Source organism: Microbacterium sp. NPDC087592 (genome assembly GCF_044743585.1).
Lineage (GTDB): Bacteria > Actinomycetota > Actinomycetes > Actinomycetales > Microbacteriaceae > Microbacterium.
On sequence record NZ_JBIUWT010000001.1, the window covers coordinates 276,795 to 503,431 of the forward strand.

Below are 226,637 nucleotides of genomic sequence, written 5' to 3' on the forward strand. Positions count from 1 at the left end.
TGAACTTCGCCGCCGTCTTCCAGGTGCCGGTCGTCTTCTTCGTGCAGAACAACGGGTTCGCGATCTCGGTCCCGCTCTCGCGGCAGACCGCGGCGCCGTCCCTCGCCCACAAGGCGATCGGGTACGGGATGCCGGGACAGCGTGTCGACGGGAACGACGTCGCCGCCGTGCTCGCCGTGCTCGGCGAGGCGGTGGACCGCGCCCGCGCCGGCGGCGGCCCCTCGCTCGTCGAGGCGCACACCTATCGGATGCAGGCGCACACCAACGCCGATGACGACACCCGGTACCGGGAGCGCGACGAGGTGCAGGCCTGGATCGCCCGCGACCCGCTGCTTCGCCTGCGGACCCATCTGACGGGCACCGGAGCCCTCGACGCCGACGCCGAGGAGCGGTTCGCCTCCGGCGCCGAGGAGATCGCCGCGGCGATGCGCACGGCGCTGAACACCGACGCCGAGCTCGACCCCGAAGACCTGTTCCGCTTCGTCACAGCGACCCGCTCGCCGCAGCTCGACGAGCAATGGCACCTGCTGCGCGACGAGATCGAGCGCTCGCGCCTCGCCGATGCGAGTGCAGGGATCACCCCGAACGGAGGCCACCGATGACGATCGCACACGACGACACCCGCACCGAGGTCGAGTCCCCCACGGCGACCACCATGACCATGGCCGCCGCGTTGAACAGAGCACTCGCCGACGCGATCGAGTCCGACCCGGATGTGGTCGTCTTCGGCGAAGACGTCGGGGCGCTCGGGGGCGTCTTCCGCATCACCGACGGCCTCACCGCGCGGTTCGGCGAGGAGCGCTGCTTCGACACGCCCCTGGCCGAGTCCGGCATCGTCGGCACCGCGGTCGGCATGGCCATGAACGGGATGCGGCCCGTGGTGGAGCTGCAGTTCGATGCGTTCGCACTGCCCGCGTTCGAGCAGATCGTCAGCCATGTCGCGAAGCTCGGCAACCGCACGCGCGGAGGGATGCGGATGCCGCTGGTGATCCGCATCCCGTTCGGTGGCGGCATCGGCGGCGTGGAGCATCACTGCGACTCTTCCGAGGCCTACTACGCGCACACCCCCGGCCTCACGGTCGTCAGTCCGTCGACGCCGCAGGATGCCTACTCGCTGCTGCGCGCGGCGATCGCCTCGCCGGATCCGGTGATCTTCCTCGAGCCGAAGAAGCTGTACTGGTCGAAGGGCGAAGTCGACACCTCGATCACCACGGAACTCGGCACCGCCCGTATCGCCCACGAGGGCACGGATGTGACGCTCCTGGCCTACGGCGCCTCCGTGCCGCTCGCACTCGAGGTCGCCGATGTCGCCGCCGCCGAGGGGCGCAGCGTGCAGGTGGTCGACGTGCGCTCGCTCTCCCCCTTCGACGACGCGACCGTGACCGCCGCGGTGAAGTCCACCGGCCGTGCCGTGGTCATCGCCGAGGCCCCCGGATATGTGAGCGTCGCCTCGGAGATCCAGGCCCGCGTGTTCGAGCGCTGCTTCGAGTACCTCGCGGCCCCGGTCCGACGGGTCACGGGGCTCGACACCCCCTACGCACCTCCGAAGCTCGAGCACTGGTACCTGCCCGATGTCGACCGCGTGCTCGATGCGATCGACACCCTGCACTGGGAGGACGACGTATGAGCGCCCCACTGAAGCCGTCCACGCACATCTTCCGCCTGCCGGACCTCGGCGAGGGCCTGACTGAGGCGGGACTCGTGACGTGGCTCGTCGCGGTGGGCGACACCATCACGACCGACCAGCCGATCGCCGAGGTCGAGACCGCGAAGAGCGTGGTGGAGCTGCCATCGCCGTTCGCCGGCGTCGTCACGGCTCTCCACGGCACCGCCGGGGACACCATCGACGTCGGTGCACCGGTGCTCGAGGTCGCCGACCCGGAATCGGCATCGGCGGCGGAGGGAACGACTCCGGATGCTGCCGGGTCTGCAGCGTCGAGCACCCCCGAGCATGAGGCGTACCGCGAGGAGGAACGCGCCGGATCCGGGAACGTGCTGATCGGCTACGGCACCACAGCGCACACGACGAAGGGGCGGCGACGGCCGGCCGCCGCGTCGGTCCGAGTCGACCGCCCGACCGCACCCCCACCCGCACCCGCATCGGCATCCGCATCGAAGGCCGCCGCCGTCGACCCTGACGCGACCCCTGCCCTCGCTGCATCCGTCCGCCGCCCGGTGGCCGTGCGCTCCCCCCTCGTCCGTCGCCTCGCCCGCGATCTCGGCCTCGACGTGCACACGATCGCCGCGACCGGCCCCGACGGGGCGATCACCCGCGCCGACGTGCTGCAGGCCGCGGTCGAGAACGCCGTCGACGGCGCCGCCGCGCATCACCGCGCCGCGAACGGGACGGGTGAGTCCGTCGACGGGCTCGACGTCGTCTCCCGCGAGCGCATGTCGCCGCTGCGGCGCGCGGTCAGCGCGAAGCTCACGCGCAGTCGCACCGAGATCCCCGAGGCCACCGTCTGGGTCGACGTCGATGCCACGTCCCTATGGGACCTCCGCGCGCAGATGGCCCCGGAGGGCGGCAAGGCCCCCTCGGTCACGGCACTGCTCGCGCGCTTCGTCCTGCTCGCCCTCGAGGACTACCCGGTGCTGGCCTCGCGACTCGACGAGAGCGGCGAGGAGCTGATCTCGTTCGACGGCGTGAACCTCGGGATCGCGGCGGACACCGAACGCGGACTCCTGGTCCCGGTCGTCCCCCGTGCGCACGCCCTCACCGTGGAGCAGCTCGATGCGGCACTGCGCGAGCTCACCGCCACGGCCAGAGCAGGCACGATGCCGCCGGAACGCCTGCGCGGCTCGACCTTCACCCTCAACAACTACGGCGGGTTGGGCGTCGACGGCTCGGCGGCGATCATCAACCACCCGGACGTCGCCATCCTCGGCATCGGCCGGATCATCGAGCGGCCGTGGGTCGTCGACGGGGCGATCGTCGCGCGTCGTATCGTGCAGCTGTCGCTCGCGTTCGACCATCGCGTGTGCGACGGCGGGTACGCGGCGGGATTCCTGCGGCGCGTCACCGAGCTCATCGAGCATCCGCTGCGCGCGTTCGTGCGGGTCTGAGACCGCCCGAAGCCCCTCGGGCCGACGCGGCGCGTGTGCCATAATTACCATACGATCGGTCAGTAATTCCTGGCCGCGCGAGAGGGCGACGAGCCCCCGCCGAGACGACGAAGTCAGGAGATCCGCATGACCGAGGCATTCCTCGTCGGAGGGGCGCGCACCCCGGTCGGGCGCTACGGCGGCGTGCTCGCCACCGTCCGCCCCGACGACCTCGCCTCGATCGTGGTGGCCGAAGCGGTGCGCCGGGCCGGCATCGATGCGACGCAGATCGACATCGACGAGGTGATCCTGGGGGCGGCGAACCAGGCCGGCGAGGACAACCGCAACGTCGCCCGGATGGCGGTGCTGCTCGCCGGGCTCCCCGACAGCGTTCCGGGCATCACGGTGAACCGGCTCTGCGCTTCGGGCATGTCGGCCGTGACCATGGCCGCACAGGCGATCCGCGCCGGAGATGCCGACCTCATCGTCGCCGGCGGCGTCGAGTCCATGACCCGTGCGCCCTGGGTACAGGCCAAGCCGGAGAAGGCCTGGTCCAAACCGGGCGCGGCCTTCGACACCTCGATCGGCTGGCGCTTCCCGAACCCTCGCCTCGTCGCCCGCGACAAGGCGACCTTCTCGATGCCCGAGACCGCGGAGGAGGTCGCCCGGATCGACGGGATCACGCGTGACGAGGCTGACGCCTTCGCCCTGCGTTCGCAGCAGCGCGCCGCCGCCGCGATCGCGACCGGACGCTTCGCCCCCGAGATCGTCGGCGTGCCGACCGCGGCCGGAGAGGTGCTGGTCGACGAGGGCCCACGACCCGAGACCACGCTCGAGGCGCTCGCCCGACTGCGCCCCGTGGTCGCCGGCGGCCAGGTCGTGACGGCCGGGAACTCCAGCGCCCTCAACGACGGCGCCTCGGCGATCCTCGTGGCGAGCGCCGAAGCGGTCGAGCGCCATGGCCTCGTGCCCCGCGCCCGGATCGTCGTCGGCACCAGTGCCGGTCTCGCACCGGAGGTCATGGGCCTCGGCCCGGTGCCCGCGACGCAGAAGGCGCTCCGCCGCGCCGGACTCACCATCGACGACATCGGCTCCGTCGAGCTCAACGAGGCCTTCGCCACACAGTCGATCGCCTCCATCCGTCGGCTCGGCCTCGACGACGAGCGCGTCAACGCCGACGGCGGGGCCATCGCCCTCGGCCATCCGCTCGGCTCGTCCGGCTCCCGGCTGCTGATCACACTGCTCGGGCGCATGGAGCGCGAGGGCTCCCGGTACGGACTCGCGACCATGTGCGTGGGCGTCGGTCAGGGTGCGGCCGTGATCCTGGAGAAGGTGTGATGCCGGCCCCGACGAATCCCGAAGAGCCGTTGCTCGTCGAGCGGCACCCCGACCGTGTGGTCGCCACTCTCCACCGTCCGCACAAGCGCAACGCGATCGACCAGGCCACGATCGATGCCCTGCACCTCCTCTGCGACGAGCTCGAGGAGACCCCGCGCACCCTGATCCTCGTCGGCGCCGACGGCGTCTTCGCGGCGGGCGCCGACATCGCCGAGCTGCGCGAACGCCGGGCCGCCGACGCGCTGCGCGGCATCAACGCGCACGCCTTCGTGCGGGTCGCCGAGCTGCCGATGCCGGTCATCGCGGCGATCGACGGCTATGCCCTCGGCGGCGGCGCCGAACTCGCCTACGCCGCAGACATCCGCATCGCCACGCCCTCGCTCGCGATCGGCAACCCGGAGACGGGCCTCGGCATCCTCGCCGCGGCCGGCGCGAGCTGGCGGCTGAAGGAGATCGTCGGCGATGCCAGGGCGATCGAGCTGCTGCTGACCGGACGCACGGTGAAGGCCGAGGAGGCGCTGCGGATCGGTCTCGTCTCGGCGATCCACGACCCCGAGGAGCTGCTGGCCGCTGCCGAGGCGATCGCCGGCCGGATCGCCCGCAACGACCCGGCCGCCACCATCGCGACGAAACGGGTGTTCCGCGCGCCCCGCGACCGCCACCCCGCCGCCGACCTGGAAGCCCAGGCCGAGCTCTTCGAGAGCCCGGAGAAGTTCCGACGCATGACCGACTTCCTGGAACGGAGAGACCGATGACCGAGGCCACGCCCCACGCTCCCGCGCACGTCGGGGTGCTCGGCGGCGGGCGCATGGGCGCCGGCATCGCCCACGCGTTCCTGCTGGCGGGTTCGCGCGTGACGGTCGTCGAACGCGATGTGGCCGCTGCCGAGGCCGCCGCCCACCGCGTGCTCGATTCCATCGACGCCTCGATCACCCGCGGCACCGCGGTCGAACCGGGAGACGCCTACCGTGCGTGCTTCGACACCGGCACGGATCTCGCGCTGTTCGCGCCGTGCGACCTCGTCGTGGAAGCCGTGCCCGAGGATCTGGCCCTCAAGGTCGACGCCCTCACCCGCGTCGAAGCCCAGCTCGGGCCCGACGCCGTCCTCGCCTCGAACACCTCGTCGATCTCGATCGACGAGCTCGCCGCGGTGCTCGACCGGCCGTCGCGCTTCCTCGGCATGCACTTCTTCAACCCGGTGCCCGCGTCCACCCTCGTCGAGATCGTGCGCGGCGCGGCCACCGCTCCCCCACTCATCGATGATGCGAGGGCCTGGGTGCAAGCCCTCGGCAAGACGCCGATCATCGTGGCCGATGCCCCCGGGTTCGCGTCGTCGAGACTCGGCGTCGCGATCGGCCTGGAGGCGATCCGCATGCTCGAAGAGGGCGTCGCCTCCGCCGAAGACATCGACGCCGCGATGACCTTGGGCTACAAGCATCCGGTCGGGCCGCTCCGCCTCACCGACATCGTCGGGCTCGACGTGCGGCTCGGCATCTCCGAATACCTCGCCGCGAACCTCGGCGAACGCTTCGAACCGCCGGCTCTGCTGCGCCGCCTCGTCGCCGAGGGCCACCTCGGACGCAAGAGCGGACGCGGCTTCTACGAATGGGACGCCTCATGAAGGGAACTGACATGACCGAGATCCTCCCCAGCTACCTGCAGGGATCCTGGTGGTCGCCGGCTGCCGACGCCGAGGCGACCGAGGTGCGCGACGCCTCGACGGGCGAGATCGTCGCCCGCGTGTCGACCGAGGGCATCGACCTCTCGGCGGCTCTCGCCTACGCCCGCACCGCGGGGCAGGCTTCGCTCGGTGAGCTGACCTTCCACCAGCGCGCCGTTCGGCTCAAGCAGCTCGCGCTCGCGCTCACGGAGCGCAAGGCCGAGCTGTACGAGATCTCGAGCCGCACGGGCGCGACCGCGCAGGACTCGTGGGTCGACATCGACGGCGGCATCGGGGTGCTGTTCGCCTACTCCAGCAAGGGCCGGCGGGAGCTGCCGAATGCGAAGGTCTACGTCGACGGCGCGGTGGAGAACCTGTCCAGGGACGGTTCGTTCCTCGGGCGCCACATCTACACCCGGCTCCCCGGCGTCGCCGTGCAGATCAATGCCTTCAACTTCCCGGTCTGGGGCTCGCTGGAGAAGTTCGCGCCCGCTTTCCTCGCCGGTGTGCCGACCGTCGTGAAGCCCGCGACGCCGACCGGGTACCTCGCCGAGGCGATGGTGCGGATCATGGTCGAGTCCGGCCTGCTGCCCGAGGGCTCACTGCAGCTCGTCTCGGGCAGTGTCCCCGGTCTCTTCGACGAACTGCGACTGGGCGATCTGGTGGCCTTCACCGGATCGGCGTCGACCGCGGAAGGACTGCGTGCCCACGATGCGGTGCAGACCGGTGGCGTGCGCTTCACGAGCGAGACCGACTCCATCAACGCATCGATCCTGGGGACGGATGCCGTCTCTGGCACGCCCGAGTTCGACGCGTATGTGAAGCAGCTCGTGGCGGAGATGACCAGCAAGGCCGGGCAGAAGTGCACGGCGATCCGACGCGCGATCGTGCCGGTCGGTGCCGTCGACGACGTGATCGGCGCGGTGCGAGCACGACTGTCCGAACGCATCGTGCTCGGCAACCCTCGGGCGGAGGGCGTCACGATGGGGCCGCTGGCCTCGACCGCGCAGCGTGACGAGGTGCTGCGCCAGGTGGCACGGCTGCAGGACGGCGGCGGCGAGCTGGTCATCGGCTCGACCGACGCTCCGGACGTGCGGCACGGCGACGGAACGGAGGGGCCCGCTCCGGATGGCGCCTTCCTCGCGCCGATGCTGCTGCGTTTCTCCGACCCGGAGAGCGCGGCGGTCAACGAGATCGAGGCGTTCGGCCCGGTCTCGAGCATCGTCGGCTATCGCACCCTCGACGAGGCGAGCGCCCTGGTCGCGCGCGGCGGCGGCTCGCTGGTCACCAGTGTCGCCACGCACGACCCCGAGGTCGCCGTCGCGCTCGCCACCGGCATGGCCGCCTACAACGGACGAGTGCTGTTCCTCGATCGCGACGACGCCCGCAGCTCGACGGGTCACGGCTCGCCGCTGCCGAACCTCGTGCACGGCGGCCCCGGTCGCGCCGGCGGCGGTGAGGAGCTCGGCGGCATCCGCGCGGTGCTGCACCACATGCAGCGCACCGCGGTGCAGGGCTCCCCTGCGATGCTGACCGCCCTCACCGGGGTCTGGCATCAGGGCACGGTGGCGCGTCCATACCAGGCGAGCGGGGGCGTGCATCCCTTCCGCAAGTCGCTGGCCGAGCTGCGGATCGGCGATCAGGTCGCGAGCGGCTCGCGCACGGTGACGCTCGAGGACATCGAGACGTTCGCGGCGTTCACCGGCGACACCTTCTATGCCCACATGGACGAGGCATCCGCCGCCGCCAACCCGTTCTTCCCCGGTCGCGTCGCCCACGGCTACCTGCTCGTGTCGTGGGCTGCGGGCCTCTTCGTCGACCCGGCGCCCGGTCCCGTCCTCGCGAACTCGGGCTTGGAGAACCTGCGCTTCCTGACCCCGGTCTCCCCCGGCGACGAGATCCGCGTCGAGCTCACCGCCAAGCAGATCACTCCCCGCGAGACCGACGAGTACGGCGAGGTGCGCTGGGACGCGGTGCTGAAGAACCAGAGCGACGAGATCGTCGCCACGTACGACGTGCTCACCCTCGTCGCGAAGGAGCAGGCCACAGCCGCCTGATCCCCGGCGGGCGCGCCGGTCAGGAGACCGGGGCGCTCGCGGGATCGTCGGATCGTCGGCGCAGACCGTCGAGGGCAATGGCGACGACGTCGTCGGCGAGCCGATCCGCGCCCTCGCGGCCGCCCGGTCGGTACCACTCCACGATCGAGTTGATCATTCCGAACGCCAGGCGGGCCACGACGCTGGCGTCGATGTCGGCGCGCAGCGTACCTTCGGCCTGTGCTTCCGAGACGAGCGCGGTGATCCGGCGGTCGAACGCGCGACGTCGAGTGAGCGCACGGCGCTCGACATCGGTGTTGCCGCGCACTCGCAGCAGGAGCGTCACGGCGGGGAGCTGGTCCACCAGCACGTGGACGGCACCCCGGAGGACGTGCTCGAGGCGGGCGACCGCGCGGGAATCGTCACGATCGACGGTGGCCGGGAGCGGGTCGTCCACCACGGCCTCGAGCCCCCCGAGCGCGGCGTCGAGGGCGAGGTCGAGCATCTCGTCCTTCGATCCGAAGTGATGGTAGATCGCCGACTTCGACAGGCCGAGCCGCTCGGCCAGCATGCCGATCGAGGTCGCGTCGTACCCGTGCTCGTTGAATGCGGCGACGGCGACCGCGAGGATGCCCTGCTGGTCGTACCCGGGGCGGCCTCGTCGCGTGCTCTGCATCTCGGACATCCCCACAGTCTCGCATCGGATCGCGCTGTCGGCCGGGAGCGGCAGCACGGGTCAGTAGGTCTGGTCGGTGGTGCGCGAGCGACCACGGAACTCCGCGACCGGGTCGCCGAGTTCGTCGACGACCGTCACGTCGTAGATGCCGGAGCGGCCGCTGCGGGTGCGCCGCACGGCCGTCGCGGTCAGCGTCTGTCCGGCGACGGTGGATTTCAGGAAGGAGATGTCGGCGCCCGCGGCCACCGTGACCCGATCGTCCTCGTTGCAGGCGATCGCGAAGGCCGTGTCGGCCAGGGCGAAGACGAAGCCGCCATGGGTGATGTGGAACCCGTTGGTCATGTCGTCGCGCACGCGCATCGAGACCACGGCGTGTCCGGGATCATCACGTTCGACGACGAGGCCCAGCGAGGCGGAGGCGCGATCGCGCTCCATCATGGCCCGGTTCGGGCGCACGGCTTCCGCGGCCTGGGGCGTCGCATCCGTCATCGTCGACCTCCTCGTCGCGCGGACGCCGCAGCGACAGCATCCGCGCGGCCCATACTAACTGACCGCTCGGTCGGTAAAGAAGGGCTGTACGGGGCTGGCAACCTGCGCGCGGCTCAGCCGAAGACCGGCGCCTTCCCGAGCGTGGCATCGTCGACTGTGATGCCGGTGATCACCGCGGCGGCGTCTGCCGTCGAGTCACGATCGAGGCGGAATCGCATGACGACCCCCTCGCGGCTGGACCACTCGTAGAAGTACTCGCCCGACGAGACGATGCGCAGTGCCGTCCCCTCGGGGAAGGCCGCTGCCGCGGCGCTGACCGGATCTCCGATTCGCACACCGCCGGCGGACGGAAGCGACGCGCCATCGTGGGTCCGGTCACCAGCGACGTTCGCGATGCCGACGGAGACCCCGGCGACGACGGTCGACTCGTCCTGCGTCCAGAGCACCAGCGAGGCCGATTCATCGGGCGAGATCAATCGCGTCGTCCCACCCGCCCGCTCGGGTTCCGCGACGCGGGCTCCGGGTACCGCGGCGATGGCCTCATCGAGCTCGACGCCCAGGCGCACCGGGCCGACCCCCGCCGTCGTGATCTCCCACTCGCTCCACGGCGCCGCGGGGTCGGCTGCAGGGACGTCCGCCGGAACCAGCGGGTTCGCCGTCAGCTCGTCGATCAGCTTCGCCCTCGCCTCACTCGCCCGATCGCGCAGCAGCGCTGCGGCGGCATCCGTATCGAACGCGGGTTCGCCCGTGAAGGCCTGCCACATCTCGACGATCACGTTTCCGACCGAGGAGTAGCTCTTGTAGAGGCTGTAGCCACCGCCCTCGGGATAGGCGAGCACCAGGGAGCCGGCGATGGCACGCACCCCACCCTCGCCCTCGGCCGTCGACGAGGCGAAGGAAGAAGGCGCCCCGCCGTACTCGAAGGCTCCGCATTCTTCCGCGGCCTGGGCATACTGGTCCATGCGCGCCGTGGCAGCCGCTTCATCGGCGAACTGCAGCACGTGGAGCCAGCCGTCTCGCCCTTCGGATACCGTGCTCGTCCATGTGATGGAGCGTGCGCCGATCGAGCCCAGCGACGCCTCGGCGTAGATCGCGCTGCAGATCGCGGGCTCCGGCTCGTTACCGCCCCCGTCGGACACCTGGATCAGGGAGGGCACCGCCGGGCTGACATCACCCACATCGGGAAGCAGGCCGGAGATCTCCTCGGCGCTCAGCAGGAACCAGTCCAGCTCGTCGCCAACGAAGGCGATGGGTCCGGCATACGGATCGGGAGCCGGGGATTCCGGCGCGGCCGTGGGCTCGGGTGTGGGCGTGGACTGCGGAGTCGGAACGCACCCGGAAAGAGCCACCAATGCCCCGAACGCGACCACACCGATCAGGCCCCGCCCGAACCTCCTCGACTGCGACATGTCCCACTCCGATCCACACTCGGCGCCGGCATCGGCGCACCCCCGTGCAGCCGAGCCTAGAGCCTCCCCCCGGGCATCTGAGGCGCTCGCTCCATGCCGAGATCAGAATGAGATTCTGCACATGCCGGAGCACGCATATGCGACGCGATCACCGAGCGTCGGCACGCTGCAGAGCGGCGGCGCCCACGGCCCTGGCCTCGTCCGCGGTGGCGGCCTCGAGCACGGCCTCGGCGGCGCGACGGCACTCCTCCTCAGTCACATCGCGGAGCGCCTCCGCGACTCGTCCGAGCGACCTCGGGGTCATCGAGAGCGAGGTGGCCCCGAGCCCCACGAGCACCGGAGCGAGGGTCGGATCGCCGCCCGCCTCTCCGCAGACACCCACCGGCTTCCCCGCCGCACGCCCCGCCGCTCCGACCATGCCGATCAGGCGCAGCACCGCGGGCTGCCACGGATCGTTCAGATCACCCAGGTCGCTGAGCAGCCGATCGGCGGCGAGCGTGTACTGCGCGAGGTCGTTGGTTCCGAGGCTCACGAAGTCGACCACCTCGAACAGCTCGGCGGCGAGAAGTGCCGCCGACGGTGTCTCGATCATGATGCCGACGCGGCTGATCCCCGCCGCACGCGCGCGCTCGGCGAACTCCCTGGCCTCGTCGACGGTGGCCACCATCGGGGCCATCACCTCGACTTCGGCCGACTCCGCGGTGGCGGCGAGCGCGAGTGCACGCAACTGGTCCGCGAGCAGCTCCGGCCGGCGGCGCGCGATCCGGAGCCCCCGCACGCCGAGCGCCGGATTGTCCTCGTCGTCGGAGTTCGCGAACGGGAGGAGCTTGTCGCTTCCCGCGTCCAGCGTGCGCACGACGACCTTGCGGTCAGGGAATGCGGCCAGGACACCGCGGTAGGCGGCGGTCTGCTCCTCGACCGTCGGCGCTTCGGTCCGGTCGAGGAAGCAGAACTCGGTGCGGAACAGACCGATGCCCTCTGCTCGTGCTGCCGCAGCGTTCACCGCGTCCGGGGCGCCGCCCACGTTGGCCAGCAGCGCCACACGGTGGCCGTCGGCGAGACGCCCGGATCCGTCGAACTCCACGACGGTCGCGGCGGCCTGTGCTTCGGCGACGCGGGATGCCGGCGGATCGACCTCGACCGTGCCGCGCCCGCCGTCGACGAGGAGCGTCGAGCCGACCGGGATGCCGACCGCGCCGGTGACGCCGACGACGGCGGGAAGACCGAGCGATCGCGCGATGATCGCGGTGTGCGAAGTCGGTCCGCCCTGTTCGGTGACGAGCGCGACGCAGTGCCCTCCGGCGAGGGCCGCGGTGTCGGCGGGCGCGAGGTCCGTCGCGACGAGCACGAACGGCTCATCGCGCTCGGGCACCCCGGGCATGTCGACCTGCAGGATCTCGGCGATGATCCGGTCCCGCACGTCGCGGATGTCGGCGACACGCTCCGCCATCCGGCCTCCCAGCGCGGCGACACCCTTCTCGTGCGCCGCTGCAGTCTCCCAGATCGCGCGCGCCGCACTGCGGCCCTTCGACCGGACGAGCGCCGTCGCCTCCGAGACCAGCTCGGGGTCGGAGGCCAGCAGGCGCGACGCATCGAGGATCGCCCTGGTCTCCCCCGTCGCCTGAGACGTCCGTGCGCGCAGCTGATCCGCCACGGCCACGGCGGCCCACTCGATCGCCGAGACCTCGGCGTCGCGGTCGGCCGAAGCGACGACCTCGCCCGCCTCCGGTTCGCCGACCGCCGGCGCGAGGTGCACGAGCGGTGCGGCCACGCGACCGGGACTGACGCCGCGGCCCCGCAACACCGCGCCGGACGCGATGACGGGCGCCGGCGCGTCGGAGAGCGGGGCGGTGGATCCCGAGGGCGCCGCAGCCGCCGTCGTCGGCGCCGTCGGTGCTGCTTCGTCCGTCCCCTCGCCGAAGCCGTCGTCGAACAGCGCGGACAGCTTCTCCAGCACCGCGTCGGCTTCCGGGCCGCGCGCGACCAGCTCCATTTCGTCGCCCTGCCGAGCCCCGAGTATCAGCAGTCGAGAGAGGCTCGCGGCCGGCGCGTCGGGACCGTCGGGTAGACGACGCAGCCGCACATCGGCCCCCGCCGAGGCTTCGGCGATCAGCGCGGCGGGGCGCGCATGGATGCCCAGCGGATTGCGCACCCGCACCCGTCGGACGATCTCCTCACCGGTCGGCCCCCCATCCTCTGCGACACCGGATGTGGGCTCGGCGTCGGACGACGGCGCCGCGTCGTCAGGCACCCCGAGTTGCCCGGTCTTCGCGCCGAGTGCGGCGGTCGCTTCCGCCGCGACCGCGTCCAGCCCGCCCCCCGCCGCGGCGGAGACGACCGCGGCGAGCAGCCCCTCCACGAACGGAGCCGGCACGAGGCGCACGGGCACGTCACTCGCACGCAGCTCGAGTGCGAGTTCCGCACTCAGCACGGCCGATCCGAGATCCATGAGGACCAGGACGCCGTCGCAGTCCGCCGCGAGCTCATCGATCGCGGCGGCCACCGCCACCGCATCCGTCCCGAGGATCGGCGTGCCGTCGCCGTCCACTCCCGCGCCGGCGGCGACCTGCACGCGCACCCCGCCGCCCTGCACCATCTGCAGGGCAAGCTCCAGGGCCGCCTCCCCGAGCCGTGCACTGTGGGAGACGGCGACGATGCCGATCATCCGGCGCTGCCCTCCACGGCCGCGGCGAGCGTGTCGAACAGGATCGCCGTCGATGCGGCTCCCGGATCGAGGTGCCCGGCGCTGCGTTCGCCGAGATAACTGGCCCTGCCCTTTCGGGCGACAAGCGGGAGCGTGGCGTCGCGGCCGGCCGCGGCCGCCTCCGCTGCGGTCCTCGCGGCAACGGCGACAGACGCACCTCCGGCGAGCGCGGTGTCGAGTGCATCGACGGCCGGAGCCATCGCGTCGAACATCGTCTTGTCGCCCGCCTCGGCCTTCCCTCGCGCCACGATGCCGTCGAGTCCTGCGCGCAGGGCGGCGGCGAGCGCCGGCCCGTCGAGCTCCGACACGGCACCGGCCGCCATCCCCATCCGCAGGAAGAACGTGCCGTAGAGCGGTCCGCTCGCCCCGCCCACGGAGCTCACCAGCGTCATGCCCACGGTCTTCAACAGCTCATCGACCGTGGCCGGAGTGCTCGCCCCGAGCTTCTCGCTCACCGCGCTCATCCCACGGGCCATGTTCGCGCCGTGGTCGGCGTCGCCGATCGCCGAGTCGAGTTCGGTGAGCCAGTCGCGCTTCTCCGTGACAGCCGCGCCGAAACGGGAGACCCAGTCGGCGAGCACAGCGGTGTCGACAGCCGCCATCACGCACCCCACCGCAGGCCGGGGGTGTTCACCGGGGCGTCCCACAGGCGCAGCAGCTCGTCATCCGCCTTGAGCACCGTGACCGAGCAGCCCGCCATGTCGAGCGAGGTGATGTAGTTGCCGACCAGGTTCCGCGCGATCTGCACCCCGGACTTCTCGAGGATCGCCGCGACCTCGGCGTACATCAGGTACAGCTCGATCAGCGGTGTCGCGCCCATGCCGTTGAGCATCACGATCGCGGGGCCCGCGGCATCGATGTCGGCGAGGATCGGCTCCACCAGCTGCCGGGCGATGTCGGATGCCGGAGCGAGCGGTTCGCGATGACGACCGGGCTCACCGTGGATGCCGATGCCGATCTCCATCTGGTCGTCGGGGAGGTCGAAGGTGGGCTTGCCCGCGGCGGGAACCGTGCAGCTGGTGAGCGCCATGCCCATCGAGCGACCCTGGCCGTTGACCTTCTTGGCGAGTTCCACGACAGCGGCGAGGTCGCGGCCCTCTTCCGCGGCGGCACCGACGATCTTCTCGAGCAGCACAGTCAGACCCACGCCGCGGCGACCTGCCGTGTACAGGGAATCCTGCACGGCGACGTCATCGTCCACCGTGATGCTGCCCACCTCGATCCCCTCCATGGAGGCGAGCTCGGCGGCCATCTCGAAGTTCAGCACGTCGCCGGTGTAGTTCTTCACGATGTGGAGCACGCCGGCCCCGCGGTCGACGGCCTTGGTGGCGACCTGGACACGGTCCGGCGTCGGGGAGGTGAAGACCTCGCCGGCCACGGCGGCATCCAACATCCCGGTGCCGACGAAGCCGCCGTGCAGGGGCTCGTGGCCCGAACCGCCGCCGGACACGATCGCGACCTTGCCCTGCGCCTTGGGCGTCGCCCGCGTGATGACGTGGTTCTCCAGGTCGACGGAGAGCTCGGGGTGAGCGAGCGCGACCCCCTTCAGGGATTCGACGAGAACGTCCTCGGGGGCGTTGATGAGCTTCTTCATCGTTCGATCTCCTTTGATCCTCGGGATTTCTTTCGCGCAATCCGAAAGCAATTCGTTAATGTCGAATATGCTCGGAGCCTGCCCGGGTTGTCAAGATCATCTTGAAGACCGGCGGCACACGCACCGGCTCGACGACGCACCGGAAGGAGGCTCCCCCCGTGATCCAGGCGATCGACCGCGCGGCGAAGATCCTCGAACTGCTCCAGGGAGCACGCCACCTCGGCATCACCGACCTCGCCGCAGCCCTCAGCCTGCCGCCTTCGACCGTGCACGGGATCGTGAAGTCGCTGCGCTCGCACGGCCTCGTCGCGAAGGAGCGCGGTGGCCAGCGCTACATGCTCGGGCCGACGCTGCTGCGCCTGAGCAACGTGTACCTCGACACCCTCGACGTGCGTGCGCGGGCCATGCGCTGGACGCAGGAGCTCGCTCGTCGCACCGACCTCTCCGTGCGGCTCGGCGCCCCCCACTTCACCGACGTGCTCGTCATCCACCACAACCTTCGTCCCGACGACAGCCAGCAGATGCTCGAGACCGGCGTCGCCATCCCCGCGCACGCCTCCGCGATGGGCAAGGTGCTGCTCGCCTACGACCAGGGATTCCAGCAGAGCGTCTTCGAGCAGCCGCTACGCAGCCTCACGGGCGACACGATCACCGACGTCGCCCGCCTGACCCTGGAGCTGCCGGCGATCGCGGAGCGCGGCACCGCGGGCGAGTTCGATGAGGCAGTGCTGGGCGAGTCCTCGCTCGCCGCCCCCGTCGCCGACGCCTCGAACGACATCGTCGCGGCGGTCGCGGTGGTGCTGCCGACATCGCAGACGCCGGCCTCCGACGCCATCATGAACGCGTTGCGCGAGACCGCGAGGAACATCTCGCGGGAACTCGGAGCGACCTCGTGGCCGCCCCGCGTCGCGCCCGCCGACGACTGACGCAGCTCGCAGATTGACTCAGCCGCGCAAGGCCAGGGCGAAACGCAGCACCTGGGTCGCACCGGCCTGCCGCAGCACCCGGGCAGCGACCGTCATCGTCCACCGACTGTCGACCAGGTCGTCCACGAGCAGCACCGGCCCCGCCGGAACGTCGAGGTGCTCGGCACTGAACCGATCCCAGAGGCCGCCGAGGCGGAACACGCTGTTCCCGCCCGGCTGGCCGGTCGGGCCGCCGCCGACCGGTTCGAGCGCCCCCAGATAGGGCAGTCGTCCGACGTCGGCGAGGCCGCGCGCGAGCGAGTCGACGAGCAGCGGATGCGACCGCGACGGCAGGGCGACGACCGCCACCGGGCGCTCCTCCCAGCCCCATCCGGCGAGCACACGGATGCAGGCCTGCAGCAGCTGCGGCGCCACCGGGCCATCTGTCGCGCCCGCGGCGAAAAGCTCGCGCAGCGCCCCTCCCCACCCGAGATCCGTGAGTCGGGCCAGCGCCCTCCCCTCGCCCGCCTGCTCGTCGGCGGGGATGCGGCCCTTGACCGGCACCTCCAACCGATCGGCACCGGTGGGCCAAGCACGACGAGGTTCGATCGGGACACCGACCCGGTCGAGCGACTCCGCGGCCTGGGTGGTCGCCGACTCCCCGATCTCGCGGGGGAACCATCCGCCCGCGCAGTTGTCGCACCGTCCGCAGGGAGCGGCCGTGTCATCATCGAGCGAGCGCTGCAGGAACTCCATGCGGCATCCGTCGGTCTGCTCGTACTCGATCATGTGCTGCTGCTCGGCGAGGCGCTCGGCGGCGATGCGCTCGTAGCGCTCCGCGTCGTACGCCCAGGGCTCGCCCGTCGCGACCCAGCCGCCCTGCACGCGTCGCACCGCACCGTCGACGTCGAGCACCTTGAGCAGCAGCTCGAGCGGCGTCCGCCGGATGTCGACCATCGCCTCGAGTGCCGGCGTCGAGATCGGCGCATCGCCGAGCGCGCCGATCACCCGCTCCGCCCGCTCCCGGTCGGGCATCGACGCGGTGGCGAAGTAGTGCCAGATGTCGCGGTCCTCGACGCCGGGGAGCAGCAGCACGTCGGCGCTCTCGCTCGCTCGACCGGCACGGCCGACCTGCTGGTAATAGGCCACAGGCGAGGATGGGGCACCGAGGTGCAGGACGAAGCCCAGATCGGGCTTGTCGAACCCCATGCCCAGCGCGCTGGTCGCGACCAGCGCCTTGACCTCGTTGCGCTTGAGCATCCCCTCGGACTCCGCGCGCTCGTCGGTGTCGGTCTGCCCGGTGTATGCGCGGACGTCGTGCCCGTGATCACGCAGCAGCCGGGCCGTGTCGACCGCCGCGGCGACGGTCAGCGTGTAGATGATGCCCGACCCCGGCAGATCATCGAGGTGGCTCAGCAGCCAGGCCAGGCGGCTCGCCGAGTCGCGCAGCCGCAGCACGCCGAGACGCAGCGAGGTCCGTGCGAGCGGCCCGCGGATCGTGAGCACGGGCGCCGCGTCACCCTCTACCGTCTCGCCCGCCTGGAGGCTGCCGAGCTGCTCCGCGACATCGGCCACGACCCGACTGTTCGCGGTCGCGGTGGTCGCGAGCACCGGCACGTCCGCCGGCATCTGCGCGATCAGATCACGCAGCCGCCGGTAGTCGGGGCGGAAGTCGTGGCCCCAGTCGCTGATGCAGTGCGCCTCGTCGACCACGAGCATCCCGATGCGACGCACGAGCGCCGGCAGCTGCTGCTCGCGGAAGGCCGGGTTGTTGAGCCGCTCGGGTGAGACCAGCAGCACGTCGACCTCGTCGCGATCGAGTTGAGCGAGCACGTCGGACCACTCGTGCGCGTTGGTCGAGTTGATCGCGACCGCGCGCACTCCCGCACGCTCGGCGGCGGCGATCTGGTCGCGCATGAGCGCCAGCAACGGCGAGACGAGCACGGTCGGTCCCGCGCCTTGCCGTCGCAGCAGCAGCGTCGCGACGAAGTACACCGCGGACTTGCCCCATCCCGTGCGCTGCACCACGAGCGCACGCCGGCGCCCTTCGACCAGCGCCTCGATCGCCTCGTACTGGCCGTCGTGGAAGTCGGCATCCGGGCGCCCGACGAGCTCGCGCAGAGCGGCGAGCGCGGCGCCCCGGGTGTCGGCAGGAGCGAGGGAGGTCATCCCCCCACTCTGCCTCACCCCGCCGACACGACCGGCCCCTCATCCCCAGCCCGCTCGCATCCCGGGCGATCCTCCGTCGTCTAGCGTGAAGGGATGATCACTCGCGAGCTCGCCGTCACCCTTCGAGAGGCCGGACTCGTCTGGCACCCGGCGGAGGGCGACCGCTTTCAGCTCGATCTCCCCGACGAGGTCGAACTCGAGGCGGAGGCCGAGATCTTCACGGTCAGCGAGATGACGATCGAGGCCAGACAGACCCCGAGCGGCACCGACCTCGCCTTCAACGGCACGACCGAGTGGGCGCTCGACGCGGTGACGCTCGCCGACGCGGTGTGGCTGCCGCGGGAGGATCAGCTGCGCGAGCTGCTGCGCGGCACGTTCCGCTCGCTGTCGCGCGTCGAGGACACCTTCCGTGTCGAGATCGAGATCGCGGACGCCACTTCGGTCTTCGATCATCCGGATCCGTCCGAAGCATATGGGCGCGCTCTGCTGGAGTTGATCTCCCGCTCGCACTGAGCCGCCCTCGGGGCCGTCTTGAAACCGGCCATCCGCTGTGTCAGAATTACCTAACGATCGGTCAGTAAAGATGACCTGATGCCGAGGAGTCGATGATGACCAGTCCCGCAGACCTGTCCCTCGTGGGCGAGATCTCCGATGAGGAACGTCTCTTCGACGAGCTCATCGCGAACGAGCAGCGCATCGAGCCGCGCGACTGGATGCCCGATGCGTACCGCAAGACCCTGGTGCGCCAGATCTCCCAGCACGCGCACTCCGAGATCATCGGCATGCAGCCGGAGGGCAACTGGATCACGCGCGCCCCGAGCCTCAAGCGCAAGGCGATCCTGATGGCCAAGGTGCAGGACGAAGCGGGTCACGGGCTCTACCTCTACTCCGCCGCGCAGACCCTCGGTACCACCCGCGACGAGATGATGGACCAGCTCATCAGCGGCAAGGCCAAGTACTCCTCGATATTCAACTACCCCACGCCCACCTGGGCCGACATGGGCGCGATCGGATGGCTCGTCGACGGCGCCGCGATCTGCAATCAGGTGCCGCTGTGCCGGGCGTCGTACGGCCCCTACGGACGCGCGATGGTGCGGGTGTGCAAGGAGGAGTCGTTCCACCAGCGCCAGGGCTTCGAGATCCTGCTCTCGCTCATGCGCGGCACCGACGAGCAGCGCGAGATGGCGCAGGATGCGGTGAACCGCTGGTACTGGCCGAGCCTCGCCATGTTCGGGCCGCCCGATGACCAGTCCCCGAACTCCGCCCAGTCGATGAAGTGGAAGATCAAGCGCTTCACGAACGACGAGCTGCGTCAGCGCTTCGTGGGGATGCTCGTGCCGCAGGCCGAGATCCTCGGCGTCACGCTGCCCGACCCCGAGCTGCGCTTCGACGATGAGACCGGGCAGTACGTGATCGGCGAGATCGACTGGGACGAGTTCTTCGAAGTGCTCCGCGGCAACGGTCCGTGCAACGCCGAGCGGCTCGAGCGCCGTCGCACGGCTCACGAAGACGGCGTCTGGGTGCGCGAGGCCGCGGCCGAGTACGCCCGCAAGCAGTCCCTGAAGAAGAAGGCGGTGGCGTGATGGCGACTCCCGGTGCCGACGAACGCGAACCCTGGCCGCTGTGGGAGGTCTTCGTCCGCGCGAACCGCGGGCTGAGCCACGTGCACGTCGGCTCGCTGCATGCGCCGGACGCCGAGATGGCGATCCGCAACGCCCGCGACCTCTACACCCGCCGCGGTGAGGGCGTGTCGATCTGGGTCGCACCGGCCGAGGCGATCACGACGAGCGATCCGGATGCCAAGGGCGCCTACTTCGAGAGTCCCGCCGGCAAGAACTACCGCCATGCCGTGTACTACACGGCCTCCGAGGGGGTGCCGCACCTGTGAGCACCGCACACCCGAACACCGCGCACGAGGACATCGACGTCCACGGCGACGTCCACGGCGACGTCTCGGTCGAGGAGCTCCGCCTCTCGCAGGAGCTCTCGGGCACCGGCGCGGTCGCCGCCTCCGCCGACATCGCGGAGTACGCGCTGCGCCTCGGTGACGACGCGCTCATCCTCTCCCAGCAATTGGGCGCCTGGATCTCGCGAGCCCCCGAGCTCGAAGAAGACGTCGCCCTCGGGAACATCGCCCTCGACCTGCTCGGGCACGCGCGCTCCTTCCTGCACTACGCGGGGTCGTACGACGGGCGCAGCGAAGACGACCTGGCCTTCTTCCGCGACGAGCCCGAGTTCCGCTGCGCCTGGATCGTGCAGCAGCCCAACGGCGACTTCGCCCAGACGATCGCCCGGCAGTTCGTGGTGGCCACCTACATGTTCGAGCTGTACTCGGCCCTCCGGGCGAGCAGCGACGAGACGTTCGCGGCGATCGCGGAGAAGTCCCTCAAAGAGGTCGACTACCACCGGGACCACGCGGTGCAGTGGACGCTGCGCCTCGCCGGAGGCACCGAGGAGTCCCGCACCCGGATCGTCCGCGCGATCGGAGACGTCTGGCCATATGTCGATGAGCTGTTCCGCGACGACGACCTGATCGAGCGTCTCGGTGATGCCGCGGTGCGCCCGTCGAGCCTCCGCGCCGGATTCGACGGCGTGGTCGATACGGTCTTCGCCGAGGCGGAGTTGTCGGTGCCCGCGGTCGCGGCATCCTCCGCCGGCGGGCGGCAGGGCACCCACGCGACACCCCTCGGCCACATCCTCGCCGAGATGCAGGTGCTCGCACGACGGCATCCGGGGGCGTCATGGTGACGCGGACCCCCACCCAGGATGCCTGGCGCATCGCCGCGGCGGTCCCCGACCCCGAGGTGCCCGTCCTCACGATCGAGGACCTCGGTGTGCTCCGCGCGGTCGAGGCCGACGGTGATCGCGTGCGGGTCGACATCACCCCGACCTACAGCGGCTGCCCGGCGATGGACACGATCCGCGACGACGTCATCCTCGCGCTCACCGCCGCCGGGTTCGGCGAGGTCGATGTGCGGCTCGTCCTCTCGCCCGCCTGGACGACGGACTGGATGTCGGATGCCGGCAAGGCCAAGCTCGCCGCCTACGGCATCGCCCCGCCGTCCGGCCGCGCCGCGGTGTCGACCGGTCCGATCCGGCTCGCGCTGAGCGTGCGCTGCCCGCGGTGCGGTTCCCTCGACACCCGCGAGGTCTCGCACTTCGGCTCCACCTCGTGCAAGGCGCTGTTCGAATGCCGCGCCTGCCTCGAACCCTTCGACCACTTCAAGGTGCACTGACATGTCGCTCTTCACGTCCGCGCCGGCATCCGTCCCCCGCGCGACGACCGCCCGCGAGACCGCTCCTCGAAAGCGCGCCCGCTTCCACACGCTCACGGTCGAGGACGTGCGCCCGCTCACCGACGACGCGGTCGAGGTCACGTTCACGGTGCCCGCCGCGCTCGCGGACGAGTACGACCACCTGCCCGGACAGTACGTCGCCCTGCGCACGACGCTCGACGGGGTCGAGGTGCGGCGCTCCTACTCCCTGTGCCGCGCGCCGGAGCACCGCGACGACGGGCAGGACACGCGCCTCAGCGTCGCAGTGAAGCGCGATGAGGGCGGGCTCTTCTCGACCTGGGCGCAGACCGGGCTCCAGCCCGGATTCGAGATCGACGTGATGAGCCCGCAGGGCACGTTCACCTCGGCGCTTCCCGACCTCGACGACCGGCACGTGGTCGGGATCGCCGCGGGCTCCGGCATCACGCCGCTGATGGCTCTCGCCCACACGGTGCTCACCCGGTCGGACACGTCGCGGTTCACCCTGCTGTACACGAACCGCGCCACGCTCGACGTGATGTTCCTGGAAGACCTCGCCGACCTCAAGGACCGGTATCCGACGCGACTCGTGCTGCACCATGTGCTCTCCCGCGAGCAGCGGGCGGCCCCGGTGCTCTCGGGCCGGATCGACGAGGAGAAGCTGCGGACGATCCTCGGCACGCTCATCCCTCCGGCCACCGTCGACGAGTGGTTCCTCTGCGGACCGCTCGCCCTGGTCGACCTCTGCCGCGAGGTGCTGGCCGATGTCGGCGTCGACCGCTCGCACATCCGCTTCGAGCTCTTCACGACCGGCGACGAGCCCGCGCGCGCGGCCCGACCGGTGCAGGTGCGCGCCGGCGAGAAGACCGTGCGGATCGAGGTCACCCTCGACGGTGTCTCATCGACGGTCGAGAGCCCGGTCGATGCGCACGAGTCGGTACTGAACGCCGCCCTGCGCGTGCGCCCCGATGCGCCCTTCGCCTGTGCGGGCGGGGTCTGCGGCACCTGCCGAGCACGCGTGCTCGAGGGCAGCGTCACCATGACCGAGAACTACGCCCTGGAGCCGGACGAGCTCGAACGCGGGTTCGTCCTCACCTGCCAGTCCCACCCGACCAGCGACCGTGTGGTCGTCGACTACGACGTCTGACCAGGAGCCCCCATGATCGACCTCACCGTCGCCGACGACGTCGCGACGATCGCGCTGGTTGCGCCGGCGAAGCTCAATGCTCTCGACGAGCGGGCTCTGGCCGAGTTGGATGCCGCCTACGAGGCCGCGGAGGTCGCGGGCGTGCGCGCGCTGGTACTCCGCGGTGAGGGGCGTGCGTTCTGCGCCGGCCGGGACATCTCGGGCGTCGACCCGCGGAACGACGATGTGCTCGGCTACCTCGGCGGGCTCGTCACCCCGCTGCTGCAGCGGATGGCGCGGTTCCCTGCGCCGACCTTCGCGGTCGCGCACGGCGCTTGCCTCGGGGTCGGGCTCGGACTGCTGATCGCGACCGATGTCGTCTACGTCGCCGAGTCCGCGAAGATCGGCTCCCCGTTCGCCGCGCTCGGTGCGACGCTCGACTCCGGCGGTCATGCGCTGTTCCTCGACCGCCTCGGGGCCCACAAGACGCTCGACCTCATCTACACCGGACGCCTGATGAGCGGGGCCGAGGCCGTGTCCTCGGGCCTCTTCTCGCGGGTCTTCCCCGACGACGAGGTCGTCCAGGCGACGACGGACGCCGCCGCGACGGCCGCCCGCGGCGCCACGGCGGCCTTCCTCGCGAGCAAGGAGCTGATCGCGCGCATCCGCGACGAGCGACTCGCGCTGTGGGATGCGATCGGCATCGAGAACGCGGCGCAGGCCGCCCTGTGCGACACCGATGACTATCGCGAAGGGTTCGCCGCCTTCCAGGAGAAGCGGAAGCCCGAGTTCCGCGGCCGCTGAGACGCGGCACCGACCCGATGTCGGAGGCCGGTGCGAGAATGCTCGGATGAAGCTCGCAGAGCTCGTCACCACGACCGACCGCGTCGGCGCCACATCGTCCCGGCTCGCCAAGATCGATGCCCTCGCCGAGCTCCTCGCGCGCGCCGATATCTCCGAGCTCTCGATCGTCGTGGGTCTCCTCCTCGCGGCACCGCGCCAGGGCAGGCTGGGCGTCGGCTGGCGCGGGCTCTCGGCCATCGAGATCGCCCACTCCGACGAATCCACCCTGACGGTCGGCGATGTCGACGACTCGCTCGATGCCCTCGCCTCGACGTCCGGTTCGGGCTCGGCGGCGGGCCGCACCGGCATCCTCATCGATCTCGGCTCGCGAGCGACCGCGGCCGAGTGGGACTTCCTCGTGCGTGCGATGCTCGGCGAGTTGCGCACCGGCGCGCTGTCGGGCGTCCTCCTCGACGCGATCGCCCGGGCGGCCGACCGTCCTGCGGCTCTCGTTCGGCGGGCGGCGATGCTGTCGGGCGACCTCGGCGAGACCGCGCGCATCGCCCTCGCGGGGGCTGAAGGCGACCTCGAGGCGGTCGGGCTCCAGGTCGGGCGACCGGTGCTGCCGATGCTGGCGTCGACGGCGGCGACCGCGTCGGAGGCGCTGCAGGTCACCGGTGCAGCGTCCGTCGAGTACAAGCTCGACGGGGCCCGGATCCAGGTGCATCGTCATGGCGACGAGGTCGGTGTCTATACGCGGAGCCTCGCCGACATCACCCACCGCGTGCCCGAGATCGTCGAGATCGTGCGGTCACTGCCGGTGCACGACATCATTCTCGACGGCGAGACGCTGTCGCTCGACGAAGACGGCGGGCCGCGACCGTTCCAGGAGACCATGTCGCGGTTCGGGGCCGAGGTCTCGCGGGAGCTCGTGCTGCGGCCCTGGTTCTTCGACATGCTGCATGTCGACGGACGCGACCTGCTCGACGAGCCGCTCTCGACACGGCTGGCCGAGCTGGAACGCGTGGCCGGCCAATGGCGGATGCCCGGCATCGTCACGGCCGATGCCGATGCCGCCGAGCAGCTGTCGCACGATGCCCTCGCCGCCGGGCACGAGGGGGTCGTGGTCAAGGCGATTGACGCCCCCTACGCCGCCGGGCGCCGCGGCAAGTCGTGGGTCAAGGTCAAGCCGGTGCTGACCTTCGACCTGGTGGTCCTGGGCGCGGAGTGGGGCTCAGGGCGTCGTCGCGGCTGGCTCTCGAACCTGCACCTCGGCGCGCGCGACCCCGACGGCGAGTTCGGCGACCCCGGTGGGTTCGTCATGGTGGGCAAGACCTTCAAGGGACTCACCGACGAGCTGCTGCGCTGGCAGACCACCGAGTTCCCCGAGCACGAGTCGCACCGCACGGCATCCACCGTTTTCGTGCGCCCCGACATCGTCGTCGAGATCGCGATCGACGGTGTGCAGCGCTCTCCGCGGTATCCGGGCGGCATCGCGCTGCGCTTCGCCCGGGTGAAGGGCTACCGTCCAGACAAGACCGCGGCCGAAGCTGACACGATCCAGACGCTGCGGTCGCTGCTGCGGGGTTGACCCGAGGGAGCCGCGGTTCAGGCCGAGGGCGCGAGGCCCAGATCTTCTTCGCGCACCGTGCCCTGGAACGACCACGGGAAGTTGATCCACAGGTCGGTGTCCTTCCAGGCGAAGTCGGGCTGGATGATCGTCGAAGGCTTGGTGTAGATCGTGACCGACCGCACGTCGGCACCCTTCTCCTGCAGCAGCTGCACGGCCAGCGCGAGCGTGCGCCCGGAGTCGGCCACATCGTCGACGAGCAGCACCCGGCGGCCGTCGAGATACGCCATGTCGAGCTCGGGCGGAAGCACCTCGGGCGCATCGAGCACCGTGCCGATCCCGGTGTAGAACTCGACGTTGATCGCTCCGCAGTTCTTGGCACCGAGCCCGTAGGCGATGGCACCGGCCGGGAGCAACCCGCCGCGGGCGATCGCCACCACCACCTCCGGTTCGAAGCCGGTGGCGAGGATGCTCCGCGCCAGCTCCCGTGTCGCCGCTCCGAAGCCGTCCCAGGTCAGTGTCTCGCGCTCGAGCGCCGCATCCGTCATCTCTGCATTCTCCCGCATCCCGCGGTGCTTCCTCGCCGGTAGACTGAGCGGGTCCGGCCCGGCCGGTGCCTGAAAAAGAGGCACGAAGCACTTCGCGAAGACGCGGAGGCGAGACACATACGGATCCCGCAGTTCCTCCGTCCCTGTCTCGAAAGGCTTTCGCATGCCCACCGTCTCCGCACACGTCGCCCTCACCCTCGCCCAGCACATCGACTCCGTCTTCGGCGTGATGGGCAACGGCAACGCCTACTTCCTCGACGCCATCGAGACGCAGACGGATGCCTCCTTCACCGCCGTCCGTCACGAGCAGGGGGCCGTGGTCGCCGCCGACGCCCACTTCCGCGCGTCCGGGCGCATCGCCGCCGGCACCTCGACGTACGGCGCCGGATTCACCAACACCCTGACCGCCCTCGCCGAGGCCGTGCAGGCGCACGTCCCGCTCGTGCTCGTGGTCGGCGACGAGCCCACGTCCGGCCCGCGCCCGTGGGACGTCGACCAGATCGCCCTCGCCTCGGCCGTCGGCGCCCGCACCTATACGGTCGGCCGAGCGGATGCCGCGGCCACGACGATCATCGCCATCGAGCACGCGCTGACCTATCGCGTCCCGGTCGTCCTCGCCATCCCCTACGACGTCGCGGCGCTCGAAGCCGGCGAGGTTCCGGCGGCCCCGTCGCCACGGGTGCCCGCTCCGCTCGCGCCGCGCGGGGAGTTCGCCGACGGGATGCTCGACGAGATCGCTGATGCTCTGCGCACCGCCCGGCGACCCTTCCTCCTGGGAGGTCGCGGCGCGTGGCTCTCCGGTGCCGGCGCCGCGCTGGGCGAGCTCGCCGCGGCGACCGGCGCATTGACGGCGTCCTCGGCTCTCGGCCGGGGCATCTTCCCCGAAACGCAGTACGACCTGGGCGTCACCGGCGGCTTCGGTGCGGACGGCGCGATGGACCTCGTGCGCACAGCCGATGTCGCCGTGGTGTTCGGCGCCTCCCTGAACCAGTTCACGATGCGGTTCGGCGAACTCTTCGCGCCGGGGACGCGGGTCTTCCAGGTCGACATCGCCCCCGCCGCCACCCATGCCCACGTCGGCGGCTTCGTACGCGCGGACGCCCGCCTGGCCGCCGAGGCTCTCGTGTCCCGGCTCGGTGGTTCCCTGTCGTCGAGCCCGTGGCGGGAGAGCGTCGACGTCGCCGCGGCCCGAGCGTACGACGCCGGTGACGACCTCGCCGCCGACGGACGCCTCGACCCGCGATCGGCCGCCCGTCGTATCGCGGAACTGCTCCCCGAGAATCGTGTCGTGGTGTCCGACGGCGGCCACTTCATCGGCTGGGCGAACATGTACTGGCCGGTCGCCGCGCCCGATCGCATGATGATGATCGGCACCGCGTTCCAGTCCATCGGGCAGGGCTGGCCGAGCGTCGTCGGGGCCGCTCTGGCTCGGCGCGAATCGACCGTTGTACTCACCTCCGGCGACGGCGGCGGACTGATGGCGATCGCCGACCTCGAATCTGCGGTCCGCGCGGCCGGCGGCCGGGGCATGGCCGTCGTCTGGAACGACGCGGCATACGGCGCCGAAGTGAACCTGTACGGGCTCAAGGGCCTCGCCGAGGGCCCGATGCGCATCCCCGAGGTGGACTTCGCCGCCTTCGGCGCGGCCGTCGGAGCCGAGGGCGTCGTCGTGCGCACGCTCGCCGACCTCGACCGCCTCGAGAGCTGGACCGCCGAGGATCCCTCCACCCGCCGCTTCCTGCTCCTCGACCTGCGCATCTCCGGGGACGTCATCGCGCCGTACCAGCAGGAGATCATCCGCGTGAACTCCTGACGCGACTGGCAGACTCGGATGATGCCGGGTCTTCATCACGTCGAACTGTGGGTCGCCGACCTCGATGCCGTGCGCACGGAATGGCGCTGGATCCTCGATCGTCTGGGCTTCACCCTCGACAGCGAGTGGGCCGACGGCGAATCCTGGGCTGCGGGCGGGACCTACCTCACCTTCACGACCTCTCCGAATCTGTCGGATGCCGGGCACGACCGCCGGCGCGCCGGGCTCAACCATCTGGCGTTCCACGGTGGCGACCCCGCTTCCGTGGATGCGCTCATGTCCGAGGCCCCGGCGCACGGCTGGCACCCGCTCTATTCCGAGCGTTACCCGCACGCCGGCGGCGAGCAGCACTACGCGGGCTGGCTCGAGAATGCCGCGGGCTTCAAGGTCGAGGTGGTCGCCGACACCACGTCGACGCCGGCGACCACCACCGCCTAGGCCTGGGCGCCGTAGTCAGGCAGCTCCTGCAGCGTCCAGCTGTTGCCGTCGGGGTCGTCGAAAGAAACGAAACGCCCCCAGTCCATGTCCTCGACGCCTCGTGCGTCGACGCCGAGGCCCTGCAGATGCGCCAGCGCCTCGTCGGCGTCGGGCACCACGACCTGGATCGTGTTCTGCTGCCCCGGCTCGAGATCGATGCCGAGGCCGGTGCCGAAGGCGATCGAGCAGGCCGAACCCGGTGGAGTCATCTGCACGAACCGCAGCCCCTCCACGGGCGTCTGGTCGTGGTCGGCGTGGAAGCCGATCTTCTCGTAGAAGGCCTTCGACCGGTCGACATCCGAGACCGGGACGAAGATGAGTTCGATCTTCCAATCCATCACGTGCTCCTCCTGTCGGGCGCCGTCGCCCATCGGCGTCCACGGTACGCGGGGCCGCCGACGTCGCACCAGAGCGGTCTGTGACCGATACTGGTCGGGTGAGGCGACGCCGAGAGCATGACCGGATGCCCCTGATTCTCGACGCCCTCTGCCTGGCACGTGACGACGCCCCCGTGCGTCGCCTGATCGATGCCTTGGGCACTGAACCCGTGGAGACGACGGAGCGCCGGATCGGTGAACCGGCCGTGCTCTCGCAGCATCTGCTGTTCGGGTCCGGCGGCGAGATCGTGCTGCACGATGACGCGGTCGTCGCCGTGATCCTGCACCTCGCGCCGACGCCGTCCGCTCCGCGCGGCCTCGACGCCGCGGAGTGGCTCCCGGGGGTCGACAACGATGCGACCTTCGCCGACTTCAAGGCGACGTTCGACGTCCCCTGGAGGTTCGCCGACGGGGACCGCTACTTCGTCCTCGAGGCAGCGTATCTGCGCCCGGAGTTCGTGAAGCACGGGGGCCGTCGAGCCGGCGACCTGCAGCGGGTGGCGTTCACCGTGGACGATCCGAAGGAGACGTGCCGCCCGGCCGACGAGGACTGCCCGGTGTGCCGCGAACTGATCGTGCGCACCGGCGACGGGTCCTTCGATCTGGACGGCACGGTCTACGCTCTCGTGGCGGGGGTCGAAGCAGGAGTCCTCAAGGAGTCCAGCGGAGCCGTGAGCCTCGCCGACCTTCGACTGCTGCACGCCTCCGCCCTCATGGAGCGGGTGGAGAGCCAGGTCACGTGCACCGCATGCGGCCGGGTCGCCTGCCTCACCCTGTATCGCGACGCCCCTCCGACATTCGGGTATCACCCGCTGGATGCCGCGATGCGACGGCCCCTCGAAGCCATCCCTCCCGTCGAGGAGTGGGGTGACGCCGATCGCATCGCCGAGGTGCGCGATGCGATGCGCTACGTCGATCATGAGCCGGGCCTGTGGTTCCTGGTCGAACAGCACGGCGACCTGTACCTCGACTCCCGGTACACGATCTCCTCGATGGCCGACGACTCGTGCCTGATCCGCCTGGATGAGGCCGAGCGCCAGGAGTACCACGAAGCCGGCCGCGACAGCCTCACCGAACTCGCCCGGCGCATCGACCGCAGTGGGCCGCATCGGGAGGCGTCTCCCTTCCACCGGAGGAACCTCTTGCGTCACCCGGACGGGGGAAAGGACTACTCCGCCGAGGTCAGGGCCGCGATCGCCGGGCACACCTGGCTCGCACGGCAGAAGCAGGCCGCGGCACAGCAGGCGCAGTCCGCATCCGCAAAAGACAGCTGAGCGTCAGATCCAGCCCTTGTCGAGCGCGATCCGCACCGCCTGCGCCCGGTTCCCCGCACCCGTCTTGCCGATCGCCGCGGAGAGATGGTTCCGAACGGTGCCGGCCGACAGGAACACCTCCGCCGCGATGGCCGCCGCCGAGCGCCCGTCGGCGGCCAGGCGCAGCACCTGACGCTCGCGGTCGCTCAGCGGGTTCGCGCCGTCGAACAGGCTGTCTGCGGCGAGCACCGGATCCAGCACGCGCAACCCGGAATGCACCCGACGAACCGCCTCCGCCAGCTGCTCGGCGGGAGTGTCCTTCACGATGAATCCGCTGGCTCCGGCATCCAGCGCCGACCGCAGGTAGCCGGGGCGCGCGAAGGTGGTCACGACCAGGATGCGCGTCTCCGGACTCGCCTCGCGGATGCGGCGTGTGGCCTCCACACCGTCCATGCCCGGCATCTGGATGTCCATCAGGCACACGTCCGGTCGCAGCTCCTCCGCGAGCCGTAGCGCCTCTGCACCATCGGAAGCCATGCCGATCACGGTGAGATCCGGCTCCAGATCGAGCAGCGCCCCCAACGCGCCACGCACCAGCGCCTGGTCGTCGGCGATCAGCAGCCGGATGCCGCCGGCCTCCCCCGCGGCCGTCACCAGGTCACCTCTACCCGGGTCCCTGAGCCCTCGGCTTCACGCGCCGCGGCGATCACGAAACCCGCACCCGCCTCCGCCGCGCGTTCGCGCATGCCGCGGATCCCGTTGCCCGAGTCGTCACTCGCGCCGTCCTTCATGCCGATCCCGTCGTCTTCGACCACCAGCCGCCCCGGCGCCAGCAGCACTCGGACCGTGCGGGCCTCGGAATGACGCAGCACGTTGGTCGTCGCCTCGCGCAGGATCCAGCTCGCAGTGATCGCCTGCACCGGAGACAGGGCCGCCGGCTCCCCGTCGACTCGCAGGTCGATCTCGGCCGCACGGAGCGAGTCCCGCGAGGAGGCGAGCTGTTCGACGAGCGTCGTGGCCCGTGCACCGGCAACCGACGAGCGCACCCCGGCGATCGCCTCCGCAGTCAGTCGCTCGATGTCGGCGAGCTCGGCCTTGGCGCGCTCCGGATCGGAGTCCATGAGCCGTCGCACGAGCTGCGCCTTCAGACCGACGACCGTCAGCGAGTGGCCGATCAGGTCGTGCACGTCACGGGCGACCGCTTCGCGGCCCTCACTCGTCGCCAGCTCGAGCCCGAGCTGTTCGGCCTCGGCGGAGCGGATGATGAGCCAGGTCGTCACCGTGTTGACCACGCCGAGCAGGCCGATGATCGCCAGCACCGACAGGTAGCTGAGGCCTCCGGGGAGGAGGAAGACGCACAGCGCCGCGACCGTCATGGCCGCGATCGTCGTGATCCAGTGCCAGACGCGCGTCAGGCCGTACGAGGCGAACGACATGACGAACGGCAGGAAGCTGAGCGCCGATCCGCCCTCCGCCGGCACGGAGACCAGCGCGCAGACGATGAGGATCGCGAAGGTGACCCACTGCCGCGTCGACGGTGGTCGCCCCAGTCCTCCACCGCCGCGCATGCCGTGTATGAAGCCGGTGACGTACAGCACGACGAACGTGACCAGCGCGATCCAGCCGACGACGATCCACGCGAGCGGCGCCTCCGAGCGCAACAGTGCGATCACCGGGTACACGAGGAAGACCAGCCAGATCACGGCCATCAGCCAGCCGAACCGGGCCCAGGGGTCCTTTCCCACCGGTCCGCGTGGGGGGCGAGCTCCCGGAGTTGCCCACGCGGCCGGAGGGGCTCCCAGGGCGGCGAACCGCCGGGCCTCCTCGGATGCTTCCGAGGAGGCCCGCTTCGAGTGCTGCGTCATCCGTCCAACCTACTGTCGTCGCCCGATCCGGCCGGCGTCTTACTGCCGCGCCCGGGAACGCTTCATGCCCATGGTGACCAGCAGCACGAACAGTGCGAGCCACACGGCGACGTTCAGGAACAGCATCCACAGCTCATCCGTCTGTCCGGTGGTGAGGGTGCCGTCGGTCAACGGCCAGCGGCTCAGAGCCACGAAGCCGTAGAGAGGGGTGAACCGGGCGATGTCGAGCATCACCCCGTCGAGGGGCATGAAGACGTTGCCGAAGAACGCGAAGAACGTCATCGAGATCGAGGCGAGCGCCGCGGCCGAGTCGGAGCTGAAGAACAGGCCGACACCGAGCCCGAAGAGGCCGTAGATCAGGCCGATCCCGAGGATGATGCCCGCGGTCGCCACCCAGCGCCAGCCGTCCTCGACCTCCGCGCCGGTCATCATGCCTGCGGCGAAGACCGCCACCAGTGCCAGCGCCGCGAAGGCGACGGAGGTGAGCAGTTTCGTCAGCGCATAGCCCGCGGTCGTCAGCGGCGTCATGGCGAGTTGGCGCCCCCAGCCCTGCTTCGCCTCGGTCGCGGCGAGCGAGGTCAGAGAGCTCATCGCGACCGCCGTGCCGTACGCGGCCATCGAGGTCATCACGTAGAACGAGACGTTGCCGTGCCCGGCCGAGAGCGAGCCGAAGCCCATCCCGGCTCCGAACAGCAGGTACATCGCGACCGGCATCGCCAGGGTGAACGCGAGCGTGTACGGGTTGCGCAGCTGGCGGACGCCTTCGATGCGCAGCATGGTGGGTGAGACGAGCATGTCAGTTCTCCGTCAGAGCCGTGAAGGCGGTTTCGAGGGTGGGTGCGGCGATCTCCAGGTCGTGAGCGCCGTGGTCGAGCAGGATGCGGGCGGCGGCGTCGGAGTCCGCGGCCCGCAGGCTGAGACGATCTCCGTCGAGCCGCACGTCGACCACGCCATCGGTCGCGCTCAGCGTCGCGACGAGCGCCGGTCCCCCCTCTCCGACCGTCGCGGAGACGCTCCGCTCCCCCAGGCTCGCTCGCAGCAGAGCGGTGGGCGCATCCGCGACGACCGCACCGCGGTGCATCACGACGGTCCGCCGGGCGAACTGCTCCGCCTCCTCCAGGTAGTGGGTGGCGAAGATGATCGTGCGTCCGGCATCCGCATCGGCCCGCATCACGTCCCAGAAGTGTCGCCGGGCGGTGACGTCCATCCCGGCCGTCGGCTCGTCGAGCACGAGGATGTCGGGGTCGGACACCATCGCGAGCGCGAACTTCACCCGCTGCTGCTCTCCCCCCGAGCACTTGGAGACGCGGCGGCGGGCGAGGTGCTCGAGGTCGGCGCGGGCCATGACCTCAGGCACCCGCGCGGCCGCTTCCGTTCCGTACAGCGAGGCGATGAGGCGCACGGTCTCGCCCACGGTCAGGTCGCCCAGAAGGCCGCCGGTCTGCAGCACCGCGCCGATCGCTCCGCTCGACGTCGCCTGCTCCGGCGTGACGCCGAGCACCCGGACGCTGCCGCTGCTGGGCTGCGTGAGCCCGAGGAGCATGTCGAGAGTCGTCGTCTTGCCCGCGCCGTTCGGTCCGAGCAGCGCGACGACCTCGCCGCGGCGGATCGACAGGTCGACCCCGCCGACGGCCTGCACGCGGCGGTCGCCCGAGCCGAAGTGGCGTGTGACGCCGTTCAGCTCGAGGACGACCGGATCATGGTTCGAGGCTTCGGATGCCGGACGCGCGGTGACCTGCGTCGCCGACCCGTCCACGGAGGAGTTGTTCATGTCTCCAGCCTCGCGGCAGGAGCATGACGACGCCGGAGGGAGGTGTCATCTCCTCGGCATGACACGTGTCATGCCGAGGAGATTCAGCGGGCCGGGAGCAGCGCCCCGTCGAGGAACCCGGCGAGCTCGTCCACCGCGTCCAGCGGCAGGATCGCCGCTACGTACTGGTCGGGTCGCACGACGACCACCACGCCGTCGCGCGAGAGCTCTCGCGCCGCGAAGATGTCGGTCTCGGTCCACTTGCTGGGACCCGCCGCATAGACCTTCTCCCAGTCGGTGAGGCCGAGCGGACCGGTCTTCGGCTGGAACAGGTCCGGCGCCGAGGTGACCTCCACCTCCTCGAAGGGCTGCTGGTACACGGCCTTCACGTCGAACACGGCGTCGACGTCGGCATCCGCCGGAGTGAAGCGCGCGAACAACGGGGCGGCATCGGCGGCCCAGGCGGCGAGCGCTTCCCCGGTGCGGTCGCCGAAGGCGTACACGCGCCAGCGGCCGTCCGCCTTCGCGTGGTGTCCGAGGTGGGTGACGTTGCCGTCGCCCACGCGCATGACCTCGGCCGACTTGAAGCGCTTGCCGAGGGGGTAGCCGACGGCGAGCGCCTGGTGGGCGTCGGTGCCGGTGATCATCGACGAGGTGTACTGCGTCATGAAGCCCGACGGGAACTCGGCGGTCGCGAGGTAGTAGGTCGCGAGGTCGCCGGGGTCGGAGATCTCCTCGGGCTTGCGCGCCATCAGGCTCGACCATTCGCGGTCGAAGTCGATGAGCTGCTGCGCCACCGGACGTCGTTCCGCGCCGTACGTCGCCAGGAGCGCCTCGGGGGCGCGCCCCGTGAGCACCGAGCCGAGCTTCCAGCCGAGGTTGAAGCCGTCCTGCATCGAGACGTTCATGCCCTGGCCCGCCTTGGCGCTGTGCGTGTGGCAGGCGTCGCCGGTGAGAAAGACGCGCGGCGTGCGTCCCGACTCGTCGATCACGTCGTCGAACCCGTCGGTGACGCGGTGGCCGACCTCGTAGACGCTGTGCCAGGCGACCTCACGCACATCGAGGGTGTAGGGGTGGAGGATCTCGTTGGCGCGGCGGATGATCTCCTCGATCGGCGTCTGCCGCACCCGGTGGTCGTCGTCCGCGGCGACTTCGCCCAGGTCGATGTACATGCGGGAGAGGTAGCCGCCCTCACGCGGGATGTGCAGGATGTTGCCGGCCTCGGAGTTGATGGCGCACTTGGTCCGCCAGTCCGGGAAGTCGGTGTTGACGAGCACGTCCATCACGCCCCATGCGTGCGCGGCCGAGGCACCGACGTGCGTGCGCCCGATCGCCTGGCGCACGCCGCTGCGGGCGCCGTCGCACCCGGCGACGAACTTGGTGCGGATCGTCCGCTCCTCCCCTGCGCGCTCCCCCGCGACGTAGCGGATGCGGACCTCGACCGGGTACTCGCCTTCCTCGTGCACGGTGAGCCCCACGAACTCGACTCCGTAGTCGGGGGCGATGCGGCCGGGGCCGTTCGCGGCCGCCTCGGCGAAGTAGTCCAGCACGCGCGCCTGGTTCACGATCAGGTGCGGGAACTCGCAGATGTCGTAGGCGTAGTCGGCGGTGCGCGAGGTGCGGACGATCTCGTCGCGCTTGTCGGGGTTCGGGCCCCAGAAGTTCATCCAGCCGATGTTGTAGGCCTCGGCGATGATCCGCTCGGCGAATCCGAACGCCTGGAAGGTCTCGACACTGCGCGGCTGGATGCCGTCGGCCTGACCCAACGGGAGGCGTCCGTCGCGCTTCTCGATGATGCGGGTGGAGATATCCGGGTACTGCGACATCTGGGCGGCGAGGAGCATCCCGGCGGGTCCGGAGCCGACGATGAGCACATCGATCTCATCGGGGAGGTCGGCCGGCCGGTCGAGTCCGACGCCGGCGGCGTCCTGCACGCGCGGGTCTGCGGAGACGTAGCCGTGGTGGTGGAACTGCATCGTCGTCGATTCCTTCCGGACTTCTTCGTCGGTCCTGCGCTTCGGGTCTTGCGCTCGGGGGGTATGTGTTCTATATTCGAACACACTGTTCTACTATTGAACACAGCCTAAACCGCCGCGCCGGTGACCGCAAGGGAGCGCACGCATGTCCGAGACCCCGAGCACCTCCCCCGCATCGCAGACGCTGAGCCGCGGCATCCGCATCCTCGAAGTCCTCTCCGACGCCCGCGGCCCCCTCACGATCGACGAGATCGCGACCCGTCTCGGCGTGCATCGCTCGATCGCCTACCGCCTGCTGCGCACGCTCGAGGACCACGGCCTCGTCACGCGGGACGCGGCCGGGGCGGTGAGCCTCGGCGCGCGGATGGCGGCACTCGCGGCCGGCGTCGCGCACGATCTGCAGGCCGAAGCACTCCCCGAACTCACCGCGATCGCCAACGAGCTCGGGATGACGTGCTTCCTCGCCGCGCTCGACGGGGCCGAGTGCATCACGCTGGCCAGCGTCGAACCGCGGCATGCCGTCGCGAGCGTCGCCCAGCGCCCCGGCGCCCGGCATCCGATCACCGTCGGCGCCCCGGGCAAAGCGATTCTCGCTCAGCTGCCAAGCACCGAATGGCCCGCCGAAGCGCCCGCGTCATTGCCCGCGGACGTGGAGGCGACGAAGCTCCGCGGTTACGCCACCAGCCATGACGAGGTCATCCCCACCGTGCAATCCGTCGCCGTGCCGCTGGTCCTGCGGAGTCAGCGCCTGGCCGCGATCGCCGTGGTGCATGTGGCGACAGATCTCGACGACGCCCAGATCGCCGCACGACTGCACCGCTCGGCCACCGTCATCCGTGAGGCCCTCGACGGCTGACGACCCGGTCGAGGCGAGGGCGGGGGCGGAACGACGAGAGCGTGCGCCCACTCGGGACGCACGCTCTCGATCGGATGCCGCGAGCAGCCGACTCAGGCCTTCGCGAGTCCGTAGATCGGGCTGACGGACTGCTCCTCTTCATGGTCCGGACCGAGCGGGATACCGGAGCGGTCGCGCAGCAGGAGCGTGGCGACCAGGCCGATCAGCGTCATCCCGGCGAGGTACCAGGTGACAGCGTCGGTCGAGCCCGTGGCACTCACGATGGCCGTGGCGATGGTCGGCGCGAAGGCCCCACCCGCGATGGCACCGATCGCGTAGGAGATCGAGACGCCCGAGAACCGGATGCTCGCGGGGAACAGCTCGGCGTAGAGCGCCGCCTGCGGGCCGTAGGTGAAGCCGAGACCGATCGTCAGGATCGCGAGACCGGCGAACAGGAGTCCGATCTCACCGGTGTTCACGAGGGGGAACAGCGTGAATACGCCGACCAGCTGCAGCACCCAGCCGATGACGTACGTCGTTCGGCGCCCGATGCGGTCGGACAGCCAGCCGGCCAGGAGCGTCGTGAGCAGCCACGTGACGGCGGAGCCCGCGACGGCCCAGAGCACCGGACCGCGCTCGAGGCCGATCGCCCCCTCGGGGTTCGTGGCGTAGCCCTGGATGTACCCGCCGGTGGTCATGTAGCCGACCGCATTGTTGCCGGCGAACACGAGCGCCGCGATGATCACGAGCAGCAGGTGCTTGCGGAACAGCTGCGCGATCGGCATCCGCGCCTTCTCCTTGCGCGCGGCGAGCTCGGTGAAGACCGGGCTCTCCTCGACCTTGCGGCGCACGTAGTAGCCGACGAGGATCAGCACCACGCTGAGGAGGAACGGCACACGCCAGCCCCAGATCGCGAACTGGTCGCCGGGGGCGATCACGGTCATCAGCGCCATCACACCGGAGGCGAGCAGCAGGCCGAGGGGAACGCCGATCTGCGGTGAAGCCCCGAAGATGCCGCGCTTCTTGCGCGGAGCGTGCTCGACCGCCATCAGCACAGCGCCACCCCACTCGCCACCGGCCGAGATGCCCTGGATGATGCGCAGGAGCACCAGCAGGATCGGCGCCATGATGCCGATCGTCTCGTATGTCGGGAGCAGGCCGATGAGGGCGGTCGCCGCACCCATCAGGATCAGCGTCCACATGAGCACGGTCTTGCGTCCGAGCTTGTCGCCGTAGTGTCCGGCGAGGAACGCGCCGAGCGGCCGGAAGAGGAAGCTCACGCCGACGGTGGCGAAGGCGATGAGCGCGCTGTCCGCGCCGAGCGGCTCGAAGAACAGCTGGCCGAACACGAGTCCGACTGCCGTCGCGTAGATGAAGAAGTCGTACCACTCGACGGTGGTGCCGACGACCGTGGCGAAGACGACGCGGCGCCGATCGGCCGCTGTCGCGATGGTTCCGGTGGGCGTGAACCCACCCTGTGACTGCCCGCTCATGGGGGTGTCTCCTTTGGTTGTGACCGCATTGTCACGGCGTGCAGCGGATGCGGATCCGGAGTGCTTGCCGAGGGGTGAACCGATGATATATGATTTCGAATACGACGCACAAGGCGTCCTGCACAACCACGCAGACGAGCGCGAGGAGGCGCCCCGTGACGGATACCATCGACCGCCCCGGCAAGATCATCGCGATTCATTTGAGCTATGCCTCCCGCGCCGATCAGCGCGGCAGGCGTCCCGCCGCCCCCTCCTATTTCTTCAAGCCGGCCAGTTCCGTCGGTGTCTCCGGCGGCTCGGTCGAACGCCCCGTCGGCACCGAGTTGCTCGCCTTCGAGGGTGAGGTCGCCCTCGTCATCGGCACCGCCGCCCGGCGCGTCTCCCTCGACGACGCCTGGTCCCACGTGGGGTGGGTCACCGCGTCGAACGATCTCGGACTGTACGACCTCCGCGCGAACGACAAGGGCTCGAACGTCCGCTCCAAGGGCGGCGACGGCTACACCCCTCTCGGCCCCGAGCTGATCGATGCCCGCACCGTCGACCCCGCGGCCCTCCGCGTGCGCGCCTGGGTCAACGGCGAACTCCGCCAGGACGACACCACGGCCGGGCTCATCTTCCCGCTCGCGCAACTCGTCGCCGACCTCTCCCAGCACTTCACGCTCGAACCGGGCGATGTGATCCTCACGGGCACCCCTGCCGGCTCCTCGGTCATCGTCCCCGGCGACGTCGTCGAGGTCGAGGTGGATGCTCCGGATGCTCCCGGCGCACCGACCTCCGGCCGTCTGGTCACCACCGTGACCCAGGGCGACGTCCCGTTCGACGGCGACCTCGGCTCACTTCCCGCCGTCGACGACCTGCAGCGCACCGAGGCCTGGGGCTCGGCCGAGGCCGCCGGACTCGTGCCCCCCACCGGTGAGGGGTCGCAAAATGCCGCGCCCACCCCTGCCGACGCGGCGATTCCTGACCCTTCACGCCTCTCCCCCGAGCTGCGCGCCCTGCTCCTCGAAGCTCCGACGGCGGGGCTCTCCGCCCAGCTCCGCAAGCGCGGACACCACTCCTGCTTCATCGACGGAGTGTCGGTGAACATCCCGGGCAGCAAGATCGTCGGCACCGCGAAGACCCTGCGATTCGTACCGTTCCGCGAAGACCTCTTCGCCGCACACGGCGGCGGCTACAACGCGCAGAAACGCGCATTCGACGCCGTGGAAGACGGCGAGATCATCGTGATCGAGGCCCGCGGCGACGCCACCACGGGCACGCTGGGCGACATCCTCGCCCTGCGCGCGAAGGCCCGCGGCGCGGCCGGCGTCGTGACCGACGGCGGAGTCCGTGACTTCGACGCGGTCGCCGAGATCGGACTCCCCGTGTTCTCGCAGGGCGCGCACCCCTCGGTCCTCGGCCGCAAGCACGTGCCGTGGGACGTGGACGTCACCATCTCCTGCGGCGGCGCGACCGTGCAGCCCGGCGACATCATCGTCGGTGACGGTGACGGCGTGATCGTCATCCCGCCGTCCCTGGCGGCCGAGGTCGCGGCCGACGCCGTGGCGCAGGAGGTCGAAGACGCCTGGATCGCCGAGCAGGTCGCCGCCGGTCACCCGGTCGACGGCCTGTTCCCGCTCAACGCCGAGTGGCGCGCCCGCTACGAGGAGGCCACGGCCCACCGGAGCTCCCGATGACGATGACGACGGCCAGCAAGTCCGAGGTCGCGTACGAGTGGATCCGCTCGCGCATCACGGGACACATGTTCAGCCCCGGCTACCGGCTGGTGCTGGGCTCGATCGCCGAAGACCTCAAGATGAGCGTCGTCCCTGTGCGCGAGGCGATCCGCCGCCTCGAAGCCGAAGGTCTCGTCACCTTCGAGCGCAACGTGGGCGCGCGGGTGACACTCGTCGACGAGAGCGAATACGCCCACACGATGCAGACGCTCGGCCTGGTCGAGGGGTGCGCCACCGCGCTCTCCGCTCCCCTGCTCGACGAGGCCGCCCTCGACGAGGCCGCCCGCATCAACGAGCGCATGGCGCAGATGCTCGACCACCTCGACGCCCACGCCTTCACCGAGCTCAACCGCCAGTTCCACTCGGTGCTGTTCGAGCCGTGCCCCAACCCTCATCTGCTCGACCTGGTGCACCGCGGCTGGTCTCGGCTCTCCGGCATCCGCGACACGACCTTCGCGTCGGTCCCCGGACGCGCCCAGCACTCGGTCGAAGAGCACACCCAGATCCTCGAGCTCATCCGCGCGGGCGCCGACCCGCTCGAGATCGAACTCGCCGCCCGCAACCACCGCTGGCGCACGATGGACGCGTTCCTCGACGCCCTGCACACCCGTTCCGCCCAGACGACCGGAGAACACTCATGACCGATTCGCGCATCCCCGCCGACCTCCCCGACCACATCCAGCACTACATCGACGGCGCGTTCGTCGATTCCGTCGACGGCGACACCTTCGACGTGCTCGACCCGGTCACCAACCAGACCTACACGACGGCCGCCGCCGGCAAGAAGGCCGATATCGAGCTCGCCGTCGCCGCCGCCAAGCGCGCCTTCGATGAAGGACCCTGGCCGCGGATGCTCCCCCGCGAGCGCTCGCGCGTGCTGCACCGCATCGCCGACCTCGTCGAGTCCCGCGACGCGCGCCTCGCTGAGCTCGAGTCGTACGACTCCGGTCTTCCGATCACGCAGGCGCTCGGTCAGGCCCGCCGCGCCGCGGAGAACTTCCGCTTCTTCGCCGACCTGATCGTCGCGCAGTCCGACGACGCCTTCAAGGTGCCCGGGCGCCAGATGAACTACGTCAACCGCAAGCCGATCGGCGTCGCCGGCCTCATCACGCCGTGGAACACCCCCTTCATGCTCGAGTCCTGGAAGCTCGGCCCCGCACTGGCGACCGGCAACACGGTCGTGCTCAAGCCCGCCGAATTCACGCCGCTCTCGGCCTCGCTCTGGGCCGGCATCTTCGAAGAGGCAGGTCTCCCCCAGGGTGTCTTCAACCTCGTGAACGGCCTCGGCGAAGACGCGGGCGACGCTCTCGTGAAGCACCCCGACGTGCCGCTCATCTCCTTCACGGGCGAGAGTTCGACCGGCCAGCTGATCTTCGGCAACGCCGCGCCCTTCCTCAAGGGCCTGTCGATGGAGCTCGGCGGCAAGTCCCCCGCCGTCGTCTTCGCCGATGCCGATCTCGAAGCCGCGGTCGATGCCACGATCTTCGGCGTCTTCTCCCTCAACGGCGAGCGCTGCACGGCCGGATCGCGCATCCTCGTCGAGCGTTCGATCTACGAGGAGTTCGTCGAGCGCTACGCGGCGCAGGCGAAGCGCGTCAAGGTCGGCTACCCGCACGATCCGGCCACCGAGGTCGGCGCGCTCGTGCACCCCGAGCACTACGAGAAGGTGATGAGCTACGTCGAGATCGGCAAGACGGAAGGACGTCTGGTCGCCGGCGGCGGTCGCCCCGAGGGCTTCGACGAGGGCAACTTCGTCGCACCGACCGTGTTCGCCGACGTCTCCTCCGACGCCCGGATCTTCCAGGAGGAGATCTTCGGCCCGGTCGTCGCGATCACGCCGTTCGACTCCGACGAGGAGGCGCTGTCCCTCGCGAACAACACCAAGTACGGGCTCGCCGCCTACATCTGGACCAACGACCTCAAGCGCGCACACAACTTCGCGCAGTCGGTCGAGGCCGGCATGGTGTGGCTGAACAGCAACAACGTGCGCGACCTGCGCACTCCGTTCGGAGGCGTGAAGGCCTCGGGCCTCGGTCATGAGGGCGGCTACCGCTCGATCGACTTCTACACCGACCAGCAGAGCGTGCACATCACGCTCGGCGGAGCCCACAACCCGACCTTCGGCAAGAACTGAAACCCGTCTGCCCGATCACGCAAGGACGCTGACATGACACACCGCGAAGACATGACCCTGACCTCCTCCGGCTTCTACGTCTCCCAGGAGGCGCCGATCCACTCGGAGAACCCCGTGGCGACACCGAAGAGCACGCCGCCGGACATCCTCCGCTGCGCGTACATGGAGCTCGTGGTCACCGACCTCGCGGCCTCCCGTCAGTTCTACGTCGACGTGCTGGGTCTCTACGTGACAGCAGAAGACGACGAGGCGCTCTACCTGCGCTCGACCGAGGAGTTCATCCATCACAACCTCGTGCTGCGCAAGGGACCGATCGCCGCTGTCGCCGCCTTCTCCTACCGGGTCCGCACGCCCGAAGACCTCGACCGCGCCGTCGAGTTCTACACGGAGCTCGGCTGCGACGTACGCCGCAACCCGGATGGCTTCGTGAAGGGCATCGGCGACTCCGTGCGCGTGGTCGACCCGCTCGGCTTCCCGTACGAGTTCTTCTACGCCACCGAGCACGTCGAGCGGATGTCGTGGCGCTATGACCTCCATATCCCGGGCGAACTGGTGCGTCTCGACCACTTCAACCAGGTCACCCCCGACGTGCCGCGCGCGGTCGGCTTCATGCAGGACCTCGGATTCCGGGTCACGGAAGACATCCAGGACGAGGAGGGCACCGTCTACGCCGCTTGGATGCGCCGCAAGCCCACCGTGCACGACACCGCCATGACCGGCGGCGACGGGCCCCGCATGCACCACGTGTGCTTCGCGACGCACGAGAAGCACAACATCCTCGCGATCTGCGACAAGCTCGGCGCGCTCCGCCGCTCCGATGCGATCGAGCGCGGCCCCGGCCGCCACGGCGTCTCGAACGCGTTCTACCTGTACCTGCGCGACCCCGACGGACACCGCGTCGAGGTGTACACGCAGGACTACTACACGGGCGACCCCGACAACCCGGTCGTCACCTGGGACGTGCACGACAACCAGCGCCGCGACTGGTGGGGGAACCCCGTCGTCCCGTCCTGGTACACGGATGCCTCGCTCGTGCTCGACCTCGACGGCAACCCGCAGCCGGTCGTCGCCCGCACCGACTCCAGCGAGATGGCGGTGACCATCGGCGCCGACGGCTTCTCGTACACCCGCGTCGAGGACGACAAGGACATGCCCGAGTACAAGCAGGGCGAGTACAAGCTCGGCCACCAGCTCTAGGAGGCACCGATGCTGTCAGACGAGACCATCTCGGCGATCGCGGCGGAGCTCGCCGAAGCCGATCGCACGCACAGCGTGATCCCGCGCATCACCGCACGGTACCCGGAGGCGACGGTCGAGGACTCGTATGCGATCCAGGGGGTCTGGCGCGACCAGAACCTCGCGGCGGGTCGTCGGCTCGTCGGACGCAAGATCGGGCTGACGTCCAAGGCGATGCAGCAGGCGACGGGCATCACCGAGCCGGACTACGGCGTGATGTTCGACGACACGGTCTACGAGTCCGGCGCCGAGATCCCGGTGGACCACTTCTCGAACGTGCGCATCGAGGTCGAGCTGGCCTTCGTGCTGAAGAGCCCACTGGAAGGCCCCGACTGCACTCTCGAAGACGCCCTCGCGGCGATCGACTATGCCGTGCCGGCCCTCGAGGTGCTCAACTCGCACATCGAGCTGGAGGGTCGGACGATCGTCGACACGATCAGCGACAACGCGGCGTACGGGGCGATGGTGCTCGGCACGGTCCACAAGCGCCCCGATGAGATCGACCTGCGCTGGGTACCGGGCGTCCTGTCCCGCAACGGCGAGATCGAGGAGACCGGCGTCGCCGCCGGAGTGCTCGGCCATCCGGCCACCGGCGTGGCCTGGCTCGCGAACAAGTTCCATCAGCACGGCGCGCGTCTCGAAGCAGGCGAGATCATCCTGGCAGGATCGTTCACGCGCCCGATGTGGGTGTCGCGTGGCGATGAAGTGCTGTGCGATTACGGACCGATGGGAACAATCGCATGCCGCTTCGTCTAGACCCCTCCTTCCGCGAACAGCTCGCGGACTCCGACCACCCGTTCGTGGGCATGTGGGTCTGCTCCGGCAGCCCGCTTCTCGCGGAGGTCGCTGCAGGGTCCGGGCTCGACTGGCTGCTGATCGACATGGAGCACTCGGCGAACACGCTCGACTCCGTGCTGCAGCAGCTGCAGGCCGTCGCCGCCTATCCGATCGCCCCGCTCGTGCGCGTGCCGTCGAACGACACGGTCGCGATCAAGCAGATCCTCGATCTCGGCGCACAGAATCTGATCGTCCCGATGGTCTCCTCGGCCGATGAGGCCCGCGCCGCCGTGGCCGCCACCCGCTACCCGCCGGAGGGCGTACGCGGAGTGGGAAGCGCCCTGGCCCGCAGCGCCCGGTGGAACCGCGTCGACCAGTATCTGCAGGAGTCCGCGCAGCACGTCTCACTGACCGTGCAGATCGAGACGGCCGCAGGGGTCGAGGCTGCCGCCGACATCGCCGCGGTCGACGGCGTGGATGCCGTGTTCGTCGGACCGTCCGACCTGTCCGCTTCGATGGGGCTCCTCGGTCAGCAGACGCATCCCGATGTGACGGCGTCCGTCGAGAAGGTGTTCGCCGCGGTCAAGGCCGCGGGTAAGGCCGTCGGCGTGAACGCGTTCGACCCCGCCGCCGCTGATGCCTACCTCGCCGCGGGCGCGGACTTCGTGGCCGTGGGTGCGGATGTCGCCCTGCTGGCCCGCGCATCCGAGGCGCTGGCGGCGCGATTCATCACCGCGGACGGGGCGGCGCGCGCCAGCTACTGAGCCGCTCACACGAACGGTGTGCGAGCTAGCGGATTCATAGCATTTCCGGCGAGACTGTCGGCATGACCTTCGCCGCGCTCCAGCCCCTCGCCGACCGTGCCGCCCTCTTCGTCGCACTCCGACAGGACGCCCTCTCCGCCGCCGCCGACGCGCTCGGCGAGCACCGCTGGGACGCGGACATGGCGGCCGGCACGCTCACCTTCACGGCGAACGACGACCCCTCGAAGCAGTTCGTCGCCCGCGCGCACCTGATCGCGACGATCGCGCCGGGCCCCCGTTCGCTGCTGTGGGCCTGGGCGCACCCCAACGGGGACCCGCAGGGCGTCGCCGCTCAGCTGCACGCATACGGCGCCGAGCACGGCATCGCGGAGTTGACGAACTCGGAGGTGCCGTTCCCCGAGGGCGCGGGCGACGACGACTGGATCGCGCAGGCGGCGCACACCATCGGCGGCGTCGCCGTCGAGCTGACCGGACGCTCCCCGTACTACTCCGCGCCCGTCGGCAACGGCACCCGCGCGGTGTTCCTGCTCGACGCACCGCTCGCACCGCTCACCGTCGCCGACGCGGTCGTCGCCCTCCCCCGTGTGCTCGCCGGAGCAGACCTGCCCGACGCCCGCACCGCGGTCTGGGACCTCGCCCGACTCGCCGGCTGGACCCTGACCTGGACCGACGAGGCCTTCTCGGGCGCGTCCGTGTCGGACACCACCGGCACGGCGACGTTCCGGTTCGACGAGCAGGCCCGCATCAGCGGCATCGAGAGCACGCTGCACCCACAGGGCTGACCCGCGCGCGAAAGCTGCTCCCCCTCCACGCCACCGCGATCTATGGGATTCTGGTCGCATGAAGAACGGAATCGTCCGGTTCGCCGCGCTCTACGTGTTCAACGTCGCGGTGCTGCTCCTGATCGGTCTGCTGCTGCCCGGCGTCTCCGTCGGGTTCAATGCCCTGTGGGCATCGGTCATCCTGACCCTTGCGGCACTCTTCGTGAAGCCGCTGATCGCCGGTGCCTTCCGCAAGTCCGCCGCGAAGTCGGCCGCGGAGCGCACCAAGACCGGCGAGAAGATCGTCCAGTACGTGCTCGTATACCTCGTCGAGCTCATCGTCTGGGTGCTCACGGTGTGGCTGAGCGGCGTGCGCGCCTCGGGTTTCTGGGCGTTCGTGCTGCCGCCGCTCGCCCTGCTGTTCGGCTGGATGATCTACGACCAGATCGACGACCGGATGCGGGCCAAGGCCGCGGAGATCTACGACTCCGTGCAGGCGCGGGTGACGGGCGGACGCTCGAAGTCCGCACCCGCGACGGCCTCCACGACGGCCGCACCCGAGTCCCCCGAGACGACCGCGGCCCGCGACGAGCTCAACGACGGACTCACGCCCGAGCAGCGACGGATGCTCGACGAACTCGGCTGACCGGCCTCACCTCGCAGTCAAACGACGATGTCGCAGGAATCTCACGGATTCCTGCGACATCGTGCGTATCTGCGGCGACCGTCGGCTACACGACCCGCTCGGCGGCCTCGACGACATTCGTCATGAGCAGGGCGACCGTCATCGGCCCCACACCGCCGGGGTTCGGCGAGATGTAACCTGCGACATCCGCGACGCCGGGGGCGACGTCACCGAAGACCAGGCTCTTGCCGGTCTCCGGGTGCGTCTCGCGCGTCACGCCGACGTCGAGCACGGCGGCACCGGGCTTGACGTCCTCGGCGCGGATCAGGTGCTTGACGCCGGCCGCAGCCACGATCACGTCCGCCTCACGCAGGTACCGCGGCATGTCGACGGTGCCGGTGTGCGTCAGCGTGACCGTCGCGTTGAGGTCGCGGCGGGTGAGCAGCAGCCCGATGGAACGGCCGATGGTCACACCGCGACCGACCACGACCACGTGCTTGCCCTTGAGGTCGTAGTCGTTGCGCAGCAGCAGCTCGATCACGCCGCGCGGCGTGCAGGGCAGCGGCGTGTGGATCGGACCGTTGACGTTCAGCACGAGGCGGCCGAGGTTGGTCGGGTGCAGTCCGTCGGCATCCTTCGCCGGATCGATCCGCTCCAGGATGGCGTCGGTGTCGAGGTGCTTCGGCAGCGGCAGCTGCACGATGTAGCCGTGGCACGCTGGGTCGGCGTTGAGCTCGTCGATCAGCGCCTCGACCTCGGCCTGGGTCGCATCCGCCGGCAGCTCGCGTTGGATCGAGTTCATCCCGATCGCCTCGGACTGCCGATGCTTCATGCCCACGTACAGCTGCGATGCCGGGTCTGCGCCCACGAGCACCGTCGCGATGCCCGGGGTGACGCCCCGCTCCTTCAGCGCCGCGACGCGTTCCGTGAGTTCGGCACGGATCGCTGCCGACGCTGCCTTCCCGTCGAGGATCTTCGCCGTCACTGCTGCAGGTCCGGGTAGAGGGGGAACGCGGCGGCCAGGGCGTCGACGCGGGCGCGCAGCGACTCCACATCCGCACCCGGGAGCAGCGCGAGGGCGATGATGTCGGCGACCTCGGTGAACTCGGCATCACCGAAGCCGCGGGTCGCGAGCGCCGGCGTGCCGACGCGCAGACCCGAGGTCACCATCGGCGGACGCGGGTCGTTCGGAACGGCGTTGCGGTTCACGGTGATGTGGATGTCGTGCAGCAGGTCTTCCGCCTGCTTGCCGTCGATCTCGGCGTCGCGCAGGTCGACCAGCACCAGGTGCACGTCGGTGCCGCCCGAGCGCACCGCGATGCCGGCATCCTTCACGTCCTGCTGCGAAAGGCGCTCGGCGATGAGCTTCGCACCGCGCAGCACGCGCTCCTGGCGCTCCTTGAACTCCGGGGTGCCGGCGAGCTTGAACGCGGTCGCCTTGGCAGCGATCACGTGCATGAGCGGGCCGCCCTGCTGACCCGGGAAGACCGCGGTGTTGATCTTCTTGGCGAGCTCGGCGTCGTTCGTGAGGATGAAGCCCGAGCGGGGGCCGCCGATGGTCTTGTGCACGGTCGAGGAGACGACGTGGGCGTGCGGAACCGGGTTCGGGTGCAGACCCGCGGCGACCAGACCGGCGAAGTGCGCCATGTCCACCCAGAGCAGCGCGCCGACCTCATCGGCGATCTCGCGGAAGGCCGCGAAGTCCATGGTGCGCGGGTAGGCCGACCAGCCGGCGATGATGACCTTGGGCTTGTGCTCGATCGCGAGGCGGCGGACCTCCGCCATGTCGATGGTCGAGGTCTCGGGGTCGACACCGTACGCGACGATGTCGTAGAGCCGGCCGGAGAAGTTGATCTTCATGCCGTGCGTGAGGTGGCCGCCCTGGTCGAGAGACAGACCGAGCAGGGTGTCGCCGGGGCGGGCGATCGCGTGCAGGACCGCGGCGTTCGCCGACGCGCCGGAGTGCGGCTGCACGTTCGCGAACTCGGCGCCGAAAAGGCTCTTCGCCCGCTCGATCGCGAGGGACTCCGCGACGTCGACCTCTTCGCAGCCACCGTAGTAGCGGCGGCCGGGGTAGCCCTCGGCGTACTTGTTCGTGAGCACGGAACCCTGCGACTGCAGGATCGAGACGGGAACGAAGTTCTCCGAGGCGATCATCTCGAGGAAGGTCTGCTGACGCTTCAGCTCACGGTCGAGGACCTGTGCGATCTCGGGGTCGACCTCGGCGAGCGGGGCGTTGAAGTAACGGTCGGTCATGGTGACATGCTCCTTTGACGACGGATTCGAAAGGGGTGTTCCTATCGGCCCAGGCGCGCGGTCGAATTCCGTGGTCAGTCGCTCCCCGGTGGTAGTCCACCCAGACGCCAGTCGCGACGGTTACGAGCATAGCGGATGCCCGAGGCGGCGGACGCGGAGACATCGACACCCGCCACAGAATCGATTCGATTCCCCGTTCCGTTGAGGGGCCGCGGCGGGTAGGTTTTGTTCATGGTCCTTCCTCATCCCCTTCCTCTCGTGCCCGTGCCCGTCTCCGCCGCCGCACGAGAAGGGCGGATGCCGGTCACCGCGACGACGCGCGTGCTCGGCTCCTCCCCCGCCGCCGCCCAACTGATCGACGCGGTGGAGCGCCGCACCGGCATCCGCCTCTCCGTCGCCGACGGGGCCCCCGCCGAGATCGAGCTGTTCGTCGACCCGAATTCGTCGGCGCCGGAGGGCTACACGCTCGAGATCGGTGAGCGGGCCGTCGTCGTCGGCGCCGACGAGGCCGGACTCTTCTACGGCGTGCAGACACTGCTGCAACTGCTCCGGCAGGACGACTCCGGCTGGGCGCTCCTCGGCGCCGACATCGCCGACTCCCCCCGCTTCGCCCGGCGCGGCGTGATGCTCGACGTGGCCCGGCACTTCTTCGGCGTCGACGACGTCAAGAAGTTCATCGACAGCACGAGCGCACTCAAGCTCAACCATCTGCACCTCCACCTCAGCGACGACCAGGGGTGGCGTGTGCACATCGACTCCTGGCCGCGGCTCACGGAGCTTTCGGCCGGCACGTCGGCGAACGGTGACCCTGGCGGCTTCTACACGAAGGACGACTACCGGGATATCGTCGCGTACGCCGCATCCCGGCACATGATCGTGATCCCCGAGATCGACCTCCCCGGTCACACGCACGCGATCGGCGTCGCCTACCCGGAGCTCGTCGAGGAGCCGGTCATGAACGACAACCTGATCGCGGATTCGGAACGCCTCGGCCAGGCGCTGCCGGTCGCCGGCGAGAGCTACCTGGGCTGGGGCGTCGGACACTCCAGCGTGCGCATCCACGAGGAGCGCACGTACGACTTCGTGCGCGACGTCGTCCGTGAGCTGGCCGAGATGACACCCGGTCCGTACATCCACATCGGCGGCGACGAGTCGCTCGGCACGCCCCAGGCGGACTTCGACCTGTTCGCCGAGCGCGCCACCGCGATCGTGGTCGACGCGGGCAAGACACCGGTCGCCTGGCATGAGATGGGATCGGCGGCGAACATCGCCGAGGGTACGGTCGGGCAGTACTGGGGCAAGACGACCCCGGAGGGCGCCCATGCGGAAGAGGCCGCGCACTTCGTCGAGCGCGGCGGCGCACTGATCATGTCCGCGGCCGACGTCACCTACCTCGACATGAAGTACACCGAGGACTTCCCCCTGGGACTCACCTGGGCCGCGATCATCGACGTCCGCTCCGCCTACGAGTGGGAGCCGACCGCGGTCCTCGACGTGCCGGATGCCGCGATCCTCGGCGTCGAAGCGCCGCTGTGGTCCGAGACCACGCGCACACTCGGCGACGTCGAGCAACTGGTCTTCCCCCGCGTGGCCGCCCAGGCGGAGGTGGCATGGTCGCCGCAGCACGCTCCCGAGCGGGTGTGGGAGTCCTTCCGCGAGCGGGTCGGAGCGCTCGCCCCGCTGTGGAAGGCTGAGGGGGTCGATTTCCATCCCGCAGACGAGATCCCCTGGAGCGAACGTTGAGCACCCACTCCTCCGCGACCGGTTCACTGGTCGTCCATTCGGCCAGGATCGTCGATCGCGGCGAGATCACCGAAGACGGCTGGGTCCGCATCGAGAACGGCGCCGTCACGGCTCGCGGCACCGGCGCCGACTGGTCGCCCGCCGATGAGGTCGTCGACGCCGCGGCGGATGCCGGACCCGGCGCCCTGCTCACCCCGGGTTTCATCGATATCCACGGACACGGTGGCGCCGGCGCATCGTTCGACGACGGGGTCGAGGCGATTCGCACCGGGCGCGATCTGCATCGCGCGCACGGCACCACCCGGGCGGTCGTGTCGCTCGTGACGGCGTCGATCGCCGCGCTCGCGCGCAACGTCGCCACGATCGCCGACCTGACCGAGACCGACGCGGACATCCTCGGTTCGCACCTCGAAGGACCCTTCCTCGACCCGGGCCACCACGGCGCGCACGAGCCCGCGCTTCTGCGCCACCCTGTTGCGGCCGACGTCGCGCGTCTGCTCGACGCGGGCCGCGGCACGGTCCGGCAGGTGACGATCGCACCGGAGCTTCCGGGCGGACTCGACGCGATCCGGCAGATCGTGGCCGCCGGATCCGCGGCAGCCGTGGGACACACCGATGCTGACGCGGCGATGGCGGTCGCCGCGTTCGAGGCCGGCGCGTCGATCCTCACCCATGCGTTCAATGCCATGCCCGGCATCCACCATCGTGCTCCCGGACCGGTGCTCGCCGCCGCCGCAGATCATCGTGTGGTGCTGGAGGCGATCGCCGACAACGTGCACCTCGACCCGCACGTCATCAAGCTCGTGTTCGATTCCGCCCCGGGCCGAGTGGCTCTCATCACCGACGCCATGGCCGCGGCCGGAAGCGCTGACGGCCACTACGACCTCGGAGCGGTGAGCGTCACGGTCGAGAACGGCGTCGCCCGAACCGATGACACCGGTTCGATCGCCGGATCGACCCTCACTCAGGATGTCGCGCTGCGACGCACGGTGGCCGCCGGCGTGGACGTCGCTGAAGCCGTGCGGGCCCTCACCGAGACGCCGGCGCGGGCGATCGGCCGCTCCACCGAACTCGGCGGGCTCCGGGTCGGGATGCTCGGAGATGCCATACTGCTGGATGCCGAGCTGCGCGTCGCACGAGTGTGGTCAGGACCACGGCTGCACGCCTAGAGGCAGCAGAGCATCGCGCGACGCGCAACCCTGCGCTCTCCGGTCGTTCAGGTTCGGGTGGGGGGCCGCCGGTCCCCAGATCGACGGCCCCGTTCCCCTCTCAGAGCCGGTGGCCGGGCTCTCCTCCCCCGAGGATCCCGACCGACCGCTGCCTGAATCCCGCCCCCCGGAGGAATTCGTACGGCTGTCTCTATGGGATGAGACGGCATCCCCACCGATTCATTACGCGACTTCTCGAAAATCTTCGGAAAGCCACCCCGGTCCGAGGACCGATCCACGCGGGAGGCCGCCGGTCCCCAGATCGGCGGTCTCTTCCTCGTGTGCAGAGATGGGGGGCCGGGCTCTCCTCCCCCGAGGATCCCGACCCGCCCGACCGGTGCATGTCCTTCACACCAGCACCTGAACTCCGCCCCCCGGTGGAGTTCGTACGGCTGTCTCTATGGGATGAGACGGCGACCCCTCGGGTTCATTACGCGACTTCGGGAAAAAGTTCGTGCCGCCGTGCTCCCGCGGGCCGCGGGCTCCCGGTCGGCCTGGCGAGATCCCGTATATCTGTTCAGAATCCGCAGGGAAGGGTGGCTTAGCTGGGAGATTCGCGAGAGAATGATGAAGTCGCGTGATGAGCGGCGCCCTCACGCATCTCACCCTGTAGAGACGTACCTGCGCCCGCGACAGATGGATGATTGTGCACGAAGAGAACACGACTCACGACGAACCGATCGGCGACGCCGACCTGATCCTGCGAGCCCGCTCGGGCGACACAGGCGCGTTCGGCGAACTCTGGCGTCGCCACTATCCGTCCGGCCTCGCGGTCGCTCGCTCGGTCACCTCCTCGGTCGACCCGGACGACCTGGTCCAAGAGGCATACACCCGCATCTACCAGGCGATCCTCAAGGGCGGCGGTCCCAACGGCTCCTTCCGCGCTTACCTCTTCACGAGCATCCGCAACACTGCCGCAGGATGGGGTCGCGCCCGCCGGGAGACCGCGATCGACGAGCTCGACGCCGTCGCCGACCCCGACACCACCGACCAGGCCGCGAACGAGGCGCTCGATCGGAGCCTCACCGCGCAGGCTTTCCGCAGCCTTCCCTCCCGTTGGCAGGAGGTGCTCTGGTACACCGAGATCGAACAGATGAAGCCGCAGGAAGTCGGACACCTGCTGGGCATGAAGTCCGGCGCGGTGTCGCAGCTGGCGTTCCGCGCTCGCGAAGGCCTCCGCGAGGCCTGGATCCAGGCTCATCTGCGCAGCGCCGACGAAGGCTCCGAATGCCAGTGGACGATCGAACATCTCGGCGCCTACTCGCGCGGCAACCTCAGCACTCGTGACCACAAGCGCCTCGAGCTGCACCTCGATGAGTGCGCCCGATGCATGATCGTCGCTGCCGAGGCCAAAGACGTCTCCAAGCGCCTCGCCCTCGTGCTGCTCCCGCTCGTGCTCGGCGTCACCGGCGCGGCCGGATACCTTGCGACGCTGCAGGGCGCCGGCACTCCCATCGTGGCTCTGGCTGCCATGCCGTCCGGCATCCCCGGAGCGGTGTTCGCCGGAGACCCGACGGGTCCGGCAGCGACGGGCATCGCCTCCTCGGGTGGCGGGACCGGGTCGGGTGGCGCCGCCGGCGGCGGTGCGACCGCAGGAGCGGGCTCGACCGGTGGCGCGTTGACGGGGATCGGCGCCCTCGTCGGCGCGGGCTCCGCTGCGCTGGTCGTCGCGGGAGTCGTCGCCGCGGCCACCATCATTCCTGGACTCGCCGGGGCGGACCCGGCCACATCGCAGCCCAGCGCCGGAGACTCCGACCCGTCGTCGATCACTTCGCAGGTCGGCCCCGACGCCTCGTTGAACCTCGACGAGCCGATCGTCATCGACGAGCCGGAGACCGTGCCGGAAGAGGCGCCGGTCATTCCTCCTGAGGAAGACTCCTCGCCGGCGCAGCCGCGGGAAGACGCCGGCCCGGTCGTCGCTCCGCCCGTTCCTCCCGCGACTCCCGTCGATCCCGTTGACCCGGTGGATCCCGTGGACCCGGTCGATCCCGTGGACCCGGTCGATCCCGTGGACCCGGTCGATCCCGTGGACCCGGTCGATCCCGTGGACCCGGTCGATCCTGTGGACCCGGTCGATCCTGCGGTCCCGACGGAGGCACCCACCTGGTCCGCTGCGACCATCTGGTTCAACGGTTTCACCATCCATTACAGCGTGCCGGTCACCGGCGCGCCGGGAACGACGGTCGAAGCGCTCCTCGACGGCAGCGGGGGCGGTGGCGACAGCATCGTCCTCGACGATGCGGGCACCGGGACGATCGATCTTCGTCCGAGCTTCTGGCAGGTCGTGGACGCCGACACGACCGTCGTCACGTTCCGCTACGTCCTGGCTGACAAGGTCGGCCCGTCCGCCGACACCACTCTGCTGGCACTCGAATCCGGCCCCGCCGTCGAGGCCGTCCTGCAGGAGGCGGAACAGGCTCTCGAGGGCGACGACACGACGACAGCCGTCACCGCCGTGGAGACGCAGACGGCTCCCGCCGAGCCCGCACCCGCCGAGCCCGCACCCGCACCCGTCGAGCCCGCACCGGCACCCGTGGCCCCCGCGCCGGCCGCACCGGCACCGGCCGCACCGGCACCGGTCGCACCTGCTCCCGAGGAGCCGGTCGACTCCGCACCCGCCGCTGACGCGCCCGCCACCGACACCGCCGCCGCCGCACCGGCTGAGGACGCTCCGGCCGCCGAATAGACTGGATGCATGTCCTCGGATCCCGCACCCGTCCCCGGCGTCGAGCGCCCGACCATCTCCGCTCTCGACGTCGTCCGCACCGTCGTCTTGGTCGCTGCGGTCGCCTCTCTCGCCCTGTGGGGCTTCGCCAGCTGGGACCTCCCCTGGAACGTCATCCTCGGTATCGGTGCGCCGGTGCTCGTGATCCTCGTCTGGGCGCTCTTCCTGTCTCCGCGCCCGGTACTGCGCGTGCATCCGTTCCTCCGCGCCGCCGTCGAGCTGCTGATCTACGTCGGCGTCACGATCGCCTGGTGGTCGATGGGCCAGGCGCTGATCGGCACCGCGTTCGCCCTGGTGGCCGTCGTCGCGGGCGTTCTCAGTGGTCGGCGCGCACTGTCGTGAGCCTCTCGTGGTGAGCGCGCGGCCGTGAGCGTCCTGACACGGCTGAAGGAGACGCTCGGCGCGCTCGTCGACACCGACGAGACTGTTCTCGAGCAGGCCAGAGCAGACCGCTCCGGTCATGCCGCCGCCGGACGCCCGATCGCCGTCATCCACGCCGAACGGGTCGAGCACGTCCAGCAGACCATGCGCATCGCGACGGCCACGCGCACCCCCGTCGTCATCCGCGGTGCCGGCACCGGACTCGCCGGTGCCGCCAACGCCGGCAGTGGCGAGATCGTGCTGTCCCTGCGGCGGATGACCGCGATCCGCGAGGTGCGACCAGACGATCTGCTCGCGGTCGTCGAACCCGGCATCCTGAACGCCGACCTCAACACCGGGCTCGCGCGGCACGGCCTGTGGTGGGCGCCCGACCCGGCCAGCCGCGACATCTCCACGGTGGGCGGCAACATCGCCACCGGTGCCGGCGGACTGCTCTGCGCCAAATACGGTGTCGTCCGCGATGCCGTGCTGGGCGTCGACCTCGTGCTCGCGGACGGACGGCTTCTGCACCTCGGCCACCGGAGCGTCAAAGGCGTCACCGGCCTCGACCTCACCGCACTGGTCGTCGGCTCCGAAGGCACGCTGGGTGTCGTGGTGGGAGCGACCCTCAAGCTGCGCAGGCTCGTGCCCGGAGAGACCTGCACGGTCGTCGCCACCTTCCCCGGCGTGCGCGCCGCAGCCTCCGCTTCTGCCGCTGTCACCGCCGCCGGGGTGCAACCGGCGATCATGGAGCTGATGGATGCCGCGAGCCTCACCGCCGTGCACGCGCTCCTCGGTCTCGTCGCCCCGACGCCGGGGGCGGCCCAGCTCACAATTCAGACCGACGGACCCGCCGCCCGTGCCGAGGCCGACGCCATCGCGGAGATCCTCCGTTCCCACGGCGGGGTCACTGTTGTCTCGCACGATCGCGCGGAGGGCGAACAGCTGCTCGCGATCCGCCGATCGATGCACGCGGCGATGGCGTCACTGGGCACGACGCTCATCGAGGACGTCTCCGTGCCGCGCAGCGCGATGCCCGCCATGTTCGACGAGATCGCGCGCATCGAACGCGAGCACGGGCTCACCATCCCGACGGTGGCGCACGCCGGCGACGGCAATCTGCACCCCAACTTCCTCTTCGAAGGTCCGGACGTTCCGCCCGAGGTGTGGGTCGCGGCGGACGAGCTGTTCCGCGCGGCGATCCGCCTCGGCGGGACCCTGACCGGAGAGCACGGCATCGGCGTGCTGAAGCGCCGCTGGCTCGCCGAAGAGCTCGGTGACGACCAGTGGCAGCTGCAACGGCAGATCGCCGCGGTGTTCGATCCCCTCGGCATCCTCAACCCGGGAAAGGTGTTCAGCCCCGATGCCTGACATCCATGTGAGCGCGGCCGTGATCGTCGATGCCGAAGGCCGGGTGCTGGTCGTCCGCAAGCAGGGCACCACGCGGTTCATGCAACCGGGAGGCAAGCCCGAGCCGGGCGAATCCGCGGTGCAGACCCTGATCCGCGAGCTCCACGAGGAGTTGGGACTCACGCTCGACGAGAGTGACCTTCACCCACTCGGGACCTTCATCTCCGCGGCCGCGAACGAACCGGGGCACCGTGTCGTCGCTGCGGCCTTCGCGACATCCGTCGACCCCGGAGCCGTCACGGTCCAGGCGGAGCTCGCCGAACTGCGATGGATCACGCCGGCAGACGTCGCGACGCTCCCCCTCGCGCCCCTGAGCGTCGAGCACCTGCTGCCGATCGCCTGGCCCGCGCTGGCGGGCTGAACGCGCCGGGCAGACGTCAGATGCCCTGCCAGGCCGGCTTGTTCGCGAACGTGTAGCGGTAGTAGTCGGCAAGAGCGAGACGCGATGCCGCAGCCTCATCGACGACGATCGTCGCATGCGGGTGCAGCTGGATGGCGGAGCCCGGAAGGAGCGCGGTGAGCGGTCCCTCGACGGCGCCGGCCACGGCCTCGGCCTTGCCTTCGCCGAAAGCGAGCAGCACCAGGTGCCGCGCCTTCAGGATGGTGCCGAGTCCCTGCGTGATGCAGTGCATCGGCACGTCGTCGATGGAGTCGAAGAAGCGCGCGTTGTCCTCGCGGGTCTGCTCCGTGAGCGTCTTCACCCGGGTGCGCGACGCGAAGGACGACCCCGGCTCGTTGAAGCCGATGTGTCCGTCGGTACCGATCCCGAGGATCTGCAGGTCGACCCCACCGGCCGCATCGATGGCGACCTCGTAGTCGTCGCCGGCGTGCTGGATCGTCGCGAGAGCGCCGTTGGGAACGTGGATGCGCTGCGGGTCGAGACCGAGTGGTTCGACGACCTCGCGCGTGATCACGGAGCGGTAGCTCTCCGGGTGCGACGGGTCGATGCCGACGTACTCATCGAGCGCGAAGCCGCGCACCTGCGAGACGTCGCGACCCGCGAGCTGCGTGCGCAGCGCCTGGTACACGGGAAGCGGAGTGGATCCGGTCGCCAGCCCCAGCACCGCATCCGCCCGGCGTTCGATCAGCTCGACGATCTCGGTGGCGACCAAGGCGCCTGCGGCCTCGGCATTCTCGACGATGACGACCTCAGCCATGCGGGACGATCTCCTTCTCGGTGATGGATGCGCCGACCAGTGCGGCGCCGAAAGCGGCAGCGGGAGACCCGGCCGGAAGCAGTTCGATTCTCTCATCCAGGCGGAGGGACCGCATGAACGGCGACGCGTCGGCGCCGGCATGCAGCGCCGCACGTACGCCGGCCTCCAGGCGGTCGCCGAGAGCCGTGAGCCCTCCTCCGATGACGACGGTCTCGACGTCGGCCGAGAGCACGAGCACACGAACGGCGGCGGCAGCGCCGTGGAACAGGTCCTCTCGGAGCGCGAGAGCGAGCGGATCGCCGGCGTCCGCGGCGTCGAAGATGTCTCTGATCGGCAGCGCGCCCGGGCGACCCCAGGCCTTGGCGAGCGCTCCGCCGCCGCAGAACGTCTCGACGCAGCCGTGCTGACCGCATCCGCACAGGCGTCCCTTCGGATCGACCGAGAGGTGCCCCACTTCCCCGGCTGTGCCACGGGCCCCGCGCCAGATGCGGCCGTCGATCACGATGCCGGCGGCGACGCCGGTGCCGAGGTTGAGATATGCCATCGACCCGGTGACCCCGCTCAGGGCCGCCGCACCGAGTGCGGCCGCCTTCACATCGTTCTCCACACGGAACGGCATGCCGAGCTCCTGTTCGGCACGGTCGGCGAGATCGAGGGATTCCACGCCGAGGTTGACCGCATGGTCGACGCGGCCGGCGTCGGCGTCGACCAGCCCGGGGATGCCGATTCCGACGGAGCCGATGTCCGACAGCGACAATCCGACTTCATCGGCGAGCCCGCTGACGGCCGTCACGATGCTCTCGACGACGGCATCGTCTCCCCAGCCGGTGACCCGGCGGAGTCGGCCGATGATCTCCCCGGAAGAGTCGACGGCCACGGCGTCGATCTTGGTACCGCCGACGTCCAGGCCCACTCGAATCCGCCGACCGGCGGGGTCGGCAGCACGCGCATCGCTCATCGGATGCTGCTCCCCGCGGTCTCCGCGGTGGCGAAGGGGAGCGTCACGACACGCCCAACTGGCCGGAGAGCACCATGACGGCGGCGCCGCGCAGGACGATGTCCTCCTGGTGGGTCCGGCGCACGACCACGTCCTCGAACACGCCCTCGAGCGTGCGGGCGTGCAGCGTCTCGATCGCGGCATCGATCAGGATGCCGTCGAGCAGATCTGCGGGACCGGAGAGCACGACCTCGGAGAGGTCGAGAGCAGCGACGATCGGAGCGACGGCGATCGCCATGCGCGTTCCGGCGTCGCGCAGGATCTCGTCGCGAGCGTCGGAGTCGGACTCCAGCGCCGCACGCAGGCGGCTGACGCTCAGCCAGGCCTCGAGACAGCCATCCTTGCCGCAGGCACATCGGGGACCGCCGTCGGTGCCGACGACGACGTGTCCGATCTCCCCCGCCGCGAAGCGGCTGCCCAGCAGCGGCTGGCTGCCGGTGATGAGCCCGGCGCCGACGCCCTTGCCGATCTTGATCAGCATGAAGTCGGCCTTCGCATCGCCGAACGTGTATTCGGCGAGCACCGCCGCGTTGGCGTCGTTCCTGGCGAGGACGGGCAGATCGAGGTCGATGCCGAGCTTCGCCTCGAGCGGGAAGTTCGTCCAGCCGAGGTTCGGCGAGCTGAGGACGAGTCCATCGGGCCGCACGACACCGGGAGTTCCGATGCCGACGCCGAGCAGCGGCTGCGTGGAAGCGGCGACCAGAGTCTTGGCGAGCTCGTGCAGGGCCGCGTACGCCGCTTCGCCGTCGGGCGAGTCCGGCCGCGGCACCTCACGCCGTTCGAGCACGTCGCCGTCGAGGCTCAGCACCGCGCCGGTGAAAGCGCTGGGACCCGAGAGATCGAGGCCGAGGATCTGGTGGCCGACGCGGTCGATGTCGATCAGGATGGGCGGCTTGCCCGGACCTACGGCCTCGCGGACGCCCATCTCGATGACGATGCCGTCGGCGATGAATTCGGCGACCAGGTCGGAGATCGTGACTCGGGTCAGCCCGGTCTCTCGCGAGAGATCCGCACGACTCATCGCACCGGCGTGATACAGCGTCTGCAGCACGAGTGCACGGTTGTGGCCGCGTGCATGCTCGGGAAGCACTTTCGCACGCGAGCGCAGGTGGCGCCCCGGGCCGAAGGCATGCGTGTTCGCGCCGAGGTACTCTACCGGCGGCGCGGGACGCTGTTCATCCGAAACGGACATGTTTGTTAGTAGACCTTACGAACAAAATTTGTGCAACCTCTCCCCGCGGTCGCGCGAGGAGGGTTACCGAAACGTTACATTACTTTCGAAGCTCGGCGGAGGCGTCCTCCGAACGCTCGAGAAGCCGCGTCACCAGACCGGCGACGATGCGCTCGCGCGCCTCGACCGTGAGGGGTTTGCCGGGCACTCCGGGACGACGCTGATCGGGTGCAGGTCCGTCCAGTGGACGATACCGCACCCCCGCCGCGCGGAGACGGCGCAGCTGCATCGGCAGACGTCGACCGAAGTCCGCAAACGGTGCCGGGTCACCACCCTCCCAAAGCCGCTCGGCGATCGCCGACAGACGAGGGAACATCGCGAAGTCGACCCGATCACGGGTGGGCAGATGCTCGCTCCAGACGTTGGCCTGACCGCCGACGGCTCCGTCCTCGACGCGCAGGGTGTACGCCCGCTCGATCGTCAGTGGCGGGCCGACCCTGATGGGCTCCTCCGCGGATTCGGACTGCGGGTAGTCGAGGTACGCCTCGAGGTCGGGGCAGGCCACGACCTCGATGCCCCGCGAGAGAGCCGCGCGCATCGCGACCGGGCCACGCCATGCGAGAATCCGGACGCCGTCGGGCACGTCGCCCTCGAGCACCTCGTCCCACGCCAGCGCCGTGCGACCTCTGGCGCGTACATGAGCGACGAAATGGGCCGTGAACCACGGCTGCACGTCGTGCGCGGTGGCGAGTCCGAGCTCCTGCATACGCGCGGCGGCCGCGGCGCTCTGCGCCCACTCGGTCACCGGGACCTCGTCACCGCCGATGCCGATCCACTCCGAGTCGAACACGTCGCACAGCGCGTCGATGGCCGCGCGCCCGAAGGCCAGCGAGGCCTCGGTGGGCGCGAGCGTGCGCGGGTTCACGCCGAACCGCTCCCACGGCGACTCGACCGGGTCGCCGACGTCGGTGTTCCCGAGCTCGGGATAGGCGGCGAGCGCGGCCTGCACGTGACCGGGGAGTTCGACCTCCGGGACGAGCGTGACGAAGCGTTCGGCGGCGTACCTCACGAGATCACGCAACTCGGCGGTCGTGTAGAAGCCCTCATGGACGCCGGGCTCGACGGTCGCGAGCGGACCGTGGCCGCGCTGCGTCGCTGCTCGACGGGCACCGATCTCGGTGAGGCGGGGGAAGCCCGGCACCTCGAACCGCCAGCCCTGGTCATCCGAGAGATGCAGGTGCAGGACGTTGAGATGGTGATCCGCGAGCTGGTCGATGAGACGACGGACCTCTTCCACGGTCCGGAAGTGACGTGCGACGTCGAGCATCGCGCCTCGCCACGCATAGGCGGGCGCTCCCTCCCAGACTCCGGCCGGAATCGGCGTCGTCGCTCCGTCCGGGTCACGGAGCTGCCGCAGCACCGTGGCACCCCGGTACACGCCGGCAGGACTCGCACCCCGGACCTCGATGCCCGAGGCGCTCACACTCACGCGGAACGCCTCCGGTGCGATGCGACCCGCCGCTGCGGCATCGGCGCCGAGCGTCTCATCGACCACGAGGCGGATGCCCGGCCGTCCGTCGTCGCGACCGACTCCACCCAGCCGGCCCGCAACGGTGGCGAGCTCCGCGGTGGCGAGCACGGGTGTCTCGTCCGACCAAGCGAAACCTGTTGCCAGCGGGTCGATGCGTGCGTCGATGCGCGGCACCGTGGCTCGATGGGCCACCGGCGGCATCCGCAGCGCCCGCCCCGGCGTGGCACCGGTGGGCTCGCCGTCGGAGACCACGGGCACTCCGCCGACCAGCACCTCGACGATGCCGAGCGGTGGGGTGAACGGCTCGTCGAAGGTCGCGCCGGCAGCGATGGTCTCGGGATCGAAGAGCACCAGGTCGGCGGTCGCGCCGGAGCGGATCACACCGCGCGGAGCATCGTCGCGGTCGAGGCCCAGCCGTCTGGCCGGTGTACCCGCCAGGTGCTGCACCGCCTCCTCCAGCGTGAGGATGCCGAGCTCGCGCACGTAGTGTCCGAGATAGCGCGGGAACGTGCCCCGGCCACGGGGGTGCGGCCGCGCACCGATCAGGATGCCGTCGCTTCCGCCGGTGTGCTGCGGGTGGCGCATGATCGCGCGGACGTTCTCCTCATCGCCGATGTGCATCAGGATGCCGGTGGCCCCGGCATCGGCGATGATCGTGTCGAGCACGACGTCGACGGCTCGACGCCCCGTGGTCTCGGCGATCTCGGCGACCGTCCGACCGACCAGGTCGACCAGGTCAGGATGGGCCGTGCCGGAGATCTGGATCTGCGTCCAGTCGGCCCTCTCGCCGTGGAAGCCGTCGCAGCCGACCTCTTCGAGCTCGACTCGGACCGTCTCCCGACCGGCCGCGTCCAGCTCGGCGACAGCACGCAACAGGTCGCCCGTGGCGGCGAGCCTGCTCGGCAGCAGGGCAGCGAGCGTAGTGGCTCCCGGCAGATAGGGATAGGTGTCCAGGGTCACGTCGACGCCATCCGCGATGGCCTCATCGATGAGAGCGAGGAGCTCCGCTGCCCGCCCCCGGTTCGGGGTGAAGTTCATCGTGGCGTGGGTGAGGTGGACGTGACACCCGGTGCGGCGGCCGATGTCGAGCGCCTCCCGGTAGGCGTCGAGCGCTCCCCCGCCGTAGCTGCGGGTGTGCGGCGCCCAGTAGCCACCACGCTCCGCGACCACGCGGCACAGTGCCTCGAGCTCCGCCGTGTCGGCGTACATCCCCGGCGTATAGGTGAGGCCGCTCGACATCCCGAACGCACCGGAATCCAACGCCGCGCCGAGCAGATCGGCCATCGCAGCGATCTCGGCGGCTGTGGCCGGACGGTTCTCGTGCCCGACGACCATCATCCTCAGGTTCCCCTGCGGCACGAGGACCGCCGCGTTCGCCACGGTCGCGGCGTCGATCGCGGCGAGCAGGTCGTCCACGGTCCGCCACGGCACCTCGGCCGGCATCCCGTTCCATCCGGCGATCTGGCCGGGGATGACAGCGGCCGCGCGGTCGTCCGACGGGGCGTAGCCGAGGCCGTCCTGACCGAGCACCTCGGTGGTGACGCCCTGCCGGATCTTCGCCTCGTGGGCAGCGCCGCTCAGCACGGCGAGGTCGCTGTGCGCGTGCATGTCGATGAATCCGGGCGCCAGCACCAGGCCGGCCGCGTCGACCTCGACCGCCCCCTCCGGAAGCTCGAGGCTCTCGGTGGCGTCCTTCGGCAGGACCGCGGCCACCCGCGCGCCCTCGACCGCGACATCGGCGACGTAACGGGCCGCCCCGGTCCCGTCGACGACGGTCGCTCCGCGGTAGACCCGCACCAGGCCCGCTGCGGCCTTCTCCGCGCTCAGAAGCATGTCGCGACCGCCCCGATCACGCGCGGATCCTCGGCGTCGGGGTCGTCGATCACGGCGACCACCCGCCACTTGTCGAACGCCGTACAAGGGTGCGAGAGCCCCAGACGCACCACGTCGCCGACCGCCGCCGAAGAGCCGTCCGCCAACCGCAGGAACGCATGCTGATCGTTGAGCGCCGTGATCTCACCGTCGACCGACTGCGGGACCGGCAGATCGAGATCGAACGGCACGTCCCGACGGCCCGCGTCCAACAGGGCGAGGCCCTGTTCCGGCTGCGAGACGACACGCGACCAGGCATGCATCGCCGAACGAAGTGGCGCGGTTCCGGTCAACGGACCGAACGGCGACATGCGGGAGTAGAAGCCGTCATCGTGGATCTGGAAGGCACCCGACCGCAGGACGACGTCGGCCTCCGCGCCCTGGGGCGCGAGTACCGCGGCAGCCCGATCGGGGAACGAGCTGCCGCCCGCGCTGAGCACAGGGCGGATGTCCGCGGGGTACACCAGGCGCGTGTGCAGTTCGACGATCGTCCGGAGATAGGCGTCGACGGCCGCGACGGAAGCGTCGCTGCGATCCGGCCCGAACGGACCTTCGTACCCGGCGACACCGGCGAGTCGCAGCCCGGGAGCCTCCGAGATCGCCTGCGCGATCCGCTCGCCTTCCTCCACGCTGCGGGCGCCGGTGCGGCCCTGCGCGCCGCCGAGCTCGACCAGCACGTCGAGCGGCCGCTCAGCACCGCGCATCCCATCCGCCAGGATCGCGACGCCGGCGAGAGAGTCCGCCCAGCACAGCACCCGCAGCCCGTCATCGGCGGCGAGCAGTGCGCTCAGGCGGCGCACCGCCGCGGCATCCGTCACAGCATTGGCGATCAGCACCGTCGCGACACCGGCGTCGACGGCGACCTCGGCCTGCCACGGCGTCGCGACCGAGATGCCCCACGCGCCCGCTTCGAGGAGCCGCTGCCAGAGGGCCGGCGCCATCGTGGTCTTGCCGTGCGGCGCGAGCAGCACACCCTGCTCCCGCGCCCACGCGAAGACGGTCCTCTCGTTGTGCACGAGCGCGTCCTCGTGCACCGTGAGCACCGGAGTGACCAGGTCGGACAGGCGCAGATCGGCGCCCGCGACCTCCGAGAGTCGGAGTCCCGCAGCATGCGCCGGGAAGCCCTTCGTCCAGGCGCCGAGAACGGGATCCGGAATTTGTAGAGGCATCTAACAAGGCTACTAGGCTGGACGGCATGACCGCGAAGATCCGAGTTTCCACCGATGCCGCCCCCGCTCCCGCGCACACCTTCTCGCAGGGGATCCGCAAGGGCCCGTTCGTCCAGGTGTCCGGCCAGGGCCCGGTCGACCCGCAGACGAACGAGTACCTCTTCCCCGGCGACGTGGCCGCGCAGACCACTCGCACCCTCGAGAACGTCAAGGCGATCGTCGAGGCATCGGGCGCGACGTTCGACGACATCGTCATGCTGCGCGTGTACCTCACCAAGCGCGAGGACTTCCCGATCATGAACGATGCCTACGGCGCCTTCGTGACCGCGAACACCCCCAGCGGAGTCCTCCCGTCGCGCACCACCGTCTTCACCGGTCTCCCCCGCGAGGAGATGCTCGTCGAGATCGACGGCATCGCCATCGTCGACTGACCTGGCGCGGGGAGGGACGATATCACGGACCGTTGCCTCCCCGTTACCTCCCATCCCGTACCATTGGACCTCAGGACACGTTTGAGATCCGGGGGGTGAAGTTCGTGACCGATCTGATTTCTGCGCCGGGCGCAGCAGCCGAGGCGCACGGCGACGACGCCACGCCCACCGCCGTACTCACGCCGCGGGACTCGGCCACCCACGCCGTCCCGCCCACCACCGGCGAACAGCCGTTGGCGTGGGCCCCCGTCGAACCGGCCCCCAAGAAGCGCCGCCTCGGCCTCTGGATCGGGCTCGGACTCGGCGTCGTCGCCCTGGGCGCGGGAGCAGCCTCGCTGGTACTCATCGCACCGGGAACCACCGTCGCCGGAATCCCGGTCGGGTGGATGACACCGGGCGCCGCGGCCGAAGCGATCAGCACGCATCTCGCCGAGACCGAGGTCACGCTCACCGGCGACGGAGATGACGCGGTCCTGACCGGCGCCGACCTCGGCGCGTCCCTCGATGCGACCGCTCTCGCCGATGCCGCCTTCGCCGCCCGACCGCTGTGGAACCTCGGCATGTGGATGGGCGATCCGGTTCCCGCCGACATCGCCCTCGATGCGGAGAAGGCCTCAGCGGCGCTGCGCAGCGCCGTGCCGTCGAGCTTCCAAGACCCGGTGGACGCCGGTGTCGCATTCGACCCCGCCGGCGGTAAGTACATCGTCACGGCCTCGGAGCCCGGCACCGGAATCGACGTCGACGATCTCACCGCCGCCTTCACCGATGCGGTGGCCGCGGGGAAGACGTCTCTCGAATACCCCGGCGGTCCTGCCGAGGCCCTGCCTGCCGTCTCCGACGACGACGCCACCGCCACCGCCACCGAGCTGAACACGATGCTCGGGGCGATCGGCTTCTACGTCGGCGACGAACGCACCGTGCCGGTCAAGCCCGCGGTCGCAGCCACCTGGCTGACCGTGGTCGACGAAGACGGCCAGCTGCGCATCGAAGCCGACGCCCAGGCCATCCAGGCCACCGTCGACACGCTTCCGGGTCTCGTCGACCGGGCGCCGGTCAACGCCACGAACATCGTCGACTCCGCCGGCACCGTGTTGCGGGCCGAGCAGGAGGGCGTCGTGGGCCGCGCCGTCGGCGATACGTCGGGCATCGCCGAGCAGTTCGCTCAGCAGCTCGCCGCCGGCGACGGGGTCTACAAGCTCACCGTGGGCGAGACCGCTTTCGAGACGGTCAACCTGTTCCGCCGCATCGAGATCAACCTGAGCTCGCAGCGCGCCTACCTGTTCCAGAACAACGAGGTCGTGCAGTCCTGGGCGGTGTCGACCGGGTTGCCCGGCACGCTGACCCCGGCCGGCAACTTCAAGGTGTTCGCGCACACAGCCATCCAGGACATGGGCTGCTACGAGGGCGCGCCCTACTGCACCGAAGACGTCCCCTGGATCACCTGGTTCGCGCCGAACATCGGCTTCCACGGCACCTACTGGCACAACAACTTCGGCCAGCGGATGAGCCACGGCTGCGTGAACCTCCCGATCGATCTCGCCAAGTACGTCTACGACTGGTCGCCGGTCGGCCTCGAGGTCTCGGTCTACTACTGAACCGCTCTCCCGCGGACATGAAGAAGGGGGTGGATGCCGAAGCATCCACCCCCTTCTCGTGTGTCAGCGCAGTGCGTCGACGATGCCGTTCAGTGTGGCGGACGGACGCATGACCGCGGCGACGAGATCCTCGTCGGGACGGTAGTAGCCGCCGATCTCCACCGGCTTGCCCTGCACCGCGTTGAGCTCGGAGACGATCTTCTCCTCGTTCTCGGCGAGCGTGGCGGCGATCGGCGCGAAGGATGCGGCGAGTTCGGCATCCTTCGTCTGCTTCGCCAGCTCCTGAGCCCAGTACAGGCCCAGGTAGAAGTGGCTGCCGCGGTTGTCGATGGTGCCCAGCGCGCGGCCCGGGGAGCGGTCCTCCTCGAGGAAGGTGCCGGTCGCGGCGTCCAGCGTCTCGGCCAGCACGCGGGCCTTCTCGTTGCCCGTGCGGTCGGCGAAGTGCTCGAGCGATGCGGCCAGCGCGAAGAACTCGCCGAGGGAGTCCCACCGCAGGTAGTTCTCCTCGACCAGCTGCTGCACGTGCTTCGGTGCGGACCCGCCCGCGCCGGTCTCGAAGAGACCGCCGCCCGCGAGCAGCGGCACGATCGAGAGCATCTTGGCGCTCGTGCCGACCTCGAGGATCGGGAACAGATCGGTGAGGTAGTCGCGCAGCACGTTGCCGGTGACCGAGATCGTGTCGAGCCCGTGACGCATGCGGGCGAGCGTGTAGCGCGTCGCCTCCTCGGGCGCGAGGATCGTGATCGTGAGGCCCTTGGTGTCGAGCGTCGCGAGCCCCTGGTGCACCTTCGCGATGATCTGCGCGTCGTGCGAGCGGTTCGCGTCGAGCCAGAACACGGCGGGGTCGCCGGTCGCGCGTGCACGCGTGACCGCGAGCTTGACCCAGTCCATCACGGGGATGTGCTTGGTCTGCGTCGCGCGCCAGATGTCACCCTTGCCGACCGTGTGCTCGATGAGCACGGTGCCCTCGCTGTCGAGGACCTGGACGATGCCGTCTGCGGCGATCTCGAACGTCTTGTCGTGGCTGCCGTACTCCTCGGCGGCCTGCGCCATCAGCCCCACGTTGGGAACCGTGCCGATCGTCGCCGGGTCGAGCGGACCGTTCGCGATCACGTCGTCGATCACGGCCTGGTAGACGCTCGCGTACGAGGAGTCGGGGATCACCGCGAGGGTGTCAGCCTCTTCCCCGTCCTTGCCCCAGAGCTTTCCACCGTTGCGGACGAGCGCGGGCATCGATGCGTCGACGATCACGTCGCTCGGCACGTGCAGGTTCGTCGTGCCCTTGTCCGAGTTCACGTACGACAGGCGCGGCCCTTCGGCGATCGCCTTGTCGAAGGCGGCGGCGATCTCGTCGCCACCCGCCACGTTCGCGAGCCCAGCGAGGATCGAGCCGAGCCCGTCGTTCGCGCTGAGTCCGGCCGCGGCGAGCTTGTCGCCGTACTGCGCGAACACGTCGGCGAAGAACGCCTTCACGACGTGACCGAAGATGATGGGGTCGCTGACCTTCATCATGGTCGCCTTGAGGTGCACCGAGTACAGCACGTCGTCGGCCGCGGCTGTCTTCAGCGTCTCGGCGAGGAAGGCATCCAGCTCCTTGGCGGAGAGGAAGGTCGCGTCGATGATCTCGCGCGGCAGGACCTTGAGGCCCTCCTTCAGCACGGTGACCGTTCCGTCTTCGGCCGTGTGCCGGAAGCTCAGCACGTCGTCGTGGGCAGCGACCCAGGAGCGCTCGTTGTGCTTGAAGTCGTCGTGCCCCAGGGTGGCGACGCGCGTCTTCGATCCCGCGGCGAACGGCTTGTTGCGGTGCGGGTGCTTCTTCGCGTAGTTCTTCACGGCGAGAGGCGCACGGCGGTCGCTGTTGCCCTCGCGCAGCACCGGGTTCACGGCGGAACCCTTGATGCGGTCGTAGCGCGCGCGCACGTCCTTCTCTTCGAGCGACGACGGCTCGTCCGGGAAGTCGGGGATGTCGTAGCCCTGCTTCTGCAGTTCCGCGATGGCGCCCTTGAGCTGGGGGATCGATGCCGAGATGTTCGGCAGCTTGATGATGTTCGCCTCGGGGAGCGTGGCCAGGCCGCCCAGTTCGGCGAGCGCGTCGCCCACCTGCTGCTCCGGCGTGAGCTTCTGCGGGAAGGCGGCCAGGATGCGGCCTGCCAGCGAGATGTCGCGGGTCTCGAAGTCGATGCCCGCCTGACCCGTGTAGGCCTGGATGATCGGCAGGAACGAGGCGGTGGCCAGTGCCGGCGCCTCGTCTGTGTGGGTGTAGATGATGGCTTCGTCGGTCACCGGGAGGTTCTCCGCTCTTGTGGTCTATTTGTCTCGATACCAAGATACCTGAGTGGCTTCGGGCCCGTTGCCCCGGCCTCTCACCGACGTCCGGCGAGTGGTGACGATCGGCCAGTTCTGGACGAAATGTTCGACCGAGACGTGTCGGTTCCGGCCCGAGGGGTTAGCCTGGGTCCATGTCCGAACTGCGCATGGTCGAACTCTCCGCTGCGACGATCGTCGCCGTGAACAACCTGTCGCTCAAGCCCGGACAGGAGCAGTTCCTCGCTCCCGTCTCGTACGGGATCGCAGCCACAGTCATCAACCCGCAGACCTCCTGGCAGCGGGTGATCCTCGACCGCAACGAGGTCGTCGGCTTCGTCAGCGCGAACTTCGATCCCGAAGCACCGGAGGAGCATTTCCGCTCCGTGCTGTGGCGCATCAACGTCGACGCCGACGATCAGGGTCGCGGCGTCGGCCGCTTCGCCGTCGAGGCGCTGGTCGAAGAGGCCAAGGCGCGCGACGTCGACCACGTCAACGTCATCTACGAGGCCGGCGAGGGCGGGCCCGAGACCTTCTTCCACCGCGTCGGCTTCACGCCTGTCGGCGAGACCGCCTACGGCGAGGTCATCGCCGAGATCCGCGTCACGTCCTAGGCCGGCGGCGGGGTCTCGAATCCCCTCCCCCATCGAGACCTCGTCGCCCTAGACCGCGGGATCGCTCCCACGGTTGCGGAAGCTTATTTGTTGCGCATGACCACAAAAGGCTTGCGCAGGGCGACGGGTCGTGTCTATCATCGCTGGAGAAGCGTGAGCGAAGCGCTTCGACGATTGCTTCCCGCACGATGACGATGGAGTCCCGATGACGACGATCCATGAGGTGGCACGCGCCGCCGGTGTGTCGATCAGCACGGTCTCCTACGCCCTCAGCGGCAAGCGCCCGGTCTCGGAGAAGACCCGGATGCGCATCGAGGATGCCGTGCAGGCCCTCGGCTACGAGCCCGATGCCGGCGCGCGCATGCTGGCCGGTCGGCGCACCCACATCTTCGCCCTGACCGAGCCGCTGCGCGCCGACACGCATGCCCCCACCCACATGGCCTTCGTGCTCGCGACCGCGGTCGCCGCACGGCGACAGGGCTTCGACATCCTTCTCCTCACCGACGAACAGGCGTCCGAGGGGATGAACCGCGTGGCGGCGAGCAACCTCGTCGACGCAATCCTCGTGCTCGACGTCGCTCCTGACGACGAGCGCGTCCCCATCGCCCGCTCGGTCGGCACGCCCACCATCTTCATCGGCCTGCCCGACGACCGCGAGGGTCTGACCTGCGTCGACCTCGACTTCGAAGCGGCCGGTCGGCTGGCGGTCGACCGTCTCGCCGACGTGGGTCACCGACGCATCGCCCTGCTCGGTCAGACCGAGGTCTCGTACCGCAAATCGAACTTCCCCCGCCGTCTGCTCCGGGGCGCGCAGGAACAGGCAGCCGCCCGCGACGTCACTCTCGACTGGTCAGCCTCCGGTTCGGCGGTGACGGATGCGTCCGCCGTGCGTGCGTGCACGGAGACCGCGCTCGCCCGCGGAGACCGCGCGTTCATCGTGCACGCCGTCGACGACGTACACCAGGTGCTGCTGTCCGTGCTCGCCGAACACGGACTGCGGGTCGGCGACGACGTCTCGGTGATCTCCGCCGCCGCGTCCTTCGACACCGCGGCACTGCCGGTCCCCGTCGACACGATCCCACTCGTGCCGCAGCGATCGTGCGAACTCGCGGTCGACCTGGCGGTTCGCCGTCTGGACGACCCTCTCGCCCCCGCCGAGATCCACCTCATCCCGCCCGAGTACCGCTCGGTCGGCTCCGTCTCCCCCGCACAGGACTGATCGTCCTCCTCACTCTCTCGCCGGCATGTTCGCGATCGAAACGCTTCGACGATGCCTTGTCCACAACTGAACAATCCGACCCAGTGAAGTGTCCGGCCCATGGGGCCATTGAGAAAGGAGTGCCGACGATGGCACGCAGCACCCGCAGGACGAAGGCGCTGGCCCTGGTGGCCGCGCTCACGACGACCGGCATCGCGCTGAGCGGCTGTACGGCCGGATCGGGCGACGAGGGCGGCGACGGTCAGACCCTCAAGCTCTGGCACTACGAGGGCGCCGACAGCGCGATGGGCAAGGCCTGGGCCGAGTCCATCAAGATCTTCGAGAAGGAGACCGGAGCGAAGGTCGAGTTCGAGGAGAAGTCCTTCGAGCAGATCCAGAAGACCGCGAGCCAGGTGCTCGACACCGACGCCGCGCCCGACCTCATGGAGTTCAACAAGGGCAACGCGACCGCGGGCTTCCTCGCCTCCACCGGCCTGATCGCCGACATCTCCGACGCGGTCGAGGAGTACGGATGGGACGAGAAGCTGGCGCCGTCGCTGCAGACCACCGCCAAGTACTCGGAAGACGGCGTGATGGGCGGTGACACCTGGTTCGGCGTTCCGAACTACGGCGAGTTCGTCGGCGTCTACTACAACGAGGATGCCTTCGCTGAGGCGGGCCTTGCGATCCCCACCACCTACGAGGAGTTCGTCGACGTGCTCGACGCCTTCGTCGCCCAGGGCGTCACGCCGCTCGCGGAAGCCGGCGCCGAGTACCCGCTGGGGCAGCTCTGGTACCAGCTCGCGCTGCTCGAGGCCGACCGCGGCTTCGTCGACGACTACCAGCTCTACAAGGAGCCCGTCGACTGGCAAGGCCCCGAGGTCACGTCCGCGACCGAGACCCTGAAGGAATATGTCGACAAGGGCTACATCGCCTCCGACGTCTCGTCGGTCAAGGCCGAAGACGCCGGCGTCTCGTTCATCAACGGCTCGTCGCCGATCTTCGTCTCGGGCTCGTGGTGGTTCGGCCGATTCGTCGCGGAGGCCACCGGCTTCGATTGGTCGATGGCCGCGTTCCCCGGAGCGGACCTCTCGCTCGGCTCCTCGGGCAACCTCTGGGTCGTTCCCGAGAACGCGTCCAACAAGGACCTCGCCTACGAGTTCATCGACATCACGATGCGCCCCGAGATCCAGGCGATCATCGGCAACAACGGCGGTCTCCCCGTCGCGGCGGACACCGCCGACATCACCGACGAGAAGAGCGCGGCCCTCATCGAGACGTTCAACGGGGTCCTCGACGCCGACGGCCTCTCGTTCTACCCGGACTGGCCCGCGCCCGGCTTCTACGACGTGATCGTGCAGGAGCTGCAGGGCCTCGTCACCGGCGTGCAGGACGTCGAGACCACGAACAAGAACCTCGGCGAGCAGTACGACGAAGGCACCGCCGACTTCCGTTGATCGACCGCGGGGGCGGCATCCGCAAGGACGCCGCCCCCGCATCCCCCTGGAGATGAACATGTCACTCGCCACCCGCCGCGAGGGCCGCACGAAGCTGCCGCCCGAACAGCCGTCGATCCCGCAGCGCCGCGGTGGGACCGGGGCCTACTGGATCTACCTGCTGCCCGGCTTCGTGCTCCTGCTCGTCGTCGTGATCGTCCCGCTCATCTGGAACGTGTACCTGACCTTCACCAAGTGGAAGGGGGTGCGCACTCCGGAGTTCATCGGGCTCGAGAACTGGCAGAAGATCCTCACCGACGACGACTTCTGGACCTCGTTCACGAACTCGGTGTGGATGATCATCGCGATGGTCGTGGTACCCACGATCGTCGGCCTGATCGTCGCCGCGCTCCTGTTCGACGTCGTCGGACGCAAGTTCGGCGGCAAGGTCGGCAGCTTCCTCCGGGCCACGTACTACCTCCCGCAGATCCTCCCGATCGCCGTCGCCGGCATCGTGATCGGCTGGATCGTACGCCCCGGCAGCGACGGCGCCCTCAACCAGATGCTCGGGTGGTTCGGCCTGCCCGCCTACGACTGGCTCGGTCAGATGCCGTCGGCGCTCATCGTGCTCATGGTGGTCATGGTGTGGGTGCAGCTCGGCTACCCCGTCGTGGTCTTCATGGCCGCGCTCCAGCGCGTCGACCCCGAGCTGTACGAGGCTGCGGAGCTCGACGGCGCGAACTGGTTCCAGCGGTTCTCGGCGATCACGATGAGCATCATCCGCCCCGAGATCTTCGTCGTCACCCTGACCTGCACGATCGCCGCACTCAAGGTGTTCGGTCCGGTCTACATCATCACCCGCGGCGGCCCTGCCGGTGCCACCCTGGTGCCCGCGTACTACGCCTACCAGGAGTTCTTCACGAAGCGGAACGTCGGCTACGGTGCCACGATCGCGACGGTGTTGACCATCGTCGTGGTGATCGTGTCGATCATCTTCATCCGCGTCCAGAACTCCCTCGAGCGCAAGGAAAGGGCGGGTCTGTGATGCACGCGACCACCGCCATCGTCACCGGAAAGCCCGCCAAGACGCGCCCGCGCGGCGGCATGACCAAGAAGCGACCGATCGACTGGCTGCTGCTGGCTCTCGTCATCGTCGGCGCACTGCTCGTCATCGCGCCGTTCTACCTGGTGCTCGTGAACTCGTTCAAGTCGCCCGTCGACTACGCCACCTCCGGCCCCCTCGCCCTCCCCGAGTCGCTCGACTTCGGCGGCATCATCAAGTTCTGGGAGCGGGTGAACTTCCCGGAGAAGGTCTGGAACTCGATCTTCATCGCCGGGATCGTGTCGGTGCTCGCGGTGGTCATCTCGATGCTCAACGCCTTCGCGATCGGCATCGGGCGCGTGCGCGGTCGCTCGTGGATCGTGCTGCTGTTCCTGATGGCCAACCTGCTGCCGCAGGAGGCTCTGCTCTACCCGCTGTACTACATGTTCAAGTCCGTCGGACTGTACGACAACGTGTGGTCGGTCATCATCGTCTTCACCGTCATCCAGGCGGCGTTCGGCACCTACCTGCTCTCGTCCGTCTACGGCACGTTCCCCAAGGAGGTGCTGGAGGCCGCGTCGCTCGACGGTGCGAGCCGCTGGCAGATCCTGTGGCGAGTGATCTTCCCGATCAGCCGTCCCACGCTCTCGGTCCTGCTGATCTTCTTCTTCATCTGGACGTGGAACGAGTTCCTCATCCCGCTGACGTTCCTCGCCTCGAATGCGAATCAGACGGTTCCCGTCGCCATCAGCGTGCTCCAGGGCGACCGCTTGATGGACGTCACCACCACGAGCGCCTCGGCGCTGCTGGGCATCATCCCGACGCTCATCTTCTTCCTCATCTTCCAACGCACCCTCACCCGGGGCATCACCGCAGGAGCAGTCAAGTAATGAAGTTCACCGACGGGTTCTGGCAGCTGCGTCCCGGGGTCACCGCGCTCTATGCGCAGGAGGCGTACGACATCGCCGAGACCGACGAGACGCCGGACGGAACCGGCATCGTCATCACCGCACCCACGATGGTCATCGCGAAACGCGGCGACACCCTCAACCGCCCCGTGCTCACCACCACCCTCTCCGCCCCCGCGGAGGGCGTCATCCGCGTACGCATCGCGCATCACGCCGGTGGACGTTGGCACGGCGGCTTCTCGCTGCCCGGCGCGGGAACGGGAACGGCCTCGATCTCCGTCGGCGACCACGGCGGTGTGCTGGACGCCGGATCCCTGGTCGCCCGCATCACCCCCGGCGAGCCGTGGGACCTCTCGTTCGAGGTCGACGGACGCCGGGTGACCGGCAGCGGCCACAAGGCGCAGGGCTACGTGCGGCTGGCGGACGATGCGCAGGTCGATCGCGGGATCGTCGGCAACGGACGGCAGGGCGGCGCAGCTCCCCGCGCATCCGCCTACGTGCACGAGCAGCTCGACCTGGGCGTCGGAGAGCACGTCTACGGACTCGGCGAGCGCTTCGGACCGCTGGTCAAGAACGGTCAGACCGTGGAGATCTGGAACGCGGACGGCGGCACCTCCAGCGAGCAGGCTTACAAGAACGTGCCGTTCCACCTCTCGGACCGCGGCTACGGCGTGCTCGTGAACGACCCGGGCCACGTCTCCTACGAGATCGGCTCGGAATCCGTCGAGCGTGTGCAGTTCTCGGTGTCCGGCGAGGTGCTCGAGTACTTCGTGATCGCGGGTCCGACTCCGAAGGACGTGCTCGGTCGCTACACGGCTCTCACCGGTCGCCCGCCCGTCGTCCCCGCCTGGTCCTACGGGCTGTGGCTGTCGACCAGCTTCACGACCGACTACGACGAGCAGACCGTGAACTCCTTCATCGACGAGATGTCCGCGCGCGAGCTGCCGGTCTCGGTCTTCCACTTCGACTGCTTCTGGATGCGCGAGTTCCAGTGGTGCGACTTCGAGTGGGATCCGCGGGTCTTCCCCGACCCCGAGGGGATGCTCGGACGCCTGCACGACAAGGAGCTGCGGGTCTGCGTGTGGATCAACCCCTACATCGCCCAGCGCTCCCCCCTGTTCCGGGAGGCGGCCGATCAGGGCTTCCTGGTCACGCGCGCCGACGGCTCGGTGTGGCAGTGGGACCTCTGGCAGGCCGGTATGGGGCTCGTCGACTTCACGAACCCCGACGCCACCGCCTGGTACCAGTCGAAGCTGCGGGGCCTCGTCGCGCAGGGCGTCGACTGCTTCAAGACCGACTTCGGCGAGCGCATCCCCACGGATGTGGTGTGGGCCGACGGCGCAGACCCCGAGCGCATGCACAACCTCTACACCGACCTGTACAACCGCGCGGTGTTCGACGTGCTCACCGAGACACGCGGCGAGGGCGACGCGGTGCTGTTCGCCCGGTCCGCGACCGCCGGCGGCCAGACCATGCCCGTGCACTGGGGCGGCGACTCCACCTCGACCTACACGTCGATGGCCGAGACGCTGCGCGGAGGCCTGTCGCTCGCGCTCTCGGGGTTCGCGTTCTGGAGCCACGACATCGGCGGGTTCGAGGGCATGCCGGATGCCGGTGTCTTCAAGCGCTGGACGGCATTCGGGCTGCTGGGGTCGCACTCGCGCTTCCACGGCTCGAGCTCGTACCGGGTGCCGTGGGCGTTCGACGAGGAGGCCGTGGAGGTGACACGGCAGTTCACGCACCTCAAGATGCGCCTGATGCCGTACCTGTACCAGCAGGGTCTGGATGCCGCGGCGACGGGGGTGCCGCTGATGCGGCCGATGGTGCTGGAGTTCCCCGAGGATCCGGCGACCGCCTACCTCGACCGGCAGTACATGCTGGGCTCCGACCTGCTCGTCGCCCCGGTGTTCACCGAAGACGGAGAGGTCGAGTTCTACCTCCCCGCCGGCGAATGGACCTCGTTGCTGACGGGCGAGACCGTCACGGGCGGCGGCTGGCGGCGCGAGAAGCACGGGTTCGACTCGCTGCCGCTGTACGTACGGCCGGGCACGGCGCTCCCCTGGGGCGCCCGGGTCGACCGCCCGGACTACGACTACCATGACGGACTGCGGCTCCGGGTCTTCCCCGGCGGCGCCGGCAGCGCCACGGTCACCGTCACGGACCCGGATGGACGCGCCGAGGACTACACCGTCGACCTCGAGGAGATCACCGCATGACCAGCCTGCTCACGCCCCGCGACGACTACCGCGGCTCCGGACTCGTGTTCCCCGAGGACTTCACGTTCGGGTCGGCCACCGCCTCCTATCAGATCGAGGGAGCCGCGGCCGAGGACGGGCGCACCCCCTCGATCTGGGACACCTTCAGCAAGACACCGGGTCGGGTCTGGAACGGCGACACCGGCGACGTCGCGTGCGACCACTACCACCGTGTGGACGAGGACCTCGATCTGATGTCCGACCTGGGGCTCGAGGCCTACCGGTTCTCGATCGCCTGGCCGCGCATCGTCCCCACCGCATCGGGCGCGGTGAATCAGGCCGGGATCGACTTCTACTCGCGCCTGGTCGACAGGCTGCTCGAACGCGGAATCCGGCCGGTGGCGACGCTCTACCACTGGGACCTCCCGCAGTACCTCGAGGATGCCGGCGGCTGGACATCGCGGGCGACGACCGACGCCTTCGAGCGCTATGCCGAGATCATGGGTGCGGCCCTGGGCGACCGCGTGCACACCTGGACGACACTGAACGAGCCGTGGTGCTCGGCCTACCTCGGCTACGGCCAGGGCGGCCACGCACCCGGACGGCACGAACCGGAATCGGCACTGTCTGCCGTGCACCACCTGAACCTCGCCCATGGTCGCGCGGTGCAAGCGCTGCGATCCACCTCGACGGGCGACCCCGACTACTCGGTCACCCTGAACTTCCACGTGCTCCGCGGGCACGGCGACGGGGCTGCCGAGGCGATGCGCCGCATCGACGCCCTCGCCAACCGCGCGTTCACCGGCCCGATGCTGCGCGGCGAATACCCGGCCGATCTCCTCGAGGACACCGCGTCGGTCACCGACTGGAGCTTCGTGCAGGACGGGGACCTCGCCACGATCGCCCAGCCGATCGACGTGCTCGGCGTGAACTACTACTCGACCGCGACCGTGCGCCTCTGGGACGGTGTCTCGCCGAAGCAGCAGAACGACGGCCACAAGGGTGCCGCGGGCGGAACGGCCTGGCCCGGCAGCGACCAGCTGGTCGAGTTCGTCGAGCAGCCCGGTCCCTACACCGCCATGGGCTGGAACATCGCTCCGGAGGGACTGGAGGAGCTGCTGGTGTCGCTCTCCGAGCAGTTCCCCGAGCAGGCGCTCATGGTCACCGAGAACGGCGCCGCGTTCGACGACGAGGTCACCGGCGACGGTGCCGTGCACGACGTCGAGCGCACCGACTACCTGCGCCGACACTTCACCGCGGCGCACCGGGCGCTCGAGCGCGGCGTCGACCTGCGCGGGTATTTCGTGTGGTCGCTGCTCGACAACTTCGAGTGGGGGTACGGCTACGCCAAGCGCTTCGGCATCGTGCGGGTCGACTTCGACGACCTCGCACGCACCGTGAAGGACTCGGGGCTCTGGTACCGGGAGCTCATCCGCACCCGCACCGTGGAGGGCTGACCGCCTGACGTGCTTCGCCGGGCGGCCGTCAGGGGCGGTCGTCCGGCTTGCCGGGCTTCTTCCGGTTGGTCCAGGCGGCGATGGCCGATGCCGCCGCACCGGCTGCACGGTCGATCGCCTCAGCCGAGCGGCTGAGCATGTCCTGGGCCGCGTCCTGCCACGCCGCGTTCGGCGGGGCCTCGCCGGCCTGGACCCTCGCCGCGTGCTCGGCGGCCTCGAAGGCGCGCTCGAGCTCGGCGACTGCGTCTCGGTAGGCCGCGAAGTCGGCGGGGGTGGTCTTGCCGGAGACCGCGCGCCGCATCTCGGCCGCGTGTCCGGCTGCCCGCAGGTACGCCGCCGTGGCGGGGAGCTTGACATCGGTCATCGCGGGATAGGCGATCTGGAGCGCGGGGTCGGTCTCGTACCGCATCCACCGGACCGTCACGGCGTCGTGCGTGGCATGCAGCCGTTCCACGGGGCCGGGCTCGGAGGACGCCGGTATCGCCGCGCGTGCGGCGTTCAGACGCACCTGCCGGGCGCGCACGTCGGCCGAGGCCGCCTTGGCGTCGCGCTCCCGTTCCTTGAGCATGCGCCGCGCTCCGGCCACCTGTTCCGCTGTCGCGCGTTGCGCTGCGCGCTCCGCGGTCACGCGAGCCAGATCGGCACGGGCGATCTTCAGGGCGATGCGTCGCTCGGACGCGATCCGCTGCGCCGTCCTGAGGTCGTGGCGCGCCGCATCGACCTCGAGCCGACGCCCGCTCATCGTGCTGCTCCGGCGACGCAGACCGATCGCACCGGCCGTTCCCGCAGCGACGGCGGTCGGCGCGATCCACCACCACTCGGCGGCGAGCAGCAAGGGGTCCATGATTCGATGCTACCCAGGCGCGGCGACGGACGGATCCCCCGTGCCGTACTCCCGACGCCGATCCCCACCGCTGCGAGCACGGGGAGGTCCCGCGCCCGCAGAGGTGAGGTCATCGGCGTCATCAGACCAGTGTCTCCTGCCAGGCCGCGTGCAGCTGGGCGAACTTGCCGGTACCGCCGATGAGCGCGGCCGGAGTGTCGTCCTCGATGATCTGCCCGTGCTCCATCACCAGCACCCGGTCCGCGATCGCGACCGTCGACAGGCGGTGCGCGATGATGATCGCGGTGCGGTCCTTGAGCAGGGTCTGCAGCGCATCCTGGATCAACCGCTCCGACGGGATGTCGAGCGATGCCGTGGCCTCGTCGAGGATCAGCACCGCGGGGTCCGCGAGGAACGCCCTGGCGAACGAGATGAGCTGACGCTGACCGGCCGAGACCCGTCCACCGCGCTTGTTCACGTCGGTGCCGTAGCCGTCGGGCAGGGACGAGATGAACTCGTCCGCTCCCACCGCACGCGCGGCGGCCCTGATCTCGTCGAGCGACGCATCCGGCTTGCCGAGGGCGATGTTGTCGGCGACGGTGCCACTGAACAGGTAGGCCTCCTGCGTGACCATGACGATCGCGCGGCGGAGGTCCTTCGGGTGCAGCGAGCGGAGGTCGACGTCGTCGAGAGTGACCCGCCCCTGGGAGGGGTCGTAGAACCGCGAGATGAGCTTGGCCAGCGTGGACTTGCCCGCACCGGTCGTGCCCACCAGGGCGATCGTCTCACCGGCGGGGATGTCGAGCGAGAAGTTCGGGAGGATCGTCTTCTCGCCGTTGTAGCCGAAGGTCACCTCGTCGAACCGGATGTGGCCGCGGGATTCCCACAGGTCGACCGGCTTCTCGGGATCCGGAACGGTCGGCACCTCTTCGAGCACGCCCGACACCTTCTCCAGCGCGGCCGTGGCCGACTGGTAGGAGTTCAGGAACATCGCGATCTCCTGCATCGGAGCGAAGAAGTTGCGCACGTAGAGGACCGCCGACAGCAGCACACCCACGGTGAGCGCGTCCTCGGACACGCGGATGCCGCCCCACAGCACGACGATGCCGAGCACCAGCGCGGCGACGCCCATGAGACCGGGCTCGAACGTGCCGAACAGCAGCATCGAGCGGCGGTTCACATCGCGGTACTCTCCCGCGATCTCCTGGAATGCCTTGTCGTTGCGCGGCTCCTTGCGGAACGCCTTGACGGCGCGGATGCCGGTCATCGTCTCGACGAACTGGACGATCACCTTCGCGCTGATCACACGCGACTCGCGGTAGACCAGCTGCGAGCGCGAGTAGAACCACTTCATCAGGAAGAACAGCGGCACACCGCCGATCGCGAGGATCAGGCCGGACTGCCAGTCCCAGAAGCACAGGGCGATGAAGGTGAAGAGTCCGAAGAGCACGCCCGAGACGAGCTCGTTCAGACCTCCGTCGAGGAGCTCCTTGATGGAATCGAGGTCACTCGTCTGGCGCGAGATGATGCGACCCGACGTGTACGACTCGTGGAACTCCAGGCTCAGGCGCTGGGTGTGCAGGAAGATCCGCTTGCGCAGATCGAGCAGCACGGCCTGCGTCAGCTTGGCGGCGATGATGACGTACCAGGCGATCATCACGGCGGCCAGGATGCCGGCGGCCAAGTAGATGCCGCCGATCATGAAGGTCGGCATCCAGTCGGCCTGGTCGATGGCTGCAGGCAGCGCACGGTCGAGGCCGATGCTGATCAGGATGGGACCGGCGACCTGCAGAGCGGTCGAGATGATCAGTACCGCGGCGGCCAGCACGATCTGCGGCTTCAGCGGGCGCACCAGCGATCCGAGCAGCCGGAGAGACCGACGACGGATCTCCCTGCTCTCCTCGCGGGTGTACTCGGAACGATCCTCGTCCTGGGTTCCGGTGATGGCGGAGCTCATCGCTGCACCTCCTTCTCGGTGATCGGGTCTTCGTCGGCGGCCTCGGCTCTGCGGCCCTCACGGACCTCGTCTTCGACCTCGAGCTGTTCGTCGCGGATGATCGGGATCGCCCCGGTCCGCGCCGCCTCCTCGGCCTCCAGGCTGGAGATCACGTGGCGGTAGTGCCGGCTCGTCTTCAGCAGCTCGGAGTGGGTGCCCACCGCGGTCACGCGGCCGGCTTCGAGCAGCGCGACGCGGTCGGCGAGCGCGACGGTCGAGGGACGGTGCGCCACGATCAGAGCCGTCGTCTCGGCGAGAACATGCCGCAGTGCCTCTTCGACGAGCGCCTCGGTGTCGACGTCGAGCGCCGACAGCGGGTCGTCGAGCACGAGCACCTTCGGCGCCGCCGCCACCGCGCGGGCGAGGGCGAGCCGCTGACGCTGCCCACCGGAGAGGCTGAGCCCCTCCTCGCCGATCACGGTCTCGACGCCGTCGGGCAGCGAGTCCACGAACGACGCCTGCGCGACGTCGAGCGCTTCCCGGAGCACGCGCTCCCCCTCTTCGCTGTGCACGTCGAGGTCGGCACGGCCGAGCAGCACGTTCTCACGCACGGTCGCCGAGAACAGCGTCGCGTCTTCGAACGCCATCGCGATGTGCTGACGCAGTTCGGACAGCGGAAGATCGCGCACATCGACGCCGTCGAGCGTGACCTTGCCGCCCGTCACGTCATACAGGCGGGTGGGCAGCGTCGTGAGCGTGGTCTTGCCGCTGCCGGTGAGACCGACCAGCGCCATGGTCTCGCCGGGGCGGAGGACCAGATCGATGCCGTCGAGCAGATCGCGCTCGTTCGCACCGGCGTCCTGATACCGGAAGTGGGCGTTCACGAACGCGAGCTCGCCGCGAGGGTTCTCGATGTGCACGGGGTTCTCCGGGTCCGTGATGGTGTTGGTCTCGGAGAAGATGTCGAACACGCGGTCGGTCGCCGTGCGGGCGTCGAGCATGAACGAGAACAGGAAACCGATCGACTCGATGGGCCAGCGGAGCACGACGGCCATCGCGAAGAACGCGAACAGCTGTGCCTCGCCGATCTGGTCCACGGAGATCAGCCAGATGCCGGACATCAGGCTGAGGCCGAACGCGATCTGCGGCATCATGTCGAGCCAGAACCAGATCGACGCGATCGCACCGGCCTTGCTCATCTCGGTCTCGCGCAGCGTCTCGGCCTGGCGGCTGAAGCGGCTGAGCGCGTGCTTGCCGCGGCCGAAAGCCTTCAGCACGCGGATGCCGTGCACGCTCTCCTCGACGCTGGTCGCGAGGTCGCCGGCCTGGTCCTGGCTGCGGCGGGTGAGCGCGCCGTAGCGCTTCTCGAAGAGGTAGCCGCGGATCCACAGCGGGATCGCCGTGACCAGGAAGATCGTGCCGAGCAGCCAGTGCCAGCGGAACAGCAGCACCGATCCGATGATGATGGTGAGCACGTTGACGACGAGCAGCACGAGCCCGAAGGCCAGCCAGCGGCGGATGAGGCCGATGTCCTGCATCATGCGGCTGAGCAGCTGACCGGAGCCCCACCTGTCGTGGAAAGACACCGGCAGCGTCTGCAGGCGCGAATACAGCTCGGTGCGCATCTTGTACTCGACCTCGGTCGAGGGGTTGAGCACGAACTGACGACGCAGCCAGACCATCAGCGCCTCGCCGAGCCCCAGCGCGAAGACGGCGAGGGCACCCCAGACGATCGCGGTGAAGTTACCGGAGCGGACCGGTCCGCTGATGATCTGCTCGAGGACGATCGGGATCATCAGGGCGATGATGGCCGCGATGAGCGCGCTGGCAGCACCGCCGGCGAGCCGCCAGATGACGGGCTTCACGAACGGCTTCAGCCGCCACAGTGCGGCCGGAGTGGAAAGGGTGGACGAAGGCGAGGGATTCTGCGCGGAAGGCGAGGAAGACATGTCTCTCAGACGAGTTTCGTATGGAATGCGGTTGCGGAAGGGGACGGATGCGAGAGCGGACTCACAGAGTCCGGCATCCGGTGCAGAAGGGGCGGAGTGGCTCTAGGAGAGCGGGCGCGCCGGGGTCGAGCCGAGAGCTGCGATCCGCGCGGTGGCGATCGTGGTCATGGTGTCCTCCTCAGGGCTCGGCTGTGTCGTCCGGTCGGCGCGACAGCCCACCAGCCTATTGCTGTGAACCAGCTGAACACAAGACGCATTCCCGATTTGTTCGGCGTCTTTCGCGGCAATCCGTGATCAGCCCGCCTTCCGGCACGCCGACGCCGCACCGCCGGGGGTGGGCAGCGCGGCGAGGAGAGGACGTTCAGGCGGCGATGCTCTCGCGCGCGAGCAGGCTCTCCTTCACGTCGAGACCCCAGGCGAAGCCGCCGAGGCTGCCGTCGGTGCGCAGCACGCGGTGACACGGCACGAACAGCGCCGGGGCGTTCCGCGCGCAGATCGAGGCAGCCGCGCGCACGGCGTTCGGGTTGCCGAGCCGTGCCGCGAAGCCGGTGTAGGTGAGCGGGGCACCGGGTTCGATCGCCCGCAGCGCCGACCATCCGGCGAGCTGCAGCACGGTGCCCGACTGCTTCACCGTGACCGTGTCGATCGCGGACAGGTCGCCCGCGTAGAAGGCCAGTGCGGCGTCCCCAGCTTCTGTCTCCGTCTCGCGGAGCTCCTCGGGGCGGTTCGCCGGAGACAGTCGCTCAAGGATCGCCTCGACGTCGGAGGTCCACCCCGACGACAGCACCCGCTGGCGCTCGTCGGCGAGGATCGTGAAGGCCCCGTCCGGGGTCTCGATTGTCTGGATGAGAGCGGTCATGAGGTCTCCTTCGATGTCGTGTCAGCTGTGGTCGCAGCGCGGGCGGTGGATGCCGCGCGCCGGGGCCCCGCCGGTCGCACCGGGGCGGCGCGCCAGAGATGCGCGCTCAGGTAGCTGCGCCAGGGGGCGGTGCGTTCCGCCCAGGCCGTGAGCGGCCGGGCCTCTCCCGGGAGTCCGGAGGCCGCAGCTCCCGCACGCAGCGCGACGTCGCCGGGGAGCAGGATGTCGGGGTCGCCGAGCACCCGCATGCGCACGTAATCGGCCGTCCACGGTCCGATCCCCGGCATGGCGAGGAGGGCCGCGCGCTGCTCGCCACCGTCATCGCCGACCGTCAGGGTCAGCGAGCCGTCGGCGAGGGCCGCGGCGGCGCCCGTGATCGCGCGGATGCGGGCGGCGGGGCCGCGCAGCACCTCGGCGCCGCGCTCGGCGATCGCGGTCATCGTGGGGAAGAGCAGTCCCTGCTCGGTGCGCTCCCCCAGCGCCTCGGTGAGCGCGATGAGCGCCGTGCGGGCGGCGACCACCGTGATCTGCTGCCCGATCATCGCGCGGATGAGCATCTCGTGCGGGTCGGCGGAGCCGGGAACCCGCATGCCGGGCGTGCGGGCGACGAGCGGGGCGAGCTCGGGGTGCGCGGAGAGCGCTTCGTCGATCGCCAGCGGATCGGCGTCGAGGTCGAAGATGCGGCGCACGGTAGCCACCAGCGGCGCCAGATCGCCGAGGCGCGCGACTCGAGCCCGCAGGTGCAGGCGTTCCGACGCATCCTGACTCACCTCGAACCAGGCGGGACCGCCGGCCATCCGCAGATGCCGGGAGAACGACGACGCCGTGGTCTCTTCGACCCCGGGTACGGCGCGTGCCGCCATCCACGTGAAGATGCCGCTCGCGTCGAGCGGACCGCGGTACGGCAGGACGAGGTCGATCGCACCGGGGACCGCGGAGGCCGGCAGGCGTCGACGCGCCCTGAGCTCGCCGGGGGTGAGCCCGAACACCTCGCGGATCGTGTCATTGCACTGGCGGATGCTGGCGAAGCCGGCCGAGAACGCCACATCGGAGATCGGCATGTCCGTGCCGACGAGCAGCATCCGTGCCGTGTGTGCGCGATGCGCCCTGGCGAGGGCGAGCGGTCCGGCACCGAGTTCGGTCGTCAGCAGTCGGGTGAGGTGTCTGCTCGAGTATCCGAGGCGCGCGGCGAGCCCCGGCACCCCCTCGCGCTCGACGACGCCGTCGAAGATGAGGCGCATGGCCCTGGCCGCGACGTCGCCGCGGATGTCCCACGCCGGAGACCCGGGGGCCGCCTCGGGCAGGCAGCGCTTGCACGCGCGGTATCCGGCTTCGTGTGCGGCCGCGCTCGTCGGATAGAACGTCACGTTCTGCCGTTTGGGTGTGCGAGCAGGGCAGCTCGGACGGCAGTAGATCCCGGTCGATCGCACCGCCGTCACGAACTGCCCGTCGAAGCGGGTGTCGCGCGCGCTGATGGCACGGTAGCGCTCGTCGAAGTCGATCACGGGGAAGCTCATACCTCCACCCTGCCACGCACCTCCGACCTCGACTGGCGGAAATCGGACATCACTGTGCGCCTCAAGACCGAACCCCCGAGCTGACACTGAGACCCCGACACAACCACGAGACCCCGGCCTGCAGACGTCGGCAGGCCGGGGTCTCGGCGCGAAGCGGGGGTGTCGGCGCGGACGCCGGCCGCTCAGTGGAAGAAGTGACGCTCTCCGGTGAAGAACATCGTGACGCCGGCCTTGCGAGCCGCGTCCACGACCTCCTCGTCGCGCACCGATCCGCCGGGCTGCACGATCGCGGTGACACCGGCGTCGATCAGCACCTGGGCGCCGTCCGCGAACGGGAAGAAGGCATCCGACGAGGCGACCGAACCGGCAGCCCGGTCGCCGGCGCGCTCGACCGCGAGGCGGCACGAGTCGACGCGGTTGACCTGGCCCATGCCGACGCCGACCGTGGCGTTGTCCTTCGCGAGCACGATGGCGTTCGACTTGACGGCGCGGCAGGCCTTCCACGCGAAGATGAGGTTCTCCATCTCCTCGTCGCTCGGACGCTCGCCCGACACGAGCTCCCAGTTCTTCGCGACGGAACCGATATCGTCGGGGAAGCGGTCGGCGTCCTGCAGCAGCAGTCCGCCCGAGACCAGGCGTACGTCCATGCGCTCCTGCTGCCAGTCCTGCGGCAGCTGCAGCAGTCGCAGGTTCTTCTTCGCCTTGAACACCTCGAGGGCGGCAGGCTCGAACGACGGCGCGACGATGACCTCGGTGAAGATGTCCTTGAGGTTCTCGGCCATCTTCAGGGTCACCGTGCCGTTCGCGGCGATCACCCCGCCGTACGCCGAGACCGGGTCGCACTCGTGCGCGCGCAGGTGGGCGCTGGCGATCGGGTCGAGGGCATTCGGGGCGGTCGTGGCGATGCCGCACGGGTTGGCGTGCTTGATGATCGCGACGGCCGGCTTGACCATGTCGTACGCGGCCCGCAGCGCGGCATCCGCGTCGACGTAGTTGTTGTACGACATCTCCTTGCCCTGCAGCTGCGTGGCCTGGGCGATGCCGTGACCGCCGGCGCGCGTGTAGATCGCGCCGCGCTGGTGCGAGTTCTCGCCGTAGCGGAGGGTCGCGAGGCGCTCGGCCTGGATCGTCAGATGTGCGGGCAGGTCGCCGGGCTCGGTGAGCGTGCCCTCGGCGAACCACTGCGCCACCGCGGTGTCGTAGGCGGCGGTGTGCGCGAATGCGCGGGCCGCGAGCTCGCGGCGCTGCGCAACCGAGGTGCCTCCGGCGGCCACGGCCTCGACGATCGCGGGGTAGGACTGCGGCGACACGACGATCGCGACGTTGGCGTGGTTCTTCGCCGCGGCGCGCACCATGGCGGGTCCGCCGATGTCGATCTGCTCGACCACGTCGTCGCCGACCGCGCCCGAGGCGACGGTCTCGACGAACGGGTACAGGTTCACCACGACGAGCTCGAACGGCGCGATGTCGAGCTCCTCGAGCTGACGCTCGTGCTCCTCGAGGCGCAGGTCGGCCAGCAGGCCGCCGTGGACCTTCGGGTGCAGCGTCTTGACGCGACCGTCGAGCATCTCGGCGACCCCTGTGACGGCCGCGACGTCGGTCACGGTGAAGCCGGCATCGCGGATGGTCGCGGCGGTCGACCCGGTCGAGACGATCTCCACCCCGGCATCGGCGAGAGCCGCAGCGAGGACGAGCAGGTCGGTCTTGTCGCTCACCGAGACGAGCGCGCGCCGGATCGGCACGGTGTCGCGATCGCGGTAGAGCGTGGGGTCGTGGCGGGGGCCGGCCATGATGGGCTCCTTCGTGCGGGGGCGTCGGGTGGGGGTCAGGAAGCAGGCGTGAGGGTGAGCTCGCCGGTGGCGATCCCGCGGACGACATCGATGAGCAGTCGACGTTCGACGGGCTTGATGCGCTCGTGCAGGCTGTGCTCGGTGTCGCCGTCGAGCACGGGCACGCGCTCCTGGGCGAGGATCGGCCCGGTGTCGACGCCGTCATCGACGACGATCACGCTGGCACCGGTCTCGGAGACGCCGGCGGCGAGCGCATCGCGGACGCCGTGCGCTCCGGGGAACTCCGGCAGGAACGCGGGGTGGGTGTTGATGAGGCGCGGTGTGTACCGCGCGACGAGCGACGCGGGCAGCAAACGCATGAGTCCGGAGAGCACGACGAGGTCGGGATTCCAGACCGCGAGCTGGCGTCCGAGCTCGTCACCCCAGGCCTCACGGCTCTCGTGCTCGTGCCACGGCACGGTGAAGCTGGGGATGCCGAACTCCTCGGCGTGGGCCAGCCCGTCGGCTTCGCGGTCGGCACCCACGACGATCACCCTGGCGGGGAAATCGGGATGACGAGCGGCCTCGAGGAGGGCGCGAAGGTTCGAGCCGGTGCCCGAGATGAGAACGGCGACCGTGAGCACGCGCCCAGTCTACCGGGGTGTGCATACTGCTCCCGCCCGGTGTCCGGGGCCGAGCGGACCCCGCCGTCAGTCGCGCGGTTCCGCCGGATCGCGCGGCGGTGCGAGGAACCCGCGCACGTCATCGAGCGGCGCCGTGTCGTCGGCGGCTGACACGTCCGTGAAGGGCACAGCGGACGCCGCGCCGGCGACGACGACAGCATTCGGATCGAGCTCGGTCATCTCGGCGATCCACCGGTCCGTGCGCTCCTCGGCGAGCTCATCACGGTTCCGCGGAGACAGCAGCAGGATGGCCGCCCCGACCAGCACCTCCGCACCGAGCGCGAGGGCGAACGGATAGGCAGCCGGTCCGACGACAGCCAGCCGCCCCGGACCCATCGAGCCGTTCGCGAGGGCGGCTGCGAGCCCGCCGACCCCGGCACTCAGAGCCGCGATGCCGACGGCGATCACCGCACGCTGCAGCATCCCGAGGGGTGTGCCCTCCCACACGAGGCGCGAGCGGACCGCCCAACCGGCGAACGCACCGGCGGCGACGGGGATGAGCACGACGATCAGCATCCAGATCGAGCTGTTCTCCGGCAGCAGCCCGAACACGGGGATGCCGGGGACGACGCCGAGCTGCGTACCCGCGGGCGACACCGCCGTTCCGGCGCCGACGGCGAAGCCGGGACCGGCGAGCCATGCTGCCGTCCACACGAGCATGGTCGGCAGGTAGGCGAGCTGGGCGAGGGTCATCACCGTCGCGCCGAGCGCGTCGACCCTGGCGGCCTGGAACAGCGCCACGACCTCTCCCCCGCGGAGCAGCGTGGCGACGGCCAGGGCGAGGGCGGACGCGCCGACCACTCCGACGAGGGCGAAGGCGGCGCCGCGCACGATCGCCGCCGGAACGGGCGCCCAGTCCTCGCGGGCGTCGAACCAGTCGTGCAGTCGGTCGAGGATGCCGCCGTCACCCTCCTCCCACGCGATGCGCACCGCGCCGCAGAGCACACCGACGAGGTAGACCGCGGCGGGGAGGATGATCGCCGGCGCGAACGGCGTCTGCGCCGCGTCGAGTCGCGCCGTCAGCGCGACACCGGCGGCGATGAGGGTGAACACGGCGGCTCCGGTGAGCGAGCCGAGCAGCCAGGCTCCGGCCTTCGCCGCTCTGCTGCCCGAACGCGCCGCGAAGAGCAGCGTGAACACCAGGAAGGCGAGCGGTGTGATCGACACGACGAAGTTCGCCGCCGCCGGTGGGATCGCGAGTGCGACGAGGAGCGTGTCCGGGATCGTGATCGTCAGCGGAACGCCGTGGCCGAACTCCCAGAGCGTCCCGGTGAGCGGCCAGAGGGCTCCCCAGTCGGCCGTGATCCCGAAGGCGACGGTCCACAGCAGGGTCAACGGCGCGAGCAGCACGACGAGGCCGACCGCCGCGGCGATGGCGGCGTCGAAGGCGGCGAGGAGCGCGACGAGGAGGCGTTGCATAGCGTTTCGAGACTACGACGAGTTGCCGACGAAGCCCTGGGGGCGCGCGTGGGGTCGGCGACACGATAGCGTTTCTCCGGAGGTTTCCCGATGACAACTGCCCCGCCCGCCCCGGCATCCACCGAGCCCAAGAACTCCCTGGACCGCTTCTTCGAGATCAGCAAGCGCGGATCCACGATCGGCACCGAGATCAGAGGGGGTCTGGTGACGTTCGTCACGATGGCCTACATCGTGATCCTGAACCCGATCATCCTCTCCGGCAAGCCCGACGTCGCCGGGAACATGCTCGAGTTCAATGCCGTGGGAGCCGCCACCGCGCTGACCGCCGGTGTGATGACGATCCTGTTCGGACTCGTCACGCGTCTCCCCTTCGGTTTCGCCGCCGGCCTCGGCATCAACGCCTTCGTCGCGTTCTCGGTCGTCGGCCAGGTGACCTGGCCCGAGGCCATGGCACTGGTGATGATCAACGGTGTCGTCATCGTGCTGCTCGCCGCCACCGGACTTCGGAAGGCGATCTTCGACGCCGTGCCGTTCCAGCTGAAGATCGCGATCACGGTCGGCATCGGCCTGTTCATCGCCTTCATCGGCTTCGTCAACTCGGGCTTCGTCACCGCGACCGGCGCCTCGTCGCCGCCGGTGGGCCTCGGCGTCAACGGCTCGGTCGCGACAGTGCCGACACTGCTCTTCGTGATCACGCTCCTGCTCACCGGCATCCTCGTCGCCCTCAAGATCAAGGGCGGCATGCTGATCGGCCTCATCGGCGGCACCGTGCTCGCGGTGATCGTCGAGGCCATCTGGCACATCGGAGCCCGTGGCTTCGACGATGAGGGCAACGTGGTCAACCCGGGCGGCTGGGGACTCACGGTACCCGCACTGAACGGCTCCCCCGTGGGCATTCCCGACCTCAGCCTGATCGGCGCGGTCGACTTCAGCTTCGACCTGAGCAAGGTCAGCCTCGTGGCGATCGTGATGATCGTCTTCACGCTGCTGTTCACGAACTTCTTCGACGCCATGGGCACCATGACCGGTCTCGCGAAGGAGGCCAACCTGGCCGACGACAACGGCGACTTCCCGCGCATCAAGTCCGCGCTGGTCGTCGAGGGTGTCGGTGCGATCGCCGGTGGGGCGACCTCGTCGTCGTCCAGCACGGTCTTCATCGAGTCGGGTGCGGGCATCGGCGAGGGCGCGCGCACGGGACTCGCGAACGTCGTGACCGGCGTCGTGTTCCTGATCGCGATGTTCCTGACCCCGCTCACCTCGATCGTCCCGACCGAGATCGCCGCAGCCGCGCTGATCATCGTCGGAGCCATGATGATGGCGCAGATCCGCTACATCGACTTCAGCGACTTCCGCGTGCTGCTGCCGGTGTTCCTCACCGTCTCGGTCATGCCGCTGACCTACTCGATCGCGAACGGCATCGGCGCGGGCTTCGTGAGCTGGGTGCTCATCCACGCCTTCTCCGGCAAGGCCAAGACCATCAGCCCGCTGCTGTGGGTCGTCGGCGCCGGTTTCCTGATCTTCTTCGCGCGAGGGCCCATCGAGGTGCTCTTCGGCGTCGGGATCTGACCCGAAGCATCACAAGAGGGGCGGATGCTGCGGCATCCGCCCCTCTTTGGTGTTCAGCCCCCGTAGGCGGCGGCGAACTCCGCGGACGGCTCGATCGGCTCGATCACGTCGATCAGCACACCACCGGGAGCCTCGACGATGAAGTGCCGCTGCCCGAAGGCCTCGTCCCGCAGGGGCAGCCGCTCCGGCAGCCCGCGCTCCCCGACCAGCCGCGCGTGTTCGGCTGCGGCATCGGGGACCTCGACGTTGAGCAGCAGTCCGCGCACCGGCTCGCGGAAGCCTTCCGGGATGGTCTCGTGTGTCCGGTCCAGAAGCGCGAGCTCTCCGCCGACGAAGCGCAGGCTCACGTACCAGTCGGCCTCGAACGTCGTCTCGAAGCCGAGTTCCTCGCGGTAGAACTGCGTGGCAGCGGCGACGTCGTCGACCATCAGCACCGGATAGAAGCTCGTGATCTCCATCATCTCTCCTTTTACGTACAGTGTGTTTGTATCCTTCCGTTAGAATACATACACGCCGCACGTAAAGGAACCCCATGCCCCGAGCATCCGCCGCCGACGCCGCTGAGACCGCACGCCGGATCCTCGATGCCGCGACCACGCACTTCGCCGAACAGGGATACGCCACCGCGTCCGTCGACGAGATCGCCCAGGCGGCCGGAGTCACCCGCGGCGCCGTTTACCACCACTACTCGTCGAAGCCGCTGCTCTTCGCGGCGGTCGCTGCGGCACAGCAGGAGGTCGTCGCGGGGGCGATCGTGAAGGCCACTGCCGCGGGCGTTCCGGACGCCGCGCTCCGCGACGGCAGCCACGCGTTCCTCGACGCCATCACCCGAGGAGCGGCTTCGCGCATCCTCCTCGTCGACGGCCCGGCCGTGCTCGGCTGGCAGGAATGGCGAAGGCTGGATGCCGATGGGCCCGAACGGGAGCTGCGCCTGGGACTGCGCGAAGCCGGGGCCGCCCCCGCCGTCCTCGACGCCCTGACCGCGGCGCTGTCCGGAGCGATGAACGAACTCGCGCTCTGGCTCGCCGCGCACCCGGACGATACCGACGCGCGGACGCAGGCCCACACGGCGCTCGACGACATTCTGGACGCGGTGACCCCGCGCACCTGACTCGACGGTCCACCAACCGAGGGGATGAAAGAAGGCCCCGGAGTGGAGTCCGGGGCCTTCAGATCAAGCGTAACTCAGATCAGAGCGACTCGATGATCGCGCGCATCAGGTCTGCCGTCTCGGACGGCGTCTTGCCGACCTTGACGCCGGCGGCCTCGAGGGCCTCCTTCTTCGCCTGAGCGGTACCGGCCGAGCCGGAGACGATCGCACCGGCGTGACCCATGGTCTTGCCCTCGGGAGCCGTGAAGCCCGCGACGTAGCCGACGACCGGCTTGGTGACGTGCGCCTTGATGTAGTCGGCCGCACGCTCCTCGGCGTCGCCGCCGATCTCACCGATCATGACGATGGCCTTGGTCTCGGGGTCGGCCTCGAACGCGGCGAGCGCGTCGATGTGCGTGGTGCCGATGACCGGGTCGCCGCCGATGCCGATGGCGGTCGAGAAGCCCAGGTCGCGCAGCTCGAACATCATCTGGTAGGTCAGGGTGCCCGACTTCGACACGAGGCCGATCGGCCCCTTGCCCGTGATGTTCGCCGGCGTGATGCCGACGAGCGCCTCGCCCGGCGTGATGATGCCGGGGCAGTTCGGGCCGATGATGCGGGTCTTGTTGCCCTTGCTCTGTGCGTAGGCCCAGGCCTCGGCCGAGTCGCCGACGGGGACGCCCTCGGTGATGACGACGAGCAGCGGGATCTCGGCGTCGATGGCCTCGATCATCGCGTCCTTCGTGAAGGCACCGGGGACGAACGCGATCGACACGTCGGCGCCGGTCTCCTTCATGGCCTCGGCGACCGAGGCGAAGACGGGCAGTTCGACGGCGTTGCCGTCCTTGTCGGTGTGGGCGACCGTGGTGCCGGCCTTGCGGGCGTTCACGCCACCGACGACCTGGGTGCCGGCCTTGAGCATCAGCGCGGTGTGCTTGGTGCCCTCGCCGCCGGTGATGCCCTGGACGATGACCTTGGAGTCCTTGTTGAGGTAGATCGACATTCTTCTAGTCCTTCAGTCTCAGGCGTTGGCGAGCTCGGCGGCCTTGTCGGCGCCCTCGTCCATCGTGGCGGCCAGGGTCACGAGCGGGTGCGCGTACTCGGCGAGGATCGCGCGACCCTCGTCGACGCGGTTGCCGTCGAGGCGCACGACGAGCGGCTTGGAGGCCGTGGCGCCCAGCGTCTCGAGGGCACCCTTGATGCCGTTGGCGACGGCGTCGCACGCCGTGATGCCACCGAACACGTTGACGAACACGCTCTTGACCTGCGGGTCGCCGAGGATGACGTCGAGGCCCGCGGCCATGACCTCGGCCGAGGCGCCGCCGCCGATGTCGAGGAAGTTGGCCGGCTTCACGCCGTTGTGGTTCTCGCCCGCGTAGGCGACCACGTCGAGCGTGGACATGACGAGCCCTGCGCCGTTGCCGATGATGCCGACCTCGCCGTCGAGCTTCACGTAGTTGAGGCCCGACTGCTTGGCCTTGGCCTCGAGCGGGTCTGCGGCGTCCTTGTCCTCGAGCGCCTCGTGCTCCGGGTGACGGATCTCGGAGGCGTTGTCGTCGAGCGTGACCTTGCCGTCGAGCGCGATGATGTCGCCCTCTTCGGTGCGCACCAGCGGGTTGACCTCGACCAGCGTCGCGTCCTCGCCCTTGTAGACGTCGAAGAGCTTGACGAAGACGTCGGAGACCTTCTCGACGAGGTCTTCGGGGAAGTTCGCCGCGCGAGCGATCTCGACGGCCTTCTCCTTGTCGATGCCCGTGAGCGGGTTGACCTCGACGCGCGCGAGCGCCTCGGGACGCTCCACCGCGAGCTCCTCGATCTCCATGCCGCCCTCGACCGAGCAGAGGCTCAGGTAGGAGCGGTTGGCGCGGTCGAGCAGCACGGAGAAGTAGAACTCCTCGGCGATGCGCGCGCCCTGCGCGACCATGACGCGCTTGACGACGTGGCCCTTGATGTCGAGGCCGAGAATGGCCTTCGCTGCCTCGTACGCCTCATCGGGCGTCTTGGCGACCTTGACGCCGCCCGCCTTGCCACGGCCGCCGGTCTTGACCTGAGCCTTGACGACGACCACTCCACCGATCTTCTCGGCGGCCGCCCTCACCTCTTCAGGGGTGTCCGCGACGATGCCGGCGAGGACCGGCACTCCGTACTTTTCGAAAACGTCTCGTGCCTGGTACTCGTACAGATCCACTGTGGTTCCTTCACTGGGCTGCTGTCTGGTAATTCTCTCGATGTCGAGACATCGACCAGTCCCCCAGCCTACTACCTCGGCCTGGACGCTCCTGCGGCCGCGGCATCGCCGGGTCAGCGCAGTGCCGGGACGCCCCAGCGCCTCGCCGGCAGCGCGGCAAGACGGAGCTGCCGCGAGATCACGAGCGGGACGACCACGAGGGCGGCACCGGTGGCGACGACCACGGGTCGCACCACGACAACCGGAAGCGAGCCCCACAGGGCGACCAGTATCGAGCCGACGAGGACGGCCACGAGCACGAGTTCGGTGACGAGCAGCTGCCGGCGCATCGTCGCGCTCTCCACGGCCAGCGTGGTCGTCCGCCCTCGCACCGCGATGTGCTCGGTCCAGCGCGAGCCGTCCCACCAGCGCAGGGTGCCGCGTCGCCGGGTCTCGAACCATCCGGCCGCAATTCCGCGCTCACTCACGCTCTCAGTATGACGGCCTCGCCTCGGCGTCTCCGCCCGCCGAGGTCTAGGCTTTCGCCATGCACGAATCCGCAGAACTGCGCACCGGCGTCGTGGCCGCAGCGCTCGAGCTCTTCAGCGCCCAGGGGTTCGACCAGACCTCGGTGGAACAGATCGCCAAGGCCGCCGGTGTCTCGCGCTCGACGTTCTTCCGCCAGTTCGGCGGCAAGGAGGACGTGGTGTTCGCCGACCACGAGGTGCTCCTCGAGCAGCTCAGGGAGTTCCTCGCCGAGGGGCACGACGACCCGTGGGGCGCGGTGTGCGCGGCCTCGGAGTCGGTCTTCGCACATTTCGCGCACGACCCCGAGCTCGCCCGCCGTCGCTACCAGATCGTGCGCGAGGTGCCCGTGCTGCGCGAACGCGAGATCATCACGGTCTTCCGCTACGAGCGGCTGTTCGACGAGTACCTGCGCGGAGCGCTTCCCGGCGTCGACCCGCTGGATGCCGTGGGCTTCGCCGCCCTCGTGACCGCCGTGCACAACCACGTGCTGCGCCAGCTGCTGCGGGGGCGCAAGAAGGTGCCACTGGCAACCCTGCAGACGGCGCTGGCCGATGTGCGCCGCCGCTACGGTGTGGCGGGCGAAGCCGCCACCGCCCCGGACGACATGGTCGTCGCGGTGTTCCCGCGCTCGATGCCGATCGCCGAGGTCAGCCGCCGCCTGCAGTCGGAGCTCGACTAGCCGCTCGAGGGTCGTGGAACCGAGTATCGAGGAGTACGATACTCAGGTCCACGAAGGAGCCCCATGAGCACTGCAGCCACCCCGTTCCCCGGCGAACGGGTCTCGTCGTACGACATCACCGCGCGTCAGGACAGCGACTACTACGCCGTCTTCACCGACATCCCCGCCGCCGATCGCGAGGCGTGGGACCGGGCGAAGTCCTACGTCGACGAGGTCGCCCCGCAGATGGCGGATGCCTGGGACCGCGCGGAGTACCCGCTGGAGGCGGCCCGTCGGATGGGCGAGATGGACCTCGTCGTCGACGGCGTCCAGCACCCTTCGCTCACGAGCGTGTCGCCGCTGGCCGCCGGGCTCGTCAACATGGAGATCTCCCGCGGCGACGGTTCGCTGGGCACGATCCTCGCCGTGCAGGGCGGGCTCGCCCTGCGCACCCTCGCGCTGTTCGGCTCCCCGGATCAACAGGAGAGGTGGTTGACCGCTCTCGCCGACGGGTCGGTCCTCGGCTCCTTCGCGCTGACCGAGCCCGACCACGGCTCGGACTCCGTCTCCCTCGAGACCGTCGCCCGCCGCGACGGCGACTCGTGGGTCATCCGCGGCGCGAAGAAATGGATCGGCAACGGCGCGTCCGGCGGCATCACGTTCGTGTGGGCGCGGATCGACGACGAGGGCGCCGACGAGCACGGCGCGGTTCGCTGCTTCCTCGTCGAACAGGAGACGCCGGGGTACACCGGGAGCGTGATCCGCGGCAAGGCCTCGCTGCGGGCTATCCACCAGGCCCACATCGTCCTCGACGACGTGCGGGTGCCGCTCGACGCCGTGCTGCCGGGGACGAAGAGCTTCAAGGACGCCTCGACCGTGCTGTACGCGACCCGCTCCGGCGTCGCCTGGTCGGCACTCGGACACGCGACCGCCTGCTACGAGGCCTCACTCGCCTACGCGACCCAGCGCGTGCAGTTCGGCAAGCCGCTCGCGAAGTTCCAGATGGTGCAGGAGCGCCTCACCCACATGCTCGAAGATCTCACCGCCATGCAGCTGTATTGCCGGCGGATGGCCGATCTCGAGACCGCGGGCGAGCTGCGGCCGACCCAGGCGTCGCTCGCGAAGTTCCACAACACACGCGCCGCGCGACGCATCGCCTCGACCGCTCGCGATCTGCTCGGCGGCAACGGCATCCTGCTCGAGAACGGCGTCATCCAGCACATGGCCGACATCGAGGCCATCCACACCTACGAGGGCACGGAGAGCGTGCAGGCGCTGCTGCTCGGGCGTGACATCACCGGGATGAGCGCGTTCGCCTGAGACCCGATCCTTCAGGGTCGGCTCACCGACGGCCGGCGCGCACGTGGCGCTCCCGGCTCGCCGCCGCCCCGGCCACGGCCTGCACGCCGAGCAGCAGGACCAGCGCCGCGACGGGCACAGCCCACCCCCCAACGGCGGCGTGCAGGATGCCGAGGCCGATCGGACCGAGACCCGCCAGCAGGTAACCGATCCCCTGCGCCATGGTCGACAGGTGCGCCGTGTGCCGCGCATCGGGCGCGCGGAGCACGATGTAGGTCAGCGAGAGGGCGATGGCCGCTCCCTGTCCGAGCCCGAGCAGCGTCATCCACACCCAGGGCGCAGCTCCACCCGGCGCGACGAGAAGACCGATCAGCCCCGCCGCGCACAGGAGTGCGGAGAGCACGACGGGAAGCCAGGTCGGTCGGATGCGGCGGAGCATCGTCGGTACGAGCAGCGCCGCCGCGATACCGGGAAGGCTCGAGTACGACAGCAGCAGGCCGGCGTCGGACACCGGCACGCCAGCGTCCTGCAGGATCGTCGGGATCCAGGTCAGGGCAGCGTAGTAGCTCAGGCTCTGCAAGCCCATGAATCCCGTGACCGCCCACGCGACGGGGTCGCGCAGCAGCGCAGACATCCGCGGCTCGTTCCGCGGCTCCACGATCGCGTCGACGGGGGCACCGGCCGCGGTCGCTGAACCGGTGACCGCGCGCATCGCCCGAGGCAGCCAGACCAGCAGGGCGAGCACGGCGGGAATCGCCCAGATCGCCAGAGCACCCCGCCATGATCCGTCGAGCGCGGTCATGAACGGCACGGTCAGAGCGGCGGCCGCCGCAGCACCGAGGAACAGCGCCGTCGAGTACAGCCCCATCATCAGGCCGAGACGGTGCGCGAAGTCCTGCTTGATCACGGCGGGCATGCAGACGTTGGCGACCGCGATGCCCGCGCCGACCAGCACCGTGCCACCGAAGAGCGCCAGCGGAGAGGGAACGAGGCGGATCCCGATGCCGAGTGCCACGACCACCATCGTCAGCGCGAGCAGCCGATGCAGTCCGATCCAGCGCGTCAGCGTCGGGGTGAGGAACGCGAAGGCACCGAACGCGAACACGGGGATCGTCGTCAGGAGTCCGGCCGCCGCCGCGGGGATGCCGAGGTCGTGCTCGATCGCGGGCAGGACCGGGCCGACCGACGCGACGCCCATGCGCAGGTTCAGGGCGATCATCAACAGGCCGATGCCCACGTATATCCCGGTGAGGACGCCGCCGCGGCGCACGGACGGCGTGGTCAGCGGGGTCGGCGCGGTGTCGAACGGCTCCTGCATCGTGGTCATGCCTCGAGTCCAGCATCCGGCCCGCCCATCAGGAAACACGTAAACTACATTTTGATGTCGAATACTCGCCAATCCTCCCGGCTGGTCGATCTGAATCTCGTCGACTTCGATTCCCTCGGAACACTTCCCATGGAGGGCGCCTACCGCTTCGCGCACGCGGAGACGTCGCCGCGCCACGCACACCCGCTCGGGCACCTGGTGCACGCGGCCTCAGGAGTGTTGTCGCTGCTCACCGACGAGGGCGCATGGATCGCGCCGTCGACGCGCATGGCATGGGTGCCCGCCGGCGCCGAGCATCGTCATCGGGCGCACGGACGCACGGACATGCGCATCGTCCACCTGACCGACGAGCTGGCCGCCCTGTTGCCCGCCTCCCCCGCCGTGCTCGTCGCGACACCGCTCGCCCGCGAGGCCGTGCTGGCGATGACGTCCGACCACTCACGCACGGCGAGCGCGCTGGACCACCTGCGCCGCGTGATCGTCGATGAGGCGATCACCGCGCCGGAACAGCCACTGCACCTGCCCGAACCCCAGGATCCGCGTCTGCGTCGCGCAGCCCGCATCGTCGAGGACGACCTCGCCCTGCCTGTGAGTCTCGGCGAGCTCAGCGCGCGCACCGGCACGACCGAGCGGACGCTGAGCCGGCTGTTCCCGCAGGAGACCGGCATGGGATATCGGCAGTGGCGTCTCCAGCTGCGCGTGCACCGGGCGCTCGTCCTGCTCGCCGACGGCACCTCGGTGACCGACACGGCTGCCGCGTGCGGGTGGGCGACGACCAGCCAGTTCATCGAGCAGTTCACCCCGCTCGTGGGGATGACCCCCGGCCGCTATCGTCTATCGCAGCCTCTGCCGTGAGTCGACGCACGTGCCGGTGCCGGCGCGTGTCTCCCAGTCGAATCAGACCGGACGCACCATGCACACGAGCCGCTCCCGGTCGTCCCAGGACGGCACGCGCTCGAAGCCGCGCGATTCATAGAGACGCAGAGCACCCTGTCGCCAGTCCCAGACGGACAGTCGAACTTCAGTCGCACCTGACTCGGCCGCCGCGTGCACGGCGCCGTCGAGCAACGCCGACCCCACACCGCGGCCGCGGGCTGCAGGAACCGCCCAGAGACGTTTGATCTCCGCGATCCCCTCCCGTTCCGAGAGCACGACCACACCGACGACGCGTTCCTCAAGCTGTGCGAGCAGAACCCGATGCCCGGCATACGCGGCGGCCGGGGTCTGCACCTCGCGGCGATAGCGTTCCGGGAGCGGGGCGGCAGGGTCCGGAACGGTCCCTGCCTGCTGGTGCTTCTCGAGCTCGGTCTGCAGCAGATAGGCCCGCACCGCGGAACCGACCTCGATCGCATCGGGGCCGGTCAGATCGGCTACGCGGATCATCGGTTGCTCGAGCGGACTGTGCGCGTCGACGCTCACCGTCAGTCGCAGCCGCAGCCGCCGGACGGGGTCTTCACCATGAAGCACACGTCGCACACGCCGTAGTCCCGCTCCTCCACCGGCTTGGGTGCCTTCTCGGCACGCGGAGCGGAGACACGAGGAGTCGTGGTGCGCTTGGCAGCGCGCGGCGGGGTCAGCGGGATGAACTCGCTCGGGTGGCTGACGTAGAAGTAGGGCGCGCGACCCTCGCTCGGCTGCAGACGAAGCGGAGTGGACCCGACGACGAGCCGTTCGTCCTCGGTGAAACCGTTCGTGTAGGTGCGTCCGATGTGCAGCGCGGCGCCCTCACCGCGACGGATGGCCTCGATGTAGCGACCACGGTCGATGAACGAGCTGATTCCGATCGTCTGGGTGATCTCCGCGATGAACGCGTGGTTCGACGGGTCGATTCGGTGCGCGCGCAGCGCTTCCTGGAGCGAACGGTATGGACGGGAGGTGCCTGCGGGGGTCGGCCCTTGTACTTCTTTCATTTGTTCCAGGATCGCACGCCGCAACCCCCTCTTTCGACCACTCTGCCCGTGCAAGACTGGCCGCATGGCACGCGCGACGATCATCGGATCCGGACCCAACGGCCTCGCCGCCGGGGTGGCGCTCGCCCGCACCGGCTATGAGGTCCGCGTTCTCGAGGCCGCTGACACGATCGGCGGCGGGCTGCGCACCCGAGAAGGGACGCTTCCGGGCTTCCGCCACGACGTGTGCTCCGCCGTGCATCCGGCGGCGGTGTCCTCGCCGTTCTTCCACGCCTTCCGGCTCGACGAGCGCATCGAATGGATCCGCCCCGACATCTCGTTCGCCCACCCCCTCGACGGCGGCCGCGCGGCCGTCGCCTGGCGGGACATCGAGCGCACCGCCGCCGCCCTCGGACCCGACCGCGACGCCTGGCTGACCCGCCTGCGTCCGCTCAGCACGCACATCGAAGGGGTGACGGACTTCACGGGCAATCAGCTCCTCCGGATGCCGGCCGACCCCGTCACCGCGGTGCGCTACGCGATCCGGATGCTCGACCAGGGCACCCCTCTCGCCCGCGTCTCGTTCCGGGCCGAGGAGGCCGCCGCCCTGATGTCGGGAGTCGTGGCCCACGCGAACTCCCCGCAGCCGACCCTTGCCGGGGCGGCAGCGGGGCTCCTCCTCGCCGCTCTCGCCCACGCCGGAGGCTGGCCCTACCCGCGCGGCGGTTCGCAGACCATCGCCGACGCCCTGGTGGCCGACCTCGAGGCGCACGGCGGAACGGTCGAGACCGGCGCGCGCGTGAACGACCTGCGCACCCTCGACGCCGGCGACCCCTCACGCGGGGACGTGCTCCTGCTGAACACCTCACCCCGGCTCGCGCTCACCCACCCCGACGTGCCGGCCGGATACGCCAGAGCGCTCCGCGGCTACCGATACGGCGCCGCTGCGGCCAAGGTGGACTTCGCGCTCGACGGCCCCATCCCGTGGTCGAACCCGGAGGTGCGAAACGCGGTGACCCTGCACCTCGGCGGCACCCGTGAAGAGGTGTGGGCGAGCGAGAACGCCGTGGCCGCGGGCCGTGTGAGCGCACGCCCCTACGTGCTCGCCGTGCAGCCCTCCGTCTTCGACCCGACGCGCGCGCCCGAGGGCAAGGCCGTCCTGTGGGCGTACACCCATGTGCCGAACGGCTCCGACCTCGATCCCACCGAGCTCATCACGGCGCAGGTGGAGCGCTTTGCGCCGGGCTTCCGGGATCTGATCCTGGCTCATCACGCGGTGCCCGCGTCGTCTCGGGAGGCGATCAACCCCGGGGAGATCGGCGGCGACATCTCCGGTGGCGTGTTCGACATCCGGCAGGCGCTGCGGCGCCCCGTGGTCTCTCCGACGCCCTGGCGCACCCCGATGCGCGGGGTGTACCTGGCGTCGGCATCGACTCCGCCCGGCCCCGCGGTGAACGGCATGGCAGGCTGGCATGCCGCCCGCACCGTGCTGCACGACGCGGGGATGCCGGCCGGGCTCGACGACGTGTTCGGCTGACGCTCGATCGGCGGCGACGCCGGGGTACCGGAATCGAGATGCCGCGGCCAGGATGGGAGCATGCGCTACGAGATCCCCGCGCCGATGCTCGCCAAGGCCGTGCCGGCGGTTCCCGATCCGGCGAAGACCTCCGGCGGGCTCCTGTTCGAACCCAAGTGGGACGGCTTCCGCGGCCTCATCGCCTGGGACGGCGAGACCGTGGAGATCGGCTCCCGGGGCGCGAAGCCCCTCACCCGCTACTTCCCCGAGCTGGTCGAGGCGATCCCCGAGCTGCTGCCCGGACCGTGCCTGCTCGACGGCGAGATCGTCGTCGCCACGGGGCCACTCGGCTCGCAGCGCCTCGACTGGGAGGCGCTGAGCCAGCGCATCCACCCGGCGGCCTCGCGCGTCGCGAAGCTCGCTGCGGAGACGCCGGCGATGTTCATCGCCTTCGATCTGCTCGCCCTCGGCGACGATGATCTACTGACGGAGCCCTTCGAGACCCGACGGTCCCGTCTCGAGACACTCATGGACGGCGTCGAGCATCCGCTGCACATCACCCGCACGACTCGAGACCGCGACGCGGCCGTCCGCTGGCTCGCCGAATTCGAAGGAGCAGGACTCGACGGTGTCGTCGCCAAGCCCCTCGACCAGCCGTATGCGCCGGGGAAGCGGACGCTGTTCAAGATCAAGCACGCCCGCACGGCCGATGTGGTGGCGCTCGGCTACCGCATCCACAAGTCCGGCTCGGGCGTCGGATCGCTCCTGGTCGGGCTGTACGGCGACGACGGGGTGCTGCGGCAGGTCGGCGGCGTGGCCGCCTGGAGTGACGTGCGGCGGCAGGAACTCGTCGAGGAGCTCGCTCCCCTCGTCGAGCGCGACGACAGCGGCGAGGCGCTGACCGCAGAAGGCGAGCGGTCACGGTTCAGCGGCAGCAAGGACGTCTCGTTCGTGCGGCTGCGCCCCGAGCGGGTGCTTGAGGTGCGCTACGACCAGCTCGAGGGCGCCCGCTTCCGCCACACCGTGCAGTTCGAGCGGTGGCGGCCCGACCGCGACGCCCGCTCCTGCACCTACGACCAGCTCGACACGGTCGCGGGCTACGACCTCGCCGACGTCCTCCGCTGACGGGCCGTTCGGAGAGGTCCCAAAGAGATCTCGTACCCTTCGCCGTTCACGGGAGCAGAGCGATCATCTGAGGCCTCGCCGGCATCGCGTGGATGAACCTTCACGCGGCTGCAGCCGACAACGCCTCGCGGATCACCTCTGATCGAGTTTTGCCTTCGCGTTCCGCACGGGCGTCGAGCGCCGCGATCTCGTCGAGAGTAAGCCGCAGCGCCACGACTTGCGATGGTGCCGCTCCGCGTCCCGGCCGCCCGCGACCGCGCTTCTTGAGAACCTCTGCGTCGTATCCGGCTTCCGCTTCGGCAGACCACGCGGCGATCTGCTCCTCGGTGACCGGACTGCCGTTGATGGTTTCGCGCGAGATCATATCAATAGTGTTATACGAAAATGCCCGGCCCGCAAGGTCAGTCCTTCTCGGCGGGAGTACCGTCGTCGTCCCAGTTCGCGGCGACCTTCTTGCTCGGCTGCACGCGGGGCGGCTCCCCCGGCATCTTCGGGAACTCCGGCGGGAACGGCAGCTCCCCCAGCCCGTTCTCCTTGTCGCGCTCCCACCACTCCAGCAGGGTGTCGATGCGGCCCGGGGAAGCCTGCATCGTCGCCCACGGGTCGCCGACCTGCTCCAGGCGGTTCGGGATGCTGCGCACCGTGAACGTCCGCGGGTCCAGGCCGTCGAGCTCGTCCCACTCGACGGGAGTGGACACCGTCGCCCCCGGCAGTGCGCGCGGGCTGTAGGCACCGGCCATCGTACGGTCGCGGTTGGCCTGGTTGAAGTCGACGAAGATCCGCTCCCCGCGCTCCTCCTTCCACCAGTTGGTGGTGACCTGTTCCGGCAACCGCCGCTCCAGCTCGCGTCCGGCCGCGATCACGGCATGCCGCACATCCAGGAACTCGTGGGTCGGTTCGATCGGCGCGAAGACATGCAGACCGCGGTTGCCACTGGTCTTGGCGAAAGCCTCCAGCCCAGCCTCGCGCAGCACCTCTCGCAGCGTGTGCGCGGCAGTCACTGCATCCGCGAAATCCGTGCCCGGCTGCGGGTCGAGGTCGATGCGCAGCTCCACGGGGTTGTCGGCATCGGTGGCCAGAGACGCCCAGGGGTGGAACACGATCGTGTTCATCTGCACGGCCCAGACGATCGCACTCGCACGGTTGAGCACGATCTGCGGATGCTGTCGTCCGCTGTTGTACGTGACGGTGACGGCGTCGACGAAGTCGGGCGTCCCCTTGGGCGGATTCTTCGAGAAGAAGCCCTCGGCGCGCGGTCCGTCCGACGCACCGACGCCGTCACGGAAGCGCTCGAGCGACACCGGACGGTTGCCGTTGGCCGCGAGGAAGGGATCCGCGACGAGCTGCACGTACTCGGCCAGTTCCGCCTTCGTGATTCCGAGGTCCGGCCACACCACCCGGTTCGGGCTCGACAGCGCGACATCGCGCTCTCCGTCGGAGTCGGTGATGGTCAGGGTGACACGTTCTGAGGCCATGCTCCGACCCTAGAGCGATGCTCCGACCGACGGAACCCCGCACCGCGGGGGCCACCGGCTCCGGTGGCGCTCAGTCGCCGAGGGCGACAGCCAGCGCGAGAACAGGGGTGAGTGCATCCCGCTCGACGACGATCGACGGACCCGCGGAGTCGACGATCACTCCGGCCATGTCCGAGTGACTCGAGAGGACCTTCGCCAACTGCTCCGGCTCGAACGGCAGCGGTCGGTCTCCGCGGCCCAGCGCGATCACCTCGAGGGGGTGGGAGAACAGCTGCAGGAAGCGGCGGCCGTCGGTGGTCTGCGCCTCGGCGATACCGGCCTGGCCGCTGCCGTCACCCTCGTTCACGGCGACCCACATCCGCTTCACCGCGAGCGCTTCACCGACCTTGAGCGTCGAGTCCTGCTCGCGCGGAGCGGCGAGGATCGTCTTGACGGTCATGTCGACGTCGGCCTGCTCGAGCGTCTTCTGCAGCAGATCGGTGGGGAACACCACGCGATGCGGGGCGGAGGCGTTGTCGACGATGAGGCCGGCGAAGTCACCGGACACGACCTGCTGGAGCACGGACGTCACCGGCTGCGCGACGGCAGAGGTCGCGGCGGGGTCGGCTTCGAGCTGCACCGAGTCGCGCACGGCACGGGCCGAGCTGAACGCCAGCATGAACTGCCGGTCGTCGTTGTCGCGCACGACCGCGACCGACAGCGGCTTTCCCTCGCTGATCTGCGCACGCGCGTCGCCGTTCACGCGGATGTAGAGGTGGCCCTGGAGCGCCTGACGCATCACACCGAGGAGCTGGTCGTTGGACGCGCCCGCCTCGATCTCGGTGAGAGCCTCGCGGAGCAGCACGTTGTCCTTCATCCCTGCGACGGTCTCGGTCTGCTCGGGCGGCAGGGGCGAGGCGAGCGGAAGACGCCGTTCCTCGGGAGCTGCGGGCTGCGCGGGCGGAGCGGGCTGCACCGGACGCGGGTCCGCGGCTGCTGCCTCGGGCTGCGCATCGGAGGTCGGCAACGCGACCTCCGGGCCGGCCTCGGCGCCGACACCGCGGAAGGCCTGCACGGAGATGCCGATCGAAGGTGCTTCGACGGGTTGCTCAGCCTCGGTCGTGCCCTGATCGGCGTTCACGGCATCCGAACCGGCGGAGCTATCCTCGGCCTCAGCGGCGGGGGCGACGGCATCGTCTGCGGACTTCTTGCGGCGGGAGAAGAGGGCCATAATCAGCCAGCCTAACCGGCATTCCCGTGCGCGCTCCGCTGGTGACCGACGCGTGGCGCGAGGCTAGATCTTCTCGATCGGCGCGACCTTGATGAGCAGCTTCTTCTGCCCCGCCGAGTCGAACCGCACGTGGGCGATGCGCTTCGCGCCCTCGCCGGTCACGGCATCCACTCGTCCTTCGCCGAAGTCGACGTGACGGATGCGGTCGCCCGCGGTGAGTTCGAGGTCACCGTTGTCACGCATCTTGGCCGTGACCCGGTTGGGGAACTTGTCCATCGCGGTCGACAGCGGCTTGAGGGAGTCGCGACCGGGCAGCGCCTTGACCCCGAACCGGTCGCCCGAGCCCGAGCCCGAGCCGCCGAACCCGCCCTGGCGACGTGCGTTCAGTGCGCGCGACTGCATTCCTCCACGGGAGTTCACATCTCCGGGCGACTGCCGCCAATCGATCAGGTTCGCGGGGATCTCCTGCAGGAAGCGACTGGGCATCGCCACGGTGACCTCGCCGAACTGCGCTCTCGTCATGGCGAGCGACAGGTGCAGCCGCTTGCGCGCGCGTGTGATGCCCACGTAGAAGAGTCGTCGCTCCTCCTGCGGCCCGCCGGGCTCCCCCGCCGAGATGCGGTGTGGGATCAGGTCTTCCTCGACACCCGTGACGAAGACGGCGTCGTACTCGAGACCCTTGGCCGTGTGCATGGTCATGAGCGACACCGAACCGGACTCGTCGTCGAGGTCGTCGGCATCGGACACCAGCGCGACCTCGGTGAGGAAGTCGACGATCGTGCCCTCGGGGTTGTTGCGGGCGAAGTCGCGGGCGACGGCCACGAACTCGTCGAGGTTCTCGACACGGGCCTCGTCTTGCGGGTCGCGGCTGGCGCGCAGCGCATCGAGGTAACCGCTCTTGCCGAGCAGAACGCCCAGCCCGTCGGCCACGCTCGTGGGGGGCGGCACCTCGCCGGTGGCGGGAGTCAGGATCGCGGCCGCCTCAGTGAGGACCGCATCGAGCTGCCCGATCGCCGCCTGGATCTTCGGGCCGACACCGAGCTGACCCGGCATCGACAGCGCGTCGCGGAAGCTGATGCCGTGCTCTTCGGCGAAGCGGGCGATGGCCGTCTCGGTCACATCTCCGATGCCGCGCCGCGGCTTGTTCAGGATGCGTCGCACCGACATCTCGTCGGCCGGGTTCGCGACCGCGACCAGGTACGCCAGCGCGTCCTTGATCTCGGCGCGGTCGTAGAACTTGGTGCCGCCCATGATCTTGTAGGGCACGGCCGAGCGGATGAAGATCTCTTCCAGCGCACGGGACTGCGAGTTCGTGCGGTAGAAGACGGCCATCTCGGAGTACGGCATGCCCGCACGGTGCAGCGACTCGACCTCGTCGGCGACGAACTGCGCCTCGTCGTGCTGCGAGTAGCCGGTGAAGCCGATGATGGCGTCGCCGTCGCCCTTGTCACTCCAGAGCTTCTTGTCCTTGCGGTCGAAGTTGTTGCCGATCACCGCATTCGCGGCGGAGAGGATGTTCTGCGTCGACCGGTAGTTCTGCTCGAGCAGCACCACCCGGGCGCCGGGGAAGTCGCGTTCGAACTCACTGATGTTGCGGATGTCGGCACCGCGGAAGGCGTAGATCGACTGGTCGGAGTCGCCGACCACGGTGAGCGAGGCACCCGGCTCGCCGGCGTCTGCCGTCGGCGCCGGATCGGGCTCAAAGATCATCATGCCGTTCGAGGCATACGGGTCGGGGGCGGAACCCGCAGCACCCGACACGGGACGGGTGAGCTCATGGATCAGCGAGTACTGCGCGTGGTTCGTGTCCTGGTACTCGTCGACCAGGATGTGTCGGAAGCGTCGACGGTAGGTGTCGGCGACCTGCGGGAAAGCCCGGAACAGGTAGACGGTCTGCCCGATGAGGTCGTCGAAGTCGAAGGCGTTGGCCTTCTGCAGCTGCCGCTGGTAGTCGGCGAACACCTCGACGAAGACCCGCTCTGCCGGGTCGCTCATGTTGGCCTGGCGCGCGTAGGACTCGGCGTCGGACAGCTCGTTCTTCAGCTTGGAGATGCGCGACTGCACGGATGCCGGGGTGAGCCCGTAGGCGTCGGCCTCATGCTCCTTGACCAGGCGCTTCAGCAGCGCGCGCGAGTCGCCGGAATCATAGATCGTGAACGACTTCGTGTAGCCGAACTGCTGGGCCTCGCGGCGCAGGATGCGGACGCAGGCGGAGTGGAACGTCGAGATCCACATGCCGCGCGCGGCGTCGCCGATCAGTCCTTCGACGCGCTCCCGCATCTCGCCGGCCGCCTTGTTCGTGAACGTGATCGCGAGGATCTGGCTCGGCCAGGCTTCGCGCCCGCGGAGCAGCGAGGCGATGCGGCGGGTGAGCACGCTCGTCTTGCCCGATCCGGCGCCCGCGACGATGAGGAGTGCGGGCCCGCGATAGGTGACGGCCTCGAGCTGTTGCGGGTTCAGGCCGGCGAGGAGATCGTCCTGCCCCGGGGCCCCGGAGGAGCGGGGGCCGACGGATCCGGGGACGATGAGAGGAGCTTCGGTCATGGCCTTATGAGTCTAGGCGTCGGCACCGACACTGCGGCACGAGGATGCCCCAGCCGAGGCGGCTGCGATGGGGTGCGCGGGACGACCCGCGCACCCCATCGATCTCAGACGGTGCGCGTGCGGCGTCGGACCGCCACCCCTCCCGCGACGAGGAGCATCAGCGCCAGCGCGATCGCGGCGACGGGGAACTCGGCACCGGTCGCGGCCAGACCACCCGCTCCGTCGGCGACACGGATGTCCGCCCAGCCGAGCAACACTCCATCGGCGTCGTACACCGCGATCCGATGCGCACCCAGCGCGGCATCGGTCGGGACCGTCACGGTGATCGACCCTGCCGCGGACAGCACGCCTGTCGCGAGCTGCACCGGGTCGGAGTACATCCACACCGCGATGTCCTCTCCCGCCGCGTCCGCGCCGACGGTGACCGTGACCTTCTGACCGCGGGTGGCGACCGCGGGATCGACCGTCACGCCGTTGCGGTTGCCGTCGACCAGGTCCGTGCCGGGCAGCGGCGGATTCTGGCCACCCGGGTTCTCGCCGCCCGGGTTCTCGCCACCGGGATTCTCACCGTCGACGCCCGGAAGCGTTCCGGTGCGCAGCGACTCGGAGGCGAAGCCGTCGGCGAACCACCACACCGGACGCTGACCGTCGACCGAGAGCGAGGCCGGCGCGGTCGCGAAGCCCTCGTTGTTGATGTCGGGCATGCCGGCAGGACGCGCGTACTGGACAATGCCCGGCTGGGCGGTGCCGTTGAGGGTGATCTCGGCCGAACGACCCTGGCAGCCGTCGTCGCAGACGGCCCACAGCGTGCCGCGCACGCTGTCGTAGTCGAGAGCCATCACGCCGGCGAGCCCGGGAGCGACCTCCGAGACCAGCGTCGCGGTCCCGTCACCGCGGAGGGCGAAGGCGTACACGTGGCCGTTGTCCTCGACCGCCACCAGGAACAGTCCGCCGCCGTGGCCGGCATAGTCCGCGGGCTTGTACGCCGCGTCGGTGTTGTCATCGAAGAGCTTTCCGGCGAGCGCGGCATCCGGCACCCACTGCACGGCCTCCATGCCGAGGTTCGCCCCGACGGAGGGCAGCAGCGCGGTGAGGTCCCATTCCTGCTGGGCGACGAGGTCCCCGTCCGACGCCTCCGGGTCGACCTTCAGCACCTTGTTCTGGTTCACCCCCTTGGCACCGTTGTCGCGCTCCGAGGCCACGTACACGAAGCCGTCTCCGTCGACCGTGATGCCCTCGGTGTCCGGACCTGCGGCACCCGCATCCGCGGCGTCCTTCTGGAAGCGGACCCGCTTGCCCGCGTCCCAGCCGTCGACCTTCTCGACCGAGCCGTCGGCGTGCGCCTCGAGCTTCCAGATGCGCCCCTCGCCGTTGTCGACCGCCCAGAGGAACGCGCCGTCGGCGGTCTCCTGCACGTCGAGCCCCGAGCTGTCCTCGAGGAACGTCGGGATGCTGTCGAGCACGCGGACCTCGGCCGACCCGGGCCACGGCGAGACGGTGACCTCGCCGGCGCAGACGTTCGCGGCACCCTTCGTGGACTCTGTCGTCGCGGCGAACGCACCCGTCGTGTCGGGGCAGCGCCCCCAGGTGACGGCCGCGTGGCCCTCGCCCCAGCTGGTCTCGTCGACGAGCAGCTCGCCGTCGAACAGCCGCACCGCGTCGCCGCCGCCCAGGCCGAAGCCGAGCTGCTCGCGCTCGATCACGAGGTACTCCCCCGCGCCGATCGTGGTTCCGGCCGGGATCGAGTACGCGTGGGTGTCGTCGTCGTCCTTCACCACGATGCCCGAGACGTCGAGGGCCGCGTCGGTCGGGTTCACGAGCTCCACCCAGTCGTCGGGCGAACCGCCGTCGGACTCGACCTCGTTGAGGCGCACCGGATTGCCGCAGGCGTTGCGCAGCCCCTTGGTCGAGACCGCGACATCGACGAAGTCGCCGGAGCCGTCGGCGCAGCGCGCCAGCACGCCCGCAGCGTGGGCGGTGTAGACGTGCTCGTCGACGGAGTTGCCGTTCGCATCGCGGACCGTCACGGTGTCGCCGTTGCCGAGACCGAAGACGAAGTTCGCCGGCTGGTCGAAGACGAAGTATGCGCCCGGCTGCAACGTCGTGCCGGCCGGAAGCGGTGTGGTCTCACCCGCATGACCGCTGGGGTCGCTGTCCATGACGCTCCAGCCCGACAGATCGACGGCCGTGCTGCCGGTGTTCGCGACCTCGACCCAGTCGGTGGTGTCGCCGTTCGACTCGATCTCGTTGATCACGACGTCGGGCATGACGCACGAGTTGGCGGCTCCGGGCGTCGAATGAGCGAGCACGAACGCGCCGACACCGTCCGGGCAGCGCGCGAGCGTGGCGGCGGAGAAGTCTCCGTCGATCGCCGCGTGCCCCTCCCATGGGAGGGTGTCGTCGATCTGCGTTCCCGCCGCGTCGAACAGGCGGATGCGGTCGGCGCTGCCGATGCCGATCGGGTCGCGGAAGGCCGCCTCGGCCCCTCCGACGAGACCGATCGTGCCCTCGTCGACCACGAGGAACTCGCCTGCGCCGATCTGCGTGCCGGCCAGGAACCGCCAGCGGTGATCGTCGGAGTTGTCACGGATCTCGTAGCCCGAGATGTCGAGCGCCTCGGTTCCGGGGTTGTAGAACTCGACCCAGTCGGCGGGCTGCGAGTCGACCTCGTTGATCACGATGGATCCCGACACGGGTGCGATCGAGCAGTCGTTCGCTGCGCCGGGGGTCGCTGCCGTGGCATGCGCCCACTCGCCCGTGCCGTCGGCGCAGCGCGCCCACACCGACAGCGGCGCGGTGTTCTCGTAGGCGTAGGAGTCGGCCTCGGCGCCGCTCGGATCGAAGAGCACGGCCTCGTCGCCCTTGCCGAGACCGAACGGGAAGTCGACGTCCTTCACGAGCACGAGGAACTCACCGGGGGCGAGCGACGTGCCCTCGGGCGCCGCGCCGAAGCTGTCGCGCTTCTCGTCGGCGACCTTCCAACCGGCGAGATCGACCGTCTCGGTGCCCGCGTTGTAGATCTCGATCTGGTCGGCGAGACCGGTCGCCGCGTCGTCGTAGACGATCTCGTTGAGCACGAGGCTTGGCGCGGCCGAGACTGTCTCTGCGGGGCGGATGCCGGGATCGGCGCCGATGGCGGCGGCGGGAGTGGCGAGCAGGGCGGCGGCGCTCAGTGCGCACACCGCCGCGACCGCGGCTGCGGATTGCAGGCGGGGCATGGAGGACTCCTGGGGGTCGGCCGGCAGGCCCCAGGCGGGGCCCGACCGGACTCAGTCGGGTACCAGCCCAGACCACCGATCCCGCGTGGCCGCGAAGAATCCCTCCGGTGCACGGAAGGTGAACGGGAGGTGGCGACTTCCCGTTCCCCCTTCCGTTGCCGAATCCTCAGGCGATGCGGGTTCCCGGCGGCAGACGCTTCGCGGGCGTCCGCGTACGTGCCCATGCCCCGGCGAACAGCGAGCCGGCGATGACGATCTGCACGCCGAGTCCCACGAACCAGCTGGGCACCGACGAGTCCATGATCTCTTCCGGCGTGCGGTAGCCGCCGTTCGGGTCGCACTCGTCCCAGCGCTGTTCGAGCGGCGACTGCTGCGCGCTGCGCACGCCGAGCTTGATCTGGCCGAACAGGTCGACCGGGTACCCCTCGGCCGAGAACTCCGTGGGGGTCGCATCGGCGAGCACGACGAACGGGTTGGCCGACAGCGCCCACCAGACGTAGTCGAACCGCGGCACCTCGTAGGTGGTGCCGACCTCCCAGTCGTCGCAGATGGGGGCGCCGTTCGCGTCGTACGGGCGCGAGTACGTCGTCGCCTCGCTGCGCACGGCCATGCCGCCCAGCCCGAAGGCGATGAGCGTGCCGAAGACCAGGCCGGCGACCACGAGATACGTCGCCGCGACCGAGAACAGCGGGCGGGCGATGAGTCCGCTCAGGCCGACGCCGATGGCCGCGACCACGATGATCTCGACCGCGAGCACGAGCAGCGAGACCAGCAGCACGAGCGCATCCGCTCCCCCGCCCAGGAGCGACAGGGCGAGGAACGGCACGGCGACGAGCAGGAAGGCCCCGCCGGTCGCGATGGCGGCGAGGAGCTTGCCGAGCATGATGTCGCCGGTCGACGCCGCGGTCACCTGGACCGCGGCGAGGGTCGCCGCATCGCGGTCGCCGTTGATCGCGTTTCCGCTGAGGGTCGGCGACACCAGCACGACCAGCAGCAGCACGATGTTCACGACGATCGAATAGACGCCGGCGCCGACGAAGTCGCCCCACGAGTACACGGCGAACGCGAGTCCGGTGACCCCGAGCAGGATGAGGGCGAAGACACCCAGGAGGACGTACCAGCCGACGCTCCGCAGCCGCTGGGTCAGTTCGAGTCGGGCGATGATCCCGATGTTCGCGAGGCTCATGCTCCCTTCTCCGTTCCGGTCGGTGCTGCGGGGGCGGGTGGCGCCGGTGGCGCGGCGGGTGGTGCGGGTGGTGCGGCGGGCGAAGAGGGTGCAGGCGGTGCCGGATGCTGCGGGGTGGAAGCGGCGGCTTGCGGCAGCGGCGCATGCGACAGGTTGAGGAACGTGTGCTCCAGATCGCTCTGCGCCGGGGCGAACTCCGCTACCGGCAGGCCCGCTTCGACGAGCGTGCGCAATGACTGCGCCGCCGCATCCTCACCCGCGAATCCGACGAGTACCGCTCCGCGATCCGTGGCGAGGGAGTCGGGGGACAGACCGAGGTTCGATGCCACCTGCCAGGTGTCGGCGTTCAGACGTTCCGGCGTCGCGCCGGCCAGGCGCACGCGCCACGCGCGCACAGAGGTCTGCAGGGGAGCCGCGTCGACCACCGCTCCGGCCACGAGGAAGACGGAATCGTCGACCACCTCCTCCAGCTCCGAGAGGATGTGGCTCGAGATCAGCACCGTGCGCCCCTCGGCGGCCAGACGACGCAGCAGCTCGCGGAGTTGGACCCGCGCTTCGGGGTCGAGTCCGGATGCCGGCTCGTCGAGAAGCAGCACCTGGGGGTCGTGCACGAGGGCGCGGGCGAGGCCGAGCTTCTGCTTCTGCCCCCGCGACAGCACCTTCGCGGGCGAGTCCGCCAATTCCCCGAGCCCGACGAGCGTGAGCAGCTGCTGCGCCCGCGCGGCGGCATCCGGCTTCTCGATGCCGTACAGACGGGCGGTCGTGACGATGGTCTCCCGCGCGGTGAGCGAAGGCCAGGCGCCGAGTGCGTCGGGCATCCAGCCGAGCAGACGCCGTGCAGCGAGCGGATCGACCGACGGATCGACGCCGCCGATGCTGATCGTCCCGCTGTCCGGGGCGAGAAGTGAGGCGAGCATGAGGAGCAGCGTCGTCTTGCCCGCTCCGTTCGGCCCGACCAGTCCGGTCACGCGGTTCGGCTCGGCTCGCAGGGTGGCCCCTCGCACCGCCTGCACCGTCCCGAACGCTCTACTGACGTCTTGCACCACGATTCCGGTCATGCGGTCAGTCTGGCATCCGGACCGCCGCGCGCCCGGGACCTCGGGGCGGATGCTCAGACACCGAGCCGCACGGGTGACACAATCTCCCCATGCGCACGATCCTCAACATCATCTGGGTCATCCTGGCCGGATGGGCCCTGTTCCTCGGGTACGTCCTGGCCGGCATCCTGCTGTGCATCCCGATCATCACGATCCCGTGGGCGATCGCCTCGTTCCGTATCGCCGCCTACGCGATCTGGCCGTTCGGGCGCGAGGTCATCAGCAAGCCGACGGCCGGCGTCGGCTCGTTCCTCGGCAACGTCCTGTGGGTGATCCTCGCCGGCTGGTGGCTCGCGATCGGGCACATCGTCTCCGGCATCCTGCTGTGCGTCACGATCATCGGCATCCCGATGGGAATCGCCGACTTCAAGATGGTCCCGATCTCGCTCATGCCGCTCGGCAAGGAGATCGTCTCCACCCGTCGCGGCGCGTTCGACCGCACTCTCTGACCCGGCCGCTGCCTACACTGGGGCGATGGATGCCGCCCGCCTGATCGCCTGGGATCACGAGCTCCGCTCGGCGCACTCGCGCCTGCGCGCGGCGCTCGCCGCCACCCGTGAGGCCCTCGATCAGGGCGGCTCGGCACCCGATGCCACGTCCGAGCTCGTGCTCTACTGCATCGGCTTCTGCGCGGCTCTCGACGGCCACCACGGCGCCGAGGACCGCATGCTCTTCCCCGCGCTGCGCACGGAGCATCCCGAACTCAGTGGCGTGATCGACAAGCTCATGCAGGACCACTCGATGCTCGCCCACCTGCTCGGCTCGCTGCGCACCGCGGCGGAGCGGGGAGATGATGCGCCCACCATCGCCGGACACCTCGACGGCATCGCCGCGATCATGGAGTCGCACTTCCGGTTCGAGGAGCGCGAGATCCTCGAACCGCTGCGCGCACTCGCGCTCGACGGCGACGTGAAGACCGTCCTCGGTCCGCTCTGACGAACGGTCGGCCGGAGACGCCTCCGCTCAGCTGCGGAAGAACGCGACGCCCAGATCGGGATGGTCCACGAACACGCCGTCGACGCCCTGGCGCGCGATGACGCCCCACTCCGACTCGTAGTCCCCGAACGCCGAGCGCCCTCCCGAGCCGCGGAACTCCGGCGACAGGAACGCGTTCTCCGGCCGGCACGTCCACGTGAAGACCGCGAGGCCGCGCGCATGCGCATCCGCGACGATCGTGTTGCCGCGGTCGAGCAGCATCTTCTTGTTGACGCTGATGCCGTCGACACGTCCGACGAGGCCGTCGAGCCCCTGCGGGGTGACGGTCGCCCTGTACGTGAGCGCCTGCTTGCCCTCGGCCACCAGCCGGTCGTACGGGCGACCGGTCGCCTCGATCAGGTAGATGTACGACGCCGCGACGCCGCGCTCCCGCAGCTGCCCGAGCACCGTCGACTCGAAGCACTCGATCACCAGTGGCAGCTCTCCTTCGGCCCACCCCGCATCCCGCAGCTCACGCTCGATCAGCGGAGCCAGGTCGAGGCCGATGCTCGCGAAGTAGGTGGCGTGCTTGACCTCGAGCACCACGCCGATCTCCCGCCCGTGCTCGGTCGAACCGTCACGCACGATGTCGAGCACGTCACGCAGGCGGAGGATGGCCTGCGAGTCATCGAAGCTCGCGCTCGAGACCCGCACTTCGGGCAGCCGCTCCCGCCCGCGCAGGGTCGACAGCTCCGCCCAGGTGAAGTCCTCGGTGAACCAGCCGGTCAGCGCCTGTCCGTCGACACGCTTGGTCGTCTTGCGATCGGCGAACTCCGGATGCAGGGCGACGTCGGTCGTTCCCGAGATCTCGTTCTCGTGCCGCACGACGAGGACACCGTCCTTCGTCGCGACGACGTCGGGTTCCACGGCATCCACGCCCATCGCGAGCGCCAGTTCGTAGGAGGAGCGACTGTGCTCCGGGCGATAGCCGGGCGCACCGCGGTGCCCGATGACGAGGGGTGATTTCCTGGGCACGCTCTCAGCGTAGAACACGCCCGGAGCGGCACCACCCGAGTATCGTGGAGGCAAGAGACCTACAACCCCCTTTGGAGTGAGGCCCACCAATGAGCAACTTCGCTTTCAACAACCCTGCTTTCCAGCAGCAGGACCCGCGCAACGTCGCGACCTACCCGGGCGGACCTCAGGCTGCTCAGGGCGCGCAGAACGCCTCGCTCCAGCACGGGGCGATGGATGTCGCGGCCAACGCGCAGCTCGAGGGCATGTACGCCGCCCCGCCTGCCGGTGCGATCGAGACCGACCGGATGTCCGTCGAGGACACCGTCTGGAAGACCGCCGGCCTGTTCGCCATCCTGCTCGTCACCGCAGCCATCGGCTGGGTGTGGACGCTCGGTGGGATCGACGCTCCGCCGTACAACCCCCAGAACCCGGCGCCCGTCAACATGATGCCGTGGATCATCGGTGCGCTCGGCGGCTTCGTGCTCGCGATGGTCATCACCTTCACCTCACGCAAGAAGGTGCGCCCCGCGCTCATCTTCGGCTACGCCGCGCTCGAGGGCCTCTTCATCGGTGGCATCTCGGCGTTCTTCGAGGTCATCTACCCCGGCATCGTGTTCCAGGCCACCCTCGCGACCGTCTCGGTCGTCGGCGTGACCCTGGCCCTCTTCGCAAGCGGCAAGATCCGCGCGTCGAAGAAGGCGACCAAGATCTTCATGATCGCCATGATGGGCTACCTCGTCTTCTCGCTGCTGAACCTCGTCCTCATGTGGACCGGCGTCCTGCCGCAGGATCAGGCGTTCGGCATGCTCAGCGCCACCATCATGGGTATCCCGCTCGGCGTCATCATCGGCGTCCTCGTCGTGATCATGGCCGCGTACTCGCTGGTGCTCGACTTCGACCAGATCCAGCAGGGCGTCCGCAACGGCGCTCCCCGCCAGTACGGCTGGCTCGGTGCCTTCGGCATCATGGTCACGGTCGTCTGGCTCTACGTCGAGATCCTGCGCATCATCGCGATCGTCCGCGGCAACAACTGACGCGAACCGCAGTACGAAAGGCCCGTCTCCCTTGCGGAGGCGGGCCTTTTGGCACATCCGGGGAGGTGCGCGCAAGGGGTTGTCGTGCGGTCGCGAAGACCGGCAGTGTGGGTGTTACGAGCCCTGGCCCCCCGGGGCTCCCGACACATAGGAGCTGACCATGAGTTTTCTCGGCTTTCTTCTCCTCGGCCTCATCGCCGGGGCCATCGCCAAGCTGATCCTGCCCGGCAAGCAGGGTGGCGGGTGGTTCATCACCCTCCTTCTCGGTGTCGTCGGCGCCCTGCTCGGCGGCTGGCTCGGCAGCCTGATCCTCAACCGCCCGCTGACCGAGTTCTGGGATCTGGGCACCTGGCTCCTCGCCATCGCCGGTTCGATCATCGTCCTGCTGATCTACGGCTTGATCGCGGGTCGCGGTCAGAAGGTCAACGACTGACGCTCCCGCATCCTCGACGCCCGTCCCCTTCGGCAGCCTCGCGCTTCCCGAAGGGGGCGGGTCATTTTTCTGCGCCGGCGGCTTTCCGCTCGAGCAGCGACCGTTCGCGATCGTTGCCCGCGAGGCCGGCGGCGACCGCGAACTCGCTCCGTGCCTCCTCTTCGCGCCCGAGCCGCCGCAGCAACTCCCCCCGGGTCGCGGGCAGCAGGTGGTACCCGCGCAGCGCTCCCGCGCTCGAGAGCTGATCGATGATGCGCAACGCGGATGCCGGACCGGTCGCCATCGCGACAGCCGCGGCACGGTTGAGCTCCACGACCGGCGAGGGGGCTATCCGTCCGAGCGCCTCGTAGAGCAGCACGATGCGGTCCCAATCGGTGTCGTCGACGGATGCCGCCACGGCATGACACTCGGCGATCGCGGCCTGCAGGCAGTAGGCACCGCGACCGCGACCGAGCGCGTCGGCCGTCGCCAGCGCCGCTCGACCGCGGGCGATGCGCCCGTGATCCCACCGCCCACGGTCTTGATCGGCGAGCAGCACGGGATCGCCGTTCCGGTCCACGCGCGCGGCGAACCGCGCCGCGGTGAGCTCCATCAACGCGAGCAGGCCGTGCACCTCGGGCTCACGCGGCATCAGCGCCGCGAGCACCCGGCCCAGACGAATGGCCTCGTCGCTGAGCTCGGGCCGCATCCATTCCGGGCCGCTGCTCGCCGCATGCGCCTCGTTGAAGATGAGGTACAGCACGCCGAGGATGGCACTCAGACGCGCGGTGTGCTCCTCGCGGGGCGGCACCTCGAAGGGCGCGTTCGCCGCGGCGAGCGTCTTCTTCGCCCGCACGATCCGCTGCTGCACGGTCGCCGTCGGCACGAGAAAGGCGCGGGCGATCTCCTCGCTCGACAGACCGCCGACCACCCGCAGCGTCAGGGCGACCTGCGCCTCCTTCGACAGCACCGGGTGGCAGGCGATGAAGATCAGACGCAGCACGTCGTCGTCGACCGCATCCGGTTCCCACAGCACGTCCGGCGCCTCGGCCTGCTCCCGCTCCAGGTCGTGCGCGAGGGCGGCGACCCGGGCATCCAGGCGCTCCGCGCGGCGCCACCCGTCGATCGCCTTGCGCTTCGCGACCGCCGTGAGCCAGGCCCCCGCGTTGCGCGGTACGCCCTCGACCGGCCACTGCCGGAGCGCATCGACCAGCGCCTCTTGGGCGAGGTCCTCCGCGAGTCCGAAGTCGCCGACCATTCGGGTGAGCGCCCCCACGATGCGCGCGGACTCGATGCGCCACACCGCGGCGACCGCACGCTCCGCCGACCCGTCCTCGGGGGCGGAGCGCGCCGTCTCGTCGTTCGCGGATCCGTCCATCACTGCTGGGCGCGCTGTGCCGCTTCCTCGCGCCAGCCGGCTTCCTTCTCGATCCACTCGTTGTCGGCCGGGAAGTCCTCCACACCGGTGACACGACGTACTTCGAGGAACGATCCGGCGCCGAGGGGTGCGCGGCTCGCCCATTCGGCGGCTTCCTCGCGGGACGAGACCTCGACGATCCAGAAGCCGTTGAACAGCTCTTTGGTCTCGCCGTAGGGGCCGTCGGTGATGAGCGGCTTCTCGGCGCTGAAGTCGACGACGAATCCCTCGGCGGCGTCGGTCAGACCCTCGCCCGCGACCAGCACGCCGGCCTTGATCATCGACTCGTTGTACTTGCCCATGGCCTCGATGACCTGCTCGAAGGGCATCTCCTTGTATGCCTCGACGGCGGTGTCGTCTGCGCGCATGATGAGCATGAACTTCATGATGTTCTCCTTGTTCGAAGGGCCGTCTCTCGACCCTCTCATTCCAGACGTCGAACGGGAATGCCGCGGATCGACATCGGCGAGGAAAATCCTCCGGCGAGTTTTCGCACACCGAGCGACGCGACGGGTTTCCGGCTGACCGCTACGCTCGGCTCATGGCCGACTTTGAGAACCTCGTTCCACCGCATGAGCCCGCAGAAGACACCCTCACGACGGTCATCGGCATGGGGATCGACACCATCCCGCTGATCGGACAGGCAGCGGGGCGTCTGCTCGACCATGCCATCGCGGCCCGCGCGGCACAGAGGCGTCACGAATTTGATCTGGCCATCGTCTCCGAGTTGCGACGCCTCGCGGAAGACCAAGGGCTGGATGCGCTCACAGTTGCCGATGTGGTGGCTTCCGACGAGTTTCTCGCCACACTTGCCCGCACCCAGCGCGAAGCGGCGGAGACCGCCAGCGAATCACGAAGACGACGACTCGCGCTCGCAGCCGTCGGTCCCTTGAAACGAGGTGCGCCCGCCCGCGTCGAGCGTGCAGATTTCCTCCGCCTCGTGGTTGAACTCGACGAGCTGCACATCTGGCTGCTGAATTTCTTCGCCGACCCGGCGGGGTGGCTCACCGCGCACCACATCCGAGTGTCGATCACCGGTGGCTCACCAATGACCGTGCTCACGCATATCGTTCCCGAGCTCCGCTCCCGTGATATCGCGATAATCGAGACGGCTTTGACGACTCTGGAGCAGCACGAGCTGGCCAGCGTCTCGCTCCGCACAGCGACGCTTCGTGTCCTCCTTCAGCCGGGCATCTCCGAGCGCGGCCGCCGTTTCCTCGACTATCTCGGTGAGGGGCCCTCTGTGGAGGCGAAACTCCCCTCTGGCTTCGAGCAGAGCAGCTGAAATCGCGACCGGACCGTTGTAAGGCGCGCAGGCTCAGCGACGCGGCGGGGCTGCGACCGCGGCCTGGATGACTGCAGTGAGGGCGTCGAGCGAGCGCTCCGGGCTCCACGCCGCAGCGACCGTCGGGGCCTCGGCGCTCAGCGCCGCGAGCCGATCCGGGTCGGTCAGCAGTGAACGGATCGCGTCTCCCAGCGCCTCGATGTCGCCGTCCGGGACCAGCACTCCCCCACCGGCGCCGAGGACGTCGCGGATGCCGTAGCGCACGTCGTACGAGACCACGGGGGTGCCGTGGAGGAGCGATTCGACCACACCGAGCGGCTGCCCCTCGAACGCCGTCGACGTGACGAGGAGCGATGCGCGATCGAGGACGGTGCCGGGGGTCTGCGTGTAGCCGGCGAGGACGACACGGTCCCCCGCCGCGAGTTCCTCGATCAGCGCCTGCAGTCGTCCCTGCTCGGGGCCACCACCCCAGATCTCCATCCGGGTGCCCGGCACGTCGGCCGCGAGGAACGCGCGGATCGCATGGTCGACGCGCTTCCCGGGTGCGAGGCGTCCGAGCATGATCACGAGGCCGTCCTCGCGCAGGTCGTCGCGGGCCTCCACCGGAGCGATGGGATTCGGCACCACGACGTGCGACGCCGCGTCCCCGAACCGGGCCACCACATCGTCACGCTGCGTGGCGGTGGGCCAGATCACGGCGTCGAAGCGGTCGGCCAGGCGGAACCACCGGGTCCAGAGCGTGTTCATCGACGCATCCGGCGTGTAGGGCTCCTCGACGTGCATCGTGTGAATGGTGTGAACGATGCGCACCCGCGGATCCGACCAGTCCGCGATGAGCTCGCCCAGCTGGCGGGACTCGCAGATCACGACGATGCGACGGTCACCGAACGCGGCCGCCACATGATCGAGCCACGCGCGGTAGAGACCGCGGAAACCGTGCAGCGCGCCGGCGACCTCGCCGGCGCCGTCGTAGACCAGGACCGGCTCCGCGGTGAGGTGCCAGTCGGGGTTGCCCGGGATGACCGGGAGCGCCGCGAACGGGCGCCCGTCGGCATCGGTCAGCACACGGTACTCGACGTCGGGGTCGGCGGTGACGGCGGCGTCCGCTGCCGCACGCAGCCATCCGGCCGCTCCCCCGTCGGACGCGACGGCTTCATCGAAGAGGTTGCGCATCCGCGACGGGACGGTGAGCGCCCCCTGTTCCGCGAACGTCCTGCGGTGGGCAGCGTGATCGGCCGCGGTTCCCGGGTCGAACGTCAGGAGCTGCGGGCCGGCCCCCTCGGCGACGCCGGCACCGGCCAGCTGCCGGGCGCGCGCGAGCGTCGCGATCGTGTACCCGCCGTCCAGACCCGGGATCAACCGGCTGGACAGCACCAGGTACTCGGCGTCGGGCAGAGCCGGCGCCGCATCGGGGAGCATGGCGCTCCCTACTCCCACTCGATCGTCCCCGGCGGCTTCGACGTGACGTCGAGCACGACGCGGTTGACGTCACGGACGCCGTTCGTGATGCGGTTCGAGATCTTCGACAGCACGTCGTACGGCAGACGCGTCCAGTCCGCCGTCATGGCGTCTTCGCTCGACACGGGGCGCAGCACGATCGGGTGACCGTAGGTGCGGCCGTCGCCCTGCACGCCCACCGAGCGCACGTCGGCCAGCAGCACGACGGGGCACTGCCAGATCTCCTGGTCGAGACCCGCCTTCGTCAGCTCTTCGCGGGCGATGGCGTCGGCCTCACGCAGAATCTCGAGACGGTCAGCGGTGACCTCACCGATGATCCGGATGCCGAGACCGGGCCCCGGAAACGGCTGACGTCCGACGATGGCCTCGGGGATTCCCAGCTCGCGGCCGATCGCTCGCACCTCGTCCTTGAACAGCGCGCGCAGCGGCTCGATCAGCTCGAAGTCGAGGTCGTCGGGAAGGCCGCCCACGTTGTGGTGCGACTTGATGTTCGCGGTGCCCGCACCGCCGCCGGACTCGACGACGTCGGGGTAGAGCGTGCCCTGCACGAGGAACTTCACCGGAGCGCCGCCCGAAGCCTTCGCCTCGGCGACGAGGTCGAGCTGCACCTTCTCGAACGCGCGGATGAACTCGCGGCCGATGATCTTGCGCTTCTCCTCCGGGTCGGTCACTCCCTCGAGGTGGCCGAGGAAGGTCTCTGCCGCGTCGACGGTGATGAGACGCACACCGGTGGACTCGACGTAGTCGTTCTCGACCTGCTCGCGCTCGCCCTTGCGGAGGAGGCCATGGTCGACGAAGACGGCGGTCAGCTGGTCGCCGATCGCCTTGTGCACGAGTGCCGTGGAGACCGCGGAGTCGACGCCGCCGGAGAGAGCGGAGATGACACGGGCGTCACCGACCTGCTCGCGGATGCGCTCGATCTGCTCGGCGATCACGTTGCCGCTGTTCCAGTCGGAGGCGAGCCCCGCACCCTTGTGCAGGAAGTTCTCGATCACGCGCTGGCCGTGGTCGGAGTGCTTGACCTCGGGGTGCCACTGCACGCCGTAGAACCCGCGCTCCTCGTTCGCGAACGCCGCGACCTTCGTGGCCTCGGTCGTGGCGAGCACGTCGAAGCCCTCCGGCGCCGTGGCGACCTGGTCACCGTGGCTCATCCACACGTTCTGCTCCGCCGGCTGACCGCCGAGCAGCGTGCCGCCGTCGCCGGAGATCGCGGCATCCGTCGCGCCGTACTCGCGCAGTCCGGTGTGCGCGACCTCGCCGCCGAGCGTCTGGGCCATGTACTGGAAGCCGTAGCAGATGCCGAGCGTCGGGACGCCGAGGTCGAAGACCGCCGGGTCGAGCTTCGGCGCGCCCTCCTCGTACACGGACGAGGGCCCGCCGGAGAGGATGATCGCGACGGGGTTCTTGGCGGCGATCTCCTCGGCCGTGGCGGTGTGCGGCACGATCTCGCTGTACACACCCGCTTCGCGGACTCGACGGGCGATCAGCTGCGCGTACTGCGCGCCGAAGTCGACGACGAGCGCAGGACGCTGCTGGGTCTCGGACTGTTCGGTCAACGGACACCTTCCGGGGCGGGGGTGGAGGCCTCGGCGGCCTCTCGGGTGGCGAGATAGGTCTTGACCTCACGGGCGACGACCGCCTCCATGAAGAACGACAGCAGCGGGATGACACCGCCGAGCGCGAGGAGGATGAAGCGCGGGAAGCGCCAGCGCATCAGGCTCCACATGCGGAAGCACGCGAAGAGGTAGACGACGTAGAACCAGCCGTGCGCCACCAGGATGAACAGCGAGAGGTTGAACCCGTCGCCCAGCGAGGTCATCTCGCAGGAGTTGGTCATCGGGGCGAACAGCGACCACCACTGGCAGTCGGGGCCGGCGAGCACGCCGGCGAACCAGAGCGGTCCTCCGGAGCCTCCCATGAAGAGCTCGAGGTGGATCGGCGTGTACTTCAGCACCATCTCGGTCAGCAGCAGGAGCAGCATGACTCCTGTGATGATCGACGCGATCTGGTAGAACTTCAGCGCACCGCGGATCGCCGGAAAGCTGGCGACTTTCGGTTCGGGCATGTGTCCAGTCTAGCCGCCGGGATTCGCCGCTCGATCCCGCGCGATCGGCCTCACGACGCCGGGGGCCGCGCGATCAGGAGCTCGGCGTCGCCGCTGATCTCGATCCTGCCGGCGGCGGCCGGGATGAGGACTGCGGCGCCGGTCGGCAGCACCTCGCCACGGAGGTCGACGGTGCCGTCGGAGACGATCACGATCGCGAACCCGGTTTCGATGACCGACGGTCCGTGCACCGGACGCCGCTCGAGTCGGAAGTACCGATCCGCCGCGCGCGGGAAGACCGAACCTGACCGCGGCGCCGGATGCACGAGGGCGGCGAGCTCCGCCGGGCTTCGCGCGGCGGTCGTGACGGCGGCGAGTGCGAGATCGAAGCCCAGACCGAGGTGTCCCTCGCCGGGGCCGTCGATGGCGAAGCCGTCCCACTCCAGCAGGATCGACAGGTCCTCCGGCTGCTGCAGTTCGAGCAGCAGCACCCCGGCACCGATCGCGTGGAGCTCACCCGGTGGCACCCAGACGACATCGCCGGGGCGGACCTCGACCTCGTGCAGCAGGCCGAGGAGCGCCGCCACGTCCTGGCGCGAGACCAGGTCTGCGAGCGCCTCGACCGTCGTCTCCTCGCGTAACCCGACGTGCACGGTCCCTCCCTCGAGGATGAACCAGGCCTCCGCCTTGCCATGCGCGCGGCCGAGATGCGAAGCGGCGAAATCGTCGTGCGGGTGCGCGTGCACGGGAAGCCGCTGTCCCGCGTCGAGGAGCTTCACCAGCAGACGCGTGTCCGCTCCCCACCGCTCGGCATGCACGGACCCGAGCCACGACACGGGATCCTCGGCGATCGCATCGCGCAGGACCCTCCCGTCCGGGAGCGTCGTCAGCCCGAGCACCTGCTCGCCGCGGATCGTCGTGGTCGATCCGACCCAGTCCTCGGGCTCACGCGGTGCGGATTCGCGCTCCCCGCGGAAGGCAGAGATGCGGGCACCGCCGCGGTAGAAGCGTTCGGCCGGACGGTTCGACGCGAGCCGGATCGGTTTCACGGGTACTCTCCGTCCTGGGCATGGGCGGCGAGGAACCCGCCCACGAAGGTGTCACCGAGGCCGATCGTGGTCGGGTGTTCGACCTCGAGGGCGAATGCCGGGACGCCGACGGCATCCGGCACGGCCGCCGTGACGGCAGCGACGAGGGTGGCTCCCTTCCCGTGCCGGGGTATCCGGGCCGTCTCGGCTGCCTGCGCCGCCGTGAATCCGTCACCGAGCCGATAGCGGGTGGCCGCCACGCGCACGGCGCTCTCCAACGCGGCACGGTGGCGGTCGGCCTCGGCTCCGATGGCGAGCGCCCAGTACCGCGTATGCACGACCAGCGCGGGGACGGGGATGATCCGACGGACGTCGGCCAGGGCGCGGACCACGTCTGCCGGATCGAGCAGGTCCACCGGCCGCCCGACGTACTCCTGCAGTTCGTCCTCGTTCATGCCGTACACGTCGATGCCGGGGAGGAGCCGGATGCGTACCGTCTCCGCGAAGGCGCGCGTGTAGAAGCCGGCGTCCTCGTAGTAGACCAGCGCATCCTCGGGCAGCCGGAGCATCGCCTCCTGGAGTTGCTCCAGACGCTGCTCGAGCAGGGCATGGTCCTGCATGGTGTTGAAGCCGGAGACGAGGAGCACGGAGGCGGTGGCCAGCGTCTCCCCCAGCTCGGCCGCGAGCCGCATCTCACGGTTCGGCGGATCGTTGGCGAAGATCAGCCGATTGGGTCCCGGCGAGAAGACATCGCCGTCGTGCAGTCGTATGCGTGCACCGGCCGGATACTGCACGATCAGGTGCGGATCCAGGGTGTCCTGCGTCGCCGAGCACACGAAGGACACCCCGGGAGGCAGCAGCCGGCGCACATTGTCGTCGATGCTCACCAGATGCTGGATGCTGGGGATTCCCAAGCTGTCCAGGACGAGCCCGGCCCGCACGCCGGTGCCGCCCAGGGTCACGGCGTACTCGAAGTGCGAGGAGAACGCCTCGATCACATCGGATGATGCGACGAAGCGCTCCGCGCCCGTACCGTCATCGACGAGGGCGAGGACGGCGACCAGGAGCGATCGCTCGTCGACGATGGGCGCCGTCGAGGTCAGCTCCTGCCGCCGCACGTGGTGCGCGGCGGCCAGCCGTTCGAGTACGGCGGCATCCCACCGCAGTTCGTAGTCGACCGTTCCCCCGAGCCCGAGTACGAGCCGCCTGTCCTCGCCAGCGCTCATCCGCCGATCGCCCTCCCCTTCGAGATCTGCCGTCCGGTCAGTACAGGTCGGCCTTGCCGTCTGCGCCGAACAGCTCGATCTTCTCAGCCGCCGTGGCCTTCAGTGCGGCCATCGGCTCGGGCTGGATCGCGTTCGGCTCGCGCAGGCGCTCGTCGGTGCCGAGGATCTCGCGCATGCGGTTGTGGTACGAGACCTTGATGTCGCTGGAGATGTTGATCTTGTTGATACCGAGCTCGACCGCGCGGCGCAGCTCGGAGTCGGGGTTCGCCGATCCGCCGTGCAGCACCAGGGGGATGCCGACCGCGGCCTTGATCTCCTGCAGGAGGTCGTGACGGAGCTCCGGGTTCTTCTCTGCCGGGTACAGCCCGTGCGAGGTGCCGATCGCGATGGCGAGGCTGTCGACGCCGGTCTCCGCGACGAAACGCACGGCGTCTGCCGGGTTCGTGTAGATGATCTCGGCGGCGCCCGACTCGCCGTAGCTGTCGTTGGCGCCGATCGTGCCGAGCTCGCCCTCGACCTGGATGCCGACCGCGTGGGCGGCATCGACGACCTTTCGAGTGAGGGCGACGTTTTCGTCGAACGGCAGCAGGGAGGCGTCGATCATGACCGAGGTGAAGCCCGCCTTGATCGCGGTGATCATCTGCTCGTAGCTGCCGCCGTGGTCCCAGTGGATGGCGACGGGGACGCTCGAACGGTGCGCACGGGAGTGCATCGCGGCGATCAGGTCGGTGGTGATGTGCGAGACCTCGTCGGGGTGGATCGCGATGATGACCGGGGCGGCCTTCTCCTCGCTGATGTCCATGACGCCGTTGAACATCGCCCAGTCGCTGATGTTGAACGCGGGGATCGCGAAGTTGTTCGCGTTCGCGACGTCGAGGATGGATTTGCCGGTGTAGAGCACTTGTATCTCCTGTTTCGTGGTGGTCGGAGCCCCGGACGGGACGTCGTTCAGCTCTTCACGGACCCGGCCGTGAGGCCGCTGATGAAGTACCGCTGGAAGAAGAGGAAGAGGATGAGCACGGGGATCGACCCGAGCACGCTCATGGCCATGATCTGGTTCCACTCGTAGGAGTGCTGGCCCATGAGGAGCTGGATGCCGATCGGCACGGTGCGCATGTCGATCGTGCGCGTGAGCGTCAGCGCGAACAGGTACTCGTTCCACGCGATCATGAAGGTGTAGATGCCGACCGAGACGATGCCGGGCACCGAGATCGGCACCAGGATGCGCCAGAGGGCCGTCATGGATCCGGCACCGTCGACCCGCACGGCCTCGTCGAGCTCCTTCGGGAGCGTGTTGAAGTAGCCGGTCATCATGATGATCGCGTAGGGCAGGGTGAACACCATGTAGGTGAGGATCAGCCCCGCGTACGAGTTGTAGAGGCCCAGCCCGACCATGAGCCCGAAGTACGGGATGAGCAGAGTGATGGGCGGCACCGCCTGCACGCTCACGATCACCACGTTCAGGATCCGCTTGCCCCGGAACTCGAAACGGCTGAACGCATAGGCGGCCTGGATCGCGACGATCAGCGTGAGCACGGTGACGGAGCCGGCCACGATGTAGCTGTTCAGGAAGAACCGCATCGTCTCGGCATTCGTGAAGATCGCGACGTAGGCGTCGAACGAGAACGTGTCGGTCAGCAGCCGCGGCGGCAGTTCGAAGATCTGCGTGTTCGACTTGAACGAGCTGGACAGCATCCACAGCACGGGCCCCGCGGCGAAGACCGCGCCGATGAGGAGTCCGATCATGAGGCCGGTCTTGCCGACCCGACGCTGGTTGCGGGCGGTGAGAGCCATGGTCAGTCCCTCGCTTTCTGATGACGGACGTAGAACACGGCGAGCACCATCGACATCAGCAGCACGAGCACGGCAGAGGTCGACGCGAGCGAGAAGTCGTATTTGGCGAAAGCGAGCTTGTAGGTGAAGGTGCTGAGCACCTCGGTGACGTCGATCGGGCCGCCACCGGTGGTCATCCAGATGAGGGCGAACTGCTGCGAGGTCCAGATCAGGTCGAGCAGCACGAGGCTCACGATGATCGGGCGCAGCTGCGGGATCGTCACGTTCCAGAAGCGCTGCGTGGCGCTCGCACCGTCGACGGTGGCCGCCTCGTGGAGTTCGGCGGGAACGCCCTGGAGCCCGGCGAGCAGGCTCACCATGAAGAAGGGATACCCCGCCCAGATGTTGATGAAGATGATCGTGCCCAGAGCGAGCTGGGGCGAGGCCAACCACTCGATGTCGGTGTTGAGCAGGAAGTTGACCACGCCGTTCGGGGCGAGCAGCATGCGCCAGAGGACCGCGATGACCGCGACCGTGAACAGCCACGGCAGCACGTAGAGGGCCCGGAAGAGCGACCGCGAGAACCGTCCGAGGAGCGGGCTGTTCAGCATCATCGCGAAGGCGAGGCCGAGCACGAGGTGGGCGGCGACACTCGTCACCGTGAAGAGGATGGTGTTGCCCGTCGCCTTCCAGAAGCGCGGGTCGGAGAGGATCTCGACGTAGTTCGCGATGCCGACGAACTCGGGCGACTTGTTCAGGATCACGTTGTCCTGGAACGAATAGCCGATCACCATGACGATCGGCACGATCATCAGCACGAACAGCAGGATGACCGTCGGCGAGAGGAAGGCGTACGACTCGCCGGTCTTGCGCAGCTGCCGTCGGCGCCGCGAGAGTGCGACTCCGGTGACGATCACCTCGGTGTCGTCGGTTGTTCTGAGACTCATGGGAACTCGAGCTCCTTGGTTGGTCGGGTGCCGCATCGCGATCGCGATGCGGCACCCCGTTCAGGCGGGGAGGCGGGAGGTCAGAACTCCGCTTCCCACGAGGCCTGCGCCTTCTTGAGCGCGTCGGGGATCGACTGCTGCCCGTCGAGCGCCGCCTGGAGCTGCTCACCGAACTGGCGCATGAGGTCTTCGGCGACCGGGAGGCCCGTGAACTCGTTCGCCGGGTAGCCGGCCTGGTAGATGTCGAACGCCGTCTTGAAGAGCTCGTCGTCGTTCACGAAGTCCGGGACCGACTTCGAGTTTCCGGGGAAGGCCTTGGCCATCGTGGACAGCTCGGAGTTCGTCTGCTCGCTCATCAGGAACGACACCAGCTTGAACGCCGCTTCCTTGTGCTCGGAGTTCTCGGCGACGCCGATGCCCCAGGAGGCGTAGGGAATGCCGCGTTCGCCGTCGTAGCCGTCCTCGGCGGGGATCGCCGAGATCGAGAACTTCAGATCGGGGTTCGTCTCGCGGATCAGGTTGATGTGCGCGAGCGAGTCGATCATCATGCCGGCGCGGCCGTTGGTGAACTCCTCGACCTTGTCCTGCTCCTTCATGGTGAAGGAGCCCGAGGCGATGACGCCGTCGTCCCACAGCCCGCCGATGTACTCGACTGCGGAGGTCACGTCGTCGTTCGTGAGGTCGGGCTGACCGTCTTTGAGCATCGAGCCCCCGGATGCCCAGACCCACGACATGACGTCGTTCTGCACGCCGTTCGGCGATTCGAGGGACAGCGGGAGCACCCAGCCCGAAACATCGCCGCCGAGCGCCGACACCTTGGCCGCCGCATCCGCGAATTCGGTGCGGGTCTGAGGGGGCGCGCTCACCCCGGCCTGGGAGAGCAGGTCGTCGTTCGTGAACATCGGGTAGACGAAGTTCACGACCGGGATCATGTAGGTGCTGCCGTCGACCTGGATCTGGCTGGCCAGCTCGCTGTCGTCGTAGTCGTACTCCTTCATGAGCGCGCTCAGATCGGCGATGACGCCCTGAGAGGCGAAGTCGTTCACCCACGCGCCGTCGAGTCCGACCACGTCGGGCATGGTGCCGGATGCCGCACCGGCGAAGAGCTGCTCCTTGGTGGACGCGTACGGGCCGCTCACCAGGTCGACGGTGATGTCGGGGTTCGCCTCCTCGAACTCGTCGATGAGTGCGCGGAACTCGCCGTCGGGCAGTTCCGGCTCCCACCACTGCGCGAATTCGATGGTGACCTTCCCGTCACCGCCGCTGTCGCCATCCGAGCCGGGCGTGCAACCCGCCAGGGCCAGAAGGGTAACCGCCGCGGTTCCGGCGCCGACGATCATTCGGGTTCGTCGCTGCCCTCTTCCGACTGTGCTCATCACTTCTCCTCGTTGAGATCGTGCCGCATCACGCGCTTCAATGCTTGTTCATGCGGTTTTGAGCCATGTTATGCCGTCTCATGCCGATTCGTCAAGCGCATTCTTCACACTTTCGGACCCGCACCCCCGGCTTTCTGCGACATAACCGGACGCCCCCGGGTTTCGTCGACATGCCGTTTTCTGCACGAGTATGCCGCGTTGCCTCTGTTCCTGTGCTAGATATGGGTGCATGGATGCTTCAGCGACCGGACAGCGACGCCGTCTCCCCGCCGGACGGAAAGCCGACCTCGCCACCTACGTCGAGCAGACCGGTCAGGTGACCGTGAGCGATCTGGCGGAGCACTTCGCCGTGTCGATCGACACGATCCGCCGAGATCTCGACCAACTCGATCGAGAGGGAGTCCTGATCCGCACGCATGGCGGAGCGGTCAGCGCAGCCAGCGGCCAGCTCAAGGACCGCGCCCTCGACGTGCGCCTGCGCATGCAGACGGAGGAGAAGGAGCGCATCGCGCGCATCGCCGCCGGTCTCGTCGAAGACGGCTCCGTCGTGATGCTCAACGCCGGGACGACGACGCTCGCCGTCGCTCGTGCGCTGCGCAATCATCACGATCTGACGATCGCCACGAACAACCTGCGCATCCCCGGCGAACTGTCACCGTCGGTCTTCCGCGACCTGTACGTCTTCGGCGGGGCGGTGCGGTCGATCACGCAGGCCACGACGGGCCCCGTGACCTTCACAATGACCCCGGGCGGCCCGGAGGTCGACATCCGCTGTGACCTCGCCCTGATCGCTGTGGGTGCGGTCGACGAGGCCGGATACTCGACGTCGAACCTCGGCGACGCCGCCATGATGTCGGAGATGATCCAGCGCGCCGAGCGCACGGCCATCCTCGCGGACTCCACCAAGCTCGGGCGTCGGTTCTTCGCCCAGATCGCGCTGCTCGAGCGCGCGGACTACCTGATCACAGACGCTCCCCCTCCGCCGCGCATCGCCGCTGCCCTCGCGCAGGCCGACGTCCAGGTACTCACGCCGTAGGGCCAGACGCCTGTTCGCGCCCGAGCCGTCACGCTCGCCGAGTCGCGACAGCGACGACGAAGGCCGCCGGGATCGCTCCCGACGGCCTTCGCCTGTGTCATCCGACTAGCGGATCAGAAACACTCTTCCCCGATCAGAACCACCGGGTGAGCAGCTCCCAGAGCCAGTCGAGGATCGCACCGATGATGCCGCCGGCGCGGTTGACGGTGACCGTGGCGGTCGCCGCATCCCCGTCGGCCTGAGACGCCGCCACGGTGTACTTGCCCGACGGCGCGCTCTTCGGAACGGTGACCTGGGTGCTGAACGTACCGTCAGCCCCCACCTGGATCGTGCCGACCTGGACGGGCTTGCCCTTCTTCGGACGCAGCTCGATGTTCACCGTCTCACCGGGCACGTAGCCTTCACCGGTCACCTTGAGGTTCTTGCCCGCCGTCACCTTGGACGACCCGAGGGCGATCGTGCCGGCGAACTCCTCCTCACCGGCGATCGTGAACGGCACCTGCACCGTCGTCCCGGTTCCGGCGACCGCGACAGTGAGCGACTGCTCGCCGAAGACGCCCGAGGGAACAGTGAAGGTGAGGCTGGCGCGCCCACCCTCATCGGTGGTGTCGACGACGGCGGGGTCGACGGCGCCGGTGGCGAGCACCGTGTCGCCCAGCGAGAGCGTCACATCGCCCGGTGCCGGCTCGCCCGCGCTGAAGGCCAGCGAGGAGAGCGACACCGTCACCTGGTCGCCGGCGCTGTAACCGTCGGCATCCGCCGCGCTGACGGCGACACCGACCGCGCGCTGAGCCTGGTCGGGGCTCGCGGTCTTGTTCGCGTCGAACCAGTCGACCATCGACTGCAGGTCGATCTTGCCGGTGTCGCGCTTGCCCGCGCCCTCCTTGAAGGTGAAGAAGTTGTCTCCACCCGCGGCGAGGAACGAGTTGGCGGCGACCGTGTAGTTCGCCGCCGGGTCGACCGGCGTGCCGTTGAGCGTGATCGACGTGATCCGCGAGCCCTGTGCCGCGGTGGGGTCGTAGGTGTAGAGCAGACCCTCCGAGACTCCGAGCTTCAGGAACGGACGCGCCGAACCCGCCGGCTGCCACTGCTCCTCAAGCACGCCCTTCAGCTGCGCACCGGTGAGCGTCAGCGTCACCAGCGTGTTGGCGAACGGCTGTACCGTCGCCGCCTCGCGATAGGTGACGTTGCCTGCGGGATCGTTGGCGTTGGACGAGGCGTAGGTGAGGTTCGCGCGGATGCCTCCCGGGTTCATGAGTGCCAGGTCGGCGCCCGTGGACCACTGCTGCACATCGGCGACGAAGTTGCCGATGGTGGACTCGCCACCGCGGTTCTCCGTCTTGCCGTCGCTCTGGCGTGCGCGGTTGAAGTCGGCCGTGATGTCGCCGACCTTGATCGCGCCCAGCACGTCGGCCTCGGCCTTGGCCTGGTCGACGATCGCCTGCACCTCGGGCACCGCCGGGTACAGCGGCTTGCCCGCAGCGGTGAGGGGCTTGATCTCGTTGGTGATCGAGATCAGATCCTTCGTCTTCGGGTCGACCTTGATGTTCATCAGGCCCAGGTTCTCGCCGTACTGCCCCGCGGAGACGACCGGGCGGCCGTCGATCACGTGGTTGTACGCGAGGTGGGTGTGCGCCGAGACAATCGCGTCCACGTCGTCGTCGACGCCGTAGACGATCTCGCCAAGGGGCGAATCCGGAGTGATGCTCGACAGCTCGACGCTGGAGGCGCCCTCGTGCACGAGCAGGATGACGACATCCGCCTCACCATTGGACTCGTCACCGTCGCGCAGATCGTCGGCCACCGCATTCACGGAGTCGGCGATGCTGCGGACCTCGAGGTCCTTGATGCCCTCGGGCGAGACGAGCGAGTCGAGGTCTTCGGTGACGGCACCGACGAAGCCGACCTTCACGCCGTCGAGCTCCTTCACCCAGGCCGGTGCGAGCGCCGGCTCGCCGGTCTCGGTGACGAACACGTTCGACGAGATGTACTCCCAGTCCGCACGTTCCTGCACGCGATCGCGCAGGTCTTCCCAGCCCTGGTCGAACTCGTGGTTGCCCGCAGCGCTGACATCGAGACCAGCCGCGTTCAGCGCGTCGATCGTCGGGTTGTCATCGTTGATGAACGAGGTGAACGTCGAAGCCCCGATCAGGTCGCCGGCACCGGCGAAGATCGTGTTCGGGTTCTCGTCGCGGAACTGCTTCACGGCTCCCGCGAGGACGGCGGCACCGGCGGCAGCACCGTCGGCCTCGATCCGTCCATGGAAGTCGTTGACCGTGACGACGTCGATGCTCACCGGCGGGATCTCCGAGGAGACGCCGACGATGATCGGGTCATGGTCACTGGACCGGTAGGGCGTGCCCTCGTCGGTGGCGCCGTACGCGTAGCCGCGGTCGCTCCACTCCGGCGAGTTGATGCCCCACACGCCTGCGCCCGTGATCGACGAGGCGAGCGACGGCGACGCGATCACGTGGTCGAGCGAACCGAGTTCACCGTCGAACGTGTACGTGTACTGGCCATCGGTCTTGTCGGCGACGAGGTCGCTCCACCCGTTCGACGTGAACACGTTGATCGGGTCTTCCTTGCCGTAGGCGTTGAAGTCGCCGATCAGCAGCATGTCACTGCTGCCGGTGGTCTCCTCGAGGTCGGCAGTGAAGGCGAGGATCGCATTCGCCTGCTTCACGCGGTCGGCGTTGAAGAAGCCCTGGCCGTCGGCCGGCTCCGCGCCCGCCCCCTCGGGCGGCGACTTCGACTTCAGGTGATTCGCCACCACCGTGACGACGCGACCGTCGATGTCGAACGCCTGCGCGATCGGCTCGCGGGCGTTGCCCCACACGGTCTCGTCGGTGACGGTCGCGCTGTCGCCCACCGTCTCGACGGCGTCCTTCTTGTAGATGATCGCGTTGGTGATGAAGTCGGTCGTCGCCGCATCGTTCAGCGTGGCCGGCGTGGGAACGTAGCCCCACACATCGCTGCCGGCGTCGGCGTTGAGGCCCGCGACCAGGTCTTTGAGGGCCGTGTCGATGGGCTTTCCGAGCTTGACCGAGTTCTCGATCTCCATGAGGGAGACGATCTCGGCGTCGAGTCCGTTGATCGCCGCGACGATCTTGGACTTCTGGATCGCGAACTGCGCCGCGTTCGCAGCCCCGCGGGCGTTCGAGTTCTCGCTCTTGAGCGTCGTGAAGTAGTTGTAGACGTTGAAGGACGCGACCTGGACGTCGCCGCCCACCTCGGGCGCGGATGCGGTGCGCGGGTTCGTCGCCTCGAAGCCGACCTTGAGGTCGGCGGACGAGGAGTCGTCGATCGGCACGACGGGCTGCAGACGCCAGTCGTTGAAGCCCCACTGCAGCACGTAGCCGTTGTCGCCGAAGTCGACCGTGTCGCCGTTGCGGACGACGGCATCCTTCGTGAAGTACGGCTGCTCGCCCGGGTGCCCACTGTTCGACACCTGGATGGACCAGCCGTCGTCGAGCAGGATGCGGTTGGCGCGGTTGGCTGCGGCGATCGCCGCGGCCTCGTCGCCCGGACGCGTGGTCTCGGTGCTCTTCACCGCGAGGTCGGCTCCGGCGTTCAGCCACAGCGAGCCGAAGTTGAACAGCTGGTGGCTGGACGCGAGGCGGTAACTGCCCTCGGGAGCCACGTACATATTCTCGTACTGCTCGCGGTCGGCACCCTGCACCGTGGCGGGCAGGGGCGTGACGGCGGGAACGCCGACACCCGCGGTGAGCACCTCGACGTCGGCGGCCGCAGCGGGGTTGAGCTGCGTCTGGCCGAAGTACTCGCTCACGGAACCGGTGACCGAGACGAGGTCGCCGATCTCGAGGCTCGGAGACAGAGCGTTCAGGAAGACGAACACGCCGTCGGAGGCTCCGGGAGTCGCGTCCGCCGCGCCGCCGGAGCCCTGTGTCTGGATGACGATGCCCTTGTAGCCGCCGGTCCGGTAGTCGGCCGTGACGACACCTTCGACCTGCACGGTCTTGCCGCTCAGCGGAGAGACGTCGGTCGTGCCCTGCACCTCGGCGATCGTCGCCTTCGTCGGCTCGCCGCCCGGGTCGGTGCCCGGGTCGGTGTCGCCGGAGTTCTGCGGGGTGATCGTGGCCGAGAGTGTGAAGTCGGCGCTGTTGTCGTCGGTGTCGACGCCGTCGGTGCGGTTCAGCGACTTCACGTCGGTGTTGCCGGCGGGCGGGGTAGCAGCCTTCGTCTCGAACGTGTTCGACGTGCCGTAGCCGAGCAGGTCGACCACTCCGTCGACGCCCACGACCGAACCGGGAGTGAGGGTCACCGCCGCCGTGCCCTCGACGAGCGCCAGCGTTCCTGTGGTGCCGCTCGGGGTCAGTGTGCTCGTGGCGTCCGGAGCGGGCAGTTCGGCGCCGTTCGCGCCGTTGCTGTTGCCCTGCACGAGGTAGTGGCCGCCGGCCGGGATCACGCCGGAGAGCGTGGCGACACCGTTGGCGGCGCCGGTCCCGGTGCCGGAGCGGTACTGCAGCGACATGCCGTCGAGCGTGATCGGCGCCGAGGTCGGGTTGTAGAGCTCGACGAACTTGTTCTTGAACGCCGCTCCCGCGCTGCCGCCGGAGAGATACGCCTCGTTGATCACCACCCCCGTACCGGTGGTATCGGCGGTGGCGGGCACAGCGGCCAGCGAGCCGAGGCTCAACGCGGCGACGCAGGTCACGGCGAGAGCGCCGATGCGCCCCCGACTTCTACGGTGCGAGACGGAACCCATGCGGTTCTCGTCGTCTGGAGCGGACATCATCGGTGCTGTCTCCTCGGTCGGGTTCGACACTTCTCAGGACTGACGCTGCACACAGGGGAAACTCCCAGCATGCTCACATGGTGCGAGCATACGTAGCGGTCCGGACATCCTCAACGGAGTTTTCCGATTCGTCATCGAGCGCTCACCGGATGGCCTCGACGACCCCTGACGAAGGTCGCTATCGCGAGGCTGCAGCACGCAACTGCGCAGCGTGACGCGCGCGGATGCGCGGATCGATCACACGGTTTCCGCCGCGGCCGCGTCTTCGAACTCTTCGACCTCGCGCTCCCAGGCATCCTTCGCGAGGCGATACCAGAGGTAGAACGCGAACCCCGCGAAGATCGCCCACTCCACCGCGTAGAAGACGTTGAGCCAGTTCACCGGCGACATCTCCTCGGGGGCCGGCGACGAGATGTCGACCAGACCGGCCGACGCGGTGGTCGAAGCCAGGTAGGGGCGGTAGACGTCGAGCTGCTCGATGTCGTGCCAGCGGCTGAGAAGCGCGGCGGGCGACATCCTGTCCAGCTGTGCGGGATCGGAATGCGGCGGGACCTGGGGGCCCTCGTCCGAGATGATGCGCCCGGTGATATCGATAGGAGAGCCGTCGGCACCCGCCTCGAGCGCCTTCACCGCCGCGTCCGCGGTGGCCCGGTCCGGCGCCCAACCGATCGCGACCGCGATGGAGGTGCGCTCGTCGACGCGCAGCTGCCCGGTGACCCAGTAGCCCTGGACGTCGTCGTTGAACCGGCTCGACACGACGATGAAGTCCTCGGGAACCCAGGCACCGGAGGTCTCCACCCGCTGCCCCACGAGCGGCTCGGGAAGATACTGGCCCGGTTCGAGGACCTCGGTGAGCTGCTGCACCTGCTCGGTGGCGCCGGGGTCGGGCGGATCCGTCTCGATCGCACGCTCGAGCTGCCACTGCCCGAGCCAGGCGAACACGCCGGCGACGAGGAGGCAGAGCAGCAGCATGCCGATCCAGCGTCCCCGGAGCATGACCTCACGCAGGGTCGGGGGGAACAGAGCAGGAGTCGTCACGGTGGTGCGCTGAACCTCAGGCCTCGTACGGTGCGAGCACGACCTCGACCCGCTGGAACTCCTTGAGGTCGGAGTATCCGGTGGTCGCCATCGACTTGCGCAGCGCCCCGATCAGGTTCGCGGTGCCGTCGGCGACCGGCGCAGGACCGTAGAGGATCTCCTCGAGCGTGCCGATGCCGCCGACCTCGACCCGACGACCGCGCGGGAGCTTCGGGTGGTGGGCTTCGGGACCCCAGTGGAATCCGCGGCCGGGCGCGTCGGTGGCGCGGGCCAGCGCGACGCCGAGCATGACGGCGTCCGCCCCCATGGCGAGCGCCTTGACGATGTCGCCCGAGGTGCCGACGCCGCCGTCGGCGATCACGTGCACGTAGCGGCCACCGGATTCGTCGAGGTAGTCACGGCGCGCGGCGGCGACGTCGGAGACCGCGGTCGCCATCGGCGCGTGGATGCCGAGGGTCGCGCGGGTCGTGGACGCCGCTCCCCCGCCGAAGCCGACGAGCACGCCGGCTGCTCCGGTGCGCATGAGATGCAGTGCCGCGGTGTAGGTCGCTGCTCCGCCGACGATGACGGGGACGTCGAGGTCGTAGATGAACTTCTTGAGGTTCAGGGGCTCGGCGACGCTGGACACGTGCTCGGCGGAGACCGTGGTGCCGCGGATGACGAACAGGTCGACGCCGGCGCGGGCGACGGTGTCGTAGAACTCCTGCGTGCGCTGCGGCGTGAGCGAGCCCGCCACCGTGACGCCGGCCTCGCGGATCTCTGCGAGGCGACGGGTGATGAGCTCGGGCTTGATCGGCTCGGCGTACAGCTCCTGCATGCGGACCGTGGCCGTGCCCTCGTCGAGACCGGCGATCTCGGCGAGCAGCGGCTCCGGGTTCTCGTACCGGGTCCACAGACCCTCGAGGTCGAGCACACCCAGTCCGCCCAGCTGACCCAGCATGATCGCGGTCTGCGGGCTGACGACGGAGTCCATGGGGGCTCCGAGCACCGGGATGCCGAAGCCGAAGGCGTCGATCGTCCAGGCGGTCGACACGTCCTCCGGGTTGCGCGTGCGCCGAGACGGCACCACCGCGATGTCATCGAACGTGTACGCGCGACGTGCGCGCTTTCCTCGGCCGAGCTCGATCTCCATGGTCACCCCTCCAGCCTACCCGGGCGCGGCGGTCGACTCGGGCAGAGCTCGAAGCGTCGCGGAACGGCGACGGCGCTCGAAGACATCGAGCACCGGGTGCGCCGCCTTTCACCCGGATGGGGGGATGACCGACCTTCCCATCGCCAGCGATCGTTGGCCTGCGGGATCCGAGCGGGTCCCGTTCTCTATGAGAGGTGACTTCATGACCCTGTGGGCCAGTTTCTGGGACATCGTCTGGTGGTTCCTGGCGGTGTTCGTCCTGTTCGCGTACCTGTTCGCGCTGTTCGCGATCATCACGGACCTGTTCCGCGATCACAAGCTGAACGGGTGGGCGAAGGCAGCCTGGCTGCTCTTCCTGGTCTTCGTCCCGTTCCTCACCGCGCTGATCTACCTGATCGCCCGCGGTGGAGGGATGGCGGAGCGCGGCGTCCGCGAAACGCAGGCCGCGCAATCCGCCGCCGCCGACTACATCAAGTCCGTGGCCGGCAGCAGCCCGAGCGACGAGATCGCGAAGGCGAAGGCCCTCCTCGACGGCGGCACCATCACCGCTGCGGAGTACGAGCAGATCAAGACGCGCGTGCTCGCGGGCTGATCCGAGGCGAAGCAGGGGCTCGTGGTCTCACGCGACGGCGAGCCCCTCCCCGGTCGATCCGGTCAGAGCAGACCGACACGGCGAGCAGCCTCGACCGCCTCGGCACGTCCGTTGACCTGCAGCTTGCTGTAGATGCTTCGCAGCTGCGACTTGACGGTGTTGGCGCTGACGTACCGACGCCCTGCGATCTCGGCGATGCTCTGGTGGGCGGGAAGCTCCCGCAGCAACTCCTGTTCCCGCGCCGTGAGCTTCGCGATCGTGACGGTCGCGGCCTTCTCCGACATCGCCATGTCCGGATGCGCGAGGATCTCCTCTGCCACAGGCCGCCACGCCCCCAACCGTTCGATGCGTGCACGCAGCACGACCGACGGCTCGTTCCCCTCCTGGAGGAACGGCCGCACGGCCCCCAGCGGCGCCGCGCACATCAGCGCGTTCAGGATCGCCGCGGTCGCCGACGCGTCGCGTCTGTGGCGGTGCGCGTGAACGGCAAGAGCCACCCAGGCAGAGGCCAGAGCCAGCGGGGTGAATCGTGGAGCACCGCCCGCCAAGGCCTCACGGAGGACGTGATCGCCCTCACGGTTCGGATGCCGGAGGAAAGCCGCTGTCGCCGATTCGACGCTGTATTCGCCGAGAACACGACGACAGCGCGCCAGGAGCCGGTCTGCCAGCGGCAGGTCACCCTGGCGGATGGCGGACCCGATCGCAGGAACCACGGCATAGGCGAGGCTGGAGACCGTGTCGGAGAGGTCGTTCTCGATCAGAGCCACCACCCGCGCGAGCGCGGCGCCGCCCCCACGGCGGGTGAGCTCGTCGAGCGCGAGGAGCATCTGCGTCAAGTGGTCGAGGCGTGCGCCGGCACGAGGACTCCAGTGCTCCAGCACGCTCGTCGAGAGAGGGTCGGCCCGGTGATAGGCACGCGTCGCCTGGAGGCAGACGGCGCGCGCAGCCACGGTATCCCGCTCATCGGCGCCACTGAGCCGGTCACGTTCGATCTGGAGGAGGACAGGCTCCATGTCGACCCGACTCGGCGCCCGGGAGACGATCGACAGCGCACTCTCCAGGATGAGCGTCCGCAACCATCGCAGTTCCGAGGTGTCGGCGGTCGGCGAGCCGAGGTGCACGAGCGCCGCGCTCATGTTGTCGTTCATCTCGCCATCCACCCCTCCCGTGGTCCACACCTGCACATACTCGAGAAGGAGTGCGGTTCCGCGGGAGCAGGACGCGTCGACGGCTAGTGGCGGCCGGTCCCGCATGTCGCCCCGCCGCCGATTCGCGTGCGCCCACAGCGCGTCCACGATCTCGTCCACGGCGGTCCGCTCAGCCCTCCGCTGGGCGTGGGTGCGGACACGGAGGAGCTGCGCTGCCCCTGGGCGATCGGGGAAGTGCGGAATCGCGAGAAGCAGCCCCATATCCGCCTCCAGCCTCTCGCGGTCCCGGGGCGCGACCGCGCGGACGGCACGCATCACCGGGCCGGATTCGCCTTGGAAGATCAACTCGTAGCCGTGCTGATCGAGGAAGGCGGCGAGCGCGGCCGCGTCTGCGGCCCGGACTGTCTGAGCGAGGGCGCTGCGCAGATCGCCCCTCGCCGAGAACCACCGCGCCGCTGCTGCGTGGGCGCTGTTCGCCCGTGGGAGATCGCGTCGTCGCTGCTCTGCGGCGAGAAACGCCCAGAGGATGGGATGGAACCGATAGGAATCCGCGTCCTGTCGCATCACGAGCGAGTTGGCACAGGCGAGCTGCTCGAGAACACGACCGGCGTCGGGACTCCCCGTCACCGTGACGGCGAGTGCTGCCGATACCGTCGGCGCGACAGCCGACCAGACGAGCACTTCTTCCTGCTCCGGATCGAGAGCGGACAGCACCTCGGTGACGAGATAGTCGGCGACAGGGCGACTGTCGCCGTCGAACCGATCCACCACCGAGCCGTCGCCCGTCTCCCGCAGACGGCGCACGAGCACGAGTGCGGTCGCCCACCCACCGGTGCGGGCGAGGAGACCGCGGAGCTGCTTCCCGGTGGGGGCTGTCACATCCGCGAGAAGGCTGGTCGCCTCGTCGGCGGTGAAGGCGAGATCGGCACCGGAGATCTCGCTGGTTCGCACCCACCTGGCGGGCGACACCGGAAGTGCATCGAATCTGCCGGCGAGAACCACCCGAAGGCGGCCATCGCCGCTGTCGACCGCCGCCGCGATGGCCTCCCGCGCTTGCGCCGACGACCGATCCAGCTGGTCGATCACGAGATACACCCGGGAGGCACCTGCCGCCCTGCTCCGCTGGATCGCGTCGAACACCTGCGCCTCATCGGCGGCATCTGCGAAACACACCAGGCCGTCGACGGTGGCCATCCACTGCCGGAGTAGCACGGACTTGCCCGAGCCGGCGGGAGCCCAGATACCCACGACCCTGATCTCACGCTCGAAGGCGTCGAAGATCCGCCGCAACCGAGGTCGGTCGACCAGGCCGCTCCGTTGCAGGAGCGCAACCACTGATCCGCGTGCGTGAGTGATGTCCCCGAGATCTATCATCTCGGTATTATTTCACCCTTTACCCGCGGACTCGCGTCGGTCGTGGTTCTGCTCTCGTCAGCGCGTCCGAGCGACCCGCTTCTCGTCCCACACGGGCTCGTCCGATTCGTAGACGTCGCCGTCCGACCCGAAGACCAGGAAACGGTCGAACGACCGGGCGAACCAGCGGTCGTGCGTCACCGCCAGCACGGTCCCCTCGAATCGCGCCAGGGCCTGCTCCAGCGCCTCGGCCGATTCCAGATCGAGGTTGTCGGTGGGTTCGTCCAGCAGCAGCAGCGTCGCCCCGGACAGCTCGAGCAGCAGCACCTGGAACCGCGCCTGCTGCCCGCCCGACAGCGAGTCGAACGTCTGCTGCGCCTGCCGCACGAGCCCGTACCGGTCGAGCGCCGAACTCGCGGCATCCCGAGGCATCCCCGCACGACGATCGTCGCCGCGGTGCAGGATCTCCAGCAGCGTGCGCCCGACGAACTCCGGGTGCGCATGGGTCTGCGCGAACAGCCCCGGCACGACGCGTGCACCGAGAGTCGCCGTGCCGGTGTGCGCGACCGCGCTGACCTGCTCTCCGGTCGTCGTGACATGGCCGAGGGTGGCATCAGGGTCGCTGCCGCCGCGCGCGAGCAGTCGCAGGAAGTGCGACTTGCCCGATCCGTTCGAACCGAGCACTGCGACCCGGTCGCCGTACCAGACCTCCGCATCGAAGGCACGCATGAGCCCGGTCAACTCGAGACGCTGTGCGACCACGGCCCGCTTGCCGGTGCGGGAGCCGCGCAGACGCATGTCGAAGTCCTGCGCGGGCGGCCGCTCCTCGGGCGGCCCCGCCTCCTCGAACTTGCGCAGGCGGGTCTGCGCCGCCTGATAGCGCGAGGCGAAGCCGTCGTTCGCCGACGCCTTCACCTTGAGGTTCGCGACCAGCGTGCGCAGCTTCTCGTGCTGCTCGTCCCAGCGCCGACGCAGCTCGTCGAGGCGGTCCATCCGGTCGGTCCGCGCTTGCTGGTAGGTGGCGAACCCTCCACCGTGCACCCACGCCGTGGCACCGGCGCCGCCCGGCTCGAGCGTGATCAGCCGGTCGACGGCACGGGCGAGCAACTCCCGGTCGTGCGATACGAGCAGCACGGTCTTGGGCGTCTGACGAAGCTGCTCCTCCAACCACCGCTTGGTCGGGACATCGAGGTAGTTGTCGGGCTCGTCGAGCAGCAGCACCTCGTCGGGTCCGCGCAGCAGGGCTTCGAGCGCGAGCCGCTTCTGCTCGCCGCCGGAGAGCGTCGTGAGCTCGCGATATCGCGCCCGCTCGAACGGCACGCCGAGCGCTGCGACCGTGCACTGATCCCAGACGGTCTCGTGCTCGTAGCCGCCGGCGTCCGCGTACTCGGAGATCGCCGACGCGTACGCCATCTGCGTGTCGTGCTCGTCGCGCTCGATCAGTGCGTTCTCGGCGGCCTCGAGAGCTTCGGCCGCCGCGCGAATACGGGCCGGGGCGACGCGCGTCAGCAGCTGGTGCACCGTCTCGCCCGCCTCGCCGTGACCGACGAACTGATCCATGACGCCGAGTCCGCCGTCGATGGTCACGACCCCGTCATCGGCCGCCTGATCGCCGCGGATGATCCGCAGCAGGGTGGTCTTGCCCGCCCCGTTCGGGCCGATCAGGGCGCTGGTGGAGCCGGCGCCGACCCGAAAAGTCGCCTCGTCGAGAAGCGGTCTGCCGTCGGGGAGCGTCAGTGAGACGCTGGAGACATCGATGTAGCCCACGGTGCGTGGCCGTCCTTCCGCCCGCGCATGCCGAGCCGACCAGGCTATCAGGCGTGGACGCCACGCACCGAACCGCGCTCAGGCGAGAGCGCTCGATATCGGCACGGGCGCCGCGAAGAGATCGAACACGGGGCAGTGCGCATCGACGACGGCGCGCAGGTTCTCGTACTGCTCGGCGCCGTCCGGGCCCGTGATGTCGACCGAGACCCGGACATCGTGGAAGCCCGCCCTCCCCGACTCGTCGATGCCGAAGAGCTTGCGCACATCGAGGTCGCCCTCCGCCGTGATCTCGATCTGGTCGATAGTGAGACCGAGCGCCTGCGCGTAGAGCCGGTACACGACCACCTGACACGAGATGAGCGCACCCAGCGCGTACTCGACGGGGCTCGCGGCCACGTCGTCCCCGGCCAGCGCGCCGGGCTCGTCGACGAGGAACCGGTGCTTCCCTGCGCGGATCTCGGTGGCGACGGAGCCGATGCCCCGCCCGCTCACGCGGTAGGTGAGCTGTGCGTTCGCGGCATCCGCGGCGATCCGCTCGTTCCACGCGGTTCCCGCGTCGGTGAGTCGCTGCGAGCGCTCGGCGGGAGTGACATCGGCAATGCCGGCGAGCTGGTCCTGGAGAAGAGTCATGGCCCGACGGTAACGATCCCTGCGCTCAGGCGGCATGAGGACCGTCATCCGGCTTCACACCCGGAAACGGAGCGTCACGGATGCGACGCTCCGCGGTTCAGATCACCGCCGAAGCTGCTCGACGCGTTTGGATTCGCCCCAGGCGCGATCCGCCGTGAGCGCGACCGCATCGAGACGCGCCGCTACCGCGAGGCACAGCCGATCGCCGAGCGAAAGGCCGCTCCCGCGCTTCCACAGCCGGGCTGCCTCCTCGGCGTCACGGTGCGACACCGGCTCGACGCGCAATCGATAGCTGAGCAGCAGTCCGGACGCCACGCCCCAGTCGGCACCGGATGCGCGCACCTTCTGCGCGACCTCGGACCAGTTCGCCGCTCCGACCACCGCATCGTCGAGAACCTCCTCCACGCGATCGGCTCCGGGTTCGCCCTGCAGGAATGCGAGGAGTGCGGACGCATCCAGGACGATCACGCAGCGGCGTCCTCGGAGCTCGCGGCCGCCCGACGTTCGGCGAGGAGCGATTTCAGAACGTCTTTGCCTTCGAGCTGAGACCTGACGAGGGCCTTGGCCTGCTCGCGGGTGACCAGGATGACCCCACCCGCAGTCTCGATCATCAGCAGCGGCACGCCCTGCTCCCAATGCTGGCGGCTGCGGAGCTCAGCGGGGATGACCAGCCGACCGCGATCACCCATCGGCGCGACGAAGGTGGTATCCATGGATCCACGGTACCACTCATGCGCACGCAGTGGGATGTCAGTCGGCGCGGCTCAGGCTCGTCAGCACCTCGGTGCGGGGTGCCGACGGGAGGACGAAGCGAAACTCGGTGCCCACGCCCTCCTGACTCGTCACGTCCATGCTCCCGCCGTGCGCCAGGACGATCGCCCGGGTGATCGTGAGCCCGAGCCCGACACCCGGCACGGCATTGCGCGTCGCGGTCGACGCACGGAAGAATCGGGTGAACAGCATCCCCTGTTCGTCTTCCGGGATCCCGACGCCCGTGTCCTGCACGGCCAGCTCCACTCCCCCGTCGACCGGACGGACGCGGGCGTTGACGCGCCCGCCACGCGGGGTGAACTTGATCGCGTTGGACAGCAGATTGTCGAGAGCCTGACCGATCCGCCCGGAGTCGATCAGGAGAGGAATGGCGTCAGCACCGACCTCCGCCGCGATCTCTATGCCCTCGCGCTGCGCGTGCGGACCCGCCGAGACAACCGCCGATCGGACGAGCTCGGCGATATCGACCTCTTCGCGCTCGAGCGGGAACCTCCCGGACTCGACCTGCGCGGTGAAGAGCAGATCACCGACGAGGTTGAGCAGACGCTTCGCATTGCGCTCGATGATGCCGACGAACTCCTGCTGGTCGACGGTGAGCGGCTGACCGGGATCGTTCTGCAGCAGATCGAGGAAGCCGATGATCGCGCTCAGCGGCGTGCGGAGCTCGTGGGAGATCATCCCGACGAACTCGTCCTTCATGCGCGCGACCTCGACCGCCCTGGTCTCGTCGGTGAGCACGAACAGGTATCCCTGCTGCGCGCCGGCGCCGTCCTTGTGCGGGGTGACGGTGACCCGGGCGGGAACCGTCGTACCGCCCGCCGTCGTCACCTCGACGTCCCCGTCGACCGGGAGCCCGGCATCAGCCTGCGAGAACAGCGCCTGGATTCCGGGCGAGAGCTCCGCATAGCCGGGCAGAAGCTCGTGGTCCGAGCCGGGACGGTCGACGTTGTCGGCGGCCAGCATCGACAGGACCGCCGTCGAGAAGAAGCGGTCGATGCGCACGTCGTCGCGGGCCTCCTCCGCCGAGAGTCCCAGCAGGCGTTCCGCTCCGGGATTCCAGGCCGTGATCTTCCCACTGCAGTCCGTCGCGATCACCGCCTGCGCCGTGATCGACGCCCACAGGCTCTCGAACGAGTCCAGCAGCTCGCGGTACTGACGTTCCTTGTCGCGGAGCTGCACGATCATCGCGACGTTCTCCGACAACGCTCTTGTGCGTTCGACGACGAGCTCCTCCGCCTGGTCGACGCGCATGCGCTGCTGCCGGGAGAGCTGGTTGATGACCGCGGCCACCGCAGAGAACACCAGCGGACCGACCACCCCGCGCAGCCACTCGACCGAGGTGTCCGGGGGGTTGGTGAAGTACGGCATCAGGAGCGCGATCGAGGTCAACCCGCCGACGACGAACACCCACCGGATGCCGGGAGCCGCGGCCAACCAGACCACGGGCAGGAGCACGAGCGAGGAGAAGAGCGAGGTGGCGCCGCCTGTGCCGGTGCGGAAGAGACCGAGACCGACGATATCGACGATGGGGATGAGCAGTACGGCCCAGCCGTCATGCATCCCCCGCGTCGTGAGCACGGCGGCGAGCACGGTGGCCGCGAGGACGACGGCGATCCCTGCCACCGCGGGCATGACATGCGTGATCGGAAGATCGGGGACCCACCAGGTCAGGATCGCCGCGATGATCGTGGCGATGACCGTCGGCGCCTGCTTGAGCAGCGGGCTCGGGTTGTCGAAGACCTGATACCAGCGGTTCTCCGCGCGGCCGAGCGGCGTCGCCCTCATCGTGGCACCCTTTCGACGATGGCGTGCAGGTCGGCGCCCGTGATCGGTTTCGGCAGCGCGGCATCCGCCGGCGGGTAGTCGGCGGCATCGAGCACCGAGCTGATCACGAGGAAGCAGTCGGGGAATCGCTCCTGCACCAGGCGCGCGCAGGCCTGCCCGGAGATTCCCGGGAGCAGCAGATCGAGCACGGCGACCACCGGATCGATGTCCGGGAAGGCCGCGATCGCCGACTCGGCGTCGTGCGCGATGAAGACGTCGAAGCCCTCACGATCGAGATAGCGCCGCAGGAGCGCAGCCTGGTCGGGAGCGTCCTCGACGACGAGGGCCAACGGCCTCCCGGTCATCGAAGGAACAGCTCTCGCACGACGACGACCACGACGACGACGACGAGCGCGAGAACAGCCTGCGGGATCAGTCGTCGCTCGCGCCGGGCATCCGCGACGATCTCCTCCCGCTCGGCTTCGGGTGACGGTGCAGCGTTCATGAGTCGACGCGTCCGATCTTCTCGGTCTTGATCCAGGAGGCGTCGGCACGACGCCACTCTTTGATGTAGGAGTCCACGGTGATCGCGCACAGCAGGGAACCGTAGCCGCAGATGTAGAGCAGGAGCCCGGCGAAGAAACGCCCGCCCGGAAGCTTCTCGACCGCGCGCGCGAGCCAGATCCCGAGCATCGAGATCGGCCCCCAGAGGTAGAAGATCACGGCCCAGAGGATGCGCGTCTCGTCGGTGAGATCCAGCCCGACGGCTTCGAGGCCGGATTCGAATGCCCAGGGGAACAGCGCGATGGCCATCAAGATGAGCGCACCCAGCCCCGGGAACATGATCGCCTCGCGCCAGGAGTGCCGGCCCGTACGGGGATCGAGCTGCACCGCGTACAGCATCGAATACAGGTAGACGCAGGCCGCCGAGATCCACATGAAGCGGAAGACGAACTCCGCGATGTCGCTGTGCAGCACGAGCAGAGCGAGCATTCCCGCCGCGGCGAGCAGCATGAACGCGGGCAGCAGGAGGATGGTGAACCAGGCCAGTCCGAACGAGAAGCTGCCCAGGTTGTGCTCGCGGCTCGGACGGAACCACAGCTTGCGGTAGATCGAGGTCAGCTGCACGTTGCCGCGGGCCCAGCGCAGTCGCTGCTTCCAGAGGCTGTCGATCGTCCGCGGCTCTTCGGCGAGCACGACGGCGTGCGGCTCGAACACCATCCGGCGACCCTTGAGCTGACCCTCGAACGTGGTCATCGTGTCTTCGGCGAGAGTCCCCGTCGGGATCCGCCCGCCGATCGCCTCGAGGTTGGCCCGCGAATGCAGCTGGGCGCCGCCGGCGAGACAGGCGATCGCGCCGCCGACGTTCTGCACCCGACGGGCGGAGAGCTGGCCGATCACGTACTCGATCGCGATGAACCGCGTGAGGTAGTTGCGGTCGCGGCTGCCCTCGGCGATGTAGGCGGTCACCGCCCCGACCTTGTCGTCGGCGAGATGCCGGCTGAGTTTGCGCAGGGAGTCGCGCGCGAAGATCACGTCGGCGTCCATGATGAGCACGGCTTCGGTCCAGACGTCGGCGAGCACCACATCCAGGCCGTGGTTGAGCGTGTGCGCCTTGCCCTCGCCACCCTTCTCGCGCCGCAGGTGCACGACCCGTCCGGGGTGGGCATCGGCCTTGGCCCCGACGATAGCGGGGGTGTCGTCGGTGGACGCGTCGTCGACGACGAACACGCGCAGGCGATCGGCGGGGTACTCCAGCTGGAGCAGCCGCTCGATCGCCGGGCCGATGACAGCCCCCTCGTTCCACGCCGGGATGATGACGGCGACGTTCGGATGGTACGGCGCGGCCTTGCCGTAGTGGTTGCGGAACGCATGCACCGGCAGCATGAGGAACTGCAGTCCCGTGTTGATCACCGGCAGCGTGCCGACCAGAACGCACAGCAGGAGGATGACCACGAACACGGTCTGCAGCCAGGTCAGATCGGCCATCAGGCGGCCTCCACCTCGTCGAGCAGCGGGATGACACGGGAGTAGCGGCCGACCTCGGCGGCGTCGTGGCTGTCGGTGGAGGCGACGATCACTCCCCCGGCGCGGCGGAGGGCCGACAGCGCTTCGACGCCGGGGCACCCCCACTTCTCATTGACCTCGACCAGGGTGTCGGTCTGCGCCGCGGCGAGCGCCCACGCCTGCGTGCGCTCCGGGCCGAGATCGAGCTCGGACAGACCGATCTTGGGGAGGATCGAGAAGCAGTGCGCAAGCTGATTCCCGGGGTACCGACGCATGGTCGCGATGAGCGCGTCGACGAACTGATCCAGCACGTCGTCCGGGGCCCACCCCGCGGCGATCCGATCGCGCACGGTCGAGGGGCCGAGGGGGCCGTCCGTCCCGGGGAACTGGTGGTCGGCGATCAGGATCCGGTCGATGCCCTCCGGCAGCACCGGGATGTCGAGCGACCCGGCAGCATCCAGGATCTTGGCCTCGACGCCCGAGAGCACGGTGAGTCCATCGGGCACCCGCAGCGCGCGCACGGCGGCCAGGTACTCGGGCACCCACGTGGTGCTCTGACGCACGTGGTCGACGAGACGCAGCGTGGTCAACCCGGCCGCGACCGCGGCATCGACATTCTGGGCGAGCGTCGAGACGGCATCGTCCGAGAAGGTCGAGTGCACGTGATGGTCGCCGCGCAGCACGGCGTGGGTCACAGCTCCTCCTGATGACCCGCGTGCTCGGAGACCAGCAGGTCGTCGACCTCGACGATCACATCTTCCAGGAAGCGCACCGACGCGACCTCGCGGAACGGCACACGCGCCGGCAGCTCGCGTCCGAGGAACAGGTCGGCCACGAGTGACGGGATGTCGACACCGGCCGCGATCGTCAGCGGCAGCGCGCCGGGGAAGCGCGGATTGACCTCGAGCAGCACGGCCCGGCCGGCGCGGTCCCGGCGCAGCTGCACGTTCGCGACGCCGACGAGTCCGATGGCGCGGGCGATCGATGCCGCCGCCTCTTCGAGCTCCGGGTCCTGCACGGTGCGTCCGGCGATGGCGACCCCGGAATCGACCCGGGCACGGGTGCGGGGCACCGCGGCGACCACGTGACCCGTCGCATCCGCGATGACGTCGACCGAGTACTCCTCCCCCGGAAGGAAGTCCTGCACGATCAGACCCTCGTCCGTGGGCAGCGCCTCGAGGGCCGCGCGATCGGGCACGAGACGCACGCCGCGACTGCCGGCACCCTGGCGCGGCTTGGCGAAGACCGGGAACTCCCAGTCGACGGCCTGCGCGTCGGGTCCGGCGAGGACCGTGCGGGGAGTGAGACCGGTCGGCGCGCACCGTTCGGCGAGCGCAAGCTTGTCCAACGCCGTGTTCAGCGTGTCGGCCGACGGCGCGGCGAGCACGGCGGGGGCCATTTCGTCCCGCCGCTCGGCCAGGGCGATGAGCTCGACGTCGACCGTCGAAATCACGAGATCGAGCTGATCAGCCTCGACCATGCGCGCGATCGCCGGCACGAAGTCGTCGTCCCTTCCCGGTGGGACCAGGCGACGCTGGGCCGGGGGCACCAGATAGATTCCGCTCGCCCAGCCGTCCATGTCGGCGGCGAACACGGTCAGATCGGATCGGCAGAGGAGGGATCGGATCACGGCGACTCCGGCCGGTCCGCCTGCTCCGGTCACCAGCACACGCTTCGTCATCAGCTCTCCCGTCGGCTGAGTTCATGGGCGCCGATGAACTCAGCCGTCTCGCGCACCACTTCCAGGGGTTCCACGGCTGTTCCGCCGCCGAACCGCGACCAGTACCGCGCCGTCGCGGTGACGAACTCGGGTGCCAGGTAGTCGCGATTCGCCGTCTGCGAGCTGAAACGCTCCAGCAGCCGGAGCTTGTCGTCGAGGTACTGATCGATCCGCACGAACCGGGTGGGACGGAAATCGATCGTCGACGACGGGCTCTGATAGCAGGCGACCGTGCCCACGCGGCGGGTCGCCACGATCGTGGCCTCGCTCACTGCACGGTGATCCTGGTGCCGGTCGTTGCTCGAGTGCGTGTAGACGATCGTCGGCTGGATCTCCTGCACGACCTCCTCGATGAGGCGCACGGTCGAGCCGCCGCCGGAGATCTCCGTGTCCACGAGATCCTTCAGGAACAGCCGGGCGCCGAGCATCTCCGCCGCCGCCAGCGACTCGTCCTGTCGGCTCGCGGCATCGCCGCCGCGGGCTCCGCGGGACAGGGTGAGGATCGTGATCTCGTCCTGCGCCCGGGAATGAGCGGCGAGAAGTCCACCGACCCCGATCTCGACGTCGTCGGGATGGGCGCCGATCGCGAGCACGCGCTCCGTCGGGCGCGCCTCTTCCCGGCGACGGCGTCCTTCCTCGACCAGTCGCATGACCGACTCGACGAGCTTGGCGTTGTCGAGGGGTTTGGTGAGGAACTCATCGGCCTGTGCGCGCAGAGCCGAGACGGCGTACTCGACCGACACGTGGGCGGTCATCACCACGACGGGAACGGTGGGGACCGTGCGCCGGAGTTCGGCGAGCAGTTCGAGTCCGTTGAGTCCGGGCATCTCGATGTCGGTCACGACGACGTCCGGGCGCACCTGCGCCACGCGTTCGACAGCGGCCCGCCCGTCTTCGGCGACGTCGACGATGCAGCCGGCCCGCCTCTCGAGCACGGTCTTCACGAGCAGGGCGACGTCGGCGTCGTCGTCGACGACGAGGACTCTGGGAGCATCCTCAGGCATGTGTACAGCTCTCCTTGGGGAGGTTCCCTGACCGATGGGGATCGGCGAGTGCGATCTCGGCGCCTTCAACACCGGGACCGCAGGGAAAGTCGAGCGGGGTATGTCGATTCTGGCATAGCCCGTTCGCCACCCGGGCCCGCGCGGATCACGACCTCGCGGCAGCGGCCTTCTTCTCCTGCTGGAAGACGCGGATGGCCTCGTAGCGGTCGGCCGAGCGGGCGCGGCGCTTGGCCGCCTCGTCGTCGCGATTCTTCGGCGGGGCGGTCGTGACCAGTTCATCCAACAGGGCACGGGTCGCCTGCGCGATCTCGCCGACCGCGCGGTCGAACACGGCCCGATTGGCACGCGACGGCGCGTTCGCTCCGGAGATCTTCCGGACGAACTGGAGGGCCGCCTCGTGGCACTCGTCGTCGGTCGCGGCGGGCTCGAGGTTGTTCAGCGGAACGATGTTTCGGCACATACCGGCACGGTACGCCGGGCCGTCGACAGACGGAAGGGGCCGGATGCGCACGGCATCCGGCCCCTCTGCGAAGATCCCGTCGGGATCCGACGTCACTTCTTGTAGTTCGGTGCTTCCACGACGATCTGCACGTCGTGCGGGTGCGACTCCTTGAGCCCCGCCGAGGTGATGCGCACGAACTTGCCGCGCGTCTTGAGCTCTTCGATCGTGCGCGCTCCGACGTAGAACATCGACTGACGGAGACCGCCGACCAGCTGATAGGCGACGGCGGCGAGCGGGCCGCGATACGGCACCTGCCCCTCGATGCCCTCAGGGATCAGCTTGTCGTCGCTGGGGACGTCGGCCTGGAAGTAGCGGTCCTTGGAATACGAGGTCTGCTTGCCGCGGGTCTGCATCGCGCCGAGCGAACCCATTCCGCGGTACTGCTTGAACTGCTTACCGGACTGGAAGACGATCTCGCCCGGGGACTCGTCGGTTCCGGCCAGGAGCGAGCCGAGCATGACGGCGTCGGCACCGGCGACGAGAGCCTTGGCGATGTCACCGGAGTACTGCAGTCCCCCGTCGGCGATCACGGGCACGCCCGCCGGTCGGGCCGCCAGCGAAGCCTCGTAGACGGCCGTGACCTGGGGCACACCCACACCTGCGACGACGCGCGTGGTGCAGATCGACCCGGGACCCACGCCGACCTTGACCGCGTCGACGCCCGCATCGACCAGAGCCTGGGCGCCCTCGCGGGTCGCGACGTTGCCGCCGACGATGTCGATGTGCTCGAACGACGCGTCGGCCTTCAGGCGGCGGACGAGGTCGATGACGCCCTGGGACTGCCCGTTGGCGGTGTCGACGACGAGCACGTCGACACCGGCGTCGCGCAGCGCCTCGGCACGCTCCCACGCGTCTCCGAAGAAGCCGATCGCGGCACCGACGCGCAGGCGGCCCTGGTCGTCCTTGGTGGCGAGGGGGTACTTCTCGCTCTTGTCGAAGTCCTTGATGGTGATGAGGCCTGCGAGCTTGCCGTTGTCATCGATGAGCGGCAGCTTCTCGACGCGGTGCTTCGCGAACAGCGCGATGACCTCTCCGGCGGCCACCCCGACCGGCGCGGTGACGAGGTTCTCGCTCGTCATGACGTCTTTCACGAAAGTGCTCTGACGCTCGAAGCCCGACACGAAGCGCATGTCGCGGTTGGTGATGATGCCGACCAGCTTGCCGTCGTCGTCGACCACGGGCAGCCCCGAGATGCGGTACTTGGCGCACAGGTTGTCGACCTCTTCGACGGTCGCGTCCTGGGTCGTGGTGATCGGGTCGGTGATCATGCCCGACTCGCTGCGCTTGACGCGGTCGACGTGCGCGGCCTGGTCGGCGATGGAGAGGTTGCGGTGCAGGATGCCGATGCCGCCCTCGCGCGCCATGGCGATCGCCATTCGGGATTCGGTGACCGTATCCATCGCGCTCGACAGCAGCGGGGTGGCGACCGAGATGCGGCGGGTGATCCGCGACGAGGTGTCGGCCTCGCTGGGGATGACGTCGGTGTGCCCCGGCAGGAGCAGCACGTCGTCGTACGTCAGTCCGACGAAGCCGAAGGGATCGTGCTGTTCCATGGATTCTCCTTCTGCGCGAGTCGCGCATGTCCGAGTGCGAGGGGGGTGGTCGACGTCGGCCTTTGCGGGGCCACGGCCCGTATGAAGATTCTAAGCGCGACGCGCCCGAGAACATTCCCGGAGCCCGCCGTTATCGGACCGTTGACCGCGACCGTAGGTGATTCGGGGATCGCACACTACGCTCAAATGCGTCGTCCATCCCTGCGGTTCATACCCGATGCCGCAGTGACAGCACTCACAGTGGAGGTTGCGTGGGACCCACAACAATCGCCGTGCAGCGAAGGCGCCCCTGGGCCGTCATCTGCCTCGGTATCCTCATGGCGCTCATGGCGTTCCTGTTCCTGCCCCCCTCATCGGCCTCGGCCGAGACGACGGATGACGGGCAGGAGGTCACGGACTTCTACTTCGCCGGTGTCGTCACCAATGCAGATGAGCCGGTCGAAGGCGTCGTCATGTCCATCGAGGGCAACGGCTTCGAAGCCGAGACCGAGACCGACGCCGAAGGCAAGTGGCGCCTCTACGTGCCGGAGATGGAGACGTACACCCTCACGGTGGACGAGTCCACGCTGCCGAAGGGGGTCATCGTCGATGCGACGCAACTCCCCGAGGGCATCCAGCCCGTATCGGGGACCACCGCGTCGTTCGAGCTCGAATTCGGCCTCACCGGCACCAAGATCGTCAACTTCTTCCTCGGAGCGGGCGAGCGGGTCACCGTGTCGTTCCTCGATCAACTCCTGTCGCGCATCGTCGGCGGCCTGAACTTCGGGCTCCTCCTCGGACTCGCCTCCATGGGCGCCGCGCTCATCTACGGGACCACCCGCCTGTCGAACTTCGCCCACGGCGAGATGGTCACCTGGGGCGCGGTCGTCGCGCTGCTGTGCACGACGTTCTGGCACCTGCCCCTCTGGCTCGGCATCATCGCCGCCGTCATCGGCGGAGCCGCGCTCGGGTGGGCGCTGGATGCCGGGATCTGGAAACCCCTGCGGCGAAGAGGCCTCGGGGTGGTCCAGCTCATGATCGTGAGCATCGGGCTCTCCCTCGCCCTCCGGTACGGCATGCAGTACTTCATCGGCGGCAACACGTACCAGCTTCCGGGAGCGAGCCCCGAGCCCATCCGCCTCGGACCCATCTCGCTGTCGTACATCGACATGATCGCGATGGGGACGAGCATCGTCGTGATCCTCGGTGTCGCGTTCTTCCTCACCAGGACCCGCACCGGAAAGGCGACCAGGGCCATCTCGGACAACCCGCAGCTGGCCGCGGCATCCGGCATCGACGTCGACAAGGTCATCCGCACGGTGTGGATCCTCGCGGGTGCTCTCGCCGCGATCTCCGGCATCCTGTGGGCGTACTTCCGCCCCGGTGTGAAGTGGGACATGGGTATGCAGATGCTGCTGCTGATGTTCTGCGCGATCACCCTCGGCGGCCTCGGCTCCGCGATCGGCGCCCTGATCGGCTCGATCATCGTCGGCCTCGCCGTCGAGGTGTCGACCCTGCTGGGTGTGCCGTCCGACCTCAAGTACGCCACGGCACTCGTCGCGCTGATCATCATTCTGCTGGTGCGGCCGCAAGGCATCCTCGGACGCAAGGAAAGGTTGGGCTGACGCATGGACTTCGGAAGCATCTTCGGCAACACCGCCTCCTATCTCTTCAGCCCGACGACGATCGCCTACGCCCTGGCGGCGACCGGCCTCGCCGTGCACTTCGGCTACACCGGCCTGCTCAACTTCGGCATGGCCGCGTTCATGGCCATCGGCGGCTACGGCTACGCGATCTCGATCCTGACCTTCGGGTTCCCGTGGTGGGCCGGCGTCCTCGTCGGCATGCTGGGCGGCGCGGCATTCGCTCTGATCCTGGGTATCCCGACCCTGCGTCTTCGTGCTGACTACCTCGCCATCGCGACCATCGCCGCCGCCGAGGTGGTGCGGCTCATGTTCGTCACCGAGCTCTTCAAGGACTGGACCAACTCCGCCGGCGGACTCTCCGGGTACCACCAGAGCTTCCGCGACTCGAATCCCTTCCCGCCGGGCACCTACGGCTTCGGCCCGTGGACCTACAACGCGACCGATCTGTGGGTGCGGGTCGTCGGACTGATCGCCCTCGTGATCGCCGTGCTCGTGGTCTGGGCGCTCATGCGCAGCCCATGGGGTCGGGTGCTCAAGGGCATCCGTGAGGACGAGGATGCGGTGCGCTCGCTCGGCAAGAACGTCTTCGCCTACAAGATGCAGGCGCTCGTGGTCGGTGGTGTGATCGGCGCCGTCGGCGGCATCGTCTTCATCCTGCCGTCCGCGGTGATCCCCGGCAGCTACTCCACGTCGCTGACGTTCTTCCTGTGGACGATCCTCCTGCTCGGCGGCGCGGCCACCGTGCTCGGCCCGACGCTCGGCGCGGTGCTGTTCTGGGTGGTGTTCGCCTTCCTCGGTGCGCTCCTCCCCGCCATGGCGAACGCCGGCTACCTGCCCATGTCCGGCGCACAGGCCGACGTCGTGCGGTACATCGTGATCGGCGTCGTGCTGATGCTGATCGTCATTTTCCGCCCGCAGGGCATCCTCGGAAACAAGAGGGAGATGACCTTTGTCAAGTAATGACGACGCGGTGGTCACGCCCGCGAAGAGCACGCCCCGCGCCAAGACCGGAGGCCTGGCCGCCGGTCCCGCCGCGCCCGGCGTCAAGAAGGTAGACCCGATCCTCATCGTCGATGCGGTCGAGCGCCGCTTCGGCGGTCTCACCGCGGTCGATGTCGACCACCTGGAGATCCCGCGCGGAGCCATCACGGCGCTGATCGGCCCGAACGGCGCCGGCAAGACGACCCTGTTCAACCTGCTGTGCGGCTTCGACAAGCCGAACGCCGGCACCTGGTCGTTCGACGGGAAGAACCTCTCCGGTATCCCCTCGTTCAAGGTGGCGCGGATGGGACAGGTGCGCACCTTCCAGCTCACGAAGTCGCTGTCGCTGCTGACCGTGCTCGAGAACATGAAGCTCGGCGCGAAGGACCAGCGCGGCGAGGGCTTCTGGGCGGGGCTGTTCCCCTTCCTCTGGCGCAAGCAGGATCAGGAGATCGAGGCACGGGCGCACGAGCTGCTGACCCGCTTCAAGCTCGACGCCAAGGAGCAGGACTTCGCCGCATCGCTCTCGGGCGGTCAGCGCAAGCTCCTCGAGATGGCCCGCGCGCTCATGAGCGACCCGACCCTGGTGATGCTCGACGAGCCCATGGCCGGTGTGAACCCCGCGCTCACGCAGTCGCTGCTGGAGCACATCCTCGACCTCAAGGATCTGGGGATGACGGTGCTGTTCGTCGAGCACGACATGCACATGGTCCGCCACATCGCCGACTGGGTGGTCGTGATGGCGGAGGGCCGTGTCGTCGCCGAGGGGCCGCCCGACCAGGTCATGGAGGATCCGGCCGTCGTGGACGCCTACCTGGGCGCACACCAGGACGTCGACCTCGGGGCCGTCACCGGCCGCCTTCCGGTGATCTCGGAAGAAGACGCGATCCGCATCCGGGAGCAGATCGAGACCGAGGTCGAGGCCGAAGTCGAGGCCGAAGACGTCGAGGAGGAGAAGGCATGACCGACGCATCCGCCCCCACGCCCGCGCCCGCTCCCGCTCCCGCGGAGCGCAACGAGATCAAGAACGACGACGTGATCGTCGAGCTGACCGATGTGCACGCCGGATACCTGCCCGGGGTGAACATCCTCAACGGCGCGAACCTCGTGGCTCACAAGGGTGAGCTGATCGGCATCATCGGCCCGAACGGCGCCGGCAAGTCGACGCTGCTCAAGGCGATCTTCGGCATGGTCGAGATCCGCTCGGGCGATGTCACGGTGAAGGGCGAGAGCATCGTCGGGCTCAAGGCCGACAAGCTCGTGCGCCGCGGCGTGGCCTTCGTGCCGCAGACGAACAACGTGTTCCCGTCGCTCACGATCCAGGAGAACCTGGAGATGGGGCTCTACCAGAACCCCAAGATCTTCGCCGAGCGCCTGGAGTTCGTCAGCAGCATCTTCGGCGAGTTGGGCAAGCGCCTGAAGCAGCGCGCAGGGTCGCTCTCGGGCGGTGAGCGGCAGATGGTCGCCATGTCGCGGGCGCTGATGATGGATCCGTCGGTGCTGCTCCTCGACGAGCCCTCCGCCGGCCTCTCCCCCGTGCGTCAGGACGATGCGTTCATCCGCGTCTCCGACATCAACAAGGCGGGCGTGACGACGATCATGGTCGAGCAGAACGCGCGCCGCTGCCTGCAGATCTGCGACCGCGGCTATGTGCTCGATCAGGGCAAGGACGCCTACGAGGGCACCGGGCGCGAGCTGCTGAACGACCCCAAGGTCATCGGCCTCTACCTCGGCACGCTCGGCACCGACGCCGCCTGAGCGCGTTCACGCAAGAGGGGGATGCCACGCGGCATCCCCCTTCGTCGTGCCCGGCGGCCATCCGTCGGGAGTTCGGGCATCCGTCGGCGGGGACGACGAAGGCCCCGGATGCCGAGCATCCGGGGCCTCGTCTGTGCGCTTACTTGAGGCGCGTGGTGGTGTTGTCGGCGCCGAACTCGTAGACGCCGATCGCGGCGCCCTTCGGGTCGTTGTTCTCGTCGAACGTGATCTCGCCGGAGAGACCGTCGTAGTCCGCCGTGCCGCCGCCGTTGATGATGTCGGCGCACTCGGCGTACGTGGTGCACTTCTCACCCTTGTCGCCGCCGCCGGACACGGTGCCCATCTGCTCAGCCATGTCGGCGCCCTCGACGGAGCCGGCAGCCAGAGCCGACAGCGCCATGAGGATGACGGCGTCGTAGGCCTCAGCCGAGTAGGTCACGGCGTCGATCGGGTCGTTGCCGTCGGCCGTCCAGACCTCGTTGAGCTGGTCGAGGAAGTCCTGCGGCAGCTCAGCGCCGGCGCGGGTTCCCTTCGAGCCCTCGAGGTTGACCGAGACGTCGGTGCCCCAGTCCTTCAGGTTGCCGTCGACGAGGTACAGCGAGCCCGTGTCGACGCCCGCGTTGCCGAGCAGCGGCGCGATGGTCGCGAACTGGTCGTACGAGACGACCGCGACGGCGTCGGGCTTGGCGGCCGCGATCTCAGACACCTGAGCGTTGAACTGACCGTCGCCCTGGTTGAAGGATGCATCGGCGACGACCTCGCCGCCGGTGCCCTCGAACGTCGACTTGATGGCCTCGAACAGACCGGTGCCGTAGGGGTCGTTCTGGTAGATGATGCCGAGGGTCTTGTGACCGTCTTCGGCGATCTGGTTGCCGAGGACCTCGCCCTGCAGGTTGTCGCTCGGTGCCGTGCGGAAGTACAGCGGGTTGATGCCCGAGAAGTCCGGCGACGTGTTCGACGGCGAGACGGTGAGGATGCCCGCGCCGGCGTTGCCGTCGAGGATGAGCTTGGTGACGCTCGACGACGCGGCGCCGACCATCGCGGTGATGCCCTCGTTCTGGAGGTTGGTGATCGACGTCTCGTACGCCTTGTTGTCGAGGTCGCCCTCGTCGGCGGTGGTGAGGTCGATGGTCACGCCGGCGTCGGCCTCGTTGATCTCGTTGACAGCCAGCTGCACGCCGGCTTCCATCGGAGCGCCGAGGAAGGCGAGCGAGCCGGTCGCGGGAAGCAGCGAGCCGAGCTTGAGCGTCAGATCGACGGCCGGCTTCTCACCGCCTTCGCTGGGCTCGGCGTTCGGCGTGCTGCTGCAGCCGGCGATGACGATGGCGGATGCGCTGATCAAAGCGATCCCTGCGAAGACCTTCGCGGTGCGCGAACCCTTCATTGCGTTCATGGTGCTCCCTTGCGTAACTGAACGTGGATTGTGACCACGGGCGGGTGCTCTAACACTAGGGCGTGATACCCGTCCACAGGGGGTGCAAGTATCTCGGTGCGTTAACGATCCGATACCGGGATTCCGGGCCGGAGAACCGCGGGTTCAGACGAGTTCGGGCTGCGCGATCCGGCGCCCTCGGCGGGCGGCGATCAGCAGGTCGACGACGAAGACGCCGATCGCGATCCAGGCGATGATGAACCCGGCCCAGCGCTCCGGCGGCATCGGCTCGTGCAGGATCGCGACGCCGATGAGGAACTGCATCACCGGGGTGATGAACTGGATCATCCCGATCACCGTGAGGTTGATCCGGCGGGTTCCCGCCGCGAACAGCAGCAGGGGCACGGCCGTAGCCACGCCGGCGAAGGCCAGCAGCACCGCGTGCACCCACCCGTTGCCGCCCATCGTGATGCCCGCGGGAGTCGTCGCGACCACGATCAGCTGCACGACGGCGATCGGGATCAGCCAGAACGATTCGAGGGTCAGCCCGCTGACGGCGTCCACCGCCGGGCCGATCTTCTTCTTGATGAGCCCGTAGACCCCGAACGACGCGGTCAGCGAGAGCGCGATCCACGGGAAGTCGCCATAAGCCACGATGATCACGACGACGGCGATCGCGGCGATGGCGATCGCCGCCCACTGCAGTCTGCGGATGCGCTCTTTCAAGACGAAGACACCCAGCAACACCGTGGTGATCGGGTTGATGAAGTAGCCCAGGCTCGTCTCGACCACGTTGTCGCTGAGCGTTCCGATCAGGAATACCTGCCAGTTGATGTAGATCAGGACACCCGCGAGCGCAGTCCATCCCAGCAGCTTCGGCTGCCGCAGGATCACGCCGAACGGCGCCCAGCCGCGCGTGACCGTGAGCAGCAGGATGCAGAAGACGAACGACAGCAGCACCCGCCACGCGACGACCTCCCAGGGACCGGTCGGCACCAGGAGGAGGAAATAGAGCGGGAGCACGCCCCAGAGGAGATAGGCGGCTCCGGCGTAGGCGACTCCGGCGGTCTGGGTGGCGCGGGTCGTCTCGGGGATCACCGCACAACACTATGCCCGCGTCGACGGTCCGAAGAGCGACGGTGAGCCGTCCTCGCGGAGTTCGGCAGGAATCGGATGCTCGATGGCGGGATGCAGAAGGGGGCCCGGATGCCGAAGCATCCGAGCCCCCTTCGAGGACCTGGGCACCGCCTCTTCCAGAGCGACGGAACCCGGTTCCGCAGATCAGCGGACGACGACCGCCAGGACGTCGCGAGCGGACAGGACGAGGTACTCGTCTGCGCCGAACTTGACCTCGGTGCCGCCGTACTTGCTGTACAGGACACGGTCGCCGACAGCGACGTCGATCGGAACGCGGTTGCCGTTGTCGTCGATGCGGCCGGGGCCGACGGCCACGACCTCGCCCTCCTGGGGCTTCTCCTTGGCGGTGTCGGGGATGACCAGGCCACTCGCGGTGGTCTGCTCGGCCTCGACCTGCTGGATGACGATGCGGTCTTCGAGCGGCTTGATGGAAACCGACACGGTCTACCTCTTCTTTCTTGACACTGACACGAAAGACTTGTTCGCACTCTCAACCCGAGAGTGCTAATCCAGTCTATGCGCTGGGCTGGCACTCATGCAATGCGAGTGCCAACGCACGCCGTGATTCAGTGATGCGAGCGGGAATTAGGCTGAGGACGTGGAGATGTCCGAGCTGCGTGCCCTGCTGACCCCCGCCGGTCTCGAACTGCTCGACACGGTCGGGACGATCGGGTCGACCGCCGACGTCGCCCGCGCCGTGTCACGGCTGCGTGCCGCCGGGCACTCCCCCGAGCTGGTCTCGGCGGTGGTCGGCCAGGCGCACCTGCGGTCCAAGGCGTCGGCGAAGTTCGGCCCCTTCGCCGCGCGGATGCTGTTCACCCGAGCCGGGCTCGAGCAGGCGACGCGGCTCGGTGTGGCCGCACGACACGCCCAGCGGATCCGCAGCGCGGGGTTCACCACCGTTGCCGACCTCGGCTGCGGGATCGGCGGCGACGCCCTCGCGTTCGCCGGAGCCGGACTCGATGTGCTCGCCGTCGATGCCGACGAGGTCACCGCCGCCATCGCGGCGTACAACCTCGCGCCCTTCGGAGAGGGCGCGGTGGTTCGGCACAGCACGGCGGAAGACGCCTTCGAGGGCTCGGATGCTTCGAACGCACGCGCGATCTGGATGGATCCCGCCCGGCGCACCTCCGGACACAGCGAGACCCGCCGCGTCTCTGCAGACGACTACTCCCCCTCGCTGGACTGGGCGTTCGACGTCGCCGCGCGCGTGCCGACGGGCATCAAGCTCGGCCCCGCACACGACCGCGACGCCCTTCCTGCCGACGCCGAGGCGCAGTGGGTGAGCGCCGACGGCAGCGTCGTCGAGCTCGTCGTATGGAGCGGCGCCCTCGCCCGAGAAGGCGTGCGACGTTCGGCGCTCGTGATCCGCGGCGACCGCTCGCACGAGATGACCGCACCGGCCGACGTGGCCGATGAGCCCGTGCGCGAGCTCGGCGCCTTCGTGCACGAGCCGGACGGCGCCGTGATCCGCGCCCGCCTGATCGGCGATGTCGCCCGGAGTCTCGACGCCGGGATGCTCGACGAGCACATCGCCTATCTCACCTCGGATGCCGCGCTGACGAGCCCGTTCGTGCAGTCGTTCCGCGTGCGCGAGACCCTGCCCGCCAACCCCAAGGCGATCAGCGCCGCTCTCCAGGCGCACGGCATCGGTCGCATCGAGATCAAGAAGCGCGGAGTCGACATCGACCCCGCGGCGTTCCGGAAGAAGCTCGTGCTGCGCGGCGATCAGGAGGCCACGCTGATCCTCGCGCGCATCGGCGATCAGCGGCGGGCGATCCTCGCCGATCGGGTTCCTGCCGCCAGCTGACCGTCGCCGAGCCCCGCCGGGGTCAGCCGCCGTCGCTCGGGTCCTCGACCTCGATCTGCTCACCCGGCGACACCTGGATCACGACGGGGTCGTTCTCGACGCCGGGCACCGCGGACTCGACCGAGACGGACAGGTACGGCGTCAGCTGGCCCGTGAACTGCAGGTCGAGCGCGGCGGTCGAGACCCGCGCGCCCGAGGGATCGACGGTCTCGAGTTTCACGGTGAGGCCCTCCGCGAATGCGGTCTCTGAGGGCTTGCACACCACGGGACCGGCGGCATCCACGATCAGGCATCGCTCCGTGGCTCCGGCATCCGAGAGCCGATCCCCCAGCCACACCGGCGCGTTTCGGAAGGTTCCGACCATCGAGAGGCCGAGCTCGAACCCCTCCGTGGTGAGCGATTCCGCTCGGTCGCGCACTTCTTCGGGGAACTGGGCCAGGAGCGAATCGATCCCGCCCCATCGTTGGATCGCGACCAGCGGCTCCCCCGCCGTCGAGAGGAGCATCGTGGCGTGGATCGTGTCGGAACCCGTGTCTCCCGGGAGCGTCAGCGATGTGGACAAGCCACGCTCCGTCTCTTCCGCGGCGAGACAGTTGGTCTGCGACTGCACGCCGACGTCGAGGATCAGGCAGGCGTCCGATCCTTCGTCTTTCGTCGCATACCAGACCAGTGCATCCTCGTCCTGCGCCACCGCGCGGATGGACCCGGGATCGAACGCCTCCGTGGCCAGCTCTCCCCGGCGCTGCAGCTGCTCCTGCGTCAACGGGATGCTCGCGGCCCGCGGTGCGAACAGTCCCCAGCCGACGCCGACCCCGATCGCGAGCAGGACGGCGGACGCAGCGACCGACGTCATCATCGCCCGACGGCGCGTCACACCTCGAGCCGTCGTCGCCGGGGTCTCCCGCGCCTGCGGGTCCGGGGCATCCTGCATGTGCGTCACGGCGGGTACGTCGGCGGCGTCGGACTCCGTGGGCGCGGCGAGCTCTTGCTCGACGATCCCGATCGCTCGCTCTGTCTGCTCCCGGCTCGTCGGCTCGCCATCGCCGCCGGGCTCGCGCCGCTCGGGAGGAACGACGGCAGAGCTCGAACGATGCGAATCCTCGAGCGCGCGCAGACGCTGGGATTCCGCCTCGGTCAGCATTCCACTCCGGCCGTAGGCCTTCCGCTGCAGGACCCGAAGCTCTTCGGCCTCAGTCGCCGACGGCACCCGAGGCATCTCCCTCCCGGGTGATGGTCAGATACCCGGGCCCCCGATTCGACATCAACTCCAGGTGCGTCACGCCACCCGTCTCGGCGTCGACGACGTTGAGCACGAGGCCAGAGGCCTGCTCCTGCATGGTCTGCGGGTCGGCGCAGGCCACTGGAGCTTCATCCGTCGACCCGTCGTAGATGAGGCACTGGTTCTGCGACTCGGTCTGCACGGCGGTCCAGATCGGCACGTCGCCGTCGTAGCCGACCACCCAGAGCGAGCCGGCCTCGAAGCCGTCCTCCGACAACCGGGCTGCGGCCTCCGATTCCGCCTCGTTCGCGTAGGTGATGCCGCTCTCGCTCGTGTCGTAGTCGTACGCGCTCACCGCGACAGCGGGTTCGCCCGACGCGGTGAAGAGCATCTGCGCGCTGACCTCGCGCTGCAGGTCCCCTTTGCCCTTGACCGAGATCGAGCCGTACATGCCGGTCGCGGCGATCATCTCGGTGCGTTCGCAGGTCGGAACCGTCGCCTCGCCCGTGCCCAGGATCAGGCAGGTGCGCTCCTGGTCGCCCTTCGTCGCCGTCCAGATGACCACGTCCTCCTCGACGCCAAGCGCGTGGATCGAACCGGGATCGTACACACCGGTCGCGACGAGATCGTTCTGCCATCCCTGCTGATCGGCGGTCAACTCCACCGCTGCGGCGCCGGATCGACCGAACGCGAGCCAGCCGATCCCCACTCCGATCGCGAGCACCACGACGGCTACGAGGGCGACCGGGCGCCAGCGAGGACGCAGTGCGGAGAGCGCGGAGCGCCAGGACGACGATGCGGACGATGCTCCGTCCTCGACGTCTGCTGAGGGTTCGCCCGCCGGCACTCCGGCAGGGGCAGCATCGATTTCATCGGCGGCATCGTCGGCTCCCGCTGACTTCGCCGCAGACTCCGGATCCTCGACGGGTGGTCCGGCGACGACGCGCTCTGCGGATCCGCTCTCGGCGACCGGTGCGACGCGGCGCTCCTCCAGCTCGCGGAGGCGTTCGGCTTCGGCCGATGTCAGCGAGGAATCGCGACCATACGCCCGCGCCTGCAAGGAACGCAGCTCCTCCGACTCCTCTGGCTCGAGCATCCGGTCAGCCGAGCTTCTCGAACTGCATGCCTGCCCAGACCAACCAGCCCAGGCTGTACGCGGTCGCGCAGAGGCCCAGCACGAGCGCCCACAGCGCGATGGAACGGCTCTCGAGCGGACGACGCAGCGACATGATCGCGGCGATCACCGCGACGACCGCGACGGGGATCCCCCAGCCGACGAAGAACGATGCTCCGAGGGCGACGATCGCGGCGAGCAGGGCCCACGGCGCGAGGCGGGTGTCGTCGATCGGGATGGCCCCGGTCGTCGGCTCCCACTCCGCCTCGCCCGGGGCATCGATGTCGGGCCCGCTCACCACCACGGGCTCGATGCCGACGGGGCCGGTGGGCAGTTTCGTGTAGCCCTCGCGACGGGCGCCGGGAAGCCGCGGCGCCGCCCCGGGATGCTGCTCGACCTCGTCACTGGCGCGTTCGACGCGCGCCGGCGGAGTCCGGGGGGTCTTCGCGTCGGACGAGCCGGAGACGTCGCTCATGCGGGCACCGCCTCGGCGATCTGGATCTCGGTGACCGGAAGGGTGGAGTCCGCCCCGAACGCCAGAGTCGAGGGGCGCCGCCCCGAGGAGATCAGCTCGGCGGCCAGCGCGGCGATCATCGCGCCGTTGTCGGTGCACAGCGAGAGGGGCGGGATGCGCACCGTGACTCCCGCCTCATCGGCACGCCGGAGGGCGACCTCGCGCAGCCGACGGTTCGCGATCACGCCGCCGCCCAGCAGCAGGCGCGGCACCCCGAGGTCGGCGCAGGCCGCGAGTGCCTTGGTCACCAGCACGTCGACGACCGCCTCGCGGAAGCTCGCGGCGACATCAGCCACGGGCACCTCGATCCCGTCGGCCTCGCAGCGCTCGACCCACCGCGCGACGGCGGTCTTCAGACCCGAGAACGAGAAGTCGTACCGATGCTTCGCCAGATCCGATGCCCGGGAGAGACCGCGCGGGAACCGGATCGCGTTCGGGTCGCCGTCGGCCGCCGCCCGGTCGATCTCGGGACCGCCGGGGTACGGCAGCGACAGGAGCCGGGCGACCTTGTCGAAGGCTTCGCCGGCGGCGTCGTCCATCGTCTCGCCGAGCAGCTCGACGTCGGTGGTGAGGTCGCGGACGTGCAGCAGCGAGGTGTGACCACCGGAGACGAGCAGCGCGATGGTCGGGTACTCGAGCGGCGCGGAATCGGCCGTGAGGATGTCGGCGGCGATGTGGCCGACGAGGTGGTTGACGGCGTACAGCGGCTTGTCGATCGAGACGGCCAGGCCCTTGGCGGCGCCCACTCCGACCATGAGCGCGCCCGCGAGGCCGGGGCCGCTCGTGACGGCGACCGCATCGAGGTCGTCGAGACGCACCCCTGCTTCGGCGAGTGCCGCATCGATGGCGGGCTGAAGCGCCTCGAGGTGCGCCCGCGCGGCGACCTCGGGCACGACGCCGCCGTATCGGGCGTGCTCGTCCATGCTCGACGCGATGGTGTTGGAGAGCAGGGTGCGCCCGCGGACGATGCCGATCCCGGTCTCGTCGCAGCTCGTCTCGATGCCGAGGACCAGAGGTTCGCTCATGCCTTCGCCTCCTCGGTCGTGTCGTGCGATGCCGGGTGGCGGCGCAGTTCCAGACGCATCACGATCGCGTCCACGTCGTCCGGCTGATAGTAGCGGGGGCGACGGCCGATCTCCTCGAACCCCTCCGCGAGGTACAGGCCCTCTGCGGCGGGGTTGTCGGCCCTGACCTCGAGGAACACCTCACGGGCACCGCGCTCGGCCGCGGCGGCCAGGAGAGCACGCAGGAGCGCGCGGCCCCGACCCTGCCCGCGGTGCTCGGCGAGGAGCGCGATGGTCTGGATGTCGGCGTCGGCACTGCCACGCAGCGCGCGCACGCCGCCGTAGCCGATGACCGCGCCGTCGTGGTCGTCGACGAGGTAGCGGCCGTGGATGCTCTCGAGCTCGGCGGCCATGGTCTCGCGGCTCCACGCGTCGGTCGGGAAGGAGCGCTCCTCGATCGCCATGATCGCGTCGAGGTCGTCCGCGGTGGCGTCGCGCAGGGTCATGAGCCGACCTTCTTCGGCGCACCGGGCACCGTCACGTCGGGGTGGCGCATGTAGAGCGGCTCGTCGCCCGTGAGCGTGCGACCGGCTGCCAGGGCGCGAGCTCCGACGCGCGCCAGGTCCGCCGCCGACAGGGTGGCGACATCGATGCGGCGGATGCCGTCGAGGTGCGCGTCGGCGTCAGCCGCCCGCACGAGGACGGTGTCGGCGACGATGTGCGGGATCCCGTCGGCATCGAGCCCGTCGAAGACGGTGATCGCGACCTCGCGTCGGCGGGCATCGGTGACGATCGCGAACGGCTGCGACTCGGTCTCGAGCGCGGTGAGAGCGGCGGCGAGATGGCTGGGGACCGGGACGACCGGGATGCCGCGTCCGAGGGCGAAGGTGCGGGCCGCGGCGATGCCGATGCGGAGCCCGGTGAAGGGTCCGGGGCCCATGCCGGCGACGACATGCGTCACCTCGCCGTCACCCGCATCGCTGAGCGCCGCGACGAGCAGGTCGCCGATCACCTCGGCGTGGCCCAGCGGGTCGGTGGCGGCGGCTTCGGCGCGTCGCGCCCCGTCGGCATCGATGAGGGCGACAGCGGTGCCCAGGGAGGTGTCGACGGCAAGGATCACGTCTCCAGGGTAGCCGTGGTCGCGCTGTGAGAGCGGCCCGGAGTGCCCGCGGCTCGCGCCTCAGCCCAGCGGCGCGCGGAGCGGGTAGTCCTGATCCTCGAGGATCACCTGCGACGCGGCTCCCGTGGTGCGATTGACGATCACGGGCGCCATCAGGTTCACACTCACGCCTTCCGTGGAGGGGTGGGCGACCACGAGGACCAGTGCGTCGTCGGCCGAGCCGAGCGCGAGGCTCTCGGCCTGCTCGTCGCTGAGGATCGGCGCATACTCGCCGAGCACGGTGCTCGGGTCGACGAGGTACAGGCGCAGATCCGCGTCGTCCACGGCCCGCATCGAGAACAGACCGTCGGCGCCGTCGACCGGCGCGAGCGCGAAGTCGACGTGCGGCGCGAGTCCCGGAGGGGGCGTCAGGAAGCTGAGGGCGGCGGTCATCGCAGGAAGTCCATCAGCGAGGGCTGGAGAACGCGCGCGTTCACCGCGAGCGCGGAGCGGTACACGAGTTCCTGCGCCTGCAGACGCACGAGCACCTCGATCGAATCGACGTCCTCGACCGCCGTGCGGCGGGATTCGAGGGACACGGAATTCTGCACTGCCGCCTCCTTGGCGCGTTCGATCTGAGACTGTCGGGTTCCGACGGAGCCCTGCACCCCGAGCATGGCGGTGCGTCGGTCGTCGATCTCCGCGAGGCGCGGACCGACGTTCGTTCCGGAACGGAGGTCGGCGACGATCTTGTCGACGAGCGCGAACACCGAGTCGTCGCCGGTACCGAAGACCGCGGCGCCATCGGTATCGACGCGGACCGATGCCGCATCCGAGACGCGACGGCTGACTTCGGAGCCCGCCACGCCGCTGTACGAGTAGTCCGCGGCGAACGCCGCCGTGTCCGAGGTGCCGGCGAACACCGAGCGACCGAGGAGCCGGGTGTTGGCCTGGGACAGGAGCTCCTTGCGGATGCCCTCGAGCTCGACGGCGAGCGCCTCTTTGGCGGTGGCATCCAGCGCGCCGTCGTTCGCCCCCTGGGCGGTGAGGTCGCGGACCCGGCCCAGCAGCGAGGTGCTCGCGGTGATCGCGACATCCGCCGCCGTGACCCACGCGAGCCCGTCGTCGATGTTGCGTGCGTACTGGTCGTTGCGGCGCTGCTCCGCATGCAGGGCGAGGGCCGCGGCCGCGGCCGCCGGGTCTTCGGACGGAGTGGCGAAAGCGCGCTGCGACGTCGCCTGCTCCTGCAGACGCGCCAGCTCGGTGAGGTTGGACTGCAGCTGGCGCATCGCCGTCTGCGTCATGGATGACGATGTCACTCGAGAGATCACGATGCTCCTTTATCAGCGTCCGACGAGGCCGGTGCGGTTGATGAGGACGTCGAGCGCCTCGTCCACCGCCGTCATCACGCGGGCTGCAGCCTGGTAGGCGGTCTGGTAGGTGAGCAGGCTGATCGTCTCCTCGTCGCCGTCGACGGCGGCAACGGACTGCTGCGCCCCGACCGCCGCGACAGCCGCCGAATCGGAGACCTTCGCCCGCTGCACGTCGGCTGCCGTCGCGACGCCGAAGCGCGTGACGTGATCGGACCAGAGCGCGTCGGGCGAGGTGGCGCCGCGCCCGATCTGCGAGATCAGGTCGGCGTTGGTCGCATCCAGCGCACCGGCACCCGGTGCGGCGAGCGCCAGCTCGGACGGGGTCGTCACGGCGACCCGCAGTCCGAGCGCGGCCGACCCAGTCGTCGGAAGGGTGAAGAAGTCGCCGCCCGGCTGCCCGGACGAGGTGACACCCGCACGGTGCTGCGCGTTCAGCGCACCGGCCAGGGCTGTCGCCACCGCGTCGTAGGTCGAGGCGAGCTGCGCGAGCATGCCGCCGTCGGCTGCCGGTGCGAGCACGGCGAGCGAGCCGCCGAGCTCGCCGCCGTCGATCGAGGCCGGGAGATCGGGCGCGGATTCCCACGAGACGGTGAAGCGCTGCCCCGCGTCGATCGTGGCCGGGCCGTTGAGGACGAGGTGGCGCGCATCGGAACCCGAGACCAGCGCGTTACCGCCGACGCGGAGAGTCATCGACCCGTCGCTCTCGATGGTGGCCGCCGCCCCGGACATGCGGGCGACGTTCTGCGCGAGCACGCTCCGCTGGTCCATGAGCTCGTTCGCCGAGCGCCCGGAGGCGAGGGCGTCGCGGATCTCGCCGTTGAGCACCGCGATCTGGTCGGCGGCGGCATTGACCTGCGTGACGGTGCGCTCGGCGGTGGCCCGCGCGTCGCTCCACTGGGTGGCCACGGTGCGGTAGCCGCCGGCGATGTGGGACGCGAGCTCCTTGGCGGATTCGAGGATGGTGGATGCCGCTGCACCGGAGTCCGGTGTGTTTGCGAGATCTTGCCAGCCGGACCAGAACTTCGACAGTCGCGCCGCCAGTCCGTTCTCGGTGGGCTCGGCGAGCGAGGCCTCGATCGTGGTCGCGGCGACCGCGCGCGTGGACCAGAAGCCCGATGCGGCGAGCGAGTCGCGGACGCGGGCGTCGAGCAGGGCATCGCCGAGACGGGCGACGCCGTCGATCGAGACGCCGTGTCCCGGCAGAGCGCCGACGCTGAATCGGCCGGTCTGGGCGATCGCCGCGATGGCCGAGGTCTGGACCCGCTGACGCGTGTAGCCCTCGGTCTTCTGGTTGGCGATGTTCTGCCCGACCACGTCCATGCCGCGTCGGGCGGCGGCGAGTCCGCTGGCCGCAGTGTTCAATCCGCTGAAGGTCGACATGATCCCCTTCCGGTCACATCTCGGTGTCGATGATGCGCGCTGCGTCGTCGCGTGCGCGGTCACCGTTCGTCGTGTATTCGCCCGTCTCGTGCCCCAGCGCGGCGAGCGTCTCCTGAGTGGCACGGAGCACGCCGCTGAGCTGCTCCGTGTTCGCGTCGCGCAGCTGCTCGACCTCGGCGGCGAGCTTCGTCAACGCGCGCATGTGGTCAGCGAAGACCTCTTGCCACGCGCCCTCCGGCGCGTGTGCGACCAGTTCGCGGATCGTCGCGCTCTCCGGAGCCCCCCACTCCTCGGCGACCGCGGCGACCTCGACCGTGCGCGCGAGTCCCGCGCCACGCAGGCGATCGAGGACCTGATCGATCTCACGCGCGGCGAACTGGATCCATTGGGATCGCCCGGCTGCGAGCAGCAGCTGCTGTTCGTCTAGTTTGAAGAGCAGCATCTCGAGCAGTTCACGCTCGCGCCACAGCTGTATCGATAGTTCGTTGGCTCCCATGATCCCCTTTTCCCCAGTGATCGCCACGCCTGTTAACGCGGCCAAAGGTCACTATCGGCTGCCGCGCCCCTAAGGTTACTATGTGGAACGGCGATGGGTAGTTCTCCCCATGTACAGATCACAAAAAGTGTGATAAGTGCATCTACTCGTCTCCTTGGAGCTTCCGGAGTGAATCCAGAGAGGTGGATCATCCCCCATGTCGTCGCGCGCTGAGCGCAATCTGCTCATCGAGAGCAACCTCCCCCTGGTCGGCTACCTCGCCTCCGAAACACACGCCCGAGCAACCCATATCCCCCGCGACGAGCTCGCGGCCGTCGGAGCGCTCGCGCTCGTGACCGCCGCGGACGCGTTCGACCCGTCGCTGGGCGTCCCCTTCGGCGCTTACGCGCGCCGCCGCATCCTCGGGGCATTCGCCGATGAGATGCGTTCCATGGACTGGGCCTCCCGCGGCATCCGCAAGCGCATCAAAGAGACGGTCGCCGTGCGCGAGACCCTCACCGCAGGACTCGGCAGAACGGCGACGGCGGCCGAGGTCGCCACCGCAATGGGCGTCGCGAAGGATGTCGTCCTCGAAGCCCTCGGCGATGCCGCCCGCACCGTCACCACACTGGAAGACCCCGCCGCCCGCGATGTGACCACCGACATCCTGCTGCCCGAGGAATCGGCACTCGTCGGTGAGCGCCGCGAGGTGCTCGAGCAGGCCGTCGCCGCGCTGCCGGAGCGCATGCGCCGGATCGTGCAGGGCGTCTACTTCGAAGAACGCCCCGTCAAGGAGATCGCCGAAGAGCTCGGCGTGACCCATTCCGCCGTGTCGCAGCAGAGGTCGGAGGCCATCCGCCTGCTGCGCGACGCCCTGGACCGGTACTTCGCCGAAGGCGCCGCCCCCGCCACGACGACCCGGGTGTCGGCCGGAGCGCGGGACGCCTACTTCACACGGATCGCTGACGCGGCCAGCGCGCGGATCGCCGGCGTCTTCCGCGAATCGGCCCCCGCCTAGCCCGACACCTCCGAAGGTCGCTCTCGCGATCGGAGAAATCCGGGAAGTCGTCATCACCGGCGGTGCTGCCGGACATATCTCATGTAACGACCCTTCACGATGGGAGTGACATGGATACCCAAGACCGTCTGGATCTGCTTCTCGAGCGCTCGGCACCCGCGCCGTTGCGCATCGACGACGACCTCCGCCGCACGATGGACGAGGCCGCGCACACGGCTCGCGCGCAGACGTCGGCTGCGCAGCCGCGCGCCGCCCGACGAACACCGCGCCTCGTCGCGGGCTTCGGGCTGGCAGTGCTGTTGACCGGTGGCGCCGGTGCGGCTGCTGCCGCAGGGGGCTTCGAATGGCTGCCCTGGGCACAGGAACCCGATGCCGCCTACGTCTTCACGCTGCCGAGCGGCCGCGAATGCGAGCTGCGGGTCGTCGTCGAGCAGACGGAGGACGTGGGCGACTGGAACGCGTTCGTCACCGACGTCGGACACCTCGCTGTGGAGGACGGCGCGGTCGAGCGGTGGGTGGATCGGATCCGGTCCGATCCCCACGCGATCATCCCGGTCTTGAACGACGACGGTCAGCGAGAGGACGCCGGGCCCGCTGCGGAGCCGTCTGAGGACGATGTATACGCGACCGCTCATAACGTCGCGATGCGCGAAGCCGTGACCCAGCGGGCTGAGGAGGCAGGCGTCGTGTGGGGCTATGGCGGCGACGAGCAGCTGCAGTGCGAGGCAGTGACCCCGTGACCTCGATCAATCGCAAGAAACGGCTGCTGACCACGGTCCTGCGCGAATCCGACGGGGACGTCCTGCGGTTCCTGCACCGGCGCGTCGGGTCGGACGATGCGCCCGACCTGTTCGGGGAGACACTGCTGATCGCGTGGCGGCGCGTCGAGGATCTGCCTGACGACGCGACCGAGGCGCGGATGTGGCTGTTCGGGCTGGCCCGCGGCACGCTGTTGAACCACACGCGGGGCCAGCGCCGTCGCTTGGCCCTGGTCGATAAGGTGCGCGCCCACATGCCCGTGGCGGCGGCACCTCCGGCGGACGAGGGCGGTGAGGTCCGCGACGCCCTGGAGCGTCTGAAGCCGGAGCTCGCGGAAATCGTCCAGCTCGTCCACTGGGACGGGTTCACGCTCGGCCAGGCGGCCGACATCGTCGGCATTCCCGCGGCGACGGCGCGATCCCGATACGCCCGAGCCAAGGAGGATCTCCGAGTTGCACTGGGGGTCATCGCCTAGCGGCGCCACGCGCCCGGCTAACGCCCGCGCCGCCTCCGCCGATAGGTGTGTGCGGGAGACCACGGATGGTCTCTCGCACAACGAATTCACGGAGGAGAACCCTTATGGGTATGCAGATCAACACCAACGTGTCGGCGCTCAACGCCTACCGCAACCTGTCCAGCACGCAGAACGACCTGTCGAAGTCGCTCGAGAAGCTCTCGAGCGGTCTGCGGATCAACCGCGCAGCGGACGACGCCGCCGGCCTCGCGATCTCCGAGGGCCTGCGCTCGCAGGTCAACGGCCTGAACGTGGCGGCGCGCAACGCCCAGGACGGCATCTCGGTCATCCAGACCGCGGAAGGCGCCCTGACCGAGGTCCACTCGATCCTGCAGCGCGTTCGCGACCTGACCGCTCAGGGTGCGAACGACTCGAACAACGCGAAGTCGCGCGAAGCGATCCAGAAGGAGATCAACACCCTGGGTGATGAGCTCACCCGGATCGCCGAGAGCACGAACTTCAACGGCATCAAGCTGCTCTCGGGTGGCACGACGCTGACGTTCCAGGTCGGTGCGGGCGCGGTCGCCGCCGAGGACCAGATCTCGGTCGGCCTGACCAACTTCGCCACCCTCGGAGCAGACATCAAGGGCTACGCGGCGACGATGACGGATGCGGCCACCTACGGTGCCGCGCTGGCTGACATCGACACGGAGATCCAGGCGGTCTCGACCGCACGTGCCGGTTACGGTGCGCTGCAGAACCGCTTCGAGTCGACCATCAACAGCCTCAACGTGTCGGCGGAGAACCTGTCCGCCGCCGAGAGCCGTATCCGCGACACCGACATGGCGTCCGAGATGGTCAAGTTCACCTCGGCGAACATCCTGTCGCAGGCGGGCACGGCCATGCTGGCCCAGGCGAACCAGTCCAACCAGGGCGTTCTCCAGCTCCTGCGCTGACCCACGCCATAGGGTCCGGGCGGCGGCTGCGACCGTCGCCCGGACCCTGTCCGCTCCCGACCTGCAAAGGCGATCATGTCTCTCTCGCTCGACGGCCTCGTCTCCGGCCTGAAGACCACAGAGGTCATCAAGGCCCTGATGGACGTGCACGCCATCCCGCGCTCGCTGCTCAAGGCGAAGATGGATGACAAGAACGGCATCGTCACCCAACTGCAGACGCTGAACACCGCGATCCAGAACCTCGCCACCGCCGCCGAGAAGGCCGCGTCGCCCGGCGGGCTCGCCCGGTTCACGACATCGTCGTCGTCGAACACCGTCACGGTCGCCACCCGCACCGGCGCCGCCCCGGTCTCGGCGGAGATCGTCGTCGACAAGGTCGCGAAGAATCACACCATCGTCTCGGCTGCGTCGAACGGGTGGCCCGTCGACCCGCCGGTGATCACCCTCGAGAACGCCAAAGGCGAGCGTCTGCAGATCGAGGCCGACGGCGCCTCGATGCAGGAGGTCGCCCAGGCCATCAACGAAGCGGGCTTCGGAGTCGTCGCGTCAGCAGTGCCCGCGGGCCGCGACGCCGACGGCAACCCGCTGCATCGACTGCAGCTGCGCGCGGCCGACTCGGGCGAGGGCGGCCAGTTCCGCGCCTATCGCGGTGACGTCGCCGCGGTCGAGGCCGGCACCGCATCCGACATCGCCACCGAAGCGGGGGCGGCCGTGATCGCGGTGGGCGCCGACGCACAGTTGCGGCTGTGGGCGGGCACCAGCGCCGAACAGGTACTGACCTCGTCGAGCAACACCTTCACCGATCTGTTCGACGGCGTCGATGTGACGGTGTCCGCGGCATCCGCCGACCCGATCACGATCGGCGTCACCATCGACACCGAGGCCCGCACCAAGGCCTCCGCGGAGTTCATCGCCGCAGTCAAAGACATCCTGACGCGTATCGACAACGGGTCGAAGGCCACCGTCGCCGCGAACCAGGGCGACAAGACCACCCTGGGCGTCTTCACGGGCGACAGCACCGTCCGATCGCTGCGGACGGCGATCGCCGATGCCATCCAGCATCCGGTCGATGGGGTGTCTCCCTCCTCCATCGGCATCGAGACCGACATGTACGGCGTGCTGAGCTTCGACGAGGAGAAGTTCGCCGAAGCCCTCGCGAAGGACCCGGATGCGGTCGCCGGACTGTTCTCCGACGTCGCCTCGCGCGTGCAGGACACCGCGAAGGTGTACTCCGACAAGTACGACGGCCTGCTCACCTCCCGCATCACCGGCCAGGAGAGCGAGGTCAAGAGCCTCGGCGAGCAGATGGAGCGCTGGGACGTGCGCCTCGCCCAGCGGAAGGCGACGCTCGAGCGCACCTACGCCCGCCTCGAGGTGATGCTGTCGCAACTGCAGTCGCAGTCGACCTACCTGTCGTCGCAGATCGCCGCCCTTCCGACCTCGAGCTCGGGGAAGTGAGCATGAACGCCGCCCTGCGTGCGCAGCAGCGCTACCGTGACGATGCCGTGCTGTCGGCACCGCCCGAGCGTCTCGTGACGCTGCTGTACGACCGGCTGCTGCTCGACATCGAGCGCGGCGAGGCCGCACAGCGAGCCGAGGACTGGACCGAGGCGAATGCCCAACTGCAGCACGCGCAGGCCATCGTGTCGGAGCTGACCTCGTCGTTGACCGACGACTGGAACGGCAGCGCGGGCCTCCGCTCGGTGTACGTCTTCCTGTCGCAGACCCTGATCGGCGCCAACATCGGCCGCGATCCCGAGCGCACCCGTGCCTGCCACGGGATGGTCGCCCCGCTGCGGGACGCCTGGCACGAAGCCGCCAGGACCGTCGCGGAGACCCGGTCGTGAGCGCCGACGACGTGACGGCGGAGTGGACCGAACTGCTGGATCGCCTCGAGCTCGACGCCGACCGCATCCTCACGGCTACCCCCGGAACCGCCGACACGGCCGTCATCGAACCGTGGACGCCGCCCTCCACTCCCCTGCCCGTGCATCTCGCCGATCGCGCCCGCCGGGTGGTCGAGCGTCAGCGCCTCGCGATGGAGCGCGCCCGCACCGATCTCGACGACCTCCGACAGCACCTCGGCGCGGTGGACCGGATCCCGGGGACCCGTCGCCCCGATGCTCCCGCATTCCTCGACGTGGATGGCTGAGACCGCTCCCTAACGTCGTGCGCGACCCTGCCGATAGAACAGGGAGAGCACGGATGGCTCGCAAGACTCGGCCATGGATCGGCCACACCACCACACACGGGGAGCGGTCGTGTTCGATTCTGTGACCATCAACGCGCTGACGAGCGCGCTCGACGGCCTCGCGCTGCGCCAGCGGGCGATCGCCGACAACATCGCCAACATCAACACCCCCGACTATCACGCCAAGCGGGTGCGCTTCGAAGAGGCGCTCGCGGACTCGGTGCAGGCGGGTGACGGACGGGTCGGCTCGACGGTCGGCACCTCGCTCGAGCCCACGCGCCTGAACGGCAACAACGTCAACCTCGACACCGAGACCCTGTCCAGCGTCGACACGATGCTGCGCTACCAGTTCGCCACGCAGGCCGTGAACGGCTCGTTCGCGTCGATGCGCGCGGCGATGAGGACCTCATGACCTTCGACGCGATCGGCATCGCGAGCACCGGCCTGACCGTGCACCGCAAGTGGCTCGACGCCATCAGCGACAACATCGCGAACATCAACACCGTGACGGCGACCGACGGCGCCGCCTTCCGTGCGCGGTACATCACCGCCCAGACCAGCGACCAGTCGCCGGGTGTGTACGTGGCGGGCTCCGTGCAGGGCAGTGCGGAGGGGCGGCTCGTGCACCAGCCCGACCACCCGCTCGCCGACGCCGACGGCTACGTCCGCTACCCCGACATCGACCTCGGCGACCAGATGAGCCAGCTCATCCTCGCGCAGCGCGGCTACCAGGCCAGCGCCGCGATCGTGGACCGTGCCCGCAACGCCTACGAATCCGCCCTCCAGATCGGACGCAGCTGATGGATCCCCTCTCCGGCGTCGAGGGCATCTCCTCGGCGTTCACCCTCGCCCCGCCCACCGCTCCGGCGAAGGCGGCGGACGACACCGCCTTCGCGAACAGCGTCACCGGTGCGATCGACGAGCTGCGCTCCCTGCAGTCCGAATCCGACGCGCTCAAGGTCGCCGCCGTCACGGGTGACCTCGACGACATCCACTCGGCCATGGTCGCCTCCTCGCGCGCGTCGGTCACCCTCGAACTCGTCGCCGCCGTGCGCAACAAGGGCGTCGACGCGTTCAACGAGATCATGCGGATGCAAGCCTGATGCCCCAGGCAGTCACCAACGTCTTCCAGCGGATCGGACGCGTGATCGCGGGCTTCACGCTCGCGCAGCGCACCATCGCGATCATCGGCGTGGCCGTGCTCGCGCTCGGGATCGTCGCGCTCTCCAGCTGGCTGACCCGCCCGACCTACACCCCGCTGTTCTCGGGGATGAGTGCCTCCGATGCGAACGCCGTCGTCGAGCAGCTGCGATCGTCTTCGGTCCCCTACGAGCTCGCCGACGGCGGAGCCACCGTGCTCGTGCCGGAGAAGGACGTCTACGACCAGCGGCTCGCCGCCGCCTCCGCGGGCCTTCCCGGTGCGAGTTCCGGCGGGTACTCGCTGCTCGACGACATGGGCGTGACCACCTCGGAGTTCCAGCAGTCCGTGACCTACAAGCGCGCCATCGAGGGTGAGCTCGCCGCGACCATCTCGTCGATCGAGGGCGTGACAGCGGCCTCCGTGCAGCTCGCCATCCCGGAGGAGAGCGTCTTCGTCTCGGAGACCGTCGACGCCACCGCATCGGTGTTCGTGGAGACCTCGGGCAGCTCGTCGCTCACCTCGAAGCAGGTCGAGGCGATCGTGCACCTGACCTCCGCCGCGGTCAGCGGCATGAAGCCCGAGAACGTCGCCGTCGTGGACCAGAGCGGCCAGACCCTCTCGGCCGCCGGCGTCGGCGCGGTCGGCGGCGTCGACCAGCAGGCCGGCGACTACGAGGCACGGGTGACCGCGAGCGTGCAGCAGATGCTCGACACCGTCGTCGGCCCCGGCAACGCGACCGTGACGGTGGTCGCCGAGATCGACCGCTCGGTCAACGAGCGTGTCGAAGAGACCTACACCCCGGCGGAGGGGGCACCTCCGCTGACCGAGCAGTCTCGAACGGACACGCAGAACGGCTCGAGCTCCAACGCCGGTGTGCTCGGACCCGACAACATCGCGGTGCCGTCGGCGGGCGCGGACGGCACCTCCGAATCCACGGAGACGTCGAAGACCAACGCCGTCAACAAGAGCACCCAGAGCACCTCGACCCCCGCCGGCAACGTGCTGCGCCAGTCGGTCTCGGTCGCGGTCGACGCGGGTGCCGGTGGCGACCTGAGCACCGCGCAGCTGACCGAACTGGTCGAGACCGCCGCGGGGATCGACACCGCACGCGGCGACTCCATCGCCGTCGAACTCGTGTCGTTCAGCCAGACGGATGCCGAAGCCGCACAGGCCGCCCTCCAGGCCGCCAAGGACGCGGAGGCGGCCGAGCGTCAGGCTGTGCTCCTGAACACCGCCATCATCGCCGCAGCGATCGCTCTGCCCCTGCTGCTCGCGGTCATCGCCGCCCTCGTGCGGATGCGGCGTCGCGCCAACTCCGCGACCGAGTTCGATCAGCTGTTCGGCGACCGGCCTGCCCCGTTGTCGGCGGCCCTCGGCCCCGGTGCGGCCACCGTCGCCATCGACCAGGCGGCCACGACGCCGCTGGCCTTCCTCGAGACGACGCCCGACCCGGAGCCGGAGCCCGACCCCGAGCCCGCCCAGGTGAGCCTCGAGCGCCGCCGCGCCGAGATCGACTCCCTCACGCGACAGGACCCGAAGCGCACGGCCGAGCTGCTGCGGACCCTCATCGACGACAGGCAGCACGTATGAGCGGGTTGACCGACCGGCAGACGGCGGCCGTCGTGCTGATGAACCTCGACCGCGCACAGGCGATCGAGGTGATGAAGCACCTCTCGGAGTCGGAGGCCGAGGCCGTCGCCGCCGAGATCATCGAGCTGCAGGACCTGGACGCCGCCACCACCGCTCAGGCGCTCGGGCAGTTCCACCGGATCGCGACCGGACACCTGCCGCCCGCCCGCGGTGGTCGTGACCTCGCGGCCGGTCTGCTGGAGGCCTCGTTCGGTGCAGAGCGGGCCGCGGCCGTGCTCGGAAGGGTGGGTTCGACGTCGATGAACTCGTCGTTCGAGTTCCTCGGCTCCGCCGACCCGGCACAGCTGGCGACCCTGCTCGACGGCGAGCTTCCGCAGACCGTCGCCCTCGTGCTCGCGCACCTGCCCACCGACCGCGCGGCGGCCGTGCTGGCAGCGCTCCCCGACCCGACCCGCACCGATGTCGCCCACGCGATCGCGACCATGGGCACCGCGTCGCAGGAGGCGATCGCGATCGTGGCCGACGCGTTGAAGACCCGCACCGGGAGCTTCGCGAGCCGCGACGCCCCGGAGACCCTCGGCGGCGTCGAACCGCTCGTCGAGATCATCGCCCGCTCCGGGGCGACCGTCGAGAAGGCACTGCTCGCGAGCATCGAGGACCGCGACAGCGCCCTCGCCGAAGACATCCGGTCACGCATGTTCACCTTCGCCGACATCGTCAAGCTCGACGACCGCGACACGCAGCGGGTGCTGCGCGGCATGGACATCCGCTCGCTGGCTCTGGCGCTGAAGGGCGCCAACCAGGCGATCGCCGATCTCATCCGCCGCAACGTCTCCGAGCGCAACCGGGAGAACCTCGATGAGGAGGCACGGACCCTCGGTCCGGTGCGCGTCTCACAGGTCGAGGAGGCCAGAGCCGAGATCGTGCGCACCATCCGCGCTCTCGAAGCGGCGGGCGACATCACGGTGCAGCGCACCGACGAGGACGAGTATGTCTACTGACGCGTTCTCGCCGGTGCTGTTCCCTCGTCTCGACGGACACGCGGACGGCGCGGAGCATGCGCGCGCCCGGATGCGCGGCTACGCCGAAGGACACGCGGAGGGCTTCCGTGCCGGGCTCGCCGAGGCCGAGTCGGCGCAGCGCGTCGCCGCGGCGGAGCAGGCGGCCCGCGACGCGGCAGCCGCGCGCGAGGTGGCGACCGCGGTGTCTGCGCTGCAGGCCGCCGCCCTCTCACTGGGCGAGCGGGAGCGCGAGCTCACCGCCGCTGCGCGCGATGAGGTGCTGCGCGGCGCGATCGAACTCGCCGAGCTCATCCTCGTCGCGGAGCTCTCGGATGCCGGCTCGTCTGCCGCGGCCGCCGCGCGGCGCGCACTCGCGGTCGCCGACCCCGCCGACATCCGCGAGGTGCGCCTGCACCCCGACGACCTGCGCACGATCCAGACCGCGGAGTCGGACCTGACCAACTTCGCGCTCGTCGCCGATGACACGCTCGAGCGCGGCGATGCCGTCGCGACCCTGGCGCACGGACACATCGACGCCCGGATCGGCAGCGCCCTCGAGCGCGCCCGCCGCGCACTGGTCGAGGCCGGGTCGTGACGGCCTGGGCCGCCGTCCGCGAGGCGGTTCGACCGGAACGAGTCGGCGTCGTCTCCCAGGTGCGCGGCCTGAGCGTGCAGGTGCGAGGGCTCGAAGGCGCCGTCGGCGATGTCGTGACGCTCGACGGGGTCGATGCCGAAGTCGTCGCGATCGGCGAGGGCGGTCTGCGGTGCATGCCCCTCGGCGCCGTCGCCGGGCTCACCGTCGGGGCGCCCGTGCGGGGTCGCGGTGGCCCGCTCCGTGTGCCGACCGGGGCCGCTCTGCTCGGCCGCGTCCTGGACGGACTCGGCCGACCGATCGACGGCAAGGGCCCGTTGACGGGTGCGATCCCGGTGAGCCTCGACCACGCTCCCCCTTCGATCATGGGACGCGACCGGATCAACTCCCCTCTTCCGCTCGGGGTGCGCGCGCTCGACACGCTCGTCAGCGTGGGTCGCGGGCAGCGCGTCGGGCTCTTCGCCGGCTCGGGAGTGGGCAAGTCGTCGCTGCTGTCGATGATCGCGCGCGGCACCGAGGCCGAGGTGACGGTGATCGCCCTCGTCGGCGAGCGCGGCCGTGAGGTGCGCGAGTTCATCGAAGACGACCTGGGGCCGGAGGGACTCGCCCGGTCGGTGGTCATCGTCTCGACCTCCGATCAGCCGGCCATGGCGCGCATCCGCGCCGCGTACACCGCCACCCGGATCGCCGAGGCCTTCCGTGACGAGGGCGCGCACGCCATCCTCATGATGGACTCGCTGACCCGCGTGGCGATGGCCCAGCGCGAGATCGGCCTGTCGGCCGGAGAACCCCCCGCAACCCGTGGGTACCCGCCGTCGACGTTCTCGCTCCTCGCCGGTCTGCTCGAGCGCGCCGGCACCGACCGGGGTGGCTCGATCACCGGCATCTACACGGTGCTCGTGGACGGTGACGACCACAACGAGCCGATCGCCGACACCGTGCGCTCGATCCTCGACGGCCACGTCGTGCTCGACCGCGCGCTTGCGCTCTCAGGACACCATCCGGCGATCGACGTGCTCGGCTCCGTCTCCCGCGTGGTGGGGAAGATCACCGCCCCCGGGCAGCGGGCACACGCGGCGACGCTACGTGCGGTGCTCGCCGCGCGTCGCCGGGCCAACGACCTGATCGACATCGGCGCGTACCAGCCGGGTGCCGACGCCCGCATCGACGCCGCGATCGCCCACGAACGGGCGATCTCCGCTTTCCTCACCCAGTCGCTCGACGAGACGAGCGCGATCGACGAATCGTGGCGTCGACTCGACGAGCTCGTCTCCGGTTTCGGAGGAGTCTCATGACACGGTCGTTCTCCCTGGCGGGCCTGCTGCGTGTGCGCGAGATCCAGGAGCGCGCCGCGGCGCAGCGGCTCTCCCGCGCGGTGCTCGACGCCCGGCACACCGAGGCCCGCGATCGGTCCCTTCGCGCGCATCTCTCCGGCGCCGGGAGTGAAGCCGTGGACGTCCGCTCGCTGGCCGCGCTCGCGGCCGCCCGTGTGGCCGGCCGGACACTGCTCTCCGACCTGACGATGCTGGCGGAACTGCAGGAGCAGACCGTCGACCAGGCCCGCGCGGAGCACTCGGAGGCACGACGAGCGATGCGCGGACTCGACCGTCTCGCCCAGGCGCACGCCGTGCGGGTGCGGGCGGCCGAGCTGCACGCCGAACAGGCGGAGCTCGACGAGATCGGATCGCGCACCGACACGGAGGGGCAGTCATGACCGCGCTCGGCATCGTCGACATGCTCGACCCTCGCGCGTCGCGGCCGAGCGGCGCGGCGCCTTCGCGCGGCGCGACCCCGGGCGCCGCGGCCTTCGCCGACGTGATCCAGGATGCGGCGCGGGCTCAGCTCGCCGACGACGCGCCCACCGATGGCGTCCTCGCTGAGGGAGTGTCGTCGGGCGCGTCGACGGGAACCGAGACGACGGATGCGACCGCCGAATCCGCTGATCCGGTTGTTCCGGTGACCGCATCGCCTCTCCCACCCCTCACGACCCTCACGATCCCGAGCGGGTCGGGGACTGTGGCTCCCGTCGACGAAAGCACTTCGGGAGCGGACCCCGACCTCGACGGGCCCCCGCCACCGGTGGATGCTGGGGAAGACACCGGAGCGGCGGATGCCCCTGCGGAAGCCGCCGACCCCACCCCGATCGCGGCGTCCGGCGCTGTCGCCGCATCGGTCGATCCGGCACGCACCACCGCATCGACGGCAGCCCTGGCCGCATCATCCGTGCCACCCGCCGCGACCGGCGCATCGTCGCCGCGCGCCTCGACCGGGCCCGCCGCCGTCGGTGCGGCATCGGCTCCTGTCGGCAGCGACGGTATCGCCGGCGCATCCGGTGCGAACAGCACGACGGCGGATGCTCCGGCCGACGCCGCTCTCCGCCTCGTCCCCGTCGCCGCTGGTCCGCACGGTGCCGTCGCCGCGGCTGCCTCGTCGGAACCGGCACCGGGGTCGAACGCCGACCCGGCACTCCTGGCCGGGGCAGCCACCGCCGCTGACACGGCACCCGACGCCGCGCCGTCCTCTGCAGGCTCGACTCCGGTCGTCGCCGCCCCCGCCGCGTCGGTACCCGCGACCGCAGACGCTGCCGGCCCGACGGCCGCCGTCACGGCACCGGCACCGGCATCGCCGCCCCCGATCGCCCCGACGACGCCTGCCGCCGCGGCCGCGATCGCCCGGCCGGTGCTGCTTCCCCAGATCACAGCCCCCGTCGTCTCCCTCGCCCAGGCCGCAGACGGCGACCACAGCCTCACGCTGACCGTGTCGCCGGAGAACCTCGGGCCGGTGACCGTGCGCGCGCACATCTCCGGCGGGGCCATCCACATCGAGCTGCACGCCCCGAACGATCTCGGCCGCGAGGCGCTGCGGGCCGTGCTCGCCGACCTGCGGCGGGATCTCGCGGCAGCGGCACCGCACGCCTCCCTGATGCTCTCGACCTCGGACGACGGCCCCGGCTCGTCGAATCCGCAATCGTCGCCGAACGGCGGCGGCTCGGCGAACGGCAACGCGGCGAACGGGAACGCGGCGAGCGCGGGCGGCGGGCAGACTCGCGGCGACGCCCCCGCCGACCGGAATGCGGCCGCGCGGCCGAACCCGGCCGTCGTCCCCTCCGCACCAGACGGCGCACCATCCGGCCCCCTCGACGCGCTGCTCGGCGGCATCGATGTCTTCGCCTGATCCGAGAGGAACCCCATGACCACGGTCGACCCCATCACCGGCACCATCCCGCCCACCGGCGTGCAGACCGGCAGCACCACGCCCCCGGTCGAGCGCAAGAAGACGCTCGACTCGGAGGTGTTCCTGAAGCTGCTGGTGACGCAGCTGACCAACCAGGACCCCAGCTCTCCCATGAACACGAACGAGATGATCTCGCAGACCACGCAGCTCGCGTCCATGGAGCAGCTGACCGCGCTGTCGGCCACCTCGACCGAGAGCTTCGCGCTCAGCATGCGGCAGACCGCCGCCGCGCTCATCGGCCATGAAGCGCAGTACGTCGATGCCGACGGTGTCACTCAGAAGGGCATCGTCACCTCGGTCTCCTACGCGGGCGCTGTGCCGCTCGTGACCATCGGTGAAGCCTCCATCCCCCTCGACGCCGTCTCCGGCGTCTCCCTCGTCCCCAAATCCTGATCAGCCCCGCACCCAGAAAGGCACCACCATGCTCCGCTCCCTCTTCGCCGGAATCTCGGGCCTGCGCTCGCACCAGACCATGCTCGACGTCACGGGCAACAACATCGCCAACGTCAACACGACGGGCTTCAAGGCCTCGGCCGTGCAGTTCCAGGATTCGCTGTCGCAGCTGCTGCGCAACTCGATGATGCCGCAGACGAACCTCGGCGGTCAGAACCCCGCCCAGGTCGGTCTCGGTGTGCAGGTCGCCGGCATCAGCACCAACTTCGCGTCGGGGGCACCGCAGCCCACCGGCGTCCCCACCGACCTCATGATCGCCGGCGACGGCTTCTTCGTGGTGCGCTCCGGCGGCGAGACGCTGTACACCCGCAACGGCGGCTTCTCGTTCGATGCGAGCGGCAAGCTGGTCTCGGCCGACGGCGCGCTCGTGCAGGGCTGGACCGCGCGCGGCGGAGCCATCGTCCCGGGTCAGGGCATCGGCGACATCACGCTCCCCGTGGGCGCTCTGAGCCCGGCCGCCGCGACGACCACCGCCCGGGTGACCGGCAACCTGCCTTCGGGCGCGGCCGTCGGCGACACGCTCGTGCGCGACATCAAGACCTACGACGCGCAGGGCACGGAGACCTCGATGCGTCTCACCTTCACCCGCACGACCGCCGGCTGGGACGTCACCGACGCTGCCGGCGCGCGCACCCCGCTGGCCTTCACCGACGGCAAGCAGGCCGGCGCCTCGTCGATCGTGTCCGGCGGCATCACGGTCGACCTCTCGGCGGTCACCGGCTTCGCCGACGTCAGCGACATCGCCATCAAGGAGCAGAACGGCAAGCCGGCCGGCACCCTGAGCTCCTACGCCCTGACGAACGACGGCAGCCTCGTGGGCACGTTCAGCAACGGCGACACCGAGGTGCTCGCACGCATCGCACTGGCCGGCTTCGTGAACCCGGGCGGCCTCGAGAAGACCGGATCCTCGCAGTTCCGCCCCAGCGGCAACTCCGGCCAGCCGACGCTCGGCGAGGCCGGGACCGACGGCCTGGGCGGCATCATCAGCGGCGCCCTCGAGATGTCGAACGTCGACCTCTCGCAGGAGTTCACCAACCTGATCGTCGCGCAGCGCGGCTTCCAGGCGAACGCCCGCATCATCACCACGAGCGACGAAGTGCTGCAGGAGCTCACGAACCTCAAGCGCTGAGCGAAGGCGCCCCGGCCGAAGTCGGGGCGCCTTCGACGTGTCACAGCGGTCGCCTCCTGGAGGCGCTGCTGACCCGTCAGCGGGAGATCCGGGTGCGGTACCGTCCGGTGATCCACCGACCGGAGCGCCACTCGCCCGGCTCCCACACCGCGGTCCGGGCCTGCTCTTCCGCGTTCGTCGGCCCGGTGAAGGTGGGGATGTTGCGCACGCTCAGGTCCTCGGCCGCGATCCTCTCGACGAACTCTCCTGCGAAGCGCTCGATGCGCGCGGGCATCGCACGCACACGCGCCGTCGCGAGTCCGCCGGGCAGCGCTTGGACCGCCTCCTCGAATGCCTCGCCGAGCTTCTGCGACATGCGGTTCAGCAGTGCGGCGAACTCCCGCCGCGGCACGCCGAGCACGTCGGCGGTGCGCGCGAGATTGCGGCCGGTGATCTTGCGGTACGGGCGCTCCTTCCCGTACTTGACCGCGGCACTCGAGCGGTATGTGATGCGGTCGTCGTCCCAGATGCCGTGAGCGGAGATCAGGTCGTACGCCGGTGCCAGCCTGGCGACCCCGCCGACATGCAGCAAACTGTGGTTCTTCGCGTGTGCGTCCACTCCCGCGGTCAGCAGGTTGAACGCGAAGAGCTCGGTGAGACTCCGCAGGTCTCCGCCGCGGTACGACGGCGAAGACGCGCTGCCGACCAGCTGCACCATGTCCGACATGGTGGGGCCGCCGTCCTCTTCGTACTTCCGCGCCGGCAGGACGCTGAGCGCCTGGCAGAAGTCCTCCTGGTGGACCCGCGTGACCTCGCCGTTCCCCGCCACGCTGCGGTCGTAGCGGGTCGTGACGAAGGTGGGGAGACCGTCGAAGTCCATGATGTCGACGGTGGCCGCACGAACGCCCATCGCCCGCGCGGCGCGCATCGTGACGAACTCCACCGCCTGGACGTCGTTGTCGGTCTGCCCCGAAGCGAGCACCATGCCGGGCTTGACGATGTGCGTGCTGGCGGCACGACCATTGGGCTCGAACCACTCCCCGTCGATGCGGGCGAGAGCGAACTTGCCCTGGTTGCCGCCCAACGAGAACCTGCTCTCGTCGTCGTCGCTGTCGTCGACCCAGTGGTCCGGATCGGCGAGGATGGCCCGGACGCGGCGCGCGACATCCCGCTCCGTCAGCCGGGAGATGGCTCCCGTGGAGCTCGGGATGACCCCCTCGGGCACGACCTGCACCGAGCCCGGGGCATCCTCCCCCATGTGGCGGAGCAGGGAGAAGGGGTCGTTGCGCCTTTCGTCGAACTTCGCCGCCCAGCGCGCCCTCACCTCGTCGGAGTCGGGCAGCAGGTTCGAGAGCCAGGGCATGACCCGGTCGGGACCGTGCCCCGCTTCGCTCTTCGGCATGCTCACGGACAGGGGCGTCGAACGGGACTCCTCGCGGTAGTCGTCGTCGTAGAGGAACTCCACCTGATCGCGTTCTCCGCGCATCAGCTTCCCGGCGAACCGTCCGTCGAGCCAGAGATCGAGCGCGCTCATCACAGATCCTCGAAGAGACGGTCGAGCATGTCGGAGCGCGCGCTCCGTTCGAGCGTGACGCTGAATCCGAGAACGGCGGCGACCTCGATCGCGGCGCTCAGGGAGGGGACGACCTTGCCCGATTCCAGGTCGTGCACCCAGCGTCTGCTCTTGCGCGCCGCCTGGGCGAGTTCCTGCTGGGTCATGTGCGCGCTCAATCTGTTCGCACGGACGAACCCGGCGAACGCCTTGGCTGATTGCAACTGCATCTCGCACCTCCGTGAGCAGAATACTTCCCTTTAGGTCTTATGGGAAGTTTACTGCGCTTTAGAGCTAATGGGAAGTATCCTGCGCAGATCATGGCCACCCGCTAACGCCAGACGCCCACCGGCCGACAGTCACCTCCGACAGCCCAGGACGGGCCGTCGGGTCCGCGCTCCCCGGAACGCGGACGGATCTTTCCAGGATGGAGCCCATGATCGTCCTCACGCGCCTGAACCGTTCCCGGTTCGCGGTGAATCCCGACCTGATCGAACGTGTCCAGGCAACGCCGGACACGACGCTCATCATGGTCGACGGTGCGACGTTCGTCGTCACCGAGACGATGGACGACGTGATCGCGCAGATCACCCGCTTCCGCGCCGGAGTGCTCGCCGCGGCCGCCGCGATGATCACGGCGGCCGACGACGCCCCCGCAGCTCCCACCGACCCCGAGACGGACCGCTGATGGATCCGTCCCTCATCCTCGGGCTGGTCCTCGCGTTCGGCGCTTTGATCGCCATGATCAACCTCGAAGGCGCGACCATCGGATCGCTGCTGATCCCCGCCCCGATGGTGCTGGTCTTCGGAGCCACGATCGCCGTCGGCATCGCGAGCGGCACCGTGCGCGATGCGCTGCATGCGGTCAAGTCGCTCCCCCGCGCCTTCCGCGGCGAGCGCCGCACCGCGTCGAGCATGATCGACACGGTGGTCGGCTACGCCGAGAAGGCGCGCGCCGAAGGGCTCCTCGCCCTCGAGCAGGGGCTGGAGGACGAGAAGGACCCGTTCCTGCGCCAGGCTCTGCAGAGCATCGCCGACGGCACGGACGCCGAAGACCTGCGAACCCTGCTGGAGGATGAGCTCACCTCGACCGCTGCCCGTAACCGCACCGCCTCACGCTTCTACATGACGCTCGGCGGCTTCGCCCCGACCGTCGGCATCATCGGCACGGTCGTCTCCCTCACGCATGTGCTGGAGAAGCTCGACAAGCCGGACACCCTCGGTCCCATGATCGCGACGGCCTTCGTGGCGACGCTGTGGGGTCTCCTGTCGGCCAACTTCATCTGGCTGCCCATCGGCGGACGCCTCCAGCGTCTCGGCGAGCTCGAGCTCGAACGCATGACCGTGCTCATGGAGGGCATGCTCGCGATCCAGGCCGGCGCCCCGCCGCAGTTCGTCGGAGAGCGCCTGCGCGCCCTCGTGTCCGAGCGCCCCTCCGCCCGCTCGGGCCGTCGCACCCGCACTCGCGCCGCGGAGGAGACGGAGACGGAGCCCGCGTCGTGAGCGTGCGCGCCCGACGCCGAGTACCGCAGGAGGAGCACAGCGGTCCGGACGAGCGGTGGATGGCGTCCTACATGGACATGGTGACCGTGCTGATGTGCATGTTCATCGTGCTGTTCGCGATGTCGACCGTCGACCAGGAGAAGTTCGAGGCTCTCAGCGCGTCACTCGCGACCGGCTTCGGCCAGGAGCCCTCGGAAGACGTGGATGCCGTCACGGGCGTCGTGGTGCCGCCGGAGCTGGTCGAGGAGAAGGGCGAGGACTTCGCCGACATCGAGCTGGCCGCGGCGCAGACTGAGTTCGACGAGCTCTCCGCGCTCCGCGAGCGGCTGCGCACGGTGCTCGCCGACAACGGCCTCGAGGCCGACGTCACCTTCACGATCGACGAGCGCGGCCTCACGATCGGACTCGTCAGTGCCGAGACGTTCTTCACCACGAACAGCACCACCCTCAGCTCGAAGGCCGTGCTGGTGCTCGATGCGCTCGGCTCCGTCCTCGTGACCGCCCCGAACGAGATCTCGGTCGAAGGCCACGCCGACGTCCGCGGATCGGTCGCCCCGTTCCCCACGAACTGGGAGCTCTCGGCCGGTCGATCCACCCAGGTGCTGCGGCACCTCGTCGAGGCGTCCGGGCTCCCGCCGGCGCACCTGAAGTCGGTCGGGTTCGGCGATACCCGACCTGTCGCGGCCGGTTCCTCGCCCGCGGCGCTGGCACAGAACCGGCGCGTCGACATCGTCGTCCTGTCCGATGCGAAGGAGGAGGTGCGAGCACTCATCCCCGAAGCACAGGCCGCGCAGCCGTCCTCCTGACCGTTCCCGCCTAACGCACGTCGATCACCACCCGATAGTCGGGTTCGTGGTGATCGAGGACAGCGTGCGCTCCGACGTGCGCACAGCGACGGCGACGAAGACCGCCGAAGTCGAGGTGTACGACTTCGGCCGTTCGGCGACCCTCTCGCGCGAGCACACCCGCGCCCTCGAGCTGGCCTTCGAGACGTTCTCCCGGCAGTGGTCGGCGCAGCTCTCGGCCAAGATCCACGTGCGTGCCACCATCGCCGTCGAGCATGTCGGGATGCTGACCTACGGCGAGTACGCCGCCTCGCTGCCGACCACGACGACCCTGATCGTGTGCGCGCTGCCCGACTCCGACGAGCGACTCATCGTGCAGCTGCCGACCTCCGCCGCCACGACGTGGATCGTGCAGATGGTGGGAGGACGAGCGTCCGCGACGTCGGAGGACCGCACGTTCACCCCGATCGAGCAGGCGCTGATCCGCTCCCTCATCGTCGACGCGCTCGACCACCTGACCGGCTCGCTGGACGGGTTGCTCCCCTCCGGTGTCACCGTGAGCGGCATCCAGTACAGCTCGCAGTTCGCCCAGGTCGCCGCATCGGGCGAACCGGTCATCGTCGCCCGCTTCTCGATGCGCCTCGCGGGTCGGGCGGTGCCGGTGAGCGTCATGCTGCCGGCGTCGGTGCTCGCCGGCTTCACCGTGCGCACCTCCGACGCCGACCGCGCCGCAGCGCCGGGCCTGGTCCGACGCCAGGTCGAGGTCTCCCCCATCGAGCTCTCGCTGCGTCTGGCCCCGCGCGCCGTGCTCCCCCGTGAGGTGCTCGACCTCGCCGTCGGCGACATCATCTCCTTCCCGCACTCCGCCGATCGCCCGATGCTGCTCGCCGTGGGCGATCAGACCGTCGCCACCGCCGCCGTGGGCAGTGCCGGCGCCCGTCTCGCGTGCGTCGTCGCCACCACCGTCCCCGATCCCGTCTTCGCCGAGGAGCCCGCGTGACCAGCACCACCACCTATGAGTCGGCCGTCGCGGCCGCCTTCGCCGCGTCGTTGCCGACCGCCGCTCCCGTCACCGCCCGCGCCTCGCAGGTGTCCGGGGATCCCGGCGACGCCGTGATCGTGCAGTTCGTCGGCGAGGCGAGCGCGCAGCTCGCCGTGCAGCTCTTCGACGCCGAGACCCTGGTCGATGGGCTCTCCGGAGCGCCCCTCGCCGATCGGCTGCGCGACGCGCTGGAAGCCTCGACGAGCGCCCTGGGAGCCGGCGCGCTCGGTGATGCCGTGATCGGCGATGCCTCTCCGCTCTTCTCGAACCCGACCGCGCAGCTCTTCGACCTGCAGGATGATGCGAATCGCACGGTCGGACGCCTCGCCGTCGTCGTCACCCGCGCTCCGGCGGCGGCATCGAGCTCGACCCGGCGTCTGCACCGCATCGCCGGCGTCGAGATGGAGCTCACGGTCGAGATCGGCCGCACCCGCATGTCGGTGCGCGATGTGCTCGACCTCGAGCCCGGCCGCATCGTCGAGCTCGACCGCTCCGCCGGCGCCCCGGCCGACATCAAGCTCAACGGCCGCATCATCGCGCACGGCGAGGTGGTCGTGGTCGACCAGGACTACGCGGTGCGGATCACCCGCATCCTCGAGAACGTCGAGGCCTGACCCTGGACGACCTCCTGCTCGGCCTGCGGGTCGTGCTCTCGCTCGCCGCCGTGCTCGGGGTGCTGTGGTTCCTGCAGCGCCGCGTCGCGCGCACGCAGGCGCGTCGGCGCGACGGCGAGGTCATCACGGTGCTCGGTCGGCAGGGCGTGGGTCCGAAGGCACAGGTCGTCGTGGTCCAGACCGAGGACGCCCGGTACGTCCTCGGTGTCACCGAGCACGGCGTGAGCGTGGTCGACAAGCTTCCGGTCAAGGCCGCGGCGCAACCCGATGCAGACACCCGCGCCGAGTGGTCGACGGCCACGTCGGAGGCGGCATCCGATGCCGCGGAGTTCGACCGCATCCTCGCCGCCACCGCCCTGACCGAGACGCCCGCGGCATCGCCGACCCGGCCGGCTCCGCAGCGCCGGGTGCGTCATCGGAACGATCCCCTGCGCGGCTCCATCCTCTCCCCCGAAACCTGGCGGCAGACCGCCGAGGCCATCCGGCGCACGCGATGAGCGCGTCCCGTGGGGTCGTCGACGGCCGCGCGCTGCGACGGGTCGCACTGATCCTCCTCGCTGCCTTCGTCCTGGTCGCGGTGCTCACATTGCTCACCGGCACCGCCGCCCACGCCGAGGTCACCCCCGACGACCCGGGCGAGGGCGTAACGATCGACATCAACGGCGTCGACGGCGGCCCCTCGGGTTCGATCCTGACCCTGCTGGGCATCACGCTGCTCTCGGTCGCCCCGGCACTTCTGCTGATGATGTCGTCGTTCACGAAGATCTTCGTCGTGCTGGCGATGACCAGGAATGCCCTGTCGCTGCCCACGATCCCCCCGAACCAGGTGCTGGCCGGGCTCTCACTCTTTCTGTCGCTGTTCATCATGTGGCCGGTGCTGACCGAGATCAACACGGTCGCCGTGCAGCCGTACATCGACGGCACGCTCACCTTCACGCAGGCGATCGACGTCGGCCAGCTGCCGCTCCAGGAGTGGATGCTGCGCTTCACGCGCGAAGAGGATCTGGCCCTGATGACGCGGATGGCGGGGCAGCCGAACCCCGAGGATCCCTCGAGCGTGCCGATGTACACGCTCATCCCGGCGTTCATGATCTCGGAACTCCGCGCCGCCTTCATCATCGGCTTCGTCATCTTCGTGCCGTTCCTCGTGATCGACCTCGTCGTCGCCGCGGCGCTGATGTCGATGGGCATGATGATGCTGCCGCCGGTCATGATCTCGCTGCCCTTCAAGATCCTGCTGTTCATCCTCGTCGACGGCTGGGGCCTCATCATCCGCGCCCTGCTGGAGAGTTACGGGGGTGTCGGATGAGCCCGGAAGCGGTCATCGACATCGGCACCCAGGGCCTGATCATCGCCGCGAAGCTGGCCGCCCCGATGCTCGTCACGGCGCTCGTGGTGGGCTTCGCGATCTCGCTGCTGCAGTCGATCACGCAGGTGCAGGAGGTGACGCTGTCGTTCGTGCCGAAGATCGTCGCCGTCGGCATCGCGCTGCTCATCGCCGGCAACTGGATGATCGCCGAGATGATCGCCTTCACGAACGAGATGTTCGCCCGCATCCCCACCCTGCTGAGCGGGTGACCGCGTGTTCATCCCCATCGACTTCGCGTGGCTCGAGGCGACCATGCTCGCCGCGGTGCGCATCACCGCCTTCATCATGATCGCCCCGCCGTTCTCCTACGGCGCCATCCCGGTGCGGGTCAAGGCGATGCTCGCCATCGGCCTCTCCCTCGCCGTGGGCACCGCGGTCGCTCCCGGCTACGAGAACCTCGACACCGGCCCGTTCCTCGGAGCCCTGGTGCTGCAGGTGCTCACGGGAGCGCTGCTCGGCTTCCTCGTCTTCCTGTGCTTCGCCGCGCTCCAAGCCGCCGGCAGCCTGATCGACGTCTTCGGCGGGTTCCAGCTCGCGCAGGCGTTCGACCCCCACTCGCTCGTGAACGGCGCCCAGTTCACCCGGCTCTTCCACATCACCGCGCTGACACTGCTGTTCGCCTCGGGCGGGTATCAGCTGATCCTCGCCGGTCTCGCCCGGAGCTTCGAGGCGGTGCCGGTCGACGGCATCTTCGAGGTGGCCGGGCCCGCCGAACTCCTCATCGACGGGGTGTCGCAGATGGTCCTCGCCGCCGTGCAGATCGCAGGTCCCCTGGTGCTGGTGCTGTTCCTCGCCGACGTCGGGCTCGGACTGATCACCCGGGTCGCGCCGGCGCTCAACGCCTTCGCGATGGGCTTCCCGGTGAAGATCCTGCTCACCCTGCTGCTGGCCGGTGCCGTGTACGCGGTGCTCCCCGGCATCGTCGACGCCCTCTCCGGGCAGGCGCTGAAGATGATGCAGGGGGTGCATGAGTGAGCGGCACCGACACCGGCGAACGCAGCGAGAAGGCCACCGACAAGCACCTCAACGAGGCCCGCAAGAAGGGGCGCCTCTCGCGCAGCCAGGACCTCACGGCGTGGCTCGGCATCGGGGCCGCGGCGATCGCCATGCCCGCGGCGATCGCCCTCGGCGCAGGCGCCGGGACCGAGCAGCTCCTCACCGTCACCTCTCTGGTGTTCAGCCCCACGCCGGAGGCGGCACTCGGTGCGCTGGAGCGCGGCCTCGGCTCCGTGCTCCCGACCATCGCGGTGATGCTCGCCGCCGTCGCGATCGTCACTCTGATCGGCGCCGTGGTCCAGGGCGGCGTGCATCTGAAACCGCTCACCGGGCGCTTCGAGCAGTTCAACATCGTCAGCGGCATCCGTCGCGTGTTCGGCCTGCAGGCACTGTGGGAGGGCGCCAAGGCTCTGCTGAAGACCGCGGCGATCGGCATCGCGCTCTGGGTGGTCATCGCGGGGCTGATGCCGGTGCTCACCGCCAGCGGCGCCCATTCGATCTCTCGCCTGCTCGGCACGGCGTCCGAGGGCACGGCCGCCCTGCTGCAGACCGCGATCGCCGTCGGTCTGGTCCTCGCCGCGATCGACATGTTCGTCGTGATGCGCCGCAACCGCAAGCACACCCGCATGACCAAGCGCGAGATCCGCGACGAGAGCAAGAACTCCGAGGGCGATCCGCTGATCCGTCAGCAGCGGCGGTCCCGGCAGCTCGCCGCCAGCCGCAACCGCATGATCGCCGCGGTCGCCGGATCGGATGTCGTGGTCGTCAACCCGACGCACATCGCGATCGCCCTCCGGTACGAGCCCGGTCGCGCGGCCCCCAAGGTCGTCGCGAAGGGCAGCGGTGTGATCGCGGAACGCATCCGTGACGAGGCCGTGCGCGCCGGTGTGCCGCTCGTGCGCGAGATCACGCTCGCCCGCGCCCTGCACGCCGCGTGCGAGCTCGGCCAGGAGATCCCCGAAGACCTGTACAACGCCGTCGCGCGCGTGCTGGTGTTCGTCGACGCGCTGCGTCGGCGCGGCGCCGCCCGCGGCATCCACACCCTTCCCTACCGGAGGACCGCATGAGACAGCTGTTCGTCAAGCTCATGGTGCCCATCGGGGTCGTCGGCATCATCATGCTGCTCGTCGTCCCGGTGCCGCCGTTCCTGCTCGACATCCTCATCATCCTGAACATCATGTTCGCACTCGTGATCCTGCTCACGTCGATGTTCGTGAAGAAGCCGCTGGACTTCTCGGTGTTCCCCTCGCTGCTGCTGGTGGCGACGCTGTTCCGGCTCGGGCTGAACGTCGCCTCCACACGTCTGGTGCTCGGGGAGGCGTACGCAGGTCAGGTGATCGAGGCGTTCGGGGCGATCGCCGTCGGCGGCTCGCTCATCATCGGCGCCGTGGTGTTCCTCATCCTCGTCGTCATCCAGTTCGTGGTCGTCACCAAGGGCGCGGAGCGCGTGGCCGAGGTCGGCGCCCGGTTCACGCTCGACGCCATGCCCGGCAAGCAGATGGCGATCGACGCCGACCTCAACGCCGGTCTCATCACCGATGCCGAGGCCCGCGAGCGCCGTGCGGAGGTCGCCGCGGAGGCCGATTTCTACGGCGCGATGGACGGTGCGTCCAAGTTCGTGAAGGGCGATGCGATCGCCGGCCTCGTCATCATCATCATCAACCTCATCGGCGGCATCGCGATCGGCATCGTGCAGCACGGCATGGCGATCGACGAGGCCGTGAGCACGTACAGCCTGCTCACGATCGGCGACGGGCTCGTCACGCAGATCCCGGCGCTGCTCATGGCGGTCTCGACGGGCATGATCGTCACCCGCTCCACGGCCGAGGCCGAGATGGGGACGGCGGCATCGGCGCAGCTCGGGCAGTCCCGCAACGCGCTCATCATCGCGGGATGCGCCGCGATCATCATGTCGCTGATCCCGCACATGCCGATGCTGCCGTTCGTCGCGATCGGAGCCCTCCTGCTGCTCGTCGCGCAGCGCATCAAGGCGAACCAACAGCGGGAGGAGGCGATCGCGGCCCAGACCCCGACGGCCGCTCCGACCGACCAGCCGGAGGAGCTGATCGAGAAGATGCGGGTGCACCCGCTCGAGATCCTCCTCTCGCCCGACATCGTCGATCTGGTCACGGGCGGCCCGGACGACCTCCTGGCGCGTGTGAAGGCGCTCCGCCGTCGGATCGCCCTCGACCTGGGCCTGATCACCCCGCCGGTGCGCACCCGCGACAGCATCGAACTCGCACAGGCGACCTATGTGATCCGCATCGCCGGGGTCGAGACCGGGCGCGGCACGGCACCGATCGGCTCGGTGCTGGCCCTCGGACAGGGCCTGGAGTCCCTTCCGGGTACGGCCACGCTCGACCCGGTGTTCGGGCTGGAGGGCAAGTGGATCCCCCTGGAGATGCGGCACAGCGCCGAGTTCGCCGGGGCCACCGTCATCGACCGGGCCAGCGTCATCATCACGCACCTCTCCAGCGTGATCCACGCCCATGCCGCGCGTCTGCTGAGCCGGGAAGATGTCCGGCAGCTCACCGACGCCCTCAAGCAGGCCTCCCCGGCCGCGGTCGAGGAGCTCACGCCCGCCCTGCTGTCGCTGGCCGAGATCCAGCGCGTGCTCCAGGGTCTCCTCGCCGAGCGCGTGCCGATCAACGACCTGAGCCGGATCTATGAGGCGCTCGCGCTGCGCGCCAGGACGTCGACCGACCCGGAAGGACTGATCGAGGCGGCGCGGGCCGCGCTCGGCCCGGCGATCGCCGCGCGCTTCGCCGACGCGGGCATCCTCCGCGTCGTGATGATCAACCCGCTCCTCGAGCAGGCGATGCTCGAGAACCTGCGTCCCGGCGACGAGGGTACTCAGATCGTCTTCGACCCGCAGCGCATGGAGTCCGTCGTGGAGTCCGTGAAGCAGGCCGTCTCCTCGGTGCGCGAGGGCGGAGAGCCGGTGCTGGTGTGCGCTCCGTCGTTGCGTCCGGCAGTGCGACGACTCGTCTCCGCGCAGACCGACGGCCTCCCCGTGCTCTCCTATACGGAGGCGACGTCCGCCGCGCTCACCATCGAGACGGTCGGTGTCGTCCGTGACGCCGCGGCCCCGTCGATCGGCGCCGTCTCCGCGGCAGTAGGCTGAACGAATGCTGGTTTTGACGAGGCGGATCGGTGAGAGCGTGCGCATCGACGGCGACATCGAGATCACGCTGCTCGAGATCAAGGGCGACAGCGTGCGGATCGGCGTGAAGGCGCCGCGAGAGACGCGCATCCAGCGGACCGAGATCATCGAGGCCGTGGTCGCGGAGAACGTGTCCGCCGCTGCCGAGACCGGCGCCGATGCCGAGGATGCGATCGTCGCCGCCCTCGCCCGTGGCCGCGAGTCGCGCCCGTCCTGACCCGCATACGGACGGAGGATCGTCGTCCGCCGTCGACGACCTCAACCTCTCAGGCGACCGTCGCGTCGGCCTCGGCCGCTCGCTTCCACTGATCGCCACCGGCCTCTCGTGCCCGCGCCGCCGCCCGTCCTGCAGCGGCCACCAGCACGTCGTAGTCGTAGCCGCAGGTGTCGGCCGTGGCCCAACCGATACTGGCGGAGGCGCGGACGCCACCGACGGCCCGGTCATGGTCGATGTCGGAGATCCGGCTCAGCACCGCCCTGACATGGAACCTGACCGCTTCATCGCTCGCACGGATCACCACGACGGCACGGTCGTCGGCGATGCGCTCGGCATCGGCCAGCGGCGGGAGCGCCTCCTGGATGTCGTCGTGGAAGCGATCGACGATGCGTGCGAACTCCGAGCCCGACATCGCCTCGCGGAGGTCGGCGGGGTCGTCCAGACGCACCTCGAGAATCGACCAGCCGTGGTCGTTCTGCACCTCGGCCTTCCGGAGCCGCCGACGGGCGCGCTGCGCGACCCCATCCGTCTCGGCGGGTCGGGACTCCCCCGCCCGCACCAGCAGCACGAGCGTGAAGGCCGCGCAGGTCGACACCGCGATGGTGCCGACGGCGTTCATGCCGCGCAGTGCGTCCAGCTGTTCCGCGGAGCTCGCCGTGCCGATCGTGAGCGCACTGACCGCGCTGGCGACCGACACGATCACGAAGCCGCAGGACGCCAGCGCGAGCGGGAGAATGATGTCCCGCGAGACCGGCTGCCTGCGCAGCAGCTCGTAGGCGACGAGACCGGCGAAGACGCCGCTGCCGACGAAGACGAGGTTGAAAGCGGACAGATACCAGGGCGAGTCCGATGTCGCGACGAGCAACACGGGAGCGACGGCCACGAACACCACCACGATCCACCAGGGAGCGCGTCGTCCGAGGTGCACCCGCAGACCGATCCAGATCAGCGGTTCGAAGCAGAGCAGCAGCGCCGATGCCGCACTGCGAAGCGGCTGGAAGTCGTTCTGGTGCCCCGCGAGCCAGAGGTACGCACCGAGCATGCCGAGCCCGAACGCGGCACCCCAGATCACCGTCGCCCGCGATGGGCGGGCGAGTGTGGCGAGGCCGAGCACCAGCACCGTCAGGACGGTGACGACCGCGACCATGCTCGTGGTGATGTCGACGTTCACGGGCACGAGAGGCGTCATGCCTGCACCTCTTTCTTACGACGGCGGGGAAAACGGAGTGTGACGGTGGTGCCCTGCCCCACCTCGCTCGTGACCTCGATGGTGCCCTCGTGGGCGACCACGATCTCGCGGGCGATGCCCATGCCGAGACCGGTGCCGGCGATGCCGCCGCGGATGGCGGCGTCGGAACGGAAGTACGGTTCGAACAGCCGGGGCAGCTCATCCGGCGCGATGCCCATGCCCGTGTCGGAGAGGACGAGCTCGGCCTGCGCACCCATCGCCCGCAGCCGGGCCGTGATGCGCCCACCGGAGGGCGTGTACTTGACGGCGTTGCTGAGCAGATTGTCGAGCACCTGACGCAGCCGGAAGGCATCCCCGTGGATGATGAGGGCATCCACGCCGACGATTTCCAGCACCTGGCGATTCACCGCGATCAGCGGCGCAGCGGATGCGGCGGCGGCATCGAAGATCTGACGAAGGTCCACAGGCTCGAACGGGTCCTCGGTCGGCGGCACGGTCTGGTCCAGCATGGTCGTCACGAGCTCCTGCATCCGCTCTCCGGCATTGGCGATGACCTCGAGCTGCGCGGGGACCCGGCCCGGCAGATCCTCGCGCTCGCGCAGCAGGTCGACGTGGCCGACGATCGCGGTGAGGGGATTGCGCAGCTCGTGGGAGACGATCGCGGTGAGTGCGCGGCGCTCCTCTGCTGCTTCGAGGAGCATCGTGACGTCGTCGATGACGACGAGCGTGATCTGGTCGCGCGCCTTCGCGCTGGCCACCGTCTGCGTCGTCACCTCCAGCGCACGCCACTTGCCGGTGCCGTCGAAGAGCCACACGCGCTCGTCCTGCAGCTGCTCGCCGGCGGCCGCCCTGGCGAGGGTCGTGCGCTCAGGGGGCACGGTCGCGCCGCGCCGTCCGTCGTACTCCACGGCCGCCGTGGGCAGTGCGGCTCCGAAGCGATCCCGGCCGTACAGCACCCGGTAGGCATCGTTCATCTGCAGGATGCGTCCCTCCGCCGTGACCACGACGAGGGCCACCCCGAGCGCATCGATGATCTGCGTCACCCGCTGCTGGTTGGTCTCGGCACGCTCCGCTGCGCGGTTGATCTGCTCGGAGCGACGCTGGAGGAGCCGCCGGGAGGCACGCGCCCGCTGCGCCCCGATGCGAACCGTCACCCCGAGGAAGCCGAGCGTGATGATGGCGGTGAGCACGCGCAGCAGAACGTCGGCCGGCGTGCCGGTGCGATCGGAGAACACCACCAGACAGAGGCCGATGAAGGCGATGCCTCCCACCACCCACGGCATGGTGAAGTACGACGCCAGCCACACGACCGGGAAGACCCACAGGAACCCGAGCCGCAGGTCGGGAGCGTTGGTGGTCAAGCCCACCGCGAGCGCGTCGAGGAACGGCACGACGGTCACCGCGTTCGGTGGGAGGCGGTGCCACGGGACGAGCAGCGTCGCGATGGTCGTGACGACGATCAGCGTGATCCCCGCGAGGAAGAAGGGTATGCCGAGAGTCTGCGGCTTGAAGGCTGCGACCATCACGACGATCGCCACCATGCTGCCGGTGAAGACCAATTGCCAGCGCCAGATCGACACGGTACGGATCATCGACGCTCGCCCTCCCCCAAGAACCTCAGCTTTACCGCAAGATTACTCAAAGATCGCGGGTGCCAGCTCTTCAGGCGTCCCCGCAGCCCTAGCATTCTGAGTGGGGCCGACACTGCGACTGGGGAACAACGCAGACGCTGGGGCCACGCGAATGGGGATTCGCAGGCACCGGGGCCGCGGCTGGGGAGCCGCGGCCCCGCCCCAGTCAGGTCGCCGTGTCATCGGCAGGAGCGAGGCGATAGCCCACACCGCGCACTGTTTCGATGTAGCGCGGTCGCGCAGAGCTGTCGCCGAGCTTGCGCCGCAGATTCGCGATGTGCGTCTCGATCGCGCGCTTGTCGGGCTCGCTCACGTAGTCGGTGGAGCCGTCGGGAGCGCCGCGCAGCCCGCGCGCGAGGTCCGCTTTGCTGCGCACCCGGAGTTTCGCTTCGAGGATGGCGGCGAGCAGGTCGAACTCAGTGGGTGTGAGGTCGATCCGCTTCTGCCCGATCAGCACGAGCCGCGTGTCCAGGTCGACGCTGAGGTCGCGGTGCACCAGGCCCCGCCAGGTCAAGACGGTGGCGCCTTCCGTCCCCGGCTCGTGCACGACGGCCGGGGCCGGCGTCGGGCCCGGGCGCGTGTCGACGATCCGGGGGCGCCGGAGGAGCGCCTCGATCCGCGCGCGCAGCTCTCGCGGCCGGAACGGCTTCACGAGGTACTCGTCCGCACCGGAGGTGAGCCCGAGGACCACGTCCGACTCGTCGGAGAGCGCGGACAGCATGATGACGAACGTGTCGCTCACCCGGCGGATGCGCCTCGCGACCTCGAACCCGTCGATGCCGGGGAGATTGATGTCGAGGGTCGTGATCACCGGCTGGTGTTCCTCGATCGCGGCGATGCCCTCCGGCCCGGAACCGGCGAGGTGGGTCTCGAAACCGGCGGCGAGGAACACCTCGTCCAGGAGCGAGCGCACACCCGGGTCGTCTTCGATGATGACGGCGACGAGCGGCGGGCGCACAGCCGCCGTCACGTGATGCCCTCGCGCACGATCGTGACGATCCGCGGAGCGTCGGCGTCGAGCTCTGCGGGGTCGAGCTCTGCGCGGTCGAGGTCGGAGGCACCGACCGGCCGCTCGAGCTCGATGTCCCACCACGAATCGGCGAGCTCTTCGGCCATGCCGCGTCCCCACTCGATTACGACCACCGAATGCTCCAGGTCCAGGTCGAGGTCGTCGAGCTCCGCAGCGGAGCCCAGGCGGTAGGCGTCGACGTGCACGAGCGGAGCCCGGCCGGTGAGCGACGGATGCGTGCGCGCGATCACGAAGGTCGGACTCTGCACGGGTCCGCGCACCCCGAGCCCCTCGGCGAGGCCGCGGGTGAAGGTGGTCTTCCCGGCGCCGAGAGGGCCGGTGAGGATGAGCAGGTCGCCCGCCTCCAGCTGCTCGCCGATGCGGAGGCCCAGCTGCTCCATCGCCTCGGTCGTCGCGATCTCCCGCCGGCCGAGGAAGGCCGGGTCGACGCTCATGATGCCCGCCGGGGGACGCGGGGACCGATGCGCGTGACGATCTCGTAGTTGATGGTGTCGGCGGCCGCAGCCCAATCGGCGGCGGAGGGCACCCCGAGCGTGGGGTCGCCGAAGAGCACGACCTCGTCGCCGATCGAGACCGGGGTGTCGCCGACGTCGACGACGAACTGATCCATCGCGATCCGCCCGACGTTCACGAAGCGGCGTCCGGCGATCGAGACGGGGAGTCGCCCGGAGGCATTCCGCGGCACACCGTCGGCGTATCCGAGCGGCACGAGGACCAGCGTCGTGTCCCGGTCGGTGCGGTGGTCGTAGCCGTACGAGACGCCCGTGCCCGCCGGCACTCTGCGCACGGCGGCGATCGCTCCGCGGAGGGTCATGGCGGGTCGCAGCCCGAGTTCGGCGGAACTGCGGTCGTCGAAGGGGGACAGGCCGAACAGGCCGACCCCGATGCGCACGGCGTCGAGTCGCATCTCGGGCAGGTCGATGGCGGCGGCCGTGGCGGCGATGTGGCGGATCTCCGGGTGGATGCCGAAGGATGCGGCCGCGGCGACACCTTCCTCGAACTTCGCGAGCGCGGCCCTGTCGTCGTCTGCCGAGGTGTTCGAGAGGTGGCTGAACAGCCCGACGATGCGCAGCCGTCCGATGCGTTCGAGGCGCGCGGCCTCGGCGAGCACACGCCCCCAGTCGGCCGGGGCGATGCCGTTGCGTGACAGCCCGGTCTCGAACTTCAGGTGCACGCCCACCGGGCGGTCGACTGTGGCCGCCGCGGCAGCCGCTTCGAGCTGGTCGAACGAGGAGATGCCGAGCTCGATGTCCTGCGCGGCCGCGTGCTCGAACCTCTCCCCCGGCGCGTGCAGCCACGCCATGAGGGGCGCGTGCACGCCCTGCCTGCGCAGTTCGAGCGCCTCGGGGATCTCGGCGACGCCGAGGCGCGTGGCACCCGCCGAGAGCGCGGCTACAGCGGCGGCCGCGGCGCCGTGCCCGTAGGCGTTGGCCTTGACGACGGCGATGACCTCGACGCCGGTGAGTCGGCGGAAGTGCCGCACGTTGTCGGCGATCGCGTCGAGATCGATGGACGCCTCGCGGAAGGGGACGGTCACAGCGGGGCTCCTTCGGCGACGACGAACGCCGCGGCCAGGCCGGCGTCATGGGTGAGGGTCAGATGCAGAGTACGGATGCCGCGCTCCTCGACGACCGCGGCGGTCGAACCGGTGAGGACGAAGTGCGGGCGTCCCGACGGCTCGGAGGCGATCTCGATCTCGGTCCAGTGCACTCCGTCGGAACCGCCCAGCGCCTTGATGAGCGCCTCTTTGGCGGCGTATCTCGCGGCGAGCGAGGGAAGGCGCAGCGTTCGCTCGGAGGGGGCGAAGAGCCGCTCCCTGAGGCGGGGCGTTCGGGTCATCGTCCGTTCGAATCGCGGGATGTCCACGAGGTCGATGCCGGTGCCGATGATCACCCGTTCAGCCTAGCGAGCATGCGTCGCATAGGAATCGTGCGAATGGCCTCGTCTCCGTGGAAACAAGGCCATTCGTGCGACGTGAAGACGGGACTACTCGACCGTGACCGACTTCGCGAGGTTGCGGGGCTGGTCGACGTCGAGTCCCTTGGCGGTGGCGAGTGCCATCGCGAAGATCTGCAGCGGGACGACGGCGAGCAGCGGCTCGAACATCGCGCCGGCCAGGGGGATGTGGATGACCTCGTCGGCGAACGGCAGCACGGCCGCGTCGCCCTCTTCGGCGATCACGATCACCCGGGCGCCGCGAGCGCGGATCTCCTGGATGTTCGAGACGACCTTCGAGTGCACGAGCGCGGAGTGACGCGGCGACGGCACCAGCACGAACACCGGCTGTCCCGGCTCGATGAGCGCGATCGGCCCGTGCTTGAGCTCGCCGGCGGCGAAGCCCTCGGCGTGGATGTACGAAATCTCCTTGAGCTTGAGCGCGCCCTCGAGCGCGATCGGGTAGCCCACGTGGCGACCGAGGAACAGCACCGAGCGGGTGTCCGCCATCCAGCCGGCGAGCTGCGTCACGTGCTCCTGCTCGCTCTCGAGGACCTTCGCGATCTTCTCCGGGAGAGCTGCGAGCTCGGCGACGTCGGTCGACGCGTCGGCGATCGCTCCGCGCACACGGCCCATGTGCAGGCCGAGCAGCAGCAGCGCGGTGATCTGCGCCGAGAACGCCTTGGTCGACGCGACGGCGACCTCGGGGCCGGCGTGGGTGTAGACGACGGCATCCGACTCGCGGGGAATCGTGGCGCCCTGCGTGTTGCAGACCGACAGCGTGCGTGCGCCGCGCTCGCGGGCGTACTTCACGGCCATCAGCGTGTCCATGGTCTCGCCGGACTGGCTGATCGAGACGACGAGGGTGTCGGCGCCGATCACCGGGTCGCGGTAGCGGAACTCGTGCGCGAGCTCGACGTCGACCGCGACGCGCGCCCACTGCTCGATCGCGTACTTGCCGACGAGAGCCGCATAGGACGCGGTGCCGCAGGCGGTGATGATGATGCGGTTGATGCCGATGAACAGCTCGTCGAGTCCGTCGAGCTCGGGGATGACGACCTGGCCGTCCTGGATGCGACCGCGGATCGTGTTCGCGACGGCCTCGGGCTGCTCGGAGACCTCTTTGGCCATGAAGCTCGACCATCCGCCCTTCTCGGCGGCGGCGGCGTCCCACGACACGTCGAACGGCTCGGCCTCGACGGGCGTGCCGGCGAAGTCGGTGACCGTGACGGCCTCCGGCGTGATCGAGACGATCTGGTCCTGTCCGATCGACAGCGCCTTGCGGGTGTATTCGATGAAGGCGGCGACGTCGGAGCCGAGGAAGTTCTCGCCCTCGCCGAGTCCGATCACCAGGGGCGAGTTGCGGCGAGCGCCGACCACGAGACCGGGGTGGTCCTGGTGCATGGCCAGCAGGGTGAACGCGCCCTCGAGGCGGTTCACGATGCTGCGGAAGGCCAGCTGCAGGTCGCCACCGTTGCCGGCGTACTCCCGTCCGAGCAGGGCGGCTGCGACCTCGGTGTCGGTCTCGCTGCGGAACACCACGCCATCGGCGAGCAGTTCCTCACGCAGGGCCGAGAAGTTCTCGATGATGCCGTTGTGGATCACCGCGAGCTTGTCGTCGTCGGCCAGGTGCGGGTGCGCGTTGACGTCGGTCGGTCCGCCGTGCGTCGCCCAGCGGGTGTGACCGATGCCGGTCGACCCGTCTGGCAGCGGCGCGTCGGCGAGCGAGTCGCGCAGCATGGCGAGCTTGCCCGCCTTCTTGCGCATGCCGAGCGAGCCTTCGCCGTCGATCACGGCGACGCCCGCGGAGTCATAGCCGCGGTACTCGAGGCGGGCAAGACCGGCGAGAAGGATGTCCTGGCTGGGGCGCGGGCCCACGTATCCGACGATTCCACACATGCGATCAAGAGTAAGGCGGGTTTTTTGCGAGTCGTCCGTACATTCTCTCGCCCCGAACGGCGCTCAGAGTTTGCGCAGCAGCACGGTCTCCACGTCGTGATCCGCGCCCTTGCGCAGGACCAGTCGCGCACGGTGCCGCGTCGGCATCACGTTCTCGACGAGGTTGGGCATGTTGATCTCATTCCAATATCCGAGCGCAGTGGTGATCGCCTCCTCGTCCGTGAGGTGTGCGAACACGTTGAAGTAGGACGACGGATTGGCGAACGCGGCCTGGCGGAGGGCGAGGAAGCGGTCGACGTACCACTTCTCGATGTGCGAGGTGTCGGCGTCGACGAAGATCGAGAAGTCGAAGAGGTCGCTCACGGCGACGTCGTTCGGCGCGGGCGGCGGCTGCAGGACATTGAGTCCCTCGACGATGACCACGTCGGGACGACGCACGACGACGTTGGCGTCCGGCACGATGTCGTACCGCATGTGCGAATAGAAGGGAGCGCGCACCTCGGTGGCGCCGCTCTTCACGTTCGTGAGGAACTCGATCAGCGCGCGGCGGTCGTACGACTCCGGGAAGCCCTTGCGGTCCATGATCCCGCGGCGCTCGAGTTCGGCGTTCGGGTAGAGGAAGCCGTCGGTGGTCACCAGCTCGACGCGCGGAGTGCCGGGCCAACGGCTCATGAGCTCGCGCAGCAGGCGCGCGATGGTCGACTTGCCGACCGCGACCGATCCGGCGACGCCGACGACGAACGGGGTGGTGGTGTCGTCCTCCTGGAGGAACGACGACGTGGCCGCCCCCAGACGCTTGGTGGCGGTCGCGTAGAGGCTGAGCAGGCGACTCAGCGGCAGGTAGACCTCGCGCACCTCGGTGAGGGAGAGCCGGTCGCCGATGCCGCGCAGCTCCACGACCTCGGTCTCGGTGAGGGGCTGCTCGAGTCCGGCGGCGAGCCGGGCCCATTCCGCGCGGCCGATCTCCCGATAGGGCGACAGCGGCAGCGTGGGGTCGACGGTGGTCACGGAGTACATCGTATCCGCGTGCTCGCACGCGGGATGCGCCGGACGCCCCTTCCCCCGCGGGAGGGAAGGGGCGTCCGGATGCGACGTGCGTGCGTCAGGATGCCGACGCAGCGCGACGTCGGGCCACCAGCAGACCGCCGGCGCCGAGCAGGACCAGGGCGGTCACGCCGCCGGCGATCAGCAGCCCGGCATCAGCTCCCGTGTTGGCCAGCCCCGATGCGCCCAGCGTCACGGAGGTGCGAGCCACCTCGACGCCGTCGACGAACACGACGACCGCGTGGCCACCGGCCGGGACGGATGCCGGGATCGTGGCGTTCAGCGCGAACGTGCCGTCGGCCGCGGCGGTCGTGCTGCCGAGCACCGTGGGCGTGGAGTGCAGCTCGATGCGAACGGCGTCGGAGTCGGGGTCGACCCCTTCACCCTCGACCCTGATCTCGCCGCCGGGACGCAGGTCGCCGGTGACGGTGACCGAGGCATCCCCCGCTGCGGGAAGCTCCCCCTCCTCGCCGCCGGGCTCGCCCCCGCCGGGCTGGTCGCCGCCCACGGCGACGGAGGCGGTGGCGGAAGCGGGCGAGCTCCCGATCTCGTTCCGCGCCGTCACCGACGCCGTGTGGGTGCCGACCGGGACCCCGGTGAAGGTGTGGCTGGTGACGCCCGCCGCGGTGTCGACGGTGGTGGAGCCGAGCGTGACGGAGTATCCGGTGAGCGGCGATCCGCCGTCGGATGCCGGGGCGGCCCAGCTGACCGTGACGGCATCGCCCACGGCGGTCACCGTCGGAGCCGACGGCGTTGCGGGAGCGGTCGCCACGGGCTCGACCTCGAGACCGAAGAACTGATCGAGCTTCGCGAGCGCCTCATCGGCGAACGCGAGGTTCGTGAGGCGACCGGCCTCGTACTGCTCATCGGTCTGGTTCGGGCGCTTCGCGGGGCCCTGCAGGTCGGAGATCCACCACCATTCGGTCATGTACTCGCGGAAGCCCGCCTCACCGTTGTCCTGGATCCAGTTCTTCGTGATGGGGGCGGCCGTGGCGGAGCCGTCGTAGTCGAAGAGGTACGGAACCTGCAGCTTGCGGGCTGCCACCTTGTCCGCCGCGGTGTCGCCGCCCGGGTGGTACTCGACCCGCTGGCCGGCGCTGCCGTTCAGGACGTACTGGGTCTGCAGGTTCGGGAGGTGCTTCTGCACCAGGTCGCCGTAGAGGTGCGCGATCGACGAGTTGGTGTCGCGGATGTGAGCATTCGCCCCGCTCCAGCCGTCGAGGCGCAGGTCGAACACGTACACGGTCTGCACGCCGGACTCCGCGGCCTTGTGGTTCACGTCGCGGATCACGGCGCGGGTGTTGTGGCACCAGGTGCCGCCGAACAGGATCGTGTGCTCCCCGTCCGACTCGAGCAGGTCCACGAGCTCGGGGTACGTGATCGACTGCAGCACGAAGTCATCGGCGTCGGCGTCCGTGAAGATGGTCTCGCCGTACGCGGTGAGGTTGGTGCTGTACGCCGCACGGTGGCGGGAGTTGACCGCGGTCGAGAAGAACTCGTACTGCGACTGGGTGTCCAGCGTCGCCTGGCCGTTCACCGCGACGGCCTCGAACACCGATGCAACCTTCTGGCGGTACCCGTCCGTCGCCGCCGAGGTGGTGTCCTCACTGCCGCCGAGCGACGAGACGATGCGGTCCTCGACGCCCTCCACGCGGCGGTCGCCGTCGTAGACGAAGAGGTAGGGGTCGGTGCCTGCGCCGAACTCGGGGGTCGTGTCCTTGTTCAGGTACCCGTCGACGAGGCGCGTGTAGAGCGCGCCCGCAGCCTCGCCGGTGACCCCCGTGACGAACGTCCGGATGTCGACGGAGGCGCCGTCCAGCAGCGGATCGAACGTGTAGATCGCGTCGACGCCGTACTGCTGAGCGACCTGGTCGATCTGCGCCGCGGTGGCGACGGTGGTCGGATCGCTCGGACCGCCGAGGAGGAACGCGTAGGTGCCGTCGCTGTTGAGGAGGCTCTCGAACCGCTCGAACGTCACGGACTCGAAAACCGAGCCGGCGCGGAGGCCCGGGATGGTGTCGGCGAAGTAGTCGAACGTCGGGGTGGGGACCGGGGCGGCTGCTGCCGGGAGGGCCGTGAGACCCGCGGCTCCGCCCGCGACGAGCGCCGCGATGACGGACCCCGCGGCGAGACGTCTGCCTCGTGCTGTTCTGGACATGATGAAGGTTTCCTGTTCTCGGTACGTGTGTGTTGGGGTCAGAGGATGGGCGTGCCGTCGTCGGATGCCGCGGCCGGGACGGTCGCTGTCGCGCTGGAGCGACGACGCAGCCACCACCAGGTGAGCAGCCCGCCGGCGACGACGACGATGCCGCCGAGCGTCAGCGGCGCCGCCAGGGGGATCTCGGCTTCCACGGGCGCTTCGGCGGTGACGGTCGCAGCGGTCTTCGCCGTCTCCGCCTCCTCGCCGGCGATCTCCACGCCCGCGATCGACTCGGACGCCGGAGAGTCGCCCACGGCGTTCGTCGCGATCAGCGTGAGGTCGTACGTGCCCTCACCGAGTTCGATCTCGTACTCGGTGGCATCTGCCGGAAGGGCGATCGGCGTGCCCTCGTTCAGGACCAGCTTGTAGCCGGTGAGCGCGGAGCCGCCGTCGGCCGGAGCCGTCCAGGCGAGGGAGAGCGTCGTTCCGTCGATCTCGTGGGAGAGGCCGGTCGGAGCCGTCGGAACTGTGGCCGCGACCGCCGCCCTCTCCGGGGTCGTGCTCGTGCTCGTGTTCGTGGTCGTGGAGTTCGACGTACCGGCCGCCGGCTTGTCGTTGCCCGTCGCGGGTGGCTGCGCGGGCTTGGGCGCCGGAGCGGGGGCCGGGGCCGGCTTGGGCGCCGGAGCGGGAGCCGGCGCGGGCTTGGGCGCGCCGCCGCCGCCGGAGACCGCCGCCGGGGGTGCCTCCACCGTGGAGTCGTAGGGGTAGCCGCCGAGGCCCTCGCAGGCTCCCAGGTCGAAGTTGATCGAGCACAGATCGCAGACGTCGCCCGCGGCGTGCGCAGCCGTCGGGATCGCGATCGGGGCGAGCAGGAAGGCGGCGGAGACCGCGAGGGCGGACAGTACGCGGGAACGGCGGACGGATTTCATCGGGAGACTCTCTCGTGGATCGGACGGGCGGCGGGCAGCTCGCACTGCCCGAGGGGGAGGTCGGCGGGGACGCCGAGGTCGGAGACGACGGGTGTCGGGCCGGTCTGCGCACGTCGACGCTCCCGCCGCGATGCGGGCTCTGCCGGAGCCTCGACGGGCGGCCGTTCGCCGCGGAAGACGGCGTCGTCGAGCACGCCCAGGCGGCGTGCCACGATGGTCGCCGCCGTGGCCGCCGCGGTGACGTTGGCCATCGTCGATGCGGTCCCGGCGACCGCGCTGATCGGGATGAGGACGACCAGCACCTCGATGGGAAGACCGGAGGCGCTGAGCACCGCGGTGGCGGTGATGATGGCGGTGCCCGGGACCCCGGCGGTGCCGATCGAGACCAGCAGGCAGAGGAGTGCGAGGGCGACGTAGTCCCACACCGAGTACTCGATGCCGAGGACGTTGATCGAGAAGACCGCGACGATGATCGGCCAGATGCCCGCGCACCCGGGCATCCCGATGGTCGTGCCGATCGGAGCGGTGAACGCGGCCACGTCCTCGGGCACGCCGACCTTGCGGGTGAGGGTGGGGATGGTCAGCGGGAGCGTCCCCACACTCGACTGGGTCGTGAACGCCGTGTACTGGGCGGGGGTGAGGAGGCGGAACCACCGGATCGGGTTCACGTCGGCGAAGACTCGCAGCAGCACGCCGTTCACGACGTAGGCGTCGATGAACGCGATCCCGAGTGCCAGCACCAGAACGAGCGCCAGCGCCAGCACGGTCTCGATGCGCGTGACGGCGGTGGCCGTCGTCGTGGCGACGAGGGCGAGGACCGCATACGGAGTGAGCTCGATGATGAAGCCCACCGCGGTCATGATGACCTTCTTGGTGCCGTCGATCACGCTCTTAAACGAGCGCAGGTTCGGGTCGTCGCTCCGGTTGGCGACCAGGTAGGCGACGGCGAAGAGCAGGGCGAACAGGATGATGCCGGTGATGTTGTTGCCGACGAAGTCGCCGGCGATGTTCGAGGGGAAGAGTCCGAGCAGCACCTCGTCGAGCGGCTTGATCAGCCCGGTGAGCGTGTCGCCGCTGCCCTCCTGCAGATCGAGCTGCACTCCCTGCCCGAGGCCGACGCTCAGCGCGATGGCGAGGGTGAGGACGATGGCGATCGCGTTGGTGAGGAGCAGCCAGAAGGCGCTCGACAACCCGATCGTGCGCAGCTTCACGGCCGATCCCAGCGAAGTGACGCTGGACAGGATCGAGATGAAGATCAGCGGAGCCACGATCGCCGTGATCACCTGCACGTAGAGGTCCCCCAGAACGGCGACGTACTCGAGGCCGTCACGGAACCCGATGCCGATCCCGATGCCGACGCCCAGGGCGATCAGGACGAGCGAGGTGAATCCCGCGCCGCGGCGACGGAGCAACGCGATGCCGACGAACGCGACGAGGGTGACGGTGAGCGCTGCGATGGGCAGGAGGACGGCGCTATCGGGCATGGCGCGAGATTATCGATCTGCTGTGAGTCGCCTTTCGGGCGGGTCGATCTGTTGCCATGTGTGACGAACCGTGTCGGCGCCCTGTTTCCGAGGTCGGCCGTACGATACGAGCGCGATGGCGGCTCCGGGCGCGAGTAGTCTCTTCCCGTGCGCCTGGGAGTCCTCGACATCGGATCCAACACCGTCCACATGCTGGCGGCCGACGTCCGCCCCGGTGGACGTCCGCTCGCGACGACGAGCGACAGGACGGTGCTGCGCCTCATGCGCTATCTCACGCCCGACGGGGCGATCTCGGAAGAGGGCGTGGTCGCGCTCGAGGCCGCGGTGGCCCAGGCGCGTCGCGTCGCCGAGACGGAACGGGTCGATGCGCTGCTCGCGACGGCCACGAGTGCGGTGCGCGATGCGCGCAACGGAGCCGACGTGATCGCGCGCATCGAGGCGGCTCTCGGGCAGCCGCTGCAGGTGCTCGACGGCGAGACCGAGGCCGAGCTGACGTTCCTCGCCGTGCGCCGCTGGGTCGGATGGTCGGCGGGGCAGCTGCTGCTCCTCGACATCGGCGGGGGCTCGCTGGAGATCGCCGCGGGCGCGGAGGAGATGCCCGATGCCGCGGCATCCGTCCCCCTCGGCGCCGGACGCATGACCGTGCAGTTCCTGCCGAACGACCCGCCCGGTGAGGCCGACGTCGAGAAGCTGCGCACCCACGCCGCCGAGACGCTCGCCACGGTCCTGCCGCAGTTCGCCGCGCTGCCCCGGCCTGACCACGTCGTCGGCTCGTCGAAGGCCATCCGCTCGCTGGCACGTCTGGTCGGTTATCCGGCGCCCGGATGGTCGGGGACCGAACGGATGCTGCTCCCCCGGGCCTCGCTCGGCTCGTGGATCCCTCGGCTGGCGCGGCTACCCGCGTCGGCCCGACAGGAGCTCCCCGGCATCACCCCGGATCGCACGTTCCAGATCGTGGCCGCGGCGGTGTCGCTGCATGCCGCGATGACGGCGCTGAAGGTGGAGGAGCTCGAGGTGTCGCCGTGGGCGCTGCGTGAGGGCGTGCTGCTGCGCTACATCGAGCAGCTGAGTTGGAGCGACGCCCGAAGCTGAGAGTCGCGCCGGGGCGCCGCGGCTACCATGACGGGATGTCCTCCGCCACCGCTGCTTCCGTCCGCGCCGGGGCTGCGACGGCGCGGGTCGCACTCGTCGGCTACCTGCTCTTCATCGGCTTCACGGTGTGGCTGCCGGCGAACGTCTCGGCGAAGGTCACCGGTCTCGTCGGTGTCATGGCACGGTGGGTGTCCGACGCCGGCATCGCTCCCTATTATCAGAGCGCCGTGGTGTTCGAGTTCCTGGCGAACGTCGCCCTCTTCGTCCCGGTGGGGTTCCTGCTGCCGTTCGCCTGGTCGCGTCTGCGGCTGTGGCAGGTGGTGCTGATCGGCGCCCTGATGAGCGGGCTGATCGAGTCGGTCCAGGGGCTCATGCCCTCGCGCTACCCCACGATCTCCGATGTGATCGCCAACAGTCTCGGAACGCTCGCGGGCGGGGTGATCGCGGTGCTGCTCATCCTGATGCTGCCGTCGCGTCCCGCACGGAGCCCTAGGCTGGTGGCGTGAACCCGCAGCACGACGATGGACCGCCGGCCGGCATGAGCCGCCGGGAATGGCGCGAACGACAGAAATCCGCCACCGCCCCGGAAGCACCGTCCGCACCCGTCGCCCCCGCATCCGCCCCCACGGAGGATGCCGCCCCCCTCGCCGCGATCCTGGGCGCACCGGCGTCGGATGCCCCCTCGTCACGCCTCACGATCCTCACCGTGTGCACCGGCAACATCTGCCGGTCGCCGCTGGCCGAGGTCATGCTGCGGGCCGACCTCGAACCGCTCGGCGTGCGGGTCCACAGCGCGGGCACCCATGCCCTGGTGGGTCACGGCATGCCCGAGCCGGCGCTGGAGCTGGCCGCGCAGGCGGGCGTCGATCCCGCGACGGCATCCGCCCACCTGGCCCGCTACCTGGTCGAGCCGCTTCTCGAAGACGCCGACCTCGTCCTCACCATGGCACGCGAGCATCGGTCGCACGTGGTCAAGATGATGCCGAACCGACTGCGTCGCACCTTCACGGTCCGCGAGTTCGCGCGCCTCGCATCGACGGTGAGCACCGACGACGCCCGCGCTGCCGCCGATGCGGCCGGCTCGTCGTCCCACGAGCGGTTCGCCGCCGTGCTGCGTGCTGTCAACGATCAGCGCGGCGTCACCGCCTCCTCCGGGGATGACGACGACGTGATCGACCCCTACCGGCGGTCGCGTGAGACCTACGCGCGGTCGGCGGCGGAGCTGACTCCCGCGCTGGTCGAGGTCGAACGAATCGTGCGCGCCGCCCTCACGTGAGCCGTGTGCGCCTCCGGCGGCGGGGTGTTCGCCGTATGCTCATTCTCATGTCTGCATCCCGGCCTCCCCGCGGGATGTGCGAGGGGATGAAGAGTTGGAACTGAGAGACTACGCGCGCATTCTGCGCGCGCATTGGATCGTCATCGTCGCGGCCACGCTGGTGGGTGCGGCCCTCGCGTTCGGCTGGAGTTCCCTCCAGCCGCGGGTGTACTCGGCCGACACGACAGGCATCGTGACTGCCGTGGGCGGAGACGGCACGAGCGGTTCCGCCCTCGTGGGCAACCAGCTCGCCCAGAGCAGGGTCAAGTCGTACCTCAATCTCGGTTCCTGGCGGGCGGTCGCCGAGCATGCGATCGACGAACTCGACATCGACGCCTCACCCGACGTGCTGGTGAACCGGGTCACGGTGACGAACCCCGTCGACACCACCGCGCTGAAGGTCACCGCCACCGGGCCGACGCCCGAGTCGGCGCAGGCACTGGCGCAGGCCTGGCTCGACGGCATGGCGATCGAGATCGAGAAGCTCGAAGGCGGCACGGCGGAGACGCCGGCGGCGATCTCCCTCATCGTCGGTGACTCCGCACGCCTTCCCAGCACCCCGTCGTCGCCGAACACGCGACTGAACGTCATCATCGGCGCTCTCGCCGGTCTCGCCCTCGGTCTCGTCTACGCGTTCGTGCGGCACACCGTCGACCGTCGCGTGCGTCACCCCCGCGACATCGAGCGCGAGACGGGCGTCTCCGTCATCGGCACCCTCCCGCTCGAGAAGTCGATCGCCGGCGAGCGACAGGTGATCGACTTCTCCCTGGAATCGCAGCACGGGGTGTCGCATCACCTGATCGAGTCGATGCGCGAGCTGCGCACGAACCTGCAGTTCATCGACGTCGACAACCCGCCACGCGTGATCGTGGTCACGAGTTCCGTGCCCGGCGACGGCAAGTCCACCGTCTCGGTCAACCTCGCGTCCAGTCTCGCCGCAGCAGGACAGTGGGCCATCCTCATCGACTGCGACCTTCGTCGCCCGGTCATCGCCGACATCTTCGGGATGTCCCACGACGTCGGCCTCACCGATGTGCTCGCGGGCCGCGCCGAGCTGCAGGATGTGGCACATCGTCCGTCCCGCGACATCCCGCTGGCCGTCGTCGGCGCCGGCCGCATCCCGCCGAACCCCAGCGAGTTGCTCGGGTCGCAGCGCATGCGCGACTTCCTGGCGGAGATCAGCAAGTCGGCGATCGTCATCCTCGACTCGCCGCCGGTGCTGCCGGTGACCGATGCCGCGGTGCTGGCCGCGAACGCAGACGGCGTGCTGATCGTCGTCTCGTCCGGCAAGACCACCTTCGACATGCTGCAGCGGGCGATCGACAACATCACCCGCACGACCGGCCGCGTGCTCGGCGTGGTGCTGAACCGTGTGCCCCGCAAGGGTGCCGAGTCGGCGTACTACGGCCGCGAGTACTACGGCGCCTACGAGCGCTACGCGAAGGACGGCGGAAGCGAGAGCGCGGAGCCCGACGTCGCGCCCGGTGTACGCCGGCGCGGCACCGCTCAGGTCTGAGTCACCGCTCGGTCTGCGGCCCCTCTCAGGGCTGAGTCGGCGGCAGCAGGATCCCGTCGGCGATGAGCACCTGCACGGCCGTCTGCACGATCGTCACGGGGTCTCCGTCCGCGGGCTCCCCGTGTGCGCTCACCACGGCGTCGACGAGCTGAGCGAGCGTGCTCCCGCCGGCGGCCGCGCTCCAGATCGTCGGGCCGATGCCGTCGAGGACGTGCACCTGTCCCCCGGTCGGCGTCCGCCGCAGCACGGCGACACGGGAGTCGAGCACCAGCTCATCGACGGTCTCCGCGCGGCGGTACGCGTCCGCGGCTGACGCGTCGACCACGGGTGCGGTGCGGGCGACGATCGGCGGCACCGGAGCCGGCTCGACGTCGAGCAGAGCATCGATGATCCCGTCGATGCCCGTCACCTCACGGTAGCGCAGTCGCACGGCACCGCCGGTGGCTTCGAGCACTGCAGCGATCCGCTGCAGGGGTGCCGGCCCGTCGGAGAGATAGCTGGTCTGCGGTCCCAGCAGCGCCAGGGCATCCGCGATGTCCAGCGGTTCGATCTCGGGCACGTCCGGGCCCTCCGGCGAGCGATCGATCACGACGATCTTCGCCACCCGCAGCTCGCCGGGCAGGGTGTGCGCGCCGCCGATGCTCGACAGCGCGACCTGAGCCTTGGGAACGGCATCCTGTTCGATGATCGACAGCGGCTTGCGGTAGGGCACCACGCGACCGGTGTCGTCGATGCCGATGGTCTCGTCGCTCACGTACGCGTAGCGCTTCGAGAGGTGTCGCGCCGCTGTCGTCTTGCCGGTGCCGGATGCCGCGCTGAGCACCACGACGCGACCGTCGGCGGCGGCGAGTCCGGCGGCGTGCAGCATCCAGATCGGGTCGTGTCGGCGGTGCGCCAGGGCTTTGACCGTGACGTCTGTGGAGAGCGCGGAGAGGGCTGCGGCGTCTTCCGTGTCGGCCGGAACCACGGCGACCGCATCGGCGGCTCGATCGCCCTCGTAGCGCGCGTCTGTCCAGGCGGCGAGGGTGCGTGCGCGGAAGTCTTCGTCGCGCCGAGAGGCGTCGATCTCGATGACGGCTCCGACCGCGTTGACGAGGAAGCGATCGGACATGGCAGCAAGCCTATCCACGTTCTTCGACTCGGCGAGCCGCGCAGGCGAGAGCACATTGCGCGCAGGAACAACGCACATTGCGCGCTTTTCTTCCATTCGCCGGACATTCCCCGGCGGGCGATCTACGGTGGCTCGCAGTGAGGCTCCTGGGGGATGCAGATGAGGTTCGTGTCGTCTCACTACACGAATTCAGGATCTGTGTTGACAGGAGGGGCCAGATGATTGAATCTGTATTCAATACACCACCGTATCGAGGCATCGGGATGGCGAACCCGGCAACGCGACGCGTTGATGGGAGCAGGTTCGGCACCCCGATCGCAGAGGCGCCGCAGTTGTTCGCAGGCACCCTGAGGGGGAACGTCTCGTGAGTCACTCAAACGCTCAGGTCATCGACGACAGAGAGCTCGCGAAGCATGGTGTTCGGCGGGTCGGTGACCGCCCCGGACTGCGTTCCCGGGAGCGCGCCTCCGGCGGTGTGCGACTGCTCAGCACGGGCGGAGGGACCTCCGAGCTCCACGTCGACACGGTGACCCGGTACCCCGACCACTCGGTCTTCGCGTTCGTCGAGGCACAGGCGCTCTGGTCGCGAGTAGAGGGTGAGCCCTGGGTCGAGACCGAGGGCGGTCTCGTCGTCGCCGCACACGGCATCACACGCCGGCTGCGGTGGGCAGGGCAGTGGAGCTTCGTCGCCGCACTCGTGCCCCGCTCGGCCATCGCCTCGTTCGTGCCGTCGCTGCCTTCCGACGCGAGTGTGTTCGCGGACCGCCGACTCCTCGACACCTCGATGCAGCAGTTCGTCGGGTGCCTGCTCGACACCGACGACAATGCATCGGCGATCGAGCAGTACGCCATCGAGCAGCTGGTGATGGAGATGTGCGGCGCGGTGCTGCTCGACCGGGTCGGCGGGGTCAGCGCCCAGGGCTCGCCGCATGCCGTGCTGCGCGAGCGTGCCATCGCCGTGATCTCGCAGCAGTGCGGTGATCCGTCGCTGAACCCGTCGCGCGTCGCGCACGAGGTGCAGTCGTCGTTGCGGCAGCTGCAGCTCGTCTTCTCCGAATCCGGCAACAGCGTCGCGGCGGAGATCCGTCGGCAGCGTGCGCGGCTGGCCCACTCGCTCCTCGTCGACAGTCGCTACGACGTGCTGAGCATCGATCAGATCGCGCAGCGTGCCGGATTCCACTCTCCGATGAGCATGCGCAGGGCACTCGACGAGGCCTATCAGGCCACCCCGCGCACACTGCGCTCCTCGCGCCGGGCATAGCTCCGCGCAGCCAGAACGCACAGATCGCGCAGGTTGAGCGCACCCTGCGCGTAGTTCACCGAAACCCCCTTCCTCCCCCTCTTCCTCTCCCTACTTTGATGACCACGAAGAGGCTCCTGGGGGATGCAGACAACGTGTCGCCTCTTCACGACACAGCGGGAAACCGCATCTGCATCGAACAGGGAGGGCACTCACGTGACCGAAGAAATCCAGAAGAACAAGGGCATCTCGCGCCGCACCATCGTCAAGGGCGCGGCATGGTCGGTTCCCGTCATCGCGGCAGCCGTCGCCACGCCGCTCGCCGCGGCTTCGCTGGTGAACGACGACCTCGTTCCCGCGCTCAGCGGTCCGATCTCGCTGAACCTCGGTCTCGCGACGGTCACCGCGGTCAACACGCTGACGATCACGAACAGTGGCACCGATGCGTCGCCTGCCGGCGCCACGGCCGTCGTGCAGTACAACTCCTCCCTGCTGTCGCTGAACATCGCGGCGGTCGGCGGTGTCACCGTCGGAGGCGCGGACGGCAACTACACGCTGACCCTCCCGTCGATCCCCGCCGGAGGCAACATCGTGATCGGGCTGGGAACCACGCTCGACTCGCTGCTGAACATCACGCTTCTCACCACACTGCTCGGCGGCCCCCAGCAGGTCATGACCGCGACCGTCTCGGGCGACTCGGTCACGGGCAACAACTCGACCTCGTCGAACATCGGCATCTCGCTCCTCTGAGCCAAATCTCGATGGGGGCGCCGGGCCCAGCACCGACGCTCCCTTCGTCGCTCCGGCCACCGCCGATGGTGGCGGCAGGGCGACGTGCAGCACCGAGCGGGCGGATCCTTCCAGGATCCGCCCGCTTTTCCGATCCGGGAGAATCAACCCATGAGCGCATTCCTCGTTCCGCTTGCTTTCTTCCTCGCCGTCGTCTTCGCCATGAGCGCCGTCGGCAAGTTCCGCGCGGCGGACCATGGACGTGCGACCTTCGCAGCCTTGCGTATTCCCGTCGGCCACTCGAAGACCGCGGCCAGGGTGCTGATCGCGGTCGAGGCCGTTGTCGCCGTGGGCCTGCTCGTGACCGCCAGCTGGCTCTTCGTGGGCTTCGCTGCCGCAGCACTCCTGCTGACATCCGCTCTCCTGATCGCCGTCGCCCGGGCGCACCGACTCGGCGCCACCGATGACTGCGGCTGCTTCGGCGACTGGCTCCCCTCCGCGATCGGGCCTCGACTCATCGTGCGCAACGCGGTCCTCACCGCCATCGCCGCCTCGGTACTGGCGGGGGCCGTCACCGCGGCCGCCGTCTCCGAGCCCGTCGGGATTCCGGCCACGCTCTTCACAGGGCCTTCCGCGCCGCTCGTGCTGGGCGCGGTCGGCTCCGCGTTGCTGATCGCCGTCGGCGTCTGGTCCCTGGTCCGCGCATCGCACGCCACCGGGCGGACGGACGCGCAGATCCCCCGTGGAGCCGGCGCGGTGCTGCTGCCCGCCACGGCAGAGATCGTCGACGTGCTCGTCCCGGCAGCCCGCGCTCGCCTCCTGGTGTTCGTCGCGCCCGGGTGTCATGCGTGCGCGACCGCCCTGGCATCGCTCAAGGCCACAGAGGCCCCTCTGGCGGCCGTTGTCGACGTCTATGTGATCCAGCGCGCCGTGAGCGTCGCGGCGAGCACAGAGCCGCCGCACGACCTCCCCGCTTCGACGCGGTTCGCGCTCGACGTCGGCGGTTCGGTGGCGGCGGCGCTCCGCATCGGAGCGGCGACCCCGGTGGCCGCGCTCATCGGCACCGACGGAACGCAGGCCGGGCCGCTGGCGGTCGGCAGCGACGAGGTGCGGGTGCTGATCGACAGCATCCGCGCGGCGGTCGAGGTTTCCCCCGCCTGACGCGGTGTCAGTGGCGCGAAGCCGCCTTCATCGTGCGCGGAGCAGGGGCTTGCGCCGACCGGTCAGCCAGCCCATCACCCATTCGACGGGGCCCGTGCCGACGAACCGCCACCAGAGCCACCCCACGAGGATCATGCCGGGAACGATCACGAGCCACCCGGGCCAGAAGTTCTCCGTGGGCCGGCCGTTCGCACTGTTCCACAGCGCGATGATCCCCACGTGCAGCAGGTAGAGACTCAGCGCGACCTGTCCGCATGCGACGAGGGGCACGAAGATCGGGCTCCAGAAGCGCTTGGCGCCGTCGCGTCGAGCGGTCGCGGCGAAGACCACGATCACGTAGACCGCGAACACGAGGGCGAAGTCCTTCAGGGTGTCGAGGTAGTCGCCGGACTGCACGTCGCCGAGCCGCTGACCGACACCCCACGCCAGGTAGGCGAGCGGTGCGGCGATGGCCAGCCCCGTGAGCAGTCGGTCGCGCTGCAGACCGTGCCGGATGAGGAGCGCGCCGATGAGGAACATCGGCAGGAGGTTGAGCACGCGGTAGTGCGATCCGAGGAGGAGCCACTGCATGATGTCGCCGACCGGGGCGGGGGCCGTGTACACCCAGGTCCAGGTCCGGGCGAGGTCCACCAGAGGCTGGCTGATGAGGAGGAGGACCGCTGTCACGGCGATCACCACGGGCGTGCGTGCGAGGAGGATCGGCGCTCCGAGGATGATGGTCACGCCGAGATACGCCAGGATCACATCGACCCACGAGCCCCAGGTCGCCATCCAGACGCCCAGCGCGATCAGGAACAGTCCACGGATCACCTGCTGCAGAAGTGTCACGCCGACGCGTCCGCCCCGGCGCCAGACGAGCTCTGCCGACATGCCCATCACCAGGGCGAACAGCGGCGACGCCAGGTCGCTGAACATCGCCGTTACGAACTTCGCGGCCCAGGGCAGTTCGGGCAGGAACGGGTTCGCGTGCGCGATCACCATCGCCACGATCGCCACGCCACGGAGGACGTCGGGGATGAGCAGGCGCTGCGCCTGCGACGCCGATGCGGACTCGAGCAGGCGGGGACCGCTGTCACCGGAATACTGGGCCATTCACTGACAGTATTGTGTCGACACCGCAGCGCGCGAGCCGGAGAGCAGATGATGACGACAGATGCACCGAGACCGCGTCGGCGACTCCTCGGGAACATCTGGGTCAACATCGCGCTCGCACTCGCGCTGACCGGCATCATCGTCGCCTTCATCGGCCAGCCGTCGTCCGGATCCATGTCGCCGACGCTCGAGCCCGGTGACCGCCTCATCGTCAACCGCCTCGCCTACGTCGCAGCCGACCCCGCACCGGGCGACATCGTCGTGTTCCGTCCCGATGACGCCTGGGGCGAGAAGCCGGCGACCGGCGGAAACTGGTTCTCGCAGGCGTTCCACTGGGTCGGCGAGACCACCGGCATCCGGCCCTACGTGCTGGTGAAGCGAGTCATCGCCGGCCCCGGGCAGACCGTGGAGTGCTGCGACGCCCAGGGCAGGGTGCTGGTCGACGGCGAACCGCTCGATGAGCCCTACGTCGTCAAGGATCTCCCCTTCGTCGCCGGGTCGCTCGACTGCGACAGCGAGCCGATGTCGACCCGCTGCTTCGGGCCGGTGACCGTTCCGGAGGATTCGTATCTCGTGCTCGGAGACAATCGGGCGAACTCGGCCGACTCCGCGTATCTCTGTCGCGGGACGGCGGATCCGGAGGAGAGCTGCTGGCGCTGGATGACGCGCGACGACGTGTTCGGTCAGGCCGGGGCCATTCTGTGGCCGATCGGGCGGTGGGGCGGGCCGTAGACGAGGGTGCCGTCGTTCAGATGCGAATGACCAGGCCTCGATCCCAGAGGTCGTAGAGAAGCGCCTCGATCGGGGCTTCGATCTCGCGCGCGTCGGCATCGAAGAGCCGGGCGCAGGCATCGACCAGCGCATCCTGGTTCACTGCACATCGATCGGCGAGCACCGACCACACGACATGCGACGATCCCACCAAGGCCAGCGGCGAGATGCTGTCCGGGCTCAGTACCGTCGTGCGAGCGTCGTCTCCCACCCACGCGACATCGTCACTGATGCGCCACGACGGCCGGGAGTCGAGCAGGCCGAAATCGAGCAACGTATCGACGACTCCGGCGGGACCTCCCAATCGCGTTCGCTCGACACCATCAGCGCGGTTCCAGACCTGGGCGACGTCTGCATTCAACACGTGAAGAAGCGGTGTTGCGTTCTCGCCCTGGAGCACGACCGAACGCCCGTCCACGAGCGCGAGCTCGTCGAGGGCAGGACCGCGGAAGTACAACGGTCTCGCAGGCGTGGAGCGTCCGGCTGAGTCACTGTCACCCCGATGGCGCGCTCTCGAACGCAACGGCGACTCGTCGACGACCAGGCCGGTCGCAGAGACATGGCGCTGCACCCTCTCTCTCAGCTCATCGATCGTGATCGTGGAGGCAACAGTGAGATGTGCCGTATCGCACTGCGAAACGACATCGGTGATGCGCGCCAGTGGTCGCGGTACGCCCCCCAAACCGATGCTTGCGCTCACGAGCGAGCGCAAGATGCCCTCGAGACCGTCTGGCACCGACGTCTGCGATTCCCCCACTGCACCATCGTTGAGGACAACGAGATGTCGCGCTCGCAAAGTCGCCGGCAGGTTCGACGTTTCCGACGACGCCCGCACGGACTCGGCCTGCGACTCTTGCAAAGGCACGACCACTCCGGTGGCGTCGATGCCCACGAGCCGCGCGCTCACATATCCCGGGTCAGCCTCGAGCCCCGACACCATCTTCCGGAGGTTGCTTCCGTCGACAGCCAGCAGAAGCATGACCGATCCGTCGGCGTCCGCGATAGCCCCGGCACGCAGGACCCAGACCTCATCCCCGATCTCGGTGAACTCCTCGCTGAGCAGGCGATCGTGGACGGCGGGCATGGTCGTAGCCTATCGACAGCCGAAGGAGCATCAGCCTCGCAGATTGCGGACGTAGTTGAGCGTGGCACGCAGACCCCGACGCCAGCGTTGAATCTGGTAGCGCATCACCTGTTGCGTCGACAGCGGCACCGACTTCTCATTGCGAGGCACGAACTCCTTCGGCACCCACACAGCGCGAACCAGAGTCAGGGCCCGTTCCCTCATCGGCCCGCGCCGAAGGGCGATGAGCCATCCGGCCGCACCCCCGTCGGCGCCGAAGCGCAGGTTCGAGGACCAGCTGTCCGCCTCGCTCGTCGAGAGGTCATTCTCGACTGGCCCGAACCCGATGATCTCGAGCGCCTCCCGAAGCACCCATCGGGACCGTCCGGCGTCGGCGAGACGCAGGAAATCCTGCCGGCCGCTGTCGTCGAGGCGGCTCTGCAGCATTTCGATGATCGAGTCCCACTCCGCCCGATGCCGAAGGACCGACATGTTGCGCAGCGCGTGAAGAGCACCGATCATCATCGACGGCACGAGTGCGGGGATCGTGAGTGCGACGCCTCCCACATAGAGTGCCTCGCGACGATTCCACAGCTCATCGAACACGTCCGCCGGGTCTGCGAAGAAGCCGGGGAACCTCTCATGCACATCGATGTCGCACGGCCACCTTGGGTGGATATAGGTCCGGGAATGCGGTTCGAGAATCGTCGGAGTCGACCTGGCCACACGTTCGTGCCAGCCCTGCGCCTCCAACGCCGCGCAGAATGACTCGAACGCCGGGGGGTCTACAAGAAGATCCGCGTCCACGGACAGGCGAGGTTCACGGAGCGCATGATGATCGGCAGCAGGCCCCTTGATCGAGAGCACCCGGGCGGACACCTGTTCGGCGACCCTCGCTCCCAGCGCGTGCGCGAGCAGTGTCGCCTCAGGTAGCCGAAGTGGCACCGCTTCCAACTCTTCCGGACGCCCCATGTCACCTTTCCAGACGCGAAACGCCTCCGATCGCATTCCCTGGCATTCTTGCACCTTGCGCGGGCCCGCTCGTGCGTCAGCACTCGCTTCACAGGTTGCCTTGCGGTGCAGCGCGATATGTTGCCATGCGCAGATGATTGGATAAGTGACATGAGCTCGCACCAGCCCCCCGCTTCTCGAAAGGCCGCACGCGAGGCTCGATCAACCGAGACCACTCGCGAGTCGCCTCGCCCGGACAGCGCACCGCGTCGGCGACGACGCGGGTGGATCTGGCTCGCGATCGTCGTCGTCGTGCTCGCCGCGATCGGCGGAGCGGTGTGGGTCGCACTGCAGGTCTACACGCAGGCGCAGAGTGCGCGGACCAGCCTCAGCACAGCTATGACCGAGGCGCAGAAGGCGAAGTCATCGCTGCTCGCCATGGACCTCGAAGCCGCGTCGCTGAGCGCGGACGCCGCGCTCGAATCGACGCAGGCAGCTGTCGGCGAGACCTCGGGCGTGGCATGGAGCATCGCGGAAGCCGTCCCCTTCGGTGTGGGCGACAACGTGCGGGCAGTCCGCGTCGTGTCAGTACTCACTGACCGCCTGGTCAGCTCCGTCGCAGGGTCTATCCAGGGACTCGATCTCGCATCCATAGCTCCTCAACAGGGCAGGTTCAACCTGGACGCGCTCGAGGGTCTGAAGAGCACGACGGCTGACCTCTCCGAAACCGTCGACTCGGTCGTCGCCGACCTCGGGGCCGTCGATCAGGGATCGCTGATCGGTCCTGTCCTCGCTGGAGTCGAGGCGTTCGAGAACGAAGCGACGCAGCTGCAATCGACCATGAGTCCGATCGCCGACACTCTTGCCCTGCTCCCCCGCGCGCTCGGGTCTGAAGGGCCTCGGAACTACCTGGTCATGTTCCAGGGGAACTCGGAAGCGCGGAGCCTCGGTGGGAACCCGGCGGTGATGATGCTGTTGCGCGCGGAGGCGGGCGCGATCAGCATCGTTCGATACGCGGACACGGCGGAATTCCCCAACGGTCTGGACCAGCCCGTCACGCAGCTCACCGACGAGGAGGTCGCCATCTACGGCGACAAGATCGGACGCTGGACTCCTGACCTGACGATGGTCCCCGATTTTCCTCGAGCAGCCGAGATCCTGGGGGCTCATTGGCAGGGCACGATCGGCGAACCGTATGACGCGGTCGTATCACTCGACCCGGTGGCACTCTCGTACATCCTCGCTGCGTCAGGGCCGGTGCCGCTCCCCACCGGCGAAGTGCTCACGGTGGAGAACACCGCGCCGATTCTGCTGAACGGCGTGTACTTCAACTACAAAGACGGCTACTCACAGAACGCCTTCTTCGCTGCGGCCACCGATGCGATCTTCACGGCCATCACCGGGGGCAGTCCTTCGCCGGTCGCCCTGATCAACGCCCTGAGCAGATCCGCTGACGAAGGTCGCCTGCTCTACTGGTCTTCGGACGAAGCAGAGAGCGCTGCGATCGCGGGGAGCCGCCTCGCCGGCTCGTTGCCATCGTCGAACAGCGAGCACACGGCCATCGGCGTCTACGTGAATGACAACACGGGTTCGAAGAAGAGCTATTACCTCGACCTGGCGACTTCTGCGTCGTTCGAAACGTGCGAACCCGGACAGCCGCAGGCTGTTCGAGGCGCAGCCGTGCTCTCCTCGAAGATTGACGAAGAACTGGCGGCGAGATTGCCGTACTACGTTCGCGGGCCGTACTTCGCAGCCGAAGATGTGAGCACCTACCTCGTGATCTATGGCCCCGAGGGCGCCTCGCTCAACAGCATCACCCTCGATGGCGCGCCCGCGAAGCCCATCAGCAGCGGCACGCACCTCGGGCGACCCGCCGTGAAGATCGAAGTCCTGAACCACCTGGTGAGTTCGCACACGGTCGAGTTCGAGTTCGCGCTCGCGGATTCGGCGGATGCGGGGCCACTGGAGATCTGGCACACGCCGATGTCGCGGGCCACGCAGTCGACGGTCGATGGAGCATCGGGCTGCACGACACAGTGATACCGCGAGCGCTGCAGATGCTCGGATCCAGAGCGCCGGGCGCCGCCCAGTAGGCTTGTGCGCGATGAGAGACATGACCACAGCGCTGCCTTCGACGCGCGTCGGGGACGAGCTGGCCCGACCCGCGGAGCGCTCGGGTTTCCTCCGCAATATCGGGTTGTACGTCTACGTCTTCTACGTCATCTACACGCCGACGTTCTCCGCATCGTTCTTCGCGAGCAAATTCTTCATCCTGACCGCACTCGCCGCCGTTCTCCTGATCCACTCCGCCCTGAGCGGAAAGCGCATGTTCCGGCTGCTGGGATACCCACCGCTGAGGCGCTTCCTCATCGTCATGTTCGGGCTGAGCCTGTTCGTGGCGATCGTGCACCTGGCCTCGCATCCCGAGGTCGAGGACTTCGTCGATCTGCGAATCGTCCAGAACAACGTGCTTCTGCTGATGGCGATTCACGCCGCCTTCATCGTCCACATCTGCAAGAGTCGCGGGTTCAGCGCGGAGTCCGCCCTCCGCATGATCTACAAGCTGGCGGCGTTCCAGGGTGTCTGGGGGTTGCTGTCGTTCGTCTTCTTCCCACTCAAGGAAATATCGAACTGGCTGTACCAGCTCGCCGCTGGCGACCGGGGCGAGTACCTGATGAGCTCCCGAATCTACGGGCTCATGGGAGAGTTCACGTTCGTCACGCCGATCTACCACGGCATGCTCGCCGCGGTGGCCGTCTACTTCGCCTTGAACTATCGTTTCCGCGGGCTGCGCTACGTGCCTCTGATCCTCGTCGCGATCCTTCTCAACGGACGAACCGGGATCGCCGTATTCGCTGCGATGACCGCGCTGATGCTTCTCGGCCAGATCCTCCGCGGCCGCAAGATAGGTCCGTCGCTCGCGATCGTGGCCGGCCTGGGTGGCCTCCTGTGGATCGCGTGGTCCGTCGTCTCCCAACTCAGCCCGATCACCGCACGTTTCCTCCAGGGGTTCATCGACGAGACCACTGCGCTTGTGGCGGACGGGTCGGTAGAGGGAACATACAGCGTGCTGTTCGAGGACATACTCGTCTTCCCCGAAGGGCTCGGGCTGATCTGGGGCACCGGTGACGACATCTTCCAGAGCCAGGGGTTCCGGTCAGATGTCGGCCTGACCAATGACCTGTTCATGGGCGGGTTGCTCTTCGTCGTCATCGGATACGGCACGCTTGCGTACTTCCTCCTGAAGAACTCGCGTCCCGACACGGTGCTGTTCCTTGCCCTGTTCGCAGGGTTCGCCATCGGAATCGTCAAGGGGCAGATATTCATCGGCACTCCCGTCCTGTTCCTGTTCGTGTTCGTGGTCTTGATACACAAGCAGATCGTCGGAGGCGAAATGCCCCCGAAGAGCGCCAGAAGAGCGCGTCGCGAGAACGGGACCCTCGGTGCCGGCAGCGGATCCGTCAGGCGGCGCGCCTGAGCGCGCCCACCCGGGCTCGGATTGGTCTCGCTCTTACCCAGCCTGTAGAGTCCTGACGTAAGCCGGCGCCCTTCAGACAGGCTGGTTCGCTCTCAATTGCGGCCGACGGGTCGGGGTCGTCCCGTCTAAGCGCCCAGACACGAAGGACGTCACGATGGCCCCCCCGAGCCCTTCCTGCGTCAGCGTGATCGTGCCGGTCTACAACGTCTCGTCGTACGTCGCTCCGTGCGTCGATTCGATACTCGCCCAGACGCACGCTGAGCTCGAGGTCATCCTCATCGACGACGGGTCGACGGATGACTCCGGGCTGCTGTGCGACGCCTACGCGGCTGCTGACAGCCGGGTCCACGTGATCCATCAGAGCAATGGCGGTCTGTCGGCTGCGCGAAACTCGGGGCTGGATGTCGCTACCGGCGACTACATCATCTGCATCGATGGCGATGACGTCGTCGCCGTCGACCACATCGAGAAGCTGGTCGCGGAATTCGCCCACCCGGGAGTCGACATCGCGATCGCGCGCTTCCAGTCGACGGAGCCCCGGGAGGTGTACCCGCAGCATGGTCGGCCTGCCCCCTCGCCGACCGCGTACGAGTCTCGCGATGATGCGCTCGTCCGGCTCTTCCGTTTCGACGGCACGACCAACAGCGCTTGGGGCAAGCTCTATCGCGCGGCCCTCTTCGAGGGCATCCGATACCCGGTCGGCGCGCTCTATGAGGATCTTCCGACGACGTACCGCCTCTTCCTCCGATCCGAGCGCATCGCCTTCACCACGTACGCGAGCTATTTCTACATCCAGCGGGCGACGAGCATCACCGCCCTGCGTCACACCGCTCGACGTCTCGACACCTTCACCTTCGCAGCGGAGGCCGCCGAAGCGGTGTCCGAGTTGCCCCCCAGGGTGCATCGGGCGGCCCATGCGCGCCAGTTCATGGAGAGCGTCTTCTATCTGTCCGAGATCTCGGTGCGCCAGAACCTGAAGACCCTCCCCGCCCCTGCGCTCGCGCCGCTGCGCGCGTTCCGCCGCGAAGTGCTCTTCGACAAGGAGAGCAACACGAGCAGCCGGCTCTTCGCGCTTGCCGCGTATCTGGGCCCTCGTGCCGTCCAGCTCCTCGGAGCCCTGCGGGTGTGGCTTTACGCCCGACGTCACACGATCGCAACCCGCCTGACGAAGAAAGAAGAACGATGAAGGTCAAGACGCTGGCGGCCCGCGCATACCAGTTGTTCCACACGTGGACGTCCCGCGAGAAGATCGCTCTCAGCACCGACCGTCCGAATGCCGTCATCATGCTGGTACCCGACTACGGGAACATCGGTGACCTCGCCATCGGTTACGCGCAGGAACACTTCACGTCGAAGCTGGATCCCGGCTACATCGTGCAGAGCATCCGAATCTCGCGAACATACAGAGTACTGCGGTCGCTCAAGCGTCAACTCGGACCAGACGATGTCGTCCTCCTCGTCGGCGGCGGCAGCATGGGTGACCTGTACCCGAGAGCGCAGCTCGGCCGGGAGTTCGTCGCCCGCTACCTACGACCTCATCGGCTCGTGTCCTTCCCTCAGTCGATCATCTACATGGATCGTCCGGAGCGGGAGAAATCCGCTCAGCGAGAGGCGCGCGCCCTCAGCGCGAGCTCCGACAGGCTCACACTCTTCGCCCGCGAAAGCGAGAGCTACGAGATCATGCGGGCGTTCTACCCGGGACAGGTGGGCTTCGCGCCGGATGTCGTGCTGTCTCTGACCGAGGACTATCAGGATCGGGAGCCGCTCGACCGCGCAGGTGCGCTCCTCGCGCTGCGCAAGGACGTCGAGCGTGCGCTCTCCGACGCAGACCACGCTGTCATCCGCGAGGCGGTAGCCCGCTTCGGTGATATCACGGACCGGGATCACGGCATCCCGGATGATGAAGTCGACCAGACGGCTTTCGACCGGCTGCCTCTGGAAACCATGGAGACCTACCGCAGGTCCGCACTCGTCGTCACGGATCGTCTGCACGGCATGATCTTCGCCGCCGTGACAGGCACACCGTGCGTGGTTCTTCCGAACACCAACCATAAGATCACCGGCACCTACCGCGACTGGATCGCAGACCGCTGTGCGTACATCACGCTCATCCGCAAAGTCGACCAGCACACGATGCGTGAAGCCATCGACGAGGTCACCCGGCCTGAAGCCGTGGCGTCGTATCGTTCCGTCCGTTTCGATTTCGGGAGTCTTCAGCGGGCCATCCAAGGCGGAGCCGTTTCCTGATGTCGGCTGCCCGCGACGGTGAGAAGCGGGTCCGGCAGGGCGCCGGACGTGGTTTCAGCACGATCGTCCTGGGCACGGTCGTGGGTCAGATCGTCACGTTCTTCGCCCTGCCTGTGCTGTCGCGCTTCTATACGCCGGACCAGTTCGGTGTGCTCACGTTCGCCCTGGTTCTCGCCGGTGCTATCGCGCCGTTCGCACTGCTGGGGTTCGATCAGGCCGTCATCCAGCCACCCGCTGACCGTGACGTGGCACCGCTCGTCTGGACGGCATTGTCGACGCTCCTGGGCGCCGCGTTGGTCCTGGCCGGCGTCATCGCATGGACGCCCCTCGTCGAGTCCTTTCCCGGAGCGCTCCGCCCGTTCCTCACTTGGTCGCTGCCTCTCCTTCTCTTCGTGACGGGAGTCGCACTGCTGTTCAGCCAGCTGGCGGTCCGGAGCGGTCGTTACTCCAGCATCGGGGGCAGGAATTCCGCGCAGTCGTTGACCATCACCGCCACGCAGTTGGCCTTCATCGGAACGTCGAAGACGACGTCTTTCAACGGGCTCGTCGGTGGCGCGGTCATCGGCACGTCCGCAGGCGCCCTGCTGCTGCTGCCGTTCGCGAAGCGTTACCAGCGTCGGGTGCGCCTCCACGAGGTGAGGAGCTCCGTACGACGCTTCTGGCGATTCCCTGTGGTCTTCGCGCCGATGACGAGCATCACCCTTCTCTCCCAGCAGGCGCCGGCGTTGTTCGCCCTCTTCGCGTTCGGTGCGACAGCCGGCGGCTATGTCGGTATGGCCGAGCGCATCGTCGCGGTCCCGCTCGCCCTCATCGGTCTGGCGGCGGGATCCGTGTTCAGCGGTGAGCTGTCGCACGCGCTTCGGTCGGACTCTCCGCACAAGGAACGAATTTTCCTTCGGACGTCGGCCTGGCTCTGCATCCCCGCGATCGGCGTCGCGCTCGGACTTCTTCTGCTGGCGCAACCGCTGCTGCCGTTGTTCCTCGGCGCGGACTGGACCGCGGCCGCGGCGGTCGCGCAGGCGATGGCGGTGGTCTCGGCGACGCGCATGGTGACGAATCCGACCCGCGCTGTCTTCCGCATCCTGGAACGCGCACGCATCCTCTCAATCGTCGAGCTCGTCCGCGTCGCCCTGCTTGCACTCGCCATGGTCATCGCCGTGGCCGCGGGGCTGTCCCTGCTAGTGAGCCTCACGCTGCTGTTCTCCGCGCTCGCGCTCGCGGACGTCATCACTTGGGCATGCGCGTGGTGGACTGTTCGCCGAGCCTCGGCGCCACTCAGTACAGCCGGAGCGAACTAGGGCCGGTTGCCGGCCGAGCCCAGCGCTCGATAGAAGTCGGTCGCGAATCGATCGATCGACCAGAACGACTCCCCTGTCGCCCTTCCGGCGAAAGCCTGCGCCGTTCGATCCGCAGTTCCCAAGACCTCGCTCAGAGCCGCGCTGATCAGTTTTGAATCAGGCGCCTCGACCAGTCGTCCAGCCGAGGGACCGTCGACGATCTGACGAAGGCCGCCGACATCCGTGGCGACGATCGGTGTCCCCAACGCCGCAGCCTCCATGACGGCGACCGGGAGGCCCTCGAAGTAGCTCGGATGCACCAGTGCGTCGGCGATCGCGGTCCAACGCCACGCATCGTCCACGCGTCCGACGAAGTGCACGCGCGATGAGACACCCATCTCGCCAGCGAAGTCCTGAAGTGACGACCGTTCGGCGCCGGCGCCGACCAGCGCGAGAGAGACTTCCGCGAGTTCGGGGGCCTTCAGCGCCTCGATCGCATGTCGGTGCCCCTTGAGTGGAATCAGACTCCCCACCGCGACGACCAGCCGATGCCCGTCAGGAACACCGAGCTGACCGCGCATCTGCGAGGGCGCATCGGGGGACGCCTGGATCCAGGCTCGCATGCGTACTCGATCCACGCCAGCGAGCACAGTGCTGACAGCTCGGTAGTGCCGAGCCGTAGATGCCTCCGCGACGTCGTTCCCTACAGCGATGGCGAGATCGCTGAACCGATCGAGCATCGCGCCCATCAACCGATACGGCGCGCGATAGCGGGTGCTGTGCACGACGTCGATGAGGCGGACGTCCGAACCCGACCGCCTCGACGCTCGTCGCGTCTTCTCGAGGTAAGTGGTCACCGGCGAATGAAACACGACCGTGCTCACGGAGTCTTGCGCCGCGATGACCGAGGACAGCTCCTTCATCCCTCGCACGGGATTCGACGACGACAGTTCCACCACCTCGACACCGAGGTCGCGCAGCCGAGAAGCGAAATGGTCATTCTGCCGCAACGTGTTGACCACCACGGTTCGTTCGAACCCTGGTGGACGGTGCTCGACCGCGTGACGCAACCTCGTGAACAGAAGCGTCTCTGCACCGCCCATGTTCAGCCCCCGAATGACCTCGATGATCACCGAACGCCTCCTTCGCCGGCCCAGCAATCCGAATGCTGCCGCCAGACGACGGCCGGGACGAAGGCTTCCTCGCCCCACGCTCGCGCTGCAGCGCCCAGCGATTCGCGGCGATCCGCATCCGTGAGGAGGGTCTCCAGGGCAACGGCGAGCGCCTGCGCGTCGCCGACCGGTGCGACGAGGCCGGTCACTCCGTCGATCACGGCATCCACGCACCCGGTGGCATCGGAGACGATGGCGGGCACCTTCATCGCCCCGGCTTCCAGAACCACATTCGGGAAGCCCTCCCGTCGGCTCGGGAGCACGAGGATATCCATCGCGCGCAGCAGCGGCCGGACATCCTGCACGAACCCGGCCGCATGGACCGGGATGTCGACGGGCCCGTCGATGTCGGTCTCGACGTTCACGCCTTCCTGCGCGCCGACGACGAGAAGCTGGGCAGAGATCGACCGCTGTGCACAGATTCGGAGCGCCTCCATGAGCGTGTCCACACCCTTGTCCGGGTGGAGACGACCCACGAATCCGACGATCGGAGCGGACGAGCGCTGCAGCAGCGCTTTCACGCCCGGATCCAGATCAGGCATTTCCGCGTCCTCGGAATACCGCCTGGCATCTACCCCGTGCGAGGACCCCGCTCCGAGAACGACAACGTCCCGGCCTCCGTTCAGCCCCAGCGCGGACACTCGTTGCGCAAGACTCGCGCTGTTCGCGATGACCTGACTGGAGAGCCGCATCGTGAGCCGCTCGAGGGAGGCGAAAATCCGGCGGGAGAACCCTGCCGAGGTCTCCAACCGCAACCCCCACAGCTCGTAGTTGCGTCTCGGCACACGAGCGAGCCAGCCGGCCACCGCACCGATGAGGGCAGCCTTCGGTGTGGCGTAGACGAGCACATCCGGTCGTAGCCGTCGGAGCAGCCCCGTCGCCTTCAGCAGAGCACGGGCATCCTTCAACGGGGATGGTTCACGTTCCATTCGAAGGGGCTGGTAGAGGACGCCCGATGCGCGCGCGAGTTCGACGACCCCTGGACCCTCGCTGCACACGAGCGTCACCTCCCACCCGGCGTCCCGCAGAAAGCGCAGGTATCCCCCGAGGAAGG

General features: G+C 69.3%; 211 protein-coding genes and 1 riboswitch (2 of these 212 cut by a window edge). Of the genes, 105 read left to right on the top strand and 106 right to left on the bottom strand.

Translation table 11 applies throughout. The annotated features are described in order from the left end of the window. The 7 genes from ACIOTO_RS01385 to paaZ all read left to right on the top strand — a co-directional run. A protein-coding gene (locus ACIOTO_RS01385; protein WP_400856062.1) for a thiamine pyrophosphate-dependent enzyme crosses the window boundary here: on the top strand, positions 1-602 show its 3' portion. Its footprint begins 523 nt before the window's first position; only the last 602 of its 1,125 coding nucleotides appear in the window; its start codon lies off the left edge, out of view; the stop codon is at positions 600-602. Next, positions 599-1,627, top strand: a complete 1,029-nt coding sequence (locus ACIOTO_RS01390) for an alpha-ketoacid dehydrogenase subunit beta (RefSeq protein ID WP_400856063.1) — start codon at positions 599-601, stop codon at positions 1,625-1,627. The genes ACIOTO_RS01385 and ACIOTO_RS01390 overlap by 4 nt, the downstream gene beginning before the upstream one ends. Further along, positions 1,624-3,063 carry a dihydrolipoamide acetyltransferase family protein gene (locus tag ACIOTO_RS01395; protein ID WP_400856065.1) on the top strand — a complete coding sequence of 480 codons (1,440 nt, stop codon included), beginning with the start codon at positions 1,624-1,626 and terminating at the stop codon, positions 3,061-3,063. Before ACIOTO_RS01390 ends, ACIOTO_RS01395 begins: the two co-directional genes overlap by 4 nt. A gap of 126 nt (positions 3,064-3,189) precedes the next feature. Continuing rightward, on the top strand, positions 3,190-4,380 hold the full coding sequence (locus ACIOTO_RS01400) for a thiolase family protein (protein ID WP_400856066.1): 1,191 nt from the start codon (positions 3,190-3,192) through the stop codon (positions 4,378-4,380). Next, a complete protein-coding gene (locus ACIOTO_RS01405) occupies positions 4,380-5,135 on the top strand; it encodes an enoyl-CoA hydratase/isomerase family protein (protein WP_400856067.1) in 756 nt (251 codons plus the stop codon). Before ACIOTO_RS01400 ends, ACIOTO_RS01405 begins: the two co-directional genes overlap by 1 nt. After that, positions 5,132-6,001, top strand: coding sequence for a 3-hydroxyacyl-CoA dehydrogenase family protein (locus ACIOTO_RS01410; protein ID WP_400856069.1), 870 nt, complete (start codon positions 5,132-5,134; stop codon positions 5,999-6,001). Before ACIOTO_RS01405 ends, ACIOTO_RS01410 begins: the two co-directional genes overlap by 4 nt. 11 nt (positions 6,002-6,012) lie before the next feature. Next, a complete protein-coding gene (gene paaZ / locus ACIOTO_RS01415) occupies positions 6,013-8,097 on the top strand; it encodes a phenylacetic acid degradation bifunctional protein PaaZ (protein WP_400856071.1) in 2,085 nt (694 codons plus the stop codon). Positions 8,098-8,116: 19 nt separating this feature from the next. Here the strand turns inward: paaZ and ACIOTO_RS01420 are convergent, their stop codons facing one another. The 6 genes from ACIOTO_RS01420 to dhaK all read right to left on the bottom strand — a co-directional run bounded on the left by ACIOTO_RS01420 (position 8,117) and on the right by dhaK (position 14,948). Beyond that, entirely contained in the window at positions 8,117-8,761 is a 645-nt protein-coding gene (locus tag ACIOTO_RS01420; RefSeq protein WP_029262366.1) for a TetR/AcrR family transcriptional regulator, read from the bottom strand. 51 nt (positions 8,762-8,812) lie between these two features. Further along, entirely contained in the window at positions 8,813-9,241 is a 429-nt protein-coding gene (gene paaI, locus ACIOTO_RS01425) for a hydroxyphenylacetyl-CoA thioesterase PaaI (RefSeq protein WP_400856073.1), read from the bottom strand. A gap of 113 nt (positions 9,242-9,354) precedes the next feature. Continuing rightward, positions 9,355-10,650: a hypothetical protein gene (locus ACIOTO_RS01430; protein WP_400856075.1), complete on the bottom strand. Its 1,296-nt coding sequence runs from the start codon at positions 10,648-10,650 to the stop codon at positions 9,355-9,357. Between the two features lie 148 nt (positions 10,651-10,798). Next, positions 10,799-13,315: a phosphoenolpyruvate--protein phosphotransferase gene (gene ptsP / locus ACIOTO_RS01435; RefSeq protein WP_400856077.1), complete on the bottom strand. Its 2,517-nt coding sequence runs from the start codon at positions 13,313-13,315 to the stop codon at positions 10,799-10,801. Then, entirely contained in the window at positions 13,312-13,956 is a 645-nt protein-coding gene (gene dhaL / locus ACIOTO_RS01440) for a dihydroxyacetone kinase subunit DhaL (RefSeq protein WP_400856078.1), read from the bottom strand. The genes ptsP and dhaL overlap by 4 nt, the downstream gene beginning before the upstream one ends. Then, positions 13,956-14,948, bottom strand: a complete 993-nt coding sequence (gene dhaK, locus ACIOTO_RS01445) for a dihydroxyacetone kinase subunit DhaK (RefSeq protein ID WP_029262361.1) — start codon at positions 14,946-14,948, stop codon at positions 13,956-13,958. The genes dhaL and dhaK overlap by 1 nt, the downstream gene beginning before the upstream one ends. Positions 14,949-15,106: 158 nt before the next feature. On the opposite strand from dhaK, the gene ACIOTO_RS01450 reads away from it, so the two are divergent. Continuing rightward, positions 15,107-15,874 carry an IclR family transcriptional regulator gene (locus tag ACIOTO_RS01450; protein WP_029262360.1) on the top strand — a complete coding sequence of 256 codons (768 nt, stop codon included), beginning with the start codon at positions 15,107-15,109 and terminating at the stop codon, positions 15,872-15,874. An 18-nt stretch (positions 15,875-15,892) separates the two neighbouring features. Here ACIOTO_RS01450 and ACIOTO_RS01455 read toward each other — a convergent pair whose 3' ends face one another. Next, the gene (locus ACIOTO_RS01455; protein ID WP_400856079.1) at positions 15,893-18,022 is read right to left on the bottom strand and encodes a RecQ family ATP-dependent DNA helicase; all 2,130 of its coding nucleotides are present in this window, start codon (positions 18,020-18,022) and stop codon (positions 15,893-15,895) included. A 93-nt stretch (positions 18,023-18,115) separates the two neighbouring features. Here ACIOTO_RS01455 and ACIOTO_RS01460 point away from each other — a divergent pair, with 93 nt between their 5' ends. The 8 genes from ACIOTO_RS01460 to ACIOTO_RS01495 all read left to right on the top strand — a co-directional run bounded on the left by ACIOTO_RS01460 (position 18,116) and on the right by ACIOTO_RS01495 (position 24,776). Then, positions 18,116-18,535: a pilus assembly protein CpaE gene (locus ACIOTO_RS01460; RefSeq protein ID WP_400856080.1), complete on the top strand. Its 420-nt coding sequence runs from the start codon at positions 18,116-18,118 to the stop codon at positions 18,533-18,535. Between the two features lie 95 nt (positions 18,536-18,630). Then, on the top strand, positions 18,631-19,605 hold the full coding sequence (gene paaA, locus ACIOTO_RS01465; protein WP_400856081.1) for a 1,2-phenylacetyl-CoA epoxidase subunit PaaA: 975 nt from the start codon (positions 18,631-18,633) through the stop codon (positions 19,603-19,605). Continuing rightward, complete coding sequence (gene paaB, locus ACIOTO_RS01470) at positions 19,605-19,910, top strand: 1,2-phenylacetyl-CoA epoxidase subunit PaaB (RefSeq protein WP_029262355.1); 306 nt, start codon at positions 19,605-19,607, stop codon at positions 19,908-19,910. The genes paaA and paaB overlap by 1 nt, the downstream gene beginning before the upstream one ends. Then, positions 19,907-20,770, top strand: a complete 864-nt coding sequence (gene paaC, locus ACIOTO_RS01475; protein ID WP_400856083.1) for a 1,2-phenylacetyl-CoA epoxidase subunit PaaC — start codon at positions 19,907-19,909, stop codon at positions 20,768-20,770. The genes paaB and paaC overlap by 4 nt, the downstream gene beginning before the upstream one ends. Then, positions 20,764-21,258, top strand: coding sequence for a 1,2-phenylacetyl-CoA epoxidase subunit PaaD (paaD, locus tag ACIOTO_RS01480; protein ID WP_400856085.1), 495 nt, complete (start codon positions 20,764-20,766; stop codon positions 21,256-21,258). The genes paaC and paaD overlap by 7 nt, the downstream gene beginning before the upstream one ends. A 1-nt stretch (position 21,259) precedes the next feature. Next, the gene (paaE, locus tag ACIOTO_RS01485; protein ID WP_372468809.1) at positions 21,260-22,423 is read left to right on the top strand and encodes a 1,2-phenylacetyl-CoA epoxidase subunit PaaE; all 1,164 of its coding nucleotides are present in this window, start codon (positions 21,260-21,262) and stop codon (positions 22,421-22,423) included. 12 nt (positions 22,424-22,435) lie between these two features. Further along, positions 22,436-23,206 (top strand): enoyl-CoA hydratase/isomerase family protein, encoded by a 771-nt coding sequence (locus tag ACIOTO_RS01490; protein ID WP_400856087.1) that lies wholly within the window; start codon positions 22,436-22,438, stop codon positions 23,204-23,206. 46 nt (positions 23,207-23,252) lie between these two features. Next, the gene (locus ACIOTO_RS01495) at positions 23,253-24,776 is read left to right on the top strand and encodes an ATP-dependent DNA ligase (protein WP_400856088.1); all 1,524 of its coding nucleotides are present in this window, start codon (positions 23,253-23,255) and stop codon (positions 24,774-24,776) included. A 17-nt stretch (positions 24,777-24,793) separates the two neighbouring features. Here ACIOTO_RS01495 and ACIOTO_RS01500 read toward each other — a convergent pair whose 3' ends face one another. Then, on the bottom strand, positions 24,794-25,303 hold the full coding sequence (locus ACIOTO_RS01500) for a phosphoribosyltransferase (RefSeq protein ID WP_091034642.1): 510 nt from the start codon (positions 25,301-25,303) through the stop codon (positions 24,794-24,796). Between the two features lie 163 nt (positions 25,304-25,466). On the opposite strand from ACIOTO_RS01500, the gene ACIOTO_RS01505 reads away from it, so the two are divergent. Together ACIOTO_RS01505 and ACIOTO_RS01510 are read left to right on the top strand one after the other, a co-directional pair. Next, positions 25,467-27,116 carry a thiamine pyrophosphate-binding protein gene (locus ACIOTO_RS01505; protein WP_400856089.1) on the top strand — a complete coding sequence of 550 codons (1,650 nt, stop codon included), beginning with the start codon at positions 25,467-25,469 and terminating at the stop codon, positions 27,114-27,116. A gap of 21 nt (positions 27,117-27,137) precedes the next feature. Further along, positions 27,138-27,554 (top strand): VOC family protein, encoded by a 417-nt coding sequence (locus ACIOTO_RS01510; RefSeq protein WP_372468801.1) that lies wholly within the window; start codon positions 27,138-27,140, stop codon positions 27,552-27,554. On the opposite strand, the gene ACIOTO_RS01515 is transcribed toward ACIOTO_RS01510, so the two are convergent. Next, entirely contained in the window at positions 27,551-27,931 is a 381-nt protein-coding gene (locus ACIOTO_RS01515; protein WP_372469448.1) for a VOC family protein, read from the bottom strand. The two genes, ACIOTO_RS01510 and ACIOTO_RS01515, sit on opposite strands and share 4 nt — an antisense overlap. A 125-nt stretch (positions 27,932-28,056) precedes the next feature. On the opposite strand from ACIOTO_RS01515, the gene ACIOTO_RS01520 reads away from it, so the two are divergent. Further along, entirely contained in the window at positions 28,057-29,244 is a 1,188-nt protein-coding gene (locus ACIOTO_RS01520) for a hypothetical protein (RefSeq protein ID WP_400856091.1), read from the top strand. Positions 29,245-29,247: 3 nt separating this feature from the next. On the opposite strand, the gene ACIOTO_RS01525 is transcribed toward ACIOTO_RS01520, so the two are convergent. From ACIOTO_RS01525 to ACIOTO_RS01545, 5 genes are all read right to left on the bottom strand, one after another. Then, complete coding sequence (locus tag ACIOTO_RS01525; RefSeq protein ID WP_029262344.1) at positions 29,248-29,877, bottom strand: response regulator transcription factor; 630 nt, start codon at positions 29,875-29,877, stop codon at positions 29,248-29,250. Next, the gene (locus tag ACIOTO_RS01530; protein ID WP_400856093.1) at positions 29,874-31,088 is read right to left on the bottom strand and encodes a sensor histidine kinase; all 1,215 of its coding nucleotides are present in this window, start codon (positions 31,086-31,088) and stop codon (positions 29,874-29,876) included. The genes ACIOTO_RS01525 and ACIOTO_RS01530 overlap by 4 nt, the downstream gene beginning before the upstream one ends. Positions 31,089-31,127: 39 nt before the next feature. Next, a complete protein-coding gene (locus tag ACIOTO_RS01535; RefSeq protein WP_029262342.1) occupies positions 31,128-31,883 on the bottom strand; it encodes an ABC transporter permease in 756 nt (251 codons plus the stop codon). Position 31,884: 1 nt separating this feature from the next. Continuing rightward, entirely contained in the window at positions 31,885-32,859 is a 975-nt protein-coding gene (locus ACIOTO_RS01540; protein ID WP_400856094.1) for an ABC transporter ATP-binding protein, read from the bottom strand. An 83-nt stretch (positions 32,860-32,942) separates the two neighbouring features. Further along, a complete protein-coding gene (locus ACIOTO_RS01545; protein WP_400856096.1) occupies positions 32,943-34,814 on the bottom strand; it encodes an FAD-dependent monooxygenase in 1,872 nt (623 codons plus the stop codon). Between the two features lie 145 nt (positions 34,815-34,959). On the opposite strand from ACIOTO_RS01545, the gene ACIOTO_RS01550 reads away from it, so the two are divergent. Beyond that, positions 34,960-35,670 (top strand): IclR family transcriptional regulator, encoded by a 711-nt coding sequence (locus ACIOTO_RS01550; protein WP_400856097.1) that lies wholly within the window; start codon positions 34,960-34,962, stop codon positions 35,668-35,670. A gap of 92 nt (positions 35,671-35,762) precedes the next feature. On the opposite strand, the gene ACIOTO_RS01555 is transcribed toward ACIOTO_RS01550, so the two are convergent. Further along, complete coding sequence (locus ACIOTO_RS01555) at positions 35,763-37,142, bottom strand: MFS transporter (protein ID WP_400856099.1); 1,380 nt, start codon at positions 37,140-37,142, stop codon at positions 35,763-35,765. Between the two features lie 155 nt (positions 37,143-37,297). Between ACIOTO_RS01555 and ACIOTO_RS01560 the strand changes: the two genes are divergently transcribed. The 8 genes from ACIOTO_RS01560 (at position 37,298) to ACIOTO_RS01595 (ending at position 45,175) form a co-directional block, all read left to right on the top strand. After that, positions 37,298-38,818 (top strand): fumarylacetoacetate hydrolase family protein, encoded by a 1,521-nt coding sequence (locus ACIOTO_RS01560; RefSeq protein WP_400856101.1) that lies wholly within the window; start codon positions 37,298-37,300, stop codon positions 38,816-38,818. Further along, the gene (locus ACIOTO_RS01565) at positions 38,815-39,498 is read left to right on the top strand and encodes a GntR family transcriptional regulator (protein WP_372468788.1); all 684 of its coding nucleotides are present in this window, start codon (positions 38,815-38,817) and stop codon (positions 39,496-39,498) included. The genes ACIOTO_RS01560 and ACIOTO_RS01565 overlap by 4 nt, the downstream gene beginning before the upstream one ends. Beyond that, positions 39,495-40,991, top strand: a complete 1,497-nt coding sequence (hpaE, locus tag ACIOTO_RS01570) for a 5-carboxymethyl-2-hydroxymuconate semialdehyde dehydrogenase (RefSeq protein ID WP_400856103.1) — start codon at positions 39,495-39,497, stop codon at positions 40,989-40,991. The genes ACIOTO_RS01565 and hpaE overlap by 4 nt, the downstream gene beginning before the upstream one ends. Positions 40,992-41,024: 33 nt before the next feature. After that, positions 41,025-42,188 (top strand): 3,4-dihydroxyphenylacetate 2,3-dioxygenase, encoded by a 1,164-nt coding sequence (gene hpaD / locus ACIOTO_RS01575; RefSeq protein ID WP_400856105.1) that lies wholly within the window; start codon positions 41,025-41,027, stop codon positions 42,186-42,188. Between the two features lie 9 nt (positions 42,189-42,197). Beyond that, positions 42,198-42,983: a fumarylacetoacetate hydrolase family protein gene (locus tag ACIOTO_RS01580; protein ID WP_105711862.1), complete on the top strand. Its 786-nt coding sequence runs from the start codon at positions 42,198-42,200 to the stop codon at positions 42,981-42,983. Next, on the top strand, positions 42,968-43,768 hold the full coding sequence (locus ACIOTO_RS01585) for an HpcH/HpaI aldolase/citrate lyase family protein (protein WP_400856107.1): 801 nt from the start codon (positions 42,968-42,970) through the stop codon (positions 43,766-43,768). The genes ACIOTO_RS01580 and ACIOTO_RS01585 overlap by 16 nt, the downstream gene beginning before the upstream one ends. Positions 43,769-43,830: 62 nt before the next feature. Beyond that, a complete protein-coding gene (locus ACIOTO_RS01590) occupies positions 43,831-44,550 on the top strand; it encodes a DUF6882 domain-containing protein (RefSeq protein ID WP_400856108.1) in 720 nt (239 codons plus the stop codon). 58 nt (positions 44,551-44,608) lie between these two features. Beyond that, positions 44,609-45,175, top strand: coding sequence for a hypothetical protein (locus ACIOTO_RS01595; protein WP_105711859.1), 567 nt, complete (start codon positions 44,609-44,611; stop codon positions 45,173-45,175). An 85-nt stretch (positions 45,176-45,260) separates the two neighbouring features. Here ACIOTO_RS01595 and ACIOTO_RS01600 read toward each other — a convergent pair whose 3' ends face one another. Next, positions 45,261-46,139 carry a bifunctional methylenetetrahydrofolate dehydrogenase/methenyltetrahydrofolate cyclohydrolase gene (locus tag ACIOTO_RS01600; protein ID WP_105711858.1) on the bottom strand — a complete coding sequence of 293 codons (879 nt, stop codon included), beginning with the start codon at positions 46,137-46,139 and terminating at the stop codon, positions 45,261-45,263. Then, a complete protein-coding gene (gene glyA / locus ACIOTO_RS01605) occupies positions 46,136-47,410 on the bottom strand; it encodes a serine hydroxymethyltransferase (RefSeq protein ID WP_029262328.1) in 1,275 nt (424 codons plus the stop codon). Before glyA ends, ACIOTO_RS01600 begins: the two co-directional genes overlap by 4 nt. A gap of 40 nt (positions 47,411-47,450) precedes the next feature. Beyond that, a riboswitch (ZMP/ZTP riboswitch) is annotated at positions 47,451-47,535 on the bottom strand. Between the two features lie 106 nt (positions 47,536-47,641). On the opposite strand from glyA, the gene ACIOTO_RS01610 reads away from it, so the two are divergent. The 6 genes from ACIOTO_RS01610 (at position 47,642) to ACIOTO_RS01635 (ending at position 55,217) form a co-directional block, all read left to right on the top strand. Beyond that, positions 47,642-49,153 carry a family 20 glycosylhydrolase gene (locus ACIOTO_RS01610; RefSeq protein ID WP_400856111.1) on the top strand — a complete coding sequence of 504 codons (1,512 nt, stop codon included), beginning with the start codon at positions 47,642-47,644 and terminating at the stop codon, positions 49,151-49,153. Then, positions 49,150-50,322: an N-acetylglucosamine-6-phosphate deacetylase gene (locus tag ACIOTO_RS01615; protein ID WP_400856112.1), complete on the top strand. Its 1,173-nt coding sequence runs from the start codon at positions 49,150-49,152 to the stop codon at positions 50,320-50,322. Before ACIOTO_RS01610 ends, ACIOTO_RS01615 begins: the two co-directional genes overlap by 4 nt. Before the next feature lie 685 nt (positions 50,323-51,007). Further along, on the top strand, positions 51,008-53,047 hold the full coding sequence (locus ACIOTO_RS01620) for a sigma-70 family RNA polymerase sigma factor (RefSeq protein ID WP_400856114.1): 2,040 nt from the start codon (positions 51,008-51,010) through the stop codon (positions 53,045-53,047). A gap of 9 nt (positions 53,048-53,056) precedes the next feature. Further along, on the top strand, positions 53,057-53,428 hold the full coding sequence (locus ACIOTO_RS01625) for a YrdB family protein (RefSeq protein WP_029262323.1): 372 nt from the start codon (positions 53,057-53,059) through the stop codon (positions 53,426-53,428). Between the two features lie 24 nt (positions 53,429-53,452). Next, the gene (locus ACIOTO_RS01630; protein ID WP_400856115.1) at positions 53,453-54,817 is read left to right on the top strand and encodes an FAD-binding oxidoreductase; all 1,365 of its coding nucleotides are present in this window, start codon (positions 53,453-53,455) and stop codon (positions 54,815-54,817) included. Beyond that, on the top strand, positions 54,810-55,217 hold the full coding sequence (locus ACIOTO_RS01635) for an NUDIX domain-containing protein (protein WP_400856116.1): 408 nt from the start codon (positions 54,810-54,812) through the stop codon (positions 55,215-55,217). Before ACIOTO_RS01630 ends, ACIOTO_RS01635 begins: the two co-directional genes overlap by 8 nt. A 16-nt stretch (positions 55,218-55,233) precedes the next feature. Here the strand turns inward: ACIOTO_RS01635 and nagB are convergent, their stop codons facing one another. The 5 genes from nagB to ACIOTO_RS01660 all read right to left on the bottom strand — a co-directional run bounded on the left by nagB (position 55,234) and on the right by ACIOTO_RS01660 (position 62,753). Next, positions 55,234-56,013 (bottom strand): glucosamine-6-phosphate deaminase, encoded by a 780-nt coding sequence (nagB, locus tag ACIOTO_RS01640; protein ID WP_105711852.1) that lies wholly within the window; start codon positions 56,011-56,013, stop codon positions 55,234-55,236. Beyond that, positions 56,006-56,971: an ROK family protein gene (locus ACIOTO_RS01645; RefSeq protein ID WP_400856117.1), complete on the bottom strand. Its 966-nt coding sequence runs from the start codon at positions 56,969-56,971 to the stop codon at positions 56,006-56,008. The genes nagB and ACIOTO_RS01645 overlap by 8 nt, the downstream gene beginning before the upstream one ends. A 43-nt stretch (positions 56,972-57,014) precedes the next feature. Further along, positions 57,015-58,202, bottom strand: coding sequence for an ROK family protein (locus tag ACIOTO_RS01650; RefSeq protein ID WP_372468770.1), 1,188 nt, complete (start codon positions 58,200-58,202; stop codon positions 57,015-57,017). 79 nt (positions 58,203-58,281) lie between these two features. Beyond that, on the bottom strand, positions 58,282-61,545 hold the full coding sequence (locus ACIOTO_RS01655; RefSeq protein ID WP_400856118.1) for a family 20 glycosylhydrolase: 3,264 nt from the start codon (positions 61,543-61,545) through the stop codon (positions 58,282-58,284). Continuing rightward, on the bottom strand, positions 61,536-62,753 hold the full coding sequence (locus tag ACIOTO_RS01660) for an alanine racemase (protein WP_400856119.1): 1,218 nt from the start codon (positions 62,751-62,753) through the stop codon (positions 61,536-61,538). Before ACIOTO_RS01660 ends, ACIOTO_RS01655 begins: the two co-directional genes overlap by 10 nt. A gap of 26 nt (positions 62,754-62,779) precedes the next feature. Here ACIOTO_RS01660 and ACIOTO_RS01665 point away from each other — a divergent pair, with 26 nt between their 5' ends. Both ACIOTO_RS01665 and ACIOTO_RS01670 read left to right on the top strand, forming a co-directional pair. Further along, complete coding sequence (locus ACIOTO_RS01665; protein ID WP_400856121.1) at positions 62,780-63,184, top strand: RidA family protein; 405 nt, start codon at positions 62,780-62,782, stop codon at positions 63,182-63,184. Between the two features lie 104 nt (positions 63,185-63,288). Further along, positions 63,289-64,779 (top strand): L,D-transpeptidase family protein, encoded by a 1,491-nt coding sequence (locus ACIOTO_RS01670; RefSeq protein WP_400856122.1) that lies wholly within the window; start codon positions 63,289-63,291, stop codon positions 64,777-64,779. Positions 64,780-64,842: 63 nt separating this feature from the next. Here the strand turns inward: ACIOTO_RS01670 and ACIOTO_RS01675 are convergent, their stop codons facing one another. Beyond that, entirely contained in the window at positions 64,843-67,062 is a 2,220-nt protein-coding gene (locus ACIOTO_RS01675) for an NADP-dependent isocitrate dehydrogenase (RefSeq protein ID WP_400856123.1), read from the bottom strand. 176 nt (positions 67,063-67,238) lie between these two features. Between ACIOTO_RS01675 and ACIOTO_RS01680 the strand changes: the two genes are divergently transcribed. From ACIOTO_RS01680 to ACIOTO_RS01710, 7 genes are all read left to right on the top strand, one after another. Beyond that, complete coding sequence (locus ACIOTO_RS01680; protein ID WP_029262312.1) at positions 67,239-67,697, top strand: GNAT family N-acetyltransferase; 459 nt, start codon at positions 67,239-67,241, stop codon at positions 67,695-67,697. A 205-nt stretch (positions 67,698-67,902) separates the two neighbouring features. Further along, a complete protein-coding gene (locus ACIOTO_RS01685; RefSeq protein ID WP_215067441.1) occupies positions 67,903-68,916 on the top strand; it encodes a LacI family DNA-binding transcriptional regulator in 1,014 nt (337 codons plus the stop codon). A gap of 128 nt (positions 68,917-69,044) precedes the next feature. After that, positions 69,045-70,352 (top strand): ABC transporter substrate-binding protein, encoded by a 1,308-nt coding sequence (locus tag ACIOTO_RS01690; protein WP_400856124.1) that lies wholly within the window; start codon positions 69,045-69,047, stop codon positions 70,350-70,352. Between the two features lie 58 nt (positions 70,353-70,410). Continuing rightward, entirely contained in the window at positions 70,411-71,376 is a 966-nt protein-coding gene (locus ACIOTO_RS01695) for a carbohydrate ABC transporter permease (RefSeq protein WP_262003262.1), read from the top strand. Next, a complete protein-coding gene (locus ACIOTO_RS01700) occupies positions 71,376-72,263 on the top strand; it encodes a carbohydrate ABC transporter permease (protein ID WP_136042701.1) in 888 nt (295 codons plus the stop codon). The genes ACIOTO_RS01695 and ACIOTO_RS01700 overlap by 1 nt, the downstream gene beginning before the upstream one ends. Continuing rightward, on the top strand, positions 72,263-74,497 hold the full coding sequence (gene yicI / locus ACIOTO_RS01705) for an alpha-xylosidase (RefSeq protein ID WP_400856127.1): 2,235 nt from the start codon (positions 72,263-72,265) through the stop codon (positions 74,495-74,497). The genes ACIOTO_RS01700 and yicI overlap by 1 nt, the downstream gene beginning before the upstream one ends. Continuing rightward, positions 74,494-75,933 carry a GH1 family beta-glucosidase gene (locus tag ACIOTO_RS01710; protein WP_400856129.1) on the top strand — a complete coding sequence of 480 codons (1,440 nt, stop codon included), beginning with the start codon at positions 74,494-74,496 and terminating at the stop codon, positions 75,931-75,933. The genes yicI and ACIOTO_RS01710 overlap by 4 nt, the downstream gene beginning before the upstream one ends. Positions 75,934-75,961: 28 nt before the next feature. Here ACIOTO_RS01710 and ACIOTO_RS01715 read toward each other — a convergent pair whose 3' ends face one another. The 8 genes from ACIOTO_RS01715 to ACIOTO_RS01750 form a co-directional block, all read right to left on the bottom strand. Further along, positions 75,962-76,777 carry a hypothetical protein gene (locus ACIOTO_RS01715; RefSeq protein WP_036303542.1) on the bottom strand — a complete coding sequence of 272 codons (816 nt, stop codon included), beginning with the start codon at positions 76,775-76,777 and terminating at the stop codon, positions 75,962-75,964. Positions 76,778-76,898: 121 nt separating this feature from the next. After that, the gene (locus ACIOTO_RS01720; RefSeq protein ID WP_400856131.1) at positions 76,899-78,713 is read right to left on the bottom strand and encodes an ABC transporter ATP-binding protein; all 1,815 of its coding nucleotides are present in this window, start codon (positions 78,711-78,713) and stop codon (positions 76,899-76,901) included. Beyond that, positions 78,710-80,641, bottom strand: a complete 1,932-nt coding sequence (locus ACIOTO_RS01725) for an ABC transporter ATP-binding protein (RefSeq protein WP_400856132.1) — start codon at positions 80,639-80,641, stop codon at positions 78,710-78,712. Before ACIOTO_RS01725 ends, ACIOTO_RS01720 begins: the two co-directional genes overlap by 4 nt. Positions 80,642-81,002: 361 nt before the next feature. Further along, positions 81,003-81,500, bottom strand: a complete 498-nt coding sequence (locus ACIOTO_RS01730; protein ID WP_400856134.1) for a methylated-DNA--[protein]-cysteine S-methyltransferase — start codon at positions 81,498-81,500, stop codon at positions 81,003-81,005. Further along, positions 81,497-83,017, bottom strand: coding sequence for an AlkA N-terminal domain-containing protein (locus ACIOTO_RS01735; RefSeq protein ID WP_400856135.1), 1,521 nt, complete (start codon positions 83,015-83,017; stop codon positions 81,497-81,499). The genes ACIOTO_RS01730 and ACIOTO_RS01735 overlap by 4 nt, the downstream gene beginning before the upstream one ends. A gap of 182 nt (positions 83,018-83,199) precedes the next feature. Next, positions 83,200-84,807, bottom strand: coding sequence for a bifunctional phosphoribosylaminoimidazolecarboxamide formyltransferase/IMP cyclohydrolase (purH, locus tag ACIOTO_RS01740; protein ID WP_029262300.1), 1,608 nt, complete (start codon positions 84,805-84,807; stop codon positions 83,200-83,202). Positions 84,808-84,842: 35 nt separating this feature from the next. Beyond that, positions 84,843-85,430 (bottom strand): phosphoribosylglycinamide formyltransferase, encoded by a 588-nt coding sequence (purN, locus tag ACIOTO_RS01745; protein WP_400856137.1) that lies wholly within the window; start codon positions 85,428-85,430, stop codon positions 84,843-84,845. Between the two features lie 66 nt (positions 85,431-85,496). Further along, entirely contained in the window at positions 85,497-86,888 is a 1,392-nt protein-coding gene (locus tag ACIOTO_RS01750; RefSeq protein WP_400856139.1) for a DUF6350 family protein, read from the bottom strand. A gap of 90 nt (positions 86,889-86,978) precedes the next feature. Between ACIOTO_RS01750 and ACIOTO_RS01755 the strand changes: the two genes are divergently transcribed. After that, complete coding sequence (locus ACIOTO_RS01755) at positions 86,979-88,454, top strand: NCS2 family permease (RefSeq protein WP_400856141.1); 1,476 nt, start codon at positions 86,979-86,981, stop codon at positions 88,452-88,454. Between the two features lie 53 nt (positions 88,455-88,507). Here the strand turns inward: ACIOTO_RS01755 and ACIOTO_RS01760 are convergent, their stop codons facing one another. Continuing rightward, complete coding sequence (locus ACIOTO_RS01760) at positions 88,508-88,912, bottom strand: VOC family protein (protein ID WP_400856143.1); 405 nt, start codon at positions 88,910-88,912, stop codon at positions 88,508-88,510. A gap of 74 nt (positions 88,913-88,986) precedes the next feature. Here ACIOTO_RS01760 and ACIOTO_RS01765 point away from each other — a divergent pair, with 74 nt between their 5' ends. Continuing rightward, complete coding sequence (locus ACIOTO_RS01765) at positions 88,987-89,565, top strand: TetR/AcrR family transcriptional regulator (RefSeq protein WP_400856144.1); 579 nt, start codon at positions 88,987-88,989, stop codon at positions 89,563-89,565. A 79-nt stretch (positions 89,566-89,644) separates the two neighbouring features. Here the strand turns inward: ACIOTO_RS01765 and sucD are convergent, their stop codons facing one another. The 3 genes from sucD to ACIOTO_RS01780 all read right to left on the bottom strand — a co-directional run bounded on the left by sucD (position 89,645) and on the right by ACIOTO_RS01780 (position 92,199). Beyond that, entirely contained in the window at positions 89,645-90,547 is a 903-nt protein-coding gene (gene sucD, locus ACIOTO_RS01770) for a succinate--CoA ligase subunit alpha (protein ID WP_029262294.1), read from the bottom strand. Between the two features lie 18 nt (positions 90,548-90,565). Beyond that, positions 90,566-91,732, bottom strand: a complete 1,167-nt coding sequence (sucC, locus tag ACIOTO_RS01775) for an ADP-forming succinate--CoA ligase subunit beta (RefSeq protein WP_029262293.1) — start codon at positions 91,730-91,732, stop codon at positions 90,566-90,568. Positions 91,733-91,845: 113 nt separating this feature from the next. After that, positions 91,846-92,199: a DUF2510 domain-containing protein gene (locus tag ACIOTO_RS01780; protein WP_400856146.1), complete on the bottom strand. Its 354-nt coding sequence runs from the start codon at positions 92,197-92,199 to the stop codon at positions 91,846-91,848. A gap of 59 nt (positions 92,200-92,258) precedes the next feature. Here ACIOTO_RS01780 and ACIOTO_RS01785 point away from each other — a divergent pair, with 59 nt between their 5' ends. Both ACIOTO_RS01785 and ACIOTO_RS01790 read left to right on the top strand, forming a co-directional pair. Beyond that, positions 92,259-92,918 (top strand): TetR/AcrR family transcriptional regulator, encoded by a 660-nt coding sequence (locus tag ACIOTO_RS01785; protein ID WP_400856148.1) that lies wholly within the window; start codon positions 92,259-92,261, stop codon positions 92,916-92,918. A gap of 63 nt (positions 92,919-92,981) precedes the next feature. After that, positions 92,982-94,217 carry an acyl-CoA dehydrogenase family protein gene (locus ACIOTO_RS01790; RefSeq protein WP_400856150.1) on the top strand — a complete coding sequence of 412 codons (1,236 nt, stop codon included), beginning with the start codon at positions 92,982-92,984 and terminating at the stop codon, positions 94,215-94,217. 22 nt (positions 94,218-94,239) lie between these two features. On the opposite strand, the gene ACIOTO_RS01795 is transcribed toward ACIOTO_RS01790, so the two are convergent. Next, positions 94,240-95,523 (bottom strand): CynX/NimT family MFS transporter, encoded by a 1,284-nt coding sequence (locus ACIOTO_RS01795; RefSeq protein ID WP_400856151.1) that lies wholly within the window; start codon positions 95,521-95,523, stop codon positions 94,240-94,242. 54 nt (positions 95,524-95,577) lie between these two features. Between ACIOTO_RS01795 and ACIOTO_RS01800 the strand changes: the two genes are divergently transcribed. Further along, on the top strand, positions 95,578-96,378 hold the full coding sequence (locus ACIOTO_RS01800) for an AraC family transcriptional regulator (RefSeq protein WP_400856153.1): 801 nt from the start codon (positions 95,578-95,580) through the stop codon (positions 96,376-96,378). Between the two features lie 42 nt (positions 96,379-96,420). Here ACIOTO_RS01800 and ACIOTO_RS01805 read toward each other — a convergent pair whose 3' ends face one another. Together ACIOTO_RS01805 and ACIOTO_RS01810 are read right to left on the bottom strand one after the other, a co-directional pair. Then, positions 96,421-96,906, bottom strand: a complete 486-nt coding sequence (locus ACIOTO_RS01805) for a GNAT family N-acetyltransferase (RefSeq protein WP_400856154.1) — start codon at positions 96,904-96,906, stop codon at positions 96,421-96,423. A 38-nt stretch (positions 96,907-96,944) separates the two neighbouring features. Continuing rightward, positions 96,945-97,433, bottom strand: a complete 489-nt coding sequence (locus ACIOTO_RS01810; protein WP_105711586.1) for a hypothetical protein — start codon at positions 97,431-97,433, stop codon at positions 96,945-96,947. Between the two features lie 64 nt (positions 97,434-97,497). Between ACIOTO_RS01810 and ACIOTO_RS01815 the strand changes: the two genes are divergently transcribed. Together ACIOTO_RS01815 and ACIOTO_RS01820 are read left to right on the top strand one after the other, a co-directional pair. Continuing rightward, a complete protein-coding gene (locus ACIOTO_RS01815) occupies positions 97,498-98,949 on the top strand; it encodes a phytoene desaturase family protein (protein ID WP_400856155.1) in 1,452 nt (483 codons plus the stop codon). A 60-nt stretch (positions 98,950-99,009) separates the two neighbouring features. After that, positions 99,010-100,053, top strand: coding sequence for an ATP-dependent DNA ligase (locus tag ACIOTO_RS01820; protein WP_400856157.1), 1,044 nt, complete (start codon positions 99,010-99,012; stop codon positions 100,051-100,053). Positions 100,054-100,153: 100 nt separating this feature from the next. On the opposite strand, the gene ACIOTO_RS01825 is transcribed toward ACIOTO_RS01820, so the two are convergent. The 7 genes from ACIOTO_RS01825 to ACIOTO_RS01855 form a co-directional block, all read right to left on the bottom strand. Next, the gene (locus tag ACIOTO_RS01825) at positions 100,154-100,417 is read right to left on the bottom strand and encodes a ribbon-helix-helix protein, CopG family (protein ID WP_400856158.1); all 264 of its coding nucleotides are present in this window, start codon (positions 100,415-100,417) and stop codon (positions 100,154-100,156) included. Between the two features lie 37 nt (positions 100,418-100,454). Further along, a complete protein-coding gene (gene ligD / locus ACIOTO_RS01830) occupies positions 100,455-101,528 on the bottom strand; it encodes a non-homologous end-joining DNA ligase (protein WP_400856160.1) in 1,074 nt (357 codons plus the stop codon). A gap of 70 nt (positions 101,529-101,598) precedes the next feature. Beyond that, positions 101,599-102,738 carry an SseB family protein gene (locus ACIOTO_RS01835; RefSeq protein ID WP_400856161.1) on the bottom strand — a complete coding sequence of 380 codons (1,140 nt, stop codon included), beginning with the start codon at positions 102,736-102,738 and terminating at the stop codon, positions 101,599-101,601. A 63-nt stretch (positions 102,739-102,801) separates the two neighbouring features. After that, positions 102,802-105,282: an ATP-dependent helicase gene (locus ACIOTO_RS01840; RefSeq protein WP_400856163.1), complete on the bottom strand. Its 2,481-nt coding sequence runs from the start codon at positions 105,280-105,282 to the stop codon at positions 102,802-102,804. 104 nt (positions 105,283-105,386) lie between these two features. Then, positions 105,387-108,500 carry a lamin tail domain-containing protein gene (locus ACIOTO_RS01845; RefSeq protein WP_400856164.1) on the bottom strand — a complete coding sequence of 1,038 codons (3,114 nt, stop codon included), beginning with the start codon at positions 108,498-108,500 and terminating at the stop codon, positions 105,387-105,389. 166 nt (positions 108,501-108,666) lie between these two features. After that, positions 108,667-109,686 (bottom strand): ABC transporter permease, encoded by a 1,020-nt coding sequence (locus tag ACIOTO_RS01850; RefSeq protein WP_400856166.1) that lies wholly within the window; start codon positions 109,684-109,686, stop codon positions 108,667-108,669. Next, positions 109,683-110,744 carry an ABC transporter ATP-binding protein gene (locus tag ACIOTO_RS01855; RefSeq protein ID WP_400856167.1) on the bottom strand — a complete coding sequence of 354 codons (1,062 nt, stop codon included), beginning with the start codon at positions 110,742-110,744 and terminating at the stop codon, positions 109,683-109,685. The genes ACIOTO_RS01850 and ACIOTO_RS01855 overlap by 4 nt, the downstream gene beginning before the upstream one ends. Positions 110,745-110,833: 89 nt before the next feature. On the opposite strand from ACIOTO_RS01855, the gene ACIOTO_RS01860 reads away from it, so the two are divergent. Then, positions 110,834-111,232 (top strand): YccF domain-containing protein, encoded by a 399-nt coding sequence (locus ACIOTO_RS01860; RefSeq protein WP_029262278.1) that lies wholly within the window; start codon positions 110,834-110,836, stop codon positions 111,230-111,232. A gap of 25 nt (positions 111,233-111,257) precedes the next feature. Then, positions 111,258-111,719 carry a hemerythrin domain-containing protein gene (locus tag ACIOTO_RS01865; protein WP_400856169.1) on the top strand — a complete coding sequence of 154 codons (462 nt, stop codon included), beginning with the start codon at positions 111,258-111,260 and terminating at the stop codon, positions 111,717-111,719. Between the two features lie 27 nt (positions 111,720-111,746). On the opposite strand, the gene ACIOTO_RS01870 is transcribed toward ACIOTO_RS01865, so the two are convergent. Then, on the bottom strand, positions 111,747-112,733 hold the full coding sequence (locus tag ACIOTO_RS01870; protein ID WP_400856170.1) for a glycerophosphodiester phosphodiesterase family protein: 987 nt from the start codon (positions 112,731-112,733) through the stop codon (positions 111,747-111,749). Positions 112,734-112,822: 89 nt separating this feature from the next. Between ACIOTO_RS01870 and ACIOTO_RS01875 the strand changes: the two genes are divergently transcribed. Continuing rightward, the gene (locus ACIOTO_RS01875; protein WP_091034910.1) at positions 112,823-113,749 is read left to right on the top strand and encodes a Bax inhibitor-1/YccA family protein; all 927 of its coding nucleotides are present in this window, start codon (positions 112,823-112,825) and stop codon (positions 113,747-113,749) included. A gap of 160 nt (positions 113,750-113,909) precedes the next feature. Continuing rightward, the gene (locus ACIOTO_RS01880) at positions 113,910-114,182 is read left to right on the top strand and encodes a GlsB/YeaQ/YmgE family stress response membrane protein (protein WP_017203627.1); all 273 of its coding nucleotides are present in this window, start codon (positions 113,910-113,912) and stop codon (positions 114,180-114,182) included. 61 nt (positions 114,183-114,243) lie between these two features. Here the strand turns inward: ACIOTO_RS01880 and ACIOTO_RS01885 are convergent, their stop codons facing one another. Then, entirely contained in the window at positions 114,244-115,539 is a 1,296-nt protein-coding gene (locus tag ACIOTO_RS01885) for an RNA polymerase sigma factor (RefSeq protein WP_400856172.1), read from the bottom strand. Continuing rightward, positions 115,539-115,964 carry a YciI family protein gene (locus tag ACIOTO_RS01890; RefSeq protein ID WP_091034915.1) on the bottom strand — a complete coding sequence of 142 codons (426 nt, stop codon included), beginning with the start codon at positions 115,962-115,964 and terminating at the stop codon, positions 115,539-115,541. Before ACIOTO_RS01890 ends, ACIOTO_RS01885 begins: the two co-directional genes overlap by 1 nt. 155 nt (positions 115,965-116,119) lie before the next feature. On the opposite strand from ACIOTO_RS01890, the gene ACIOTO_RS01895 reads away from it, so the two are divergent. After that, on the top strand, positions 116,120-116,863 hold the full coding sequence (locus ACIOTO_RS01895; protein ID WP_400856174.1) for a hypothetical protein: 744 nt from the start codon (positions 116,120-116,122) through the stop codon (positions 116,861-116,863). 33 nt (positions 116,864-116,896) lie between these two features. Here ACIOTO_RS01895 and ACIOTO_RS01900 read toward each other — a convergent pair whose 3' ends face one another. The 9 genes from ACIOTO_RS01900 to ACIOTO_RS01940 form a co-directional block, all read right to left on the bottom strand. Next, the gene (locus ACIOTO_RS01900; RefSeq protein ID WP_400856175.1) at positions 116,897-118,282 is read right to left on the bottom strand and encodes a glycosyltransferase; all 1,386 of its coding nucleotides are present in this window, start codon (positions 118,280-118,282) and stop codon (positions 116,897-116,899) included. Between the two features lie 8 nt (positions 118,283-118,290). Continuing rightward, entirely contained in the window at positions 118,291-119,877 is a 1,587-nt protein-coding gene (gene guaA / locus ACIOTO_RS01905; protein WP_105711600.1) for a glutamine-hydrolyzing GMP synthase, read from the bottom strand. Beyond that, complete coding sequence (locus tag ACIOTO_RS01910) at positions 119,874-120,386, bottom strand: DUF3817 domain-containing protein (protein WP_372468720.1); 513 nt, start codon at positions 120,384-120,386, stop codon at positions 119,874-119,876. The genes guaA and ACIOTO_RS01910 overlap by 4 nt, the downstream gene beginning before the upstream one ends. A gap of 50 nt (positions 120,387-120,436) precedes the next feature. Continuing rightward, positions 120,437-121,414: a class I mannose-6-phosphate isomerase gene (locus ACIOTO_RS01915; RefSeq protein WP_400856176.1), complete on the bottom strand. Its 978-nt coding sequence runs from the start codon at positions 121,412-121,414 to the stop codon at positions 120,437-120,439. After that, positions 121,411-122,619, bottom strand: coding sequence for an ADP-dependent glucokinase/phosphofructokinase (locus ACIOTO_RS01920; protein WP_400856177.1), 1,209 nt, complete (start codon positions 122,617-122,619; stop codon positions 121,411-121,413). Before ACIOTO_RS01920 ends, ACIOTO_RS01915 begins: the two co-directional genes overlap by 4 nt. Positions 122,620-122,656: 37 nt before the next feature. Further along, positions 122,657-123,520 (bottom strand): ketose-bisphosphate aldolase, encoded by an 864-nt coding sequence (locus ACIOTO_RS01925; protein WP_091034927.1) that lies wholly within the window; start codon positions 123,518-123,520, stop codon positions 122,657-122,659. A 47-nt stretch (positions 123,521-123,567) separates the two neighbouring features. Next, positions 123,568-124,413 (bottom strand): carbohydrate ABC transporter permease, encoded by an 846-nt coding sequence (locus tag ACIOTO_RS01930; RefSeq protein ID WP_091034929.1) that lies wholly within the window; start codon positions 124,411-124,413, stop codon positions 123,568-123,570. 2 nt (positions 124,414-124,415) lie between these two features. Continuing rightward, positions 124,416-125,339 (bottom strand): carbohydrate ABC transporter permease, encoded by a 924-nt coding sequence (locus ACIOTO_RS01935; RefSeq protein WP_215067536.1) that lies wholly within the window; start codon positions 125,337-125,339, stop codon positions 124,416-124,418. Positions 125,340-125,419: 80 nt separating this feature from the next. Next, positions 125,420-126,715, bottom strand: coding sequence for a sugar ABC transporter substrate-binding protein (locus ACIOTO_RS01940; RefSeq protein ID WP_091034933.1), 1,296 nt, complete (start codon positions 126,713-126,715; stop codon positions 125,420-125,422). Positions 126,716-126,944: 229 nt separating this feature from the next. Here ACIOTO_RS01940 and ACIOTO_RS01945 point away from each other — a divergent pair, with 229 nt between their 5' ends. Next, complete coding sequence (locus tag ACIOTO_RS01945; RefSeq protein ID WP_215067538.1) at positions 126,945-127,751, top strand: DeoR/GlpR family DNA-binding transcription regulator; 807 nt, start codon at positions 126,945-126,947, stop codon at positions 127,749-127,751. 133 nt (positions 127,752-127,884) lie between these two features. Here the strand turns inward: ACIOTO_RS01945 and ACIOTO_RS01950 are convergent, their stop codons facing one another. The 3 genes from ACIOTO_RS01950 to ACIOTO_RS01960 form a co-directional block, all read right to left on the bottom strand. Next, on the bottom strand, positions 127,885-132,507 hold the full coding sequence (locus ACIOTO_RS01950) for an ExeM/NucH family extracellular endonuclease (RefSeq protein WP_400856180.1): 4,623 nt from the start codon (positions 132,505-132,507) through the stop codon (positions 127,885-127,887). Between the two features lie 237 nt (positions 132,508-132,744). Further along, positions 132,745-133,503 carry an SURF1 family protein gene (locus ACIOTO_RS01955; RefSeq protein ID WP_400858067.1) on the bottom strand — a complete coding sequence of 253 codons (759 nt, stop codon included), beginning with the start codon at positions 133,501-133,503 and terminating at the stop codon, positions 132,745-132,747. Between the two features lie 58 nt (positions 133,504-133,561). Next, on the bottom strand, positions 133,562-134,677 hold the full coding sequence (locus ACIOTO_RS01960; RefSeq protein ID WP_029262261.1) for a GuaB3 family IMP dehydrogenase-related protein: 1,116 nt from the start codon (positions 134,675-134,677) through the stop codon (positions 133,562-133,564). A gap of 202 nt (positions 134,678-134,879) precedes the next feature. Between ACIOTO_RS01960 and ACIOTO_RS01965 the strand changes: the two genes are divergently transcribed. Continuing rightward, positions 134,880-135,269 (top strand): PLD nuclease N-terminal domain-containing protein, encoded by a 390-nt coding sequence (locus ACIOTO_RS01965; protein ID WP_105711660.1) that lies wholly within the window; start codon positions 134,880-134,882, stop codon positions 135,267-135,269. Positions 135,270-135,331: 62 nt separating this feature from the next. On the opposite strand, the gene ACIOTO_RS01970 is transcribed toward ACIOTO_RS01965, so the two are convergent. The 14 genes from ACIOTO_RS01970 to guaB all read right to left on the bottom strand — a co-directional run bounded on the left by ACIOTO_RS01970 (position 135,332) and on the right by guaB (position 149,488). Continuing rightward, the gene (locus tag ACIOTO_RS01970) at positions 135,332-137,791 is read right to left on the bottom strand and encodes a LuxR C-terminal-related transcriptional regulator (RefSeq protein ID WP_400856182.1); all 2,460 of its coding nucleotides are present in this window, start codon (positions 137,789-137,791) and stop codon (positions 135,332-135,334) included. A 57-nt stretch (positions 137,792-137,848) separates the two neighbouring features. Beyond that, positions 137,849-139,537 carry an ABC-F family ATP-binding cassette domain-containing protein gene (locus ACIOTO_RS01975; protein WP_400856183.1) on the bottom strand — a complete coding sequence of 563 codons (1,689 nt, stop codon included), beginning with the start codon at positions 139,535-139,537 and terminating at the stop codon, positions 137,849-137,851. 78 nt (positions 139,538-139,615) lie between these two features. After that, positions 139,616-140,167 carry an OsmC family protein gene (locus tag ACIOTO_RS01980; RefSeq protein ID WP_400856184.1) on the bottom strand — a complete coding sequence of 184 codons (552 nt, stop codon included), beginning with the start codon at positions 140,165-140,167 and terminating at the stop codon, positions 139,616-139,618. Between the two features lie 102 nt (positions 140,168-140,269). Further along, complete coding sequence (locus tag ACIOTO_RS01985) at positions 140,270-140,635, bottom strand: type II toxin-antitoxin system VapC family toxin (protein WP_400856185.1); 366 nt, start codon at positions 140,633-140,635, stop codon at positions 140,270-140,272. Continuing rightward, on the bottom strand, positions 140,632-140,880 hold the full coding sequence (locus ACIOTO_RS01990) for an AbrB/MazE/SpoVT family DNA-binding domain-containing protein (RefSeq protein WP_400856186.1): 249 nt from the start codon (positions 140,878-140,880) through the stop codon (positions 140,632-140,634). The genes ACIOTO_RS01985 and ACIOTO_RS01990 overlap by 4 nt, the downstream gene beginning before the upstream one ends. Before the next feature lie 37 nt (positions 140,881-140,917). Continuing rightward, on the bottom strand, positions 140,918-142,723 hold the full coding sequence (locus ACIOTO_RS01995; RefSeq protein ID WP_105711610.1) for a cell wall metabolism sensor histidine kinase WalK: 1,806 nt from the start codon (positions 142,721-142,723) through the stop codon (positions 140,918-140,920). After that, positions 142,720-143,067, bottom strand: coding sequence for a response regulator (locus tag ACIOTO_RS02000; protein ID WP_105711611.1), 348 nt, complete (start codon positions 143,065-143,067; stop codon positions 142,720-142,722). The genes ACIOTO_RS01995 and ACIOTO_RS02000 overlap by 4 nt, the downstream gene beginning before the upstream one ends. Next, entirely contained in the window at positions 143,064-143,207 is a 144-nt protein-coding gene (locus tag ACIOTO_RS02005; RefSeq protein ID WP_167381624.1) for a hypothetical protein, read from the bottom strand. Before ACIOTO_RS02005 ends, ACIOTO_RS02000 begins: the two co-directional genes overlap by 4 nt. After that, the gene (locus tag ACIOTO_RS02010) at positions 143,204-144,691 is read right to left on the bottom strand and encodes a glycosyltransferase (protein WP_400856188.1); all 1,488 of its coding nucleotides are present in this window, start codon (positions 144,689-144,691) and stop codon (positions 143,204-143,206) included. Before ACIOTO_RS02010 ends, ACIOTO_RS02005 begins: the two co-directional genes overlap by 4 nt. Next, positions 144,691-145,404 carry a PHP domain-containing protein gene (locus ACIOTO_RS02015; RefSeq protein WP_400856190.1) on the bottom strand — a complete coding sequence of 238 codons (714 nt, stop codon included), beginning with the start codon at positions 145,402-145,404 and terminating at the stop codon, positions 144,691-144,693. Before ACIOTO_RS02015 ends, ACIOTO_RS02010 begins: the two co-directional genes overlap by 1 nt. After that, on the bottom strand, positions 145,401-146,390 hold the full coding sequence (locus ACIOTO_RS02020) for an ATP-grasp domain-containing protein (protein WP_400856192.1): 990 nt from the start codon (positions 146,388-146,390) through the stop codon (positions 145,401-145,403). Before ACIOTO_RS02020 ends, ACIOTO_RS02015 begins: the two co-directional genes overlap by 4 nt. Next, positions 146,390-147,433: a response regulator gene (locus ACIOTO_RS02025; RefSeq protein WP_105711615.1), complete on the bottom strand. Its 1,044-nt coding sequence runs from the start codon at positions 147,431-147,433 to the stop codon at positions 146,390-146,392. The genes ACIOTO_RS02020 and ACIOTO_RS02025 overlap by 1 nt, the downstream gene beginning before the upstream one ends. A 145-nt stretch (positions 147,434-147,578) precedes the next feature. Further along, positions 147,579-147,893 carry a DUF2277 domain-containing protein gene (locus ACIOTO_RS02030; RefSeq protein WP_400856193.1) on the bottom strand — a complete coding sequence of 105 codons (315 nt, stop codon included), beginning with the start codon at positions 147,891-147,893 and terminating at the stop codon, positions 147,579-147,581. Positions 147,894-147,985: 92 nt separating this feature from the next. Continuing rightward, positions 147,986-149,488 carry an IMP dehydrogenase gene (gene guaB, locus ACIOTO_RS02035; protein WP_029262247.1) on the bottom strand — a complete coding sequence of 501 codons (1,503 nt, stop codon included), beginning with the start codon at positions 149,486-149,488 and terminating at the stop codon, positions 147,986-147,988. 251 nt (positions 149,489-149,739) lie between these two features. Here guaB and ACIOTO_RS02040 point away from each other — a divergent pair, with 251 nt between their 5' ends. From ACIOTO_RS02040 to ACIOTO_RS02055, 4 genes are read left to right on the top strand one after another with little or no spacing between them, the layout of a single operon-like run. Then, entirely contained in the window at positions 149,740-151,092 is a 1,353-nt protein-coding gene (locus tag ACIOTO_RS02040) for a branched-chain amino acid ABC transporter permease (RefSeq protein WP_029262246.1), read from the top strand. Positions 151,093-151,095: 3 nt separating this feature from the next. Then, entirely contained in the window at positions 151,096-152,073 is a 978-nt protein-coding gene (locus ACIOTO_RS02045) for a branched-chain amino acid ABC transporter permease (protein ID WP_029262245.1), read from the top strand. Continuing rightward, positions 152,063-153,058, top strand: a complete 996-nt coding sequence (locus tag ACIOTO_RS02050; protein ID WP_181156332.1) for an ABC transporter ATP-binding protein — start codon at positions 152,063-152,065, stop codon at positions 153,056-153,058. Before ACIOTO_RS02045 ends, ACIOTO_RS02050 begins: the two co-directional genes overlap by 11 nt. Continuing rightward, on the top strand, positions 153,055-153,852 hold the full coding sequence (locus tag ACIOTO_RS02055) for an ABC transporter ATP-binding protein (protein ID WP_400856194.1): 798 nt from the start codon (positions 153,055-153,057) through the stop codon (positions 153,850-153,852). Before ACIOTO_RS02050 ends, ACIOTO_RS02055 begins: the two co-directional genes overlap by 4 nt. A gap of 139 nt (positions 153,853-153,991) precedes the next feature. Here ACIOTO_RS02055 and ACIOTO_RS02060 read toward each other — a convergent pair whose 3' ends face one another. The 3 genes from ACIOTO_RS02060 to groES all read right to left on the bottom strand — a co-directional run bounded on the left by ACIOTO_RS02060 (position 153,992) and on the right by groES (position 156,802). Then, positions 153,992-155,245, bottom strand: a complete 1,254-nt coding sequence (locus ACIOTO_RS02060; RefSeq protein WP_091034977.1) for an ABC transporter substrate-binding protein — start codon at positions 155,243-155,245, stop codon at positions 153,992-153,994. Between the two features lie 144 nt (positions 155,246-155,389). Then, complete coding sequence (rarD, locus tag ACIOTO_RS02065; RefSeq protein ID WP_400856195.1) at positions 155,390-156,322, bottom strand: EamA family transporter RarD; 933 nt, start codon at positions 156,320-156,322, stop codon at positions 155,390-155,392. 183 nt (positions 156,323-156,505) lie between these two features. After that, a complete protein-coding gene (groES, locus tag ACIOTO_RS02070) occupies positions 156,506-156,802 on the bottom strand; it encodes a co-chaperone GroES (protein ID WP_028502311.1) in 297 nt (98 codons plus the stop codon). Between the two features lie 163 nt (positions 156,803-156,965). Here groES and ACIOTO_RS02075 point away from each other — a divergent pair, with 163 nt between their 5' ends. Further along, complete coding sequence (locus tag ACIOTO_RS02075; RefSeq protein WP_400858068.1) at positions 156,966-158,171, top strand: SAM-dependent methyltransferase; 1,206 nt, start codon at positions 156,966-156,968, stop codon at positions 158,169-158,171. Between the two features lie 22 nt (positions 158,172-158,193). Here the strand turns inward: ACIOTO_RS02075 and ACIOTO_RS02080 are convergent, their stop codons facing one another. The 10 genes from ACIOTO_RS02080 to flgN are packed head-to-tail and all read right to left on the bottom strand — an operon-like array spanning position 158,194 to position 166,370. Next, positions 158,194-159,378, bottom strand: coding sequence for a hypothetical protein (locus tag ACIOTO_RS02080; RefSeq protein ID WP_400856197.1), 1,185 nt, complete (start codon positions 159,376-159,378; stop codon positions 158,194-158,196). Further along, entirely contained in the window at positions 159,362-160,486 is a 1,125-nt protein-coding gene (locus ACIOTO_RS02085) for a hypothetical protein (protein ID WP_400856198.1), read from the bottom strand. The genes ACIOTO_RS02080 and ACIOTO_RS02085 overlap by 17 nt, the downstream gene beginning before the upstream one ends. Positions 160,487-160,490: 4 nt before the next feature. Continuing rightward, positions 160,491-160,979 (bottom strand): hypothetical protein, encoded by a 489-nt coding sequence (locus ACIOTO_RS02090; RefSeq protein ID WP_105711621.1) that lies wholly within the window; start codon positions 160,977-160,979, stop codon positions 160,491-160,493. Further along, entirely contained in the window at positions 160,976-162,043 is a 1,068-nt protein-coding gene (tsaD, locus tag ACIOTO_RS02095; RefSeq protein ID WP_400856200.1) for a tRNA (adenosine(37)-N6)-threonylcarbamoyltransferase complex transferase subunit TsaD, read from the bottom strand. The genes ACIOTO_RS02090 and tsaD overlap by 4 nt, the downstream gene beginning before the upstream one ends. Further along, positions 162,040-162,528 carry a ribosomal protein S18-alanine N-acetyltransferase gene (gene rimI, locus ACIOTO_RS02100; protein WP_262003372.1) on the bottom strand — a complete coding sequence of 163 codons (489 nt, stop codon included), beginning with the start codon at positions 162,526-162,528 and terminating at the stop codon, positions 162,040-162,042. Before rimI ends, tsaD begins: the two co-directional genes overlap by 4 nt. Beyond that, positions 162,525-163,142, bottom strand: coding sequence for a tRNA (adenosine(37)-N6)-threonylcarbamoyltransferase complex dimerization subunit type 1 TsaB (tsaB, locus tag ACIOTO_RS02105; protein WP_400856201.1), 618 nt, complete (start codon positions 163,140-163,142; stop codon positions 162,525-162,527). The genes rimI and tsaB overlap by 4 nt, the downstream gene beginning before the upstream one ends. 60 nt (positions 163,143-163,202) lie before the next feature. Further along, a complete protein-coding gene (locus ACIOTO_RS02110; protein WP_400856203.1) occupies positions 163,203-163,574 on the bottom strand; it encodes a flagellar assembly protein FliW in 372 nt (123 codons plus the stop codon). Beyond that, on the bottom strand, positions 163,571-164,452 hold the full coding sequence (gene flgL, locus ACIOTO_RS02115; protein WP_029262232.1) for a flagellar hook-associated protein FlgL: 882 nt from the start codon (positions 164,450-164,452) through the stop codon (positions 163,571-163,573). The genes ACIOTO_RS02110 and flgL overlap by 4 nt, the downstream gene beginning before the upstream one ends. Before the next feature lie 12 nt (positions 164,453-164,464). Continuing rightward, the gene (flgK, locus tag ACIOTO_RS02120; protein WP_372468691.1) at positions 164,465-165,874 is read right to left on the bottom strand and encodes a flagellar hook-associated protein FlgK; all 1,410 of its coding nucleotides are present in this window, start codon (positions 165,872-165,874) and stop codon (positions 164,465-164,467) included. A 13-nt stretch (positions 165,875-165,887) separates the two neighbouring features. After that, on the bottom strand, positions 165,888-166,370 hold the full coding sequence (gene flgN / locus ACIOTO_RS02125; RefSeq protein WP_400856204.1) for a flagellar export chaperone FlgN: 483 nt from the start codon (positions 166,368-166,370) through the stop codon (positions 165,888-165,890). Between the two features lie 196 nt (positions 166,371-166,566). Here flgN and ACIOTO_RS02130 point away from each other — a divergent pair, with 196 nt between their 5' ends. The 18 genes from ACIOTO_RS02130 (at position 166,567) to ACIOTO_RS02215 (ending at position 180,867) form a co-directional block, all read left to right on the top strand. Beyond that, a complete protein-coding gene (locus tag ACIOTO_RS02130) occupies positions 166,567-167,367 on the top strand; it encodes a sigma-70 family RNA polymerase sigma factor (RefSeq protein WP_400856205.1) in 801 nt (266 codons plus the stop codon). Positions 167,368-167,477: 110 nt separating this feature from the next. Continuing rightward, entirely contained in the window at positions 167,478-168,107 is a 630-nt protein-coding gene (locus tag ACIOTO_RS02135) for a hypothetical protein (RefSeq protein ID WP_400856206.1), read from the top strand. Further along, positions 168,104-168,601: an RNA polymerase sigma factor gene (locus ACIOTO_RS02140; RefSeq protein ID WP_400856209.1), complete on the top strand. Its 498-nt coding sequence runs from the start codon at positions 168,104-168,106 to the stop codon at positions 168,599-168,601. Before ACIOTO_RS02135 ends, ACIOTO_RS02140 begins: the two co-directional genes overlap by 4 nt. A gap of 104 nt (positions 168,602-168,705) precedes the next feature. Then, positions 168,706-169,536, top strand: coding sequence for a flagellin (locus ACIOTO_RS02145; protein WP_262003382.1), 831 nt, complete (start codon positions 168,706-168,708; stop codon positions 169,534-169,536). A gap of 75 nt (positions 169,537-169,611) precedes the next feature. After that, the gene (gene fliD / locus ACIOTO_RS02150) at positions 169,612-170,994 is read left to right on the top strand and encodes a flagellar filament capping protein FliD (protein ID WP_400856211.1); all 1,383 of its coding nucleotides are present in this window, start codon (positions 169,612-169,614) and stop codon (positions 170,992-170,994) included. A 2-nt stretch (positions 170,995-170,996) separates the two neighbouring features. Beyond that, complete coding sequence (gene fliS, locus ACIOTO_RS02155; RefSeq protein WP_400856212.1) at positions 170,997-171,383, top strand: flagellar export chaperone FliS; 387 nt, start codon at positions 170,997-170,999, stop codon at positions 171,381-171,383. Beyond that, complete coding sequence (locus ACIOTO_RS02160; protein WP_400856214.1) at positions 171,380-171,688, top strand: hypothetical protein; 309 nt, start codon at positions 171,380-171,382, stop codon at positions 171,686-171,688. The genes fliS and ACIOTO_RS02160 overlap by 4 nt, the downstream gene beginning before the upstream one ends. A 109-nt stretch (positions 171,689-171,797) precedes the next feature. Beyond that, the gene (locus ACIOTO_RS02165; RefSeq protein ID WP_029262224.1) at positions 171,798-172,139 is read left to right on the top strand and encodes a flagellar basal body protein; all 342 of its coding nucleotides are present in this window, start codon (positions 171,798-171,800) and stop codon (positions 172,137-172,139) included. Beyond that, positions 172,136-172,528 (top strand): flagellar basal body rod protein FlgC, encoded by a 393-nt coding sequence (locus tag ACIOTO_RS02170; RefSeq protein ID WP_105711629.1) that lies wholly within the window; start codon positions 172,136-172,138, stop codon positions 172,526-172,528. Before ACIOTO_RS02165 ends, ACIOTO_RS02170 begins: the two co-directional genes overlap by 4 nt. Further along, a complete protein-coding gene (fliE, locus tag ACIOTO_RS02175; RefSeq protein WP_400856216.1) occupies positions 172,528-172,830 on the top strand; it encodes a flagellar hook-basal body complex protein FliE in 303 nt (100 codons plus the stop codon). The genes ACIOTO_RS02170 and fliE overlap by 1 nt, the downstream gene beginning before the upstream one ends. Next, positions 172,830-174,458, top strand: a complete 1,629-nt coding sequence (fliF, locus tag ACIOTO_RS02180) for a flagellar basal-body MS-ring/collar protein FliF (protein ID WP_400856218.1) — start codon at positions 172,830-172,832, stop codon at positions 174,456-174,458. Before fliE ends, fliF begins: the two co-directional genes overlap by 1 nt. Further along, the gene (fliG, locus tag ACIOTO_RS02185; RefSeq protein WP_029262220.1) at positions 174,455-175,459 is read left to right on the top strand and encodes a flagellar motor switch protein FliG; all 1,005 of its coding nucleotides are present in this window, start codon (positions 174,455-174,457) and stop codon (positions 175,457-175,459) included. The genes fliF and fliG overlap by 4 nt, the downstream gene beginning before the upstream one ends. Continuing rightward, positions 175,449-176,054 carry a FliH/SctL family protein gene (locus tag ACIOTO_RS02190; RefSeq protein ID WP_400856219.1) on the top strand — a complete coding sequence of 202 codons (606 nt, stop codon included), beginning with the start codon at positions 175,449-175,451 and terminating at the stop codon, positions 176,052-176,054. The genes fliG and ACIOTO_RS02190 overlap by 11 nt, the downstream gene beginning before the upstream one ends. Then, positions 176,051-177,346 (top strand): FliI/YscN family ATPase, encoded by a 1,296-nt coding sequence (locus ACIOTO_RS02195; RefSeq protein WP_400856221.1) that lies wholly within the window; start codon positions 176,051-176,053, stop codon positions 177,344-177,346. Before ACIOTO_RS02190 ends, ACIOTO_RS02195 begins: the two co-directional genes overlap by 4 nt. Then, on the top strand, positions 177,343-177,765 hold the full coding sequence (locus ACIOTO_RS02200) for a hypothetical protein (RefSeq protein WP_029261087.1): 423 nt from the start codon (positions 177,343-177,345) through the stop codon (positions 177,763-177,765). Before ACIOTO_RS02195 ends, ACIOTO_RS02200 begins: the two co-directional genes overlap by 4 nt. After that, positions 177,762-179,225, top strand: a complete 1,464-nt coding sequence (locus ACIOTO_RS02205; RefSeq protein ID WP_400856222.1) for a flagellar hook-length control protein FliK — start codon at positions 177,762-177,764, stop codon at positions 179,223-179,225. Before ACIOTO_RS02200 ends, ACIOTO_RS02205 begins: the two co-directional genes overlap by 4 nt. Positions 179,226-179,240: 15 nt before the next feature. Further along, on the top strand, positions 179,241-179,678 hold the full coding sequence (locus tag ACIOTO_RS02210) for a flagellar hook assembly protein FlgD (protein WP_029261089.1): 438 nt from the start codon (positions 179,241-179,243) through the stop codon (positions 179,676-179,678). 28 nt (positions 179,679-179,706) lie between these two features. Next, entirely contained in the window at positions 179,707-180,867 is a 1,161-nt protein-coding gene (locus ACIOTO_RS02215; RefSeq protein WP_029261090.1) for a flagellar hook protein FlgE, read from the top strand. A 76-nt stretch (positions 180,868-180,943) separates the two neighbouring features. On the opposite strand, the gene ACIOTO_RS02220 is transcribed toward ACIOTO_RS02215, so the two are convergent. Together ACIOTO_RS02220 and ACIOTO_RS02225 are read right to left on the bottom strand one after the other, a co-directional pair. Further along, the gene (locus ACIOTO_RS02220) at positions 180,944-182,380 is read right to left on the bottom strand and encodes a type II toxin-antitoxin system HipA family toxin (protein ID WP_400856224.1); all 1,437 of its coding nucleotides are present in this window, start codon (positions 182,378-182,380) and stop codon (positions 180,944-180,946) included. Further along, complete coding sequence (locus ACIOTO_RS02225; RefSeq protein ID WP_400856225.1) at positions 182,380-182,628, bottom strand: helix-turn-helix transcriptional regulator; 249 nt, start codon at positions 182,626-182,628, stop codon at positions 182,380-182,382. Before ACIOTO_RS02225 ends, ACIOTO_RS02220 begins: the two co-directional genes overlap by 1 nt. Positions 182,629-182,834: 206 nt before the next feature. Between ACIOTO_RS02225 and ACIOTO_RS02230 the strand changes: the two genes are divergently transcribed. Genes ACIOTO_RS02230 through csrA form a run of 12 tightly spaced genes read left to right on the top strand, consistent with a single transcriptional unit; the run spans position 182,835 to position 192,087 of the window. Next, positions 182,835-183,086, top strand: a complete 252-nt coding sequence (locus tag ACIOTO_RS02230) for a flagellar FlbD family protein (protein WP_105711637.1) — start codon at positions 182,835-182,837, stop codon at positions 183,084-183,086. Beyond that, positions 183,086-183,901, top strand: coding sequence for a motility protein A (locus ACIOTO_RS02235; protein ID WP_029261095.1), 816 nt, complete (start codon positions 183,086-183,088; stop codon positions 183,899-183,901). Before ACIOTO_RS02230 ends, ACIOTO_RS02235 begins: the two co-directional genes overlap by 1 nt. Then, complete coding sequence (locus ACIOTO_RS02240) at positions 183,898-184,707, top strand: flagellar motor protein MotB (RefSeq protein WP_400856226.1); 810 nt, start codon at positions 183,898-183,900, stop codon at positions 184,705-184,707. Before ACIOTO_RS02235 ends, ACIOTO_RS02240 begins: the two co-directional genes overlap by 4 nt. A gap of 46 nt (positions 184,708-184,753) precedes the next feature. Then, positions 184,754-185,686 (top strand): flagellar motor switch protein FliM, encoded by a 933-nt coding sequence (locus ACIOTO_RS02245; RefSeq protein ID WP_400856227.1) that lies wholly within the window; start codon positions 184,754-184,756, stop codon positions 185,684-185,686. Further along, positions 185,683-186,342, top strand: coding sequence for a flagellar motor switch protein FliN (fliN, locus tag ACIOTO_RS02250; protein ID WP_400856228.1), 660 nt, complete (start codon positions 185,683-185,685; stop codon positions 186,340-186,342). The genes ACIOTO_RS02245 and fliN overlap by 4 nt, the downstream gene beginning before the upstream one ends. A gap of 32 nt (positions 186,343-186,374) precedes the next feature. Then, complete coding sequence (locus ACIOTO_RS02255; RefSeq protein WP_400856229.1) at positions 186,375-186,839, top strand: FliO/MopB family protein; 465 nt, start codon at positions 186,375-186,377, stop codon at positions 186,837-186,839. Next, positions 186,836-187,651 carry a flagellar type III secretion system pore protein FliP gene (gene fliP, locus ACIOTO_RS02260; protein ID WP_400856230.1) on the top strand — a complete coding sequence of 272 codons (816 nt, stop codon included), beginning with the start codon at positions 186,836-186,838 and terminating at the stop codon, positions 187,649-187,651. The genes ACIOTO_RS02255 and fliP overlap by 4 nt, the downstream gene beginning before the upstream one ends. After that, entirely contained in the window at positions 187,648-187,920 is a 273-nt protein-coding gene (fliQ, locus tag ACIOTO_RS02265; RefSeq protein WP_400856231.1) for a flagellar biosynthesis protein FliQ, read from the top strand. The genes fliP and fliQ overlap by 4 nt, the downstream gene beginning before the upstream one ends. Positions 187,921-187,924: 4 nt before the next feature. Continuing rightward, positions 187,925-188,686: a flagellar biosynthetic protein FliR gene (locus tag ACIOTO_RS02270; protein WP_091035054.1), complete on the top strand. Its 762-nt coding sequence runs from the start codon at positions 187,925-187,927 to the stop codon at positions 188,684-188,686. Continuing rightward, positions 188,683-189,774, top strand: coding sequence for a flagellar biosynthesis protein FlhB (locus ACIOTO_RS02275; RefSeq protein WP_105711645.1), 1,092 nt, complete (start codon positions 188,683-188,685; stop codon positions 189,772-189,774). The genes ACIOTO_RS02270 and ACIOTO_RS02275 overlap by 4 nt, the downstream gene beginning before the upstream one ends. Then, positions 189,771-191,831 carry a flagellar biosynthesis protein FlhA gene (locus tag ACIOTO_RS02280; protein WP_400856232.1) on the top strand — a complete coding sequence of 687 codons (2,061 nt, stop codon included), beginning with the start codon at positions 189,771-189,773 and terminating at the stop codon, positions 191,829-191,831. Before ACIOTO_RS02275 ends, ACIOTO_RS02280 begins: the two co-directional genes overlap by 4 nt. Positions 191,832-191,835: 4 nt before the next feature. After that, positions 191,836-192,087 (top strand): carbon storage regulator CsrA, encoded by a 252-nt coding sequence (gene csrA / locus ACIOTO_RS02285; RefSeq protein WP_105711647.1) that lies wholly within the window; start codon positions 191,836-191,838, stop codon positions 192,085-192,087. A 49-nt stretch (positions 192,088-192,136) separates the two neighbouring features. Here csrA and ACIOTO_RS02290 read toward each other — a convergent pair whose 3' ends face one another. From ACIOTO_RS02290 to ACIOTO_RS02340, 11 genes are all read right to left on the bottom strand, one after another. Then, entirely contained in the window at positions 192,137-193,276 is a 1,140-nt protein-coding gene (locus ACIOTO_RS02290; protein WP_400856233.1) for a hypothetical protein, read from the bottom strand. Continuing rightward, entirely contained in the window at positions 193,273-194,868 is a 1,596-nt protein-coding gene (locus ACIOTO_RS02295; RefSeq protein WP_400856234.1) for a sensor histidine kinase, read from the bottom strand. Before ACIOTO_RS02295 ends, ACIOTO_RS02290 begins: the two co-directional genes overlap by 4 nt. A 205-nt stretch (positions 194,869-195,073) precedes the next feature. Continuing rightward, positions 195,074-195,877, bottom strand: a complete 804-nt coding sequence (locus tag ACIOTO_RS02300; protein WP_400856236.1) for a response regulator transcription factor — start codon at positions 195,875-195,877, stop codon at positions 195,074-195,076. Next, positions 195,874-196,371, bottom strand: a complete 498-nt coding sequence (tsaE, locus tag ACIOTO_RS02305; RefSeq protein ID WP_400856237.1) for a tRNA (adenosine(37)-N6)-threonylcarbamoyltransferase complex ATPase subunit type 1 TsaE — start codon at positions 196,369-196,371, stop codon at positions 195,874-195,876. Before tsaE ends, ACIOTO_RS02300 begins: the two co-directional genes overlap by 4 nt. Next, positions 196,368-197,474 (bottom strand): alanine racemase, encoded by a 1,107-nt coding sequence (gene alr / locus ACIOTO_RS02310; protein ID WP_400856238.1) that lies wholly within the window; start codon positions 197,472-197,474, stop codon positions 196,368-196,370. The genes tsaE and alr overlap by 4 nt, the downstream gene beginning before the upstream one ends. Next, a complete protein-coding gene (locus ACIOTO_RS02315; protein WP_029261110.1) occupies positions 197,471-197,830 on the bottom strand; it encodes a holo-ACP synthase in 360 nt (119 codons plus the stop codon). The genes alr and ACIOTO_RS02315 overlap by 4 nt, the downstream gene beginning before the upstream one ends. 93 nt (positions 197,831-197,923) lie before the next feature. Further along, a complete protein-coding gene (glmS, locus tag ACIOTO_RS02320; RefSeq protein ID WP_091035077.1) occupies positions 197,924-199,771 on the bottom strand; it encodes a glutamine--fructose-6-phosphate transaminase (isomerizing) in 1,848 nt (615 codons plus the stop codon). A gap of 63 nt (positions 199,772-199,834) precedes the next feature. After that, entirely contained in the window at positions 199,835-200,788 is a 954-nt protein-coding gene (coaA, locus tag ACIOTO_RS02325) for a type I pantothenate kinase (RefSeq protein ID WP_091035079.1), read from the bottom strand. Positions 200,789-200,873: 85 nt separating this feature from the next. Next, positions 200,874-202,973 carry a fibronectin type III domain-containing protein gene (locus tag ACIOTO_RS02330; RefSeq protein WP_400856240.1) on the bottom strand — a complete coding sequence of 700 codons (2,100 nt, stop codon included), beginning with the start codon at positions 202,971-202,973 and terminating at the stop codon, positions 200,874-200,876. 38 nt (positions 202,974-203,011) lie between these two features. Continuing rightward, entirely contained in the window at positions 203,012-203,884 is an 873-nt protein-coding gene (locus ACIOTO_RS02335; RefSeq protein WP_400856242.1) for a fibronectin type III domain-containing protein, read from the bottom strand. Beyond that, positions 203,881-205,368: a dicarboxylate/amino acid:cation symporter gene (locus ACIOTO_RS02340; RefSeq protein ID WP_400856243.1), complete on the bottom strand. Its 1,488-nt coding sequence runs from the start codon at positions 205,366-205,368 to the stop codon at positions 203,881-203,883. Before ACIOTO_RS02340 ends, ACIOTO_RS02335 begins: the two co-directional genes overlap by 4 nt. A 147-nt stretch (positions 205,369-205,515) precedes the next feature. Between ACIOTO_RS02340 and ACIOTO_RS02345 the strand changes: the two genes are divergently transcribed. The 4 genes from ACIOTO_RS02345 (at position 205,516) to ACIOTO_RS02360 (ending at position 209,291) form a co-directional block, all read left to right on the top strand. Beyond that, on the top strand, positions 205,516-206,460 hold the full coding sequence (locus ACIOTO_RS02345; protein ID WP_372468651.1) for a Ppx/GppA phosphatase family protein: 945 nt from the start codon (positions 205,516-205,518) through the stop codon (positions 206,458-206,460). A 35-nt stretch (positions 206,461-206,495) separates the two neighbouring features. Next, positions 206,496-206,966, top strand: coding sequence for a VanZ family protein (locus tag ACIOTO_RS02350; protein WP_400856245.1), 471 nt, complete (start codon positions 206,496-206,498; stop codon positions 206,964-206,966). Then, entirely contained in the window at positions 206,963-207,736 is a 774-nt protein-coding gene (locus ACIOTO_RS02355) for a low molecular weight phosphatase family protein (RefSeq protein ID WP_231481678.1), read from the top strand. Before ACIOTO_RS02350 ends, ACIOTO_RS02355 begins: the two co-directional genes overlap by 4 nt. Before the next feature lie 94 nt (positions 207,737-207,830). Further along, positions 207,831-209,291 (top strand): polysaccharide biosynthesis tyrosine autokinase, encoded by a 1,461-nt coding sequence (locus ACIOTO_RS02360; RefSeq protein WP_400856248.1) that lies wholly within the window; start codon positions 207,831-207,833, stop codon positions 209,289-209,291. Between the two features lie 25 nt (positions 209,292-209,316). Here the strand turns inward: ACIOTO_RS02360 and ACIOTO_RS02365 are convergent, their stop codons facing one another. Next, the gene (locus ACIOTO_RS02365; protein ID WP_400856249.1) at positions 209,317-210,402 is read right to left on the bottom strand and encodes a hypothetical protein; all 1,086 of its coding nucleotides are present in this window, start codon (positions 210,400-210,402) and stop codon (positions 209,317-209,319) included. Between the two features lie 364 nt (positions 210,403-210,766). Between ACIOTO_RS02365 and ACIOTO_RS02370 the strand changes: the two genes are divergently transcribed. From ACIOTO_RS02370 to ACIOTO_RS02380, 3 genes are all read left to right on the top strand, one after another. Further along, a complete protein-coding gene (locus ACIOTO_RS02370; protein WP_140403358.1) occupies positions 210,767-211,663 on the top strand; it encodes a helix-turn-helix domain-containing protein in 897 nt (298 codons plus the stop codon). 195 nt (positions 211,664-211,858) lie between these two features. Beyond that, the gene (locus ACIOTO_RS02375; protein WP_091035106.1) at positions 211,859-212,392 is read left to right on the top strand and encodes a hypothetical protein; all 534 of its coding nucleotides are present in this window, start codon (positions 211,859-211,861) and stop codon (positions 212,390-212,392) included. Positions 212,393-212,542: 150 nt separating this feature from the next. Beyond that, positions 212,543-213,532, top strand: a complete 990-nt coding sequence (locus ACIOTO_RS02380) for a MauE/DoxX family redox-associated membrane protein (protein WP_400856252.1) — start codon at positions 212,543-212,545, stop codon at positions 213,530-213,532. Between the two features lie 27 nt (positions 213,533-213,559). Here ACIOTO_RS02380 and ACIOTO_RS02385 read toward each other — a convergent pair whose 3' ends face one another. Further along, positions 213,560-214,624, bottom strand: a complete 1,065-nt coding sequence (locus ACIOTO_RS02385) for an acyltransferase family protein (protein WP_400856255.1) — start codon at positions 214,622-214,624, stop codon at positions 213,560-213,562. A 48-nt stretch (positions 214,625-214,672) separates the two neighbouring features. Between ACIOTO_RS02385 and lepB the strand changes: the two genes are divergently transcribed. Continuing rightward, positions 214,673-215,356, top strand: coding sequence for a signal peptidase I (gene lepB / locus ACIOTO_RS02390; RefSeq protein ID WP_400856256.1), 684 nt, complete (start codon positions 214,673-214,675; stop codon positions 215,354-215,356). 16 nt (positions 215,357-215,372) lie between these two features. On the opposite strand, the gene ACIOTO_RS02395 is transcribed toward lepB, so the two are convergent. Both ACIOTO_RS02395 and ACIOTO_RS02400 read right to left on the bottom strand, forming a co-directional pair. Then, complete coding sequence (locus ACIOTO_RS02395; RefSeq protein ID WP_400856258.1) at positions 215,373-216,374, bottom strand: PqqD family protein; 1,002 nt, start codon at positions 216,372-216,374, stop codon at positions 215,373-215,375. Positions 216,375-216,509: 135 nt separating this feature from the next. Next, positions 216,510-217,592: a nucleotidyltransferase family protein gene (locus ACIOTO_RS02400; RefSeq protein ID WP_400856259.1), complete on the bottom strand. Its 1,083-nt coding sequence runs from the start codon at positions 217,590-217,592 to the stop codon at positions 216,510-216,512. Between ACIOTO_RS02400 and ACIOTO_RS02405 the strand changes: the two genes are divergently transcribed. From ACIOTO_RS02405 to ACIOTO_RS02425, 5 genes are all read left to right on the top strand, one after another. Next, positions 217,581-219,449: a DUF4012 domain-containing protein gene (locus ACIOTO_RS02405; protein ID WP_400856260.1), complete on the top strand. Its 1,869-nt coding sequence runs from the start codon at positions 217,581-217,583 to the stop codon at positions 219,447-219,449. The genes ACIOTO_RS02400 and ACIOTO_RS02405 overlap by 12 nt on opposite strands. A 73-nt stretch (positions 219,450-219,522) precedes the next feature. After that, on the top strand, positions 219,523-220,887 hold the full coding sequence (locus ACIOTO_RS02410) for a hypothetical protein (protein WP_029261175.1): 1,365 nt from the start codon (positions 219,523-219,525) through the stop codon (positions 220,885-220,887). A 154-nt stretch (positions 220,888-221,041) separates the two neighbouring features. Continuing rightward, a complete protein-coding gene (locus ACIOTO_RS02415) occupies positions 221,042-222,073 on the top strand; it encodes a glycosyltransferase family 2 protein (protein WP_400856261.1) in 1,032 nt (343 codons plus the stop codon). Further along, positions 222,070-223,134, top strand: coding sequence for a polysaccharide pyruvyl transferase family protein (locus ACIOTO_RS02420; protein WP_400856263.1), 1,065 nt, complete (start codon positions 222,070-222,072; stop codon positions 223,132-223,134). Before ACIOTO_RS02415 ends, ACIOTO_RS02420 begins: the two co-directional genes overlap by 4 nt. Continuing rightward, positions 223,134-224,432, top strand: coding sequence for a lipopolysaccharide biosynthesis protein (locus ACIOTO_RS02425; RefSeq protein WP_029261172.1), 1,299 nt, complete (start codon positions 223,134-223,136; stop codon positions 224,430-224,432). Before ACIOTO_RS02420 ends, ACIOTO_RS02425 begins: the two co-directional genes overlap by 1 nt. Here the strand turns inward: ACIOTO_RS02425 and ACIOTO_RS02430 are convergent. Both ACIOTO_RS02430 and ACIOTO_RS02435 read right to left on the bottom strand, forming a co-directional pair. Beyond that, on the bottom strand, positions 224,429-225,544 hold the full coding sequence (locus ACIOTO_RS02430; protein ID WP_400856266.1) for a glycosyltransferase: 1,116 nt from the start codon (positions 225,542-225,544) through the stop codon (positions 224,429-224,431). The genes ACIOTO_RS02425 and ACIOTO_RS02430 overlap by 4 nt on opposite strands. Then, positions 225,541-226,637, bottom strand: partial view of a glycosyltransferase family 4 protein gene (locus tag ACIOTO_RS02435; RefSeq protein ID WP_400856269.1) — the 3' portion only. It continues 28 nt past the right edge of the window; only the last 1,097 of its 1,125 coding nucleotides appear in the window; its start codon lies off the right edge, out of view; it ends in the stop codon at positions 225,541-225,543. The genes ACIOTO_RS02430 and ACIOTO_RS02435 overlap by 4 nt, the downstream gene beginning before the upstream one ends.

What these genes read in the sequence shown, in the direction of transcription:
- ACIOTO_RS02145 (WP_262003382.1), top strand. Translation starts at nt 168,706, where the DNA reads ATGGGTATGCAGATCAACACCAACGTGTCGGCGCTCAACGCCTACCGC.
- ACIOTO_RS01400 (WP_400856066.1), top strand. Translation starts at nt 3,190, where the DNA reads ATGACCGAGGCATTCCTCGTCGGAGGGGCGCGCACCCCGGTCGGGCGC.
- ACIOTO_RS01635 (WP_400856116.1), top strand. Translation starts at nt 54,810, where the DNA reads ATGCCTGACATCCATGTGAGCGCGGCCGTGATCGTCGATGCCGAAGGC.
- hpaE (WP_400856103.1), top strand. Translation starts at nt 39,495, where the DNA reads ATGACCGATTCGCGCATCCCCGCCGACCTCCCCGACCACATCCAGCAC.
- ACIOTO_RS02045 (WP_029262245.1), top strand. Translation starts at nt 151,096, where the DNA reads ATGGACTTCGGAAGCATCTTCGGCAACACCGCCTCCTATCTCTTCAGC.
- ACIOTO_RS02340 (WP_400856243.1), bottom strand. Translation starts at nt 205,368, where the DNA reads ATGCCCGATAGCGCCGTCCTCCTGCCCATCGCAGCGCTCACCGTCACC.
- ACIOTO_RS02220 (WP_400856224.1), bottom strand. Translation starts at nt 182,380, where the DNA reads ATGAGCGCGCTCGATCTCTGGCTCGACGGACGGTTCGCCGGGAAGCTG.
- ACIOTO_RS01690 (WP_400856124.1), top strand. Translation starts at nt 69,045, where the DNA reads ATGGCACGCAGCACCCGCAGGACGAAGGCGCTGGCCCTGGTGGCCGCG.
- lepB (WP_400856256.1), top strand. Translation starts at nt 214,673, where the DNA reads ATGATGACGACAGATGCACCGAGACCGCGTCGGCGACTCCTCGGGAAC.
- ACIOTO_RS01710 (WP_400856129.1), top strand. Translation starts at nt 74,494, where the DNA reads ATGACCAGCCTGCTCACGCCCCGCGACGACTACCGCGGCTCCGGACTC.
- csrA (WP_105711647.1), top strand. Translation starts at nt 191,836, where the DNA reads ATGCTGGTTTTGACGAGGCGGATCGGTGAGAGCGTGCGCATCGACGGC.
- ACIOTO_RS02290 (WP_400856233.1), bottom strand. Translation starts at nt 193,276, where the DNA reads ATGACGCCTCTCGTGCCCGTGAACGTCGACATCACCACGAGCATGGTC.
- ACIOTO_RS01885 (WP_400856172.1), bottom strand. Translation starts at nt 115,539, where the DNA reads ATGGACGGATCCGCGAACGACGAGACGGCGCGCTCCGCCCCCGAGGAC.
- nagB (WP_105711852.1), bottom strand. Translation starts at nt 56,013, where the DNA reads ATGGCTGAGGTCGTCATCGTCGAGAATGCCGAGGCCGCAGGCGCCTTG.
- ACIOTO_RS02055 (WP_400856194.1), top strand. Translation starts at nt 153,055, where the DNA reads ATGACCGACGCATCCGCCCCCACGCCCGCGCCCGCTCCCGCTCCCGCG.
- paaI (WP_400856073.1), bottom strand. Translation starts at nt 9,241, where the DNA reads ATGACGGATGCGACGCCCCAGGCCGCGGAAGCCGTGCGCCCGAACCGG.
- ACIOTO_RS02235 (WP_029261095.1), top strand. Translation starts at nt 183,086, where the DNA reads ATGGATCCGTCCCTCATCCTCGGGCTGGTCCTCGCGTTCGGCGCTTTG.
- ACIOTO_RS01530 (WP_400856093.1), bottom strand. Translation starts at nt 31,088, where the DNA reads ATGACGCAGCACTCGAAGCGGGCCTCCTCGGAAGCATCCGAGGAGGCC.
- ACIOTO_RS02365 (WP_400856249.1), bottom strand. Translation starts at nt 210,402, where the DNA reads ATGTCCGATCGCTTCCTCGTCAACGCGGTCGGAGCCGTCATCGAGATC.
- ACIOTO_RS02170 (WP_105711629.1), top strand. Translation starts at nt 172,136, where the DNA reads ATGACCTTCGACGCGATCGGCATCGCGAGCACCGGCCTGACCGTGCAC.
- ACIOTO_RS02085 (WP_400856198.1), bottom strand. Translation starts at nt 160,486, where the DNA reads ATGCTCGAGCCAGAGGAGTCGGAGGAGCTGCGTTCCTTGCAGGCGCGG.
- yicI (WP_400856127.1), top strand. Translation starts at nt 72,263, where the DNA reads ATGAAGTTCACCGACGGGTTCTGGCAGCTGCGTCCCGGGGTCACCGCG.
- ACIOTO_RS01650 (WP_372468770.1), bottom strand. Translation starts at nt 58,202, where the DNA reads ATGTCCGTTTCGGATGAACAGCGTCCCGCGCCGCCGGTAGAGTACCTC.
- ptsP (WP_400856077.1), bottom strand. Translation starts at nt 13,315, where the DNA reads ATGATCGGCATCGTCGCCGTCTCCCACAGTGCACGGCTCGGGGAGGCG.
- ACIOTO_RS01665 (WP_400856121.1), top strand. Translation starts at nt 62,780, where the DNA reads ATGACCGCGAAGATCCGAGTTTCCACCGATGCCGCCCCCGCTCCCGCG.
- ACIOTO_RS02060 (WP_091034977.1), bottom strand. Translation starts at nt 155,245, where the DNA reads ATGAACGCAATGAAGGGTTCGCGCACCGCGAAGGTCTTCGCAGGGATC.
- fliF (WP_400856218.1), top strand. Translation starts at nt 172,830, where the DNA reads ATGCCCCAGGCAGTCACCAACGTCTTCCAGCGGATCGGACGCGTGATC.
- ACIOTO_RS01935 (WP_215067536.1), bottom strand. Translation starts at nt 125,339, where the DNA reads ATGAGTCTCAGAACAACCGACGACACCGAGGTGATCGTCACCGGAGTC.
- ACIOTO_RS02225 (WP_400856225.1), bottom strand. Translation starts at nt 182,628, where the DNA reads ATGCAGTTGCAATCAGCCAAGGCGTTCGCCGGGTTCGTCCGTGCGAAC.
- hpaD (WP_400856105.1), top strand. Translation starts at nt 41,025, where the DNA reads ATGACACACCGCGAAGACATGACCCTGACCTCCTCCGGCTTCTACGTC.
- ACIOTO_RS01655 (WP_400856118.1), bottom strand. Translation starts at nt 61,545, where the DNA reads ATGCTTCTGAGCGCGGAGAAGGCCGCAGCGGGCCTGGTGCGGGTCTAC.
- ACIOTO_RS01585 (WP_400856107.1), top strand. Translation starts at nt 42,968, where the DNA reads ATGCCGCTTCGTCTAGACCCCTCCTTCCGCGAACAGCTCGCGGACTCC.
- ACIOTO_RS02075 (WP_400858068.1), top strand. Translation starts at nt 156,966, where the DNA reads ATGTCCGAGCTGCGTGCCCTGCTGACCCCCGCCGGTCTCGAACTGCTC.
- ACIOTO_RS01880 (WP_017203627.1), top strand. Translation starts at nt 113,910, where the DNA reads ATGAGTTTTCTCGGCTTTCTTCTCCTCGGCCTCATCGCCGGGGCCATC.
- dhaL (WP_400856078.1), bottom strand. Translation starts at nt 13,956, where the DNA reads ATGGCGGCTGTCGACACCGCTGTGCTCGCCGACTGGGTCTCCCGTTTC.
- ACIOTO_RS01790 (WP_400856150.1), top strand. Translation starts at nt 92,982, where the DNA reads ATGAGCACTGCAGCCACCCCGTTCCCCGGCGAACGGGTCTCGTCGTAC.
- ACIOTO_RS01660 (WP_400856119.1), bottom strand. Translation starts at nt 62,753, where the DNA reads ATGCCTCTACAAATTCCGGATCCCGTTCTCGGCGCCTGGACGAAGGGC.
- ACIOTO_RS01455 (WP_400856079.1), bottom strand. Translation starts at nt 18,022, where the DNA reads ATGACCTCCCTCGCTCCTGCCGACACCCGGGGCGCCGCGCTCGCCGCT.
- ACIOTO_RS01750 (WP_400856139.1), bottom strand. Translation starts at nt 86,888, where the DNA reads ATGCAACGCCTCCTCGTCGCGCTCCTCGCCGCCTTCGACGCCGCCATC.
- ACIOTO_RS01930 (WP_091034929.1), bottom strand. Translation starts at nt 124,413, where the DNA reads ATGGCTCTCACCGCCCGCAACCAGCGTCGGGTCGGCAAGACCGGCCTC.
- ACIOTO_RS01735 (WP_400856135.1), bottom strand. Translation starts at nt 83,017, where the DNA reads ATGAGCTTCCCCGTGATCGACTTCGACGAGCGCTACCGTGCCATCAGC.
- ACIOTO_RS01970 (WP_400856182.1), bottom strand. Translation starts at nt 137,791, where the DNA reads ATGATAGATCTCGGGGACATCACTCACGCACGCGGATCAGTGGTTGCG.
- ACIOTO_RS02130 (WP_400856205.1), top strand. Translation starts at nt 166,567, where the DNA reads ATGTCGTCGCGCGCTGAGCGCAATCTGCTCATCGAGAGCAACCTCCCC.
- ACIOTO_RS01410 (WP_400856069.1), top strand. Translation starts at nt 5,132, where the DNA reads ATGACCGAGGCCACGCCCCACGCTCCCGCGCACGTCGGGGTGCTCGGC.
- ACIOTO_RS01995 (WP_105711610.1), bottom strand. Translation starts at nt 142,723, where the DNA reads ATGAGGGCGACGCCGCTCGGCCGCGCGGAGAACCGCTGGTATCAGGTC.
- guaB (WP_029262247.1), bottom strand. Translation starts at nt 149,488, where the DNA reads ATGGAACAGCACGATCCCTTCGGCTTCGTCGGACTGACGTACGACGAC.
- ACIOTO_RS01965 (WP_105711660.1), top strand. Translation starts at nt 134,880, where the DNA reads ATGACCCTGTGGGCCAGTTTCTGGGACATCGTCTGGTGGTTCCTGGCG.
- ACIOTO_RS01590 (WP_400856108.1), top strand. Translation starts at nt 43,831, where the DNA reads ATGACCTTCGCCGCGCTCCAGCCCCTCGCCGACCGTGCCGCCCTCTTC.
- ACIOTO_RS01505 (WP_400856089.1), top strand. Translation starts at nt 25,467, where the DNA reads ATGCCCACCGTCTCCGCACACGTCGCCCTCACCCTCGCCCAGCACATC.
- ACIOTO_RS01545 (WP_400856096.1), bottom strand. Translation starts at nt 34,814, where the DNA reads ATGCAGTTCCACCACCACGGCTACGTCTCCGCAGACCCGCGCGTGCAG.
- ACIOTO_RS01845 (WP_400856164.1), bottom strand. Translation starts at nt 108,500, where the DNA reads ATGCCCCGCCTGCAATCCGCAGCCGCGGTCGCGGCGGTGTGCGCACTG.
- fliG (WP_029262220.1), top strand. Translation starts at nt 174,455, where the DNA reads ATGAGCGGGTTGACCGACCGGCAGACGGCGGCCGTCGTGCTGATGAAC.
- ACIOTO_RS01840 (WP_400856163.1), bottom strand. Translation starts at nt 105,282, where the DNA reads ATGACCGAAGCTCCTCTCATCGTCCCCGGATCCGTCGGCCCCCGCTCC.
- ACIOTO_RS02200 (WP_029261087.1), top strand. Translation starts at nt 177,343, where the DNA reads ATGACACGGTCGTTCTCCCTGGCGGGCCTGCTGCGTGTGCGCGAGATC.
- ACIOTO_RS01550 (WP_400856097.1), top strand. Translation starts at nt 34,960, where the DNA reads ATGTCCGAGACCCCGAGCACCTCCCCCGCATCGCAGACGCTGAGCCGC.
- paaE (WP_372468809.1), top strand. Translation starts at nt 21,260, where the DNA reads ATGTCGCTCTTCACGTCCGCGCCGGCATCCGTCCCCCGCGCGACGACC.
- ACIOTO_RS01610 (WP_400856111.1), top strand. Translation starts at nt 47,642, where the DNA reads ATGGTCCTTCCTCATCCCCTTCCTCTCGTGCCCGTGCCCGTCTCCGCC.
- ACIOTO_RS02190 (WP_400856219.1), top strand. Translation starts at nt 175,449, where the DNA reads ATGTCTACTGACGCGTTCTCGCCGGTGCTGTTCCCTCGTCTCGACGGA.
- ACIOTO_RS02350 (WP_400856245.1), top strand. Translation starts at nt 206,496, where the DNA reads ATGTCCTCCGCCACCGCTGCTTCCGTCCGCGCCGGGGCTGCGACGGCG.
- ACIOTO_RS01960 (WP_029262261.1), bottom strand. Translation starts at nt 134,677, where the DNA reads ATGGAGATCGAGCTCGGCCGAGGAAAGCGCGCACGTCGCGCGTACACG.
- ACIOTO_RS02010 (WP_400856188.1), bottom strand. Translation starts at nt 144,691, where the DNA reads ATGGCCGATCTGACCTGGCTGCAGACCGTGTTCGTGGTCATCCTCCTG.
- ACIOTO_RS01810 (WP_105711586.1), bottom strand. Translation starts at nt 97,433, where the DNA reads ATGAAAGAAGTACAAGGGCCGACCCCCGCAGGCACCTCCCGTCCATAC.
- ACIOTO_RS01580 (WP_105711862.1), top strand. Translation starts at nt 42,198, where the DNA reads ATGCTGTCAGACGAGACCATCTCGGCGATCGCGGCGGAGCTCGCCGAA.
- ACIOTO_RS02020 (WP_400856192.1), bottom strand. Translation starts at nt 146,390, where the DNA reads ATGACGAAGCGTGTGCTGGTGACCGGAGCAGGCGGACCGGCCGGAGTC.
- ACIOTO_RS01900 (WP_400856175.1), bottom strand. Translation starts at nt 118,282, where the DNA reads ATGCTCCCCGATGCGGCGCCGGCTCTGCCCGACGCCGAGTACCTGGTG.
- paaA (WP_400856081.1), top strand. Translation starts at nt 18,631, where the DNA reads ATGACCAGTCCCGCAGACCTGTCCCTCGTGGGCGAGATCTCCGATGAG.
- ACIOTO_RS01890 (WP_091034915.1), bottom strand. Translation starts at nt 115,964, where the DNA reads ATGAAGTTCATGCTCATCATGCGCGCAGACGACACCGCCGTCGAGGCA.
- ACIOTO_RS02000 (WP_105711611.1), bottom strand. Translation starts at nt 143,067, where the DNA reads ATGACCGGGAGGCCGTTGGCCCTCGTCGTCGAGGACGCTCCCGACCAG.
- ACIOTO_RS02405 (WP_400856260.1), top strand. Translation starts at nt 217,581, where the DNA reads ATGAGCTCGCACCAGCCCCCCGCTTCTCGAAAGGCCGCACGCGAGGCT.
- ACIOTO_RS02025 (WP_105711615.1), bottom strand. Translation starts at nt 147,433, where the DNA reads ATGCCTGAGGATGCTCCCAGAGTCCTCGTCGTCGACGACGACGCCGAC.
- glyA (WP_029262328.1), bottom strand. Translation starts at nt 47,410, where the DNA reads ATGACCGACCGTTACTTCAACGCCCCGCTCGCCGAGGTCGACCCCGAG.
- ACIOTO_RS02205 (WP_400856222.1), top strand. Translation starts at nt 177,762, where the DNA reads ATGACCGCGCTCGGCATCGTCGACATGCTCGACCCTCGCGCGTCGCGG.
- ACIOTO_RS02110 (WP_400856203.1), bottom strand. Translation starts at nt 163,574, where the DNA reads ATGACCGCCGCCCTCAGCTTCCTGACGCCCCCTCCGGGACTCGCGCCG.
- ACIOTO_RS01940 (WP_091034933.1), bottom strand. Translation starts at nt 126,715, where the DNA reads ATGAGCACAGTCGGAAGAGGGCAGCGACGAACCCGAATGATCGTCGGC.
- ACIOTO_RS02420 (WP_400856263.1), top strand. Translation starts at nt 222,070, where the DNA reads ATGAAGGTCAAGACGCTGGCGGCCCGCGCATACCAGTTGTTCCACACG.
- ACIOTO_RS02230 (WP_105711637.1), top strand. Translation starts at nt 182,835, where the DNA reads ATGATCGTCCTCACGCGCCTGAACCGTTCCCGGTTCGCGGTGAATCCC.
- ACIOTO_RS01565 (WP_372468788.1), top strand. Translation starts at nt 38,815, where the DNA reads ATGACGATGACGACGGCCAGCAAGTCCGAGGTCGCGTACGAGTGGATC.
- ACIOTO_RS01920 (WP_400856177.1), bottom strand. Translation starts at nt 122,619, where the DNA reads ATGAGCGCTGGCGAGGACAGGCGGCTCGTACTCGGGCTCGGGGGAACG.
- ACIOTO_RS01950 (WP_400856180.1), bottom strand. Translation starts at nt 132,507, where the DNA reads ATGATGTCCGCTCCAGACGACGAGAACCGCATGGGTTCCGTCTCGCAC.
- ACIOTO_RS01535 (WP_029262342.1), bottom strand. Translation starts at nt 31,883, where the DNA reads ATGCTCGTCTCACCCACCATGCTGCGCATCGAAGGCGTCCGCCAGCTG.
- ACIOTO_RS02135 (WP_400856206.1), top strand. Translation starts at nt 167,478, where the DNA reads ATGGATACCCAAGACCGTCTGGATCTGCTTCTCGAGCGCTCGGCACCC.
- ACIOTO_RS01855 (WP_400856167.1), bottom strand. Translation starts at nt 110,744, where the DNA reads ATGACCGGAATCGTGGTGCAAGACGTCAGTAGAGCGTTCGGGACGGTG.
- ACIOTO_RS01815 (WP_400856155.1), top strand. Translation starts at nt 97,498, where the DNA reads ATGGCACGCGCGACGATCATCGGATCCGGACCCAACGGCCTCGCCGCC.
- ACIOTO_RS02335 (WP_400856242.1), bottom strand. Translation starts at nt 203,884, where the DNA reads ATGAAATCCGTCCGCCGTTCCCGCGTACTGTCCGCCCTCGCGGTCTCC.
- ACIOTO_RS01460 (WP_400856080.1), top strand. Translation starts at nt 18,116, where the DNA reads ATGATCACTCGCGAGCTCGCCGTCACCCTTCGAGAGGCCGGACTCGTC.
- ACIOTO_RS01765 (WP_400856144.1), top strand. Translation starts at nt 88,987, where the DNA reads ATGCCCCGAGCATCCGCCGCCGACGCCGCTGAGACCGCACGCCGGATC.
- ACIOTO_RS01625 (WP_029262323.1), top strand. Translation starts at nt 53,057, where the DNA reads ATGTCCTCGGATCCCGCACCCGTCCCCGGCGTCGAGCGCCCGACCATC.
- ACIOTO_RS01760 (WP_400856143.1), bottom strand. Translation starts at nt 88,912, where the DNA reads ATGGAGATCACGAGCTTCTATCCGGTGCTGATGGTCGACGACGTCGCC.
- ACIOTO_RS02210 (WP_029261089.1), top strand. Translation starts at nt 179,241, where the DNA reads ATGACCACGGTCGACCCCATCACCGGCACCATCCCGCCCACCGGCGTG.
- flgN (WP_400856204.1), bottom strand. Translation starts at nt 166,370, where the DNA reads ATGGGAGCCAACGAACTATCGATACAGCTGTGGCGCGAGCGTGAACTG.
- ACIOTO_RS01850 (WP_400856166.1), bottom strand. Translation starts at nt 109,686, where the DNA reads ATGAGCCTCGCGAACATCGGGATCATCGCCCGACTCGAACTGACCCAG.
- paaB (WP_029262355.1), top strand. Translation starts at nt 19,605, where the DNA reads ATGGCGACTCCCGGTGCCGACGAACGCGAACCCTGGCCGCTGTGGGAG.
- ACIOTO_RS01910 (WP_372468720.1), bottom strand. Translation starts at nt 120,386, where the DNA reads ATGCCCGAACCGAAAGTCGCCAGCTTTCCGGCGATCCGCGGTGCGCTG.
- ACIOTO_RS02215 (WP_029261090.1), top strand. Translation starts at nt 179,707, where the DNA reads ATGCTCCGCTCCCTCTTCGCCGGAATCTCGGGCCTGCGCTCGCACCAG.
- ACIOTO_RS01390 (WP_400856063.1), top strand. Translation starts at nt 599, where the DNA reads ATGACGATCGCACACGACGACACCCGCACCGAGGTCGAGTCCCCCACG.
- ACIOTO_RS01875 (WP_091034910.1), top strand. Translation starts at nt 112,823, where the DNA reads ATGAGCAACTTCGCTTTCAACAACCCTGCTTTCCAGCAGCAGGACCCG.
- ACIOTO_RS01805 (WP_400856154.1), bottom strand. Translation starts at nt 96,906, where the DNA reads ATGATCCGCGTAGCCGATCTGACCGGCCCCGATGCGATCGAGGTCGGT.
- dhaK (WP_029262361.1), bottom strand. Translation starts at nt 14,948, where the DNA reads ATGAAGAAGCTCATCAACGCCCCCGAGGACGTTCTCGTCGAATCCCTG.
- ACIOTO_RS01955 (WP_400858067.1), bottom strand. Translation starts at nt 133,503, where the DNA reads ATGCTCCGGGGACGCTGGATCGGCATGCTGCTGCTCTGCCTCCTCGTC.
- ACIOTO_RS02280 (WP_400856232.1), top strand. Translation starts at nt 189,771, where the DNA reads ATGAGACAGCTGTTCGTCAAGCTCATGGTGCCCATCGGGGTCGTCGGC.
- ACIOTO_RS02330 (WP_400856240.1), bottom strand. Translation starts at nt 202,973, where the DNA reads ATGTCCAGAACAGCACGAGGCAGACGTCTCGCCGCGGGGTCCGTCATC.
- tsaE (WP_400856237.1), bottom strand. Translation starts at nt 196,371, where the DNA reads ATGAGCGTCGACCCGGCCTTCCTCGGCCGGCGGGAGATCGCGACGACC.
- ACIOTO_RS01820 (WP_400856157.1), top strand. Translation starts at nt 99,010, where the DNA reads ATGCGCTACGAGATCCCCGCGCCGATGCTCGCCAAGGCCGTGCCGGCG.
- flgK (WP_372468691.1), bottom strand. Translation starts at nt 165,874, where the DNA reads ATGTCGACCTTCAGCGGATTGAACACTGCGGCCAGCGGACTCGCCGCC.
- ACIOTO_RS01645 (WP_400856117.1), bottom strand. Translation starts at nt 56,971, where the DNA reads ATGAGCGATGCGCGTGCTGCCGACCCCGCCGGTCGGCGGATTCGAGTG.
- ACIOTO_RS01500 (WP_091034642.1), bottom strand. Translation starts at nt 25,303, where the DNA reads ATGACGGATGCGGCGCTCGAGCGCGAGACACTGACCTGGGACGGCTTC.
- ACIOTO_RS01825 (WP_400856158.1), bottom strand. Translation starts at nt 100,417, where the DNA reads ATGATCTCGCGCGAAACCATCAACGGCAGTCCGGTCACCGAGGAGCAG.
- ACIOTO_RS02425 (WP_029261172.1), top strand. Translation starts at nt 223,134, where the DNA reads ATGTCGGCTGCCCGCGACGGTGAGAAGCGGGTCCGGCAGGGCGCCGGA.
- ACIOTO_RS01405 (WP_400856067.1), top strand. Translation starts at nt 4,380, where the DNA reads ATGCCGGCCCCGACGAATCCCGAAGAGCCGTTGCTCGTCGAGCGGCAC.
- ACIOTO_RS01785 (WP_400856148.1), top strand. Translation starts at nt 92,259, where the DNA reads ATGCACGAATCCGCAGAACTGCGCACCGGCGTCGTGGCCGCAGCGCTC.
- ACIOTO_RS01555 (WP_400856099.1), bottom strand. Translation starts at nt 37,142, where the DNA reads ATGAGCGGGCAGTCACAGGGTGGGTTCACGCCCACCGGAACCATCGCG.
- ACIOTO_RS02090 (WP_105711621.1), bottom strand. Translation starts at nt 160,979, where the DNA reads ATGAGCGACGTCTCCGGCTCGTCCGACGCGAAGACCCCCCGGACTCCG.
- fliD (WP_400856211.1), top strand. Translation starts at nt 169,612, where the DNA reads ATGTCTCTCTCGCTCGACGGCCTCGTCTCCGGCCTGAAGACCACAGAG.
- ACIOTO_RS01865 (WP_400856169.1), top strand. Translation starts at nt 111,258, where the DNA reads ATGGATGCCGCCCGCCTGATCGCCTGGGATCACGAGCTCCGCTCGGCG.
- rimI (WP_262003372.1), bottom strand. Translation starts at nt 162,528, where the DNA reads ATGACCCTGCGCGACGCCACCGCGGACGACCTCGACGCGATCATGGCG.
- ACIOTO_RS01685 (WP_215067441.1), top strand. Translation starts at nt 67,903, where the DNA reads ATGACGACGATCCATGAGGTGGCACGCGCCGCCGGTGTGTCGATCAGC.
- ACIOTO_RS01395 (WP_400856065.1), top strand. Translation starts at nt 1,624, where the DNA reads ATGAGCGCCCCACTGAAGCCGTCCACGCACATCTTCCGCCTGCCGGAC.
- ACIOTO_RS01695 (WP_262003262.1), top strand. Translation starts at nt 70,411, where the DNA reads ATGTCACTCGCCACCCGCCGCGAGGGCCGCACGAAGCTGCCGCCCGAA.
- tsaD (WP_400856200.1), bottom strand. Translation starts at nt 162,043, where the DNA reads ATGAGCGAACCTCTGGTCCTCGGCATCGAGACGAGCTGCGACGAGACC.
- ACIOTO_RS02380 (WP_400856252.1), top strand. Translation starts at nt 212,543, where the DNA reads ATGAGCGCATTCCTCGTTCCGCTTGCTTTCTTCCTCGCCGTCGTCTTC.
- ACIOTO_RS01795 (WP_400856151.1), bottom strand. Translation starts at nt 95,523, where the DNA reads ATGACCACGATGCAGGAGCCGTTCGACACCGCGCCGACCCCGCTGACC.
- ACIOTO_RS01895 (WP_400856174.1), top strand. Translation starts at nt 116,120, where the DNA reads ATGGCCGACTTTGAGAACCTCGTTCCACCGCATGAGCCCGCAGAAGAC.
- ACIOTO_RS01800 (WP_400856153.1), top strand. Translation starts at nt 95,578, where the DNA reads ATGTCGAATACTCGCCAATCCTCCCGGCTGGTCGATCTGAATCTCGTC.
- ACIOTO_RS01515 (WP_372469448.1), bottom strand. Translation starts at nt 27,931, where the DNA reads ATGGATTGGAAGATCGAACTCATCTTCGTCCCGGTCTCGGATGTCGAC.
- ACIOTO_RS01495 (WP_400856088.1), top strand. Translation starts at nt 23,253, where the DNA reads ATGAAGCTCGCAGAGCTCGTCACCACGACCGACCGCGTCGGCGCCACA.
- purH (WP_029262300.1), bottom strand. Translation starts at nt 84,807, where the DNA reads ATGGCCGGCCCCCGCCACGACCCCACGCTCTACCGCGATCGCGACACC.
- ACIOTO_RS01980 (WP_400856184.1), bottom strand. Translation starts at nt 140,167, where the DNA reads ATGACTCTTCTCCAGGACCAGCTCGCCGGCATTGCCGATGTCACTCCC.
- ACIOTO_RS01430 (WP_400856075.1), bottom strand. Translation starts at nt 10,650, where the DNA reads ATGTCGCAGTCGAGGAGGTTCGGGCGGGGCCTGATCGGTGTGGTCGCG.
- coaA (WP_091035079.1), bottom strand. Translation starts at nt 200,788, where the DNA reads ATGTACTCCGTGACCACCGTCGACCCCACGCTGCCGCTGTCGCCCTAT.
- glmS (WP_091035077.1), bottom strand. Translation starts at nt 199,771, where the DNA reads ATGTGTGGAATCGTCGGATACGTGGGCCCGCGCCCCAGCCAGGACATC.
- ACIOTO_RS01700 (WP_136042701.1), top strand. Translation starts at nt 71,376, where the DNA reads ATGCACGCGACCACCGCCATCGTCACCGGAAAGCCCGCCAAGACGCGC.
- ACIOTO_RS01755 (WP_400856141.1), top strand. Translation starts at nt 86,979, where the DNA reads ATGACAACTGCCCCGCCCGCCCCGGCATCCACCGAGCCCAAGAACTCC.
- ACIOTO_RS01990 (WP_400856186.1), bottom strand. Translation starts at nt 140,880, where the DNA reads ATGGATACCACCTTCGTCGCGCCGATGGGTGATCGCGGTCGGCTGGTC.
- ACIOTO_RS01715 (WP_036303542.1), bottom strand. Translation starts at nt 76,777, where the DNA reads ATGGACCCCTTGCTGCTCGCCGCCGAGTGGTGGTGGATCGCGCCGACC.
- fliS (WP_400856212.1), top strand. Translation starts at nt 170,997, where the DNA reads ATGAACGCCGCCCTGCGTGCGCAGCAGCGCTACCGTGACGATGCCGTG.
- ACIOTO_RS02385 (WP_400856255.1), bottom strand. Translation starts at nt 214,624, where the DNA reads ATGGCCCAGTATTCCGGTGACAGCGGTCCCCGCCTGCTCGAGTCCGCA.
- paaZ (WP_400856071.1), top strand. Translation starts at nt 6,013, where the DNA reads ATGACCGAGATCCTCCCCAGCTACCTGCAGGGATCCTGGTGGTCGCCG.
- ACIOTO_RS02295 (WP_400856234.1), bottom strand. Translation starts at nt 194,868, where the DNA reads ATGATCCGTACCGTGTCGATCTGGCGCTGGCAATTGGTCTTCACCGGC.
- fliE (WP_400856216.1), top strand. Translation starts at nt 172,528, where the DNA reads ATGGATCCCCTCTCCGGCGTCGAGGGCATCTCCTCGGCGTTCACCCTC.
- ACIOTO_RS01860 (WP_029262278.1), top strand. Translation starts at nt 110,834, where the DNA reads ATGCGCACGATCCTCAACATCATCTGGGTCATCCTGGCCGGATGGGCC.
- ACIOTO_RS01520 (WP_400856091.1), top strand. Translation starts at nt 28,057, where the DNA reads ATGCCCCTGATTCTCGACGCCCTCTGCCTGGCACGTGACGACGCCCCC.
- ACIOTO_RS02030 (WP_400856193.1), bottom strand. Translation starts at nt 147,893, where the DNA reads ATGTGCCGAAACATCGTTCCGCTGAACAACCTCGAGCCCGCCGCGACC.
- ligD (WP_400856160.1), bottom strand. Translation starts at nt 101,528, where the DNA reads ATGGCCTCAGAACGTGTCACCCTGACCATCACCGACTCCGACGGAGAG.
- ACIOTO_RS01510 (WP_372468801.1), top strand. Translation starts at nt 27,138, where the DNA reads ATGCCGGGTCTTCATCACGTCGAACTGTGGGTCGCCGACCTCGATGCC.
- ACIOTO_RS01680 (WP_029262312.1), top strand. Translation starts at nt 67,239, where the DNA reads ATGTCCGAACTGCGCATGGTCGAACTCTCCGCTGCGACGATCGTCGCC.
- ACIOTO_RS01835 (WP_400856161.1), bottom strand. Translation starts at nt 102,738, where the DNA reads ATGGCCCTCTTCTCCCGCCGCAAGAAGTCCGCAGACGATGCCGTCGCC.
- fliP (WP_400856230.1), top strand. Translation starts at nt 186,836, where the DNA reads ATGAGCGCGTCCCGTGGGGTCGTCGACGGCCGCGCGCTGCGACGGGTC.
- ACIOTO_RS01945 (WP_215067538.1), top strand. Translation starts at nt 126,945, where the DNA reads ATGGATGCTTCAGCGACCGGACAGCGACGCCGTCTCCCCGCCGGACGG.
- ACIOTO_RS01595 (WP_105711859.1), top strand. Translation starts at nt 44,609, where the DNA reads ATGAAGAACGGAATCGTCCGGTTCGCCGCGCTCTACGTGTTCAACGTC.
- sucD (WP_029262294.1), bottom strand. Translation starts at nt 90,547, where the DNA reads ATGTCGATCTACCTCAACAAGGACTCCAAGGTCATCGTCCAGGGCATC.
- ACIOTO_RS01490 (WP_400856087.1), top strand. Translation starts at nt 22,436, where the DNA reads ATGATCGACCTCACCGTCGCCGACGACGTCGCGACGATCGCGCTGGTT.
- ACIOTO_RS01540 (WP_400856094.1), bottom strand. Translation starts at nt 32,859, where the DNA reads ATGAACAACTCCTCCGTGGACGGGTCGGCGACGCAGGTCACCGCGCGT.
- ACIOTO_RS02005 (WP_167381624.1), bottom strand. Translation starts at nt 143,207, where the DNA reads ATGAACGCTGCACCGTCACCCGAAGCCGAGCGGGAGGAGATCGTCGCG.
- ACIOTO_RS02415 (WP_400856261.1), top strand. Translation starts at nt 221,042, where the DNA reads ATGGCCCCCCCGAGCCCTTCCTGCGTCAGCGTGATCGTGCCGGTCTAC.
- paaD (WP_400856085.1), top strand. Translation starts at nt 20,764, where the DNA reads ATGGTGACGCGGACCCCCACCCAGGATGCCTGGCGCATCGCCGCGGCG.
- ACIOTO_RS01720 (WP_400856131.1), bottom strand. Translation starts at nt 78,713, where the DNA reads ATGAGCTCCGCCATCACCGGAACCCAGGACGAGGATCGTTCCGAGTAC.
- ACIOTO_RS01725 (WP_400856132.1), bottom strand. Translation starts at nt 80,641, where the DNA reads ATGTCTTCCTCGCCTTCCGCGCAGAATCCCTCGCCTTCGTCCACCCTT.
- fliQ (WP_400856231.1), top strand. Translation starts at nt 187,648, where the DNA reads ATGAGCCCGGAAGCGGTCATCGACATCGGCACCCAGGGCCTGATCATC.
- ACIOTO_RS02395 (WP_400856258.1), bottom strand. Translation starts at nt 216,374, where the DNA reads ATGCTTCTGCTGGCTGTCGACGGAAGCAACCTCCGGAAGATGGTGTCG.
- ACIOTO_RS01420 (WP_029262366.1), bottom strand. Translation starts at nt 8,761, where the DNA reads ATGTCCGAGATGCAGAGCACGCGACGAGGCCGCCCCGGGTACGACCAG.
- ACIOTO_RS02410 (WP_029261175.1), top strand. Translation starts at nt 219,523, where the DNA reads ATGACCACAGCGCTGCCTTCGACGCGCGTCGGGGACGAGCTGGCCCGA.
- ACIOTO_RS01730 (WP_400856134.1), bottom strand. Translation starts at nt 81,500, where the DNA reads ATGACCGCTCTCATCCAGACAATCGAGACCCCGGACGGGGCCTTCACG.